The sequence below is a fragment of the Terrimonas rubra genome (genome assembly GCF_042686025.1).
Lineage (GTDB): Bacteria > Bacteroidota > Bacteroidia > Chitinophagales > Chitinophagaceae > Terrimonas > Terrimonas rubra.
Genome location: NZ_JBHUOZ010000001.1, coordinates 1,660,484 through 1,891,169, shown reverse-complemented (window position 1 = coordinate 1,891,169; position 230,686 = coordinate 1,660,484). Strand labels below are relative to the sequence as shown.

Annotated in this window: 189 protein-coding genes and 1 tRNA gene (2 of these 190 cut by a window edge); 85 read left to right on the top strand and 105 right to left on the bottom strand. The window is 43.0% G+C overall.

Translation table 11 applies throughout. From position 1 onward, the window contains the following. Positions 1-1,490: the 5' portion of a TonB-dependent receptor gene (locus tag ACFS6H_RS07995; RefSeq protein WP_386097030.1), read on the bottom strand. The gene continues 847 nt to the left of window position 1, outside the view; 1,490 of the gene's 2,337 nt are visible here — the first part of the coding sequence; the start codon lies at positions 1,488-1,490; the stop codon falls past the left edge of the window. 79 nt (positions 1,491-1,569) lie between these two features. After that, complete coding sequence (locus tag ACFS6H_RS07990; protein ID WP_386097028.1) at positions 1,570-1,920, bottom strand: hypothetical protein; 351 nt, start codon at positions 1,918-1,920, stop codon at positions 1,570-1,572. 548 nt (positions 1,921-2,468) lie between these two features. Between ACFS6H_RS07990 and ACFS6H_RS07985 the strand changes: the two genes are divergently transcribed. From ACFS6H_RS07985 to ACFS6H_RS07965, 5 genes are all read left to right on the top strand, one after another. Continuing rightward, on the top strand, positions 2,469-2,819 hold the full coding sequence (locus tag ACFS6H_RS07985) for a hypothetical protein (protein WP_386097026.1): 351 nt from the start codon (positions 2,469-2,471) through the stop codon (positions 2,817-2,819). Positions 2,820-2,998: 179 nt separating this feature from the next. Then, positions 2,999-4,024: an LLM class flavin-dependent oxidoreductase gene (locus tag ACFS6H_RS07980; RefSeq protein WP_386097024.1), complete on the top strand. Its 1,026-nt coding sequence runs from the start codon at positions 2,999-3,001 to the stop codon at positions 4,022-4,024. A 284-nt stretch (positions 4,025-4,308) separates the two neighbouring features. Beyond that, positions 4,309-4,920 (top strand): RNA polymerase sigma factor, encoded by a 612-nt coding sequence (locus ACFS6H_RS07975; RefSeq protein WP_386097022.1) that lies wholly within the window; start codon positions 4,309-4,311, stop codon positions 4,918-4,920. 20 nt (positions 4,921-4,940) lie between these two features. Beyond that, positions 4,941-6,350 (top strand): carboxypeptidase-like regulatory domain-containing protein, encoded by a 1,410-nt coding sequence (locus ACFS6H_RS07970; protein ID WP_386097020.1) that lies wholly within the window; start codon positions 4,941-4,943, stop codon positions 6,348-6,350. A gap of 146 nt (positions 6,351-6,496) precedes the next feature. After that, the gene (locus tag ACFS6H_RS07965; protein WP_386097018.1) at positions 6,497-7,327 is read left to right on the top strand and encodes a DUF2911 domain-containing protein; all 831 of its coding nucleotides are present in this window, start codon (positions 6,497-6,499) and stop codon (positions 7,325-7,327) included. A gap of 120 nt (positions 7,328-7,447) precedes the next feature. Here the strand turns inward: ACFS6H_RS07965 and ACFS6H_RS07960 are convergent, their stop codons facing one another. The 4 genes from ACFS6H_RS07960 to ACFS6H_RS07945 form a co-directional block, all read right to left on the bottom strand. Further along, the gene (locus ACFS6H_RS07960; protein ID WP_386097016.1) at positions 7,448-9,157 is read right to left on the bottom strand and encodes a sodium:solute symporter; all 1,710 of its coding nucleotides are present in this window, start codon (positions 9,155-9,157) and stop codon (positions 7,448-7,450) included. Continuing rightward, positions 9,154-9,279, bottom strand: a complete 126-nt coding sequence (locus ACFS6H_RS07955) for a hypothetical protein (protein WP_386097014.1) — start codon at positions 9,277-9,279, stop codon at positions 9,154-9,156. Before ACFS6H_RS07955 ends, ACFS6H_RS07960 begins: the two co-directional genes overlap by 4 nt. A gap of 231 nt (positions 9,280-9,510) precedes the next feature. Then, entirely contained in the window at positions 9,511-9,687 is a 177-nt protein-coding gene (locus ACFS6H_RS07950; protein ID WP_386097012.1) for a hypothetical protein, read from the bottom strand. A 3-nt stretch (positions 9,688-9,690) separates the two neighbouring features. Next, entirely contained in the window at positions 9,691-12,183 is a 2,493-nt protein-coding gene (locus ACFS6H_RS07945) for a PIG-L family deacetylase (RefSeq protein WP_386097010.1), read from the bottom strand. A 200-nt stretch (positions 12,184-12,383) separates the two neighbouring features. On the opposite strand from ACFS6H_RS07945, the gene ggt reads away from it, so the two are divergent. The 4 genes from ggt (at position 12,384) to ACFS6H_RS07925 (ending at position 15,936) form a co-directional block, all read left to right on the top strand. Beyond that, a complete protein-coding gene (gene ggt, locus ACFS6H_RS07940; protein ID WP_386097008.1) occupies positions 12,384-14,096 on the top strand; it encodes a gamma-glutamyltransferase in 1,713 nt (570 codons plus the stop codon). A 194-nt stretch (positions 14,097-14,290) separates the two neighbouring features. Then, positions 14,291-14,842 carry a DUF1572 family protein gene (locus ACFS6H_RS07935; RefSeq protein WP_386097006.1) on the top strand — a complete coding sequence of 184 codons (552 nt, stop codon included), beginning with the start codon at positions 14,291-14,293 and terminating at the stop codon, positions 14,840-14,842. Between the two features lie 161 nt (positions 14,843-15,003). Next, on the top strand, positions 15,004-15,657 hold the full coding sequence (locus ACFS6H_RS07930; RefSeq protein WP_386097004.1) for a porin family protein: 654 nt from the start codon (positions 15,004-15,006) through the stop codon (positions 15,655-15,657). A 9-nt stretch (positions 15,658-15,666) separates the two neighbouring features. Then, on the top strand, positions 15,667-15,936 hold the full coding sequence (locus tag ACFS6H_RS07925; RefSeq protein WP_386097243.1) for an acylphosphatase: 270 nt from the start codon (positions 15,667-15,669) through the stop codon (positions 15,934-15,936). A gap of 63 nt (positions 15,937-15,999) precedes the next feature. Here the strand turns inward: ACFS6H_RS07925 and ACFS6H_RS07920 are convergent, their stop codons facing one another. Next, entirely contained in the window at positions 16,000-16,944 is a 945-nt protein-coding gene (locus ACFS6H_RS07920) for an NAD-dependent epimerase/dehydratase family protein (RefSeq protein WP_386097002.1), read from the bottom strand. Positions 16,945-17,202: 258 nt separating this feature from the next. On the opposite strand from ACFS6H_RS07920, the gene kdsA reads away from it, so the two are divergent. The 4 genes from kdsA to ACFS6H_RS07900 all read left to right on the top strand — a co-directional run bounded on the left by kdsA (position 17,203) and on the right by ACFS6H_RS07900 (position 22,365). Continuing rightward, positions 17,203-18,024 (top strand): 3-deoxy-8-phosphooctulonate synthase, encoded by an 822-nt coding sequence (kdsA, locus tag ACFS6H_RS07915; protein ID WP_386097000.1) that lies wholly within the window; start codon positions 17,203-17,205, stop codon positions 18,022-18,024. A 158-nt stretch (positions 18,025-18,182) separates the two neighbouring features. Beyond that, positions 18,183-19,352, top strand: coding sequence for an AIR synthase related protein (locus ACFS6H_RS07910; RefSeq protein WP_386096997.1), 1,170 nt, complete (start codon positions 18,183-18,185; stop codon positions 19,350-19,352). Between the two features lie 108 nt (positions 19,353-19,460). After that, a complete protein-coding gene (locus tag ACFS6H_RS07905; protein WP_386096995.1) occupies positions 19,461-21,056 on the top strand; it encodes a L,D-transpeptidase family protein in 1,596 nt (531 codons plus the stop codon). 127 nt (positions 21,057-21,183) lie between these two features. Continuing rightward, positions 21,184-22,365 (top strand): hypothetical protein, encoded by a 1,182-nt coding sequence (locus tag ACFS6H_RS07900; protein WP_386096993.1) that lies wholly within the window; start codon positions 21,184-21,186, stop codon positions 22,363-22,365. A gap of 107 nt (positions 22,366-22,472) precedes the next feature. On the opposite strand, the gene ACFS6H_RS07895 is transcribed toward ACFS6H_RS07900, so the two are convergent. Further along, positions 22,473-25,256 (bottom strand): outer membrane beta-barrel protein, encoded by a 2,784-nt coding sequence (locus tag ACFS6H_RS07895; RefSeq protein WP_386096991.1) that lies wholly within the window; start codon positions 25,254-25,256, stop codon positions 22,473-22,475. Between the two features lie 481 nt (positions 25,257-25,737). Here ACFS6H_RS07895 and ACFS6H_RS07890 point away from each other — a divergent pair, with 481 nt between their 5' ends. Continuing rightward, positions 25,738-27,561, top strand: coding sequence for a DNA polymerase III subunit gamma/tau (locus ACFS6H_RS07890; protein WP_386096989.1), 1,824 nt, complete (start codon positions 25,738-25,740; stop codon positions 27,559-27,561). A 550-nt stretch (positions 27,562-28,111) separates the two neighbouring features. Here the strand turns inward: ACFS6H_RS07890 and ACFS6H_RS07885 are convergent. After that, positions 28,112-28,660 carry an REP-associated tyrosine transposase gene (locus ACFS6H_RS07885; RefSeq protein ID WP_386096987.1) on the bottom strand — a complete coding sequence of 183 codons (549 nt, stop codon included), beginning with the start codon at positions 28,658-28,660 and terminating at the stop codon, positions 28,112-28,114. 324 nt (positions 28,661-28,984) lie between these two features. Here ACFS6H_RS07885 and gcvP point away from each other — a divergent pair, with 324 nt between their 5' ends. From gcvP to ACFS6H_RS07870, 3 genes are all read left to right on the top strand, one after another. Beyond that, entirely contained in the window at positions 28,985-31,858 is a 2,874-nt protein-coding gene (gene gcvP / locus ACFS6H_RS07880; protein ID WP_386096985.1) for an aminomethyl-transferring glycine dehydrogenase, read from the top strand. Between the two features lie 125 nt (positions 31,859-31,983). Next, positions 31,984-32,949, top strand: a complete 966-nt coding sequence (locus tag ACFS6H_RS07875) for a hypothetical protein (protein WP_386096983.1) — start codon at positions 31,984-31,986, stop codon at positions 32,947-32,949. Between the two features lie 186 nt (positions 32,950-33,135). Further along, positions 33,136-34,383, top strand: coding sequence for an MFS transporter (locus tag ACFS6H_RS07870; protein WP_386096982.1), 1,248 nt, complete (start codon positions 33,136-33,138; stop codon positions 34,381-34,383). A gap of 325 nt (positions 34,384-34,708) precedes the next feature. Here ACFS6H_RS07870 and ACFS6H_RS07865 read toward each other — a convergent pair whose 3' ends face one another. Both ACFS6H_RS07865 and ACFS6H_RS07860 read right to left on the bottom strand, forming a co-directional pair. Continuing rightward, positions 34,709-36,451, bottom strand: coding sequence for an ABC transporter ATP-binding protein (locus ACFS6H_RS07865; RefSeq protein ID WP_386096979.1), 1,743 nt, complete (start codon positions 36,449-36,451; stop codon positions 34,709-34,711). Positions 36,452-36,597: 146 nt separating this feature from the next. Further along, positions 36,598-38,001, bottom strand: a complete 1,404-nt coding sequence (locus tag ACFS6H_RS07860; protein ID WP_386096977.1) for a DUF6600 domain-containing protein — start codon at positions 37,999-38,001, stop codon at positions 36,598-36,600. A 543-nt stretch (positions 38,002-38,544) separates the two neighbouring features. Between ACFS6H_RS07860 and ACFS6H_RS07855 the strand changes: the two genes are divergently transcribed. The 4 genes from ACFS6H_RS07855 (at position 38,545) to ACFS6H_RS07840 (ending at position 43,173) form a co-directional block, all read left to right on the top strand. Then, complete coding sequence (locus ACFS6H_RS07855; protein ID WP_386096975.1) at positions 38,545-39,408, top strand: dienelactone hydrolase family protein; 864 nt, start codon at positions 38,545-38,547, stop codon at positions 39,406-39,408. A 26-nt stretch (positions 39,409-39,434) separates the two neighbouring features. Continuing rightward, entirely contained in the window at positions 39,435-40,085 is a 651-nt protein-coding gene (locus ACFS6H_RS07850) for a J domain-containing protein (protein WP_386096973.1), read from the top strand. Between the two features lie 50 nt (positions 40,086-40,135). After that, on the top strand, positions 40,136-41,050 hold the full coding sequence (locus ACFS6H_RS07845; protein ID WP_386096971.1) for a hypothetical protein: 915 nt from the start codon (positions 40,136-40,138) through the stop codon (positions 41,048-41,050). A gap of 218 nt (positions 41,051-41,268) precedes the next feature. After that, complete coding sequence (locus ACFS6H_RS07840; RefSeq protein ID WP_386096969.1) at positions 41,269-43,173, top strand: ABC-F family ATP-binding cassette domain-containing protein; 1,905 nt, start codon at positions 41,269-41,271, stop codon at positions 43,171-43,173. 46 nt (positions 43,174-43,219) lie between these two features. Here the strand turns inward: ACFS6H_RS07840 and ACFS6H_RS07835 are convergent, their stop codons facing one another. The 4 genes from ACFS6H_RS07835 to ACFS6H_RS07820 all read right to left on the bottom strand — a co-directional run bounded on the left by ACFS6H_RS07835 (position 43,220) and on the right by ACFS6H_RS07820 (position 46,699). Next, complete coding sequence (locus ACFS6H_RS07835) at positions 43,220-43,948, bottom strand: glycosyltransferase (protein WP_386096967.1); 729 nt, start codon at positions 43,946-43,948, stop codon at positions 43,220-43,222. Between the two features lie 4 nt (positions 43,949-43,952). Then, entirely contained in the window at positions 43,953-44,555 is a 603-nt protein-coding gene (locus ACFS6H_RS07830; RefSeq protein WP_386096965.1) for a DUF4254 domain-containing protein, read from the bottom strand. A gap of 62 nt (positions 44,556-44,617) precedes the next feature. Continuing rightward, positions 44,618-45,727, bottom strand: coding sequence for a glycosyltransferase family 4 protein (locus ACFS6H_RS07825; RefSeq protein WP_386096963.1), 1,110 nt, complete (start codon positions 45,725-45,727; stop codon positions 44,618-44,620). Positions 45,728-45,778: 51 nt separating this feature from the next. Then, positions 45,779-46,699 (bottom strand): glycosyltransferase family 2 protein, encoded by a 921-nt coding sequence (locus ACFS6H_RS07820; protein WP_386096961.1) that lies wholly within the window; start codon positions 46,697-46,699, stop codon positions 45,779-45,781. Positions 46,700-46,877: 178 nt separating this feature from the next. Here ACFS6H_RS07820 and ACFS6H_RS07815 point away from each other — a divergent pair, with 178 nt between their 5' ends. Further along, entirely contained in the window at positions 46,878-47,888 is a 1,011-nt protein-coding gene (locus ACFS6H_RS07815) for a hypothetical protein (protein ID WP_386096959.1), read from the top strand. Between the two features lie 64 nt (positions 47,889-47,952). Here the strand turns inward: ACFS6H_RS07815 and ACFS6H_RS07810 are convergent, their stop codons facing one another. From ACFS6H_RS07810 to ACFS6H_RS07800, 3 genes are all read right to left on the bottom strand, one after another. Next, complete coding sequence (locus tag ACFS6H_RS07810) at positions 47,953-49,182, bottom strand: MFS transporter (protein WP_386096957.1); 1,230 nt, start codon at positions 49,180-49,182, stop codon at positions 47,953-47,955. A 134-nt stretch (positions 49,183-49,316) separates the two neighbouring features. Further along, the gene (locus ACFS6H_RS07805) at positions 49,317-50,006 is read right to left on the bottom strand and encodes a DedA family protein (RefSeq protein ID WP_386096955.1); all 690 of its coding nucleotides are present in this window, start codon (positions 50,004-50,006) and stop codon (positions 49,317-49,319) included. Positions 50,007-50,123: 117 nt separating this feature from the next. Then, positions 50,124-51,617, bottom strand: coding sequence for a dicarboxylate/amino acid:cation symporter (locus ACFS6H_RS07800; RefSeq protein ID WP_386096953.1), 1,494 nt, complete (start codon positions 51,615-51,617; stop codon positions 50,124-50,126). A gap of 183 nt (positions 51,618-51,800) precedes the next feature. On the opposite strand from ACFS6H_RS07800, the gene ACFS6H_RS07795 reads away from it, so the two are divergent. The 5 genes from ACFS6H_RS07795 to ACFS6H_RS07775 all read left to right on the top strand — a co-directional run bounded on the left by ACFS6H_RS07795 (position 51,801) and on the right by ACFS6H_RS07775 (position 58,454). Continuing rightward, positions 51,801-53,432 (top strand): amino acid permease, encoded by a 1,632-nt coding sequence (locus tag ACFS6H_RS07795; RefSeq protein WP_386096951.1) that lies wholly within the window; start codon positions 51,801-51,803, stop codon positions 53,430-53,432. A 136-nt stretch (positions 53,433-53,568) separates the two neighbouring features. Beyond that, positions 53,569-55,668, top strand: coding sequence for a glycoside hydrolase family 97 protein (locus ACFS6H_RS07790; RefSeq protein ID WP_386096949.1), 2,100 nt, complete (start codon positions 53,569-53,571; stop codon positions 55,666-55,668). A gap of 61 nt (positions 55,669-55,729) precedes the next feature. After that, positions 55,730-56,050 carry a YbjQ family protein gene (locus ACFS6H_RS07785; RefSeq protein WP_386096947.1) on the top strand — a complete coding sequence of 107 codons (321 nt, stop codon included), beginning with the start codon at positions 55,730-55,732 and terminating at the stop codon, positions 56,048-56,050. Positions 56,051-56,246: 196 nt separating this feature from the next. After that, positions 56,247-56,969, top strand: a complete 723-nt coding sequence (locus tag ACFS6H_RS07780) for a YebC/PmpR family DNA-binding transcriptional regulator (RefSeq protein ID WP_386096945.1) — start codon at positions 56,247-56,249, stop codon at positions 56,967-56,969. A gap of 225 nt (positions 56,970-57,194) precedes the next feature. Beyond that, positions 57,195-58,454, top strand: a complete 1,260-nt coding sequence (locus tag ACFS6H_RS07775; protein WP_386096943.1) for a carboxypeptidase-like regulatory domain-containing protein — start codon at positions 57,195-57,197, stop codon at positions 58,452-58,454. A 73-nt stretch (positions 58,455-58,527) separates the two neighbouring features. On the opposite strand, the gene ACFS6H_RS07770 is transcribed toward ACFS6H_RS07775, so the two are convergent. The 14 genes from ACFS6H_RS07770 to ACFS6H_RS07705 all read right to left on the bottom strand — a co-directional run bounded on the left by ACFS6H_RS07770 (position 58,528) and on the right by ACFS6H_RS07705 (position 72,315). Beyond that, on the bottom strand, positions 58,528-59,892 hold the full coding sequence (locus ACFS6H_RS07770; protein ID WP_386096941.1) for a methyltransferase RsmF C-terminal domain-like protein: 1,365 nt from the start codon (positions 59,890-59,892) through the stop codon (positions 58,528-58,530). Then, complete coding sequence (locus ACFS6H_RS07765) at positions 59,852-60,346, bottom strand: hypothetical protein (RefSeq protein WP_386096939.1); 495 nt, start codon at positions 60,344-60,346, stop codon at positions 59,852-59,854. Before ACFS6H_RS07765 ends, ACFS6H_RS07770 begins: the two co-directional genes overlap by 41 nt. Positions 60,347-60,362: 16 nt before the next feature. Beyond that, positions 60,363-61,883 carry an NAD(P)(+) transhydrogenase (Re/Si-specific) subunit beta gene (locus ACFS6H_RS07760; RefSeq protein ID WP_386097241.1) on the bottom strand — a complete coding sequence of 507 codons (1,521 nt, stop codon included), beginning with the start codon at positions 61,881-61,883 and terminating at the stop codon, positions 60,363-60,365. Positions 61,884-61,933: 50 nt separating this feature from the next. After that, on the bottom strand, positions 61,934-62,272 hold the full coding sequence (locus tag ACFS6H_RS07755) for an NAD(P) transhydrogenase subunit alpha (protein ID WP_386096937.1): 339 nt from the start codon (positions 62,270-62,272) through the stop codon (positions 61,934-61,936). A gap of 214 nt (positions 62,273-62,486) precedes the next feature. Further along, entirely contained in the window at positions 62,487-63,608 is a 1,122-nt protein-coding gene (locus tag ACFS6H_RS07750) for a Re/Si-specific NAD(P)(+) transhydrogenase subunit alpha (RefSeq protein WP_386096935.1), read from the bottom strand. A 130-nt stretch (positions 63,609-63,738) separates the two neighbouring features. Next, a complete protein-coding gene (locus ACFS6H_RS07745) occupies positions 63,739-64,536 on the bottom strand; it encodes an O-methyltransferase (protein ID WP_386096933.1) in 798 nt (265 codons plus the stop codon). 19 nt (positions 64,537-64,555) lie between these two features. After that, on the bottom strand, positions 64,556-65,050 hold the full coding sequence (locus tag ACFS6H_RS07740) for a dihydrofolate reductase (RefSeq protein WP_386096931.1): 495 nt from the start codon (positions 65,048-65,050) through the stop codon (positions 64,556-64,558). Positions 65,051-65,124: 74 nt separating this feature from the next. Further along, positions 65,125-66,000 (bottom strand): hypothetical protein, encoded by an 876-nt coding sequence (locus tag ACFS6H_RS07735; protein WP_386096929.1) that lies wholly within the window; start codon positions 65,998-66,000, stop codon positions 65,125-65,127. 88 nt (positions 66,001-66,088) lie between these two features. After that, complete coding sequence (locus ACFS6H_RS07730) at positions 66,089-66,883, bottom strand: thymidylate synthase (protein WP_386096927.1); 795 nt, start codon at positions 66,881-66,883, stop codon at positions 66,089-66,091. A 212-nt stretch (positions 66,884-67,095) separates the two neighbouring features. Then, the gene (locus ACFS6H_RS07725; RefSeq protein ID WP_386096925.1) at positions 67,096-68,133 is read right to left on the bottom strand and encodes a tetratricopeptide repeat protein; all 1,038 of its coding nucleotides are present in this window, start codon (positions 68,131-68,133) and stop codon (positions 67,096-67,098) included. Between the two features lie 170 nt (positions 68,134-68,303). Continuing rightward, positions 68,304-69,539, bottom strand: a complete 1,236-nt coding sequence (gene odhB, locus ACFS6H_RS07720; protein ID WP_386096923.1) for a 2-oxoglutarate dehydrogenase complex dihydrolipoyllysine-residue succinyltransferase — start codon at positions 69,537-69,539, stop codon at positions 68,304-68,306. A gap of 374 nt (positions 69,540-69,913) precedes the next feature. Then, positions 69,914-71,341, bottom strand: coding sequence for an L-serine ammonia-lyase (locus tag ACFS6H_RS07715; protein WP_386096921.1), 1,428 nt, complete (start codon positions 71,339-71,341; stop codon positions 69,914-69,916). Between the two features lie 53 nt (positions 71,342-71,394). Beyond that, a complete protein-coding gene (locus tag ACFS6H_RS07710; RefSeq protein WP_386096918.1) occupies positions 71,395-71,886 on the bottom strand; it encodes an FKBP-type peptidyl-prolyl cis-trans isomerase in 492 nt (163 codons plus the stop codon). Positions 71,887-71,973: 87 nt separating this feature from the next. Beyond that, a complete protein-coding gene (locus ACFS6H_RS07705; RefSeq protein ID WP_386096916.1) occupies positions 71,974-72,315 on the bottom strand; it encodes a hypothetical protein in 342 nt (113 codons plus the stop codon). A gap of 173 nt (positions 72,316-72,488) precedes the next feature. Here ACFS6H_RS07705 and ACFS6H_RS07700 point away from each other — a divergent pair, with 173 nt between their 5' ends. From ACFS6H_RS07700 to ACFS6H_RS07675, 6 genes are all read left to right on the top strand, one after another. Next, positions 72,489-73,409, top strand: coding sequence for a hypothetical protein (locus ACFS6H_RS07700; RefSeq protein WP_386096914.1), 921 nt, complete (start codon positions 72,489-72,491; stop codon positions 73,407-73,409). Between the two features lie 7 nt (positions 73,410-73,416). Next, positions 73,417-73,905, top strand: coding sequence for a cupin domain-containing protein (locus ACFS6H_RS07695; RefSeq protein WP_386096912.1), 489 nt, complete (start codon positions 73,417-73,419; stop codon positions 73,903-73,905). 525 nt (positions 73,906-74,430) lie between these two features. Beyond that, the gene (locus tag ACFS6H_RS07690; RefSeq protein ID WP_386096910.1) at positions 74,431-74,595 is read left to right on the top strand and encodes a hypothetical protein; all 165 of its coding nucleotides are present in this window, start codon (positions 74,431-74,433) and stop codon (positions 74,593-74,595) included. Positions 74,596-74,661: 66 nt separating this feature from the next. Continuing rightward, positions 74,662-74,925: a hypothetical protein gene (locus tag ACFS6H_RS07685; protein ID WP_386096908.1), complete on the top strand. Its 264-nt coding sequence runs from the start codon at positions 74,662-74,664 to the stop codon at positions 74,923-74,925. A 9-nt stretch (positions 74,926-74,934) separates the two neighbouring features. Further along, positions 74,935-75,387 carry a hypothetical protein gene (locus ACFS6H_RS07680; RefSeq protein WP_386096906.1) on the top strand — a complete coding sequence of 151 codons (453 nt, stop codon included), beginning with the start codon at positions 74,935-74,937 and terminating at the stop codon, positions 75,385-75,387. 110 nt (positions 75,388-75,497) lie between these two features. Beyond that, on the top strand, positions 75,498-76,934 hold the full coding sequence (locus ACFS6H_RS07675; protein ID WP_386096904.1) for a Shedu immune nuclease family protein: 1,437 nt from the start codon (positions 75,498-75,500) through the stop codon (positions 76,932-76,934). Between the two features lie 130 nt (positions 76,935-77,064). On the opposite strand, the gene ACFS6H_RS07670 is transcribed toward ACFS6H_RS07675, so the two are convergent. Further along, positions 77,065-77,135 (bottom strand) — tRNA-Cys (locus ACFS6H_RS07670). A 118-nt stretch (positions 77,136-77,253) separates the two neighbouring features. Between ACFS6H_RS07670 and ACFS6H_RS07665 the strand changes: the two genes are divergently transcribed. The 3 genes from ACFS6H_RS07665 (at position 77,254) to ACFS6H_RS07655 (ending at position 80,737) form a co-directional block, all read left to right on the top strand. Then, positions 77,254-78,132: a nucleoside phosphorylase gene (locus ACFS6H_RS07665; protein ID WP_386096902.1), complete on the top strand. Its 879-nt coding sequence runs from the start codon at positions 77,254-77,256 to the stop codon at positions 78,130-78,132. Further along, a complete protein-coding gene (dapF, locus tag ACFS6H_RS07660) occupies positions 78,129-78,911 on the top strand; it encodes a diaminopimelate epimerase (RefSeq protein WP_386096900.1) in 783 nt (260 codons plus the stop codon). The genes ACFS6H_RS07665 and dapF overlap by 4 nt, the downstream gene beginning before the upstream one ends. A gap of 119 nt (positions 78,912-79,030) precedes the next feature. Next, positions 79,031-80,737 (top strand): hypothetical protein, encoded by a 1,707-nt coding sequence (locus tag ACFS6H_RS07655; protein ID WP_386096898.1) that lies wholly within the window; start codon positions 79,031-79,033, stop codon positions 80,735-80,737. A gap of 131 nt (positions 80,738-80,868) precedes the next feature. On the opposite strand, the gene ACFS6H_RS07650 is transcribed toward ACFS6H_RS07655, so the two are convergent. Then, positions 80,869-83,397: an ATP-dependent Clp protease ATP-binding subunit gene (locus ACFS6H_RS07650; protein WP_386096896.1), complete on the bottom strand. Its 2,529-nt coding sequence runs from the start codon at positions 83,395-83,397 to the stop codon at positions 80,869-80,871. A gap of 91 nt (positions 83,398-83,488) precedes the next feature. Between ACFS6H_RS07650 and ACFS6H_RS07645 the strand changes: the two genes are divergently transcribed. From ACFS6H_RS07645 to ACFS6H_RS07630, 4 genes are all read left to right on the top strand, one after another. Next, positions 83,489-83,863, top strand: a complete 375-nt coding sequence (locus ACFS6H_RS07645) for an STAS domain-containing protein (protein ID WP_386096894.1) — start codon at positions 83,489-83,491, stop codon at positions 83,861-83,863. A 261-nt stretch (positions 83,864-84,124) separates the two neighbouring features. Continuing rightward, positions 84,125-84,841: a 4-hydroxy-tetrahydrodipicolinate reductase gene (gene dapB, locus ACFS6H_RS07640; RefSeq protein ID WP_386096892.1), complete on the top strand. Its 717-nt coding sequence runs from the start codon at positions 84,125-84,127 to the stop codon at positions 84,839-84,841. 85 nt (positions 84,842-84,926) lie between these two features. Next, complete coding sequence (locus ACFS6H_RS07635; protein WP_386096890.1) at positions 84,927-86,891, top strand: ATP-binding protein; 1,965 nt, start codon at positions 84,927-84,929, stop codon at positions 86,889-86,891. 19 nt (positions 86,892-86,910) lie between these two features. Further along, the gene (locus ACFS6H_RS07630) at positions 86,911-87,555 is read left to right on the top strand and encodes a response regulator (protein WP_386096888.1); all 645 of its coding nucleotides are present in this window, start codon (positions 86,911-86,913) and stop codon (positions 87,553-87,555) included. 287 nt (positions 87,556-87,842) lie between these two features. Here the strand turns inward: ACFS6H_RS07630 and ACFS6H_RS07625 are convergent, their stop codons facing one another. Beyond that, on the bottom strand, positions 87,843-88,232 hold the full coding sequence (locus ACFS6H_RS07625) for an SET domain-containing protein-lysine N-methyltransferase (protein ID WP_386096886.1): 390 nt from the start codon (positions 88,230-88,232) through the stop codon (positions 87,843-87,845). A 96-nt stretch (positions 88,233-88,328) separates the two neighbouring features. Between ACFS6H_RS07625 and mgtE the strand changes: the two genes are divergently transcribed. Further along, positions 88,329-89,723 (top strand): magnesium transporter, encoded by a 1,395-nt coding sequence (mgtE, locus tag ACFS6H_RS07620; RefSeq protein WP_386096883.1) that lies wholly within the window; start codon positions 88,329-88,331, stop codon positions 89,721-89,723. 84 nt (positions 89,724-89,807) lie between these two features. Here the strand turns inward: mgtE and ACFS6H_RS07615 are convergent, their stop codons facing one another. Together ACFS6H_RS07615 and ACFS6H_RS07610 are read right to left on the bottom strand one after the other, a co-directional pair. Beyond that, positions 89,808-90,464: a hypothetical protein gene (locus tag ACFS6H_RS07615; protein WP_386096881.1), complete on the bottom strand. Its 657-nt coding sequence runs from the start codon at positions 90,462-90,464 to the stop codon at positions 89,808-89,810. Between the two features lie 187 nt (positions 90,465-90,651). Further along, entirely contained in the window at positions 90,652-91,170 is a 519-nt protein-coding gene (locus tag ACFS6H_RS07610) for a GNAT family N-acetyltransferase (protein WP_386096879.1), read from the bottom strand. Positions 91,171-91,350: 180 nt separating this feature from the next. On the opposite strand from ACFS6H_RS07610, the gene ACFS6H_RS07605 reads away from it, so the two are divergent. Together ACFS6H_RS07605 and ACFS6H_RS07600 are read left to right on the top strand one after the other, a co-directional pair. Beyond that, positions 91,351-94,206 (top strand): DEAD/DEAH box helicase, encoded by a 2,856-nt coding sequence (locus ACFS6H_RS07605; protein ID WP_386096877.1) that lies wholly within the window; start codon positions 91,351-91,353, stop codon positions 94,204-94,206. Positions 94,207-94,499: 293 nt separating this feature from the next. Then, the gene (locus ACFS6H_RS07600; protein ID WP_386096875.1) at positions 94,500-95,795 is read left to right on the top strand and encodes an MFS transporter; all 1,296 of its coding nucleotides are present in this window, start codon (positions 94,500-94,502) and stop codon (positions 95,793-95,795) included. Between the two features lie 14 nt (positions 95,796-95,809). Here ACFS6H_RS07600 and ACFS6H_RS07595 read toward each other — a convergent pair whose 3' ends face one another. From ACFS6H_RS07595 to ACFS6H_RS07565, 7 genes are all read right to left on the bottom strand, one after another. After that, the gene (locus tag ACFS6H_RS07595) at positions 95,810-97,159 is read right to left on the bottom strand and encodes a DUF389 domain-containing protein (RefSeq protein ID WP_386096873.1); all 1,350 of its coding nucleotides are present in this window, start codon (positions 97,157-97,159) and stop codon (positions 95,810-95,812) included. A gap of 91 nt (positions 97,160-97,250) precedes the next feature. Beyond that, positions 97,251-99,566, bottom strand: coding sequence for an aminotransferase class III-fold pyridoxal phosphate-dependent enzyme (locus ACFS6H_RS07590; RefSeq protein WP_386096871.1), 2,316 nt, complete (start codon positions 99,564-99,566; stop codon positions 97,251-97,253). A 10-nt stretch (positions 99,567-99,576) separates the two neighbouring features. Then, entirely contained in the window at positions 99,577-101,529 is a 1,953-nt protein-coding gene (locus ACFS6H_RS07585; RefSeq protein WP_386096869.1) for an MGH1-like glycoside hydrolase domain-containing protein, read from the bottom strand. A gap of 61 nt (positions 101,530-101,590) precedes the next feature. Then, positions 101,591-104,701: a glycoside hydrolase family 2 TIM barrel-domain containing protein gene (locus tag ACFS6H_RS07580; protein WP_386097239.1), complete on the bottom strand. Its 3,111-nt coding sequence runs from the start codon at positions 104,699-104,701 to the stop codon at positions 101,591-101,593. Between the two features lie 91 nt (positions 104,702-104,792). Beyond that, positions 104,793-106,319 carry a RagB/SusD family nutrient uptake outer membrane protein gene (locus ACFS6H_RS07575; RefSeq protein ID WP_386096867.1) on the bottom strand — a complete coding sequence of 509 codons (1,527 nt, stop codon included), beginning with the start codon at positions 106,317-106,319 and terminating at the stop codon, positions 104,793-104,795. A gap of 18 nt (positions 106,320-106,337) precedes the next feature. Further along, entirely contained in the window at positions 106,338-109,424 is a 3,087-nt protein-coding gene (locus ACFS6H_RS07570; RefSeq protein WP_386096865.1) for a SusC/RagA family TonB-linked outer membrane protein, read from the bottom strand. Positions 109,425-110,019: 595 nt separating this feature from the next. Continuing rightward, positions 110,020-111,735: a tetratricopeptide repeat protein gene (locus ACFS6H_RS07565; RefSeq protein WP_386096863.1), complete on the bottom strand. Its 1,716-nt coding sequence runs from the start codon at positions 111,733-111,735 to the stop codon at positions 110,020-110,022. Positions 111,736-111,966: 231 nt separating this feature from the next. On the opposite strand from ACFS6H_RS07565, the gene ACFS6H_RS07560 reads away from it, so the two are divergent. The 8 genes from ACFS6H_RS07560 (at position 111,967) to ACFS6H_RS07525 (ending at position 120,134) form a co-directional block, all read left to right on the top strand. Further along, entirely contained in the window at positions 111,967-112,185 is a 219-nt protein-coding gene (locus ACFS6H_RS07560) for a hypothetical protein (protein WP_386096861.1), read from the top strand. Positions 112,186-112,564: 379 nt separating this feature from the next. Further along, entirely contained in the window at positions 112,565-113,437 is an 873-nt protein-coding gene (locus tag ACFS6H_RS07555) for a mechanosensitive ion channel family protein (protein WP_386096859.1), read from the top strand. Between the two features lie 355 nt (positions 113,438-113,792). Continuing rightward, positions 113,793-116,177 carry a 3-hydroxyacyl-CoA dehydrogenase/enoyl-CoA hydratase family protein gene (locus ACFS6H_RS07550; RefSeq protein ID WP_386096857.1) on the top strand — a complete coding sequence of 795 codons (2,385 nt, stop codon included), beginning with the start codon at positions 113,793-113,795 and terminating at the stop codon, positions 116,175-116,177. Between the two features lie 111 nt (positions 116,178-116,288). Next, the gene (locus ACFS6H_RS07545) at positions 116,289-116,930 is read left to right on the top strand and encodes a peptidase M10 (RefSeq protein WP_386096855.1); all 642 of its coding nucleotides are present in this window, start codon (positions 116,289-116,291) and stop codon (positions 116,928-116,930) included. Positions 116,931-117,197: 267 nt separating this feature from the next. Then, complete coding sequence (locus ACFS6H_RS07540) at positions 117,198-118,112, top strand: ABC transporter ATP-binding protein (protein WP_386096853.1); 915 nt, start codon at positions 117,198-117,200, stop codon at positions 118,110-118,112. Positions 118,113-118,144: 32 nt separating this feature from the next. Next, positions 118,145-118,921, top strand: a complete 777-nt coding sequence (locus ACFS6H_RS07535) for an ABC transporter permease (protein ID WP_386096851.1) — start codon at positions 118,145-118,147, stop codon at positions 118,919-118,921. Positions 118,922-118,974: 53 nt separating this feature from the next. Next, positions 118,975-119,529, top strand: a complete 555-nt coding sequence (locus tag ACFS6H_RS07530) for a hypothetical protein (RefSeq protein ID WP_386096849.1) — start codon at positions 118,975-118,977, stop codon at positions 119,527-119,529. Positions 119,530-119,597: 68 nt separating this feature from the next. Beyond that, positions 119,598-120,134: a DUF4269 domain-containing protein gene (locus tag ACFS6H_RS07525; protein ID WP_386096847.1), complete on the top strand. Its 537-nt coding sequence runs from the start codon at positions 119,598-119,600 to the stop codon at positions 120,132-120,134. On the opposite strand, the gene ACFS6H_RS07520 is transcribed toward ACFS6H_RS07525, so the two are convergent. From ACFS6H_RS07520 to mraZ, 14 genes are all read right to left on the bottom strand, one after another. Next, complete coding sequence (locus ACFS6H_RS07520) at positions 120,131-121,063, bottom strand: TIGR01777 family oxidoreductase (RefSeq protein ID WP_386096845.1); 933 nt, start codon at positions 121,061-121,063, stop codon at positions 120,131-120,133. The genes ACFS6H_RS07525 and ACFS6H_RS07520 overlap by 4 nt on opposite strands. 430 nt (positions 121,064-121,493) lie before the next feature. After that, positions 121,494-123,482 (bottom strand): cell division protein FtsZ, encoded by a 1,989-nt coding sequence (gene ftsZ / locus ACFS6H_RS07515; protein ID WP_386096843.1) that lies wholly within the window; start codon positions 123,480-123,482, stop codon positions 121,494-121,496. Between the two features lie 306 nt (positions 123,483-123,788). Further along, the gene (ftsA, locus tag ACFS6H_RS07510; protein WP_386096841.1) at positions 123,789-125,171 is read right to left on the bottom strand and encodes a cell division protein FtsA; all 1,383 of its coding nucleotides are present in this window, start codon (positions 125,169-125,171) and stop codon (positions 123,789-123,791) included. 68 nt (positions 125,172-125,239) lie between these two features. Beyond that, positions 125,240-126,403 (bottom strand): cell division protein FtsQ/DivIB, encoded by a 1,164-nt coding sequence (locus ACFS6H_RS07505; RefSeq protein WP_386096839.1) that lies wholly within the window; start codon positions 126,401-126,403, stop codon positions 125,240-125,242. Positions 126,404-126,425: 22 nt separating this feature from the next. Beyond that, positions 126,426-127,844 (bottom strand): UDP-N-acetylmuramate--L-alanine ligase, encoded by a 1,419-nt coding sequence (gene murC / locus ACFS6H_RS07500; RefSeq protein WP_386096837.1) that lies wholly within the window; start codon positions 127,842-127,844, stop codon positions 126,426-126,428. A 114-nt stretch (positions 127,845-127,958) separates the two neighbouring features. Further along, positions 127,959-129,047: an undecaprenyldiphospho-muramoylpentapeptide beta-N-acetylglucosaminyltransferase gene (murG, locus tag ACFS6H_RS07495; RefSeq protein WP_386096835.1), complete on the bottom strand. Its 1,089-nt coding sequence runs from the start codon at positions 129,045-129,047 to the stop codon at positions 127,959-127,961. 24 nt (positions 129,048-129,071) lie between these two features. After that, positions 129,072-130,349: an FtsW/RodA/SpoVE family cell cycle protein gene (locus tag ACFS6H_RS07490; protein WP_386096833.1), complete on the bottom strand. Its 1,278-nt coding sequence runs from the start codon at positions 130,347-130,349 to the stop codon at positions 129,072-129,074. Between the two features lie 88 nt (positions 130,350-130,437). Then, positions 130,438-131,775, bottom strand: a complete 1,338-nt coding sequence (gene murD, locus ACFS6H_RS07485) for a UDP-N-acetylmuramoyl-L-alanine--D-glutamate ligase (protein ID WP_386096831.1) — start codon at positions 131,773-131,775, stop codon at positions 130,438-130,440. Positions 131,776-131,916: 141 nt separating this feature from the next. After that, complete coding sequence (gene mraY, locus ACFS6H_RS07480) at positions 131,917-133,194, bottom strand: phospho-N-acetylmuramoyl-pentapeptide-transferase (RefSeq protein WP_386096829.1); 1,278 nt, start codon at positions 133,192-133,194, stop codon at positions 131,917-131,919. A gap of 20 nt (positions 133,195-133,214) precedes the next feature. Further along, positions 133,215-134,678 (bottom strand): UDP-N-acetylmuramoyl-L-alanyl-D-glutamate--2,6-diaminopimelate ligase, encoded by a 1,464-nt coding sequence (locus ACFS6H_RS07475; RefSeq protein ID WP_386096827.1) that lies wholly within the window; start codon positions 134,676-134,678, stop codon positions 133,215-133,217. A gap of 11 nt (positions 134,679-134,689) precedes the next feature. After that, positions 134,690-136,819, bottom strand: coding sequence for a penicillin-binding protein (locus tag ACFS6H_RS07470; protein ID WP_386096825.1), 2,130 nt, complete (start codon positions 136,817-136,819; stop codon positions 134,690-134,692). Between the two features lie 74 nt (positions 136,820-136,893). Further along, complete coding sequence (locus ACFS6H_RS07465; protein WP_386096823.1) at positions 136,894-137,214, bottom strand: FtsL-like putative cell division protein; 321 nt, start codon at positions 137,212-137,214, stop codon at positions 136,894-136,896. A 168-nt stretch (positions 137,215-137,382) separates the two neighbouring features. After that, the gene (gene rsmH / locus ACFS6H_RS07460; protein WP_386096821.1) at positions 137,383-138,345 is read right to left on the bottom strand and encodes a 16S rRNA (cytosine(1402)-N(4))-methyltransferase RsmH; all 963 of its coding nucleotides are present in this window, start codon (positions 138,343-138,345) and stop codon (positions 137,383-137,385) included. Between the two features lie 8 nt (positions 138,346-138,353). Continuing rightward, positions 138,354-138,824 carry a division/cell wall cluster transcriptional repressor MraZ gene (gene mraZ, locus ACFS6H_RS07455; RefSeq protein WP_386096818.1) on the bottom strand — a complete coding sequence of 157 codons (471 nt, stop codon included), beginning with the start codon at positions 138,822-138,824 and terminating at the stop codon, positions 138,354-138,356. A 427-nt stretch (positions 138,825-139,251) separates the two neighbouring features. Between mraZ and ACFS6H_RS07450 the strand changes: the two genes are divergently transcribed. Together ACFS6H_RS07450 and ACFS6H_RS07445 are read left to right on the top strand one after the other, a co-directional pair. Next, a complete protein-coding gene (locus ACFS6H_RS07450; RefSeq protein WP_386096816.1) occupies positions 139,252-140,478 on the top strand; it encodes an S-adenosylmethionine:tRNA ribosyltransferase-isomerase in 1,227 nt (408 codons plus the stop codon). 117 nt (positions 140,479-140,595) lie between these two features. Beyond that, entirely contained in the window at positions 140,596-142,038 is a 1,443-nt protein-coding gene (locus ACFS6H_RS07445) for an Nramp family divalent metal transporter (protein ID WP_386096814.1), read from the top strand. 60 nt (positions 142,039-142,098) lie between these two features. Here ACFS6H_RS07445 and ACFS6H_RS07440 read toward each other — a convergent pair whose 3' ends face one another. Then, on the bottom strand, positions 142,099-142,572 hold the full coding sequence (locus ACFS6H_RS07440; RefSeq protein ID WP_386096811.1) for a Dps family protein: 474 nt from the start codon (positions 142,570-142,572) through the stop codon (positions 142,099-142,101). 324 nt (positions 142,573-142,896) lie between these two features. On the opposite strand from ACFS6H_RS07440, the gene ACFS6H_RS07435 reads away from it, so the two are divergent. Then, positions 142,897-144,429, top strand: a complete 1,533-nt coding sequence (locus ACFS6H_RS07435) for a trypsin-like peptidase domain-containing protein (RefSeq protein ID WP_386096809.1) — start codon at positions 142,897-142,899, stop codon at positions 144,427-144,429. Positions 144,430-144,542: 113 nt separating this feature from the next. Here ACFS6H_RS07435 and lysA read toward each other — a convergent pair whose 3' ends face one another. The 6 genes from lysA to ACFS6H_RS07405 form a co-directional block, all read right to left on the bottom strand. Further along, on the bottom strand, positions 144,543-145,745 hold the full coding sequence (gene lysA / locus ACFS6H_RS07430; protein ID WP_386096807.1) for a diaminopimelate decarboxylase: 1,203 nt from the start codon (positions 145,743-145,745) through the stop codon (positions 144,543-144,545). A gap of 29 nt (positions 145,746-145,774) precedes the next feature. Next, a complete protein-coding gene (gene cls / locus ACFS6H_RS07425) occupies positions 145,775-147,229 on the bottom strand; it encodes a cardiolipin synthase (protein WP_386096805.1) in 1,455 nt (484 codons plus the stop codon). A gap of 133 nt (positions 147,230-147,362) precedes the next feature. Continuing rightward, a complete protein-coding gene (scpB, locus tag ACFS6H_RS07420) occupies positions 147,363-148,091 on the bottom strand; it encodes an SMC-Scp complex subunit ScpB (RefSeq protein WP_386096803.1) in 729 nt (242 codons plus the stop codon). 205 nt (positions 148,092-148,296) lie between these two features. After that, a complete protein-coding gene (gene atpG, locus ACFS6H_RS07415) occupies positions 148,297-149,178 on the bottom strand; it encodes an ATP synthase F1 subunit gamma (protein WP_386096801.1) in 882 nt (293 codons plus the stop codon). Positions 149,179-149,480: 302 nt separating this feature from the next. Further along, a complete protein-coding gene (locus ACFS6H_RS07410; protein ID WP_386096799.1) occupies positions 149,481-150,083 on the bottom strand; it encodes a DUF6992 family protein in 603 nt (200 codons plus the stop codon). Positions 150,084-150,112: 29 nt separating this feature from the next. Continuing rightward, the gene (locus ACFS6H_RS07405; protein WP_386096797.1) at positions 150,113-150,820 is read right to left on the bottom strand and encodes a hypothetical protein; all 708 of its coding nucleotides are present in this window, start codon (positions 150,818-150,820) and stop codon (positions 150,113-150,115) included. 422 nt (positions 150,821-151,242) lie between these two features. Between ACFS6H_RS07405 and secA the strand changes: the two genes are divergently transcribed. Next, positions 151,243-154,578: a preprotein translocase subunit SecA gene (secA, locus tag ACFS6H_RS07400; protein ID WP_386096795.1), complete on the top strand. Its 3,336-nt coding sequence runs from the start codon at positions 151,243-151,245 to the stop codon at positions 154,576-154,578. A 545-nt stretch (positions 154,579-155,123) separates the two neighbouring features. Next, a complete protein-coding gene (locus tag ACFS6H_RS07395; protein ID WP_386096793.1) occupies positions 155,124-156,728 on the top strand; it encodes a T9SS type A sorting domain-containing protein in 1,605 nt (534 codons plus the stop codon). A 397-nt stretch (positions 156,729-157,125) separates the two neighbouring features. Here ACFS6H_RS07395 and ACFS6H_RS07390 read toward each other — a convergent pair whose 3' ends face one another. After that, entirely contained in the window at positions 157,126-158,475 is a 1,350-nt protein-coding gene (locus tag ACFS6H_RS07390) for a sensor histidine kinase (RefSeq protein WP_386096791.1), read from the bottom strand. Between the two features lie 182 nt (positions 158,476-158,657). On the opposite strand from ACFS6H_RS07390, the gene ACFS6H_RS07385 reads away from it, so the two are divergent. The 3 genes from ACFS6H_RS07385 to ACFS6H_RS07375 all read left to right on the top strand — a co-directional run bounded on the left by ACFS6H_RS07385 (position 158,658) and on the right by ACFS6H_RS07375 (position 160,541). Continuing rightward, on the top strand, positions 158,658-159,209 hold the full coding sequence (locus ACFS6H_RS07385) for a YqgE/AlgH family protein (RefSeq protein ID WP_386096789.1): 552 nt from the start codon (positions 158,658-158,660) through the stop codon (positions 159,207-159,209). A gap of 152 nt (positions 159,210-159,361) precedes the next feature. Next, entirely contained in the window at positions 159,362-160,120 is a 759-nt protein-coding gene (locus ACFS6H_RS07380; RefSeq protein ID WP_386096787.1) for a DUF4197 domain-containing protein, read from the top strand. An 88-nt stretch (positions 160,121-160,208) separates the two neighbouring features. Then, complete coding sequence (locus tag ACFS6H_RS07375; RefSeq protein WP_386096785.1) at positions 160,209-160,541, top strand: YegP family protein; 333 nt, start codon at positions 160,209-160,211, stop codon at positions 160,539-160,541. Positions 160,542-160,660: 119 nt separating this feature from the next. On the opposite strand, the gene atpC is transcribed toward ACFS6H_RS07375, so the two are convergent. From atpC to ACFS6H_RS07355, 4 genes are all read right to left on the bottom strand, one after another. Continuing rightward, the gene (gene atpC / locus ACFS6H_RS07370) at positions 160,661-160,918 is read right to left on the bottom strand and encodes an ATP synthase F1 subunit epsilon (RefSeq protein WP_386096783.1); all 258 of its coding nucleotides are present in this window, start codon (positions 160,916-160,918) and stop codon (positions 160,661-160,663) included. Between the two features lie 39 nt (positions 160,919-160,957). After that, positions 160,958-161,323: a four helix bundle protein gene (locus ACFS6H_RS07365; protein WP_386096781.1), complete on the bottom strand. Its 366-nt coding sequence runs from the start codon at positions 161,321-161,323 to the stop codon at positions 160,958-160,960. A gap of 166 nt (positions 161,324-161,489) precedes the next feature. After that, a complete protein-coding gene (atpD, locus tag ACFS6H_RS07360; RefSeq protein ID WP_386096779.1) occupies positions 161,490-162,989 on the bottom strand; it encodes a F0F1 ATP synthase subunit beta in 1,500 nt (499 codons plus the stop codon). Between the two features lie 347 nt (positions 162,990-163,336). Further along, the gene (locus tag ACFS6H_RS07355; protein ID WP_386096777.1) at positions 163,337-163,555 is read right to left on the bottom strand and encodes a hypothetical protein; all 219 of its coding nucleotides are present in this window, start codon (positions 163,553-163,555) and stop codon (positions 163,337-163,339) included. Positions 163,556-163,701: 146 nt separating this feature from the next. On the opposite strand from ACFS6H_RS07355, the gene ACFS6H_RS07350 reads away from it, so the two are divergent. The 5 genes from ACFS6H_RS07350 (at position 163,702) to ACFS6H_RS07330 (ending at position 168,372) form a co-directional block, all read left to right on the top strand. After that, positions 163,702-164,022 carry a DUF4157 domain-containing protein gene (locus tag ACFS6H_RS07350; RefSeq protein ID WP_386096775.1) on the top strand — a complete coding sequence of 107 codons (321 nt, stop codon included), beginning with the start codon at positions 163,702-163,704 and terminating at the stop codon, positions 164,020-164,022. A gap of 105 nt (positions 164,023-164,127) precedes the next feature. After that, positions 164,128-164,736 (top strand): OmpH family outer membrane protein, encoded by a 609-nt coding sequence (locus ACFS6H_RS07345; protein WP_386096773.1) that lies wholly within the window; start codon positions 164,128-164,130, stop codon positions 164,734-164,736. Positions 164,737-165,416: 680 nt separating this feature from the next. After that, positions 165,417-166,919 carry an APC family permease gene (locus tag ACFS6H_RS07340; protein ID WP_386096771.1) on the top strand — a complete coding sequence of 501 codons (1,503 nt, stop codon included), beginning with the start codon at positions 165,417-165,419 and terminating at the stop codon, positions 166,917-166,919. A 32-nt stretch (positions 166,920-166,951) separates the two neighbouring features. After that, complete coding sequence (locus ACFS6H_RS07335; protein WP_386096769.1) at positions 166,952-167,884, top strand: isoaspartyl peptidase/L-asparaginase family protein; 933 nt, start codon at positions 166,952-166,954, stop codon at positions 167,882-167,884. Between the two features lie 20 nt (positions 167,885-167,904). Beyond that, positions 167,905-168,372, top strand: a complete 468-nt coding sequence (locus ACFS6H_RS07330) for an OsmC family protein (RefSeq protein WP_386096767.1) — start codon at positions 167,905-167,907, stop codon at positions 168,370-168,372. Between the two features lie 212 nt (positions 168,373-168,584). On the opposite strand, the gene ACFS6H_RS07325 is transcribed toward ACFS6H_RS07330, so the two are convergent. The 3 genes from ACFS6H_RS07325 to ACFS6H_RS07315 are packed head-to-tail and all read right to left on the bottom strand — an operon-like array spanning position 168,585 to position 171,561. After that, positions 168,585-169,886, bottom strand: coding sequence for a radical SAM protein (locus ACFS6H_RS07325; protein ID WP_386096765.1), 1,302 nt, complete (start codon positions 169,884-169,886; stop codon positions 168,585-168,587). A gap of 25 nt (positions 169,887-169,911) precedes the next feature. Beyond that, positions 169,912-170,478, bottom strand: coding sequence for a hypothetical protein (locus ACFS6H_RS07320; protein ID WP_386096763.1), 567 nt, complete (start codon positions 170,476-170,478; stop codon positions 169,912-169,914). Between the two features lie 39 nt (positions 170,479-170,517). Beyond that, on the bottom strand, positions 170,518-171,561 hold the full coding sequence (locus ACFS6H_RS07315; RefSeq protein ID WP_386096761.1) for an agmatinase family protein: 1,044 nt from the start codon (positions 171,559-171,561) through the stop codon (positions 170,518-170,520). Positions 171,562-171,910: 349 nt separating this feature from the next. On the opposite strand from ACFS6H_RS07315, the gene ACFS6H_RS07310 reads away from it, so the two are divergent. After that, positions 171,911-172,579 carry a methyltransferase domain-containing protein gene (locus ACFS6H_RS07310; protein ID WP_386096759.1) on the top strand — a complete coding sequence of 223 codons (669 nt, stop codon included), beginning with the start codon at positions 171,911-171,913 and terminating at the stop codon, positions 172,577-172,579. A 41-nt stretch (positions 172,580-172,620) separates the two neighbouring features. Here ACFS6H_RS07310 and ACFS6H_RS07305 read toward each other — a convergent pair whose 3' ends face one another. From ACFS6H_RS07305 to bshB1, 5 genes are all read right to left on the bottom strand, one after another. Beyond that, the gene (locus tag ACFS6H_RS07305) at positions 172,621-173,739 is read right to left on the bottom strand and encodes an agmatine deiminase family protein (RefSeq protein WP_386096757.1); all 1,119 of its coding nucleotides are present in this window, start codon (positions 173,737-173,739) and stop codon (positions 172,621-172,623) included. 18 nt (positions 173,740-173,757) lie between these two features. Continuing rightward, positions 173,758-174,111 carry a four helix bundle protein gene (locus ACFS6H_RS07300; RefSeq protein WP_386096755.1) on the bottom strand — a complete coding sequence of 118 codons (354 nt, stop codon included), beginning with the start codon at positions 174,109-174,111 and terminating at the stop codon, positions 173,758-173,760. A 137-nt stretch (positions 174,112-174,248) separates the two neighbouring features. After that, positions 174,249-175,124 (bottom strand): carbon-nitrogen hydrolase, encoded by an 876-nt coding sequence (locus tag ACFS6H_RS07295; RefSeq protein ID WP_386096753.1) that lies wholly within the window; start codon positions 175,122-175,124, stop codon positions 174,249-174,251. A gap of 248 nt (positions 175,125-175,372) precedes the next feature. Next, positions 175,373-176,437 (bottom strand): fatty acid desaturase family protein, encoded by a 1,065-nt coding sequence (locus tag ACFS6H_RS07290; protein ID WP_386096751.1) that lies wholly within the window; start codon positions 176,435-176,437, stop codon positions 175,373-175,375. A gap of 145 nt (positions 176,438-176,582) precedes the next feature. Continuing rightward, positions 176,583-177,323, bottom strand: coding sequence for a bacillithiol biosynthesis deacetylase BshB1 (gene bshB1, locus ACFS6H_RS07285; RefSeq protein ID WP_386096749.1), 741 nt, complete (start codon positions 177,321-177,323; stop codon positions 176,583-176,585). A 293-nt stretch (positions 177,324-177,616) separates the two neighbouring features. Between bshB1 and ACFS6H_RS07280 the strand changes: the two genes are divergently transcribed. Continuing rightward, on the top strand, positions 177,617-177,859 hold the full coding sequence (locus ACFS6H_RS07280; protein ID WP_386096747.1) for a hypothetical protein: 243 nt from the start codon (positions 177,617-177,619) through the stop codon (positions 177,857-177,859). A 32-nt stretch (positions 177,860-177,891) separates the two neighbouring features. Here ACFS6H_RS07280 and ACFS6H_RS07275 read toward each other — a convergent pair whose 3' ends face one another. The 5 genes from ACFS6H_RS07275 to ACFS6H_RS07255 form a co-directional block, all read right to left on the bottom strand. Beyond that, positions 177,892-179,220, bottom strand: coding sequence for a S41 family peptidase (locus tag ACFS6H_RS07275; protein ID WP_386096745.1), 1,329 nt, complete (start codon positions 179,218-179,220; stop codon positions 177,892-177,894). A gap of 188 nt (positions 179,221-179,408) precedes the next feature. Next, complete coding sequence (locus tag ACFS6H_RS07270) at positions 179,409-180,134, bottom strand: DUF4294 domain-containing protein (protein ID WP_386096743.1); 726 nt, start codon at positions 180,132-180,134, stop codon at positions 179,409-179,411. Between the two features lie 85 nt (positions 180,135-180,219). Continuing rightward, complete coding sequence (gene ccsA, locus ACFS6H_RS07265) at positions 180,220-182,856, bottom strand: cytochrome c biogenesis protein CcsA (RefSeq protein ID WP_386096741.1); 2,637 nt, start codon at positions 182,854-182,856, stop codon at positions 180,220-180,222. A 6-nt stretch (positions 182,857-182,862) separates the two neighbouring features. Beyond that, positions 182,863-183,342: a cytochrome c maturation protein CcmE domain-containing protein gene (locus tag ACFS6H_RS07260; RefSeq protein ID WP_386096739.1), complete on the bottom strand. Its 480-nt coding sequence runs from the start codon at positions 183,340-183,342 to the stop codon at positions 182,863-182,865. A 369-nt stretch (positions 183,343-183,711) separates the two neighbouring features. Continuing rightward, positions 183,712-185,076 carry a DUF6055 domain-containing protein gene (locus tag ACFS6H_RS07255; RefSeq protein ID WP_386096737.1) on the bottom strand — a complete coding sequence of 455 codons (1,365 nt, stop codon included), beginning with the start codon at positions 185,074-185,076 and terminating at the stop codon, positions 183,712-183,714. A 155-nt stretch (positions 185,077-185,231) separates the two neighbouring features. Between ACFS6H_RS07255 and ACFS6H_RS07250 the strand changes: the two genes are divergently transcribed. Together ACFS6H_RS07250 and ACFS6H_RS07245 are read left to right on the top strand one after the other, a co-directional pair. Next, entirely contained in the window at positions 185,232-186,443 is a 1,212-nt protein-coding gene (locus ACFS6H_RS07250; protein ID WP_449343075.1) for an acyl-CoA dehydrogenase family protein, read from the top strand. 107 nt (positions 186,444-186,550) lie between these two features. Then, positions 186,551-187,147, top strand: coding sequence for a DUF502 domain-containing protein (locus ACFS6H_RS07245; protein ID WP_386096735.1), 597 nt, complete (start codon positions 186,551-186,553; stop codon positions 187,145-187,147). A gap of 197 nt (positions 187,148-187,344) precedes the next feature. On the opposite strand, the gene prfA is transcribed toward ACFS6H_RS07245, so the two are convergent. Beyond that, entirely contained in the window at positions 187,345-188,409 is a 1,065-nt protein-coding gene (prfA, locus tag ACFS6H_RS07240) for a peptide chain release factor 1 (RefSeq protein WP_386096733.1), read from the bottom strand. Positions 188,410-188,547: 138 nt separating this feature from the next. Between prfA and ACFS6H_RS07235 the strand changes: the two genes are divergently transcribed. Then, positions 188,548-189,717, top strand: coding sequence for an amidohydrolase family protein (locus tag ACFS6H_RS07235; protein WP_386096731.1), 1,170 nt, complete (start codon positions 188,548-188,550; stop codon positions 189,715-189,717). Between the two features lie 111 nt (positions 189,718-189,828). On the opposite strand, the gene ACFS6H_RS07230 is transcribed toward ACFS6H_RS07235, so the two are convergent. The 5 genes from ACFS6H_RS07230 to rsfS all read right to left on the bottom strand — a co-directional run bounded on the left by ACFS6H_RS07230 (position 189,829) and on the right by rsfS (position 197,435). Then, positions 189,829-190,491, bottom strand: coding sequence for a YggS family pyridoxal phosphate-dependent enzyme (locus ACFS6H_RS07230; protein WP_386096729.1), 663 nt, complete (start codon positions 190,489-190,491; stop codon positions 189,829-189,831). A 152-nt stretch (positions 190,492-190,643) separates the two neighbouring features. Continuing rightward, on the bottom strand, positions 190,644-192,227 hold the full coding sequence (locus ACFS6H_RS07225; protein WP_386096727.1) for a M60 family metallopeptidase: 1,584 nt from the start codon (positions 192,225-192,227) through the stop codon (positions 190,644-190,646). A 248-nt stretch (positions 192,228-192,475) separates the two neighbouring features. After that, entirely contained in the window at positions 192,476-194,380 is a 1,905-nt protein-coding gene (locus ACFS6H_RS07220; RefSeq protein WP_386096725.1) for a T9SS type A sorting domain-containing protein, read from the bottom strand. Positions 194,381-194,843: 463 nt separating this feature from the next. After that, positions 194,844-196,925: an ATP-dependent zinc metalloprotease FtsH gene (ftsH, locus tag ACFS6H_RS07215; protein WP_386096723.1), complete on the bottom strand. Its 2,082-nt coding sequence runs from the start codon at positions 196,923-196,925 to the stop codon at positions 194,844-194,846. A gap of 102 nt (positions 196,926-197,027) precedes the next feature. Then, entirely contained in the window at positions 197,028-197,435 is a 408-nt protein-coding gene (gene rsfS / locus ACFS6H_RS07210; RefSeq protein ID WP_386096720.1) for a ribosome silencing factor, read from the bottom strand. Between the two features lie 127 nt (positions 197,436-197,562). Between rsfS and ACFS6H_RS07205 the strand changes: the two genes are divergently transcribed. Next, a complete protein-coding gene (locus ACFS6H_RS07205; protein ID WP_386096718.1) occupies positions 197,563-198,354 on the top strand; it encodes a biotin--[acetyl-CoA-carboxylase] ligase in 792 nt (263 codons plus the stop codon). Here ACFS6H_RS07205 and bcp read toward each other — a convergent pair. The 8 genes from bcp to ACFS6H_RS07165 form a co-directional block, all read right to left on the bottom strand. Further along, positions 198,351-198,818: a thioredoxin-dependent thiol peroxidase gene (bcp, locus tag ACFS6H_RS07200; RefSeq protein ID WP_386096716.1), complete on the bottom strand. Its 468-nt coding sequence runs from the start codon at positions 198,816-198,818 to the stop codon at positions 198,351-198,353. The two genes, ACFS6H_RS07205 and bcp, sit on opposite strands and share 4 nt — an antisense overlap. A 22-nt stretch (positions 198,819-198,840) precedes the next feature. Next, positions 198,841-200,664 carry a peptidoglycan DD-metalloendopeptidase family protein gene (locus tag ACFS6H_RS07195; RefSeq protein WP_386096714.1) on the bottom strand — a complete coding sequence of 608 codons (1,824 nt, stop codon included), beginning with the start codon at positions 200,662-200,664 and terminating at the stop codon, positions 198,841-198,843. A 213-nt stretch (positions 200,665-200,877) separates the two neighbouring features. After that, on the bottom strand, positions 200,878-201,798 hold the full coding sequence (gene gldA, locus ACFS6H_RS07190) for a gliding motility-associated ABC transporter ATP-binding subunit GldA (protein WP_386096712.1): 921 nt from the start codon (positions 201,796-201,798) through the stop codon (positions 200,878-200,880). Between the two features lie 64 nt (positions 201,799-201,862). Beyond that, positions 201,863-202,501 carry a carbonic anhydrase gene (locus tag ACFS6H_RS07185; RefSeq protein ID WP_386096710.1) on the bottom strand — a complete coding sequence of 213 codons (639 nt, stop codon included), beginning with the start codon at positions 202,499-202,501 and terminating at the stop codon, positions 201,863-201,865. Between the two features lie 42 nt (positions 202,502-202,543). Next, entirely contained in the window at positions 202,544-204,157 is a 1,614-nt protein-coding gene (locus ACFS6H_RS07180; RefSeq protein ID WP_386096708.1) for a SulP family inorganic anion transporter, read from the bottom strand. A 139-nt stretch (positions 204,158-204,296) separates the two neighbouring features. After that, the gene (locus ACFS6H_RS07175) at positions 204,297-204,629 is read right to left on the bottom strand and encodes a hypothetical protein (protein ID WP_386096706.1); all 333 of its coding nucleotides are present in this window, start codon (positions 204,627-204,629) and stop codon (positions 204,297-204,299) included. A 148-nt stretch (positions 204,630-204,777) separates the two neighbouring features. Beyond that, complete coding sequence (locus ACFS6H_RS07170) at positions 204,778-205,026, bottom strand: DUF6814 family protein (RefSeq protein WP_386096704.1); 249 nt, start codon at positions 205,024-205,026, stop codon at positions 204,778-204,780. 114 nt (positions 205,027-205,140) lie between these two features. Beyond that, positions 205,141-206,673 carry an MFS transporter gene (locus ACFS6H_RS07165; protein WP_386096702.1) on the bottom strand — a complete coding sequence of 511 codons (1,533 nt, stop codon included), beginning with the start codon at positions 206,671-206,673 and terminating at the stop codon, positions 205,141-205,143. Between the two features lie 86 nt (positions 206,674-206,759). Between ACFS6H_RS07165 and acs the strand changes: the two genes are divergently transcribed. The 7 genes from acs to ACFS6H_RS07130 all read left to right on the top strand — a co-directional run bounded on the left by acs (position 206,760) and on the right by ACFS6H_RS07130 (position 214,696). Further along, complete coding sequence (acs, locus tag ACFS6H_RS07160) at positions 206,760-208,700, top strand: acetate--CoA ligase (RefSeq protein WP_386096700.1); 1,941 nt, start codon at positions 206,760-206,762, stop codon at positions 208,698-208,700. A 185-nt stretch (positions 208,701-208,885) separates the two neighbouring features. Further along, positions 208,886-209,233, top strand: a complete 348-nt coding sequence (locus ACFS6H_RS07155) for a YciI family protein (RefSeq protein WP_386096698.1) — start codon at positions 208,886-208,888, stop codon at positions 209,231-209,233. After that, positions 209,217-210,488, top strand: a complete 1,272-nt coding sequence (locus ACFS6H_RS07150; protein WP_386096696.1) for an RNA polymerase sigma factor — start codon at positions 209,217-209,219, stop codon at positions 210,486-210,488. Before ACFS6H_RS07155 ends, ACFS6H_RS07150 begins: the two co-directional genes overlap by 17 nt. A gap of 115 nt (positions 210,489-210,603) precedes the next feature. After that, positions 210,604-211,872: an alkaline phosphatase family protein gene (locus tag ACFS6H_RS07145; protein ID WP_386096694.1), complete on the top strand. Its 1,269-nt coding sequence runs from the start codon at positions 210,604-210,606 to the stop codon at positions 211,870-211,872. A 263-nt stretch (positions 211,873-212,135) separates the two neighbouring features. Further along, positions 212,136-213,458, top strand: a complete 1,323-nt coding sequence (locus ACFS6H_RS07140) for an aspartate kinase (RefSeq protein WP_386096692.1) — start codon at positions 212,136-212,138, stop codon at positions 213,456-213,458. 166 nt (positions 213,459-213,624) lie between these two features. Continuing rightward, positions 213,625-214,269, top strand: a complete 645-nt coding sequence (locus ACFS6H_RS07135) for an alpha/beta fold hydrolase (RefSeq protein ID WP_386096690.1) — start codon at positions 213,625-213,627, stop codon at positions 214,267-214,269. Between the two features lie 16 nt (positions 214,270-214,285). Continuing rightward, entirely contained in the window at positions 214,286-214,696 is a 411-nt protein-coding gene (locus ACFS6H_RS07130; protein WP_386096688.1) for a thiol-disulfide oxidoreductase DCC family protein, read from the top strand. Here the strand turns inward: ACFS6H_RS07130 and ACFS6H_RS07125 are convergent. The 4 genes from ACFS6H_RS07125 to ACFS6H_RS07110 all read right to left on the bottom strand — a co-directional run bounded on the left by ACFS6H_RS07125 (position 214,693) and on the right by ACFS6H_RS07110 (position 219,065). After that, positions 214,693-215,514 (bottom strand): PhzF family phenazine biosynthesis protein, encoded by an 822-nt coding sequence (locus tag ACFS6H_RS07125; protein ID WP_386096686.1) that lies wholly within the window; start codon positions 215,512-215,514, stop codon positions 214,693-214,695. The genes ACFS6H_RS07130 and ACFS6H_RS07125 overlap by 4 nt on opposite strands. Beyond that, complete coding sequence (locus ACFS6H_RS07120; protein ID WP_386096684.1) at positions 215,511-216,134, bottom strand: trimeric intracellular cation channel family protein; 624 nt, start codon at positions 216,132-216,134, stop codon at positions 215,511-215,513. The genes ACFS6H_RS07125 and ACFS6H_RS07120 overlap by 4 nt, the downstream gene beginning before the upstream one ends. 131 nt (positions 216,135-216,265) lie before the next feature. Continuing rightward, complete coding sequence (locus ACFS6H_RS07115) at positions 216,266-216,466, bottom strand: dodecin family protein (RefSeq protein ID WP_386096682.1); 201 nt, start codon at positions 216,464-216,466, stop codon at positions 216,266-216,268. A gap of 205 nt (positions 216,467-216,671) precedes the next feature. Then, on the bottom strand, positions 216,672-219,065 hold the full coding sequence (locus tag ACFS6H_RS07110; protein WP_386096680.1) for an alpha-ketoacid dehydrogenase subunit alpha/beta: 2,394 nt from the start codon (positions 219,063-219,065) through the stop codon (positions 216,672-216,674). 123 nt (positions 219,066-219,188) lie between these two features. Between ACFS6H_RS07110 and ACFS6H_RS07105 the strand changes: the two genes are divergently transcribed. Further along, positions 219,189-219,641: a DUF1573 domain-containing protein gene (locus ACFS6H_RS07105; protein WP_386096678.1), complete on the top strand. Its 453-nt coding sequence runs from the start codon at positions 219,189-219,191 to the stop codon at positions 219,639-219,641. A 21-nt stretch (positions 219,642-219,662) separates the two neighbouring features. Continuing rightward, positions 219,663-220,091 (top strand): DUF1573 domain-containing protein, encoded by a 429-nt coding sequence (locus ACFS6H_RS07100; RefSeq protein ID WP_386096676.1) that lies wholly within the window; start codon positions 219,663-219,665, stop codon positions 220,089-220,091. A 172-nt stretch (positions 220,092-220,263) separates the two neighbouring features. Here ACFS6H_RS07100 and dtd read toward each other — a convergent pair whose 3' ends face one another. Continuing rightward, positions 220,264-220,716 (bottom strand): D-aminoacyl-tRNA deacylase, encoded by a 453-nt coding sequence (gene dtd / locus ACFS6H_RS07095; protein ID WP_386096674.1) that lies wholly within the window; start codon positions 220,714-220,716, stop codon positions 220,264-220,266. Here dtd and arfB point away from each other — a divergent pair. Both arfB and ACFS6H_RS07085 read left to right on the top strand, forming a co-directional pair. Beyond that, entirely contained in the window at positions 220,642-221,163 is a 522-nt protein-coding gene (gene arfB, locus ACFS6H_RS07090) for an alternative ribosome rescue aminoacyl-tRNA hydrolase ArfB (RefSeq protein WP_386096672.1), read from the top strand. The two genes, dtd and arfB, sit on opposite strands and share 75 nt — an antisense overlap. Positions 221,164-221,248: 85 nt before the next feature. Continuing rightward, positions 221,249-222,292 (top strand): cytochrome-c peroxidase, encoded by a 1,044-nt coding sequence (locus ACFS6H_RS07085; protein ID WP_386096670.1) that lies wholly within the window; start codon positions 221,249-221,251, stop codon positions 222,290-222,292. Between the two features lie 52 nt (positions 222,293-222,344). Here the strand turns inward: ACFS6H_RS07085 and ACFS6H_RS07080 are convergent, their stop codons facing one another. Next, on the bottom strand, positions 222,345-222,974 hold the full coding sequence (locus tag ACFS6H_RS07080) for a hypothetical protein (RefSeq protein WP_386096668.1): 630 nt from the start codon (positions 222,972-222,974) through the stop codon (positions 222,345-222,347). Positions 222,975-223,253: 279 nt separating this feature from the next. On the opposite strand from ACFS6H_RS07080, the gene ACFS6H_RS07075 reads away from it, so the two are divergent. From ACFS6H_RS07075 to ACFS6H_RS07065, 3 genes are all read left to right on the top strand, one after another. After that, positions 223,254-224,753, top strand: coding sequence for a lipopolysaccharide biosynthesis protein (locus tag ACFS6H_RS07075; RefSeq protein ID WP_386096666.1), 1,500 nt, complete (start codon positions 223,254-223,256; stop codon positions 224,751-224,753). Positions 224,754-224,848: 95 nt separating this feature from the next. Continuing rightward, positions 224,849-225,286 carry an SET domain-containing protein gene (locus tag ACFS6H_RS07070; protein WP_386096664.1) on the top strand — a complete coding sequence of 146 codons (438 nt, stop codon included), beginning with the start codon at positions 224,849-224,851 and terminating at the stop codon, positions 225,284-225,286. A 26-nt stretch (positions 225,287-225,312) separates the two neighbouring features. Then, complete coding sequence (locus tag ACFS6H_RS07065) at positions 225,313-225,969, top strand: HAD family hydrolase (protein WP_386096662.1); 657 nt, start codon at positions 225,313-225,315, stop codon at positions 225,967-225,969. 122 nt (positions 225,970-226,091) lie between these two features. Here the strand turns inward: ACFS6H_RS07065 and ACFS6H_RS07060 are convergent, their stop codons facing one another. Further along, positions 226,092-226,736, bottom strand: coding sequence for an MBL fold metallo-hydrolase (locus tag ACFS6H_RS07060; RefSeq protein WP_386096660.1), 645 nt, complete (start codon positions 226,734-226,736; stop codon positions 226,092-226,094). Between the two features lie 281 nt (positions 226,737-227,017). Between ACFS6H_RS07060 and ACFS6H_RS07055 the strand changes: the two genes are divergently transcribed. Continuing rightward, the gene (locus ACFS6H_RS07055) at positions 227,018-230,434 is read left to right on the top strand and encodes a hypothetical protein (RefSeq protein ID WP_386096658.1); all 3,417 of its coding nucleotides are present in this window, start codon (positions 227,018-227,020) and stop codon (positions 230,432-230,434) included. A gap of 65 nt (positions 230,435-230,499) precedes the next feature. Here the strand turns inward: ACFS6H_RS07055 and xrtN are convergent, their stop codons facing one another. Then, a protein-coding gene (gene xrtN / locus ACFS6H_RS07050) for an exosortase N (RefSeq protein ID WP_386097235.1) crosses the window boundary here: on the bottom strand, positions 230,500-230,686 show its end. Its footprint extends 1,157 nt past the window's final position; only the last 187 of its 1,344 coding nucleotides appear in the window; its start codon lies beyond the right edge, outside the window; the stop codon is at positions 230,500-230,502.

Genomic DNA, 230,686 nt, shown 5'->3' with positions numbered 1-230,686 from the left:
TGTGCGCTGGTATCACCACCAAACATATACCGTTTGGTAGATAAGGTTTTGTAATCGAAACGCAGGCCGCCCTGTACATCCCATTGATGACGGCTCCATTTTTCTATCCAATATAAACCTCCGCTATATGATTGGTAATCGGGAATAAGGTAACGTCCCGTGTACCAGTTGTTCTGTTGTATGGCCGATGCCCCTATTACCCCCTGGAAGTTTCCCCATGGCCGGTGTTCCCATGAAATATCTTCGGACAGGGTTAATACACCAAAGGTTAACTGGGGCTGGGTACTGGTGCTGTTCCTGATAACGTCGTACTCTTTTCTTTTATTAAACTGCGCAGCGAACTGAAAATTCCACCTGCTTAAACCCGTTTTTACAGTTGATTTCAGTTTAAACAAATTATGTTGCACTTCCTGCGAGGGACGTTCTATTTTATACGTTTTTTCTCCTAAAAAACCGGCATCGGGTTTGCCTACCTCAATGGCATGCAGCAGATCGGTTACATTACCGATATGCGCCCCCTGGAAGATGCCCACTTTGGTAAAAAACTGGCTGTAAAAAGTTTCTATATTATAATTGCTTTTTTTCCAGCCGGCCGTAACGGAAAAGTTGGCCTCGCGGTTACCTGTATTGTTTAACCGGTAATCAGGAGCTGCTACATTGCCACCTTGTTTGAATGTTCCCTGTAAACGGTAACTGAAGGCCGGTAGTTTTTTTAACTGCTGTTCGAACATGCCCGATACCACATAAGCATTGTTATTGGTAAAGTACATGGTGTTGAACTCCGCATTATAACCGGGTGTATGAAGCAATGCTTTAGGATTTACCAGAATAACACCGCCGATGGCATCACTGCCATAACGCAGTTCATCCACTCCTTTTATAATGGTTAAATTATCGGCAATGAAGGGATCAATTTCCAGGGCATGCTCATTACCCCACTGCTGCCCTTCCTGGCGTACACCATTATTAATGGTCAGTATCCGGCTGCTATGCAAACCATGTATCATGGGCTTGGCAATATTAGAGCCGGTTTGTAATAATGTAACACCATTTATACGGCCCAGTGCATCGGCAATGGACAGCCCTTTCACCTCATCCAGTTCGGTACCTGATAATGTTTTTTTAAAACTACCGGTACTTATTCCTTTTTGCGTGGTTACTACTACATCGCCTAATTCCTTACGGGCATGCGGCAGGAAAAAATCTACGTGCCGGGCTTTATCCAGCTGTATGGTTTGTGTAATGGTTTCACAGCCGGCATGGCTGATCACCACCTCGTAGGTACCGGCACAGAGATTGGTGAATACAAAATCGCCTTTTGCATCCGTAACAATCTGCCGGTTCACGCCACGGATCAATACCGCTGCGCCGGATAGTTTTTCCTTTGTATCCGCATCTTCCACATGTCCGCTAAAACGTAATGTACAATCCTGCGCCCATAGTGTGATGGCAGACATTGCCCAAAAGGCAATCAATAATAGTAATCGCAATGAAATAAGATTTACTGCATAAAAAATAGGAACAGTACAACCATACCCATGGTTGCTTACTGCTTTCACCAACTAAAAATTATGCAAGCCGAGGCGGACCCCGTAACGAAAAGTAATTATGCGGCGCAGAGTGAATGCGAACCGCGAAATGAACAGGTGTGGCATTTTCCGGTGTTGTAATACTTACTACTTTGTTTGTCGGAACATCCGTAAAAGGTGCCAGGGGTTCGATGTTGTTACACTCACAGGAAACAGGCGTACTGCAAACAGTGGTTTGTTTTCCATGCTCATGATGCGTCAGGTCGGCAGTGCCTGCCTCTATATGTGCTACAAACAATTCATGCAGCAAAGGCTTGGGTGTAACACCCAATGCAAACACTACCAATAATACCCAGGCAGCCCAGAAACGTATATGTTTTACTCTTTTCAAAGTTGATACAACGTTGCAAAAATAAGAAAACTTACACAGTATTGAAAAATTTAATACAAAACCTGTGACAGTTACAGGCGTATCCTTATTGTAGGACGTAGTTTTACAATAATCCCTGCTGGGGTTAATTCCTTTATCATTCAATACATTTCATCATTGAGAACCGGACAGGAATGACAGCGGGTATTTGACATACGACATACTTAAAAAAACGGTTTGTGAGACACGAACCATGGCTTCCCATGTTCCCCCGGTCACTTCGAGAACCTCAATCATAACGCTTGTTTTCCAGCCCCGGTTCGTGTCCCACTAACCGCCATGCCTATATATTCAACAATAATGGAGTAAATTTAAATATGCTAACTCCTTTAAGAAAATCAACCACCCATTTTGGCAAAATTTACTTTTGGACCGCTACAATCCATAATTGGTTACCCCTGCTAACCTCTGTAGAAAACAAGCTTATCATTATCAACTCCTTACAAACACTATCCCTAAAAAAACTGATCAAGGTCTATGCCTTTGTCATTATGCCCAATCACATTCACTTGATATGGGAACAAGTAAGTATGAATGGTAAAGAAACGCCCAAAGGAAGTTTTTTAAAATTTACGGCACATATCCTTCTTAAACACATCAAACAGACCAATATAACACATCAATATTATGTGAATGCTGCCAATAAACAATATGAAATATGGCAACGTGATGCATTGGGTATTGAGCTTTACAGCCGTTATTTTGCTACACAAAAGCTTAATTATATTCATTTAAACCCGGTGAGAGGAAAATGGAATTTATCCGCATCATACCTTGATTATGATTTTTCCTCTGCCAGGTTTTATGAATATGGGGTTGACCGTTTTGGTTTCCTGCATCATTTGTTTGACGTACTTTAAAACTTATCAAAATTGGTTCGTGAGACACGAACCATGGCTCCACGAACAGTGGCTCCTGGAACATTCAGAATGGTTTGTGGGATACCCCATTGTTGCGGTTCGTGTCTCACGAACTGAACCCTTACTAAATAATTTCTCGTTTCCCGCAACCTTTTTAAAGCCGTGGTTGTTTTTACCACATGAATATTAAACTGAGCGTATTAGACCAAACCCCCATCAGGAAAAACGAAACGGCCGCTGATTCTTTGGCCGAAAGCCTGGAACTGGCCGCATTAACGGACAAACTGGGTTATACCCGTTACTGGTTATCTGAACACCATAATACGCTTACACTGGCCAATGCAGCACCGGAGATACTACTGGCCAGGCTGGGTGCCGTTACACAAAACATCCGTTTAGGCTCAGGGGGTATTATGCTGCCCAATCACAGCAGTTTAAAAATGGCCGAGAATTTTCGCCTGCTGGAAGCGCTGTATCCCAACCGGATTGATATGGGCATTGGCCGGGCGCCCGGTACAGACCGTGCTACCGCACAGTTATTAAACCCTTCCAATACTTTTAATCCGCAGGAATACGTGCAGCAATTGAAGGAGTTGCAGGCCTTTTTCAGTAATGATCCCATTAGTGAGAATATGTTCGGTAAAATAAGGGCAATACCGAATGTGGAAACCCAACCTGTTATGTGGGCATTGACCTCCAGCGGGGAGAGCGCCTATATTGCCGCACATTTTGGTATGGGATTGTCATATGCACAGTTCATTAACCCCATTGGCGGAGCACAGGCCATCCGGGAGTATGAAGCGCGTTTTATGCCCTCGCAGCAATTGGCAGCACCCATCAGTAATGTGGGTATTTTTGCTTTTTGCAGTGAAAGCGAACAAAAGGTGCAGGAAGCTGTTGCCCTGATGCAGTATCGCTTTTTAAGTTTTGAGAAAGGTGAGTTTGATAAGTTTTACAGCTATAACGATATTAAAGATTACGAATATACCGAGGGTGAAAAGCAACGTCTTTTGTTTCACCAGAACAGGTTTATTGCCGGTACACCGCAAACCATTAAACCGCAGCTTGAGCAACTGGCCCGCCAGATGGGCACCAATGAAATTGTGATAGCCACTTTTGCCGATAGCCGGGAAGATCGTTTAACATCTTATGAACTATTGGCCAAGATTTTTATTAACCCTGCCAATCCGTTAAACGAGTTATAATTGACAGATCCTGTAATTTGGACGAGACTTCGCGATCAGCAATATTTTGTCATATCACAGAGGTAAAGGAGTTTGTTCACAGCGTTAACGGAGTTAATTTACGCGTCCCCAAAAAACTCTATGTTACTCAGTGAAAGCCCTCTGTGCCCTCTGTGGTAAAAACTTTAACCACGAAATTTTACTACCTTCCCCACTCTATAACACGTCTTCCTCTTACTTTATGATTATGTCAGCAGCCACTGTTGATATACCAAGCATTCCGCTTTTTTTGTTAATTTTACTTATTGGCATTTATAAAAAACATATCGTCAAACGGGTTGACCGATAACGAATTATTGGTAACCTATAAACAAAACGGGGATGTGGCAGTATTGGGCGATTTGTACCAGCGCTATATGGACCTCGTTTATGGCGTATGTTTAAAATATTATAAAGAGCCGGAAACGGCCAAGGATGCCGTGATGCAGATTTTTGAAGAACTGGTTGAGAAACTGAAGAAACACGAGGTTGATAACTTTAAGGGCTGGCTGCATCAAGTGGCTAAAAATCACTGTCTTATGCAGCTCCGTAAAACCCAGAAAGTTAAAACGGTGGAATTCAATACCGAGCTTATGCAATCAGGAGAAAACATGCATCTTGATAGTGTATTGGAAAAAGAAGAAAACTTTAAAAAACTGGCCGGCTGTATGGAAAGCCTGACCGGCGACCAGGAAACGGCTATCCGCCTGTTTTACCTGGACGGGAAGTCATACAATGAAATAGTGGCCATTTCCGGTATTGAATGGAATGCAGTGCGCAGCCTGATACAGAACGGCCGCAGGAATTTAAAGTTATGTATGGAAAAAGCCATAGCAGCAGAAAGTACCAATGATATTTATTTAACCAAAGAAAATTAGACAGAGGATCAGGGATATCCATGGCAGATCAAACAAATATATCAACCTATACCGCATACGATATTGAAAAATATCACAAAGGCTTATTGTCTGCTGCCGAGATGAATAAGCTGGAACGTGCTGCCCTTGAAGACCCGTTTTTAGCGGATGCCCTTGATGGTTATGCCGAAACACCGGTGAATCTCAGTGCCGACCTGGCTGAACTTACCAATCGTTTACAGGAAAGGAAAGAAGAAAAAAAAATAGTACCTATCACCGGTAAAAGTGGCGGGGCTGGTACCTGGTGGCGTATTGCGGCCATGCTGGTGATATTTGCCGGCCTGGGTTATGCCGGTTACCGGTTCGCTTTTGACAATGATAAAAAAGAACTGGCGCTTGAGGATAATAAGGCAACTGTAAAACAGGCCCCTGTTGCTGCTCCGGCTATTGTAAGCGATAGTAATGCACAAAGCGTTGGCAGTTTACCTGCGGAAAAAGAAAAAGTGGCGGTAACAGATAAGAAATCAGGACAAGAAGTTCAGGCACCCGCTGTTGCAGAACAGGAACAAAAAATAAATGCCCTTGTGGCCCCGCCGGCCCAAACAGCCGACCTGGCCGTAAAACAGGATTCCATAGCCTTAAATGAAGTAGTTGTAACAGCAGATGGCACACAAGAGAAAAAAGCAATGAAGGTGAGCAATACGCCTGTAGCTGAATATAAAAGTATCAGCCAGACTCCCAGGCAAAAAGCGATTGCTTATAAAGAAGAGTCTGATAATGCTATGCTGAGAAACAGTAACCAGTTTGGCCGTCAGCAAAAAGCTCATGGACCCGATGCTGGCAACCGGGCAAATATTTACCGTGGCCAGATAGTAGATGCCCAGCAAAACCCCGTTCCCTTTGCTAATATTACCAATCCCGTGGATAATGTAGGCACTTACAGTGATGCACAAGGGCGATTTGCGTTATTATCACCCGATTCGGTATTACGTGTGCAGGTACGGTCTTTAGGTTTTAAGGATAAAAATATTGCTTTACAAACCAGTGCTGCTACCAACCAGGTAGTATTACAGGACGACCAAAGTATATCGGCTATTGTGTTAAACCAAAAAAGACTGAACAGTAATTTACCTACCCGCCAGAACAATTTGGTATTTGACGAACCGGTTCCTGAAGCCGGCTGGTATAATTTTGATAATTACCTGGCCAATAATATACGCGTACCGGAAAACGAATACCTGAAAGCTAAAAAACAAGTACCGGAGTTTGTGGGTGAAGTACAGTTATCTTTCGAGGTAAGTAAACACGGTCGCCCTATCAACATAAAGGTGGAAAAATCTTTATGTGATGCCTGTGATAAAGAAGCTATCCGTTTATTGAAAGAAGGGCCAAAATGGAAAAGAAGCAGTAAAGGAAAAAAACATACCACTTCCATAAAAGTGAGCTTTTAATTATACCCGTATACCTGCAGTTCACCTGTTGCTTTATACTTATTAATTCTGTAACAATAACTACCTCCCGGCTGCCGCATATGCATGTGCTGTCTTATCTTCGCACCCGGAAGAAACTTGTCATTATTATAACACAACTATTTTTTATGAAACAACTCGTATTTGCTATTATCGGCAGTTTGATCGTTGCTACCAGTGATGCCCAGATCAAAACACCTGCTGCCAGTACTTCACAAACCGTAAAACAGGATTTTGGCCTGGCTACTGTGGAACTTTCCTATGCCCGCCCGAATGTAAAAGGCCGTAAAATTTTTGGTGACATTGTACCTTATGATGCCGTATGGCGTACGGGTGCCAACAGTGCCACCGTATTAAATTTTGGCGATGATGTAATTATTGGCGGCACCGCTGTGCCTGCCGGTAAGTATGGTTTATTAAGTATCCCCGGTAAAAAACAATGGACACTGATCATCAGTAAACAAACGGATGTAACCAACCCTACCGCTTACGACCAAAGCAAGGATGTGGTACGTATACCGGTTGATGTAAAGAAGAACTCGAAAGTAGAAACTTTCACCATACAGTTTGCCAATGTAGCCGCCTCTACTATGGACCTGCAGATACTGTGGGATAAATCGATGGTGACCTTACCTATTTCTACTGAAATTGACAGTAAAATAATGGCCAGCATTGAGAAGAACTTAAAAACGGACAAACCACAATATTTCCAGGCTGCCATGTATTACATGGAATCGGGTAAAGACCTGAACCAGGCTTTGGAGTATTTTAACAAAGCAGTAGAACAAAACCCTAAAGCTTACTGGATACAGTATAACTGGGCTAACTGTTTAGCCAAATTGGGTAAGACCAATGAAGCCCGTGCTGCTGCAGAAAAATCAAAAGAGCTGGCGATTGAAGGCAAGAATAATGATTATGTAAGGTTGAATGAGAAATTGCTGAAATCGTTGGGTAAATAAGGGATATAGCGTTCAGAATATTGATTTTAGACTTTAGTATTTAGACTTTAGAATGACAATAAGAACGCCGGCCTTTGGCCGGCGTTCTTATTGTAACAATGTAAAACACTTACGGAAAAATTATACCTTAACAGGACTTATTTTATTCCCTGGAAATTGTTGCAAAAGCCAGCTAATGATCACTACGCCAAGAGCGCCAATAGCGTTTAACCATAAAAAGCCTAAACCGATAGTGCCGTTTTTAGAAAGAATAAACAAAACAATAATGGCCGCTTCTACTATTAAGGCCGCATAGAAAACAGCATTCCCTTTAATTTTTTTACAATAAAATGCCACCAGGAATATCCCGAGAATGGTACCATAAAATAAGGAACCCAGGATATTAACCGCTTCTATCAGGCTATTACCAATATTAGAGGCAAACATGGCTACCGCAATACAAAACACTCCCCAGCCAAAGCTATACCAGCGCGACATATTATAATCCTGTGTATCCGTACAATCTTTAGGTTTGTATCTTTTATGCAGGTCGATCACTGTACTGGAAGCCAGGGAGTTTAAGGCCGCGGCAATACTTCCCCACGAGGCTAAGAATATCACAGCGATCAGTAAGCCTATTAAGCCGACCGGTAAATAATCAATTACAAACCGGAGGAAAATATAGTTGGTATCATTATCATCGCCCCCGTTCTTTTTTACCAGCGATTTTACTTCATTGCGTAAAGTATCAGTTTGCGATTGTACGGCTTTTAACTGCTCCAGGTGCACCGGTTGTTTATCCTGCGCATACGCCGTTAATAATACTTCCTTCTGCTGCTGCAGTTGCCCCGCCTGCTCTTTTATGCGTGATAAAGAGTCCTTGTAAACAGAGGTCTCCAAACGTTGCAGTTCTTTATCATTGAAGAAAACGGGCGGTTTGGTAAACTGGTAAAAAGAGAAGACCAGCACCCCGATCAATAGAATAAAGAACTGCATGGGGATCTTGACGATACCGTTCATCAATACACCCAGTTTACTTTCGGTGGTGGATTTGGCGGTCATGAAACGCCCTACCTGCGACTGATCGGTGCCGAAATAGGATAACAGTAAAAAGAAACCGCCAATAGTACCACTGATGATATTATACCGGTCGCTCCAGTCAAAAGAGCCATCCTTAAAGCCCGTAGTGATCACATTTAATTTATCCAGTTTACCTCCTACTTCCAGTGCATCGAAGAAGCCCACATTTTGTGGAAGTCCCTGTACCACGTATACACCGGCAATGAACATGCCGCTAAAAATGATAAATAACTGCAGGGTCTGGGTATAGGCCACTGCCCGGGCGCCGCCGGTAACGGTATATATAATCAAGAGACCACCCATTACCAGGTTGGTCCAGTAAATATTCCAGCCCAACAGGGCCGATAAAATAAGAGAAGGGGCAAAAATGCTGATACCAGTGGACAGACCACGTTGTAACAAAAAAAGCAGGGAGGTCAATGTCCTGGTCTTACCATCAAAACGTGTTTCCAGGTATTCGTAAGCCGTGAATATTTTTAGTTTACTGAAGGCAGGGATAAAAGTGATACAGATAACAATGGCCGCCAGGGGTAAACCAAAATAGTATTGTACAAAACGCATTCCATCGGTATAGGCCTGGCCGGGAGCCGCTAAAAACGTAACGGCGCTCGCCTGTGTACCCATAATGCTCAGCAATACTACCCACCAGGGCATACTGCGGTTTGATAGAAAGTAGCCTTCTAAACTTTTAGCGCTTTTGCTTTTATACACGCCAAAAATAATGATAACCGTCAGCGTGGTTATTAATACTATCCAATCGGGTGTACTCATGAAAAATATTGTGTGAACAAATAAAATGCAATGATCTGTACCAGCAGCCAGGCAATTGCCAGGGCATACCAGTGTGACCATTTTTTAAATAATGGCACTTTATCTTTTTGTTCCGTTTCCATAATGCCAGTTTATCGTTATACGATTATATGAACAGTTGTTGTTACTAAATATCCTCCCATGCTGACAGGTAAATAAAATGAATACGATATAGCTCATTCCAATAGCACAGCTCCCGGCTCAATAACATTGATACAGCACAAGTGTATGCCCAGCAACGATGCTGTTGCGCCTCAGCACAACCGGCCGCCCCTGGAGGTTGGGGTATATCAACCTACAACCTGGTAAAAAAATCACTGTCGCTTAACCCTTGTCCAGCCTAAAAAAACAATCGCCACACCAATGATCAGACCGAGTATGATACCCAGTTTTACCTTTTTGATCAATACACCTAAGATCAGCCCTAACACAATAGCCGCAATAAAGGCCATTTCGCCACGCCGTATACTGGGGCTTTTTTCCTGTGCCATATTTTAAAATGCTTTCTTTTTATTCAATGCAATTATATTAGCCAATAACCTGTATGCACCCGGAACAGCTGCTGGCAGTTGCCTGAAAAATACAATGCCGGTATAAGTAAAATATCCTTTACCATATTTAGCGATCAACAGGCTGCCTTCATCCGGTGCTTCCCCGGCATCGCCCATGGAGAGGATGGTCTCATAATTTTTATCCCAGTTACTGCCATGGTAAATACTGCGCTCCTGTATCCAGTCCTTAAAATCGTTAGCGGTTATTTTATTGGGATAGTTCAATACCTGGTGTTCCGGCTTCACAAATTTTACCGCGGCATTCTCATCGGTTACCCTTGTCCTGGATAAGGTAAAAGGATAAGGCCCCATGGTAGTGCGCAACGGACCAGCATTGCTGTTGGTATTATATTGTACAATCAGGTTACCCCCGTTTTGTACATATTGCATGAGTTTGGTGTAATAAGCCGGCATCCATTCATTGGTATTATAAGCCCTTACGCCGGTTAAGATGGCATCAAAGCCTTTCAGGTCCAGTGCAGCAATTTCTTTTTCAGTAATTAAGGTAACATCATACCCCATCTGTAGCAGCGCATCGGGTACTTTATCACCGGCCCCGACAATATACCCGATCTTATGTCCTTCGGTTTTCAGGTCAACATGCAGTTGTTTCACCGCATCCGGGTAAAAGTATTTGATGGAGGGAATATGATCGTAATTGATGGCCCGTACCGATAAATAGTAATCTGCCGTATCGGTACCCTTGTCCTCGTTTGCCACACCTAACAGGGTGGTTTGTCCTGTTACATCCAGGCGTTTATTTTTAAGGAGGAAGGGATAGGTTTTACTGGTCCTGGCTGCAAATGTTTCCTTTTCCTTTACTGTTAATACAGAATCAGGGGTGAGTAAGGAAACTGACAGTTTTCCTTTCAGGTCAGTATTGGCATTAACCTGCAAATAAACAGGGTGTATCTCCTGTTTTCCTTTTTTAAATAATATGGTTGAGGGTGAGGTCATTACCGTAGCGGCAGGAACCACAAATACAGGCTGGTATAATTCGCCTTTTACCGGGTCGGTAAATTTATATTTAACCGGTACGGTATAGTTAAATCTTTCACCGCCGATTGTTAACCCTACTATTACATTATAGGCAGCATCGGCATCAGGCTGCCCTATTTTCAACTGGTCATCAATAGCAAAACGCCCATCGGTCATTTTATTAACCAGCCAGTAAGGTTGTGTATTCGGTTTAGCTTCTGTAACCGGGATAACAGTAGAGAATACGACGTTCCTGTTTTTAAACAAAGGTTTTAATACAGCCGTGTCCAGCTTATCAATGGTAATCTGCTGCAAACCAGCATCGGCTATACCCAGGCGGTTGTTCACGGTTACGGTAATACGGATAGAATCCGTTTTAATGGCAAACTGCTGCGATGTAACACCTTCAATATATAAACCGCCACACTGTACTATCAGTTCCTGTATTTCCTTTAATTTTTGTTCGCGCCAGTAACCGGCAGGTAATGCTTTTATTGCCTGGTATAGTTTTATTAATCCCGGCACTGTCTTTTCCGGCGCCGTAATATCAAAGCCGGCAACCAATGCATTGATATTGTCGGTAATATGAGATGCGCCTGGTACACGTTTCCAGGTAAGCTCCGCTCCTTCCATTATATCCTGTTGGGGCGCCGTACCATTGGTGGTGGTAAAGCTTTCAAACACTTCGCCTCTGGTGGCGGCCACACCAAAACCCTGGCTTTTATGCTGGCTACGGCTTAATGCTGCTACTTCACCATAACTCTTGCCCAGTAAGGCATTAAAGCCTCCTACATCCAGCCGGTAATCATTTGCACCGCTGCCGCCAAAGCCATTCCATAATACCCGCTTTACCTGCCAGGATTGTACATACTTTAATTGTTCAGGATATTTAGCGGGGTCAGCTGCGGCAAAAAAAGCTTCGTTCGCCAATATGGCCGATGCCGTATGATGCCCATGCCCGCCCTCACCTGTAGTGGGAAACCGGGTTATCACTACATCAGGCTGAAACTTCCGGATGATCCATACTACATCACCCAGTATGGCCTCTTTATGCCAGATCTTAAAAGTCTCTTCGGGATTTTTAGAATAACCAAAATCATACGCACTGGAGAAAAACTGTTCTGCACCATCCAATCGTCTTGCCGCCAGTAATTCCTGGGTACGGATCAACCCCAGTTCAACGCCTTGTTCATCACCAATTAAATTTTGGCCACCGTCGCCCCGGGTCAGCGATAAGTAACCTGTACGGTATAATTTTTCCTTGGAGAAATAAGTGAGCAACCGGGTATTCTCATCATCCGGGTGTGCCGCAATGTATAAAACCGATCCCAGCACATTCAGCTTTTTTAAAGCCAGGTACATTTCAGCAGTGGTCAGTTGTTGGGGGGCCTGCGCCGTTAACTTAAAACATTGTAAACAAATTATAAAGACCGGCAGGAAATATTTTATCATTCGCATTACGTAGTAGCTTATAGGTCACGAATATAAAACTATGTTGCGAAGGGGAGAAAAGTTAAACGTTAAAACTCCTTTTATACCCATACAGGCAATTATCCCGGAACAACAAAACCCGGATCGGTGTAGGTAACCGGTGTTTCCTTACATGTTTTGTCTAATAAAATAAACAGTATCTTTCGGCTTATTTTAATGTCCACATTATGCGACTATATCATTGCCTGCTGTTTATTGCCTTTTTTACTGCATGCGGGACCGCCAAAAAAAGCAGTACACCGGTTCTTACCCCTTACAGTTATACCAATCAGAAAAATATTACAGCCGGTAAAGGGGCTGTGGTATCGGCACATCCCCTGGCCAGCCAGGCCGGTCTGCTCGTATTACAGCAAGGTGGCAATGCTGTTGATGCAGCCATTGCCACACAACTGGCATTAGCTGTAGTATATCCCGGTGCGGGTAATATTGGCGGGGGAGGCTTTCTGGTAGCGCATTTAAAGGATGGCAGGAACATTACACTGGATTACCGCGAGAAAGCTCCCGCAGCAGGCCATCGTGATATGTACCTGGATGCTGCAGGTAATGCCAGTACCGATAAAAGCCAGAACGGGCACCTGGCAGCAGGCGTACCGGGCACCATCGCAGGTTTATTTGCTTCTATGCCTTATGCTAAACTCAGTTTTGAAAAACTCATAACACCGGCGATCCTTTTAGCCGAAAAGGGATTTGTGCTCACCGAAAGAGAAGCCCGCTCCTTAAACAACCTGCAGGAGGACCTGAAAAAATACAACACGCAACCCAATGCGTTCATGAAAAATACTCCCTGGAAGGCCGGCGATACACTGGTGCAAACCGACCTGGCCCGTACCTTACAGCGTGTTAAAGAAAAAGGGGCGGCGGGTTTTTATGAAGGTGAAACCGCAAAACTCATTGTTGCCGAAATGCAAAGAGGCAAAGGCATTATCACGCTCGAAGATTTAAAAAAATATACGGCCCAACCCCGCGAACCACATGTATTTGATTACAAAACGTACACCATAGTGGGTATGCCCATGCCTAGCAGCGGCGGCTTATTATTACACCAGATGATGAAGATGATCGAACCCTACCAGATCAGTACAATGGGCTTTCAATCGGCCGAAGCTGTACAACTGATGGTGGAAGCCGAACGCAGGGCTTATGCAGATCGTGCAGAATACATGGGTGATAAAGATTTTTATCCTGTTCCTGAAAAAGCCTTGGCTGCAACGGCCTATTTAACCGATCGCATGAAGACCTTTACACCAGGTAAGGCCAGTAACAGCAACGATATTAAACCGGGTGTAGTACCTGTACCCGAACATGAAGAAACCACGCATTTAAGTGTTATTGATAACGAAGGCAATGCCGTAGCTGTAACAACCACACTTAACGGTGGCTATGGCAGCAGAACAGTTGTAGGCGGGGCAGGTTTTTTCTTAAACAATGAAATGGACGATTTCAGCATTAAACCCGGCGTTCCCAATATGTATGGCGCTGTAGGTGGTGAAGCCAATGCCATTAAACCAGGCAAACGTATGTTGAGCTCTATGACCCCTACTATCGTATTACAAAACAATAAACCCTATCTCGTAGTAGGTACACCGGGCGGCACTACTATTCCCACTTCAGTTTTCCAGACATTGGTGAATATTATTGAATTTAACCTGAGTACCATTGATGCGGTTAACAAACCTAAATTCCATCACCAGTGGTTACCGGACCGGGTGGATATAGAAAATGATTTCAGCAGCGCCACGGCTATTGCCCTGGAGATGATGGGTTATAAATTATACAAACGCGGCGCCATTGGCCGTACCGAAGTGATCAAGGTATTACCCAATGGAAAGTTTGAAGCCGTGGCCGATAAACGTGGTGATGATGATGCGAGGGGATGGTAGTGGTGGGTGTATAGTATATAGTATTGAGTATATAGTATACAGAATACGGTCTATATTGGTGCGGGCTATATAACTACTATCAACTGTGGTTGCGTCGCACACTTGTACTGCAACAAGTCTATTCATCAACTCACCCGACTGCTGTTACCTGCTTTCATTTTTAATTATTAATTATTCATTCTTAATTATCATTTATGAGTATAGCAACCGAATATTTAAATGCCGTTACCAGGCGCTTTAAAAATTATAAAGATCTGGGCGATAAAACATTTGTGCAATTAACCAATGATGCAGATTATCATTACCAGCCGGATGCCGCATCTAACAGCATTGCCGTTATTATACAGCATATGAGCGGCAATATGGTAAGCCGCTGGACCAATATATTAACCGAGGACGGCGAAAAACCCTGGCGCAAAAGAGATGATGAATTTGGCATCTTTCCCGGTCAGACAAGGGCCGAACTATTGGAAAAATGGGAAGCCGGCTGGGCCTGCCTGTTTGATGCACTGGCTTCTTTTACAGAGGAAGACCTGTTAAAAACCATTTATATCCGCCAGGAAGGGCTTAGTTTAATAGATGCCATTAACCGGCAACTGGCACATTACCCTTACCACGTTGGACAGATCGTATACATAGGCCGGATGTTGAAAAATGAAGAATGGCAAAGCCTCTCCATTGTTAAAAACGGTTCAGAGGCCTACAACAATAGCAAGGACATAAAAGACCCGGCAAAAAAATTTTAATGATCGCTGCTGAAAGGCCGATTTTGGAATTATGCCTTTAATAGCTAGTTTTGCGCACCTCTTTACCTGCTTCCAAATCCCTAAGTAAGTGCTAATCACACTTTTATGTAAAACTTTATTCGTTTTTTAATTATTAAACACTGTTTAACGTAAAAACATTTATGAAGTATTTACTCAGTTTAGCACTTGTATGTTGCTTATCATTTGCAGGTAATGCACAGATCGACCTCTTTGTTTTTGGAGGACCACAAGCCACTACCGCACGTTATGTAATTGGTGGCGCCAAACAGGAAACCGATTATAAAGTGGGTGCCATGGTAGGCATTGGATCAAAAATGCGCCTGGAAGGCATTTTCTCTTTTGCTCCCGCTATTTTTTATAGCTTAAAAGGATACAAGGTAGATTATAACCGCAGCTCTCCTTTTCCTGAACCCAATGCACTCAATAACAATGTAACCCTGCATACCATTGAAGTAGCGCCCTTACTGCAGTTTGACCTGAGTAAAAAAGAAAAACATTTCTTCATTAAAGTAGGACCGTCCATTGATGTAAATATAAGCGGGAAGGAAAAAATGGACCTGAACAATAATACACATGTAGACCGTAAAATGGTATTTGATTTTAACAGTTACAGTTATATCGGCGCCAGCCTGATCGGTCAGTTGGGTTATGAAGTAAGTAACCGCTTCAATCTCTCCTTACAATATTCTTTAGGAGTAGGATCTATTAATAACCACGAGGAAGGCCCCAGCATTAAAAACCGCAGCTTTGGTGTAACGGCAGGTTATTTCTTTAAAAGGTATAAAACTTTTTAAACAAGGTTTATCAAAACTATCAGTATTATAGTAAGTGGTAAAGTACAGGGTGTCTACTACAGGCAAAGTACCCGCAAACAGGCGCTATCATTACATATTAACGGTACCGTAAAAAACAATGCCGATGGTAGTGTAAGTATCATTGCTACCGGAACGCAGGAACAGTTAGACCAGTTGATAAGCTGGTGTAAACAGGGGCCGCCCCTGGCAAAGGTCGGGCATATTACCGTTACCGATATGCCACTCACATCCTACGATGATTTCAGCATTCTACGTTAAGTAATATAAAACGGGCTGCCAGTTAACTGTGCAGCCCGTTTATCTTTTATTAAAACAAGTTGATTATTTCTTCAGGTTCTCCAGCATGTCCCTGGTCATATCTGCCAGGCTGAATTCTTCTTTCCAACCCCAGTCGGCCCGGGCAACACTGTCATCAATACTCTGTGGCCAGCTGTTGGCAATCTCCTGGCGGTAATCCGGCTCATAGCTCATAGTAAAACTAGGGATATGTTTTTGTATCTCAGCACCTATCTCTTTAGGAGAAAAACTCATGCCTGAAAGATTATAAGAAGTGCGTACTTTGATTTTATCAGCCGGCGCTTCCATTAATTCAATGGTTGCCCTGATAGCGTCGGGCATATACATCATCGGCAGGTAAGTATCTTCCGATAAAAAGCTGGTATACTTTCCTTCTTCCAATGCTTCATGATAAATCTCCACGGCATAATCGGTAGTACCACCACCAGGCGCCGATTTGTAAGAGATCAAACCGGGATAACGCAGGCTTCTTACATCAATGCCATATTTAAGGTGGTAATAGTTACACCAGAATTCACCGGCATATTTACTGATACCATATACCGTAGTAGGTTCAATAATGGTTTGCTGCGGGCAATTTTTCTTGGGCGATGTAGGTCCGAATACAGCGATGGAAGATGGCCAGTACACTTTTGTCAGGTTTTCCTCGCGGGCTATATCCAGTACGTTCAGCAGGCTCTGCATATTTAAATGCCAGGCAAGGCCGGGATTTTTTTCACCGGTAGCGGATAAAATTGCCGCCAGTAAATAGATCTGTGTAATACCCTGGCGTATTACCTGCACATGTAACATTTCTTTGTTCATTACATCCAGGCTTACATAAGGCCCTGTTCCTTCCAGTAAAGGGTTTTGTTCCCGCAGATCGGAAGCAATTACGTTACTGTTACCATATATCTTTCTAAGGGCCATTGTCAACTCCACGCCTATTTGTCCGCTGGCGCCAATAACCAATATTTTTTCTCTTACCATACTGATAATTTAGCTGTAAAAGTAAAGGCCAAAGAGCAAGTGTAAAAATTATTTATGGTCGTTAACATTTTAATTAAAAAGTAAAAAATAAAAAGCTTTATTACCTACACTTGTGAAACCCTTTGTGGTACTTTATTCTGTCGTATTCTTTCAACTTAAAGACAACAGCAGCCCGTTATTGTCAATCGTTTGCCGAAGTTTTTATGACTGATAAAAGATAGGCTTGATGTCCAGTTTATTTCTCCTTAATTTTGTGTAATGGAACCCATGCTAAAAGATCTGTTCGCCGGACAATCGTACAATGAAAAAAGCTTTTTTTTAATCGCAGGCCCCTGTGTAGTGGAAAGTGAAGAACTGGTAATGGAAGTCGCTGATAAAGTATCAGGCATCTGCAAAAACCTGGGCATCCCCTATGTTTTTAAGGCCTCTTACCGTAAAGCCAACCGTACCAGCGCCAGCTCCTTTACCGGCCTCGGTGATGAAACCGGTTTAGCATTGGTAAAAAAAGTAGGTGAAACCTATAAACTACCTACTACATCTGATATACATGCACATGAAGAAGCTGCAGAAGCTGCCAAATACGTGGACATCTTACAGATCCCCGCCTTTTTATGCCGCCAGACCGACTTGCTGGTAGCTGCCGCCGAAACAGGCAAAATTGTCAACGTAAAAAAAGGCCAGTTCCTCAGCGGCCCTTCCATGAAATTTGCCGTGGAAAAAATTAAAAATGCCGGTAATAATAAGATCATCCTGACCGAACGTGGCACCACCTTTGGCTACCAGGACCTGGTAGTGGATTACCGCAATATACCCTGGATGCAGGCCCACCAAACACCGGTGGTAATGGATGTGACCCACTCTTTACAGCAACCCAACCAGACCAGCGGGGTAACAGGCGGTAACCCGCAACTCATTAGCACCATTGCCAAGGCCGCGATTGCTACCGGAGCCGATGGTTTATTTATTGAAACCCACCCCAACCCGGCAGTAGCCCTGAGTGACGGCGCCAATATGCTTAAACTGGACCTGCTGGGAGGTTTACTGGAACAATTAGTGAAACTGAGAGCAGCAATTGTGTAGAAGAAGTTCAAAAGTTCAAAGGTTCAAAGGTTCCGGGAGAGTGATGAATGATGAGTTATGAATGAGGTACCCGCTCCTTGCCAATTGCTAATTTTCGTTTGTCCATTTTCCTTCGATCTCCCGTCTAAATTTATTACCTTTGCGGCTTAAATATTTACATGAGCCTGTATAACAAAAGAGGCGTAAGTGCACAAAAAGAAGAAGTGCATGCCGCTACCGAAAAATTAGATAAAGGATTATATCCCAATGCTTTCTGTAAAATTTATACCGATGTATTATGCGGCGATGCCGATTGGGTGAACATTATGCATGCGGATGGTGCCGGCACAAAAAGTATTCTGGCTTATCTATACTGGAAAGAAACAGGCGATGTAAGTGTATGGAAAGGTATTGCCCAGGATGCTATTGTGATGAACCTGGACGACCTGCTTTGTGTGGGCATTTACGACCAGTTACTTTTTTCATCTACTATTGACCGGAATAAAAGGATCATCCCTGCCGAAGTACTGGAAGCGGTGATCAACGGCAGCCAGGAGTTTTTTGATACCATGAAAAACTTTGGCGTAAACATTACTTATATGGGTGGCGAAACTGCCGACGTAGGCGATGTGGTACGTACTATGGCTGTTAACGGTACCATGGCAGCCCGCTGGCCTAAAAACAAATTAATTACCAACGATAAAATTGTCGCCGGTGACGTGATCGTAGGTTTAGCCTCATTTGGTAAAGCCAATTATGAAAATGCCTATAACAGTGGCCTGGCAAGCAATGGCCTGACCAGTGCCCGTCACGATGTATTACATAAAATTTATGCCGAAGACTTTCCTGAATCTTATGATACCGAGCTGGATGAATCGGTAGTATATATCGGACCACACCGTTTTACCGAAATAATAGATACACAATTCGGCATGCAGACAATCGGGGAACTATTGCTATCCCCCACCCGCACATTTGCACCTATCTTAAAAGATATACTGGTTAAACATTTCGATGCCATACATGGTCTCATCCATTGCAGTGGCGGCGGACAAACCAAATGTTTAAAATACTTACCGGCTCCTTTACGTATTGTAAAAGATAACCTGTTCACACCTCCCGAAATTTTCAGGATCATACAATCGGCCAGTGGCTCCGACGACAGGGAAATGTACCAGGTATTTAATATGGGAACCCGTATGGAAATTTATACCACAGAAGCAGAAGCCGATAATATTATCAATATCGCCAATGGATATGGCGTTGCGGCACAAATTATTGGCCGTGTAGAAGCCTCCGATAAAAAAGAAGTAGTGATCACAACTCCCAACGGATTACTGCAGTATTAATAAGATTTATTACAGATTTTTGTAGAATTAATGCCATTTATTGCCCTTGTGTAATAAATGGCATTATTATTATTATTAAATTGGTATTGTTCACCAAAGACGCAATGTATGTTAAAATTCACCGGACTAGTATTATTAACCGCCTTGTTTTTTGTTGCCTGTAATAACCAGCAACCCAAGGAATTTGTTGTTCAGCCCCGCGATACTACCATCACTGTAAAAAATGCCTATAACGACCTGTTTTTAGACAGTGCTGCTATGGAAGATTATATTGCCAAACAATCCCTTGGCGATACCCTGGCACAACGTATACGTAGTTTCTATAACAGTCGTAACTACCAGTTTGCCTGGTTTGACAGTAGCGGGGTAGCTGAATATGCAGGTAGTTTCTTAAATGCGCAAAGCCAGTATATTTTATACTCAAAAGACAGCAGTTTATATAACGAAGACCTGCAGCAGTTGCATGACTCCTTAACATCGGACAGCAGCAAATACCAGGTACCTTCCAAAAAAAGATTAGGTACAGAACTGGCTTTAACAACCCAATTCTTCCGTTATGCCTTTAAAGCCTATGTGGGTGACTCATCCATCAACCTACAGGACCTTGGCTGGTTCATTCCGCGTAAAAAAACCGATATGACCGGCCTACTGGATTCCCTCATCAGCAACAAGGGCAAAAACATGGAGAATTATGAACCGCTGAACAAACAATATAATTTACTAAAGGAACAGTTACTAAAATATTACGGTTACCAGAAAGAGGGTGAATGGGATAGCATTGCCATTACCAAAAAGTTTTATAAAATAGGCGATACTTCCGCGGCAATTGCAAAAATAAAACACCGCTTATTCCTCACCGGTGATGCTGAAAAAGATGATACTACTACTGTTTTTGATACCACTTTACTGGCAGCGGTAAAACATTTCCAGCGCCGGTATGGATTGAAAGAAGACGGCGCTATCGGTAACGACCTGTTAAAAGAGATCAACCGCCCCATACAACAACGTATTGAACAATTATTGATCAATATGGAGCGTATGCGCTGGCTGCCGGGTAACACCGACCAGGATTATTTATTGGTTAATATTCCGGCATATCGCTTATATGTTTACGAAAAGGGCCAGTTAGCCTGGAGTATGAATGTGGTAGTTGGTTCCATAGCACACAGCACCGTCATATTTAACGGGCAAATGAAATACATTGTTTTCAGCCCTTACTGGAATGTGCCCAACAGCATAGTAAGAAAAGAAATTATGCCGGCCTTACAGCGTAACCCCAATTACCTGGCCCGTAATAATATGGAAAGGTATAATGGTGGTATCCGCCAAAAACCCGGCCCGCGCAACTCATTAGGACTGGTGAAATTCCTATTCCCCAACAGCTACAATATTTATTTACACGATACACCCAGCAAAGGTTTATTTAATGAGGCCAGCCGTGCCTTCAGCCATGGTTGTATCCGCCTGGCCGAGCCTAAACGCCTGGCAGAATACCTGTTACGTAAGGATACGGCATGGACGGAAGAAAAAATTACCGCGGCCATGAATGCCGGTAAAGAAAAATATGTAACACTTAATCCTACTGTGCCTGTTGTGATCGGTTATTTCACCGCATGGGTTGATAATGAAGGAAAACTCAATTTCCGTGATGACATTTATGGCCATGACAAAAAACTGGCGGAAAAAATGTTCACTAAGAAATAAAATATTGGGGTAAACAACTTGTAAACTGTGAATAGTCAATAGTGAATATTTGAATCACTATTGGCTATTCACTTTATATTCTTAACCACTCAAGCCTTATTATTAACTTATACTAACCTGTAGTTATATGCGTTTAGTTGAAGTAAATACCCCCGATACTGCCAGACAATTTATACAGGTAAACTATCTTTTACAAAAAGATGATCCCAACTATATCCGTCCTTTAAACAAGGATATAGCAACCGTATTTGATCCGCAAAAGAACAAGGCTTTCCGCCATGGTGAAGTGGCCCGTTGGATCTTAAAAGATAATAACAATAAACTCATTGGGCGTATTGCCGCTTTTGTTAACAGCCGGTATAAAAACAAAGGCGATACCATACCCGTTGGTGGTATGGGCTTCTTTGAATGCATAAACAACCAGCAAGCCGCCAACCTGTTATTGGATACGGCTAAAACCTGGTTACAGCAAAAGGGGATGGAAGCCATGGATGGCCCCATTAATTTTGGAGAAAGAGACCGCTGGTGGGGCCTGCTGACAGAAGGGTTTACACCGCCTGTATACGGACTTAATTATAACCCACCCTATTATCAGCAACTGTTAGAAAACTATGGTTTCAAATCTTTCTTCAACCAGGTATGTTTTGCATTAGATGTAAGAAAACCTTTACAGGAAAAATTCTTCTCCCGGCATGCTGCCATTGCTGCCGATGAAAACTTCAGCGCCTCCCCTATTCAACGCAATAATATTGAAAAATTTGCAGCTGATTTTGCGAAGGTATATAATAAAGCCTGGGCAGGCCATGGAGGCATCAAGCAATTAGATGAAGCTGTAGTACTGAATATGTTCAATGCCATGAAGCCGGTGTTGGATGAGCGTATCTGCTGGTTCGCCTACTATAAAAACGAACCCATTGCCATCTGGATCAACCTGCCCGATCTTAACCAATGGTTTAAATACCTGGATGGAAGGTTTGGCCTATGGCAGAAGCTTTACTTCTTATGGATAAAACGCACCCGTCCTAATAAAAAATTCACCGGACTTGTATTTGGTGTGGTACCCGAATTCCAGGGTAAGGGAGTAGATGCCTATATCATAGTGGAAGGAAGTAAAGTTATCCAGGACATACAAACCAATGGCAGTATTGGCAAGCCTGTTTACAATGAATATGAAATGCAATGGATCGGTGAATTCAATCCCAAAATGATCAGCGTAGCCGAGTCACTGGGTACTTATCGCAGCCGCAAACTGGTTACCTACCGTTATATGTTTGATACAACTACACATCCCATGCATCCAACACTTTAATGAATGCTGTATAATTAGCAATGCGCACTTAAAGCAGGTAATATCATAAAAAAAATGGAGTGTCATACAACACTCCATCATAACAAACAGTTGGTTTGGGATATTGATTAAAACATGAGAAAACGATCTCTTCCACCCACCTTACCGGCAAAATTCCTGATATTATAAGTGAAGGTCAGTAAAAAATAACGGCGCAGTGATAATATTTCGGTATCGGTGATAAAGTTCTCGGCTATGTTACGGTACACAGTATTGTTCTGGTTCAGTATATCAAATACTGATAGTTTTAACTGGCCTTTGTCCTGTTTCAGGAATAAGAAATTAACAGCCGCATTCCAGCGATAAATATTCTTTTGTAAACCGGCAGCAACCTGCGGGTTATAATTATAATCCAGGGAGGTTTCCCAAACTATCTTCTTAGGCATACGTACGATCAGGTCGGTAGCAGCCGTATGGCGCCATAATTCCAGGCCCGGGTAAATATTATCTTCATAGGATGCTTTACTCCATGCCGGACCATAACGCGGGTTCAGTTCAATTTTATCATCCCAGTTAATAGAGGCATTCACACCGGGGTTGAACATGAAATTCCTGGTAGTACTGCGATTCTGGTTCAGTAATACAAGGCTCTGGTTATAGGTAGCGTATATGGATGGTCCAGCAGATATCTTCCATTTAGATCCATATTTATATTGCTTACGCATACTGGCACTCATCTGCCCACGCCATACGCCATCTGTATTCACCGGTGAAGAAACCTGCACACCATTCTCATTAATGGTACGCTGCCTTATTACCGCATCCTCACTGATGTTTCCGTTCAGATACAGGTTATAATTAATAGAGTTTTTAGCATCGTAGGAATAAGCGTTCACCGATAAGGAATGTGATTTGGTAGGCTTCAATGCGGGGTTACCCATGCTGATAAACAAAGGATTGGTATTGTTTACTGTTGGTTGCAGGTCGGTGATCTGCGGCTCGTTTACAAATACATTGTAATTAAAGTTCCATTTATCCCAGCGTACACTGATAGCGGGCATGATAAACGAAAAACTTTGTTTTAACGAAGGGTCTTTCTTAAATTCATTATCTATCTGTAAATACCGCCAGGTAGCGCCGGGCGTAATGGTCCATTTTTTATACTTATAACTCACACCGGCAAAAGTGCTGTTCCTTAAACCGTCCCGCTCCAGGCCATTGGTAAAAGCTTCGTCGGGTATAATATATTCGCCGGTGGCATGGTCATATTCAAAAGAAGCAATATTATCCTTATCATGAAATAACTCCAGTGTTTGGGTCAAACGCAGGGAGAGGGATTTGGTCAGCGGTTCGTTATAATTAACGTACAACCTGCCGTTCCATGAATGCTGGTCCTGATTTCTTAACTGCTGTAATAAAGTACTGCTGTTTGTTTTATAAAACTGGTTCTCCACATCATTATACTGATCGGCCTTGTTATTGTTCAGATTAAAATTCAGGGTAGCGTAAAAAGACCGTCCTTTTTTCTTAAACTGTTTACTATACGACAATTCCTGTTGCATGGAAAAACCTTTGGAACGCTGACGTTGCTCGTTGATACTTTTATTAATGAGCGGATCAAAATTTGATGTAGTCATCGAACTGTCTGTACTGTTCGCATCCTTTTTTACAAAGCTGAAACTTGGCCGGTATTCCAGGGTACTGGTCGAATCCAGTTTTGTTTTCAGATATGCGGAAATACGGTGCGAGTAATCATTGGTTTCGGCATCATTTACCCGGTCGCTGTATAAAGTGGTATCACTAAAAAACTGCTGGCGTAATGTTTTTTGCTGTACCACGCCGTTGTTTTGACCGTAAAAATACTGCAGGCTCAGGGTTGTTTTTTTGCCAAGCAATGTGTTTGCATTAATACCGCCGCCGCTGGTGCGTTGTAGGCCCTGTCCAAGACCACCAAAAGAAATATCATTTAAAGCAAAACCGCCGGTGCTGCTCACCATCATACTGTTAATATTATTACGGTTAAAACCGCCGATATTCATTACATCCTGGTAGCCAAAGCCCGACCGGTTTAAGTTATTGGTATAACCCAGGGCGCTTACCTGTAAAGTATCCCGGAACATATTCACGATACCGCCTGCTTCATAACGTTCATCGGTACCGGCGCCTGCATACAACTTACCAAACCAGCCCTGTTTAATACTTTTCTTCAGCTTCAGGTTAATCACCTGCCCTACTTCGCCGGCAGACAGGTCAGGGTTACGTTGCAACTCTTCCTTATCATCTACCACCTGTACCTTATCAATTAAATTGGCCGGCAGGTTTTTCGAGGCAATTTTTGGGTCGGTGCCAAAAAACTCCTTCCCTTCTACCAGCATCTTATTTACCTTACGGCCATTCACTGTAATATTTCCTTCCTTATCCACGTCCACACCGGGAAACTTCTTTAACAGGTCTTCCACCAGGGCTGTTGGTAAGGTTTTAAATGCTGCGGCATTAAACTCAATAGTGTCTTTCCTTACCACCACGGGCGGCCTTTCCGATACCACCAGCACTTCTTCCAGTTCCTGTACATTGGGTAACATCTTTATTGCGGGTATCTCTAATTGATTATTTTCTGCCGTCAGTGTGAATTCATGTCGCCATACATCAAAACCTGTGGCAGTGATCACAGCCCTTAAAGCCTTATTAACCGGTAAACCCGGCACTTTAAACTTACCGGTTTCGTCGCTCATTCTATAGGTAACGATGCTGGTGTCCTGTGCTGTAAAAACGGTAATGGTGGCATAGGCTACCGGTGACTTTCCCGATGAATCAGTTAAGGAGCCGCTTATTTGACCTTTTTGTGCAAATCCTGCCTTAACACCTAATAAACAGATAACTGACAGTACCAGCGAATAAAAAACTTTTCTCATAAACTCTTTTTGTGATGGAGGCACAATAATACGAAGTAATTCGTACTATAAAAATATTATAAATTTCTTTAACAAGTTGATAACAAACTACGAACAGACAAACAATGTTACGAATAATTCGTAATTCAACCAATTATTCGTTGTTATTTTTACTTTTAGTAGAAGAAGTATTTGGGGCTATCAACTGCATATCGCTTATCAGCTATTGTCCCCGCCTTTGGTAGTAGTGCACCCGCCATGCTCCTGCCAAACACACCGGTACAGCTACTACTGCCAGTCGGGCAGTCCGTGTACTTAAGCTCAAAGCCAAAAGCTGAATGCCAAAAGCCGGGCCGCTATTTTGCATTATCAAAAACATCATTACTGAGCCTTCAGCGTTAAGCTTTCTGCCTTCTGCTTTACTCCCAAACCGAATGTGCATATTAACCCAACCAAATACCACTCATGTTTGTTTATAAATAGCTAATTTAGCCGCTCAGGTATGGAAAAATTTATTGTATCAGCACGTAAATACAGGCCCCAATTGTTTAATACAGTTGTAGGGCAGTCACATATTACTACAACCCTCAAAAATGCCATAAAGAACGACCAGCTGGCGCATGCGTTTTTATTTTGCGGTCCGCGTGGTGTAGGTAAAACCACCTGCGCCCGTATACTGGCAAAAACCATTAACTGCGAGGATCGTACGGCCGATGGTGAAGCCTGTAATAAATGTAACTCCTGTGTGTCCTTCAACGAAGGTACTTCCATGAACATACATGAGCTGGATGCGGCCAGTAATAACTCGGTAGATGATATCCGGGCCCTGGTAGAACAGGTGCGTTTTGCTCCCCAGGCCGGCCGCTACAAAGTGTATATCATAGATGAGGTGCACATGTTAAGTGCCTCGGCTTTCAACGCCTTCTTAAAAACACTGGAAGAACCTCCTTCCTATGCCATCTTTATCCTGGCTACCACCGAAAAGCATAAAATATTGCCTACCATCCTGAGCCGTTGCCAGATCTTCGACTTTAAACGTATTACCAATAACGATACGGTAGAGCACCTGCAGGAGATATGTGAAAAAGAAGAAGTAACGGCCGATAAAGCAGCTTTACAGGTAATAGCCCAGAAAAGTGAAGGCTGTATGCGTGATGCGCTGAGCATTATGGATAAAATTGTAAGCTTCACCGGTGGCGAGCTCAACTACGCCAATACGCTGGAACACCTGAACATACTGGATGCTGATTATTATTTTAAGGTACTGGAATGTATGTTACAACAGGATCTTGCCGGTGCCATGTTATTATATGATGATATTAACCGCAAAGGTTTTGAAGGTGATATGGTATTAAACGGTATGGCCGAATTCATCCGCAACCTGCTGGTATGTAAAGATGAAAGAGCCGCCGCTTTACTGGAAGCAGTGGAAAATCATAAATCCCGTTACCTCGAAAAGGCCAAGGAAGTATCGGCAGCTGTACTCATCAGCGCCCTTAATATACTGACTGAAACAGAAATAAGCTTTAAAGCAGCCCGTAACAAACGCCTGCATGTGGAAATGGCCTTAATAAAGCTCTGTTACCTGCAACAGGCCATGCAACTTACTACTGCTGATGACGGTGTAAGTAAAAAAAAAATAGTTGAAACAACCCGGCCGGTAGGTTTCAGGCAACTGCGAATGCTGGAGCATAAACCCAAAGCAATAGCTCCCGCTGTTACCCCGGTTAAAGAAACTTTACCTGCACCCACCAATACAATGGTAGCCAGGGAGCCGGAAGCCAGGTTAACTATTACTGAAACAAAACCACAACCACCAGCCAGGCAACCGGTGGCTACACCCCAGCCTGCCAGCGCAACCAAACCATTGGGTGGCGGCAGTAAACTCTCGGCTTTGGAAAAAATACGTAACCAGTATAAAAATGCCGAAGAAAATAAACGGGAAAACAAACCCCTGCACATGGAAACCCTGCAGGCTGCCTGGAATGAATTTGCCCAAATATTAAAGGACGAAAAAAATGCGGCCGGTCAGAACTTTGAAATGTCCGAACTGGTCATCACCGGACCCGATAGTTTTTATGCTAAAGCCGGTAATACCATTCAATACCGTTTTATTGAAAGTAATTCCCGCCGGGCTACCGAGTTTTTAAAAGAAAAACTCGACAATGCCAAGATAGAATTCATCATTACCAAAATTGAGAACCAGGAAATACTGGTAGGCGGCGATGCACCGCTCTCTTCCAGCGAACAATTCATTAAAATGGTAGAAATGTACCCGGTGATCAAGGAATTAAAGGACAAGCTAAAACTGGACCTTGATTATTAGGTTAATGTGCTGATGAGCTAATTTGCTGATGTGCTAATTACTATCTGTCGCAAGTGTTCCGAAGGATCACTTGTGACTAAACAAATCTACCCGATTGTATCGGGAACAGCTTTAATGCTATATAACTACTTATCTGTCGCAAGTCTTCCGAAGGGCGACTTGTGACTCAATAAATCTACCCGATTGTATCGGGAACAGCTTTAATACTATATAACTACTTATCTGTCGCAAGTGTTCCGAAGGATCACTTGTGACTCAATAAATCTAACCGATTGTATCGGGAACAGCTTTATTACTATATAACTACTTATCTGTCGCAAATGTTCCGAAGGATCACTTGTGACCCCATAAATCTACCCGATTGTATCGGGAACAGCTTTAACACTATATAACTACTTATCTGTCGCAAGTGTTCCGAAGGATCACTTGTGACTCAATAAATCTACCCGATTGTATCGGGAACAACTTTAATGCTATATAACTACTTATCTGTCGCAAGTCTTCCGAAGGGCGACTTATGACGATATAAATCCGTCCGATTGCATCGGAACTACAAATGCTGCACTTTTAACAACCCACGCCCATTCGTATAATAATCAATTGCACTGCTGTACTTATAATGTTGCGGCTCCCATACCAGGCCACTTTTTACCGGGTTCTCATGTAAATAATGCAGGCGTTGCTGTAACTTCTGATCATTATGTAATTCAATAGGATGATAATCCTGCTTCCAGAACTGGAAATCCTTGTTATTGTTATTATTCCTGCCTGTAAATCTAAAAATATTCACCATCCACTCTTTCCTGCTTTCGGCAGGGTTCTCCTGTATGGCTTTAATGATCTGTTTGCTGGTATACTTTTTAATATCCCTGACCAGGTATTCAATTTTATTATCGGTAGTGCTGATGATAAGATGAACATGGTTGGTCATGATCACCCATGCATGTAAGATCAGCCCTTTATGCTCGCAGCAGTAATGGAGGCTTTTAACGAACATCTCTTTATACAGTTCCCGGCTGAATACATCTATCCAGGCAACCACGGTAAATGTTACAAAATGAGGTGTACTGTCTTCACCCACTTTATAATTGGATGACATAAGGTTAGCGTGTTGGTGTTACCAAATATATTTAAAGCCTTCTTTTAAAAACCGATTAAATCGGGTAAGTTCTACAGTTTTTGCGAATCTGATTTTGATCCAATAGTAAAAAACCCTTCCATAATCCCGATACAATCGGGCAGGTTTTGCCCACGCAGGTCATCCTGCGGAAGACCTGCTTCAGTTATGCTCTCTTACTCAACTCAATCGTTTGATTTCCCGGCTATTCAGGGGTTATGCACAGTCTTGCAGAAGTACTTTAAAAATGATAATAACTATCGTACCTTTGCGCATCTTTTTACACAATTAAGTTCATTATATAATATGAGTTTGTTTAGTAAACAGGCCGGGGAATTTTTACCCCGCCATATCGGCCCTACCGCAGCAGATACCGAGCACATGTTACAAGTAATTGGCGAGCCTTCACTGGATAGCCTGATCGACAAAACGGTGCCCCCGGCCATCCGCATGGACAAGGACCTGGACCTGCCACCTTCTTTAAGCGAACATGCTTATTTACAGCATATTAAGGAAGTATCCCTGCTAAACAAAGTATACAAAACCTATATCGGCCAGGGTTATTATGACACCATTACGCCCTCGGTTATTTTACGTAATGTTTTCGAAAACCCGGGTTGGTACACCCAATACACACCTTACCAGGCCGAAATTTCCCAGGGCCGCCTGGAAAGTTTACTGAACTTCCAGACCATGGTAAGCGATCTGACCGGTCTGCCGATCGCCAATGCTTCTTTACTGGACGAAGCAACTGCCGCCGCCGAAGCCATGGCCATGTTCTTCCACACCGTGAATAAAGGTGCTGTTCCCACAAAACCTAAATTCTTTGTGGATGAAGAGATCTTCGCCCAGACCAAGGATGTACTGGTTACCCGTGCCCAGCCTATTGGTGTGGAACTCGTATTTGGTGCATACGCTACTGCCATTATTGACGATTCGTATTTTGGCGCTATTGTACAATACCCCAACGATAAAGGCGCTATTGAAGATTACCGTTCTTTTATTGACAGCATACATGCCGTAAACGGTTATGTGGCCATGGCTACCGACCTGCTGGCATTAACCTTATTAACCCCTCCCGGTGAATTAGGTGCCGATGCCGCATTAGGAAGTGCACAACGCTTTGGTGTTCCCCTGGGTTATGGCGGACCACATGCTGCCTTCTTTTCGACCAAAGACGAATTTAAACGCAGCATTCCCGGCCGTATCATTGGTGTGAGTGTGGATGCGGAAGGCAACCGTGCTTTACGCATGGCACTGCAAACCCGTGAGCAGCATATTAAAAGAGAGAAAGCTACTTCCAATATTTGTACTGCCCAGGCATTATTAGCCAATATGGCGGCCATGTATGCCGTATATCATGGTCCTGATGGGCTGAAAGATATCGCATCCCGTGTTGCCTTACTGGCCCAAACCGTAGCCGACTCACTGGTAGCAAGAGGTTATACTTTAGCAAACCAATACTTCTTCGATACCATTGTTGTAAACGTAAACAACCAGCAGGCTATCCGCGAAAAAGCATTACAGCAACAGATCAACTTACGTTATATCGGCAGCAACCTGGTAGGTATTTCGGTAGATGAAACCACCAATACAGATGACCTGTTTGACCTGATCAATTGTTTTGAAAACGATACCGACCCGGTAAGTTTTGATATACATATGGATGCCGGTTTACAGCATTTACCGGCTGCTTTAACCCGTAACAGCGCTTACCTGACACACCCGGTATTTAATACCCACCGCAGTGAAAGCCAGATGATGCGTTATATCAAATCACTGGAGAATAAAGACCTGTCTTTAAATACCTCAATGATATCATTAGGTAGCTGTACCATGAAGCTGAATGCCGCTACCGAAATGATCCCCCTTAGCTGGTCACACTTTAGTAAAATACATCCTTTTGTACCACAGGACCAGGCATTGGGTTATAAAACCGTGGTAGACAATTTAAGCAAATACTTATGTACCATCACCGCCTTTGATGCCTGTAGCTTACAGCCCAATAGTGGTGCTCAGGGTGAGTATGCAGGCCTGCTGACCATCAAAGCCTTCCACGAAGCCAATGGTGATCATCACCGTAATGTAATGCTTATCCCGATCAGTGCACACGGTACCAACCCGGCCTCTGCTGTAATGGTAGGCATGAAAGTGGTAGTAGTAAAAGCTTTGGAGAATGGTTATATTGATGTAGAAGACCTGAAACAAAAAGCCACACAGCATGCCGCCAACCTGGCTGGTATTATGATCACCTACCCCAGTACCTACGGTGTATATGAGGAAACAGTAAAAGAGATCACTGCCATTATTCACGAAAATGGCGGCCAGGTATATATGGACGGGGCCAATATGAATGCACAGGTAGGCTTAACTGCTCCCGGTTTAATTGGTGCGGACGTTTGTCACCTGAACTTACATAAAACATTTGCCATTCCACATGGTGGTGGTGGCCCGGGTGTTGGCCCAATTTGTGTAAAAGCACATTTAGCGCCTTATCTGCCTGGTCACGTAAACCTGGAAGGCAGCACACAAACAGCGGTATCAGCTGCTCCTTATGGTTCGGCCTCTATATTACTGATCAGTTACGGTTATATCCGGTTACTGGGACGTGATGGCGTGAAAGCCGCTACCCAAAATGCCATACTAAACGCCAACTACATGCGTGCCCGCCTGGATGGTGCATATGATGTACTGTACTTGGGAACCAATGGCACTTGCGCACATGAGTTTATTGTTGACCTGCGTCCTTTCAAAAAAACGGCCGAGGTAGAAGCCGAAGATGTAGCCAAACGTTTAATGGACTATGGTTTCCACGCTCCTACCATGAGCTTCCCTGTAGCCGGCACTATTATGATTGAGCCTACAGAAAGTGAAGATAAAGCCGAGCTGGACCGCTTCTGCGATGCCATGTTAAGCATCCGTGAAGAAATCAAAGCCATTGAACAAGGTGCGGACAAAAAGAACAATCCTTTAAAAAATGCACCGCATACACAAACTACGGTTATCAGCAGCAACTGGGATAAACCTTACTCCCGTGAAGAAGCGGTATTCCCGTTACCCTATGTACAGCAGAATAAATTCTGGCCTTCCGTATCAAGGGTAAATAATACCCATGGCGACAGGAACCTGATTTGTACCTGTGAACCGATAGAAAGTTATATGGAAGAATCAGTAAGTTAATAAAGCAACAAACCCCTCTGATCGAGGGGTTTGTTATTTAAGCAGATTTACAATACATATCATAAAGATTTGCTATTGCATTTTCTGTACCCTGATATTATCTTTGCCCCTCATCAACACCAGTCATGAAAATAATCTTTACCCTTTGCACCTGTATCATTACCATTTTGTTCTTTTCCTGCCAGCGTGAACCATTGGATGTATTACCGGAGGAAGAAACACCACCGCCCGTGGACCCTGCAACATGTGTATTAGATACCTTTCAGATTGAGATGAAAAGTGAAGGCCAGTCTTTTTTATTTACACCTAAAAAAGCATTGAACTTTAATACTATCACTTACGTGGACAGCAGTGATGATAATTTTAAGTATGTAGACAGTTTAGTGTATGATAATCAGAAAAGATTAAAAGAAATATATTCTTCGTCATTTGTGCCGCCAAACAATTATTCTACCCATAAGAGAACAGAAATCAGCTACAGCGCCGATGGAAAGGTAAGTAGAGAATTAGCTACCTGGCATAACAACGAAACCCCTGCAGAAACTGATTCTTTAATTATTTTGTATCGTTACGTTGGTGACAAATTAAGTACAATCATTAAACTGGAGCCTTTCGCGCAACGGACATATGCCCATATGAACCCATCGCTTATTGCCTATCAACCATATCTTGTAAGTGACAGTATCGTATTAACGTGGACCGGAGATAATATCACTCATTTAAAAAATTATGTTTATAATATCGAAATGGATGGCAGTTTTACCCCTTATATACCATCGGATGATATTTCTTTTGAATATGATTTATCTAAAACCAACCCCTTTAATCCTCATACTCCTTTTCTCACCTTGTTCACACAATCTTCCAATGATCTGCCCAGCCAACCAATTGCGTGGAGTGGTAAAAACCTTATAAAAAAGATTACCGATAACCGCCGGAATGAACCCAATGCGGAAGACCTGGAATCTTATACCTATACATACACGTTCAATACGAAAGGAGAGATTACAAAAATTTATATGAAGTCAGATTCTAATTTATATACTCAAGAATTTTCATTCACATTCAATTTTTTCCCTAAATGCCAATAAGTTATTTACAATAGATAGCCTGGCCTGACTTAGTACAATTGTACCCAAACCCGTCAACAAAAGGTTAATTCAGATCAGTTTTTGAAGAGCGGTTTTGTTATCAAACTTTCTCGTGGTAATTTTGTTGTTTCATTCACACCCAAAGTTGTTTGCCATAGTTCGTACAAAAACAACTTTATTACCAAGATGAACAATAGTATTATTAACAGGAGCCTGTATAAGGTGAACAGTTTGTTTTTTCCTGCGAGGCAAAAAGGCACCCTGAGCTACGAAGAAGCCAGCGCTTTCTACCGCCGGCGCTTACGTATTGCCGTATCTATCTTTTTCTTTTGCCAGGGCATTACTTTTGCCACCTGGGCCAGTCGTATCCCGGATATTAAAACGGCTTTATCCCTTTCGGATGCAGCCCTGGGAAGTATCTTACTGGCCCTGCCTGCCGGTCAGCTGGTTACCCTGCCCTTTTCCGGCCGTATTGTAGCCCGGTTTGGCAGCCGGAATGTTATCCGTATTGCTTTGATATTGTATACCATTGGCCTCACCAACCTGGCCCTGGCCACATCGGCCTGGCAACTGACCCTGGCCCTGTTCATCTTTGGTGTATTTGGTAACTTCTGTAATATATCGGTGAACACACAAGCCATTATAGCCGAAAAAATGTATGGCCGCCCCATCATGACCAGTTTTCATGGGGTATGGAGCATTGCCGGTTTCACCGGTGCACTCATTGGTTTACTGATGATCGCGACCAATGTAACACCGCATATACATTTTTGTATCATGGCGGTGTTGATTACCATTACCTGTATACTGGCCCAACGTTATTTAAAATCCGGCACTACTGCCGCTACTGCAAAAACAGAAAAGAAAAAATCTTTAATTGGCAAACCCAATATGATACTGGTACAGTTAGGCATTATCGGCTTCTGTAGTATGGCCAGTGAAGGTGCCATGTTCGACTGGAGCGGGGTATATTTCAAACAGGTGGTGCAGGCCCCTGAAGCGCTGACCATTTTGGGTTATGCTGCTTTTATGATCATGATGGCTACCGGGAGATTTATGGGTGATCGTTTAATTATAAAATTCGGTCGTCAGAGATTATTAAGGTATAGCGGCCTGTTCATTGCCGGTGGTTTATTCTTATCCGTTTTCTTACCTTATTTACCCACAGCTACTTTAGGCTTTTTAATGGTAGGCCTGGGCGTATCGTCAATTGTACCGATGGTATACAGCGCTGCCGGTAAAGTATCCAATATATCGCCCAGTGTGGCTTTGGCATCGGTTTCCAGCATCAGCTACCTGGGCTTTTTAATGGGCCCACCCCTGATCGGTTATATTGCTGAACTATCCAGCCTGCGCTATTCATTTGCCGCTATTGGTTTAATGGGCTTTGCCATCATCTTCCTGGCCGCAAAAGTTAAATTACTCAGAAGTTAGACCAGCATCGGAAGAACGATGAAACATTATAAAACAAAAAGCTGAACGGATAATCCGTTCAGCTTTTTGTTTATGAGTTTATGTAAAATGCTGCGTAAAATTACAGGTGCACAAGTGTGCGACGCAACAGACGATGATAGTAGTACTGCAGCCGGTAACAAACTTATAGTATGCAATATAAAGTATTTAGTATAGAGAAGGAGAAGCCGATATAACACGCCAACCTTCAACATCTTGAACATTTGAACTTCATGAACCGCTTACGATAACCTTGAACATTTGAACATTTGAACTTTTGAACCTTTTAAACCTCTTGAACATTCCTCTACCTCCTCTCACCTATCTGCTGCCGCCACATGGCATAATACAACCCTTTTTTAGCCACCAGCTCCAGGTGTGTACCCTGTTCGGCTATCTTACCTTTTTCCAGCACATAAATCACATCGGCATACATAATGGTCGACAAGCGGTGAGCGATCATAATGGTAATAGGATCACGCTGTGCGGCAATATTTTTCACTGTTTCTGTAATGGCTTCTTCCGTTAACGAGTCCAGGGCCGAAGTGGCTTCATCAAAGATCAGCAGCTTGGGCTGACGTAATAAAGCCCGGGCTATAGCCAGTCTTTGTTTTTCACCGCCGGACAGTTTCATGCCACCTTCACCCAGTACCGTATCAAGGCCTTTATCCGTTTTTTGTAACAGGTTATAACAGGATGCTTTTTTCATGGCATCGATCAGCTCTTCATCGGTTGCTGTGGGTTGTACAAACAGTAAGTTGTCCCTGATGGTTCCATAGAACAACTGTGTTTCCTGGGTTACAAAGCCAATCTGGCGGCGCATTTCATTATAGCGGATATTTTCGGCAGGTACATTATTAAAATGAATGGTTCCTTCAACCGGGCGGTATAAACCCACCAGCAATTTTACCAGGGTTGATTTACCGGAACCAGATGGGCCAACAAACGCTATTGTATCACCGCTTTTAGCAGTGAAATTGATCCCGTCAATGGCATTATAATCTGCTGTCTGGTGTTTAAAATAAACATCTTCAAATTGTATCTGCTGCAGCTTACCCAGTTCAACAGGCGCTTCCGGTCTTTGTTCAACAGGTTTGTGCATTAACTTATCAAAGGTCTGTATAGATGCTTCCGCTTCGCGGTAAGAAATAATAATATTGCCCAGATCCTGCAAAGGCCCGAAAATGGTAGTAGATATAAACTGCATGCTGATCAGCTCACCGGTGGTCAATACGTTCCTGAATATCAGCCATAGCAAAATAAATAAGATGGATTGCCGCAACAGGGTGAGGGCGGAGCTTTGCAAAAAAGACAGGGTGCGCACTTTCCGGGTCTTCATCATCTCCAGGTCAAATATCTTTTGCGTATGCTCTCTTAACCTTCTAATTTCCGGGAAAGTAAGTCCCAGGCTTTTTACCAGTTCTATATTCCGCAGTGACTCGGTGATAGCTCCTGACATCTGGTTGGTTTCTTTATTGATAGAACGTTGCAGCGTTTTTATTTTTTTGCTTAGCAAACCGGTTAAACCACCTAACACCACCACCCCGATTAAAAACACCGGTATCAGTAACCAGTGTTTGGTAATGGCATACCATATTAAAAACCCCACACCAATGATGGAGGAAAACAGGATATTGATAAACGAGTTGATGAACCGTTCCGTATCGGTACGTACTTTTTGCAGGGTAGATAAGGTTTCGCCACTACGCTGGTTCTCATACTCCACAAATGATAACCGCAGGGTTTGCTTTAAGCCATCGTTAAATATCTGCATGCCAAATTTCTGCACGGCCAGCCGCATTACATAATCCTGGAAAGCTTTTATTAACCTGGATGCCAGTGCAATGCCAACGGCAATTAATAACCAGAACACCACTCCTTTTACCAACTCCGGTTCGGTCTTATCGCCGGGGTTAGTGGCATAATCATCAATTATCTTTCCGAATATCAGCGGATCCAATAACAGGAGTAACTGGGCAACACCTGCTAGTACCAGTGACAGGATGATGAGTTTGCGATGCGGTTTCAGGTAGTTCCAGAGTATTTTCAAAAAAGTAGCATTTAGGTTAACGAATGTAATACTAATAAGATGGTTTTTAGGAAAGAAACTTGCTCTGCCTTAAGCGCCGCAATTTATACCAAACACAAAAAAGCCCCTTGCGGGGCTTTAGTTTAGTTTTCACAGTTCATTATTTATTAACCTCTTCCGGGTCTTTCGGATCTGCGGCCGCCACCACCTTCATTACCACCTGACCTGCCACCACCACGGTTCTGCATTTGTTGCTGGCGTGGTGCTTCCTGCCTTGGACTACGCATTTGCTCCGAAGGTCTTTGCTCCATCGTCCGCTGCTGGCGAGGCTGTACAGAAGGTTCCATTCTTCTTTGTGTTTGGGGACGTTCAAAATTAGTACGTTCCCTGTTCCTGTTATTATCCGGCATGGTTTCCATCCTGCGCTGAGGCTGCCTTGGTTCTGCATTACCCGGTTGCCTGTTATTGTTGTTATTAGGTTCGTAACGACGGGTGGGCAGATTATTGCCATTGGCCGCACGGTTTTCGCTATTCCTGTTTGTGGCTTCTGCATCTCTTGTACGCCTGTCACGGATTACATTATTATCATTTGTCCTGTCAACTCTCCTGTCCGCATTGTTACGGTTATTAAATCTGTCAGCGGCAGTACGGTCGTTGTTATTGGTCCTGTCGTTACGATCAAGGGTCCGGTTATTACGGTTGTCGTTGTTACGGTCACTTACGCGGCCATTATTGTTATTCATGGTGCGGTTACGGTTGCTTGCATTCTCCCTGTCATAACGTTCAACATTACGGGGTGCAATACGGTTACGGTCATTATTCTGCTGGATACTTGGCCGGTACACATTGATACGGTTACCACGCACTTCATTACGACCGGGGCGGTTCACCTCGTTGAACCTTACCGAACGGATACGACCGGTATAACGTTCTGCATCATTACGCCTCGGACCATTATTAATAAAGTAGTTATTATTAACACGGGTACGGTTGTTTATGTTAATGATGGTTGTATTATTAATGATCGTGGTATTGCGGCTACGTGGTAAGCAATAGTCATAAATACGTGGCGATGCAATATACCTGCGGGGAGCAAAGCTCCAGTAGTTGATCGGCGGGTTATAACTGGAAAAACCTATGCTGATGCTAAAGCCGGGGCGAATAGGTGCCCAGCCATAATAATCGCCACCATCACGCCAGGCTACCCAGGCCGGCGACCACTCATAACCCGGTACCCACATCCATCCATAGAAAGGATCCATGAACCAGCGGCCATAGTGAAACGGCGCCCAGCCCCATGAATAATTGGAGGCCCACATCCATTCATACTGGTCATTCCATACCCAGTTACCATTGGTACTGTAGGGCTGGAAATCGGCGCCTACGTTCGGAGCCCATACATAGCCATACTCCGGATTATCAATCCAGGTACCATAAGGACTCAGCTCATCATAAAATGTTTGATAGCTCACTTCTGCCTGCACCGATACCTGCGCCTGCGTTTTTGTAGCAAATATGCTACCCATTACCAAACCTACTGCCATCATTGTATTTGTAAGTATCCGTTTCATGGCTCTCTTATTTAGGGTTAAAAAATGTTTTGTAAAACGTTATTGTCGTACACAAATATGAGCTAATATCATTCCATCTAGTTGCATAAAAATGTTATAACTACCAAGTGTTAGCAAAACTTTTGGTAAAAATCTTTAACATTTAATGGAAAACAGTTTAAAGTTTACTGTTTAAGGTTGTCGAGACGAAAAAAGGTTCCAAAGGTTCAAAAGTTCAAGGTTATTGTAAGCGGGTTCATGAAGTTCAAATGTTCAAGATGTTTTAAGGTTGGGCTGCTGTATCGGCTTCTCCTTCTCTATACTAAATACTTGATACTGCATACTATAAGTTTGTTACCGGCTGCAGTTCCCTGATCGGACTGCTGTTGCGACGCTCCGTTCATCCTCCGTTTCGTTAATCGGCAGTGAAAAGTGAGTAATACGTAATGAGCATGTTCTTGCCAATTGCTTATTGCCCCATTGTCACTTGTCAACTGTCCATTGTCAACTGCCAATTACCCCCTTACCAAAATATAACCTAACTTAGTACAAAATCTGACAACCATGGATCAGCGCATAATTGATTTGTACGACGAGTATACCCACAAGCCCCTTAGCAGGAGTTCGTTTATAAAAAGATTAGCGTTATTAACCGGCAGTATGGCCACCGCATTAGCCATATTACCTTCCATTGAAGTAAATGGTACCAATGCTGCCATTACCAATGATGAGGACCTGTTTACCGAAACCATTAGCTATGCAGGTGTTAATGGTACCATGTCGGCGTATGTAGCACGCCCGAAAAAAGAAGGGAAATATGGGGCGATTGTGGTGATACATGAAAACCGCGGACTGAATGCACATATTGAAGACGTTGCACGCAGAGTTGCCAAAGCAGGTTTTTTAGCCATCGCCCCCAACGCACTGGCACCTATTGGTGGCACACCGGCCAATGAAGATGAGGCCCGCACAAAATTCCAGGAACTAAAACAGGAAGACAGCAATGCTAATTTTATAAAAGTATTTGACTATCTCAAAACCCGGAAAGATACCAACGGCAATTATGGCTGTGTTGGTTTTTGCTGGGGCGGGGCCATGGCCAATACATTAGCAGTGAATGTACCGGATTTAAAAGCGGCAGTTGCCTTTTATGGCCGCCAACCAAAAACGGAAGATGTGGCTAAAATAAAAGCAGCAGTACAGTTACATTACGGCGGCCTGGATACCCGCGTAAACGAAGGTAAAGATGCCTATGAAGCAGCCTTAAAAGCTGCCGGTGTTACGTATGAACAATATGTTTACGAAAATGTGAACCATGCTTTTCATAATGATACCGCACCTACGCGTTACAATAAGGAAGCAGCCACTTTGGCCTGGCAACGCACCATTAACTTTTTTGAAAAATATGTTAACGGCAAAAAAAGCTAACCGCTGAGGTGCTACATTTGTAACCTGTGCAACAGAATGATCATTATACAATACTAGAATTAGCGCCATCGGCCACACAGGAAGAAATAAAAAAAGCTTACCGCAGGCTGGTACAGCAATATCATCCTGACAAGACGAATAACGACCCTTATGCCAGGGCTTATTTTGATGCGGTTAAAGAGGCTTACGAAACCCTTACCAATACCAGCCGGCGGGACGAGTATCATAATGAAAGGTGGCTTAAAAAAAGCGGCGGCATAAAGAACAGCAGTTTTGTGCTAACACCGGTCAGTGTACTGCAAAAATGTATCATACTCGAAAAACAGTTTTTCTTATTAAACAGCAGTAACCCCGCCAACCAGATAGTAATAACACATGCAATTGAACAATTATTCACTGCCGATCATATTGAAAAGCTAAACGCCTTTAACGAAACGGATATCAATGATACGATCCTTACCACTGTGCTGAAAATGACACAGTTATTGAACTATAAAAACTTTCATCCCTTAGTTCCCGTTTTACAAAAAATAAATACCGGTAATACGCCACAAACTTTGTTACAAAAAATGGTGCGGGAAAAAAAACTGGAAAATTTATTTGAAAAATCACTGCCTTTTTTAGTAATAACAGCAGTAATATTAATCTGTTTGTTTATATATTTTTTTGCGTCCTGATGCTGCATCGTTTATGAGTATTCTGCGGTCATGCTGAAAACCTTATAAACATGCTAGCCAACTCTTTATCCCTGGTAAGATTGTATCTGCCGGTTTTATGTTTATTATTAACCCCTTTGGCATTACCGGCACAGGATACTTTAATACTAAAACCCACCCCAAAAAAACCACAGGGGGACACCTTAATTGTTAAGTTGGCCAGGGTCTATTTTGCAAAAGAAATAAGTTATGTCCCATACGAAAACTTCCATCTTACCGAAAAGGATAAAAAGATCCTTGCTGACGGGAAAATGATTAAACGGCCTGACCAGGCAGAACTAGATGCTTTATCGGTAGAAAAAATTTTATACGATGAACACCAGAAACATACGATTCAATTTATTTATAAAAATTATAATAAAATAAAAAGGCTCCAGGAACTAAGGACAGTTAAAAATATTGTATCGGTAGGCTTATCCTATACTTCTCTTAGTACATTCGATTTAACTATTGATGTATTAGGCTCTACCAAAACACCCTCTCAGTATGTCATATTTTTACAACCCACTTATGAAAGGTTAGTTTACAGGGGTATGCTCGGGTTACGTATTGCGCCAACGATAAGTTTAAACAGGCCGGCATTTGGAGCCATTATTGGTCACAGAATTTATTTTTTTAAACAAAGGCCATTTAGTTTTGCGTTAGGCACCGATATTGCTTTTGTTAACAGCACTTTATACAGGCAGTTCTCTGTCTCCTCCAATAAACAAATGAGAAAAGAAAATAAAAATGAATTATATATTTCGCCGTTGGCAGTACAGTTCAGTTACACGTTTAAAAATAATTATTATATCGGTTTAGATTTTTCATTTGGCGGACGTTATATTTTTCAGAACAAACCTTTCATTTTTGACGGGGAGCCCTATAAGTATGATGACCTTCCTTTTATGAGCCAATTAAGATTAAATATTGGTAAAAAATTTTAAGCCCAGTCGTTAGCAACCGAATTTTTGCCACAGACCTGACGATATATATTGTCAAACAGGTTTTATTGATGCCCCGTGTTGGTGCAGTAAAAGAGTGCGACGCAAGGGACGATGACCGGTGTTAATGCAGGTGACCAGCTAAAAATCGGCAACAGGCCAGGATCAATTATTTCATCCCACTAGTCTTCTTTACCAAATTGCCTGACTATCTTTGCCGGATGCATTATGTATCGGTAGAGAATTTGAGTAAAAGTTACGGCATCAAGCCCTTGTTCAGTAATATATCCTTTCATATTTCCGAAGGTGATAAAATTGCCCTGGTAGCCAGGAATGGTTCAGGTAAATCGACCCTGTTACGTATTTTATCGGGCAAAGAAACGGCTGATAACGGTAAAGTATGGATACACAAGGATGTGGATGTGGTTTTATTTGAACAGGACCCCATTTTTGAAGAGACCAAATCGGCGCTGGATAATATTTTCTTTCATGACCATCCCACCATTAAAGCCATCCGCGAGTTTGAAGCCCTGGGTGAAACGGAAGATGTAGAACGCTTAACCGATGCCATTTCCAGAATGGACGAATTAAATGCCTGGGATTTTGATACCAAGGTAAAACAGATCATCGGCAAGCTGAATATTCACCATATACTGAACCAGCCGGTAAATACTTTAAGCGGTGGTCAGCGTAAACGTGTGGCACTGGCCAAAACCCTGATCGATATCGGGTTTGAGCATAAACATGTTTTACTGATCATGGACGAACCGACCAACCACCTGGACGTGGAGATGGTAGAATGGCTGGAACATTACCTGGATAAAGAAAAAGTAACCTTATTGCTGGTTACCCACGACCGTTATTTTTTAGACGCTGTTTGCGAAGAAATATGGGAGATGGATGGCAGCAATTTATACACCCATACCGGTGACTATGCCAATTACCTGGAGAAAAAAGCGGCACGTATAGAGAGTGAATCGGCCAGTATTGATAAAGCCCGTAATACTTACCGTAAAGAGCTGGAGTGGATGCGCAAGCAACCCAAGGCCCGTACCACCAAAAGTAAAAGCCGGCAGGATAATTTTTACGATGTAGAGAAGAAAGCCAAACAAAAAATTGAAGACCAGCAGGTAGAACTGCAGATGAAGATGAACCGCCTGGGCGGCAAGGTGGTGGAGATGAAAAAAGTGTATAAAAATTTTGGGGAGAAAGTTATCTTAAAAGGTTTTGATTACACCTTTTCAAAAGGAGAACGGGTTGGTGTAGTAGGTAAAAACGGGGCTGGTAAATCAACCTTTATCAATATTGTTCAACAAATTGAACAGCCTGATAGCGGCAAGATAAATATTGGTGATACAGTAGTATTTGGTAATTACTCGCAGCAGGGCCTGGTGATAAAAGAGGATATGCGGGTAATTGAGTTTGTAAAAGATATTGCCGAGCATTTCCCTTTAGCCGATGGCAGCACCATGAGCGCCGCTCAGTTTTTACAACTGTTCCTGTTTGATCCCGACAAGCAATACACGTATATCAGTAAATTAAGCGGGGGTGAAAAAAGACGCCTGCACTTATTATCCATATTATTCCGTAACCCGAATTTCCTGATACTGGATGAGCCTACCAACGACCTGGACCTGCCTACTTTAAGTGTACTGGAGAATTTTTTAAGTGAGTATCCCGGTTGTTTGTTAATTGTATCGCATGACCGTTATTTTATGGACCGCCTGGTAGATCACCTTTTTGTATTTGAAGGTGAAGGAGAAATAAGGGACTTTCCCGGCAACTATACCCAATACCGAATTGACCTGCTGAACAGGGAAAACAATAAAACAGAAAAAGAGCCGGTTAAAAAAGAAGAGCCGAAGACCGAAACAGTCCCGGCTACAACTACTGCATCCGCTACCCCGCCCCGTCGTTTAAGTTTTAAAGAAAAACATGAGCTGGAAACACTGGAGAAGGAGATGAAACAGCTGAACATTGAAAAAGACCTGGTGACACATAAACTGAGCGGCGGCGAAACCGACTTTGAGGCCCTGCAAAAACTATCCAACCGCATTACGGAAATAAATGACCTGTTGGATGAAAAGGAATTACGCTGGCTGGAACTAAGTGAACTAAGTAAATAAAAGAAAAACGGTTGGTTTGCACCAACCGTTTTTTTATAGTACATGCTTAATACCAATATTTCTTGATCCACTTGGCCGGGCGAAGAAAACGATACCATTTTCCCCAGCCACCTTTAATGGCTTTATGCGGGTTAAATTCTCCATGGAAGATAATGATCTTAGCCCCTTCCGGTATGGATGGTATTTTCCAGAAAGCTAAGGGGAAACGGGAAGCACAGTCATACTTATAACTGGGACACCAGGGAGTAGGCCAGTACTTTAAAATACCTTTTTCATTAACCGCCCAGGATAAATACTCCTGTTCATTCCGGTGTTGCTGCCTTACACTATCAAAGTTGGCAATGAAATAATCATATACATAGGAATGCTGTCCTATTTCGAAACGGTATACTGAAGAGTTGCCGGTTATGCGCCATTGTTTGTTATAATCTTTGATGATCATAAACGGGTTATCATCTTCAAAGAAAGAATCAATATTATCTACGATCACAATATCCAGGTCAAGGAAAAGTGCTGTACCATGCAGGCCATACAGGTCTTTTTTAAAAGTGGTCAGCTTCTTCCACATCCGCTCCGGTATATTGGTGGGTAATTCCATTTCAGGAATGGGAAAACATTTTACATCTGCATCAATACCCTCGGTATTATCCGTAAAACAAACCATCGTAAACGGCAGGGTCAGGTTGCGTTTTACCATGGAGTATAAGGTGTTCACATATTCGGGGCCATAGAGTGTACCCCATTTCATACAAAAAATATGAATATCTTTTTTCATGTAATTATTTGTTATTGTATAAAACGGGATTCAGGCTTTCGTCGTTGTACATCTTCATTTGTTTGTACACTTTCATGTACTTATTGCCGTTTGTAAAATCGGCCAGTAATTGGATGATGGCCGTTGACAGATCTTCCCGCTGGGTAAGCAATACCTGTAATTTTTTGCTGCAGTTAAGCCTGTGTTCCTCGGATGCTTCCGCTCTATCGGCTTCGATCTGCATATGATAGATTTTCAGTTCCAGGATAGAGAGTCGGTCAATAGCCCAGGCCGGACTTTCGGTATTAAAAGTGGCATTCTCTTTCGGCGTTACTGATGCATATTGTTGCAGGAACCAGCTGTCAATATATTCCACCAGGTCGGTACGCTGTTGGTTAGATGCATCAATACGGCGCTTTAATGCCAGGGCTTCCACCGGGTCAATGGCCGGGCTACGGATAATATCCTCCAGGTGCCATTGCACCGTATCTACCCAGTTTTTCAGGTATAATAAATGTTCAATCGTTTCTTTTGCGTAGGGATTGTTGATGGGGGTATCCACATCATCCGTTATATGATAATCGGCAATACTCTGCTGGAATATTTGAATGCTTTGGGCAATATTCATACTATAAGCTATTAAACCGCAAATTTAAGCAAGTGTTGCCTGTAAATACGCCCGAAATACAGTTAGTTTTTATTACCGGTCACTTCAGCATATATCCCCGCCATTTTACGGGCACAGGTAATGGAGTCAAACTCCTCGTGCAGTCTTTTATAGGCATTTTCAACAAGTTGTTGTTTTAGCGCTCCATCCGCCTGCAAGGCAATAATATTACCGGCCAGCGAAACATGGTCTTTAATGGGCGATAAAAGGCCATTTTCTTCATGCGTAATGGCCTCGGGTATACCGCCACCGCTGGTTGACACTACCGGCACGCGGGCATTAAAAGCCTCCATGATCACCAGGGGTAAGCCCTCTCTTTGTGAGGTCATCAGGAAAATATCAAACTGGGGTAAATAAGAGCCGGCATTAGGGGTAAAACCCATCATTTTAACCGAATCCCTTAAATTATATTCATCCACCAGCGCTTCATATTCAGGGGTGTACGGCGAAGGGCTGCCGATCTGGACAAAGAAAAGATCTTTTCGGTGCAGTTCGTTGACCAGATGATTAGCCGTTTTTACAAAAACACCGATATCCTTGGCCAGGTAATGATTGGCAATATTACCGACAATGGTTATGCCTGCCGGCAGGTTAAAAGTTTCTCTTAAGGATGGAACCGGGGGAAATTTTTTATCCAGGCGTATACCATCATAAACCGTTACCAGTTTATGCCGGTTCCTTGGTTTAATGGTATTTTTAAAAGATTCCAGTATGGCATTGGATACACATACTATTTTTTTGATGCCTTTATAGTTATATTTTACCGGGCTCAATAAACTGGAACTTTCGCTGATTGATTTTTTAGAAAAGACAGCCGGTACTTTCAGCTTATAAAAAACGTCGGCCAGCATATAGGTCATTACAAAATTACTGGTATGGATATGTATCACATCAATTTCCAGTTGCTGCACCTGTTCTTTTATATATCGGAGAACCTTGGAGGAGTATCGTTTTGATTTATCAACGGCCAGGGTGCTGACACCATGCTTCTCGGCATGAGCTTTAATGGCCGAATGATTGAAACACAGGATAACGCTTTGTATATCCAGGTCAGACAGGTTGGCAATCAGGTCCATCATTTGCTGATCGCCGCCACCCCATTCCATAGCACCTGCCAGATGTAATACTTTCATGTTAATATGCTAAACGGTTTGATGATACTATTCGCTTATGACAAAAATAGCCTATGCCGGGGAAATTTTTTGCTTATGTTTTAATGACTTTGTAAGTCCGTTACCATGAAACAACAGCATGAAAAAAATACTGAAATACTTGGGCTTCACAATAGATTTGAAGAAGAAAACAACACTTAAAAAAACATGAGCCAGCAGGAACTGGAAAACCCCAAAATTCTTTTGCAGCACATAGAGATAAGAGATCAGCAGTTCTTTCTTGATCAACATATTTTTAGGGGTACTGGCTCCGCCTAAGTGAACGATCTTTGTACGGGGTTCCATCACTACCCTATGTCCTTTTTTCTGTAGTCTTTTACAGATGTCCATCTCCTCATAATAAAGAAATATATTATCATCCAAGCCACCCACTTCATCAAAATATTTTTTCCTGAACACCATATAACAGCCATGTGTCATGTCCACATCAATAGGTTCAAAATATTCTTTTGTTCTTGATTTTTTACCGGGATACATTTTTTCATATAACCAGGGACCTAATACCTTGTACCCGAAGGTTATAAAATGATCAAAGGATTTTTCATGTTTATATTCGCAGGTGAGTACCTGGCCACCGCAAACGCCGATATCCGTTTGCGCATTCATTAAAGTAACAAAAGGCGTAAAGGAATCTTCAATAACTAATACATCACTGTTTACAAAAAATAAAAAATTACCATTAGCTCTTAAAGCGCCTGTCATGAAGCCTCCGGCAAAACCCAGGTTTTTCCTGTTCCGGATCATCTTTAATCCGCTAGCAGTTTCAACACTGTTAGTTAAATCAATATAATCTTCAAACTTTGAATTATTATCAACAACTATAATCTCATATGATAAATTAGCGGGAACATATCTATTAATTGACTCAATACATTTTCGGGTAAGTGCTGATGTATTATAGTTTACAACAACAATACTAATATCAACATTCATGTGTCTTGTTTATCCTTAAAAGTAATTTTTTATCGTCAATTTTCAGCAATACACTTAAAGAAATAATAATATATTATTTTATTCACATATTTCATTTAACAGATGAATAACATGAATTCACGAAGTTTCTATTTGTCATAGCAATAGATTTGCTCAAACTTTTAAAACATTAATCATTATGAAACCAGTCATCACCGGTATTTTTACAACACTGCTGCTTTTAACATTTGTCTCATGCAAAAAAAGTAATTTAGAACAACAAACAAACCTGGATAACGAAATAAAAGTTGAAAACAACCGTTTAGTTTTTAGTTCCCAGGAAGCCTTTCAAAAAACTGTCGATGCCCTTTTCGATGGTAAACTAGACAAATCTGTTCTCCCTAACAACAAATCTTTTCTCTCCTTAGAAAAGGCTTTTTCAGCAATCAACTGGGAAAATGAAAGTGCTACTGATGCAAGCCTTATAGATTTATATAATGCCGGCTTACCTCTAGCTCATCAGCAATTACTCAATGCTAAAGGTGAAGTAAAAATAGGAGCCAACATCGTTTGGTATAATAAAAATCAAAAATATTATATCCCTGCAAGCCAGGAAAATGAAATTGCTCATTTAAAAGCCAACCCTGCTTTAATAGAGAAGAAAGCCCGGTTTGGTAAAACAATTTCCCTTTCTAATGAAGCCGACGAGCAGTTATCGGGTACTTTAACTACTGACCTTCCTATTTCTGGAGCATTGCACTCTCCACATCAAATGGAGTTTTACAAAACTTCGGACTTAAGTAAAAAAAGAAAATATGTTCATGAACTGGCGGTTTTTTATGAGGATTTCGTAGGTGGGCCATATTGGAAAACCTATTTAACATTAAGAATTAAGTTAGAATATAGAGGTGGTGGTAGTTGGAACTCATCACCCGGTGAGGTTAGATTTATGCAATGGAATCTTCAGGGTACCGCATCGGTAAGCAATGGAATATATACTGGTACTTATGAGCTACCTCAATTTGTAAATTATTCCGGTAGTGTTACACAGGCTGGCGACTACTCTGTTCCTTTAGGACGCTACCTGGGATCAGGAACAAAGGTTCCTGGTGCAAAATGGGTTATCAATATATCTGGTAGTATGTATCACCGAATTGTAGGCGATGCTGATGCAAATATTTACTCACATTCCGGTAATCCTTTATGGTAACACGGAGTCATTTCGGTATATAAACAATGGGCGATAATTATACTATCGCCCATTGTTATTCTTATTATTTCTCGACAAAATTCAGATCCTTACCAAAAGTTTCCTTTGTAAGAATGGCCGCCAGGATGCCAATGCTCATTACAACGATACCCGTAATGACCCCTCCATTCACAAAGCCGATACCATCCATGCCCCGCAACCATTGAAATAATGGTAAAATAAAAATAGCCAGCATACCTCTTACCATATTAGGAATAGTGGTGGCTGCTGTTGCCCTTAAGTTAGTGCCAAACTGCTCGGCCCCCATGGTGACAAAGATGGCCCAAAAGCCGGTGCCAAAGCCTAATCCGGCGCATATCCAGTACATTTTTGCGGCAGAGCCATTCCATTGTGTGGTAAAGAATAATACCATGAATAAGGCCGTAATGGCATAAAAAACATATAAGGCATTTTTCCTGCTCTTTAACCACTGGCTCACAAAACCAACCGCTATATCACCTATAGAAATAGCGGCATAGGCAAACATGATGGCCTTACCGGGATCGATGGGTTCGGTGATACCAAACTGTTTACCAAACTCGCTGGAGAAAGTAACCAGTACGCCTATTACAAACCAGGTAGGCAACCCGATGAGTATGCCAAAGAGGTAACGCTTAAACCGGTCCCAGTTGTTAAACAACATGAACAGGTTGCCCCTTTGTACTTCCATTGTTTTTACCTGGTTAAACATACCCGATTCGAAAACCGAGATACGCAATACCAGTAATAACATACCCAGGCCGCCGCCAATAAAATAACAGGTACGCCAGTGAAAATATTCTTTCATTAAAAAAGCCACGACCGCCCCGGTAAGACCAATGCCGGCTACCAGCGAAGTGGCAATTCCTCTTTTTTCTTTTGGGGTCAGTTCTGACACCAACGTAATACCAGCGCCCAGTTCGCCCGCCAGGCCCAGGCCGGCAATAAAACGTATCCATTTGTATTGGTCCACTGTCTCCACAAAACCATTGGCGATATTGGCAAGTGAGTATAATACAATAGAGCCGAACAGTACACTGAGACGTCCGCGTTTATCACCCATTACGCCCCAGATGATGCCGCCCAGTAATAGGCCCCACATCTGCCATTGCAAAATAGACTCACCATCGGTCAATACCTGTTCGGGACTTAGCCCCATATCATTTAAACTGGGAATACGTATAATGCCAAACAAGAGCAGATCATATATATCTACAAAATAGCCCAATGCAGCCACCAATACAGCTACACTGAATATAGAGGAGGAAGATTTCACGGAAGCAATAGTTTTTGGTTTAAGCTTAAAGGTAATACAGGATTTTTAATTAAGATTTAGGATTTATTGAAATCCGCAGGTTATCCTATTTATTCAGCAAAAAATGGTTGCTGTTACAGCAACCATTTCAAATATTATAACTCGCTTATTTCTTTTTTCTTCTTACCCCTGATCAGTTTTAAAATTACCGGTAAAGTGGTTACGATCACTATACCTAATACAATCCATTCCAGGTGTTGGGTAAGGTCAAAATTATGCTGGGTTAAAAAGTATTTATACAGGTAGTGCCCGGCAGCCATCATACTGAATACCCAGGCCACACAACCCACCACATTGTAAAAAGCAAATTTTTTGGTATCCATCTTCACAATGCCCGCCACAATAGGCGCAAATGTGCGCACAAAAGGAATGAACCTGGCAACGATAATGGTAAAGCCACCATTTTTTTCATAAAATGATTTTGCCTGCTGCAGGTAACGTTGTTTAAATAAAAAACTATCCTTCCGGTTATATAATGCGGGTCCGCTTTTTTTGCCAAACCAGTACCCCACAAAATTCCCTATAATACCCGCCAGGGTTACCAGGGTCATGATCATGAGCAGGTTAGTAAAATCACTTTCCGTATCGTACAACCATTTGGCCAGGCTGTTACTGTAAATACCCGATACAAACAACAACGAATCACCAGGGAAGAAGAAGCCGATAAACAAGCCGGTTTCGGCAAACACAATTAATAATAAAATCCACAGTCCGCCATGTTCAATATACCATTGTGGCTGTAACAAATTGGTCCAATGAAATGCGGCATCTAATAATTCAAACATAAAATAAGGTATGAATGAGCCCCTTTACGGGTAATTATTATTTAAACTATTACCTTTTCAACTTTGCTTTACCATAACAAGTTTTTCCGTCCCTGGTTTAACATAAAACGTTAAACCTTAGCCCTCTCCCACTACTGCATCTGCACTTGCTTCGGAGAAGTTCTTAGCTTTTTCATCATCAAACTCTCCTTCCCAGCGGGCAATAACGCAGCTGGCCAGGGTATTACCGATCACATTTACCGAAGTACGGGCCATATCCATTAACTCATCAATACCATATATAGCCATGATGGGCCAGATAGGGAAATTAAAGGAATCGGCCGTGGCAATTAATATTACCAGCGATGCCCTGGGTACTGCCGCCACCCCTTTGCTGGTAAGCATTAAGGATAAACCAATCATCAGCTGGGCGCCAATGGAGAGGTCAATACCCGCAGCCTGGGCCACGAAGATGGATGCCAGTGAAAGATAGAGCGTGGTACCGTCCAGGTTAAATGTATAACCGGTAGGTATAACAAAGGAAACTATTTTACGGGGCACACCAAATTTCTCCATATTCTCCAGGGCCTTGGGTAAGGCCGAGTCGGAGCTGGTGGTGGCAAAAGCTATTGATACCGGCTCCCTGATAGCCTGGATGAATTTTTTAACGGGTACTTTGGCGATCCATAATGCAATAGGAAGCAGTACAAATAATATAAAGGCAAATAAGGCCAGGTATAAAGTAGCCAATAATAAGAACAGGTTCTTTAATATATCAATTCCCAGGTGCCCCACCGTTACGGCGATCGCTGCACCTACGCCAAACGGCGCAAAGTACATGATGATATTGGTGAACTTGAACATGGTTTCCGCCAGGCTTTCGGTAAAGTCCAGCATGGGCTTTTTCTTCTTTTCATTCAGCAGGGCCAGGGCAATACCAAATACCACACTGAATACTACGATGGGTAATACATTACCCTCGTAAATGGACTTGATGATATTTTCCGGGAATATATCTATTATATGGTCCTGCCAGGTTTTACCGGGGGCATCCGGTAATTTATTGATCAGGCCTTCAGGTATATCAGCACCGGCACTATCCAATATATTAATAACCTTTTGCTGGAATATTTTTTCATTGGACTTGGGTAATTCCAGGTGTTCCGGAACGGCAATTCCCTTACCGGCCTGGGTAATATTAATAAATACCAGGCCTATCACCAGGGCCAGGGTGGTTACAACTTCAAAGTATAAAAGTGATTTCCAGCCGATACGTCCTACCTGCTTTAAATTACTATGGCTGGCAATACCCACAACCAGGGTAGAGAAAAGTAAAGGCGCCACAATTGTTTTTACCAGGCGCAGGAATATTTTACTGAGGAACTGGAGATTTTGCGAGAACTCCCTGAAATCCAGGCCTATTTCTATACCCAGGGCCATGGCCACCAATATCCAGGTGGTCAATGATTTTTTAAACCAGGCAAAAACCACCAGGTTGGTAATTAAAAGCCACCTTATAATAAATAAGGGCTGCTCGCCAATAGTTAACCAACCTTCATAATGTACCAGGTGTAGTAAAACGGCAATCGTAAATAATATAAAAGCGGAGAACCCTACATTACGTTTATTCATGTGTAAACAGTTGGTAAAAGCATTGGTTTCAAAACTAAAGGTTTCGGGTCAAAAAATGATTTAAAATATTTAATATCTGAAAAGTTAATGATTAAGTAAATCTTTTTCATGCTGTTTTCCGATAAATCCTTACTTTTCAGGCTGCATTTAAAAAACTGCATATAAAACTACAATTTCCAACTTATGAGTATTTTTATTAAAAAGCCCATTGATTCCTTACTGGCTGAGGCAAATGAAACGGGTGAACACTCACTAAAAAGAACCTTAACCGGCTGGGGTTTGGTTGCGTTAGGTATTGGTGCCATTATTGGTGCAGGCCTGTTTGTACGCACCGCCGCCGCCGCCTCTCAAAATGCCGGTCCTTCGGTAACACTGGCCTTTTTACTGGCTGCTGTGGGTTGTGCGCTGGCGGGTCTGTGTTACGCGGAGCTCTCCTCTTCCATTCCAATCTCGGGTAGTGCTTATACCTATACTTATGCTACCATGGGTGAATTACTGGCCTGGATCATTGGTTGGGACCTTGTACTGGAGTATGCAGTAGGTGCCGCCACGGTAGGTATAGCCTGGAGCGAGTATTTAAATAATTTATTAGTAGAAGTGTTTAACACCAGTCCCGTCCCGTATGAATGGTGTCACTCCCCTTTCCAGCATTTAAACACCATTAATATTGCCAATGCTTCGGAAGCAGCACAGTACAGCGGCTTTTTAAGTGAAGCTTCCATGCAAAACCTGCTGGCCAACAATCGGGTAGCCATTGATAATGATGTGTTGCAAAAATTACCGCAAGCCCTGCAGGAAACGGTATCGGTAAAAAATGGTATTATTAATTTACCGGCACTGGGTATTGTAACCGCCATTAGTTTACTGCTTATAAGAGGTACACAGGAATCTGCTTTTGTGAATAACCTTATTGTGATCATTAAAGTGGCCATCGTAGTACTGATCATTGCATTAGGCTGGAGCCATATCAATCCTGCTTACCACGTACCATATATACCTGAAGCTACCAAGTATGTAGATCACCAGGGTATTACCCACAACTTCGGTGGTATAATGGGTATACTGGGTGCAGCCGGTACGGTGTTCTTTGCATTCATTGGTTTTGATGCGGTAAGTACAGCAGCGCAGGAAACCAAGAATCCTAAAAAAGCTATGCCTTTCGGTATCCTGGGTTCACTGATCGTTTGTACTATTTTATATGTTCTGTTCTCTCACGTACTGACCGGTCTGGCTCCGCTGGAGTTCTTCCGTGACCCGTCAAAAGGTGGTGAAGCATCGGTAGTAGCGGCTATCAGGGAGTCAATGCCGGAATATGGCTGGTTAAGCAAATCGGTAACGGTTGCCATCTTAGCCGGTTTCTCTTCGGTGATCCTGGTAATGTTATTAGGCCAAAGCCGTGTATTCTTCTCCATGAGTAAAGACGGTTTATTACCCAAAGTATTTTCTGAAGTACACCCTAAATACAAAACACCTTATAAAGGAAATATGGTGATCCTGATACTGGTAGCCTTATTTGCCGCTTTTGTACCGGGTGATGTGGTGGGTCATATGACCAGCATCGGTACCCTGTTTGCCTTTATGCTGGTATGTGCCGCGGTAATTATTTTACGTAAGACCGAGCCGAATATGCCACGCCAGTTCAAAACACCATTGGTGCCTTTTGTTCCTATCCTGGGCATTGTTGCCTGCGGTGCCATGATATTTGGTTTAGGCTGGGAAAACTGGGCTCGTTTAGGCGCCTGGTTAGCACTTGGCTTTATCATCTACTTCGGTTACAGTAAGAAAAACAGTAAACTTAATAACCCGGGTAAATAACTATTATTGCCTGTATAAATTAAAGCCGCCTGTTATACGGGCGGCTTTTTTATAACTACAATTTAATATGTACTTAGTACACAATTATAAAAAACCCTACATTTGCTTACTCTCTTTATTATTAAAATACAGCTATATGAAAAATTTGCTTGTACTATTTTGCCTGGTATTGCTGCAGGTTGTTACCCGTGCACAACAGATAAGCTCCCCGGACGGACAATTACAGTTACAATTTAAACTAACGGATAGTGTGCCATATTACCAGTTAAGTTTTAAAAATAAGCTACTGGTAAACAACAGTAAGCTAGGACTTACCCTGAAAGAAGGCGCTTCCCTGCATGGCGGTTTTACCATAAGCGACCAGCAACAAAACACCTTTAATGAGCAATGGCAGCCTGTATTGGGAGAGGTTAAAAGCATTACCAACCATTATAACGAGTTACTGGTTACCTTACAACAGCCCAAAGAAAAAAGGAGCATTCGTATCCGTTTCAGGTTATTCAATGATGGCCTGGGATTTCGTTATGAATTTCCCGAGCAGCAAAACCTGAACTACTTTGTTATTACCGAAGAAGATACCGAGATAAAACTGACCGAAGATTATACGGCCTGGTGGATACCGGGTGATTATGATACGGAGGAATATAATTATACCCGTTCCACCTTATCGGCCATACCCGCCCTGTTTGATAAATCCTATGACGGCAATGCCTCCCAAAAGATTGTTCCGCTATCGGTACAAACCCCGGTACAATTAAAATCGCCGGATGGTAAAGTATATGTAAATATACATGAAGCAGCCCTGATAGGTTACCCCGGTTATTGTTTGAATATTGATGCGAAGAATTATACATTTAAAGCGCATTTAACACCCGACGGGCAAGGTAATAAAGGCTATATACAAACACCTTTTCATACACCCTGGCGTACCATTGTAGTGGCTGATAATGCACCGGCCATGTTAAGCTCTAAGTTAATTTTGAACCTGAATGACCCAACCCCGTATACTTCTACCGACTGGATAAAACCTGTAAAGTATGTAGGCGTTTGGTGGGAGATGATATTTGGCCAGAAAAGCTGGAGTTATACCAACCTGGACAATGTACACTTGGGTAAAACCGATTATACTAAAACCACCCCGAACGGCACCCATGGAGCGAACAACAGTTATGTAAAAAAGTATATTGATTTTGCTGCCAAACATGGCTTTGACGGTGTACTGGTAGAGGGCTGGAATGAAGGCTGGGAAGACTGGTTTGGTAAATCGAAGGAGTATGTATTTGATTTTGTAACACCCTACCCGGATTTTGATTTGAAAGAACTGAATGCCTATGCTCATGCCAAAGGCGTAAAGATCATTATGCACCATGAAACATCCTCGGCAGTAACGAATTACGAAAGACACCTGGATACTGCTTTTAAACTGATGCGGAACTATGGGTATAACGCGGTAAAAACAGGTTATGTAGGGAATATTATTCCCCGCGGCGAACACCATTACAGCCAATGGATGATTGAGCATTACCAGCGGGTAGTGGATAAAGCCGCCCAATATAAAATGATGGTGAACTCGCATGAATCGGTACACCCTACCGGCCTGCACCGTACTTACCCCAACTGGATAGCAGCCGAAGCAGCCCGAGGCACAGAATATGAAGCTTTTGGGGGCAATAACCCCGACCACCAGACCATATTACCCTTTACCCGGTTTATGGGCGGACCAATGGATTATACACCCGGCATTTTCCAGACACAGCTGAGTTATTATAAAAAAGACGATACCCGTTTTGTAAAGACCACCCTGGTTAAACAGCTGGCCTTATACGTGGTGATGTATAGTCCTTTACAGATGGCAGCAGATATTATTGATAATTATGAACGTTTTCCCGATGCCTTCCGGTTTATTAAGGACGTGGCCGTGGATTGGGATGACACCAAAATACTGGCCGCTGAGCCGGGTGATTATATTTTAACATCCCGTAAAGCAAAAGGGAAAGATGACTGGTTTGTGGGTGGCATTACGGACGAGAATGCCAGGACCCTTGACATTCAGTTCAGTTTCCTGGACCCGGGGGCAAAATACGAGGCTATTATTTACGAGGATGCCAAAGATGCCCATTATATTACCAACCCACAGGCCTACCATATTTATAAAAAAACGATCACCTCTAAAACCAAAATTGCCCAAAAACTGGCCCCCAGCGGCGGTGTGGCCATCAGTATCAGGAAATTGTAGCCTAATAACAAACCGGCGGATATGTTTCCTGTTATTATCTTTGCAGGATAAACCTGACTTTATGTTATTAACTACCACCAACAACATTGAAGGACGCACAATAGAAGATTATAAAGGCGTAATATCAGCTGAAGTAATCATCGGTGCTAATTTTTTAAAAGACATCATGGGAGGCCTGCGTGACTTTTTTGGCGGCCGTAGCGGTACTTATGAAAAAGTGCTGGAAGAAGCCCGTCAAAATGCATTGAATGAGCTGAGCCATAAGGCCCAGGCCCTGGGTGCCAATGCCGTAATTGGTATTGATCTTGATTTTGAAACAGTAGGCAGCGGTGGCAGTATGTTAATGGTGGTAGCTTCGGGTACAGCGGTGCGTTATTCGTAAGCACAGGTTTTGTACATTTGCGGCACCGTTTATTGTTATAACTCATTCTACCGGGAGATTATTAATAGCTGATAAGCGGCGGGAACGATGCAGTGTGCGACGCAACGGAAGCTGATAACAGCATTGCTGCTGACCAACAAATAATAAAATAAATAAGCAGCCTTGACCCAGGCGGGTAAAGGTATAATAGTATATTATGGGAAGAATTTTTGAGGTACGTAAGGCCAGTATGTTTGCCCGTTACGACCGTATGGCCAAACAGTTTACACGTATTGGAAAAGAGATTGCAATTGCAGTGAAAGCCGGCGGACCGGACCCATCGAGCAACGCTGCCTTACGCCGTTGTTTTCAGAATGCCAAGAGTGTGAACATGCCCAAAGACCGCGTAGAAGCGGCTATTAAACGGGCACAGGGCAAGGAGATGGAAACGTATGACGAGATATTATACGAAGGTTACGCACCGCATGGGGTAGCCCTGCTGGTAGAAACGGCCACCGATAACCATGTGCGTACAGTAGCCAATGTAAAAAGTCATTTTACAAAAGGTCATGGCGCGATGGGTAACAGCGGCAGTGTGGCATTCCAGTTTAAAAAAATGGGGGTATTTAAATTAAACCCTGAAGGGTTGAATACGGATGACCTGGAACTGGAACTGATTGATTTTGGCCTGGAGGAATTAGGCGAAAGTACCACTGAAGAAGGAAAAGAAGTGATTGTGGTGCGTGTTGGCTTTACCGATTTTGGTAATATGCAAAATGCGCTGGAAGAAAAAAATATTACGCCTATCAGCGCCGAGCTGGAATGGATACCTACTACAACAGTACCGGTAACCGATGCACAGGCCGAGGACGTGAGTAAACTGATTGAAAGACTGGAGCAGGACGAAGACGTGCAGAAAGTGTTTCACAATATGGGCTAAACAAAGTAAATAATGAGAAAGGCGTAAGAACGAAAGGACTTACGCCTTTTTTTATGCCGCTGCACGCTAAGCCATTTACCCCACACTTTAAGCCCTAAAGCTTTCGCCCTACACCCTATACCTTATGCCCTACACCTTAAACCCTATACCCTACACCCCCCTTCTTAACCATAATTAACATTCAATCATTACGAAATCTTCGCAACATATTACTATCTTCGTAAGATGCGACTGATACTTACATCCATTTTATTATTGTGGCTGGCAGGTAATGTTTTATCCCAGCAAACTATCAGGGGAACGGTGGTGAATGGTGTAACCAGGCAACCCATCAGTGGCGTAAGTGTATTTTTAACCAATACCTCCAAGGGCACCACCACCAACTCATCCGGGTATTTTGAAATAACCGATATTAAACCGGGGAAGTATGAGCTGGTGTCCACATCGGTAGGTTTTGAGACAACTGTTTTTTCATTTACCACTGAGCAGCTGCCGCTTAAACTGCGCGTGGAAATGAAGGAAAAGCTGGTGGAGCTGGATAATGTAGTACTGGAGCCATTTGTAGAGGAAAGCTGGGAGAAGTGGGGCAAAACTTTTTTAGGAAGTTTTATCGGCAATAACACCAACGCCAAAGATTGTATTTTAAAAAATCATAAGGATATCCGGTTCCGTTATTATAAACGCAGTAACCGCTTAGAAGCTATTGCCGATAAACCACTGGTTATTGAAAATAAAGTACTGGGTTATAAAATTGAATACCAGCTGGAAGCTTTTGAAATGAAGTTCAGAGAAGGATCGACTACTTATTATGGTTATACTTTGTTTACACAACTGGGAAAGGATGATAAAGATCCTAAAAAACGCTGGGTAAAGAACAGGGAGAAAGCCTATTACGGATCGATGAAACATTTTTTTACAGCCCTGTACAATGATAAGCTGCTGGAAGAAGGGTTTGAAGTACGCCGTATGGTGAAACACCCCAACCTCGAAAAACAAAGGGTGCGTAAACTGGGGCCAGTTGGCATGAGCGGAAATATTTTTGTAAGTACACGCAGCAATACACCGGCTACAAAAGATTCGGCTGTACAGGTAAAACCTGGGGCTGTTTCACCCGATTCAACAGAATATTACAGGCGGGTTTTACGCCAGAATGATTTTATTGAAGAGTATGGCAGGGATTTTATGACACTGGATAGTATTTCCATTGGTAAAGAGGGTCAGTATAAACTGATCTACTTTCCCAACTACCTGTCTATTACCTATAAAAACGGTATGGAAGACCAGGCTTATCTTGATTTTTTTCATGAGAACCGGAAACCATATTACCAGCGTTCCCTTATTTTCATTACAGAAGAAACACCCTTGTTCATTGCTCCGGATGGAAGTTATTTTTATCCCGATAAATTACTGGCTACGGCCTGGTGGGGCTTTAATGAAAAAATAAGCACCATGTTACCGCAGGACTATGAGCCCGGCGAAAAATAAACACCTTAGGCCTTACACCTTATATCTTAAACCTTACACCTCATACCCTACACCTTACACCCTATACCTATAATCACAGGCTATCTTTCAATATCCTTAATTCTTTCGGATAATAGTTATTAATACGGTTCGGAAATACATTCATCCAACCCAGGGCGTGCCCTTTGTATGCAGCCAGTTGCCAGCCTTTGGTTGCCGGTAACTGCTTAATATCTTTACGTTGCAAAAAAGCAATAGCATCGTCATGATCTAAGTCCGCCGACTGTATTTTACCCTGCAAAGCAGGATTCATGGCCAGGGCATGATCGGGAATTAATTTATCCCGCATTAGTTCTCCGAGTTTGGTACCGGAGTAGATCACTTTTAATTTATCCAGTAAAAAGCTGCCCTGCGTTAATAACATACCCGACCAGGCATACACGGTCTGTTCATGTACGATGAACTGTTGTGCCGCAGCTGGTGCCAGCCATTGCTGTATACCTGTTAACTGTGATTTAGCCGGGGATTCCGTTTTTCTTTTTGTTTTAATCGCTACCTCGGCTTCGGGTGTTTGCTTTTGCAAACAGGCGAGGAAAAATCCTTCGCCCTTTACCTGGTCGGGCCAGAAACGATAACCATTTTCACCGGCAACTATGCCCCATTCCGCTTGAAGGGTCAATGGTTTTACCAGGGCATTGTATTCCTCCACCATCCATTGTACAATATCCTCATCTTCTTTTTGCGAAAAGGAACAGGTGGAATAGATGAGTATACCGCCTTCCTTCAGACAGGGCCATATATCAGCCAGGATTCGCTGCTGGCGCTGGCAGCAGAGGTTTACATTATCCTCGCTCCATTCGGCTATCGCTTCTTCATCACGCCTGAAAAGGCCGCTGCCACTGCAGGGTGCATCTACCAGTATCACATCAAAATACCCGGTAAGCGGTTTAAAATGTGCCGGATCATTATTAGTGATCACCACATTATCTGCTCCCCATTTAATGATATTATCTTTTAAAATATTAGCCCGGCTGCGAATTACCTCATTACTCACGAGTAAACTGTGAGGACTGATCAATGATTGTAAATGGGTAGATTTACCACCCGGGGCGGCGCATAGGTCCAATACCTTTAAAGGCTGTGACAGGTCGGTTGTCTGGCGCAAAGCCTGTTCCACAAACATACTGCTGGCCTCCTGTACATAGTAAGTACCTGCATGGAATAAGGGGTCAAATGTAAAGGAAGGGCGTTCAGGCAGGTAGTAACCGTTAGTGGTCCAGGGGACAGGGGGAAGCGTATCAATCGTAAAAGGCAATACGGCATTATCCTTTATTTTATTGGGATTGATGCGGATAGAAGTGATCTGTTCGCCTGATGTGTGTACAGCTTCAAAAGCTTCCCGGTTAAAGCCATTGGCATTAGTTAACGAATTCATCAAGGAGTCCGGGAGCTTCATCATTCTTTCCAGCAGATTTTTTGAGTTGAAAACTTTTAAACAAAGTTAAGGCGAAGAAAAGGTGCCCTAATATTAAGAACGCAAAAATAAAATAAATTAAATTTTTAAACAACCAAAGAGCGGTGGTACGCACATTTTCACTTTCATCATAAACCAATGTACCTAAAAAACCAGCAGACATTGGAATGATAAATAAAGCTATGTTAATTAATAAAACATGTATCCAAACCCAAAGTTTACGATATATTAATCTTCGTATTTTAATATAAACAATGACCTCCGCAAGTAATATTATGCTCCAAATTATTATCCATGGACTAAGGTATGAACCCTTAATTCCCTCTTTACGGAAATACCAAATTGAAATAATATTCACACATACTATTAACAGTAAAGTAATTGCATTAACCCAAGCCCCTATTAAAAAAGGTTTATGTCGTCTTATATTTAATTCCATGAAATTTAAATATAGGTCACAAATTTTTTATCTCTCCTACCAGATCCTGCAATACCTTTTTAGCATCGCCAAATAACATAGAGGTTTTGGGTTGAAAGAACAGGGCATTCTCAATACCGGCATAACCGGGTTTCATACTGCGCTTGTTGACAATTACATTTTTAGCAAGCTCCACATCCAGGATCGGCATACCATAAATAGGAGAAGCCGGATCGGTTTTGGCAGCAGGGTTCACCACATCATTGGCCCCTAATACCAGTACTACATCGGTAGTAGCAAACTCTTCATTGGCCTGTTCCATCTCCAGCAGCTTTTCATAAGGCACATCGGCTTCGGCCAGTAATACATTCATATGCCCGGGCATACGTCCTGCCACCGGGTGAATAGCGTATTTTACTTCTACCCCTTTACTCTCCAGTAATTTTTCCAGCTCATGGCATACATGTTGCGCCTGCGCCACCGCCAGGCCATAACCCGGCACAATAAATACTTTATTGGCATAAGCCATCACCACGGCTGTATCGGTCAATGATATTTCTTTATAAGTACCCTGTTCTTTACCACCCGCGCCACCGGCAGTGGTTTTATTGCCACCAAAGGAACCTATTAATACATTAGCCAGGGAACGGTTCATGGCTTTACACATGAGTATGGTTAACAAGGTACCGGCTGCACCCACCAGTATACCGCCGGTGAGCATTACTTTGTTGTCGTATAAAAAACCACCGCAGGCAGCCGCCACCCCCGTAAAAGAATTGAGGAGAGAAATAACCACCGGCATATCGGCACCACCAATGGGTAGTACAAAAAAGACACCGTAGAAAATTGATAGTATAAAAATACTGTAGAATAAAAATTTGATCTCAGTAAAAAATGACTCATCAGGAAGGTTTTTTTCCAATGCAAAACCTGAAATTTCGATCCCCGTTTGGCTGGCTTTCCATACTAAATAGCTTGCAAGACCTACAATTAATAAAAGCACAATAATATTTAGTACCTGCTGCCCTTTAAAAGAAAAATCCCTGATCTTACCATTTAACTTCCCCCAGGCTACAATACTTCCGGCAAACGAAACTGTCCCGATTATTAATCCAAGTACAATAATAAATAATTGTCCGGCTGGTATTATACTAATAACCAAAGAACCCCTGTTAGCTGGGCCAAACGCAAACCATTCATAATCTACATGACTAGTATGCAGATTTACCAGATGATTGAACTCTACAATAGAGATCAGCATGGCACAGGCCCCACCCATCCCATTGAACAGGCTCACCATCTCGGGCATCGCCGTCATCTTTACTTTTTTGGCTGCTAAAAAACCGATGACCGTACCAATGGCAATACCACCGAATATCCAGCCATAGTTGCCCAGTTTTTCGCCGTTCTCTTCGTACAGGAAAATAGTGCCTAATATGGCCAGTACCATACCGCCTGCGGCTATCAGGTTGCCCCTGCGTGCCGTAGCCGGGTTGGATAACATTTTTAAACCCAGGATAAAAGTAACACTGCCGATCAGGTATATTAAAGTAAGCATCATAAAATTATCAGTGGAGGTTATAGGAACATATCATAACATGTTCCGGCTTAATGGCCGGTTTTATTTCCTTTTGCAGGTTTGTTTTTTCCCTTGAACATCTCCAGCATCCTGTCCGTTACCACAAAGCCCCCCACCACGTTTAATGTTCCCAGTACTACCGCTAAAAAACCAAGTATCAGGGCCAGGTAATTATCATGCTCTGCCTTACCCATTACAATAATAGCCCCGATGATCACTACACCATGTATGGCATTGGCACCACTCATTAATGGTGTATGCAGTACACTGGGCACACGGCCTATTACTTCAATACCCACAAAGATCATGAGTATCACAATGTAAATGATTTGCTGGTGCAGGGTGATCCAGTTTAAAAAATCGCTCATGGTTATTCGTTAATTGTTAAACGTTAATTGTTATTAGGCACTAAACTTTCAGACGAAAGACCTGAGATTTGAGAAGTCAGATGCTTCCTAACTCCCCGTCTTGCTGACAGATTTCCCTTTTCACTATTCCGCTGGCTAATTGCCGCATTGCCTTTTGCTCATTGCCTTTTGCTCATTGCCTTTTGCTCATTGCTTGTACTTTCCGTCTTCCTGACTATGCACCGACTACCCTTTCATGCACCACTGCGCCCTCATGTGTAATACAGGCCCCCTTTACCAGGTCGTCCTCCCAGTTTAAATGCAACTGGTTTTCTTTATCAATGATCAGTTGTAAAAAATTGAGCAGGTTTTTACCATACAGTTTGCTTGCATCAGCCGGCATGGTACTTTGTAACGAAGAGTTACCAATTATACTTACCCCATTGTAATGAACGGTTTGTGCATTTTGCGTAACCGGTGTATTACCGCCAGTAGCTGCTGCCAGGTCAATAACAACAGAACCATTCCGCATGGATTGCAACATGGCCTCAGTAATTAATACAGGCGCTTTTTTACCCGGTATCTGGGCGGTGGTAATAATTATATCGGCCTTGGCCACACTCTCGGCAATACGCTGTTGTTGTTTTTGTTTATACTCCTCCGTTTGTTCCACCGCATAACCACCGGCCTTACTGGCATCGGCAGCGCCTTCTACTTCTACAAACTTAGCCCCCAGGCTCATTACTTCTTCCTTCACTGCCGGGCGGGTATCAAATACTTCTACTACCGCACCCAAACGCCGGGCCGTTGCAATGGCCTGTAAGCCCGCCACACCGGCACCCAGTATCAACACCTTGGCAGGAGCAATACTTCCGGCAGCGGTCATGAACATGGGAAAATAACGGCCGTACGAAGCTGCTGCCGTTAATACCGCTTTATACCCGGCAATATTGGCCTGTGAGCTCAATACGTCCATTGACTGGGCACGGGTAGTACGAGGCAACATATCCAGCGAAAAAACAGTGAGTTGCTGTGCCGCATACTCCTGCATTAAACCCGGATGAAATAAAGGCTGGTACATACCTATACATACTTTTCCCTGCACGGCATATTGGCCCAGTTCCGTAGCAACGGGTGGATGGATAACAGCAATGATTGTTGACTGGGTTATAACATTGGCACGGGTGGTAATGGTAGCGCCGGCTTTTTCATACTCGTCATTGGCACAAAAGGCTTTTGCACCGGCATCCTCTTCTACTAAAACGGTAATTCCTTTTTTGGTAATTGCGGCAACTGTCTCTGCCACCATCGATACCCTTGTTTCAAAATCCGGTTCTTTAAGCAGGCCAATTATCATGCATCAGGTTTAAGTAAGTAACTTATACGGAACGTACCGAAGATAATATATAATTAGTCAATTTGAAAATTTGGTAATATGCCAATGTGAAAAAAGGAGGTGTTGTAAAATATTTGAATACAGGCAACCGCTAAAACCGGATGGCAAAATGTTGTTTTTCTAAAAACTCTTTACGGAATAAAACCACGCCTACAAAAAACAGGTCAATACTGCATCGTACCGCCTCGTGAGCGGTTATTTGCCGCCAGGCCTCTTCCATTTCCAGGCTCCAGTGTATATCGTCAAATACCAATATGGTATCGTTGTGAATACGAGGTAACAGCTGCTCAAAATAATCCAGGGTAGGCTGCAGCCGGTGGTTGCCGTCCAGAAAAGCAAAATCTATGGGCGCGTTTTTGACCAATACATTCTCCAGCGTATTTTCAAAAGGGCCCACCACCTGTTCTGTATTCTGCAGTTGCAGGCGGGTAAAATTGTGTTGTGCAGCAGTAGCAATGGCAGGTGCGCCTTCCAGTGTAATTAACCGGCCCTGCGGGTTACCCAATGCCAGGTAAGCACTCGTAATACCCAGCGAAGTGCCTAATTCCAGTATGGTCTGGGGTTTATAAAACTGTACCATACGGTATAACAATTGTCCAAATTTTTTAGGTTTGGCCGCATGCCGTGCAATGGCACTAATTTTTCGCTGGTTGGAATTAGTGGTAACCGAGCCGGCCCCAAAATCCTGTACTTCAATCACCGTATGATCCTGTAACAGGGCCTGCCTCATGGCTTCTACCCTGGCATAGTCCTTATAAGCTGTGGTATCGTTCAGTACTTTGGTTATAAAACTAAATACAAAAGGCGAATGCATACCATGCCCTTTGCTGTTGTTAGCCTGCCAGTAATACTGTATATATTTTTTTGTAAGCTTTACCGGTGAATACATATCAGGTGTTGCCTTGCGGTTATTTTATACGTTCCCATACCTGGAAAGCATGATCATAATTATTCTTTTCGTCTGCCTTGTAAGTATCATTACTCACCAGCTTCCATACCGTATCATCCACCGCCGGAAAAAAAGTATCAGCCTCAAACTCGGCATCTACCCTGGTTAAATAAATTCTTTTGGCCTTTTCAAATAACAGTTTGTATATCTCACCGCCACCAATCACCATCAGCTCTTTCACGTCCATCTGTTTGGCTAAAAACATGGCATCCTCAATACTCTTTACCCCTACGGCATTATCATGTTTCCAGCCGCCGTTACGGCTTATCACAATGTTTTTACGGCCCGGCAAAGGTTTACCCAGCGAGTCAAAGGTTTTACGGCCCATCACCACCGGTAAGCCCCAGGTTACGTTTTTAAAATGTTTTAAATCGTTGGGCAAATGCCAGGGCATTTTACCGTCCTTGCCAATGGCGTTGTTATTAGATGCGGCTACTACTAAAGAAATGATCATATATGCCGGTAAAGGTATAAAAAAAGCGTACAGGTAGCTATCCCGTACGCTTTTCAGTTATTATAAGTGTTTTATTATTTATTCCTGCCCGCAAAAGGATAGAAAGAGGTTCCCAGCGACAATAAAAAGCCCCTTGAATAAAGTTCCGGACCGCCGTCGTCACTCACATTCAGGTAAAACGGAGGGGTTGAAAAGTTCATGCCTATATCCAGTTTTATCCAATCCGCATTTTTAAACCCTACCTGGAAGAATATACTGGGCTCAAACACCATCATGGTCCTGCCTCTTACACCATCCAGGTTCAGCGTACTTTCTTCAACGGAACTATAATCCGTTTTAATATTACTAAAGGTAAGGCCCGATATCTTAGGGCTTAAGGACATCCTGAATTGCTCGCTGAAAGAAAAATTAAAGGCGGGTTGCAGGTAAAACTTGGCTACATTGGCTTTATAATTTCTCGTCATCCTGGTAGGTACACTATCCGGCATACCATAGTCGGTATGACGACTGTTACCAAAACCGGCACCGGCAATAATATTAAAGTAATGACGTTTGCTACGCCCCATAGGCAGGTAAAAACCCACACCCGCATCTACCATATAACGTTTATACTTCACCTTGCTTCCTGTGCTGCCGGAGCTAAGTTCGTCCTCATCAAAGCGGTCGGTTTCGTTGCGGTACAAACCACCCACCGTAACCATAAAATTATTGGTCAGGGCATAGGCTACCTGTCCATCCAGGCCGGTGGAATAGTTCCGTTCACCGTCACTGTCTGCACCATCAATATCCTGTACAATACGGCCGGGATTAATAGAGCCGGAAGCAGCTACTTTAAAATCTCCCCTTTCTTTAAAAAATGTGGCATTATAGGCTGCAGGTGAATTAACGTAACGGGGCGAGCTACAGGAAAACAGCACAATACTTAATATAACAGCAATACATAGTCTCATAACGGCGGGTTTAAGTTTTTAAGTGGCTTTATCAACAAAGCCATTGACATGCGTTCCGGAGTATACACTGTTAACAGGTTGTTAAATCCTATACCGCTACCTGCGCTTTTATAGCCGGGTGGCTTTCATAATTTTCCAGTGTAAAATCCTCGTACCGGAACGAAAAAATATCTTTTACCGCCGGATTAATTTTCATTACCGGCAAGGGCAGCGGCGACCGGCTTAACTGCAGGTTCACCTGCTCTTTATGATTACTGTAAATATGCACATCCCCAAACGTATGTACAAAATCACCGGGCTGCAAATCACATACCTGTGCTATCATTAAGGTAAGTAAAGCATAGGAGGCAATATTAAAAGGCACACCTAAAAAAACATCGGCGCTGCGCTGGTACAGCTGGCAGCTTAATTTACCATCAGCCACATAAAACTGGAACATATTGTGACAGGGCATCAACGCCATCTCACCCAGTTCACCCACGTTCCAGGCACTTACTACCAGGCGCCTGCTGTCGGGGTTCTTTTTTATCTGTGCAATTACATCACTTATCTGGTCAATTACTTTACCACCTTTGGTTTCCCAGCTACGCCATTGTTTGCCATATACAGGCCCCAGGTCACCATTTTCATCGGCCCATTCATCCCATATACGAACACCGTTTTCTTTTAAGTAAGCGATATTGGTATCACCTTTTAAAAACCACAACAGCTCGTGGATAATACTTTTTAAGTGTACTTTTTTCGTGGTCACCAGGGGAAAGCCCTCCTGCAGGTTAAAACGCATCTGGTAACCGAAAGTGCTGATGGTGCCGGTGCCGGTACGGTCAGTTTTTTCACTGCCCTTATCTAAAATATGTTGCAATAAATCTAAATACTGTTGCATGGGTGCAAGTTAACAAGAAATAACGGGCTGCCGGTTAATAGCCTGGTGGTGGGGAAAACTCGGCTACGGGTGTTCATTCTTTGGAGCTATCAGCGCAGGTAACTCCGGTCAGTCACAGTTCCCGCTTTTGGCAGTAGTGCAGCCCACGCCCCTTTAAACCCCAAACACACCTGCAGCTACTGCTGCCAATCGGGCAGCCTTTCAGCATCAACCTATATCCATTTATATGCGGCCAGCCATTTTTTAAACGCTTCTACTTTCACTTTATTATCGTGCAGCCATAACTCATTTAAAACAGCCCCCGAACTAGTGTACATAATGTGTACAAAGGTTTCGCGGAAGCCTTCCTTCTCCAGGCTGGCAAAAAAAGGTGCATAAAACTCCCAGTAAAAACCTTTGCCGTCCTTTTGCCCGGCACTCAAACCGCTGAATACCATCTCCAGGTTACGTTGCATACGTTCTATGGCTGTTTCGTTCTCATGCTCTTTGGTATGGTTGGAGGCAGCAGTAAGCCCTATGATCAGTTCCAGCGAACTGAAATCGTTTTCTTTTTTCTTCTTATCCGGCAGGGATAAACTGATGGTTATATTTTTATCATCTTTTTTCTCTGCACTCAGGCCAATGATCCGTTCTACTCTTTCACGGTTGTAGTTAGCCCTTTCAGTTGCCTGTGGTTGTATGGCCAGGTAAGCCAGGTTACTTAACATGGCAGCAATTTTATTACTGCCGGCGGTAAATATACCTAATACATGATGCGAACTGGGGTGCAAAGGATTACTCTTTAATGCCAGTTGTAACTCCTCTATCGCCTCTTGCTTATCGCCACGGCTGTTATAGGAAATAGCCTTATTAAAGTGTAGTAAGTAATTCCCAGGAAAAGCTTTTAGTCCCTTTGAATATACTTTTAAAGCATCTTTGGTTTTACCCTGGTAATCGAGCGCAGTTCCCCAGTTAATATACGCGTTGGGAATATTATCATCCCCCGGAAAGCTTTCAATAATGCTCTTACTCAGCCGGATGGATTCATCATATTTACGCAGCATGAGGAGAGAGTATGATTTTTCGTAGTAAGCCAGTACATTCTTGTCATCGGCAGCAATTACCTCATCGTATAATTTTATAGCGGCTTCGTATTGTGCATGCTCATGCAAGGCCACTCCCTGCCGTATCTTCTCCAGGTTAGTTTGTGCCGTTAACGACATTACTCCCATACACACCAAAAACAAAAATAGTATACTCCTTTTGTACATGCCTGTGGCTTTAAAACAGAAAATAATAAGTAATGTTAAGGTAAAACTTATTCTGCAATATTACAATCGCCTGTGTACTTCAGCTGGTATAACTGTACACCCATGTTCACTATTTTACACTATAAAAACGGCCCGGTAAACCGGGCCGTTAATTTTATACTCAGAAACTATTACAGTTCCAATAACAATTTAACAGGGTCTTTTGCAGCCAGTAATTGCTCAGGGCTTTCCAGCAATTCTTTTACCCTTACCAGGAAGCTTACTGATTCACGACCATCAATAATACGGTGGTCATAGCTAAGCGCAATGTACATCATGGGGCGGATCACCACCTGGCCGTTAATAGCCATCGGGCGCTCCTGAATTTTATGCATACCCAAAATAGCCGATTGCGGTATGTTGATGATAGGTGTGCTCATTAAAGAACCAAATACACCACCATTGGTAATGGTGAAAGTACCACCGGTCAGCTCATCAGCCGTTAATTTACTGTCGCGGGCCTTACCTGCCAGTTCAATTACTTTTTTCTCAATATCGGCCATGCTCAGGCTCTCTACGTTACGGATCACCGGTACGGTTAAACCACGTGGCGTACTTACGGCAATGCTGATATCGGCATAATCGTGGTAAACCAGTTGGTCGCCGTCAATATAAGCATTTACCGAAGGCCACTCGGCTAAAGCAACCGCACAGGCTTTGGCAAAAAAGCTCATAAAGCCTAAGCCCACACCGTGTGCTTCTTTAAAAGCGTCTTTATATTTTTTGCGGATATCCATGATCGCCGTCATGTCCACTTCATTAAAAGTAGTTAACATGGCGGTGGTATTCTTCGCTTCTACCAGGCGGCGACTGATGGTTTTACGCAGGTTGGTCATTTTTTCGTTGCGTACGTTGCGGCTAAACAGTTCGGCACCGCCAAAAGTCTTTTTACCGGGATTGCTTAAGGCGGCTAATACATCGCCTTTTAATATTTTTCCATTACTGCCCGAAGCAGCAATATCAGAAGGATTCACTTTTTTATCGGCTATGATAGCAGAAGCAACCGGTGTCGCTTTTACATCGGCAGCAGGAGCGGCTGTTGGGGCAGCAGGCTGCTGGGGTTTAGCTTCAGCAGGTTTTTCGGCAGCTTTAGGTGCTTCTTCCGTTTTTGCAGCAGCAGCAGGTTTTTCGGCTGTATCGTCGATAGTGGCCAGTAAATCGCCTATCTGCAGGGTATCGCCTTCTTTAGCACCGGTTTTTAACACCCCTGCTTTTTCGGCATTTACCTCAAAAGTGGCTTTTTCGCTTTCCAGTTCGGCAATTACTTCATCCCTTTCTACGTATTCACCGTCTTTTTTAGTCCATTTAAGTAATGTAACCTCGTTAATTGATTCACCTACCGTAGGAACTTTTATTTCAATAGCCATATTTAGTATTTCAATGGCGCAAATTTCGTAAAAAAAAGGGAACCAACCTAAGTAAAAATGAAAAAGGAAAAATTAAGAAGGAAAAAGTTAAAATATGCGCGTTTTTAAGGTTTTAAGCCGTTCAAACAATGGACAAATGACAATTGAAAGTTGACAATTATTCAAAATTTGCTATTCAGTATTGATCAGGGAACCGAAGGGTGAACGGAGCGTCGCAACAGCGGTCCGATCAGGGAACTGCAGCCGGTGACAAAATCGTATACAGTATAAAGTATGTAATATATAGAAGGGAATCCTGCTACAGCACGACAACTTTGAACTTTTGAACCCTTTACAATCCGGCACGACAACCTAAAACTTTAAACCTTAAACAATTAACACTCCGGCAGGCTCAGCGGCACATTAACAGCCAGTCCGCCGTCGGCCGTTTCCTTGTATTTATAATTCATGTCGCGGGCCGTATCCCACATGGTTTTGATCACCGCATCCAGGGATACTTTGGCAAAATCGGGGGTACTTTGCAGGGCCAGCTGAGAGGCGGTTATGGCCTTGATAGCCCCCATGGTATTGCGTTCAATACAGGGCACCTGTACCAGGCCGCCAATAGGGTCGCAGGTCATGCCCAGGTGGTGTTCCATGGCTATCTCCGCCGCCATCATGGCCTGCCGCTGGGTGCCGCCCAGGGCTTCGGTAAGGGCTGCCGCGGCCATGGCCGATGAAACCCCGATCTCTGCCTGGCAACCACCCATGGCTGCTGAAATAGTGGCTTCTTTTTTAAACATGCTGCCTATTTCAGATGCGGTTAACAGGAAGCGTAATATTTTTTCATCGTCGTTACCGTTACAAAAAACAATATAGTATTGCAATACGGCAGGAATAACCCCCGCTGCACCATTGGTAGGCGCCGTTACCACCCTTCCGAAGGAAGCATTTTCCTCGTTCACCGCCAGGGCAAAACAGCTTACCCAATCGAGGATATAGGTAAAATGGTTACCGCCTTCGGTGATCACTTTCAGCCAGCTATCGTAATCGTGATAAGGTTTACCGGCCGTTAAGCGCTGGTTTAGTTTGGCCGCCCTGCGTTTTACAAATAAACCGCCGGGTAATATGCCATCGGTATGGCAACCACGGTAAATACATTCTTTCATCACCCGCCAGATATTCATCACACCATCGCGGGTTTCCTGTTCGCTGCGCCAGGCCAGTTCGTTCTCCAGCACCACCTCGTAAATAGGCAGGCCGGTTTTAATGCACCAGCGTAAAAGGTCATCGGCATTATTAATGGGAAAAGGCAGTTGTACCTGTTGTTTACCGCTGTTACTCTCTCCTTCCTTTACCACAAAACCACCGCCAATGGAATAATAGGTTTCGGCCACCGCATCGCCATTGGCAAAACTGGCTAAAAAGCTAAGGGCATTGGAGTGAAAAGGCAATGATTCAGTTACCAGGAAATGAATATCGGTATTCGGGTTAAAGTCTATTGTATGCACTGCACCCAGCGTCATCTTTTTTTCGGCAGCGATCTGTTTTATTTTGGGATGAATGGCATTTACATCGCAGGTAACGGGGTCATCACCCGAAAGACCCATCTGTACGGCAATATCCGTACCATGACCAACCCCTGTTTTTGCCAGTGAGCCGTATAACATCACTTTCAGGCCGGTCACCTGCTCCAGTAAATTATCCTGCTGTAATTTCTGCACAAATTGCTGTGCTGCACGCCAGGGACCAAGGGTATGCGAGCTGGATGGCCCTACCCCTATCTTCAGCATATCAAAAACGGAAATGGCTTCGTATGACACTAACAAGTATTTTAGTAAAGTTATGGCAATAACGCCATGCTATTATACTTTGTTTATGGTGCTACTTTTACTTCAAAAATAAGGTAAGAGTTGGCGGGAATATTTTGCTGCGCCTGGTTGCCATAACCTAATGAAGGGGGAATATATAACCTGATCTTACCACCACGTTTAATTTTAGGCAAAGCACTGCGCCAGCCGGCAATTAAGCCGCCCAGGTTAAAGCGCCTGTAAAACTCCTGGCCGGTGCTGGGGTCTACTGTCTGGTCAAAAATAAAATTATCCGACATGCGCATGCCTTTGTAACTAACGGTTACATCGGAACAGGCGTCAAACCAGTCACCTGTACCCTGTTCCAGTATGGTATAAAAAACACCACTGCAATCTTTTTCTGCATTGATCGAATTGGAAGTAATGTGGTTTTGTAAAGCATCTATCTCGGTCTGAACCGCCGGGTAATCGCACCCGTTATAGGAACACTCATATTTTTTTGAACATGCACTTAATACACCAGCCACCAACACTACTAATAAAATACGTTTCATCATTTCTATTATTTTCTATAATCTTTTACTGATTTGTTCCCTGTATGACAGGGTTACTACCCGATGCGCTGCAATACTCTCCTAATTAATTTAACTGTTACCAGCCCTGTCACGTTTCTGTTTAAACTCCTGGTAACGTTTTTCGTTCATATCCCACTGGTGTTTGGCCGAAAAATACACCACAAAACCTACAATTAAAATAGCAGCGATCATCAGTACCATAACCTGCGAAGAATCGCTGTTCCGGATCATGGCCGCTCTTTTATACCAGCCGGAAAAAAAGTTGGCAAATATGGTTACCACCATTAACAAAGCTAAGGGTAAACCCACAGTCAGCACACTGATCCAGCGTTTGTTTTTACCACGGCTTTGTTCCCAGTAATCAATAAACTTTTCTTCTTCTTTCGTGATCATGGTGCAAAAATAACTCATGCCTGGCAAAATATACGACTCATTTTAAACTACAAAACAATGTATACAATTGGATATGCTGCGTATTAAATTTTTGATAACGGGAGGCATGTTTGCGTAAAACACAGAAAATGACTATATTGTGCATCCAATACATTTCAGCTGTGAAAATAACCCCATTACTAGCCCAGTACTTGTATCAGCATAAGCAATTAGTCTTACCCGGAATCGGAACTTTTTCCATTGATGCCGATGCCGTGGTAAATACCGATACAACCGGCCGCAACCGCCATATCGCTTTACCCCCCATACATTTTGAAACAGGAAATAGTAATAGTCCCTTTGACCCGGAACTGATCAGCTATATAGCCCAGCATAGCGGCAAAATGAAACCGCTGGCCCTGGCCGACCTGGAATCGCATATTGAACTGATGCACCAGTTCCTGAACATTGGCAAACCTTTTTTACTGGATGGCATTGGCACCCTGACCAAACCCAATGGCGGTGCTTTAAAATTCAATGCCGCCAATGAGCCGGTTACAGCGCCTAAACCTATTGAAATAAGTATTAAGGAGGACCGCACCAAAACCATTAACGAAGCCCCGGCCACCCAGGAATCTTTTTTACATGAGAACGAAAGAAAGGTTGGCTGGAAAAAACCGGTGATCGTATTACTGGTACTGGCAGGCTTAGGCTTTTCTATCTGGGGCGGTTATTATTTATCACAGTTAAATGAGCAGGACAATACCATGGTGGCCGATACCATTCAACCGGTACAGGATACCCCGGTTACACCGCTGAGCACCGCTCCCCTTCCCATTCCTGATACTGCCAATAAAAATACAGCAACTCCTGTTGTTACTCCCCAAACTACTCCAACACCCCCTGCCGATAACAGCGGGCATTATAAATATGTACTCGAAACTTCAAATAAGGAAAGGGCTTTAAAAAGGTACAAACAGTTAAAGACCAACCGCTGGGACGTGCATATGGAAACAACGGATTCACTGTCGTTTACCCTGTACTTATCGCTGCCCAAACTGGGAGCCGACACTACAAGAGTAAAAGACTCCCTGACAGTAATGACCGGTAAAAAAGTGTATATAGCCAAATAGAATTTTCATGTATACTGCCGCATATTGGATAGAGCATCTGCAATTACAACAACATGTAGAAGGCGGCTGGTATTGCGAAGTATACAAAGCCGCCCAGGCTATTAACCTGCACGGTAATAAACAGGAGAGATCAGCCGCTACCCATATCTATTTCCTTTTACAGCAACAGGAGTTTTCGGCCCTGCACCGCATTGCTTCCGATGAGCTATGGCATTTTTATGCCGGCACGGCTTTAACGGTGTATGAAATAACCGTCGAGGGCGAATTGATAGAACATATATTGGGTAATGACCCCGCAAACAATGAACAGCATTTTTGTGTAATAAAAGCCGGTAGCTGGTTTGGCGCTAAAACCACCGGTGAGGGCGGCTATGCATTAGTAGGTTGCACGGTAGCACCGGGTTTTGATTTTGCTGATTTTGAGCTGGCGGAAAGGGCAAACCTGCTCAACCTATATCCCCAGTACAGGCAACTTATTGAAATGCTGACGCGTTAATCTACTACTACTTCATTTTTGGGAGAATAAGAACGCAGCTTTGCGTGCCACTGTTAACAATCTTACTTTTTCATCTTTTGATTTGTCCTAAATATTAAAAGGGAAATATAAACTTATCCCCTTTTGGATTTATACTTTTTAATAGTAATTTTAATACACCATAAATTTTAACCATTAAACTACTCCAATATGAACTTTGGAAATAACGAATTTGTTTCCGGTTTAGTAAATGGCGTTCCCCACAACATTGCACTAAATCAAATTGTATACTATTCGCCTACAAATCAAAATGGGGATGTGAGTACTTTTATATATTTAAGTACGGGCAGAACTTTGACACTGGATAACCCTTATGCAGAATTTCATAATCTGATCATCCAAATTCTTAAATTAATCACCGATTTCTAAAAAGCAATAATAGACGCTACCCCCAGTTACATTTAGCAAATCTCCTTATAACGATAACTCTTTGGATAGTTAATTACATGTAAATTTTATTCCAAATATTATATTATATTATATTATATGCCAAATATCGAAATAACAAAAGCTGATGCAGAAATCATACAGGATATACTTGAATGGGCATTTGAAACATCGCAAGAAAAATTTTCACCCGACTGGTATAGACACATTCGCAAAAGTGAAATAACTAACGGAGAATTTGTGCATTACATGAATTTTATTTAAAACATTTCGCCACCTATTATAAAAAAACAACACCCCAGCTTGCAATTATATTTAAAAACACCCGACTTGGCAAAATATCTTGCAAAAGGTGGTTACCTAGCAGAGTATCAAAAACTGTATAACCAGCAAAAGGAAGAAGAGAAAAGGAAAAGCCTTGAGTTAGAAGCGATACAAACGACAATAGAAACAAGTAAGCAGGCAATTCTACTTGCTAAAGAAAGTAATAGTATAGCAGAAAATAGTAATCTCAAAGCAGGACGCAGTAACCTTATTGCTATTATATCTGCTATTCTTGCTCTTATCGCCATCATAATTAGTATAATTAAATAAACAATCATAATGTTCGAAAGAGAATTAACCCAAAAAGACGCAGGAAATATTCAACAGATTTTAGAATGGGCCTACATGAGTAGAGTCAATTCTTTTGACTATGCTAAAATATGGCTTGAAGAATTTGAATGGTGTGATACTGAAATTTTTGCTTTTTACATGGAACAGATCGAACTTATTACTCCTAAGGTAATAAAAGAAGCAATAAATGGATCAGGACTCTACTTAGTTACAGAGAGACTAGAAACTTATCTATCTATAGAAGGTGGATTTTTAGAAACTTACAGAAGATATCAAATTAAAAAACTCAACGACGAAAAATACCAAAAATTAGTTGTTGAGGAATTAGAAACAAGTATAAAAAACAGCAAAAGAGCTATTAGACAAGCTAACATAAGTAATTGGATTGCTGGCATATCTGCTGCAATTGCCATTGTTGCCATATATTTCAGTTTAAAATAAAACACATTTTACAATATTCTCCTATTGTACAGCTTCTGACATTCTGAACCATATCTTTTATCAAGTAAATTCAATGCGATAAAACTTCCATATGTTAAATTAGTTAAGCTATGGCACGACCTTATCCCTCCACAATCACCCTCCCTGCCGGAAAATTAAAGATTAAGAAAAAGAAGAATGGTTATTCAATTTTTTTCACCCCTCCAAAGGAAATATTGGAAACTTATGATGAAGTTCAGGGACTATATTCATTAACCAGGGAAATATTAGCTATAGATACAATAAAGAATAAGTTAACTATTTTCCCATATTCTGTCAGAGGTCGAGAACCAATGGGCTTCCGATATGCATTGCTTGAAAGTATTACATTAGACTTTTGTCCCATAAATACTGAAGATTTGACCGAGTATGAAGTAAGAGATTTACTTGAAACAGAACTTTCAAAAGTATTTGTGAAAGACTATAATTATGGTTTAGGTTTCAAACAAGAATACCGTCACATTGTTGAGATTCTCGAGTTATTGAATATCAAACATCTGAATATTATAACTTCTGGTAAAAGTACGATTAATAAAGAAAATCAAATTGCCGATCTGAAACTGTCAGATTTAAATACTTTAGTAAAACATATCGATCATATAACAAACAAAGCACGTAAAATTGCTAGTGATGTAAAACGAGACGTAATATCTACTCTATTAAGTGATATTATATCTAAATACCCTCAACGAAAAAACTCAAAGGATACTCTTGATAATATTACGTCTATTTTACGCCAGCAAATTACCGCAACTCCTTATCAAAATCCAAAGAAAAAAACAACAGAGGCAATTGAAACTATTGAAAACAGTGCTGAAGAACTCGTCAAAAAAGAACCAGCTGCATTGTTCAAACTTAAAAATGATATTGAAGCGGTAACATTAAAAGAATTAATCATTCGTTTTGAGGAAATGCTGAATAAAAACTTATCAGAATCAAGATGGCAAGAGTTATTGCAGAAAAATCCCTTTATACTTAACATGGCTTTCGGTACACCTGTCATGAAAATACAAGGTCAAGCTTATTTAGGAGGCCGAAAATTAGATGGAAAGGGAGATAAAATTACAGATTTTCTTTTCGCCAATGCTCTTTCCCACAATGCAACAATCATTGAAATAAAAAAAACTGGCAGCCTACTCATCAAAGATCGTGCTTATAGAAACAATGTTTATGCACCTTCAAGTGAATTGGTCGCTGGTGTCAACCAAGTTTTAGATCAAATCTATCAACTCCAACGAAATATTGCCCTTCACCGCGAAAACCACCGAATTAATAACCTGGAAACCTATTTCGTCAATGGTATTCTTGTTATCGGCATGATGCGCCTAAATATCGATCAAACTAAAGCATTTGAACTTTACAGAGGAAATTCGAAAAACATCCAAATCGTGACATTTGATGAACTACTTCAAAAATTGAAACAACTAGCTGCCTTCCTAAATGTTGAAATACCTGAACCTCGAAAGTTAAAAAATATTGATTATCACTCAAATGAATTACCATTTTGATTGTCAAAACCTGTTAGCTTTCCATTCCAGAACTATTACTACTAAACAGAAAAAAAGCCACAACTTATTAAAGCTGATATATTTACAGTTAATAAAAAAGGGATAATTGTTATTCAATTATCCCTTTTCGAGGTCCCGAGCGGATTCGAACCGCTGTACGAGCTTTTGCAGAGCTCTGCCTAGCCACTCGGCCACAGGACCAATTACCCTTTCGGGGATGCAAATGTAAGGTAAGATTTGCAGCTTTCCATCACCTTTAGATGGTTTTTTGACAGGCAGTAAAAATAGGATATTTTTGACCCATAATAAAAACAGCCGTATGAGCCAAATTGCAGCATCTGAATTAATTATAAACGACCGCGGAGCTATTTACCACCTCGATATCAGGCCCGAAGAACTGGCAGATACCATTGTAACCGTTGGCGACCCGGACCGTGTAAAGGAGTTCAGCAAACATTTTGACAGTGTTGAGTTTAAAAACCAACACCGCGAATTCGTGTCCCATACCGGCTATATCGGTAAAAAACGCCTTACCGTACTATCTTCCGGCATTGGTCCGGATAATATTGATATTGTAATGAACGAGCTGGACGCCCTGGCCAATATTGATTTTGAGACCCGCACCATTAAAAAGGAATTAAGGTCCCTCAATATTATCCGGGTAGGTACTTCCGGCGCTTTACAGGCCGATATTCCCGTAGACAGTTTTGTAGCATCTACGCACGGACTGGGCATTGACAACCTGCTGAATTTTTACCGTTTTGACCAGAACGACGATAACGACAACCTGTTACAGGCTTTTGTAACCCATACCCAGATGCACGGGCAAATGAACATGCCTTATATCAACAATGCGGCCCCTTCTTTGTTAAAACATTTTGTGGATGGCTTTCACCAGGGTATTACAGTTACCTGCCCCGGCTTTTATGGCCCCCAGGGACGAATATTACGCCTGGGCATCCGCAACCCGCAGTTAATTGACCGCCTGACCGATTTCAGCTACGGCCAGTACCGTATCACCAATTTCGAGATGGAAACATCGGCTATTTTTGGTCTGGGTAAATTACTGGGGCATAATTGCCTGGCTGTAAATGCCATTGTGGCCAACCGCATTGTAAAAGAGTTTTCCAAGGACGGTAAAAAAGCTGTTGAAAACCTGATCGTTAAATTTTTAGATATTTTTTCCGCACATATATGATAGTTCCTTTTTTTAAATACCAGGGTACCGGCAATGATTTTATACTGATAGACAACCGCTCCAGGGCGTTCAGCAGCCTGACCACTGAACAGATCAAACACCTGTGCGACCGCCGTTTTGGTATTGGCGCCGACGGCCTGATGCTACTAAATGAAAAAGAAGGCTTTGATTTTGAAATGAAGTATTACAATGCCGATGGCAACGAAGGCACCATGTGCGGTAATGGTGGCCGCTGCATTGTAAAATTTGCCTATCACCTGGGTATTCACCGCAACCAGTACCGTTTTATAGCCGTAGACGGCCCGCATGACGCGGAGATAGATTTTGACGGGACCGTCTCACTAAAAATGATGGACGTTGATAAAGTGATCAAAGAACGGGGCGATTTTATATTGAATACCGGCTCTCCCCATTATATACGCCCGGCTATCGATGTAATGAACCTGGACGTTTTTGAAAAAGGCCGCAGCATCCGTTACAGCAAAGATTATGAGCAGGAAGGCATTAATGTAAACTTTGTAGAGCAGGTGGGCGACAGCGATATTATTGTACGCACCTACGAACGGGGTGTAGAGGACGAAACCTATTCCTGCGGAACCGGCGTAACGGCTGCCGCATTGACGCACTATCACAATGAAAGTGGTTATAATGATGTAATGGTTAAAACCCTGGGCGGTACGCTTGAGGTAGAATTTGACCGTACCGAGGAAGGACGTTTCGAAAACATATGGCTATCAGGGCCGGCAGAGAGAGTTTTTGAAGGCGTTCTTAAATTATAAACTCCCATCATACCATACTATATTATTAGTTTTTTGTGCAGGCTTTACCCGCACACCACCCTTTTTATATTTACAAACAATACCAAATTATTTCACAAAACCAACCAGCCACCAATTTTATGCGACCGTACCTGTTATTACTATGCCTGTTAACAACAGTAACACTTTGTGCACAACGCCCTTCTGTTAAATGGGGCCAGGAATTTAAAATAGGCAAAGGCAGTACCGACCTTCAGGTTATTCATGCCGATAAATCCGGTGTTTATCTCCAGGAAGGGCATTTTGTCAATTCTTTTATCATGGGAGCCTGGGCCAAACATACGGCCAAACTAATTAAACTGGATAAAAATTTAATCGAAGTATATGACAAAGATTATAACAAAGAGCTGAAAGGTAAATCCTTCATGCAGTTCTTTGCTTTACAGGAAAAATTGTTTGCTTTTGCATCGGAAAGTAAAAAAAATAATAACCTGGTAATTTATGCCGCAGAGGTTGATAAAAACTCAGGTGACCTTATTAAAGAATGGCAGGAACTGAGTAATATTAATTTAGATTCAAAAAAAGACCGGGCCGATTTTAAAATTACTTATAACACGGACAGTACAACATTCCTGGTGGTTAATAGTCTTGAGTCGAACAATAAAAATACCTACCAGTTAACCGAGTTTTCCAGGGAACTAAAGGCACTGGGTAAAACCATTAATATTACCAACCAGTACGATAAAGACAGTTACAAGCTGGAAGATTTGATCTATACCCCGGAAAAGAAAATATTCCTGATCGGCCGTACTTATGAATTTATGGAAGGTAAAAAGAAGAAGGCTAAATTTTTAGCATTTGCCAGCTATAATATTAGTTTGTACAATGATAAAGGTGTACTTGAAAAAGAGTTAAACACTACTATTAATGGCAAGTGGTTAAACAGCGCCAAATTAGTTTTTGATAAGAACCATCATATTGCACTGGCTGCATTTTATAGTAACGATAAAAAGAATAAGTCAATTGATGGTCTTTTGGTACAGCGCATTAATACCTTAAACGGTGAGGTCATCAGCACCACTGAAAAAACAATTGATCAGTCGATGTTAGCAAGTGTAAAAGAAACGGAGGACAGTGAGGACGAAGAAGAAACTAAAGCTGAAAAGAAAGAACGGGAAGCAGCAAAAAAAGAGAAAGAAGAGGACGAAGGTTTTTCCAGGAATATGGTTTTCCGCAATATTTATTTTACCAATGATGGAGGATTGATCCTAATGGCAGAAGAATATAATGAATACCGGCGCACCAGCTATTCATACAACACAAACGGCATTGGTAGTAAACAACATACTCAAATAACACAGGTTTATGAATGTGGAGATATTATGATAAGTAAAATAGAGGCCAATAACAATATAGGCTGGATCAAAGTGTTACCTAAAAATCAGTTGGAAATCTTTACCGGGAACTCTGATCAACTATCATTTGATATTAAAATGGATCGTTTTTTTGCAAATAGCACAACCCCATTTTATGCAGGCTATGGCAGCATGCAAATAAATAACAGTATTCTACTTTTTTTTAACGATAACACTAATAATAGTTCAGTAACTGAACCCGGAAATAAAGTAAAGAAAATTCAAACCTATAAAAAATCCAGCTGTTTTACCGTTACCGTTGATGTGGCGACCGGGAAAATAGCTCGAAAACTTTTCTTTTCCAATGACGGTATTCCGACTGCCATGCCCCGGCTTTCGTCCATTTTTGGAAAGGATATGTACCTGGTGGGAAAAACCTACACCGGGTTAATTAAAAGTAAAGTATCGGTGGGCAAGATTACGGTAAAATGATAGTAATATGATTTTCATGTATCGGTGATGATACTACAATATAAAAAAGCTCCGGTTTACCCGGAGCTTTTAACTTACTACCCAATCTGTTTTATTATACTTCCCGGAACTTATCGTTTCCGGTTTTTACTTTATACTTCCGATGCTTTTTCCTGGGGTTTGTAGATAAATTTTATTTTATCGTTTTCCTTATCCAGTTCGGCTATCAATGTATCACCGGGTTTAACGCTCATGTTCAGAATTTCTTCCGCCAGCGGGTCTTCCAGGTATTTTTGAATAGCCCTGTGTAAAGGTCTTGCACCAAACTGTACATCGTACCCTTTATCGGCCAGGAATGATTTTGCCTCTTCTGTCAGCTCCAGGCCAAAGCCCAGGTCTTTGATCCTTTTCATCACACCCTTCATCAGGATATCAATGATCAGGTAAATATTGTCCTTGGTCAGGCTGTTAAAGATGATCACATCATCAATACGGTTGAGGAACTCCGGTGAGAAAGTACGTTTCAGCGCTTTTTCAATCACCGCTTTATTAGCCTCATCCTCATGCTCTATTTTGGCGGCCGTGGTAAAGCCCACACCTGCACCAAAATCCTTCAACTGGCGTACACCAATATTAGAGGTCATGATGATCAGACTGTTCTTAAAGTTCACCTTACGGCCTAAACCATCGGTCAGCTGGCCATCATCCAATACCTGTAATAAAATATTATAAATATCGGGGTGCGCTTTTTCAATCTCGTCCAGCAGGATCACACTGTAAGGTTTACGGCGTACCCTTTCGGTCAGCTGTCCGCCTTCTTCATAACCAACATAACCCGGAGGTGCACCAATTAAACGGCTTACGGTAAATTTCTCCATGTATTCACTCATATCAATACGGATCAGCGCATCTTCCGAGTCAAACATGTGGCGTGCCAGCGAACGGGCCAGCTCGGTTTTACCTACACCGGTAGGACCTAAGAATATAAAGGTACCAATGGGTTTTTTAGGATCTTTTAAGCCAACACGGTTACGCTGTATAGCTTTTACCACTTTGGTAATGGCTTCGTCCTGGCCTATCACCATACCCTTCATGTCGTCGCCCATTTTGCGCAACTTGTCGGTCTCGGCCTCCACCATACGTTTTACCGGTATACCCGTCATCATACTGATCACTTCTGCAATAGATTCTTCTGTGATCGGGTAACGTTTATGTTTGCTTTCTTCTTCCCAGTCTGTTTTTGCTTTTTCCAGTTGTTCGGCCAGCCTTTTCTCCGCATCACGCAGGGAAGCCGCTTCTTCAAACTTCTGGCTTTTCACTACCTTATTTTTCTCTACCTTAACGTCTTCTATTTTCTTTTCCAGTTCTACAATATTGTCCGGTACATTAATATTTTTCAAATGCACCCTGGCGCCTACTTCGTCCATCACGTCAATGGCCTTATCGGGCAACAAACGGTCAGTAACATAGCGGTCACTTAATTTAACGCAGGCATCAATGGCTTCCTGGTCATAAACAACATTATGGTAGTCTTCGTACTTACTTTTAATGTTATTCAATATCTGTATGGTATCGTCCACGCTTGGCGGATCAATAATTACTTTCTGGAAACGCCTGTCCAAAGCACCGTCTTTCTCAATATACTGACGGTATTCATCTAAGGTTGAGGCGCCAATGCATTGCAGTTCACCGCGGGCCAGGGCCGGTTTAAATATATTGGAGGCATCCAGGGAACCGCTGGCACCACCGGCACCAACAATGGTATGCAGCTCATCAATGAACAGGATCACATCCCTGTTTTTCTCTAATTCGTTCATAATGGCTTTCATACGCTCCTCAAACTGGCCACGGTATTTTGTACCCGCCACCAGGGCTGCCAGGTCAAGGGAAACTACCCTTTTATCAAACAATACCCGGCTTACTTTCCGCTGCACAATGCGCAGCGCCAGGCCTTCCACAATTGCGGTTTTACCCACACCCGGCTCACCAATTAAAATAGGGTTGTTCTTTTTACGGCGCGACAATATCTGCGACACCCGCTCTATCTCGGCCTCACGGCCTACAATGGGGTCAAGGGTACCTAATTCGGCCAACTTGGTAATATCACGGCCAAAATTGTCTAAAACCGGGGTTTTACTCTTGGCCGCACCCTGTTTGCCCGAACCGCCTTTTTGTTGTGCATATTTCTTTTCGTCGTCAAAATCGTCTTCGTTTTCGTCGGCGTAATCTGCCCGGGGATCGTTAGACTTAACAATGCCCAGTTCCTGTCTGAATAAATCGTAATCCACGTCAAACTGATTTAAAATTTGAGTAGCAATATTTTCTTTGTTCTTCAAAATCGATAGCATAAGGTGCTCTGTTTCCACGGTGGAGCTTTTCAGTGCCTTGGCCTCTAAAACCGTTACCCGTATTACTTTCTCGGCTTGCCTTGTCAGGGGCAGGCTGTTGATATTGGCAATATTTTTCCCGGTTTTATCCTTAACGGCCAGTTCAATTTCCTTTCGAAGCTCGTACAGATCAACATTAAAGCTTTTCAATATCCTGACAGCGGTATTATCGCCCTCACGGATAAGGCCAAGCAACAGGTGTTCTGTTCCTATGAAATCATTTCCCAATCGCAGCGCTTCCTCCCTACTAAACGATATGATCTCCTTAACTTGTGCTGAAAAATTATTATCCATTTGTACTTATATGGTTTGATACAATATTAACAAATATATTTGGTACTTGTTTTAGCATAATTATAAACCTAATGTTCATAAACCTGCAATCATGAATGTCAAAATAGATACCAAAGAGAAATTTCATGTCATCACGCCGATCGACGGCGATATTTCTGCTAGTATGACAGCGGAACTTACCCAAAAGATACAGCCTTATTTACAAAATGAAGTTAAAAATGTGGTGCTTAATTTTGAGAACGTAACGGCTGTAGACCATGCTGCTGCTGAAAAGCTAGCAGCATTACAGCAAAATTTCTACCAAAATAATGCGTCTTTTGTCATATGTTGCCTGCAAAAGCCGGTAGAAGCATTTTTGGCAGATAATGAACTTTTGGAGCACTTAAATGTTGTGCCCTCCCAAAGCGAAGCCTGGGACATCGTACAGATGGAGGAAATTGAGCGGGAACTGCTGGATGGAGAATAAAGAGGTCTGATAGGAGAAGTCAGCACGCAGATTGGGGATTTAAGATTTCATATTGGTGATTTCCTGAGTCAGGTAATCCATAGGTAGGTTTTAATGCTTTATTTTTTATTGAATCAGCTGAAGCGCCCTGATTGATCTTTACTTGCGACGCTCCGTTCATCGTCCCGTTCGCTGATCAGCACTTAGCCTTAAGCATTCAGCCTTCAGCTTTAAGCTTTTAGCCTGACTTAAAACTTATTACTTACTACTTATAACTTAAAAATGAACATCGCAATTATCGGGTACGGGAAAATGGGCAAGGCCATTGAAGCTATTGCCATTGGAAGAGGACATACTATTGTCCTGAAAATTGACGAAACCAATACCCACGAGTTTAATGCCGAAAACCTGGCCAGGGCCGATGTGGCCATTGAGTTTACCGGCCCGCACAGCGCTTTTGACAATATTATCAAACTCCTGCAACACCATGTACCCGTGGTGAGCGGCTCAACCGGCTGGACAGAAAGGATGCCGGAGATAACCGCCCTGGTAAAAGAGACCAACGGCAGTTTTGTGTATGCCAGCAATTTTAGCGTTGGCGTCAATATTTTCTTTGAACTGAATAAAAAGCTGGCCGCCCTGATGGCACCGCATAAAAACTACCATGTAGCACTGGAAGAAACCCACCATACCCAGAAAAAAGATGCACCCAGCGGCACCGCTATCACTTTGGCCGAAGGGGTAATGGAATCACTCACCAGCAAAAAACAATGGGTAAATGAAAACAGCAGTAACGAGGAAGACCTGGTGATCATCAGTAAAAGAGAAGACCCCGCACCCGGAACCCATAATATCAGGTATACCTCGTCCATTGATGATATCGAAATCATCCATACCGCCCATAACCGGGAAGGCTTTGCCACCGGCGCCGTAATAGCCGCAGAATTTATACAGGACAAAAAGGGCATTTTTGGGATGAAAGAGGTCCTCGGCCTGTAATTGATTTTTTAAATCTTAGATCTCAGGCCTGAGATCTAAGATTTAAAATCCTGCCTATCTTCGCATTGCCCAAACCAAAACTCACATGTTTAAAGCCATTACCCTCCTCCTTTGCACCGGGATACCGGCATTGCTGTATGCCCAAAAGAATAAAGCCATACTGGATAGCCTGGAAAAACTCATTCCCCGGCAAAAAGACAGCGCCCTGGTTGCCACGTATAACGAATTAACCTGGCAATACCGCCTGGTAGATGGCGAAAAAGCCATTGCCTACGGCAACAAGGCCATCGCCCTGGGAAAGCAAATAAATTACTTAAAGGGTATTGCGCAAGCCTATAATGACCTGGGCATTATTTACTACGATAAAGAACAATACGATACCGCTGTGCATTTATATGAACAGGCGGTGCAGATGCGTAACCAGTTAAAGGATGAACTGGGTGTAGCCAAACTGTACAACAAAATCGGTATTGTATACCAGCGCCAGGGTTTGTTTGATAAATCACTGGATTACCAGCTGAAAGCACTGGAGCTTTTTAAAAAGTTCAATAACGACCAGGGTGTCTCCTATTCCCTGAATAATATCGGTATCCTGAACCAGAATATGGGTCGCTACCAGGAAGCCATCAGTTACCAGAAACAATCCATTGCCATTAAAGAAAAAATGGGCGATAATTACGGGCTGGCCGGCTCTTATGTGAATATTGCCAATATTTACCTGCTGGAAAAAGATTTTCCCCAGGCCGAAAGCTATTACCGTAAAGCAGTGGACATTACCCGTATCATCGGCGATAAGGAATACCTGTCCAATGCCCTGAATAACCTGGGTACTTTGTTTACGGACACCAAGAGATATAATGAAGCCATTCCCCTGATACAGGAATCATTGAGCCTGCGGCAGCAGTTAAAAGACACAAAAGGTATGGTGAGCTGCCTCAATAACCTGGGCACCGTTTATACGAATAAACAACAGTACGACTCTGCGGAGCTGTATTTAAACAATGCCCTCAAGCTGGGCCTGCAGGCGGTAAATACTCTACCCGAGGTAAATAAAGTATACCTGTCCTTATCCGGTTTGTATGAAAACCAGGGCCAGCATGCCCGGTCGCTGGAGATGCTGAAAGAGTATGTTAACACCCGCGACTCCCTGTATACGGATGAACTGGGTCAGAATTTTGCCGACCTGGACCGCAAGTACAAAACCCTGGAAAAAGAGAAAACGATCCAGCAGCAGGAGTTTGATATCAAACAAAAAGAATTCTCCATTACCCGCCGTAATTACTGGATAGCGGGCATCAGCGGCTTACTGGTATTGGGCAGCCTGCTGGCCTACTCCTTCTACCGCCGTAAACAACTGCAGCAAAAAGCGGCGCTGCAGGCCACTATTATGAAACAGCAGGACCTGGCCACCAAAGCCGTGATGGAAGCGGAAGAACAGGAAAGGCAGCGTATAGCCCGTGACCTGCACGATGGTATCGGCCAGATGATGAGTGCTGCAAAAATGAATTTATCGGCCTTTGAATCTGAAGTAACCTCGGTGCCACCACAACAGAAAGAATCATTAGGACGCATTATCGCTTTGGTAGATGACAGCTGCAAAGAGATACGCAGCGTGTCGCACAATATGATGCCCAATGCCTTGCTCAAGAACAGCCTGGCAGCGGCTATCAGGGATTTTATTGACAAACTGGATAAAAAAGCCTTACAGGTACACCTGTATACCGAAGGTTTGGATAAACGTATTGACGCCAATGTAGAGGCCGTTTTTTACCGGGTGATACAGGAATGTGTGAACAACGTGATCAAACATTCCGGCGCCAATACCCTCGATATATCAGTGATGCGGGATGGCGACGGCATCAGCGCAACTATCGAGGATAATGGCAAAGGTTTTGACACGAATAATAAAGCCAATTTTGACGGCATTGGATTAAAGAATATCATTACCCGTGTACAATTTTTAAAAGGTACGGTTGACTTTGACGCCACACCTGACAAGGGTACACTGGTAGCCATACATGTACCCCTGAACGAAACCGATAAATTGTAGTACATTGCAATTACCACGCATGAAAGCAGACAAAATAGCCCTCGCCATTGTAGATGACCACCAGATTGTAATTGATGGTATACTGGCCCTTTTAAAGGGTTATGATTGCTACGATTTTGTTTTTGCTACAACGGACCCCCATACGGTGATTGAACGTTTATCGCAAAACCATGTAGATATTTTATTAACGGATGTCATGATGCCGGGGCTGCCGGGTAATGAACTGGCCAAGCTGGTAAAACAACAATTTCCGCAGGTAAAAATATTGGCGCTTTCCATGAGCGGTGCAGGTGATGTGGTGGATGAAATGATCAACCAGGCCGATATATCGGGTTATGTGTTAAAGAATATCGGCAAACAGGAGCTGGTAACCGCCCTGAAGAAAATTGCCGGCGGCGGTATGTATTTCCAGGAAGATGTACTGAACGAACTTGATAAAAACAGCACCCGTAAAAAACAATTACCCGAAGTACACCTTACCGAAAGAGAAATAGAAATTACCCGCCTGATAGAAAAAGAGTACAATAACCGCCAGATAGCCGATGCTTTATTCATCAGCGAACGCACCGTGGAGACACACCGCAAGAATATCTTCCGCAAAACGGGCACCAACTCTGTGATAGGGTTAATTAAGTATGCGTATGAGCATAAGCTGATCGTTTAAGTAAATGGACAGTTGACAATGGGCAATAAGCAATTGGCAAGAACAGGCTCATTACGTATTACCCACTTTTCACTGCCGATTAACGAAACGAAGGATGAACGGAGCGTCGCAACAGCAGCCCGATCAGGGAATTACAGCCGATTACAAACTGATGGTATTCAGTATATAGTATTTAGTATACAGAAGGAAAACCTGATACAGCACGACAACCTTGAACCTCTTGAACTTTGAACTTTTTGAACCCTTTACAATCCGGCACGACAACCTTAAACCCGAAACCTTAAACTTTAAACCTTTACATCAAACCAGATCGGTTTCTCATCATTCCACTCACCATTGTAATTGATGAATAACTGTTCGCCTGCCTGTATGGGACGAACGGTTTTAATAATGATGTTTTCTTCATCGTAATCCATATCATAATCGCAGTTGGCAGTATAGGAATGGTTGTACACGGGTACCCAGCCCATGGCCATGCAACACTGCATGCCATTATGCCCGTCCCATTCAAAAATATAATCGTGTAAGGTGGTAGCATCCAGCTTTTCCCTTTCGGCATCACTCATCACAATAACGGGTGATACTTCAATTACTTCACCTGCATCGATGGCTTGATTGGTAAAAACGCCCCTTCCCATATTGTCAGTACGGGCAATAAATAAACTGGATAAAATCATAACCCCAAAGTAAATGGTTTTTCGTTTGCGTTAAGTTTACATTTTTTTTTATGAACGGGGGTTTTCATGCCGACCGCATTCCCTTAATTTTGGGGCATGTCCGAGATGTACGATACCGATCTGACGATCAAAGAGCAGTTTGAGGCCGTTATTAAAACGGAGGACAAGCTGGCAATTAAGGAGTTTTTAAACCACCAGAACATCAGTGATGTGGCTGACCTGGTGTATGAATTTCCTGATTATGAGAGTAGTATCATTGCCGGCATGTCGGTACACCGGGCTGCCAGCGTATTTAAGATCTTAGAGATCACCACCCAGAAAAGCATTATCCAGGACCTCCCGCCCAATACTGTAGCCTCATTACTGAATGAACTGCCGGCGGATGACCGCACCGACTTTTTAGAGGAATTACCCAGTAATGCGGTGAGGGAACTGATCAAGTTACTGGATCCGCAGGAACGCAGGGTTACCCTATCCCTGTTAGGTTACCCCGAGAACAGTATCGGCCGTTTGATGACGCCTGACTACGTGTATGTGTACCCCGATAATACCATTGAGGAGGTTTTTGCTACCATCCGTAAATATGGCAAGGACAGTGAGACCATCAACGTTATTTACGTGATCAATAAAAAAGGGGAACTGCTGGATGACCTGCGCATTCACGAGTTTATCCTGAACCCGCCGGAAAAAAAGGTATCGGAGCTGATGGATGACCGTTTTATCGCCCTGCACCCCGAAGATGACCAGGAAACGGTGAGTGAAGTGTTTAAAATGAATAACCGGGTGGCCCTGCCCGTGGTAAGTGGCAGCAATAAACTCCTGGGTATTGTAACCATTGACGATATTTTATGGGTAGCGGAAGAGGAGTTTACGGAGGATATGCAAAAAATGGGTGGTACGGCTGCACTGGAAGAGCCCTATATTGAAATACCCTTGTTCAGACTATACAAAAAAAGGATCATCTGGCTGATCATCCTCTTTTTTGGTGAGCTGATCACTATATCGGCGATGCAACAGTTCCAGGACGAGATTGCGAAAGTGGTGATACTGGCCACCTTTATTCCCCTTATCATTTCCAGTGGCGGCAACAGCGGTTCACAGGCTTCTACCCTTATTATACAGGCCATGGCCCTGGGCGAAGTAACCATTGCCGATTGGTGGCGGATCATGCGCCGTGAAATTCTTTCAGGCTTTATGCTGGGCATTACCCTGTGCACACTTGGCGTAACCATTATTTATACCTGGCATTTATTATCGCCCCAAACCTTCGGCTTACACTATATGTCAATTGGTTTAACTGTTGGCTGCTCCCTGCTGGGCATTGTCATGTGGGGCTCCTTAATGGGGTCTATGCTGCCTTTATTATTAAAAAGGCTGGGGGCTGACCCTGCTGCTTCCAGTACTCCCTTTGTAGCTACCTTGGTAGATGTAACAGGGTTGATCATTTATTTTTCGGTAGCCTACCTGTTCTTAAGCGGCAGTCTTTTATAAGCAGGTAAAACAGGTAATTTTATTTGAATAGCATAAAAAAGGTCCGGCGAAAACCGGACCTTTTATTTATCGTTCCAAAACTCCTTATAAAGGAGCTTCTTCTGTTTTTTCATCTTCACCTGCAACAGGAGAAGGAGGAGCGTCAAACAGGTCGGTCTGTACCGCGGGGCGGTTTTCAGCTACCGGCGCTTCTTCAACAGGAGCCGGTGTTTCTTCCGGAGCCGGGGCAATTTTAGGTTCAAACACCTCTTTTGCTTCTGGTTGTTTTACCGGCTTAGCAGGGGCCGCTTTTTTTACCGCCTTTTTAGGAGCAGCTTTTTTGGGAGCCACTTTTTTAGGAACTGCTTTCTTCACCACTTTTTTAGGAGCGGCTTTAGGTGCTGCTTTTTTTACTGCCTTTTTAGGAGCGGCTTTTTTTGCAGTCTTTTTAGGGGCGGCTTTTTTAGTAGCTATTTTCTTTTTGGCAACAACTTTCTTCGCGGCTTTTTTCACTGCTTTTTTTACCGCCTTTTTAGGAGCAGCTTTTTTTGCAGCCTTCTTGGGGGCGGCTTTTTTAGCAGTTTTTTTAGGCGCTGCCTTTTTCACAGCTTTTTTAACCACTTTTTTGGGAGCGGCTTTTTTTACAGCTTTTTTAGGAGCTGCCTTCTTAGCGGCTTTTTTGGGCGCTGCCTTTTTCACAGCTTTTTTAGGAGCTGCTTTCTTTTTAGCAGGTGAAGGTTTGGCTTTTTTCTTTGTTGCCATACATCAATGTTTTTTTAGTTGGAATGATAGGTAATGAAGTAAAAATGAAATTACAACGAATACAGTGGTTCAACAAAAAATTATAGCAAGTTTTTTATAAAACGCCTGTATTTTGTTGCTAGTACCATTCTAAGATAAGCACAGTAAACTCATTATCCTACTGTTTTTATAGAAAAAACTGTTTTACTCAGTTATTTACCGTTACCGGCTCAAAGAGGCTGAGGGTATTAGGACTCTGCGGAGGCTGTATACTGCTGCTGCTTTGCATCCCCAGTTTTTGCAATAACCTGATAGAAGCTGTATTGGTGGGTAAGGTTATGGCCACAATGGCCGGCAGTTGCAATACCCCGTAACCATAGTCCAGCACCGCCTTAGCCGCTTCAAAAGCAAGTCCCTTGCCCGTAAAGCCAGGCAGCAAAGCATAACCTATATCCGTGTGGAGCAGGAAATCACGGTTGATCAGCCCGCACATGCCGATGGATTCATGGGTATGCTTATCTTCCAGCAACCAGGGGCCGTACCCATACTGCTGGTACAGGTAGATGATCTTATCCCGCATGTAACGGTGAGCATCCTCCAGGTTATTCACATTTCTATCGCCAATAAATTCAAGCCAGGTGGGATTATTTACCAGTTCAATAATAAACGGAGCATCATCGTAAGTAAATTCCCTGATATACAATCGTTCAGTTTCAAGAATAATCATAATAAACAGTTCGAATTTGTCAGTTGATAAGGTAGGTTGAAGATAATGTTAACCCATTGGATTTGGGCTACCAATTATCATTTTTTTAAATATTTAAGGGCCGGGGCGTTGATATTATTATTTCCGATTACAGGCCGGTTGTTATAAGTTTGCCACCCATTTTTATATAAGAAGAAGGTAATGGCGAGTAATAAGACGAATAACGCACTGATACTGTTTGCACATAAGATTGATACACCGAAAGGGTTTGTACAATTATTAAAGGTGGACAAGGAGGCCAAACCTCCTGTATATGCATCTAACGCCATTGTAAACAAAAGCTTACAGCAACAGTTTGGCCACTTACCACAGGAGGCATTAAAAGCGTTCGCCAGCTTTAGCGACGATAATATGGATAAAGCGGTAAGCGAGATCAAACAACGGTATAACCTCCAAAAAAGTCCTCTCCCCTTCCAGCAATTCCAGCAACAGCAGCTGTTAAAATATTATTATGACCGGCTACTGGATGCCAAGCCCTTTATACCGCTGGTCAAATGGTATCATACCCGTGAACTGCTGGATAAAAAACGCTGGCTTACAGCTCCCTGCAGCATCAGCCCTTACCGGCCGCAATTAAGTTTTGAAGTGGAGAGCCGGGACGATGGCTATTATCTTACCACCTGGATCAATATTAACGGAACCCCGTTTGCGCTGGACAGCTTTACGCGTAAATATTTTTTGCTGGAAAGCGGCAATGAGTATTTCATCTTATACTTCGGCGATTACCAGACCCTGGAATGGCTGCGCCAGCAACAACCTGAACAATATGCTTACAATCCGGCCGACCTGATACAATATATTTTACTGGAGCTGGAAGGCAAGTACCCGGTTAAACGTAATAGCCTGCAAACCGAAAATACCATTAACACAGAGCCGGTTGGCCGGGTGGTACTCAGTGAATTAAGTGGCTCCTTTTTAATGCTTACCCCACAATGGAGTTACGATGGATATATTATGGAGGGCGCCTGGCAACCTGTAACCGAATTATCGGAAAAGGGACAGCTGGTGACCATCAACCGCAATGAAACGCAGGAAAAACAATTACTGGACCTGTTAGAGGCCCTGCATCCTAAATTTCCCGACCAGAAAAACGGTTATTATTACCTTTCTTTTGCCGAAGCTCAAAAGAAACAATGGTTTTTAAAAGCCTATCATAAATTACTGACCAGTGGCATTGACCTGCTTGGTATGGACATGCTGAAACATTTCCGCTACTCCACCCATAAGGCCGTGACCACCATGGAACAACTGGAAGCCACGGAACAATTTATCCGTATCAAATTTGTATTACAGTTTGGTACCGAAACGGTACCCCTGAACGAACTGCAGAAAATATTGCTTGCCGGGCAAAGAGCTGTGTTGTTAAAAGACGGCAGCCTGGGTGTGCTGGGCGATGACTGGCATAAACAGTACGCTACTTTTGTTAAACACGGCAAAGTAAATAAACAGGAGCTCACCATTGCCAGCTGGCTGGCTATTCCGCTGCAGGATGGGGATAACCTGTCCTTACAACCCGCCATTAACTATAGCAACTGGTGGAAACGCTGGCAGGCATGGCTGGCAGGCGAAACAGTGTACACTGCGCCAGCCGCTATACAGGCCAATTTGAGAAGCTACCAGCAAAAGGGATATGAATGGATGCGTTTATTATCCGATGCCGGGGCAGGTGGCTGCCTGGCCGATGATATGGGGCTTGGTAAAACATTACAGACCATTTGTTTTATCGCTTCGGTTATTGAAGCCAACCCTTCGCAACAACATATCATTGTTTGCCCCGCATCCCTGGTATATAACTGGGAACAGGAGTTTAAAAAATTTTTACCGGGTATAAACCTTTCGGTACACCATGGCGCCCAGAGAAATGATGCGGTGTTACAGGATAAAAATGTACAGGTATACATTACCAGCTATGGCACCCTGCGTTCAGATATAGAAAAACTGAAAGCTTTACAATTCGGGGTTATGATCATTGATGAAAGCCACAATATAAAAAACCCTTCCGCACAAATTACCAGGGCTGTGGGTGAAATATGGTCAACCTACTGTTTTGCACTCAGTGGTACCCCGGTAGTGAACAATACCTTTGATCTGTACGCCCAGCTGAACACCGTATTACCCGGCATGTTCGGCAACCGTGAGTTCTTTAAAAAGGAATATGCTGATCCCATTGACCGTTTTGGCGATGAGGAGAAAATGCAGTACCTGCAAAAGATCATTGCGCCCTTTGTATTACGCCGCACCAAGGAGCAGGTAGCCACCGACCTGCCGGAAAAAACGGAAACAGTGCTCTGGTGTGAAATGAGCAACAGCCAGCGGGATATGTACGAAAGCATCAAGGAGCAGATACGCGGCAATATCTTCACCGATATTCAGCAAAAAGGTGTAGGCCAGGCCAAGCTGGCCGTAATACAGGGTATCTTAAAACTAAGACAGGTATGTAACTCTCCCCTCCTGTTGCCCGAAGAGGATAGAACGGCCAGTGAATCCATTAAAATGCAGGTACTGTTTGAAGAACTGGATAATTTACTGGCCAAGCATAAGGTACTGGTGTTTTCACAGTTCACCAGTATGTTAAACCTGATTGCCGGCCAGGCCCAAAAGAAACAACTCAAATACTACCATTTCGACGGGCAAACCCCGGCAGAAAAAAGAATGGAGATGGTCAATGCTTTCCAGCAGGAAGACAATGATACCAACCTTTTCCTCATCAGCCTGAAAGCCGGTAATGCCGGTATTACCTTAACGGCGGCCGACTATGTATTTCTCTTTGACCCCTGGTGGAACGAGGCCGTACAGCAGCAGGCCATTGACCGTACCCACCGCATTGGCCAGACCAAGAGTGTATTTGCCTATAAAATGATCTGTAAGGATAGTATAGAGGAAAAGATCATCCAGTTACAAAGCAAAAAGAAAAAGCTATCTGCCGACCTTATCTCCACCGATGACGGATTTATACAAAACCTATCGGAGGAAGATATTGCATACCTCTTCGCGTAAGGGTTTAAAGTTTAAGGTATAAGGTTTGAGGTTGTCGTGCTGTATCAGGTTTTCCTTCTGTATACTAAATACTATATACTGAATACCATCAGTTTGTAATCGGTTGTAGAAATGCTATCATCGTTCCTTGCGTCGCACACTGCATCTTCCGGTTCACTGATCAGCAAAGAATAGTGATCAATGAATAATCAGCCTTCTTTTGCCAATTGCTTATTGCCCATTGTCACTTGTCAACTATCATTTGTCAATTGCCTATTGTCCATTGCCTATTGCTCATTTAAGACTTTGATCTTTTGGAACAATCCAATAACTACTACCTTTGCACCGCTATGAATGACGACTCCTCCATCAAACAGGTTACTTCCGACCCTTTTGCTGCATTAAGGGTGATTCAATACCGAAACCTCATTACCGGCCGTTTTATGTTTGTCATGTCCCTGCGCATGATTACTTCCGTGGTAGGCTGGTGGATCTACGAACTGACCAACGACCCGCTGGCCATTGGCCTGGTGGGACTGTCAGAGTTTATCCCGGCTTTTATCATGGCCCTGTATGCCGGGCATGTGATTGACAGGAGTGAAAAACGCAACCTGATGTTACGCAGCATATTTGTGTATGTATGTGTAGCGGGTGCGTTGTTGTTTTTATCAGGCGGTTACATCGGCTCTCACCTTAAAAACAAACAGATCGCCTGGTGTATCTATGGGCTCTTTGTCATTACGGGGCTGATACGCTCCTTTGTAGGGCCCAGTTTCAGTACCATGATCGCGGGTATCGTACCCCGGCATTTGTTACAAAATGCCATTACCTGGAACCAGGGTGCTTTTTTAACGGCATCCGTTACAGGCCATGCCACCGGAGGTTTTTTAATTCATTTTATTGGCATACACAATACGCTCATTGTTGTTTGCAGTATCATGAGTGTTTCAATGATTGTACTCGCATTTTTAAAAAGACAGCCGCCGGTAGCCAAGCCGGCCCAGCAAACCACTTTACAAAGCATGAGCGAAGGCTTACGTTTTGTATTTAAGACCAAGGAGATATTAGGTGCCTTGTCACTGGACCTGTTTGCCGTATTATTTGGTGGTGCCGTAGCACTGGTGCCCATCTATGCCAGGGATATTTTAAAAGTAGGCTCTATAGGCTTTGGCTGGTTAAATGCGGCTACGGATATCGGCGCCATCATCAGTGTGCTTACTTTAACCTTCCTTCCTATGCGCCGCAACCAGGGCAAAAAACTCATGTATGCAGTAGCCGGCTTTGGTGTCTGCATTATTATTTTTGGCCTGTCCAAATGGTTTATACTTTCTTTTCTGGCATTGGTCATTGCAGGCATTATGGATGGTGTAAGCGTGGTAACCCGTGGTACCATCATGCAGTTAAAAACACCGGACCATGTTCGTGGCCGGGTAATGAGCGTAAGCTCTATGTTCATTAACAGCAGTAATGAATTAGGGCAGTTTGAAAGCGGTACCATGGCCAGGTTGCTGGGTGTTATTCCTTCTGTGGTATTCGGCGGCTGTATGACCATTGGTGTAGTAATAGTCACCTGGTTCAAAGCCCCTTCATTACGGAAGATGCAGTACTGATTTTAAATGATCAGTTAATCGAAACGTAACTGCAGATTTTGTAAACCCAGCTTTTCTTTTACCAGTTCGGTCATCTTGTTACGATCAGCAGGAACAGGAATTCTGTTAAACTGTAACTGTGCCGTCCAGGAGGTATCTTTTCTGGCTTTAGTCATATTATACGCAATTATATTGGACACACGTACGGTTTGTATACTGGTATCAATGGTATGTACCAGCCTGGCTATTTTATATTCCAGGCTATCCACGTATAACTGCTGGTTAGTTATTTTCTGCAGACTGTCCACCCGCCTGTATAAATTTTGTATGGCCGCGTTATTCATTTCCAGGCCACTGCTTACCTGGTCAAAATATGATTTGGCAGCCACCTTGCTATCCTGTCCCTGGAACAATACCAGGCCTACATGCCCCAGGAAATAACCGGGCATTTTTTTTACCAGTTCGGTATACTGAATACTGTCAATATTCTGACCCAGCATACTCAACTCAATAACGGGTTTATTCCGGTTATAGAGCAATCTTTTGGTGATCACAAAATGGTCCTTATCCTGTACTTCATTTTTAATGAAAGCATTGGCATTTTTTTCAAAAAAATACCGGGTAACAATATGATAGGTAAGGTACACACTTGGAATAAAGGTAATCACCAGCAAGGTGGCAATCACCGTCCTGGTGCGTTTACGTTTTTTCCTGTCATGAATACTCACTTTAGGATAACCGAAAAGATTGACCATTAAAAAAGTGGCTGTGCCGATAAATACCGAGTTGATAAAGAACATATAAATGGCACCGGCAATATACCGCCACTCTCCAATAGATATACCATAACCTGCGGTACACAAAGGCATCATTAAAGTAGTAGCAATGGCCACCCCGGGTATTACATTGCTGGCCCTTAATTTACTGGAACTGGCCATGATACTTGCCAGGCCGCCAAAAAAAGCGATCAGCACATCGTATAAAGAAGGAGAAGTTTGTGATAACAACATCTGCCCCGCATCCTTCATGGGACTAATGATAAAAAACAGTGTAGATGTAATGAGTGATAATAAAGCCGCCACGATCAGGTTACGCAAAGCTCTTTTAATGAGTTCCCAATCATTAATACCCAGGCCGAGACCCAGGGCCGATATGGGACCCATCAGCGGCGATATTAGCATGGCACCGATTACCACGGTTACCGAATCGGTATTTAAGCCCAGGCAGGCTATAAAAATAGCGATCACCAGTACCCATAGGTTTACACCCGCTATCTCAGCGCTGTCCCTGATACGCTCCGTTGACAGCCGGATACTATCCGGGTCATTCGGCAAACGTAGTTTTTTGCGTAAATAAGTCAGTACACGTAATACACGAATTGTCATGGGTGCGTTTTAGTGACAAAAGTACCCATTGTAAACGCAAAAGGAAAATTCAAAAAAATGATGCAGTATCAGTCATCAGTGCCTTGCCGGTTTATACCTTATCCATATTCATCTCCTCCAATACTTCTTCCAGTTTTGCTACCATTTCCGTTGCATCGATCCTGTTAAATACCAGGGGTGGTTTTATTTTTAGTACATTATATAAAGGCCCGTCTGTACTTAATAAAAATCCTTTCTCCTTCATCCTTTCAACAATCTCATTGATCTCCTGTACGGCAGGTTCTTTTGTTTCCCGGCTACGCACCAGTTCGGCGCCAATAAACAGCCCATGTCCCCTTACATCGCCAATAATGGAGTATTTATCCATTAAAAGCCTAAGCAAATGCAGGAGATGTTCCCCGGTTTCTTTCGCATGCTGCTGCAGGCTTTCATCCTTTATTACATTTAATACCGACAAGCCCGTGGTCATGGAAACAGGATTACCCCCATAGGTATTAAAATATTCCATTCCGTTATTAAAGCGCTCCGCGATCTCTTCGGTTACAATCACAGCCGCCAGCGGATGCCCGTTCCCTATAGGTTTTCCCAAGACAACTATATCCGGCTCTACATCCTGTAATTCAAAGCCCCAGAACCTTTCACCCACTCTTCCAAAGCCAACCTGTACCTCATCGGCTATGCAAATTCCACCGGCTGCCTGCACATAACTATATACTTCTTTCAGGTAGTTTGCGGGCAAAGGTATCTGACCACCCACGCCCAAAAGTGTTTCGCAGATAAAGGCCGCAACACCTTTGTCAGCTGCAGATAACTGTTCAATAATGTTTTTAACGGAACCGGCATATTTACTGCCGGCATCTTCGTGCTGATAGCGGAATTCACCCCGGTATAGATCGGGAGAAACGGCTTTGTGGATATATGGCTTTTGTGCAAACCCGCCTTTCCCGTCAAACTTATAAGGACTCATTTCCATGGCAACAGTTGTTGTTCCATGGTAAGCATGATCTAACACAATCACATCCTGTTGTTTGGTAAAATGCCGGCTCATTCTTATGGCCAGGTCATTCGCTTCACTGCCCGAATTGGTAAAATAACATACAGAAAGTTTAGGCGGTAAAGTTTGTATCAATGCTTTCGCATACGCAGTAATGTTGTCATTCAGATACCTCGTGTTTGTATTTAGTATAGCGATTTGTTTCTGCATCGCTTTAACCACTGTAGGATGACAATGCCCAACATGGCTTACATTATTAACACAATCCACAAATGTATTACCCCGATCATCATACAAATACTGCAATGCGCCTTTTACAATTTTTAAAGGCTGCCGGTAACTTATACTCAGGTTGCGGCCGATATGTTTTTTTCTTTCCTTCAGTAATGAACCATACCCGGCAGTTTTATCAATTAACGGTGGAAAGCCGCAGGACAACCTGAAACCATCCTGTGCCTTTACCGGGTTTATTTTGATGAGCCGGTATAATAAATCCCGGGCCTGTTTTTCCGACACAAAATGATGCTCATTCTGTGAGCTTAACGAAGCATTATAGGCCGATTGTGTAAGGCTGATGCACAACCTGGCGGCTACCAGGTAATAAAGCAGGTCCGTTTCCTGCATTGTCAAAGGGTACTCCCTGTGATACCCTCCCACTATTTTACCAGCTACATGTAAAGGGTCGGCCGTATCAAACATAGCATAGGTACAGGCAATGGCCAGGTTATTGACCAGGGCGCTGTACACCATATCACCAAAATCGATCAGCCCTTTTATCCTGTCATTCCCAACTAAAATATTCAGGTCATTTGCATCATTATGAATATAGGCCTGCCGTAACGAAGAGAGAAAGGGTGCTACTTCTGTTTCAAACTGCAGTAAAAAATAGCCGACCATCCTGCGCAGTTCATGATCCTTTATATATTTTACATTCGTATAAGCATCGATGGCGTTGGCCACATCCCAGGTATAATGCCGGTGTATGGCAGCATGTGAAAAATGTTGTAAGCCCTTATCCATCTTACCCAAAAAAGTACCCAGGTCGGTATATAATGCATCACTACGGTCTTTATTATCAGCCCAGAATGTTCCATCCAGGTAAGTAAGCACCCTGATATAATAAACAGCACCGGAATATTTTACAACTGATATAGGATCGCCCTGTATATCGGGTACAATTTGCTGGAACATGTCCTTCATACCCGTTCCGGAAAGATGTTGTAAAATAGCTACCTGCGCTGCAATAAAACCGTAGTGATGGTTTTCCGTTGCTACTTTCAGGATATACTTTTTTCCCACACTGTCTTCCAGTAAAAAATTCTCTTCATCATATCCTTTCAGCCGGCTTACTTTTACATCCAGGCGGTATTGGTCATTCGCCAGTTGCCGGATAACGGTTTCACTAAAATGCATGACAATGTGTTTAATTTGATTTTAATAACATTAAAATATGTGCGGCGGACCAGCTGAAATTTTTAGCGTTCAATCCTTCGCCGGTAACGGGATGGTAGTTTTCAAACAATGGCGTGTCTGTAAGTATTCCCTCCCCGTTCAGTAATAATTTATCAGTCAGCTCTTTCGCTAATGAAGTATACCCATATTGCTTCAGCCCTTCAACCCCGAAATAAAACTGGTCCAGCCAAACAGGGCCACGCCAATATCCTTTCCGGGGATTAAATTTAGGATGATCCGCGGTCAGCGTAGGCAATGGCACTTTTGTATTGAATTTTGTTTCATTCACCATGATGTTTTTTACCGAAGCAGCCTGTTCCTTATTAGCAATACCGGCCCATAAAGGTATCCAGCCTTCCGGGCCTTCTGTTTCAATAGCAGTTTCTGTATTAAACAGTTTGTCATAATAATAACCCTTGGCTGTATTATAGAAACGTTTGTTGATCAGCTCACCCAATTCCTTCGCTTCTTTTTTCCACTTTTCTGCTTCCGCTATTTTATTAATACTTGTGGCTAATGCTGCAAGGTATAATTTCTCGGCATAGAGATACGCATTCAGGTCTACACTTTCCTGGTTAAGCGACCAGGCACCGGGGTTGTTTTTCATCATCACAGCACTATCAAAGCGCACTGCATTATCCATACCACTCTCCCATGCGGCGGCGATCCTTGTTCCATCGGTGGAGCCATATTCACACAGACCGTTTTTATCATGATCCCTGTTTTTATACCACCATTGATGATACTTCACCAGTTTGGGGTACATTTCTTTTATAAAACTGTTATCCTTTGCATAGCGGCTTATTTCCCGTACAGCCCATGCCGCCAGTGGCGGCTTGGTATCGCGCCAGTTATTTTCTTTTTTATCTGTATAAATACAGTCGGCCACCATACCGTGTTCATCCTGGTAATCAAACATGCTCCTGATATTATTTTGGGCAAGTTGCTGGTTAAAATACCCCAAGGCAACAGCCTGTTTCCAGCTATCCCAGCTCCATACACCATAAAATCCCTGGTAATTAACAGAAGGAAAAACACCGTCATGTAAAATATCTTTTGAACGGCTGCGCCAGTTGGTCATTAATGTTATTATGGATTTTACAGCGAGGCGTTTTTTATCATTATTCAGCGGCCCTGCTTTTGCAAAATACTGTTGCAGGTAAGCATCCCATCGCATTTTATTTTTATTCAGTGCCTGTAAAAAAGAAAGTGTATTTTTCCTTACCTGCATATCAGCTGATCGGTGGTAAAACTTTTGTGATTGCAGGAGTTGAACGGCTTTACCCGCAGCTATATGTACAGCAGGAAAACTAACGGTATAGGATTGATTATCCGTTTGTATCTGACTCTTCCCGCCAGCCAGGTAATCGATAATAAACCGGTGTTCGCTATCACTAAAATGTATATCAATGCTATTTTGAAGGGCATTGATCTTTGCGGTTGATAACATTGTTGTACCGGAGTAGCCAACCGTTAATGTCCGTTGTTGTTTACCGGTATTCACAATTTCAGTCTGAAGCAATGCTTCGTTACGCGATACAAAGATCAGCTGTAAAGTTATTTTCAACTCATTCACCTGCAATTGCTGCTCCAGTAAACCGGGGTAATAATGTATGGCCGGACTGGCAGCGGAAAGATCAATTTCTTTTCCATTTTCGGCAATATTTAACTGGGCCAGCGTGTTGGCCAGCCACCTCCCGTTCATATCCATTAACAGCGGCCCGATAAAAGCACCGTAGTGTTCTTTTTTTTCCGGTAATGCATAAGCATACCAGGCGCCCATATCGCTAAACACGGAAGGCAGTATTTTTTTTACATCTGTTACTTCAGTGCGCAGGTTCAATACATCGGGAAAAGCATTCCGTTGTGCAGAACACAGATGTGATAAAAAGAATAAAACAACAGCGCAGTACTTTTTTTTCATATCTCAAAACTTATATCATTCGCGAAAACGGACTTATTACAATCCGGAAAAATATTTCTACTTATGGTTTAACCGGCCTTAACGTAAAAGTATATTGGTAGTTTCTGTAAGGTAATAAATAACGGGCATGTGGTTTTGCACCCCAGCTGTTATCACCGCCTACGCCCATTTGCCGGTAATCAATATTCCACCATACCAGGTCATCATTGGTCATGGAGCCTCCATGATTGTTCTCCGGTGCATCTTTATTAAACTCCAGCTTATGCATATCAAAGTGTAAAACACCGGTACTGATAACAGGATCACCTTCAGCCATCAGGCCAAGTCCTTGTTTATTGGTCAGGCTTATCCACCGTACATCGGTCCTGTACCCGCTTTCCTGTGCCCGGGCATAGGGATGGAACAGCGAGTCGGCCGGCATCTGGTACATATCAATAGTTGCCGCCGATTTACGGTCCTCGTAATTATCAAACGGTCCACGACCAAACCATTTTACGTTATCAAACGCTTTATGCAAAACAACCCTCATCCCAAACCTGGGCATTTCCGGGAAGTCCCCTGCCGAAGCCAGCATTTCAATATTTACCTGTACATATCCATTGGCCGCTACCCTGTATTTAGCCAGGTAATTTGCTTTTACATCCGGCAGGTAATGAAAAGTGCTTACTTCAATATGTTGCTTATCCAATTGTTTCACGGTAATGGAATCCAATACAGCTGTTTTCAGCGGATCCTGCCAAACGGCACAACGTATCTGCTGGCTGTTACCAATATCATTATCGGTAGCTGTGCGCCAGAAATGAGGCGCTAAAGCATCTTTTAAAATCGCCATACCCTGTAAGTCGTAACCGGATAACCAGCCGTTTTTTTTATCAAACAAAACAGTAAATGATGATGTAAAAATTTTTACCTCGTTATTTGTTTGTAAAAGTTCAAGTGAAGGCAAATCACTTATTGCTTCACTTTGTTTTTCTATGTATACAGGTAACTTAAACTGTTCAAAAGCCACTAAAAAGTCTGCTGGCAATAAAGGCAACTCCTGTTTGGTTTTAGCGTTGATGGTTAAAAAATATTCCACACCCGGCTGTACATCCAATACCGGTGTATTTAATTGTATTGTTTTTGTTGTATGCGGCGCTATATCCAATCTGCCAAGTTTTCCCTGTGCCATCATTACACCATTCCCTTTTATATACCATTCAAAATTATACTGACTGAGATTGGTAAAATCAAAACGATTGGTTATATCAATTTTGTTTGCGGCAAAATCAACAGGACTGAAATGAATGTTCTGGTATATTTTTTTTAATTCAAATGCCTGTGGATGCGGCTTCCTGTCAGCTGAAAATAATCCATCGGCGCAAAAACTGGTATCGCTGGTTTCACCCACCTTACCCATATCCCTGCCATAGCCCCAGATATCCCTGCCATTTTTGTCTTTTATTTTAAAGGTCTGATCAGAAAAATCCCAGATATATCCTCCCTGTAATTGTTCATTGCTGTAGATGAGGTCCCAGTACTCTTTTAAATTGCCACCACTGTTGCCCATCATGTGTGCATACTCACACTGGATATAGGGTTTGCTGCGCCATTCTTTCACATACTCCTGCATCACGTTCAAAGATTTATACATCGGGAAAAAGACATCCGAATAATCTGTTCTGCTGGCAGGCTCATAAGCTACCGGGCGGCTATCGTCAACCGATTTCAGGTATTGATAGGTAGCCATGAAATTATCGCCCATCTGGCTCTCATTGCCCAATGACCAGGTAATAACACTGGTAAAATTTTTGTTTGTCTCAAACATTCTTTCCGTCCTGTTCAGGTAAGCATTTTTCCAACCGGCTTTATCCGATAAGGTTTTTAATGGTGAGAAGCTCATACCATCACATTCAATATTCGCTTCATCAACTACATATATCCCGTACTGGTCACATAATGCATACCATTCCGGAGCATTGGGATAGTGGCTGTTTCTTACCGCATTGATATTATATTCCTTAAATAATTTAATATCCCGGATCATCTGTTCCCTGGTAATTACTTTTCCATTGATCATATCAAATTCATGGCGGTTTACCCCTTTAAATTTTACCGCCACGCCGTTCACTAAAAAAAGCCCGTGTAATATCTCGGCTTTCCTGAAACCAATTTTATGACTGATACTTTCAATTATTTTCCCGTCTTTGTTAAGATGGTTAATAATAAGTGTGTATAAATGCGGCGTTTCGGCATTCCACTTTTTTATGCCGGGAAAGACCTCGTTGATGGAGACTTCCCCGTTTGCTGTAATAGCCGGTGTAGCTTGAAAAAGGATTTTATTATTTGCTTCTTCATCAATAATTTTTACCTGAACAGCCTGCTGTGCTTCCCGTGCGGATGGCTTTTTATTGAAAGCAATTTTTAAATTAAAAATGCCATCCTTGTACTGGTTATCCAGCGAAGCCTTTACAAAAAAATCATAGACCGAAAAGGGAGGGCGGGCCGTCAGGTATACTGATCTTTCTATCCCGCTCAGCTTCCACATATCCTGCCCTTCCAGGTATGAGCCGTCGCTGAAACGGAAAACCTGCACCGATACGGTATTCTGCCCTTTTTTAAGATAAGGAGTAATATTAAATTTTGCCTCTGTTTTGCTATCCTTGCTAAAGCCAATATACTGTTCATTTATCCATAGATAGAAGAAAGAACTGACCGCACCAAAATGAATAAAAACATCTTTATCCTTCCAGCCGGCGGGAACAGTAAAACTTTTTTTATAGGAACCTACCGGGTTATAATCGGCCGGCACATAAGGCGGGTTAACAGGAATGGGGTATTCTACATCGGTAAAGATAAACCGGTCGAAGCCCTCGGTTTGCCAGCTGGCCGGTACTTTAATATCATGCCATTTGCGCAGGTCATAATTGTCTTTATAAAATGCAGTGGGACGTTCTGCAGGTGTATTCACCAGGTTAAACTTCCATATACCATCCAGGGATTGTACAAAAGGGCTATTTCCTTTTGACAAAGCGGCTGTTTCGCCGGGATAAGGAATAAACCAGGCAGCCGGCTTCATGGTATTATGTACAGGACTTGCAGGATTTTCCCAGTCGTTATTTATTTCCTGTGCAGCAATAATATTTACAATGAATAATACGAATAAAAAAACGAAGCAACTTTTTTTAACCATCACAGCATTTTGTTTTCAAATAGTTACACGAATACATACATGTTAAAGTCGCCGGCTTTTAAAAGCCGGCGACTTTATTACACCATAGATTTTATCTTATCAGCGGATTGTTGATGGTTTCTTTTAAAGGAATAGGATAAAAAGCTTTATCTGCAGCAAAAGTTCTTCCGGCTGCCTGCATATTTTGCTGTAATAATCCCCACCTCCTGAGATCATAAAACCGGCTTCCTTCCAATGTAAATTCCATAACACGTTCGTGGATGATCTGATCAAAAATTGCCTGTTTGGTATTCAGTGATAAAGCAGGCATGGTTCTTTTAGTTCTTAAACTATTTACCTGTAACATGGCATCACCAAATTTTTCCTGGTTGTTCAATACTTCTGCATACATCAGTACCACATCGGCATAACGCATCAGGGGCATGTTAATGGCCAGTGAACGTCCAAGCCGGGTTATATCTGCCGGTATCCATTTTTTAAATGCCAGTACACCCGAGCCGTTTTCAAATACTTCATCATAGGTATAGCCATATACACGCGGATTGGCGGCATCATTAAAATAAGCATCTTCAAATATCATTGTCTGGTATAAACGCGGATCGTATAAGTTACCGGTTGCCACTTTACCTTCCTTCTGCATTTCGGTCAGTAATCGCTGTGTACCGTATATTTCACCATACCCGCCCAGTTCCCAGGCCGCTACCCAATCGGCCAGGTAGGAGCGGTACACGGCGCCATTTGAAGCATCAGCTGTCTGCTGCAGTTCAAATACGGACTCCGTTCCGTTTTTAACGGTACCATTGAACATACCGATAAAATTGGTTTCCATATCATATTCTCCTGAAAGGATAACATTGTTCAAACTGGTTGCTGCCGCGGTGTAGTAAGCTGCTGCATTGGCAGGCTCTTCACCCGCCCTGTACAGGTACACTTTACCCAGGTAGGCCTGTGCGGTGCCTTTGGTAGCACGGCCCAGTTCTGTGGCCGGACGTTTTGATTTTAAAGGAAGGCCCTGTTCTGCCGCTTTCAGATCTTCAATGATAAGATCATACACTTCTTTTCTTTCAGAAGCTGCTTTGGGCAGATCCGCTTCTGAAGTAGGCACTTTATCACGGATAATTATTTTTTCAAAATTGACCAGTAATTTAAAGTGATAATAAGCCCTTAAAAATCTTGCTTCCGCTAAAATTTCTTTCCGGCTGGCTTCATCTATTAATTCGGCCGGCATTTTAGCCACATTACCCAACACCTGGTTGGTAAAGTTCAGGCCCCGGTAATTATCCCGCCATAAAAGATCAATGGCATAATTGCCCGATGTAAAAGAAAAATTATAATGATCTATCCACCAGGGATAGTTGAAAGCATCATCGCCGGGCTTCACATAATCCTCGCGGTAGAATTCCCTTACCGACCTTGCTTCAACAAAATTATCCCAGCCTACAAAACTCTCGAGTTGTGAATAGGCCGCAGCCAGCCCCGACAGGGCTTTTTCCCTGGAAGTATAAAAATTATCCGTAGTTAACTGATCAGGAGCATTTTGATTCAACAGGTCTTTTTTGCAACCTGTCATTGCTATTCCTGCAGTTAAAATAAATAAAGCAACAATTATTTTTTTCATGACCCGATTTTTAATTGATTATAAAGTGATCTGTATACCTGCTATCCATCTTTTGTTTTGCGGATATAATACCCTGTCAACACCCGTATTTAATACACTGAACCTTCCCACTTCCGGATCAAGTCCTTTGTACCTGGTAATGGTTAACAGGTTTTGCGCACTGGCATAAATGCGTACCTTTTGCATTTTGATGCGTTGCGTTAATACAGCAGGCAATGTATAGCCCAGTTGTAACAGCTTTAAACGCAGGTACGAACCATTTTCCAGGAAACGGGTTGACTCGCGGGTATTGCCGTTAGGATCGCCCAGTACGGCCCTTGGCATAGATGAATTGGGGTTTTGTGGTGTCCATGCATTCAAGGTAGTGGCCAGGTAATTTCTGCCGGCTTCCATGCCTTCCAGCTCAAAGCGGTTACCATTGTATATTTTATTGCCACCTACACCCTGAAAAAAAACAGACAGGTCAAATTGCTTGTAGTTAGCGGCTATATTAAACCCGTATTCAAATTTAGGAAAGCCGGTACCCTGGTAGGTTTTATCATTTTCATCAATAACACCGTCACCATTGGCATCCCTGAACCGGATGTCACCGGCTTTTGCATCGGGTTGCAGTGCATCACCATCCTTATTTTTATAAGCGGCAGCTTCGGCATCGGTTTTAAAGATCCCATCGGCTTCATACAGGTAAAAGGCACCGATCTCTTTGCCCACTTTTGTTTGTGTAGGAATATGGTCTGATCCGAATTTCAGGCCTGTGCCGTATAAGGTCTGATCCGCATCGGCCAGGCTGATCACTTTATTGGAAACCGTACTCAGGTTACCGCCGATATTGACAGATCCGTGTTTTAACTGGTACACGTAATTCAGCTCCAACTCAACACCTTTGTTGGCGATTTTACCCACGTTTAAAACCGGGTTATCTACTCCCGAAGAAGGAGGTACTTCTTTAATGATCAGTAGTCCATCGGTTTTGTTATTGTAATAGTTAACAGAGCCGGATAGTTTATTATGTAATACGGCAAAATCAAGGCCTATATTGGTTGATTTACTGGTTTCCCATTTAAGGTCCCTGTTTTCCAGTGCATAACTGGCCGAACCGGGCCAGGGTGTAGCACCGGAACCCTGTACATAACCACCCGACCACCTGTTGGAAGTAGTAATAAGGGCCTGGTGATCGTAATAACCCAATGCACCTTCATTTCCTAACTCTCCGTAACTGGCCCTTATTTTTAAATTATCAAGCCAGGTAAACTTACTCATAAATGACTCGCGGCTTATGTTCCAGCCCGCTGACACAGAAGGGAAAACGCCATAGCGGTTATTTAAACCAAATATCGATGAACCATCCCGCCGAACAGATAACTGCAGCAGGTATTTATTATCATACGTATAGTTTACACGGCCAAAAGCTGAATGCCGTACATATTTGTTATTGGAGCCTGCAGCATTAAAAGTACCACCCAGTCCGGCATTGATGGTGTTAAAATCGGGATTGGTAAAACCACCTGGCACTTCTTTTTCAACAATAGCACCGTTTACTACTGTACGTACAATGGTTTTTCCGTCGGCGCTAACACTTAAATATTCATTTGTTTTTTGCTGCGCAGCATAACCGGCCAGCAAAGACACATTATGGTTACCACGCTTCCAGTCATAATTCAACAGGTGCTCGGCCAGCATTTCCTTATAATTGCTCCGGCTGTTATATACATACGGATAGGAAATTAGCGGATCGTTTGCATTTACCCGGAAAGGTGGTGTATGTTCATACGCAAAACTATTGGCGGTTATATAGTTGATATTAGCGGTATAACTAAGTCCTTTTAATAACTGCAGGCGGATCTTTAAGTTATCTGCCAGGTATTGGGTAGTGTTATGATTCTCCATAAAATGATCGGCACCCACCGGGTTCTGAAACCTGGGCAAACCATTTACAGTTAAAGCATAGCCGTATTTTTCATTTGCATCATAAACCGGTAATAAGGCCGACTGGAAATAAGCATCGGCCAGGTTAAACTTATACCCTTCGGACCGGGTTTGTGAAAAAATGAGGTTATTGGTCACCGTGAGTATTCCCTTTTTAAACTCATTTACGGAGCGGATACCTTTTTTATTAAATTTTGAGCCGATAAATGTTCCTGTTTCATTGGTATAATCGCCACTGAGTGCATAGGTCAGGTATTCGCCGCCGCCACGAAGGTTAATATTATGGTTCTGCACATTGCCGCTGCGGGTTATCAGGTCCTGCCAATTGGTATTAACACCGGTATTGGTGGTAATATAAGCGGGTAAGGTAGTAACACCCGCATTTTCGTACATCATTTTATGAACGCTCTTGTACCCCTCCGCATCTAAAAAATCATACTTTTTAGTGGGATTGGCAAGGCCGAAATAACTATTGAAATCAATAAGGGGTATGCCTTTTTTACCACGTTTGGTCGTAATCAGGATCACACCATTGGCACTGGTAGAACCATAAATGGAAGCAGCAGCGCCATCTTTTAATACCTCAATCGACTCCACATCATTATTGTTCAAATAATAAGGATCACCGGGAGTACCATCAATAACGTATAATGGCTGGTGACCGCCAAAAGTGCCAATGCCACGTAGCCGTACATCGGACATTTGCCCGGGGTTACCACCGGGACTGGTTACAGAAAGACCAGCTACCCTTCCCTGTAAGGCATTAACCGGATTATTACTGGTTGTTTTTTGCAGCTGATCGCCTTTTACGGATGATACGGCACTGGTTAAATTACTTTTTTTCTGGCTTCCGTAGCCGATCACCACTACTTCGTCAAGGTTAGTAGCTTGTTGCGTTAATTGAACCGTTATCTCCGGCTGGTTTCCTATTTCAACTTCCTTAGCGGCATACCCGGTAAAAGAGAATACGAGCACTCCCTTTGCAGGAGCTTCTAGCCTGAATTTTCCATTTTCATCGGTAACCGTAACGGTTGTAGTATTCTTTAACTGGATGGTAACTCCCTGTAACGGGTTACCTGACACATCGGTTACCAGTCCTTTAACATTGCCGGCTGGCTGAAAGGCAAAGGCGCTGACACCGAAAGCCAGGAAAATACTCAACAGCAATATTTTTTGCACAAACCGGGGAATGTGTTTGAAGCAGCAGTTTTTTTTCACGATAGTAAGTTTAAAAATGTTAGTTGTGATAAAAGAAGTACAGTGGAACAGGCAAAACCTTACAACCGGTTTTAAAAGACGAGGCTACCAATGATATAAATATGGCCTTTTACAATTCGTTCTGATCCTTATAAATGATATGGCAATCGTCAGTTATTATAGTTTTAGTATGCCTGTACTACTAGAAAAATAATTTTCTAAACTTAATTTAAATGGAAAGCCTTTCCTGTTTTTGTGCCTATACACGAACCCCACCCTTACCCCTACAACACCTCTACACAGCTTTTAAAAGAATGACAAGCAAATAATTATAATATACTATAATATATAATATTAGGAACCTCGTTCCCCCGTCCAAATAAAAAAGCGGCAAACCAATAAGTTATGTTGGGTAAAAAATAGTATGTGAGAGAGCCGAAAATTGGTATGGTTGCGCTGTTATTGTTAAACCAGAGCATACGCACCGGTTAAAACCGACAGGCCAGCTGCGGAGTGCTGTTTAAATTACCAGTAAGATGATTGGAGAAGTGCCGGACCGGTTAAGCCGGTAGGAAGATCAGAATGTTTTTAAAAAATCACCCAGGTTATCCTGTGATTGCAATCCGAAATGTTTGCGCAGGCGGTAGCGGGCCATTTCTACCGATTTTACCGAGATATTATTGAGGGAAGCAATTTCCTTGATGGATAAATTAAGCCGGATTTGTGCGCAAAGACGGCGTTCATTATCAGTAAGTCCCGGGTATTTTTGAAGCAGGTTATAGAAAAAGTCTTTCAGGGTTTCATCTACCGATAAATTAAAATCCTGGGTTTCGCTGTTCACATCCAGGTTTTTCTGAAATTTACGGATAACCTTGTCCAATTCACCGCTTGTTTCTTTTGGCAGGCTGGCGCTTATATTCATCCCTTTTAATTCCCCGATAAACTGGCTGATCATTTCATTTCGCTGTGCTATAAACAGGGCATAGCTTTTCAGATCGGCGTTTTTATATTCCAGCTTTTCATTCAAAGTGGCTTTTTCGCTGAGGGTACTATCCAGTTCCTGTTTTATTAATTGCTGCTTTACGGCATCCAGCTCTTTTTGTCTTTTTTGCTTTTGCCGTAAACGGCCATAGAGCAAAATGCCTATTATTATCAGTAATACAATTCCCGCAGCCAGGGCATTTCTTTGAAAACTGCGTAGCTCTTTTTGTACATGCAGTTCTTTTATCTGGTCTTCTTTTGCCTGTGCCTCTTTTTTAAGTTTTAAAGTAGCCAATACATCACTTTTATTACGTGAGATGATCTGGTTACTTATATTGGTATATTCTTTCAGGTTGGCAAATGCTTTCGCATAATCGCCCAGTACCTCGAACAGTTGCGATGCAATATGCAGGTTATCCAGCAGTTTTTCTTTTTTTGAGTTAGAGGACGACCTGTCAATTAAACTGCGTGAACTTTTAAGCAGGGAATCAGCCCAATGATAGTTTTTGAGTTTCAGGTAGGAGAAAGCCATCTGGTTTTCGATCTCGGCAATGGATAAAAGATCGGCAGTAGCGCTTTTCATGGTCAAAGCGTTATGAAAGTACGCAATGGCCGCATGGTAATTTCCCGCTACATTTTCACAAATACCTAAATTATTGAGTGCTGCCGAAATAACCGAACGCAGGTCCTGTTCGCGGGCAAGTTGTAAAGATTGTTCAAAATATGCTTTAGCCGAATCATTCTCATTTTTCATTTGAAAAATAAGCCCTATGGCATTTAAAGATAAAGCCACATTTTTTAAAGCGCCTTTTTGTTTGAATAGCCCATAAGCTTCCCGGTGGTACTGAAGCGAGAAGTTAACATTCTCCGTATCATAAAATATCCAGCCAAGGTTGGTATTACAATTGGCCAGCAGCAAAGTATCTTTTAATAAAACCGCGAGATCCAGGGCCGAATACCCATACTGCAGGGCCTGATCGTAAATATCATTGTAGAGATACCCTTCCGAAAGGTTCAGCAGCGAGTTTACCTGGCCTTTTTTATCATTTTCGTTCAGGCTAAGCAGGTAGGCTTCGTGTGCATATACCAGCGCCTGGTTGGTAGAATCTTTATTTAAAAAAGCCGCCAGCCGGTTTAAATTACTGATCTTCTCTTTTTTGGTAATACCCGGCTTATTTAACTCGGTACGTATGCTATCAATATTTGATTGAGCAGCCAGGCTATAAGAAATGAAAACACCTAACCATACCAGCCAGCTACAATACAAACCGGACAGGTTTGGTCTTTTTTTACATCTTACCCAATTTTTCATTATAGCCTTATGCATTTAATACCTGTCGGGATAATACAAAATGACTTATCAAAAAAATAAATCATTTTAAGTTTTTATATCGCATTCAATCGTAACCGCTTACAAATAACAGTTCAAAAATAATGTTTTCCGCATTGTATCAGTATAAGAAAATAGCCGCCAATATACCCTGTGGCGGGTACAAATGCCTTTTCAATGTTTTTTACCATGCTACTGATTAATTAAACATTTATGAAAAAGCTATTGATTACCCTGACTACTTTTTTCGCGGTATGCGTACTTTCCGGTACAGCCACTGCACAGGATTGTGCCCCCATAACCGGCAGCCAGCTTAGAACCATGCTCGTTAATATGGGTTATACGGTAAAAGACCTCAATACTACTCCCGGTTCAGAACAAATTGAAATAAAAAACACCACATCGCGGCTGGATATATACCTGCTTTGCTAGGTAAGTCCCAGCAAAAATTTTGTTTGGCTAACGGCGTTACTGAACAGTGACAGTACCAGTTATCAATCCAGGACAAAGGACCTGTTAAAACAAAACGGTATTGTACAGCCTGCCCAGTTTTATATCACAAAAAACGGCAGCCTGAAGTTTGGACTGGCCGCGGAGAACCGTGGTGTTACAGCTGCCATCTTACGCAGGCATATTGATATGGTAAGTAACAATATTGTAAAAACAAAAACATTCTGGGAGAAAAAACAGAGCAGTGCACCTTAACCATTAACGGCATTAAGGCGTCATCATAAGCTGCCAAAAAAAATGTAAGTACTTTTGTGCCGAAAATAGTTATTAGCAGGTAGTTAAAATAATTATGGCAGCCGGTATGACGTCGACACAAAATGATAAAAAGTTTTTCCCTTATTATTTCGTTATTAAAATAGTATTATCACTGGTCCTGTTCTTTACCGCAGTTAAAGTAGAGGATATTGTTAATAAAAAATGGGCCTGGCAGATCATTACCGGTCTCTGGGCTTTTCTTATTCCCAGTATTATTGTTTCCATCATCCGCTTCATCATCATTGCTTTTTATAATGCCCGCCATGCAAAAAAAACAGTAAGGGGAAATTTTGTATTGGGCATTAACCGCCTTACGGCTGTACTGAACGTGGTATTTTTTACCATTGCCGTTATGATAGGCGCCGGTATTAACCCGCTTACTTTTTTAACCAGCATGACCATTGTGGCCATGGCCATAGCCGTTACTTTCCGCGACTATATTACCAATATGCTCAGCGGCCTGTTCATCATGTTCTCCGACCAGTTATCTATTGGTGATAAAATAAAAGTGGGCGGCAATAAAGGGATGGTAGAAGATATTACATTATCGAATATTGTATTAAAGAACGAAGAAGAAGATATTGTACTGGTTCCCAACAATATTTTCTTTACCCAGCCGCTGGTAAACCTGTCGGCCCTGCGCTCCAAATTACTTACCCTGAAATTTGAATTACCATTATCAGAAGCAGCGCATATAGAAGCACTGGAAAAAAAACTGCAATCTGTTTTCAATACCCACCCGGATGTGGAGCCGGGAAATGAGCTGCAGTTAAGGGTACAGGAACTGGGAAAGGATTTTGTAAGATTCACCATTGAATTAATTGCCCGCAGCAGCAGCGACAAGCTGCACCGCAAAATAGAAGCAGAAATTCTGAAACAGATACTCCTGTTTAAAGATCATAGTGATACTGAAGTATGATTGAGAGGTATTGAACCATTGGTTATATGGGCAAAACAATCTTGATCAAATAGCCCCCTTTCTCCAGGCCATTATAGTTGTATAGCCGAAAGGCTGCCCGATTGACATGGAAAGCCCGGTGAGGCATTGTGCGGGTGCTTTGTGCCGGACTTGTAATAGAAAGCGGGAACAACAGCTGAACAGTGTTACTGCAGCCGGCAGCCCCTGTAAAATGACCAGGAACACCCTTTGTTCCCACCCACAAAAGGTTGTATAAAGCAACTATTAAGTTTGATTTTATGATTGTCTTTTTGATCAAATCTTGTTACCTTCACCATAAATAGTTGTTTAGCTAACTAATTTTATACCTCGCTATATGAATCGTACAATTAAAAAAGTGGCCGTGTTGGGAAGCGGCGTTATGGGCTCCAGGATTGCTTGTCATTTTGCCGGTGTAGGCGTACCGGTGCTGTTGCTGGATATGGTGCCGAAAGAGGCTGCAGAAAGCACTAAACCTGCCGAAAGGAATAAGCTGGTAAATGATGCACTGACCGCTGCGGTAAAAAGTAACCCCTCGCCGGTGTACACCAAAGATGCAGTGAAGAAAATTACCACCGGGAATTTTGACGATAACATGAAGGATATTGCCCAGTGCGACTGGATCATTGAAGTGGTGGTAGAACGGCTGGATATTAAAAAGCTTATTTACGATAAGGTAGAACAGTTCCGTAAACCCGGAACCCTGGTTACTTCCAATACATCGGGTATACCTATACATTTAATGGCCGAGGGGCGCAGTGATGATTTTAAACAACATTTTTGCGGCACTCACTTTTTTAACCCACCCCGTTACCTGCGTTTACTGGAAATAATTCCTACGCCGCATACGGATAAGGCCGTGGTTGATTTTTTAATGTATTATGGTGATATTATTTTAGGTAAGACCACCGTATTGTGTAAGGATACGCCTGCATTTATTGCCAACCGTATAGGCGTGTTCAGCATTATGCAGATATTTTCGCTGGTAGATAAAATGAAGCTGACCATTGATGAAGTGGAAGCTTTGACGGGCCCCGTGATAGGTCGGCCAAAATCGGCCACCTTCCGTACAGCTGATGTGGTAGGTATTGATACCCTGGTGAAAGTAGCCAATGGCGTGTATGAGAATTGCCCGGATGATGAAGCGAAAGACCTGTTTAAAATACCGGCCTGGTTACAAAAGATTGTTGATAATAACTGGCTGGGTGATAAAACCAAACAGGGCTTTTTTAAGAAGATAAAAACACCGGAAGGTAAAAGCGAGATATTAACGCTGAACCTGGATACATTTGAATATGCTCCTAAGAGCCGTCCGAAATTTGCATCGATAGATGCTGCCAAACCAATTGAAGACCTGCACCAGCGTTTGAAAATGCTGGTACAGTCGCCGGATAAAGCCGGGGAGTTTTATAAACATTTCCATTACGGTTTGTTTAGCTACATCAGCCACCGCATACCCGAAATAAGCGATACTGTGTATAGCGTGGACGATGCCATGAAAGCCGGCTTTGGCTGGGAGATAGGCGCTTTTGAAACCTGGGACCTGCTGGGCGTGGAAAGAACGGTAAAAGCCATGCAGGAGGCCGGGCATAGTGTAGCAAGCTGGGTTACGGATATGTTGAGCAAAGGCCATAAAAGTTTTTATAAAATTGAGAACGGTAAACGCCTTGCCTATTTACCGGCAACCGGTGATTATGCACCTGCCAGCAGTGGTGATGACAGCGGCTTTATTGTATTAAGCAATCATACCGATAAACTGGTTTGGAAGAATAACAGCTGCCAGCTGTATAATATTGGCGATGATGTGCTGGGCCTGCAATGGAATACCAAGATGGGCAGCATTGGCGGTGATGTATTAAGCGGTATACAAACCGCTATTGAAAAAGCGGAGAAAGATTTTAAAGGACTGGTGATAGGCAATGAGGGGGCCAACTTCTCTGCCGGCGCCAATGTGGGTTTAATATTTATGCTGGCTATTGAACAGGAGTATGACGAACTGGATATGGCCATCCGACTATTTCAAAATACCATGATGCGGGCCCGTTATTCCTCGGTACCTGTAGTTGTAGCGCCGCATGGCCTTGCCCTGGGTGGCGCCTGTGAGTTAAGCTTACATGCCGATAAGGTTTGCCCTGCTGCCGAAACCTATACCGGCCTGGTAGAATTAGGTGTGGGCCTGATACCCGGTGGTGGCGGTACCAAGGAGTTTGTATTACGTGCAGCCGATGAAATGCATGTGGATGAACCCGATACCATTACTTTAAAGAACCGTTTCCTCACAATTGCTACCGCTAAAGTAGCCACATCGGCAGCGGAAGGTTTTGAGATAGGCGTATACCGTAAGGGACTTGATGAGGTAGTGATGAACCAGGGACGCCGCATTGCCGAAGCAAGAAAATCGGTAATTGAAATATACGACAGCGGTTATGTACAGCCCGTACAACGCAATGATGTAAAAGTATTGGGGCGGTCAGCCCTGGGTGCTTTACTGTCCGGCATTAACGGTATGCAGCGCGCCAATTATGCTACTGAACATGATGGTGTGGTAGCACGCAAACTGGCATACGTGATGTGTGGCGGTGACCTCAGCGAACCTTCACTGGTATCGGAACAGTATTTACTGGACCTGGAAAGAGAAGCCTTCCTGTCGCTTTGCGGTGAGAAGAAAACACTGGAAAGGATACAGAGTGTGCTTAAGAGCGGGAAACCCGTGAGGAATTAGATAATGAGTTAATTTGTTAATTAGATAATTAATTTCTTTATAATACATACACCTTTTATTAGCGAGACATTCATTTCCAAATTATCTAATTCACTAATTATCTAATTAACTATGGGTACTGCAGAGATCATACAGGGAAAGGTATTATTGATACGCTCGCATATCATTACCTATGGCAGTATGGCCGATGAAAGCCTTACTCAGCAAATTGCCGATGAGATAGAGACCATGTGGAATGAGCCTCAGGCAGGTATTGTAAACAAAGGAGAGGTTTATACCGTGGTGTTCCGTATCACGGCTGCCTGTAACCCCGACATTACCGTTGAAGAAGTATTGGGTAACCTTGATCCCCTGAATAATTATTTCCGTATTGAAGCAAAAGCCATGGGCAATATATCCTTTGTGGATGGATTGGGTTGCAATACAGGTTATTTTCAATACGATAACCTGTACAAAGGTTCTACCACTGCTGCCCATGAGTATGGCCATACCTTAGGTCTTCCGCATCCCCATGACCTGGATATACGCGGACAGGGCCGGCCGGGCATTATGTATCCCCGCGGTACCCTGGTAGACCCTGAATTCCAGTACGACCCTAATATACCTGCCGGGTTAAAAGGCGGCACCATGCACCCTATGTACCGCCGGGTTAGACAGGAAGATGTACATGACCTGCAATTACACAAACTGGACCTGCACCACCAGGCCATTGTAGGTAGTTTCAGCAGTTACTGGCACCCTCCTTTTAATTAGCTGATTTGCTAATGTGCTGATATGCCAATGGAGCATACCCTTTGAACACTTATACACTTAATAATTTATTAAGCTCAAAAACCATTGTCAATTATCAATTGTCCATTGTCAATTGATTTTTGAACGCTTGAACTTTTAAACCTTTCACCACCAACACTCACCGCTCAAATTCCGCAACTCACCCAGTTTACAGGCTAATTACACAAAATGGTAAACCGTTCTGTCAACTTTTTTCTATATTCATAGTTCAATACAAAACCAACATTCATGTCAGTATTAAGTGTGCAGCAACTCACCAAGCACTATGGCGCTATACGTGCATTAGATAATGTCAGCTTTGATGTTCCGCAGGGTTCCGTATTTGGCATTTTAGGTCCGAACGGTAGTGGTAAAACCACCCTGCTGGGTATATCCATGGATATTATTAAGCCCACCAGCGGCCAGTTTTTCTGGATGGGACAACCCGGTACCAGCGAACAACAACGCAGGCAGATCGGCACCCTACTGGAAACACCCAATTTTTATCCCTACCTCAGCGGGTACCGTAATTTAGAAATTGTAGCCGCCATTAAAGGCCGCGGTCAAAATGATATTGACAGGGTATTACAGATCGTTAACCTGCACCAGCGTAAAGATTCCAAATTTGCAACCTTTTCACTGGGTATGAAACAACGCCTGGCCATTGCCTCTACCCTGTTAGGAGATCCAGATATCCTGGTGTTTGACGAACCCACCAATGGCCTGGACCCGGCGGGTATTGCCGAGATCCGGACCCTGATCAAACAGCTGAACCAGCAGGGCAAAACCATCATCATGGCCAGCCATATCCTGGATGAGGTGGAAAGGGTTTGCTCTCATGTGGCCATTATTCAGAAAGGTATATTAAAAACGATCGGTACGGTACACGATGTATTAAGTACATCGGTTGATAGCACAGTAAGTGTAGAAGTAAGTGCGGAAGATATCAATAGCCTGAAAACGGTGTTATCCTCCTTTGCCGGCATCCGGGAAATACATACCACGGCAACAGGCTTTACCCTTATCTGTGAAGACAGTGTAAAAGCAACAGCCATTAACCAGCACTGCTTTAATAACGGCATTGTACTGGAGCAGCTGAACCTGAAAAAGAAAAGCCTGGAGACCAGGTTCCTGGAGATCACCGGTACCAAAAGCGATCGTTAACCCCATTATTATTCCCGTAAATTATTATAACCATGCAAAACTTATTGCAAATTGAATGGATGAAACTAAAACACTACCGGGCTTTTAAAGTGTTTGGTATTATATACTTATTAGGCATTATTGCGGTATTATTCATTTCCTATACCATGTATACCAATATACCGCCTAAAGAAATACAGGCAATGTTAGGCGACCCGTTTGCTTTTCCTAAATTATGGAATACCATGGGCTGGCTGAACAGTTGGCTGTTATATTTTCCCGGCTGGCTCATTATTACCTTATGCGTAAACGAGTTTACTTTTAAAACCCATCGCCAGAATATTATCGACGGCTGGAGCCGTAAGGAATTTATCCAGGCTAAATTATTACTTATCCTTGCCTTTACCATCGTCATCACCATTATTAATATCCTGTCCGTACTGATCATGGGCATGGTAACAGGCGCTTCATTCAGTTTTACGGGCTTTGAGTATGTTGGCTATATGTTCCTGCAAACCTTATGTTATATGCTGTTTGCTTTCTTCCTGGCCATTTTATTACGCAGAAGCGGGTTGGCTGCCGGTATATTTTTCATGTTCGGACTGATATTTGAATTCCTGCTTTCAGCGTTGATCAACTATAAGATGGACGCAAAACCCGTAGGTTATTTACTACCCCTGCAGGCATCTGACGAGTTATTACCCCTGCCCTTCCTGAAACAAATTAACCAGGGTGTGCCGGAAGCATATGTTTTAATTATTGCCAGCTTGCTTTATTGCGCTTTGTATGTTTTCTTTGCATTCAGAAAGTTTACCAAAGACGATTTGTAGTGTTGGTTTATGTGAGGTAGTTACATAGCTATTAATCACTTAAAACATATAACATGAGATCTGTTACCTACGTTTTGCTTGCCGCCGTTCTTTTTGTTGCCTGTAACAACAGTTCAGATAATAATACCAGTGAAAGCAAAGATACTTTACAACCCGCAGCACCTGTAAAAGAACCTGCTAATGAGGTCAGCTTTACGGTAGCTGATCAGTCCGTTACCACCAAGGCCTGGAATATCAATTTGTTTGGCCAGAATAACAGCAACGGGGTTTCATTTAATGTTACCACCACGCAGGCAGATTCATTACCGGCGGTAAATATTAACGTCAACAGCATTCAACCCGGAACCTATTCATTTATCAGTGGTGCAGGTACTTTAAACTCACCAAACAAAGCCTATGGTGAATACAGCCCGGCTGCGGTAAATGGAAAAAGGGAGCATTACTTTTTTCAGTCCGGCAGTGTAACCATCAGCAGTATTGATACGGCCAAAGGTATACTGAATGCCAGTTTTGAAGGCGAGGTCAAAAACGAAAAAGGTAAATCGCTTACCATCAGTAATGGTAAAATAACGGAAGGGGTGATGCAAAAAGGGGTAACCAGGTTTTAAACTATTATAATATCTTGTAACGGGATAAACGGTTGTTTATCCCGTTTTTGTTTGCTTAACTTTACCCTATGTTGTCATACCCACATTTTGATACATTGGATTATCTGGCCAACGGTACAACCATACAACAGGCCGCTTACCAGGTTTTAACCGGGCATGGTATCTGGGAAAAATTAGCACCTTTTAGCCCGGTACTAACAGGTACCATCCCTATCAATATTTATACTGAGAACAGCGACCTGGATATACTTTGCCAATACGAAGACAAGAAAGGTTATATAGAAAACTTAGTGGATAGTTTTAGCCAATACCCAGGGTTCAGGTTTTATGAAAGTAATTTCCAGGATACACCCACCATTGTTGCCAGTTTTGCATTAGAAATATTCCCGGTAGAGATATTTGCACAACCAACGCCCGTGAAGGAACAACAGGCCTACCGGCATATGATCATTGAACATTACCTCCTGCAAAAAAATGATGCAGCTTTCAGGCAGCAGGTCATTTCCTTAAAAAAGCAGGGGTATAAAACAGAGCCTGCATTTGCACAGTTATTGAATTTAAGCGGAGATCCTTACCAGGCTTTGCTGCAGATCCCGCTGTTTTAATCACGCTTTACACAATCATCAATGGCTGTTTCTATACCGGGGTAGATAAAGCTAAAATTCTCTGCATGCAGTTTAATACAGCTCACGGTGGCGCTTTTTAATACTTCAATACTCATTTCGCCCAGTACCAGCTTTAACATAAAGGCCGGTACATGAAAGGCTGTAAAGTATTTTCCTTTGATACGCCTGGCCAGTGTAAGCATGAGGGTCTTATTACTCACGGGAGCAGGGGCTACCGCATTATAAACCCCTTTCATATTTTCATTTTCCAGTGCCCTGATATACAAACGCACCAGGTCTTCTATATGTATCCAGCTAACGACCTGTTTACCGTTTCCTAAAACAGTAGCTACACCAAAACGAAGGGGTTGTTTAAACTTATCCATGGCACCACCCTCCTTTGCCAATACAATACCGGTGCGTAAAGTAACCAGTTTAATATTCATGGCTTTTACCGGCTCCAGTGCTTTCTCCCATTGTACACAGGTGGTGGCCAGGTAATCGGTAAAAGGCGGGTCTTCTTCATCAAAAGGACGGGGATTAGGAATGGCGGGGTCCGGACCATAATAACCAATGCCCGAAGCGCCGGCAACCACTGTTACCTTATGCGGATTATTTTGCAATGCCTGCACGATACATTCACCGGTTTTTACGCGGCTGTCTATAATTTCCTGCTTGCGTTTTTTTGTCCATCTTTTTTCAGCCACATTAGCACCTGCCAAATGAATAATAGCATTGGCGTCCACCAGGGCTTTGGGATCGATATAGTTTTTTTCTACATCCCATAAAGCATAGGACACACCTGCTTGCTGCCGGCCGGGATCAATTTTACGGGTAAGGATAATAACATTATACCCTTTTGCCAGCAGGGCTTTTGCCAATGCCGTACCTACCAGTCCCGTTCCACCTGTAATAATTACTGTTGCCATATTATACCATTAAATAAGCCTTAAAATGCAGGTGTTCATTCTATACAAGGGTCAGCAAAAAAAATCCACTGTAAACTACGTATTTATTGGCGTTTAGTATTGAGATTTTAGTATGCAGATATGAGTATGTAGATATTAGTATATAGATTTTGGTATATAGAGATTAGCATATAGTATCCGGATGACGGTATACAATTATGTGGAAATTCGTATACAATAAGTAAATAGGCCTGGTAAAACGAGGTTTGACGGCCTTGTAAGCTATCTGTATACCCAATACTAAAAATCTACATACTATATACTAATATCTATATACTGTAAATAAAAAAGCCCCTGCCGAAAAACGACAAGGGCCACAACTAAAAACACTGGTTGGCATTTTCAAAAGGAACGAAACAGCCCGGCATCACAGCCAGGCTGAACGAATATTTTAGTCAGGCTTCTTGCCTTCTAAAAAAGTATTGATGGTAGAAATATTACCCTGATTGTTGTTATCGGAAGAAACTTCGTAACTGCTGTAGAATTTTTCAATATGCTGGTTACTGTTGTATAATTCCATATTGCGGCGGATGTATGCCGGCACATTTTCAAACTCATGATTCGGGTCGCTTGCGTTAACGTTGAACGACAGATTACGCAATTTCTGAATACGTTCAAATGCCCTACGTTTTTGCTCCTCAGTTTCGTTCCCGATTTCGCGGGACTCCTCAACAGTCGGAAACAAAGGTGATTGAGCCTGATCGGCCAACGGCGCATCCGCCGCCGGAATGTCATCCCGCTCTACCAGTTGCATTTGCAAATCAGATGATGCCTCATCCGCTGCTTTGGTTGGTGGGACCGGTTGATCAGCAGAGTTAACAGAAGCCTTTGCAGTGGCATTCATCTCCGCATAAATATTGGACGGTCTGGCCAGATAGCCCCCCGAAGCTGCAGGCAAAGGAGTGCTACTATTTTGAGTAATGTGTTGTTGAATTTGTTCTTTTCGAGGGGTATCAGATTCAGAATTGAGAGCCGAATTTAGACCATTATTTTGCTCGTTCAGAAACAAGTTTTCAACAGTAGTTACACTATAGTTTTCACTCGTATTTTTACTTAGTAAATTTTCTTGTTGTTGATTTACAATTGGTTTCCCTGTGCTTAAATCATAAAACATCGCAGGCTCCAGTTCCGGTACACCTGTAGTTTCTACTAAATCATTCACCGTTGGCATGGGCGCCATTTCATATGGCATAGGCGTTTCCACTAACCTGGGACTAAGCTCTTCCGGCAGCTGTTTTTGCTGCACCGGAACCTGTACATGCACCTTTTTTTCAACCGGTTCAGGAGCCGGTTCGGGGTTCGTGGTATTTACAATAGGTAACACCGATACTGTTTTGGCAGCAGGCTGTAATTCCATTACGATCTTCTCTTCCTTCGGCTCTTCTTTCCTGATCACAGGTTTTACATAAGCTTCCTTATGCTGAAAACCGGTAGCGATCAAAGTAATACCCAACTGGTCGCCCAATGAATTATCGTAACCTAAACCAAGTATAACATCGGTATTCTCACCGGCCTGTGTTAACAGGTGGCTCTGTATGATCTCCACTTCATCCATGGTAAACTCATGCTCACCTTCAGCCGAATTGATATTGATTAATATCCATTTGGCACCACGTATATCATTGTCATTTAATAACGGTGAGTTCAGCGCATCTTCAATGGCTTGCTGGGCACGGTTTTCACCCGATGCTGCGGCATTACCCAATATGGCTACACCACCATCACGCATTACGGTACATACGTCCGCAAAGTCAACGTTGATCTGGCCGGTACTGCTGATCACATCCGTTATACATTTTGCAGCCGTTGCTAAAACGTTATCCGCTTTATCAAAAGCCTCTTTCATTTTCAGGTTACCAAACTGGTGACGTAATTTATCGTTGCTGATCACCAGTAAAGTATCCACATACTGTTTCATGATCTTGATACCTTCCTCTGCCTGCTGCTGGCGCTTCTTGCCTTCATATGCAAAAGGTGTGGTAATAATACCCACAGTAAGTATGCCTAAGTCCTTACATATTTTTGAAATAATAGGTGCACCACCTGTACCGGTACCACCACCCATGCCGGCAGTAATAAAAGCCATCTTGGTATTCACCTCCAATATCCTGCGTATCTCCTCCAGCGACTCTTCAGTAGCCTGGCGCCCGATCTCAGGATTGGCACCTGCACCTAAACCCTGTGTAAGGTGTGGGCCTAATTGTATACGGTTAGGTATCGGGCTCTTTGTCAATGCCTGTGCATCGGTATTACAAATCACAAAATCAACGCCATCTATTTTCTGTGTAAACATGTGGTTAACAGCATTACCGCCGCCGCCGCCAACACCAATTACTTTTAATATCGATGACTGTTCTTTTGGCAAATCAAATTGTATCATAATTTTTAGAATTTAGTCTTTCAAGTTGTTAGCTTGAAAGTTTCACGATCAGGTTAGTTATACGCTTTGAACCTTTTCAAATTGCTGTAGAATTTGTTGGGTACGGGCGGCATTACTACTATCATCTTCGTTGTGTCACTCACTGCATCTTCCTGTAATCCTGTTCAGCTTCCAGTTCGTGTACACCGGGGTAAACCTTATCTCACTGTTTACCCCTCTTTCTATCCTGTCTTTAATCTTATACTCGGTCTGTTCTTCTATGCGCTTGCTTTCCGCCTCTTGTTGTTTATGCTTATCAGCTAAACATTACAATGCTTTATCTTCTTCTTCTTTAAATATGTCTATTAAACGGTCTTTAAACTTACCCCAGAAATTATTCAGCTTTTTACGCTGCGCATGCACATCAACCTCACCATTGGTTGCCGGCATATCCAGGGTCACATCAGCTTCCGCTTCCAATGATCTTTTCAGGGTTTCAGGTACTTCTACTTTCCTGAATTCTTTTTCAAATACCTTTCTTTTGTTTTCGTAATCGTCATAACCTTTTAATATCAAACCAATACAGGTGGAATAAGTAGGTTTGGCCAGCTCTTCAATATGCCCCGCTGCCAAATGTTCATTAGGGAAACCGATACGTGCAGGCAGGCCGGTCATGTACTCTGTTAACTGTATCAGGTGACGCAACTGAGAACCACCACCGGTCAATACAATACCACCGTTCAGCTGGCGGTTATCCATACCCACCTGTTTCAAGTGATAGGTTACAAAATCCAGTATCTCGCTCATACGCGCCTGGATAATATTGGCCAGGTTCTTTACACTGATCTCTTTGGCAGGCATACCACGCAGTCCGGGGATGGTGATATAGGCATTGGCTTTTGCTTCGTTGGATAAAGCACTGCCAAATTGGGTCTTCATTTGCTCTGCCTGGGTTTTCAATACACCCAAACCGGTTTTAATATCATTGGTAATATTTTCACCGGCAAAAGGAATAACCGCTGTATGCCTTAATACACCTTCCGCAAAAATGGCCAGGTCGGTTGTACCACCACCAATATCCACAATGGCTACACCCGCTTCCAGGTCTTCCTGCGCCATTACTGCCGATGCAGAAGCCAGGGGTTGTAATACCAGGTCCTTCGGTGTTAAGCCCGATTTCTCCACGCTGCGGTTAATATTGCGGATCGCATTTTTATCACCGGTAATAATGTGGAAGTTAGCGCCCAGCTTCACACCACCATAACCGATGGGCTTCACAATATTCTGAAAATTATCTACTGTAAATTCCTGTGGGATCACATCAATGATCTGGTCACCGGCAGGTATATATGTTTTATACTGATCGGAGATCAGCTGATCAATTTCCTGTTGTGTTATTTCGTCTTCATTAGACTGGCGAACCAAATCACCACGGGTCTGTAAGCTCTTAATGTGGTGCCCGGCAATACCTACATATACTTCCGTAATATCCAGGTTAGGATTAGAAGCAAAGCAGTTATCCAAAGCCTGGCGGATAGCTTTAATCGTTTCATCGATGTTTAACACCTGTCCGTGTTTCACACCATTGGAGTTTGATTTACCAAAGCCGAGTATCTCGAGTTTGCCGAACTCGTTTTTACGGCCGGCAATTACTGCGATCTTGGTAGTACCAATATCCAGTCCGACAATAATGGGTTGTTCTGTGTTCATATCTGTGTTTTTAGTTGTTGTCATCCTTCTTTTCTTCTATGCACTAATCATACTCCCTCAGTTATTTGTTATCCCCGTTTGGGCATCACCGCCTTAGGCTGTGTACCTGTTTTATTCGTTGCCGGCCTGGGCTTTGCAGCCGGTTTATCTGCCGGCCTGGTTGTTTTTGCCGGCGTTACTTTCACGGGCTTTTTATCCGTTGCTGTTTTTTCCGGTTTAGGTTTATCGGCCGTTGTTGTGGCAGCCGGCCTGGTATTGCTTACCGTGGGTTCATTATCCTCACCCACCCCTTTATCCTGGTCCTCACCTAAAGCCACATCGGGTAATAAAGGTTTACTGTTATCCACCACCGGCATTACGGCCATCATCTCATTCAGCTCCCTCGATTGTTTTAATATATTATCAATATTCCTGCGCAACTGAATAGAGTCCACTTTTGAAATATTGCCTTTTACCCCAACTACCTGGCCGTCAAAACGCACATCAACGGTTTTGTATTTTTCAAAACCCACCGGCGTCAATACCTTTTTATAAAAGGTCATCAGGCGTGAAAACTTGTCGGCAATATTTTTACCATCGCCCAGTTTTACTGTATGGTTACCCACCAGGGGTATCATATCAAAATTCCAGCAGTCATTGCCACAGGCACTGATATCGATCTGCGATACCTGCGATTGCCAGAACTCACTCTCATTGATATACTTTGCCGTCACCACCATATCATTCAGCAGCACACTGTCTTTTTTATTCAACTGCTTTTTAGCTATAAAGCCGGTAAACACGGGCAGCTTGGCACTTACCTGGTCCGACAGGGGTAACAGCGTACCAATATCATCAATATAAAAAGACCTGCCGTCCACACTAAATACCCGGGCAATAGGCTTACGTTCTGTTACATTAATATGCAGTATATCCTTATTATCAAAAAACAGTTCCGCATCTTTTACCCAATGGTTATCTTCCAGCAATTGTTCCAGCTTTTGTAAAGGCAGCTTGTTTTTACTTTGTCCTTTAATCTTCCCGTTTGTAGCGGTGGTTACCAGTTTCACCACATCCTTCTCCGTTAAAAAAAGTTCACCCGCATCCACACCTTTAATACTAACGGTATAATCCTTACACTGGTCAGTACCCTGGCTGGCCATGGCTTTTACCAGCAGCGTAAGCATGGTAATACCAATTACCACCCAGATGGTAAAGAATACTACTTTTTTTATGGAGATCTTATTGCTCAATTTTTATTCCTGTTGTTGATATCTATTGCGTTAAAAACGCCTTAATCTGCGGTACCAGTGTATCAACATCACCGGCGCCTGCCGTTATCAATAATTTTTTTTCGCCTGAACCGGTCCCGGTATATTCTTCCTGTAACCAGTTCATCACTTCCTCTTTCTGTAAGATCCGCTTGTTTTTATTTTTCATCTTTGCCAACAGCATTTCACTGTTTACTCCTTCCATCGGTAATTCCCGGGCGGGGTAAATGGGCAGCAGTATCACTTCATCTGCCATATCCAGCACTTCAGCAAAGCCATCCGCAAAATCGCGGGTACGGCTGAACAGGTGCGGCTGAAAAATGACCGTGCATTTCCTGCTTTCAAACATCTTTTTTGCTCCTGTGATCAGGGGCCTTAATTCTTCCGGGTGATGCGCATAATCATCTATATATACAATATCCGTTTGCGGTGCCGGCGGAACAATGTATTCAAAGCGACGTTTAACCCCTTTGAAAGAAGCTACCGCTGCTTTAATTTTTGCTGCATCAATATGTAAAGAACTGGCAACCGTTATAGCGGCTAACATATTTTCTATATTATGCAGGCCACCCATGTGTAACACTACGTCTTCATACACTTTATCACCCACCTGCGCATCAAACGTATAACCGCCTTCGGTAGTACGGATATTTTTAGCTATTGTATCCGCAGTGCCGTTATGCACGGTATAACTCATTTTCCTGTCGGCCACCAATACATCACCTTTCGGCAACCCCGCCTGGTATACCAATAAGCCACCGGGTTTTATTTTTTTACTGAAATCGATAAATGCTTCTTCCATGGTAGCTGCATCACCATAAATATCCAGGTGATCGGCATCCATCGCCGAAACAATAGCGATATCAGGACTTAATTTCAAAAAACTTCTGTCGTACTCATCCGCTTCTATCACGCATACATTCCTGGGATTGCTCCAGAAATTGGTACCATAGTTTGCAGATATGCCGCCTAAAAAAGCATTACAACCATAACCGGTATCCCGTAAAATATGTGCCACCATGGTAGTGATGGTTGTTTTGCCATGCGTACCGGCAATACATATATTAAAAGAACCTTCCGAAATGATCTGCAGCACATCACTGCGCTTCACCACTTTTGTTCCAGCTTCACGATAATGCAACAGCTCCAGGTGTGTTGCCGGTATAGCCGGTGTATACACTACCAGGTCAACCTGCTCAGGCAATAAAGCGATATTCTCTTCATAGTGTATGGCAATACCGCTATCGCTCAACTGCCGGGTTAACACGGTGCTGGTTTTATCGTAACCACTTACCTGTACACCCTGCGTGTTAAAGAACCTTGCCAATGCACTCATGCCTATTCCACCGATCCCGATAAAATACACCGATCGCAAACCTGCAAAAGGTGCAACTACCGGGGAATTCTTTTGCTCATCGCTCATAGTTTGTGCATTTAAACTCAACTAACTGTTCCCCCAAAGGGGAATTCATAAGGTTTGGGATTACTAATCAGTCATACACTCCACTACTGTGGAAATAGTTCTCCGGGTCTTGATTTATGTTACTGTTACTGTTAAAACCGTTTTCGCAATCTTACTGTCCGCATCAGTTATGGCCAGTCTGGCCAGCTGTGCCTTCATCTCCAGTTGCCTGGCTTCATCACCGGCCAGTGCTATCAACATCGGAACAGCCTTCTCTATCGCCTCATTATCTTTCACCATTATGGCTGCGCCTTTATCTACCAATGCTTTGGCATTAGCGGTCTGGTGATCTTCAGCCGCATAAGGATAAGGCACGAACAAAGCAGGTTTTTGCACTACACATATCTCTGCTACTGTCATAGCGCCGGCCCTTGCTACAATAATATCAGCTGCTGCATAGGCAAACTGCATATCGGTAATGAAATCATTGGCCCATACACCCGTTTTACCCTGCACCCTGGCTTTTGCAGTAGCAGCATAAGGTTTACCCGTTTGCCATATTACCTGCAGGCCCGATTGCAATAGCTCATCCAGGTGTTTATCAATTGTCTCATTGATCGTTTTAGCACCCAGGCTTCCGCCAACTACCAATACTGTTTTCTGTTGCGGCGATAAACCGAAGAACTGTAATCCTTCTTCCCTGGTCACAGCCGAGCGGGCTATCACGCTGCGCACGGGGTTACCTGTTACCATAATCTTACTGGCGGGAAAAAACTTTTCCATGCCATCGGTACCGGTGAATACTTTACTGGCTTTTTTGCCCAGTAAAATATTCGATTTACCGGCAAAGGAGTTTGACTCATGTATAAAACTATGAATGCCCTTTGCCTGCGCATAGCGTAATACCGGGAAGCTGGAATAACCACCTACCCCAATAACCGCATCGGGTTTAAAACTTTTAAAAATGTTCTTTACCTGGAAAAAACTTTTTACCAGTTTAAAGGGTAACCCGATATTTTTTATCAAAGAGCTCCTGTTCAACCCTGCAATATCCAATCCCACAATCTTATACCCTGCCTGTGGTACTTTCTCCATCTCCATCTTTCCCTTTGCCCCTACAAATAATATCTCAATTCCAGGTTGTTGTTCTTTTAAAGCATTAGCAATAGCAATTGCCGGGAAAATATGTCCGCCTGTACCACCACCTGCAATAATTACTCTCATGCTTTTTATATTACTGGATCAATATTAATTTTCATTTACAGGCACCGGCTGTAAAGTTTTACCTTCCTGTCTTTCCACGTTTCGCGATACACTTAATATAATACCAATGGCCAGGCAGGTAAACAAAAAGCTCGATCCACCCATACTTACCAATGGCAACGTAACACCCGTTACCGGGAATAAATTAACCGTTACCGCCATGTTGGCAATGGCCTGTATGGCCAGCGTAAAACTTAAACCCAATGCCAGGAACGCACCAAATGCATAGGGGCATCTTTTAAATACCCGTATACACCTGTACAAAAACACCAGGTAAAAGAATACGATGAACATGCCGCCAATCACCCCGTACTCTTCAATGATGATGGCGAAAATAAAGTCGTTATAAGCCTGCGGTAAATAATCGCGTGTGGTGCTGTTACCCGGACCTACGCCTAACAAACCGCCTTTGGCAATAGCGATTTTTGCCTGGTTGGTCTGGTACATTTCATCATTATCCGCATCCTTACCACCATATATAAAATTCTCCACCCTGCCTACCCAGGTATTCCACCTTACCAGTACACCCGAACCCGCTGCTTTTTTAGCGCTCACTTCTTCCTCACTGGAACTATGCCTTATAACCGCAGATACAATTAAAAACACAATAGGTATACAGGCAATGCCCACTACCATTAATAAATGTTTTACACTGGCCCTGCCTATGAACAATAACATCAGACAACTGGCGCCTAATAATAAGGCCGTTGATAAGTTAGCCGGTGCAATTAAAGCACAGATAATACCCACCGGTATGATCAGTGGTAAAAATCCTTTTTTAAAATCCTTTATCACGTCCTGTTTCCGGCTCAGCACCCTGGCCAGGTACATGAACAAAGCCAGTTTTGCCAGGTCGGAGGTTTGCATGGTCATATTAATAATAGGCAACCTTATCCAGCGGCTACCTTCATTCATGGTTACCCCGAAAAACAGTGTATACATCAGCAATGGTATCGTGAGTATGAACAGGAAGGTGGCCACCTTTGAATAGATGGTATAGTTCACCCTGTGTGCAAAATAAATAACACCAATACCTATTAATATAAAGATCACCTGCTTGAACAGGTATACTTCTGTATTACCCTTGTAATTTTTATACGCCAGCGAGCCCGTAGCACTATACACCGCCAGTAAGGATACCAGCGTAAGCAACACCACCAGCGCCCAGATCACCTTATCACCACTTGCGTGCTGACGCAGGTTACTTGCCCAGTTTTTGGTTACTGCTTGTTGTTCTTCCTGTATGTCTACCGTTGCCGACATGTATGTTTATTACAATTATTTTTTTGATCAACTAATCCATGCATTAAGCTTTTGGCTTTCTGCTTCCCGCCTTAAGCTTTCAGCTTTTTTACAGATCCCTCACCGCCTGCTTGAACTGTGTACCCCTGTCCTCATAATTTTTAAACAGGTCAAAACTGGCACAAGCCGGGCTTAATAATACCACATCGCCTTTTTGGGCCAACTCAAAAGAAGCACGCACTGCCTCCTGTGCACTCGCCGTATCAACAATAGGTACACCGGCATCTGCAAAGCCTTCATATATTTTTGAATTATCTGTACCCATACATACGATAGCCCGTACATTTTGTTTTACCAGGTCTTTCAAAATGCTGTAATCATTTCCTTTATCTACCCCACCCAGTATCAATACGGTTGGCTTCACCATACTTTCCAGCGCATACCATACCGAATTCACGTTGGTTGACTTACTGTCATTGATGAATTCCACACCACGCACGGTGATCACCGGCTCCATACGGTGTTCCAAACTCTGGAAAGTCTGTACCGCCTCTTTAATGCGGTCTTTCCTGATATCCAACTTCTCCGCTGCCAAACAAGCTGCCATAGTATTATACTGGTTGTGTTTTCCTTTTTGGAAGAAATCCTCCACACTCATGGTAATAAAATCTTCGCCTGTTCTTACGTACATGTCTCCGTCTTTGATAAATGCGCCGTTTGTTTCCTTTCTCATACTGATCGGTAGTGGGTTAGAGTGATTCTTAAATTTTTCTAAATATTGTGTCGTTACTTCATCATCCTCCGAGTAAATAAAATAATCATGTTCATCCTGGTTCATGATTATCCTGAACTTACTGGCTATATAATTCTCAAACTTATAATCGTACCTGTCTAAATGATCCTCCGTTATATTGGTGAGTACTGCTATCTCCGGTTTAAATGTTTTGATATCATCTAACTGAAAACTGCTTACCTCCACGATATAATAAGGTTTTGGACTCTGTGCCACCTGCCTGGCAAAGGAAAAACCTACATTACCTACCAGTGCCGCATCTAATCCGCCGGTTATGCAGATATGGTGAATTAAAGTAGTAGTAGTGGTTTTACCGTTACTGCCGGTAATGGCCACTATTTTACTATCACCCTTATACCTGTAAGCCAGTTCAATTTCACTGATCACGGAAATACCTTTTTCCCTGATAGCTTTCATCACCGGTACTTTTTCCGGTATGCCGGGGCTCTTTACAACTTCATCGGCAGCCAGTATAACATCCATACTATGCCCGCCTTCTTCCCACTGAATACCGGCCTCGTCTAATTCCTTTTTATAAGGTTCTTTTAAAGAACTGCTGTCGGAAACAAATACATCGAAGCCTTTTTGTTTGGCCAGAAGCGCCGCGCCTACGCCACTTTCACCGCTTCCCAGTATTATTATTTTTTTCGCCATAGTTTTGTTTCCAAACAATAAATAGGTTTTTCAAAGTCATCAGATGAAAGATTACTTCCATCAGCCTGCTTAGCTGCGGTTATCAGGGATAGGATTTTATCGGTGGTGGTCTTTCGAACTATTTATATCAACCGGTCCGTGTTATCTCATTTTTAAAGTGGCAATACTTAATACCACCAGTAAAACAGACACTAACCAGAAACGTGTTACAATTTTTGCTTCGTGATACCCCTTCTTCTGGTAGTGGTGGTGTAAAGGACTCATCAAAAATATCCTCCGTCCTTCACCATATTTCTTCTTGGTATACTTAAAGTAGGTTACCTGCAGGGTTACACTCAATACTTCTACCAGGAATACGCCACAGAATATAGGGATCAATAATTCTTTGTGTACAATGATGGCGATGGCTGCTATGATACCACCTAATGTTAAGCTACCTGTATCACCCATAAACACCTGTGCCGGGTACGAATTATACCATAAGAAGCCGACACAGGCCCCCACCATCGCCGCTATAAAAATAGATAGCTCATCCAGGTTGGGTATGTACATGATGTTCAGGTAATCGGCAAAAAAGAAGTTACCACTGGCATAGGCAAATATGCCCAGGCAAACACCAATCAATGCCGAAGTGCCTGTTGCTAAACCATCCAGGCCATCTGTAATATTGGAGCCGTTGGATACTGCTGTAATAATAAATATCACCACCAGTATATACAGCACCCAGGTATAGGGCCTTAGCGATTCGGGCAGTAGTTTGGAGTAATTGAACTCATGGTTTTTTACAAAGGGGATGGTGGTAATGGGTTCTTTTGTTTCCACAAAATATTTGGTCTTCCCATCCACTGTTCTTTCAAAAAACCCTTGCTCTCCTGCTTTGGGTACACCCTGGTACTCGCGCCATATTTTTACATCGCTGTTAAAATAAAGCACTGCTCCTACTAAAATACCCAGGCCTACCTGCCCAAACACTTTGAACCAGCCTGCCAGGCCATCTTTGTCGCTTTTTTTATAATTAGCACCTAACAGCTTTGCTTTCTGTTTGGCTTTTAGTTTTAAGTAGTCATCAATAAACCCGATAATACCTAACCATACGGTTGCTACCAGCATCAAGATGATATATACCGTGTTCAGCTTGGCCAGTAATATGGTCGGAATTAAAATGGCCATAATGATGATCAGGCCGCCCATGGTAGGCGTTCCTTTTTTCGCCTGCTCCCCTGCCAGTCCCAGATCACGAACCGACTCGCCTACCTGTTTTTTCTGCAGGAATTTTATCAGCTTTTTACCATATACCATGGTAATGAACAGGGATAATAACACCGCCGCCAGTACCCTGAAGGATACAAAACGATACAACTCACTACCGGGAAATTTGATTCCCTGGTCCTTAAGCCAATCAAAAAGATGATATAACATAGTGGTTGTGGTTTATAATTTTATTTTTCTAATAATTCTATCATTTCCGCTATCACTTCTTTATCGTCAAAATGGTTTTTAACCCCATTGATATCCTGGTACTTCTCATGTCCTTTGCCTGCTACCAAAATAATATCGCCTTCACCGGCCAGATTCAACGCTGTTTTAATGGCTTCCCTCCTGTCCGTAATAGCCAGGTATTTTCTTCTGGCTGAAACAGGTAAACCATCTTCCATATCCTTAATGATCTGTGCCGGGTCTTCTGTCCTCGGGTTATCACTGGTGAACACTACTTTATCGCTGTGCTCACAGGCTACCGTAGCCATCACCGGCCTTTTGGTTTTATCCCTGTCGCCGCCGCAACCCACCACCGTTATCACTTTTTCGTTACCCTGCTTTAATTTTTTTATCGTTGCCAGTACATTTAATAAAGCATCCGGCGTATGGGCATAATCCACAATCGTGATGATCTGCTCCTTAGGTGATACCGAAAAATCAAACCTGCCTTCTGCACCGGTCAGCATACTCAGGTGTTGCAACACTTCCATCTTATCCTGACCTAAACAAATAGCTGCACCATACACGGCCAGCAGGTTATAGGCATTAAACTCACCAATTAACCTGAAATGTGTTTCCTGGTCGTTGATGCTCATCACCAGGCCGGTCAACGTATTTTCAATGAGCTTTCCTTTAAAATCAGCCAGGGTTTTAATGCTGTAACTATATTTTTTTGCCGCCGTGTTTTGCAACATTACCAGGCCTCTTTTATCATCTACATTGGTAATGGCAAAAGCATTGTTAGGCAAACCATCAAAGAACATTTTCTTCACCCGGATATATTCATCAAATGTCTGGTGATAGTCCAGGTGATCATGCGTGATATTACTGAACAAGCCACCCACAAATTGCAAACCGGCTATACGATGCTGGTGTACGGCATGTGAGCTTACCTCCATAAAAGCATAATCACATCCCGCATCGGCCATCTCACGCAATAAAGCCTGCAGGCTTACGGCATCCGGTGTGGTATGTGTTGCTTCCAGCACTTTATCACCAATAATATTGTTGACCGTACTTAACAAACCACAGGTATACCCCAGCGATGTAAAGAGCTTGTATAATAAGGTAGCAATGGTTGTTTTACCATTGGTACCGGTAACACCTACTACTTTTAAACCGGCAGAAGGGTTCCCGTAAAAATTAGCCGCCATCACACCCAATGCAATAGCACTGTTCTCTACCGATATATAAACAATATCCTGCTGAAAAGCTTCCGGGGTTGTTTGATACACCACCACCGTTGCTCCTTTTTCAATTGCCTTGTCAATGAACAAATGACCATCTACACCCACACCTTTCACCGCTACAAAAACATTTCCGGCAGCTATTTTCCTGGAGTCGGACTGAACTCCCGAAACATCAATGGCAGTTGAACCATTGAGTGATTGAATAGCCACTTTGTATAAAACATCCTGTAGTAACACGCACGTATATTTTATCCTAATTCAATTGTAACTGTCATATTTTTTGCCAGGGTCGTACCTGGAGAGACTGACTGACTCATCACTTTACCTTTACCCTTCACCTGTACTTTCACGCCCATCGACTCCAATAAATACAACGCATCTTTTAAACCCATGCCTTTTAAACTGGGCATTAACTGTTTGCGCACCTGGTTAACCGTTGCCACGGGTGTACTGCCTGCTCCGTATACATTGATCCAGTCCTTATCCTTTGCCGAATCGCGGAAGCTGATATTTAACATCCCGTACACTTGTTTGAAATCACCGGCGCTGCCTGCATAGAAATAAGCCGAACTATCTTTCTTTGCTATGAACTGGCTCGGACTTTTGCTGTCCACATGCATGGCATATACCCTGCTGGCAATTTCTTTAAACACCGGACCACCTAATGAGCCACCATAGTGTACTGCTGCATGAGGTTTGGTCCTGATCACTACAATACAACTGTATTGCGGGTTATCGGCCGGGAAGTAGCCAACAAATGATGCCTGGTATACCCCATGGCCATATTTTATATTACCATCGGCCACATGCGCCGTTCCGGTTTTACCTGCTACTTTAAAAGGCAGGCCTGCCATGGCTTTGCGGGCAGTGCCTTCGGTAACCACCGCTTCCATACTGGCCTGTGCAGCCTTTACTACTTCCGGCTTGCAGATCTGCTCATTCATCACCACGGGCTCAAACTGTTTTACCACCAGGCCGTTCTGCTGTATATTATTTACCAGGTAAGGTTTTACCATCTTACCGTTATTGGCTATCGCATTATATAAGGTCAGCGTTTGCAAAGGGCTTACATTAATGGCATACCCAAAGCTCATAGTGATCATATTCATCACACCGCCATTCCCTTTTTCCAATGGTGCAAGCCTCGGCTTGGGTAAATGGTCCAGGTCAATCGGTGATTTGGTAGCCATTCCATACTTCTTCATATACTCACCCAGCTCGGTTGGATTTTGACCAAAAGCTTTAAATGCCAGCTTACTCATACCTACATTGGAACTATGTGCAAAGGCTTCTTTTACGGTAAGTACCGATTTAGGTGAACGTTCCGCATCGTTCACATTCCGCGGACCAACCACCATTCTGCCAGCGCTGCCTACTTCCACCAGGTCATCTAATTTAAAAGTGCCTTTATCCAGTACGGCTAATAATGTTACCAGCTTAATGGTAGATCCGGGTTCTGAAACACGCAAAGCATAGTTATCATCCTCCCAGTAAGTACCATCGGTATGACGGCCCAGGTTGGCCATGGCTTTGATTTTACCCGTCTTTGTCTCCATTAATATGGCCGAACCATATTCACCCTCACACTGCAGCATCATCTTCAGCAGGGCATTCTGGGTTACATCCTGCATATTCACATCAATGGTGGTATACAGGTCATTACCATTCTCCGGCTCTACCTGGAAACCTTCTACCGGCACAGCTCCACCTGTAATAAAACGAACCAGGCGTTGCCCTTTCTGTCCTACCAGCAGGCTGTCGTAGCTCATTTCCAGGCCCACATTCATCTTCTTCACTTTGCCATCGCTGTTAATGAACTCCCTTGACAAACCAATGGTCCTGTTGGCCAGTAACCCAAAGGGCGCTACCCTTTTACTGCTTTCCTCTACAATTACCCCGCTTTTGTTACGACTTAAGCGGGCCAAAGGAAACTGGCGAAAGTTTTTATAATCCTCAAAAGACATTTTTTTCCGTAAAGGATAATAACGTCTTTTCTTTTTATAGGCCTCCTGCAGATCGGCTTTATATTGTTTGGCTGTTTTATCGCCAAAATAACCGGCCAGGGCTACAGAGAAGGAGTCAACATTTTCTTTAAAGATCTTCCCGTTCTTATCACGCAATCCATCTGCCTGCATGTCCATATAAATATCAAACTGTGGCATGGAGGTGCTTAACATCTGTCCGTCCTCACTGTAAATGGTACCGCGGTCAGCATCCAGTTCAACGATCTTCTGGTGCATGCTATCGCTCATGCTGCGCCAGTGCTCGCCCTGTGGTCCCTGGATATAAATGGCTTTTGCCAGTATAAAGACACATAACACCGTCATACCTATAAAACACAGGTACACACGCCATAATATGTCTTTCCTTATTTCCATTTATTTTTATCGCTCCGGCATTTACTTTAAATAGTGGGTGCCTTCATTTTCAAATTATCTAATTAACTAATTGTCTAATTCTTCTCTACACTGTCTTTTAATACAATCGGCGCCTCTGCCGGCTCCTTTAATCCCAAAGGCTCCACCGCCTTGGCTACTTCACTGGGCTTACTGCGGAACATTACTTCGGCCTTAATGGCTTTGTATTCGTATTGCAGCTCCTTTACTTCTTTTGCCGTACGGTTAATATTACGTACCGTTTTATCGGCATAGTGACCATTATATATGTATACTACCGCCAGCAATGCCAGGAACAAAAAAAACGGCACCTGTTTCACTATCGACTGATAGTTCAACCATTTTTTCCAGTTAATTTTTGTTTGTTGTTCTGACATCTATGAGTTAATAGTTCATTGTTAATAGTTCATTGTTCCCAGCCTTCAGCTTTATGCTTTTGGCTTTCAGCTGATGAATAACGGTATACTGTACAAGTGTGCGACGCAACAGCAGCTGAGAGTAGCACTACAGCCGGTACCATAAAAAATAAACCAGTAAATAACCGGTCACTTTTTTTCGGCCACACGCAGTTTTGCACTACGGGACCGCGGGTTCAGTTTAGCCTCGCTATCGGACGCCATCACCGGTTTTTTCGTGATGATGATAAGCTCAGAAACAGTAGGGTTGTTGGTAAAAGGGTTATCCTCGGGTTCGTCAAAACTCCCCCGTCGAAAAAAGTTCTTTACAATTCTATCTTCGATGGAATGGAAGGATATGATGGCTAGTCGGCCGCCGGGTTTCAGCAGTGGTGGTGTTTGCGAAAGCATTTCTTTCAATGCGCCCGTTTCATCATTCACCTCCATGCGTAAAGCCTGGAAAACCTGGGCAAAGTACTTTTTGGGATTGCCTTTCACCAGTTCACGTAACGCGTTTTTAAAGCCATCGATGGTTTGCATGGAAACGGTTGACCGCATTTGCACAATACTACGGGCCAATGTTTTGGCATTGGTTACCTCGCCATACTGCTCAAACAGTTTATGCAACTGCTGTTCGCTGTAAGTATTGACAATATCAAATGCAGTGGTGGTTTGCCGCCTGTCCATACGCATATCGAGGTTGGCATTAAAACGGGTAGAAAAACCGCGGTCGCCTTCATCAAACTGGTGACTGCTCACACCCAGGTCGGCCATAATGCCGTCAACCTGTGTAATATTATGCAGCCGTAAAAAACGATACAGGTGCCTGAAGTTGTGGGGCACAAATATTACCCGGTCGTCATCGGGTATATTTTGTTTAGCATCCTCATCCTGGTCAAAAGCAATTAACTTTCCCTGTTCGTTTAAATGAGAAAGAATAACTTTTGAGTGCCCGCCCCCGCCAAAAGTGCAGTCCACGTAAATACCACCGGGTTTAATATTGAGCCCGCTGATGGTTTCGTGTAACAGAACAGGAATGTGGTAATCACTGCCTGCCAGGTCCTGCCCCGTTTCGGGTGCATCGGTTCCGGGTTGTTGCTTCTTTTTTGCCATCGCTTCAGTTACAGTATTATTTCGTCAGATGATGGTCCGCCTAATAATTTTTCTGCCAGGTCGCCATACGAATTCGCTACTGGTGATTCAAAGAACTCTTTGTACTTATTACTATCCCAAATTTCAAATTTGTTGCCTGCGGTGGTTAACACGATATCCTTGTTCAAACCCGCAAACTCTTTCAATGATCCGGGGATCAAAATCCTGCCTGCACTATCCGGCTCTACATCCGTTACCCCGTTCATAAATAATCTTTTGAACTGGCGCACTTCCAGTTTAAAATCGTTGAGCGCATTTACTTTTGCTTCTACCGGCAGCCAGTTCACTTCCGGGTAAAAATTTAAACATTGCTCAAACCCCTTGTTGATAACAAAACGCAGTCCGCCCGCCTCTTCCACCTGCTTTTTAAGGCCGGCCGGAAGCAGGAAACGCCCTTTGGCGTCCAGTGTCACCGCATATTCTCCGCGAAGTGTTATCATTTTCAATTACTTGGAGCATTTTTCCATTCAATACCACAAAATAACACTTTTTCCCACTTTACACCCAAAAATTGCCCTTGTAATTTTTTCCACATATATGAATTAGCCAAAACCTAATACGGGCAAGGATTTGATGGCTTTTTTGGCGTGGGAATTAAAAACCTACGTGGATTACCTGTGGATTACTGTTAATAACCCGTGCATAACCGCGATTTCATTGTTAGTAAGCAAAAAAGGAAGAAAATAAACAGGGGCTTGAAAACCAGCAGCAGCAAGCATTTGAAGAGGAAAAAAGCATAAAGCCAAAAGCTAAATGCCGAAAGCAGAAAACCTAAAGTGTCCGCAACTTTAAACCTTAAACTTTAAACCTTAAACCCTGCAACATTATCTTTGCCCCTCATCAAACACGACAGTCAGTCGTTTTTTTATGCAGCCACAACATTTAGCCATACAGGATTATACCTATACCCTGCCCGACGAAAAAATCGCCTATTTCCCTTTAGCCGAACGTGATGCCTCCAAACTATTGGTTTATAAAGCAGGACAGATCACCGAGACCGTGTTCAGCGCTATTGATACCTATTTGCCCGAACACAGTTTACTGGTGTTTAACAATACCAAAGTAGTAGCTGCCCGTTTGTTGTTTCAAAAACCTTCCGGCGGTGTAATTGAAATATTTTGCCTGGAACCTCATGGCCTTAATATGGATATTACCACCGCCATGTTACAACAAGGCCAGGTACAATGGCAATGCCTGGTTGGCGGCGCCTCTAAATGGAAACCCGGTGTGGTATTGGAAAAAGCCATTCAACTTGATAATACCAGTATCCGGTTACAGGCGTCCATGTATGCCCGTACCGAAGGTGGTTTTGTGATCCATTTTAACTGGACACCCGCTGATAAAAGTTTTGCCGAAGTATTACAGGCCGCCGGTGTGATGCCCCTGCCCCCCTATATTAAACGCAAGGCCGATAATACCGATGATACCCGTTACCAGACCGTTTACGCCCGGCATGAAGGTTCGGTAGCTGCCCCTACCGCCGGCTTACATTTTACCGAAGCAGTGATTAAAAAAATACAGGCCCGGCATATTACCCCCGCTTATCTTACCCTGCATGTGGGCGCCGGCACTTTTAAACCGGTAAAAGCCGCTACCATGGAGCAGCACGATATGCATGCGGAGTGGATTGACGTAAGTACTGATTTCATTACCCGGCTGGCAGCACATACCAACGCGGTAGTAGCTGTTGGCACCACCTCTATGCGTACCCTCGAAACCCTGTATTGGCTAGGCGTAAAATGTTTGCATGATAAAAATGTTGACCTCGCCGGCCATGTTCATTTATCGCAGTGGGAATGTTATCAGCTACCACAACATTTTACCACCCAGGAAGCCCTGACCGCATTAGCTGCTGCCTTAGAACTGCAAGGTGCAGCAAGGTTGATGGCTACCACACAGATCTTTATTGCGCCGGGTTATACCCCGAGAGTGGTAAAAGCCCTGGTCACTAATTTTCACCAGCCGCAATCCACCCTGTTACTATTAGTGGCCGCCGGTATTGGCGAGGACTGGCGTAAAGTTTACCAATATGCCCTGGAGCATCATTTCCGTTTTTTAAGCTACGGCGATAGCTCCCTGTTATTTTTCAATTAACCCTTTTAAAAGCCTTTTATACCACAGTAAACAGTTTTGCCTAATTTTATTTTTAGATTAGTCTAATTTTATTTTATATTTATACCAAAATACGAGTATTGTATTGATAGAAAGCATATGTCCAGACACGACGAACACCATGCACATATATCCCTGAGCGATGTGCATCAATCGGTTGATACCACCACCAGGAAGCCCGGTACCTGGCGAAAAATCCTGGCCTTTTTCGGCCCCGCCTATATGGTGAGTGTAGGTTATATGGACCCGGGCAACTGGGCTACTGACCTGGCCGGAGGAAGCCAGTTTGGTTATTCTCTTTTATGGGTATTACTCATGAGCAACCTGATGGCCCTGTTACTACAAAGTCTTTGTGCCCGTTTAGGCATTGTACGTAACCGCGACCTGGCGCAGGCCAACCGCGAAACCTATCCCAAACCAGTCAATTTTATGTTATGGGTACTGGCCGAAATATCCATTGCCGCAACCGACCTGGCCGAAGTATTGGGTATGGCCATTGGTCTGCAGTTGTTAACGGGCCTGCCCCTTATTTATGGTGTATTGTTTACCGTACTGGATACTTTTTTATTAATGTGGTTACAGCGCTGGGGCATCCGTAAACTGGAAGCCTTTGTTATCGGTTTGATCTTTATCATTGGCGCTGCTTTCGTGGTGCAGTTATTTGTAGCCGCCCCTGATCTGAAAGAAGTAGCCGGTGGCTTTGTGCCCGGTATTCCCGGTCAGGCCGCTTTATATATTGCCATTGGTATTATTGGAGCCACCGTTATGCCGCATAATTTATACCTGCATTCGGCCCTGGTACAAACCAGGAAGATTGAACGTACAGAACAAGGTATTAAAAAGGCCCTGAAGTTTAATTTTATGGACAGTGCCATTGCACTGAACCTTGCCTTCCTGGTAAATGCAGGCATATTGATACTGGCCGCTACCGTTTTTCATAAAGCCGGCCGTACCGATGTGGTAGAGATACAACAGGCTTATGAATTATTACCCGCTGCACTGGGTAGTAAGCTGGCTGCCTCCCTGTTTGCCATTGCTTTAATAGCAGCCGGGCAAAGCAGTACCATCACCGGCACCATTGCCGGGCAAATTGTAATGGAAGGGTATTTACACCTGCGTATCAATCCCTTGTTAAGACGGCTCATTACCCGCTTGATTGCTATTATACCTGCCGTTATTGTTATACTGGTATATGGTGAAAAGAATGTAGATTCTCTTTTGATCTTTAGCCAGGTACTATTAAGCCTGCAGCTGGGTTTTGCCATTATACCCCTTATTTATTTTGTGAGTAATAAACAAACCATGGGGCAGTTTGCCATTAAACCGTTTATTCAGTTTCTGGCATGGCTGATCACCGCCATACTGATCTTTTTAAATGCAAGCATGGTCATTAACCAGCTGTCAGATTATTTTACAGAAAGTAATTCATGGCTGGCTAAAACGGTTATCCTGATAATAGCAACGGGACTTAGCACTTTACTGTTGTACATTATTCTTTATCCTTTCCTGTTTGCCGGAAAGAGAGGTGGTTTAAAACAGTAATGCAGCAAACAAAATACCCCGGCTGAAATAACCGGGGTATAGTTGAACATATACATTCTTTTATTTTAAATGCGACCGTAACATCCAGGCTGTTTTTTCATGTTTTTCCATCAGCCCGGTAATAAAGTCACCGGTGCCCGCATCTTTATGAGCATCGTTAAATTCTTCAATATTACCCCGTATGAACATGATAATGCTTTCATGATCGGATAACAGCTCCTTATAATAACCGGCACTGGTATTCTCGCCTTCATATTGTTCGGATAAATGAGTAAGCTTGAGCATATCTTTCAGGTTGCCGGAAACATAATGTCCCAGTTGACGGATACGTTCCGCCACCACATCAATAATTTTTGCCGATTCATTGTACAGGTCTTCCAGGTACACATGCACGGAATGGAAATCGGGCCCCTCTACGTTCCAGTGGGCATTCAGGGTTTTGGTGTATAACACAAATTCATCGGCCAGTAAAATAGCCAGCTGATCAGAAACGATCTTCCTGTTATTAGCAGAAATGCCTATTGCTGTTTTCATAATTTATATTTTTAAATAATGGTTTGATAAAATTACGCTGAAACCCATACAAATCACGCACCAAACAATACATCCCTCATATTAAATTATAGTTTAGGACATAAAAGGGGCAATTGACTGCATTAAGGTAAGCCAATAAAATTTATAACCTTCCTGTAGTTTTTAGTAAATTTGACAGCATCTACGAAGACCTTAGTAAATGATTTGTTAAACTAGTCAAGCGGTTAACAAAACCAACTGACAGTTTGTTACTTTGTAGAGTAAAGGCACCAAATTTGAAATGTGTACCTGGATTCAAATAAAAAAGATTAAAAAGCTATAAGTATGAAATGGAAACAACTTTTTTTAGTAGTCGCTGTCAGCGCCTTTTCGGCAGTTGGTAGCGTGTGGGTGTATGGCAAACTGAACAGGTCTAATAACAGTTCTTTCAGTTTAGAGAATGGCACCAAACTTCCTGTAAACTATGCGCATTATGTAGAGAACGGGGGCAATGGCGAGGCTTTAACGGATTTTACCAAGGCAGCAGCAGCAGCCGTACCGGCCGTAGTGCATATTAAAACAAAGATCCCTGCCAAAAAAATAAGCAATAACCTGCCTAACTCCCGTGGTGGTGGTGAGTTTGACGATTTTTTTGACCAGTTCTTCAATTATGGTCCGCAGATCCAACCCGAACAAAGAGCTTCCGGTAGTGGCGTTATCATTAGTGAGGATGGATATATTGTTACCAATAACCACGTGATCTCTGACGGACGTGATGGTGTTGCGGATGAAATTACCGTAACCCTGAACGAGAACAAAAAAACCTATAAAGCAAAACTGATCGGACGTGATGCCAGTTCGGACCTTGCCGTATTGAAAATTGACGGCAATGGTTTTCCTTATATGTTATATGGCAATTCGGACGATACCAAGCTGGGCCAGTGGGTGTTAGCAGTGGGTTATCCGTTAACACTGGAAGCTACGGTTACTGCCGGTATCATCAGTGCTAAGGGACGTACCATTGGTATCAACAGCCGCCAGAGCAATTCGCCTGTAGAATATTTTATTCAAACCGATGCGGCCGTAAACCAGGGTAACAGCGGTGGTGCTTTAATCAACACCGACGGTAAGTTAATTGGTATCAACTCGGCCATACTGGCGCCTAATGGTACTTATGCCGGTTACTCCTTTGCCATACCAGTGAACATTACTAAAAAAATTGTGAACGATTTAATTGAGTTTGGCGATGTTAAGCGTGGTTATTTAGGTATCAGCTACCCCACATCCGATAACGAAGGTTATATTAAAAGAGCCGGTGTAAAAGAAGGTGGCGGTGTGTTTGTACAGGCCGTACCTACTGACGGTGCTGCTTATAAAGCCGGTATCAAACGTGGTGACGTAATTACTAAAGTGAATGGTAACCGCGTAGCTTCCGGACTGGAAATGAGCGGCCAGATCGCCAGTTACAAACCCGGTGATAAAGTAAAGATCAGCTATGTACGTGATGGACAGGAAAAATCTGTCGATGTTACTTTAGGTGGCAATGTAAGCAAGGTTGAAATAGTGGCTTCAGATATATTAACAGAACGCCTGGGTGGTGAATTTGAGAATGTTGATTCCAAAATTGCTACCAAATATGACCTGAACGGCGGAGTGGTAGTTAAAAAAGTGGATAAAGGCGGCCTGCTTGACCGTAGCAGGATCTCTGATGGTTTTGTGATCACTTCCATCAACCGCTACACTATTAAAAATATGGATGTACTGGCTAATTACGTTGCACAGGCTTCGGGCAATACCATCCAGTTAGAAGGTTTTTATCCCGGTTCCGGCGGCACCTACCGTTACCCTGTTAACTTAGGTGAAGAAACAGAATATTAATACAAGCCGCAGGCTTAAACATAAAAAGAGGGGAACGATGTTCCCCTCTTTTTTTATGTATCTTAACACTACTTAAAACGTTAAACTATTTGAACGTTGAACTCTTGAACCTCTTAAAAAACCTGGTTCCGTAAGAGGTCCTCAAACACATCCCTCTTTCTTACCAGTTTAGCTTCACCATCTTTTACCAATACTTCGGCAGGTTTATACCTTGAATTGAAATTGCTGGACATTTCAAAACCATAAGCGCCGGCATTATAAAAAACCAGCAGGTCGCCTTCGCTGATAACAGGTAATTCCCTGTCATTGGCAAACGTATCGGTTTCGCAGATATTACCGGTGATGGTATAGGTTTTTACAGGGCCATCGGGGTTGCTCAGGTTGGCGATACGGTGGTAGGAGTCGTAAAACATGGGACGGATCAAATGATTAAAGCCGCTGTTCACACCGGCAAAAGTAACTGACGGGGTTTCTTTGATCACGTTTACCTCTGTAATAAAATACCCGCATTCGCTTACCATATATTTGCCCGGCTCAAACCATATCTGCAGGTTTTTAGCCTGTGGATGGCTGTCGAAAGCTTCTTTCACTGCCTTTGCCAGCGCATTCATATCCGTTGCCCCATCTGTATCGCTGTAAGGCACTTTAAAACCACCACCCAGGTCAATTGATTTTAATTCAGGAAAATGAGGAATAATATCAAACAATACCTCTATTCCTTTTACAAACACTTCCACATCCTTTAACTCGCTGCCGGTATGTATATGCAGGTTACTCACCAATATATTGTGGGCCTGTACAATGGCTTTTATTTCCTCCAGCTGGTTGACCGGGATGCCGAATTTACTTTTTTCATGGCCGGTAGATATCTTCAGGTTACCGCCTGCCATGATATTAGGGCGCAGGCGCAGACCAACCGGATAAGAATGACCATACCGTTTACCAAATTTTTCCAGGTTGGACAGGCTGTCAATATTAACCGTTATACCTAAACTCACCGCTTCTTCAATTTCATCAAAAGCAATACCGTTAGAAGTGTATAATACCCGGTTAGCCGGGAAGCCTGCGTGCAGGGCCAGCTTTACTTCATTAATGGAGCTGCAGTCCACATTGGCTCCTATTTCGCATACATACTTCAGTACACTGATATTGGTCAATGCCTTACAGGCATAAAAAAACAATACATTGGAATCTTTAAAAGCAGTGGTCAGTTTTTCGTACTGCTCTTTGATCCGTTCTGCATGATACACATACACAGGCGTACCAAACTGCCGGGCTATTTCCGTTAATTGCTGAGGGGATAAAACTTGTGCCATAATGATATTGCCGGCAAAGGTAATTGCAATTACAATAAAGGAGTCAATAACCGGCAGACAGAATCGGTAAACTTATGCAATCGTGGCCGGTTTGCCCATGCTTCCGCATCTATCAGGCGGCTATGGCTAATGTCATCGGCAAAATGCTGCATCATTTGCCTGCAGAGGGCTTTATCCTGGATAATGGCGGCTATTTCAAAGTTGATATAAAAGCTGCGGATATCCATATTTACGGTACCAATAAAAGCGATCTCCCCGTCCACTACCATCGTTTTGGCATGTACAAAGCCTTTTTCATACAGGTATACTTTTACACCACGGGCAATAAGCGGCGATATATAGGAAAAAGAAGAGTGCTGTACAATAAAACTGTCCGATTTACCGGGTATGATCAGCTCTACTTCCACCCCTGCGGCCACGGCCATTTGTAAAGCGGTTAATACCTGGTCCGAAGGAATAAAGTAAGGATTGACGATCCGGATACTTTTTTTCGCCTGGTGAATAGCGCTTAACAACACTTCCATATTATACGGGTAAGCAGAGTCGGGACCACTGGCAGCAATACTGATATTGCCTTCACCCGGTTCATCTTCGCGGTCAGGGAAATACACCGGCTCCAGTTCATACTGCTGTTTACTCACAAAACCCAGGCATAAAAAAAACTGGAACTGGAGTGCTTTTACGGCTGAGCCCTCTATCATTACATGTGTATCCCGCCAGTACAAGGAGTGTTTTTGGTTATTCAGGTAACGGTCATCCATGTTAATGCCCCCTACAAAACCAACCAGTCCGTCAATTACTACGATCTTCCGGTGATCGCGGTAGTTGGCCTGTGACAGGGAAGCAAAATGTACCGGCATAAACCTGTACACTTCTACCCCTCCCATGCGTAAACGTTTGGGAATATCTTTAATGCGGTTACTGCCACTGTCATCAATGATCAGGCGTACTTTCACCCCTGCCGCTGCCTTGCGTAATAATATTTCGGTTATACGTTCACCTACATCATCACGGGAAAAAATATAGTATTCAATATGTATATGGTGTTTTGCTTTTTCCAGTGCTTCAAACAATGCAGGAAATTTTTCTTCACCATTGGTCAGTAAGGTTACTTTATTACCGGTATGTACAAAGGATTGCCGCTGCTGGTATAATAAACGAAAGGGCTGTACCAGGTCGCCTATCTGCTGCTCCATCTTAAGCAATTGGGTTCCGGACGCCTCAAAATAGTTATTGAAATAGGCACCCGATAGTTCAAGGTCCTTAAAGGCCTTTCGTGAAAATATTTTTTTCTTGCGCATGTCACGGCCAAAGAAAAAATATACCACCAGGCCGATACCCGGTAAAAATAAAAGTATCAGGATATAAGCAAGTGACTTGGCGGGGTTACGGTTTTCCAGCAGTATGGTGGCAATAACACCTATATACACCAGGGCCAGGGGTATAAAATAATATGTTTTAATAAAGGCCCAGACTGCTTCCATAGTTCATGGTGTTAATAATGCAAAGCTACAGGTATAGCCATAAAAAAATGCATACACTCCTACAAGGTAACAGTGTATGCATTATATATTGATTTTTTAAAAAACTACCGGCTGCTGTTATATAGAACGGTAATTATTCTGTCTCTTCGTTATCCTCTTCTTCTTTTTCTACCAGTTCGCCATTCTCACTTACCGATAACATTACTTCCTCCTCTTCAATCTCTGCTACGTCGGTCATGGTATCGCCATCGGCTTCCGTTTCGTACTGGGCACCACCCATCGCGTCTTTTATCACGGTAGGTTCAATTACCTGGTCGGCCAATACCTCTTTAATTTTTGGTAACTCGTCAGCGGAGTTAATACCAAAATAATCCATAAAGTTTTTAGAAGTGGCATATACCAATGGGTGACCCGGTAATGCTTCATTACGGCCGGTAATCACGATCAGTTCTTTTTCCAGTAATTTCTGTACGGCATAATCCGAACTTACACCCCGGATAGCTTCAATCTCGCCCTTGGTTACCGGCTGTTTATAGGCAATGATGGATAATGTTTCCAATGCAGCTGCCGACAGGCGCTTCAGGAATTTATCACCATTTAACTGGGCAATGGTTTTATGATAATCTTTCTTGGTTAAAAACTGCCAGCCACCGCCGCTTTGCCTTACCTCGAAAGGATAAAACTCCGACGCATATTTTTCCCTGATACCTTCCAGGGCCGATTCTACCTGGTCCAGGACGATCTTATCTTCCATAAAACCAAAGGCGTTATTAATATGCTCGGTAACTTCTAAAGAGGTCAGCGCTTTATCGCTGGCAAAAATCAAAGATTCAATATGTGGGATCAGGTCGTTTATTTCCATCTGTTTTCCTCAACGGATATTTTGTATGTTTTTACACATACGATGATTGTAAAAAAAGTACTTACTAATAAGTACCGAAAATACAATGCCAATGCCGAGGGGTAAAACACAATTATCAACAAAACGGCGATCCTGATGTGAGTAAAAAAAGACTGCCACGCTTACAATAGCGTGGCAGTACCTAAATGTTTATATTTTGCTAAAATTATCCTTCTAAAGCGGCTGCACCACTTACGATCTCGGTAAGTTCGGTGGTAATAGCAGCCTGGCGTGCACGGTTGTACGAAATTTTCAGGTCACGCAGCATAGAATTCGCATTCTCACTTGCCTTATCCATGGCCGTCATACGGGCGCCATGCTCCGATGCAAATGAATCAAGCGTAGCTTTAAATAACTGGGTATTTAAAATTTTAGGCATCAGCTCAGCTATCAGCTCCTCGCGGGAAGGATCAAAGATAAAGTCAGCTTTCTTTACACCCTCTTTCTTTTCTGCCTTGGGAATAGGTAAAAAACGTTCTACTTCAAATTTCTGGGTAGCGGCGTTTTTAAACTGGCTGTATACAATTTCAATCACATCAAACTCCTTGTCAGCAAAAGCTTTCATGGCCGCCTGGGAGATCTTTTGTACATGCTCAAAAGTCAGGTCCAGGAAAATATCCTTAAAAGTATCGGTTGCCTTATAGTTGTTCTTAATAAAATGCTCGTAACCTTTTTTACCCAAACTCCAGATGGTTACATTGCCTTTTTTATACTGCTCAGGGTATTTTTCGGCAATAGTGGCTTTGGTTAATTTAATAACGTTGGCATTAAAAGCACCCGCCAGGCCACGGTCACTGGTCAATGATATTACCAGCACTTTCTCCACTATTCTTTCTTCAGCCAGTGCCATACCCACTTCACCTTCGCTGTTGCTTACAATATTGCTCAGCATTTCCTGCAGCTTATTGGCATAAGGACGCATTTGCACAATGGCATCCTGTGCACGGCGTAATTTTGCCGCACTCACCATTTTCATTGCTTTGGTGATCTGTTGTGTACTTTGTACCGATTTAATCCTGTTACGTACTTCTTTTAATTGACCGGCCATGGTATATTATAGTTATAGGTGGTAAGTAATAAGTAGTAAGTTTAGTTCCTGCTTATCTCACTAACCTGTATTTATTTAAAGAACAGTTAGTTAATCGTTATCCGTTAAAAGTTAACCGGTAAAGTATCAAACTATTAACCATTAACTGTGAACTATTAACTAATTCCCAATTTGGCCGCAAAAGTACAGCATCGTCGTCATATTTCCTTTAGCTGACCATAAAATGATATAATTGTGGAAAACAGGTTATAAACCCCTGTTCCGGATGGATTTATGTCCGGTCCTACCCCTGGCAACAAATATTAAAACCGGTACACCAGTCCTGCGCCGCCGGGAGCAATGGCTAAATCAATATTTTCCAGCTGTTTAAACAATATTTTGCCCTGCCGGTGGCGGATGGTATACATTAAACCGTCAAAAATCATTAAAAAACCGCCCTGCAATACCAGGCTTTTGCCATAACCGCGGAACTGGAAGTATTTTTTCTCACCGGGGTGCTTTTTTCCCAGTTCGGCCCAGTACAGGCCGCCCAGGATATAGGCCGCATCCAGACCGGCATTGAGTAAAAACGTTTTTTCCTCGCTGTTTTGTTGTTTTACTGCCTGGCTGAAGGATTGCGGGCTTTTCATACGTTTACGGCTGCCCCAGTAACCGGCCTGGGCTATGGCCAGGTTCACGATATTAAAATAGGCATTCATCTGGTGCATATATTTATCGCTGCCGCCGGTTTGCCCGGCCGCAATAAAGCCCGTACCAATATTGGCCACGGCCCAGCCACTTAATACCAGCATACCGGTCTGGGTGGTTTTGTGAGCCTTTTCCGAAAACTTATCCAGCTTAAAAGATTGGGAATAAGTGGTAACAGTTAGCACCATTAAAGCGCCCAGTACAATATATTTAACCATAGAAGCTATTGATTGTACTGTAAGCTACGCTAATCCATTAAAAAAAATGCCTTTCTGGCACTAAACACCTTATTAAACCTGCCGCCCTCGGCAGTGCCGTGCTCAATTTCAGTCTCCTCCTCCTTAAACAGGTCAAGGTATACCGGTCCGGGTGCCAGTTTACCCAGGTCGGTTTTGGTGATCACCAGTTCACCGTTCTTTACCGTATCCACCCGGTTTACACCGCTGTTGGTAAACACTGTATCGGTCAATAAAATGGTCACATAATCTGTTTGCTGCAGGCCATCCAGGTTAATCACCAGGTCTTCCCTTTTGATGGTATCGGGTAAATTATATTTTATGCTAAAGGGTGAGAAGGTAAATTTCTCCGTGTAGGTATTGTTATCATGATCCGTAAAAACAATGGTATGTTCACCCGTAAAAGCTTCCCTGGGTTTCATTATCTCGTAGTACACACCATTCATTTTACTGCTGTCGGCCGTTAATAATACGCCATCCAGGGTCACCTGGCTGGGTGCTGTTAACAATAAAGTAGTACCGTTAGGCCCGGCAAAACGATACTGCAGGCGCAGGATTACATTCTCCGTCTCCTCTTCCCCGGTCAGGTAATAATCAAAGTAAATGGCAGACTGTTTCACATCGGCCCCATTACCTATTTCAGCATTATTACACGCCATTAAAAAAAACATTGCTGTTGCTATCGTTCCCGTCCGTTTTATCCACTGTTTCCACATCATATGCTTGCTTCCTTTGGTGTTAATACGCGAAATGAAAGTTTGTAAGTTAATAAAAAGTAAAATAATGGATTTTGTTAATAGTTAACCGTTCATAGTTAATCGTAGGGAAGTTCAAAAGGTTCAAGGGTTCAAGGGTTCAAGGTTCAGGGTGAACAGGCAGTTAGTAATGACTTCCCCGGGTCATGGATGACTAATTGTTAATTGCCCATTATTAATTGTCAACTGTCATTTGTCCATTGTCCATTATTTTCCGGCTTTGCCGGTTTTCTTTCCCTTCACATAAAAATCAGCTGTCTCGCTGCACTTTATTATCTTTGCGAGCCTGTCAAACTGGCTTATTTTGTTTTTAAGCATTGTTTTTGACAAAGCTAATTGTTAGTATAAAATAATCTCATTAAGCAAATACACACAAAGACGTAATCATGTTTGGTTTTATATCTAAATTATTTGGTGGCAGCAAGTCGGAAAAGGACGTAAAGAAGATTGCCCCCATTGTGGAGAAAATTAATGCACATTTTGCTGCTTACCAGTCCATCAGCAATGATGAATTAAGAGGAAAAACGCAGGAGTTCAGGGCCCAGATCGCTGCCTATTTAAAAGACATTGATGCCGAAATAGCCGCTAAGAATGAAGCTGCCCAGCAGTTGCCCTTTAATGACCTGTTAGGTAAAGATGAGATATACCAGCAGGTAGATAAACTGAAAAAAGAGCGGAATAAAAAAATTGAAGAGATTTTAGAAGAAATACAGCCGGAAGCTTTTGCCGTGGTAAAAGAAACCGCCCGCCGCTTTAAAGAAAACACCGAACTGGTAGCAACGGCTACCGACCTGGACAGGGACCTGAGCGTAAAAAAATCTTATATAAAAATCAATGGCGACCAATCGGTATTTAATAATACCTGGTCAGCGGCCGGTGTTGATGTTACCTGGAATATGGTACACTACGATGTACAGCTGATCGGTGGCGCCGTTTTACACTCCGGTAAAATTGCCGAAATGGCTACCGGTGAAGGTAAAACCCTGGTAAGTACCCTGCCTGCCTATTTAAATGCACTGGCCGGCGAAGGCGTACATATTGTTACTGTGAATGATTACCTGGCCCGTCGTGACCAGGAGTGGAACGGTACCATATTTGAGTGGTTGGGTTTGAAGGTGGATTGTATTGATAAACACCAGCCAAACAGTGAACAGAGAAGACAGGCTTATTTAGCAGATATTACCTACGGTACCAATAACGAATTTGGTTTTGACTACCTGCGTGATAACATGGTACATTCAGCTGACGAGATGGTACAACGCGGACACCATTTTGCGATGGTGGATGAGGTTGACTCCGTTTTAATTGACGATGCCCGTACACCTTTAATTATATCAGGCCCGGTTGCCAAAGGCGATGACCAGCAGTTCCATATTTTTAAAGGCCGTGTACACCAGTTGTTCCAGGAGCAGGAAAAAATTGTTCGCCAGAACCTGAACGAGGCCAAGAAATTATTTGAAAAAGGTGAGGATGACCCTAAAACCGGTGGCCTGGCCTTATTCCGTGCCTATCGCGGTTTACCCAAATACGGCCCGGTAATTAAGTTTTTAAGCGAGCCCGGCGTTAAAGTAAAAATGCAAAAAGCCGAGAACTATTACCTGCAGGATCAGCAGCGTAATATGCATATTGTAGACTCGGAATTACTGTTCCATATTGAAGAGAAAAACAATTCGGTTGACCTGACAGAGAAAGGCCTGAACATGATCACCCGTGGCGCCGAAGATCCTGAATTCTTTATTTTACCTGATATTGGTGTAAAACTGGCCCAGGTAGAAAAAAGTGATGCCAGCGCTGAAGAAAAACAACAACTGAAAGAACAGTTAAGGAACGAATACACGCAAAAGGCCGACCGTATACATACCGTACAGCAATTATTAAAAGCCTATACCCTGTTTGAAAAGGACGTGGAGTACGTGGTAATTGATGGTGCTATTAAAATTGTAGACGAACAAACCGGCCGTATTATGGACGGCCGCCGTTACAGCGACGGTTTACACCAGGCATTAGAGGCTAAAGAGAATGTAAAAATTGAGGCCGCTACCCAAACCTACGCCACCATTACCCTGCAGAACTATTTCCGTATGTACCATAAATTATGTGGTATGACCGGCACTGCCGAAACGGAAGCAGCAGAGCTTTGGAGCATTTATAAACTGGATGTGGTAAATATACCCACCAATATCCCTATTACCCGTAAGGATATGCAGGACATGGTATATAAAACCAAACGTGAAAAATATAAAGCGGTAATTGACGAAGTAGAGAATTTACGGAATGCAGGCCGCCCTGTACTGGTAGGTACCACTTCGGTGGAGATCAGTGAGCTGTTAAGCCGTATGCTGCAGCAGAAAAAAATTCCGCATAGCGTACTGAACGCCAAGCAACATGCCAAGGAAGCCGAGGTTGTAGCCGGAGCCGGTTTGGCTGGTGCGGTAACCATTGCCACCAATATGGCTGGCCGTGGTACCGACATTAAGCTCGGACCTGGTGTGAAAGAAGCCGGTGGATTGGCCATTATAGGTACCGAACGTCATGAAAGCCGCCGTGTAGACAGGCAGTTACGTGGTCGTGCCGGCCGCCAGGGCGATCCGGGCAGCTCCTTATTCTATGTATCACTGGAAGATGACCTGATGCGTATGTTTGGCAGTGAACGTATTGCCAGCATGATGGACCGCTTTGGTTATAAAGAGGGTGATGTGATACAACACAGCATGATCAGTAACAGTATTCAGCGTGCACAAAAGAAAGTAGAGGAAAATAACTTTGGTATCCGTAAGCGTTTGCTGGAGTACGATGATGTAATGAACAAACAGCGTAATACCATTTACGCCAAACGCCAGCACGCCTTATTTGGCGAGCGCCTGGCCCTGGATATTGATAATGCCTTTTCGGTGGTTGCTGAAAACCTGGTAGCCGGTTTCCGTGCCACAGAAGATTATGAAGGTTTTAAACTGAACTGCCTGGTAACTTTTGGTATAGATACCAGGGTAACAGAAGAAGCCTTTAAAAAAGGTGATCTGAATACCGTAATAGACCAGTTGTATGCCGAGGCTACCGAAGCTTATGCCCAACATAAGGACGCATTGAAAAAGAATGCCATCCCGGTATTTAAAAACATCCGCCAGTCGCAACCTGCTCATATTGAAAATGTAGTGGTTCCCTTTACCGATGGCAGCAAAGGCCTGAACGTAGTAGCGCCGCTGGATAAAACCATTGCTACCGAAGGAGAGGAACTGGTAACCTCCCTGGAAAAGACCATTTCACTGGCAATTATTGATGATGCCTGGAAGGAGCACCTGCGCGCCATGGACGACCTGAAACAAAGTGTACAAACCGCTTACCTGGAGCAAAAAGATCCGTTGGTAATATATAAGGTAGAAGCTTTCCAGCAGTTTAAGGATATGGACGCTGAAGTGAACAAGAACATTGTCAGCTTCCTGAACGCCGCACAAATACCTGTAGAACAGGGCCAGGCCCCGCTACAGGAGGCCAAAGTGGAAAAAACCGATTACAGTAAAATGAAGGCCAATAAAGAGGAAATTGATGCGGCCGGTGATGATTATGCAGCCAATGCCAGTGACCGTTTTGACCCCAATACTGATGGCGGAGCGCCTTTAACCAAACAGGAGCCCATTAAAGCGGCGCCAAAAATCGGCCGTAACGAGCCTTGCCCATGCGGTAGCGGTAAAAAATACAAAAACTGCCACGGCCGCGAAGAGTAACTGAAACTTTTATTGATTATATATAGCTCCTGTAAACAGGAGCTATTTTTTTAGCCCTACATACACCTTACACCTTATACCCTACACCCTCCCCTTTTCTACCACCTCCCCGTTCACCCATCCCGCCCACTTCTCAGTAAAAACACTTATTTACTATGAAAACACGGCTTTTTACGTAAAATGGTAAAATCCCCTATTCCTCCGGGTATCGTAATAATCCCCAAACGCCCCTTGTTTTCGTAAAATTACCCTCTTTAAATGGTGTAGTATGGGTTTGAGAATCTCCTGATTTACTCAAAAAACATAGACATATGTCAATAAAAAATGATTTTGAAAAAAATATTAGTTTTTTATTATTTATTAATTAATTAAAAATCAATACTTTATAATAATAGTAAAAAACACAACTATTATCGCAAGTAGTTTTACTATTTGATTACAGTAAAATACGCAATACTTTTGTGTTGTATTACGAAGGAAAACACTAAAAAAACCTAGTAATCCTCATAATACAAATCCGTTTTTTTACCCTATAATTAAGTGATATGAACCCTATTTCTACCCGTATTTTTTTCACACTCGTTAGTGTATTTACCTTAAACCTTTTTATTGCCAACAGCCAGGTTACTTATAATGTAAACGGCAACAGCAATACTTCATATCACCTGAATCCAAATGACAGCTTAATCATCAATGCAGGTACTTATACCGGTAATATTACCAGCTGGAACGCAGGTTCAGTTATCGTAGTAAAAAGCGGTGCTACTTTCAGCCCTAACAGCTATGGCAACCATGTATCTAAAATAGTGGTAAACGGTACAGCTACCATTAAAAACCTGAGCGCTTTAAACGGCTTCAGCCTGGAGAACTATGGTAATACTACTTTTGACGGTAATTGGCAGCAATTAACCGGCAACAGCAAAATAAACAATTACTTCGGTGCCGTGTTAAACTTTACCGGTAATATGTCCTTAAACAACGCTGCTAATGAGATCGTTAACCAGGGTGATATTAATGTAACCGCTAACCTTAATTTTAACAGCGGCAGCAAGATCAATAACAGGAAATCAGTAACAGCCGGTGGTGATATTGCTTTCAATAACGGTGCTTCTATCACCAACATCGGTAAATTCCAGGCCAAAACACTGACCTTCAACAGCGGCAGTACGGTTACTAATAATTGCCGTATGATCGCTACCGGCGAAATTGTTTTAAACGAAAGCACGGTTACCAATACCGGTCTTATCTGGTCATCAAACGCCAGCAACAACTCTAAAATAACCATCAATGCTAATGGTAACCTGAACCTGTCTGGTAACGGTACTATTAAAAGTGTAACTTTTGTAAACAGCGGTGTTATCACAGGTTCAGGTAATATGTACTTTACCGGTGCTACTACTGCTAACGGTACAGTTGGTTCTGCAACAGGTTCGGGCAATATGATCAATGTATTTGATGCTACAAGAACTAACAGCAGCCGCATATTTGATACACAGGGTGCAGGTGTAAATACCAATACGGTTCAGTTTTCTAATGTTCCGGCTCCTGATACCGTTAACACCTTAGCTACCTGTGCTCCTGAAGAAGCTCCTTTACCTTTACCGGTTAAATGGGAATCGTTCAATGTTAACTTAAGCAACAATGTTCCTGTGTTAGACTGGAAAGCTTCATTTGACTACGAAACAAGCTTTGAAATTCAGCGCAGCTACGACGGTATTACTTTCAACACTATTGCGGTTGTATTATCAATTGACAATATCAGAAGCTACCAGTATAAAGACAACCAGGTAAACGCCAACAGCAAAATTGTTTACTACAGGATTAACGGTAAAGAAATCACCGGTGAGTCTAAATTATCTGACACCAGGACTGTACGTTTCAGCAACACTAAAAATGTAAGTCTGCAGGTTGTACCTAACCCTTTTGTAAATCAATTACAGGTTCAATACCAGGCTACTGAAAAAGAAACCATCACTATCCGTGTGATCAACACAAGCGGCCAGGCCCTGGTAACTAAAAATGTAGGTGTGAGCAATGGCTTCAACAGCATCGCGGTAACTGAAGCAGGCAGCTTTGTAAAAGGTGTTTACTTCTTACAGGTGATCAGCAACAATAAAATCATCGCAACAGAAAAAGTTGTGAAACAATAAATCATTCAACAGTGGACGGTTGACACACTAAGCCCCTGCAAAGGGGCTTTTTTATGTCCTTTATTTTATTACATACCCGCTGATAATATAAAACTACGTTCTATAGGTAAAAAGGCAGGAAGACCTATCCTGAAGTGGCAAATAAGGCTAAACAGACCAACATTAAACGCTACCGCTGATAATAGTATATTATAAGCAGGCGAATAACCCTGATAACAAAATACAGCCTAGTAACCTGTAGTTGTATACCCATACCCGGAAAAAGGGTCCGCGATCTTAAATCAGTTATCCCGTATTGACCGTTTAAATGTAGTGTATCGGCCCTCTGTAATAATTAAAGCATTACCAGTACAGGAAACAAGCGTGCTGAAGATTTATGGCCGGCTATATACCGCGTTTATTTTTTAAGGGGAAGTTCTATTGTAAAAATACTTCCTTTACCCAGGGTGCTTTCTACCTTTATCTCACCGTGGTGCGCTTCTATCATGGATTTTACATAACTAAGCCCCAGGCCAAAACCTTTTACATTGTGCAGGTTACCGGTATGTGCCCTGTAAAAGCGTTCAAACACACGTTTTACGGTCTCTTTGCTCATGCCTATACCATTATCTTCAAAACGTAACACGAGTTTTTTACCGGTATTCTGGCTCGATATTTTGATCTGGATAGGAACATTGGTCTTGGAGTATTTTACGGCATTGTCCACCAGGTTATTCACCAGGTTACTAAAATGCACTTCATCGGCTTCAATCAGGTCATTGGTGGCCTGCAGGTTTAATTCAGCCTTACCGTTTTTATCATCCAGCTGTAACGCAAAATTATCTAACACATCCTGTATAATATCGTGTACGTGCAGGGGACTTAAAGCCAGGTCAACCTCCTGTTTTTCCAGCTGCGAAGCTTTTAAAATGGTTTCCACCTGTTTATTCATCCGCAGGTTCTCTTCCTTGATGATGGTACGGAAATAATCAATCTTCTCAGCGTTCTGCAATACCTTTTCGTTTTTCAACGCATCCACCGCCAGCGATATGGTGGCCAGCGGCGTTTTAAACTCGTGGGTCATATTGTTGATAAAATCATTCTTGATCTCCCCTATTTTCTTTTGCTGCAACATGGTGCGCACGGTTACATAGAACGCGGCAATAATAATAAGGGTGAACACAATGGACATTATAATGGGCCAGCGCAGAGAACGTATCACCAGGGCCTTCCAGTCAATGACCGTTACAAATAGTATTTCATTGGAAGTAAGGCTTTCGGATGCCGAGCCGGGTTGCGATATAATGTAAGCGCCCAGTGGTGTATAGTTATTCAGGCTATCGCTGTACGATGCCACAAAGTTGTTGGAAGCCAGTAATATTTCATCCGGCAGATAGGCTTTTACATTCTGGTTGATGATGGCAAAATCAAACTGTAATTTTTTCAGCCCTTTGGCATTGAAGTTCCGGCGGATGATATCGTGCAGTTCTTTAACGGAAAGTTTTGAAGCAAGGGTTTGCGGTTTGATAAAACTGCGGCTAAAACCCTCCAGGAATTGATTGGTACCGCTGGATAAGGGAATAGGTACGTAAGAGGATTTGATCTGGTTCAGTTCCAGGCCGGCATTGATCTTAGCTTCATCCACCTGTTGCTTGATACGGTCCTCGCTTAGCTGGTTCATATTGCTTAACCACGAAAGCTGCAATATAATGATGCCGACAAGCGATAACGAAATAAGGATGATGATAATAGTGAATGTCTTTTTCACGAACCGGTATTTGCTTTAGATGGAAAGATAAAAGTTTTATGTTTATATCCGCTGCCGGAGGCTATAAAATATAGTTTGAACCAAATTACAAAATTAGAGCATTCATACAGGTTTTAAATGGTTTGACTATTGAAGTAAAGTTTTTTAACTTCCTTTTTTAAAAAACATGTTACTTTTAGACTATGAATGAACTGGAAAAAGGTACATTACTGATAGCTGAACCTTTTTTAAAGGACCCCAACTTCCAGCGGACAGTGGTATTGATGTGTGAGCATGATGAGGAGGGTACTTTTGGGTTTGTATTAAACAGGTTGTATAAAAAAACACTGGACGACCTGTTTCCTCCCCTCGAAGGCTTAGATCTTCCTATGTTTTATGGTGGCCCGGTGGAACAGAACAGTCTTCATTTTTTACACCTGTTGCCCGATGATATTCCCGGTGGTGTGGAAGTATTACCCGGTGTATTCTGGAGCGGCGATTACGAAGCCATGATCCGCACCTTACAGGCCGATCGAAAAAAATCAAAACAAATACGTTTCTTTTTGGGCTATTCGGGCTGGAGCAAGGGCCAGCTGGAAGAGGAGATGGAGGAAAAGACCTGGATCACCCTGCCTGCTACAAAGAAACTGATCTTTGACACCGGCCATGCCGTTATATGGCAGGAAGCTTTAAAGACCCTGGGCGGTGAATACCGGCAGATGGTGAATTACCCGGTTGATCCCCGTTCCAACTAACGGCCTTTTATTCACGCTACCTTCCCGCTTTTATAATTTATTTTAAGCTTGTACATTTGCCTGACATCTGTTTGATGTTATTACTCGTCCTTAACTTACCCTCTAGCCGATATTTAATAGTAAAACCATTTTTGAAACTGTAAAAATTACACATGAAACGTCTGTACCTCAGCTGCTTATTAAGTGCGTGCTTATTCTTTTCGTCCTGCGATACCTTAAAACAGATCGCATCGGTTATTATGCCTTCCGAATATGAAATGGCAACCGGCCTGAAAGATGCACTGACACAAGGTTTATTCAGCGGCTTTGACGCTTTTGCCAACCCCAATTCCGGCAACCCGCTGGTTAAGTTTGCCTTCCCCGGCGAAGCGGCCAAGATAGAGAAAACCTTAAACGACCTGGGCATGGGCAATTTACTGAACCAGGTAACCAGCAAGTTTACCAATGCCATGACCTCGGCCGTAGTAGCGGCCAAGCCCATTTTCCTGAATTCCGTAAAGAGTATGAATTTCCGCGATGTGATGAATATACTGGTAACCGATAATACCCGTGCCGCAACCGATTATTTTAAAACGGCCATGTCGGCCTCGCTGATGAGCGCTTTCCGGCCTATTGTAGACAGTACCGTGAACCTGAACGGCGCTAATCGCGAGTGGGCCAATGTTGCCAATATTTACAATAAAATACCTTTAATAGGTAAACCCATTGAAACCAGCTTAACCGATTTTGTATCGGCCAGGGCCATTGATGCCATGTTTTTATCAGTAGCCCAGGAAGAAGAAAAGATACGTACCAAATACGAATTCCGTAAAACCGATATGATGAAGAAAGCATTTGGTTATGCCGAGCAGGAACTGGCCCGCAGAAAACAAAGCCAGGGCGGCACAACCACTCCTACCGGAATAAGGTAGTACCTATAGTTATCTATTGCCCTCTAATACATTACAAAACCACAATAACAACAAGTGTTATTTATTCATTTAAAAATAAATCAATTGTATGGGAAAATTTGTAATTTCTAAACGCACCAACGGTGAGTTTCAGTTTAATCTTTTAGCAGGCAACGGACAGGTTATATTGTCAAGCGAAGGCTATTCGGCTAAAGCCGGTTGTGAGAACGGCATTGATTCTGTTCGCAAAAATGCGCAGGACGATAACAGATTCGACCGTAAAACATCGACCAATGGTAAGTTTTACTTTGCTTTAAAAGCCTCCAATGGCCAGATAATCGGCAGCAGCCAGATGTACGAAAGCGAATCGGGCCGCGACAATGGCATTGCTTCTGTAAAAGAAAATGCCCCTGCTTCACCGGTTGAAGACCAAACAGTATAACACGCAACATATCTCTCACAAAAAGGTTTCCCTGGCAGGAAACCTTTTTTTATGGCCATAAAAAAACTGCTGCCTTATACTAAGGCAGCAGTTCATATATACTTTTATTCTTTACCGCATTAAGCTTCGGTAGCGCCCTCAACCAGTACGGTTACTTTGTTGTTTAATACTTCAACAAAACCACCCTGGATCTGGAAGAAAGCAACATCGTTAAAGCTTTTATCTTTAATCACCTTCAGTTTACCTTCTTTTAAAGCACTGATCAGCGGGGCGTGTTTTTCCAAAACCTCAAACAAACCGCTTATACCGGGTAACTGTACCCCATACACTTCGCCGCTGTAAAGCTTTTTTTCAGGTGTTAATATTTCAAGATTCATTGTTAAGTATTCAGTATTTAGACTTTAGTATTTAGACTTTTACTCGTCATTTCCAAGTGACTTATAAAACGTCAGAACCATTTTATATATCTGCAACATTTCGTCGGTCAAATCATCTTTATTACTTGTTTCCAGGTAATTTAACCGAAACGCAATTTCCACTTGCGTTTGTAGCTCATTGATAGACCCCATTGCTATAGCTAAAAAATACCTGAACTGTTTGTTTGACCCTCTTCCTGCCCCCTCAGCTATATTACTTGGAACAGAAACTGCGCATCTTTGCATTTGCGACAGAAGGCCAAATTGCTCGTTTTTAGGTAAAATAGCAGATAGTTTATAAATGCTAACTACTAAATCCATAGAGCGTTGCCAGATCTTCAGCTCTTTATAATGGTGCATTCCCATAGTATTAGTTTAAATACCAGAATAAGCGTTTTTTTAAGATGATTAGCGATATGCAGTTGAACGGAGCGTCGCAAGGAACGATCAGTCGGTGTTACTGCTGCTTATCTAAAAATAACAACTTTTGTTCTAAATACTTTATACTAAATACTATATACTACCACCCTAATTATCCCTGTGCCTGTGCTAACAGTTTTTTACCTTTCTCAATAGCGTCGTCAATAGTACCTACTAAGTTAAAGGCAGCTTCAGGATATTCGTCCACTTCACCATCCATGATCATGTTAAAGCCACGGATCGTTTCTTCAATGGGAACCAGTACACCTTTTAAACCGGTGAACTGCTCGGCCACGTGGAAAGGCTGTGATAAGAAACGTTGTACTTTACGGGCACGGGCTACGGTCATTTTATCGTCGTCGCTTAACTCATCTAAACCAAGGATGGCGATAATGTCCTGTAACTCTTTATAACGCTGTAACATTAATTTTACACGGTTAGCACAGTTATAGTGTGCCTCACCAACTACTGCAGGCGTAAGGATACGTGAAGTAGAATCCAGCGGGTCAACCGCAGGGTAAATACCTAAGTCGGCAATTTTACGGCTTAATACGGTAGTCGCATCTAAGTGAGCGAAGGTAGTAGCAGGCGCAGGGTCGGTCAAGTCATCCGCAGGTACATATACCGCCTGTACAGAGGTAATAGAACCGTTACGGGTAGAGGTGATACGCTCCTGCATCAGACCCATTTCTGTAGCCAGTGTAGGTTGGTAACCCACCGCTGAAGGCATACGGCCTAATAAAGCCGACACCTCGGAACCAGCCTGGGTAAAACGGAAGATATTATCTACGAAGAAAAGGATATCGCGGCCTTTACCTTGTCCGTCACCGTCACGGTAGTATTCCGCAATGGTTAAACCGGAAAGGGCAACACGGGCACGGGCTCCCGGGGGTTCATTCATCTGTCCGAATACGAAAGTAGCTTTTGAGTCAGCCAGTTCTTTCATATCCACTTTGCTTAAGTCCCAGCCACCTTCTTCCATGCTGTGTTTGAAAGCCTCACCGTATTTCATAATACCGGCCTCAATCATCTCACGCATCAGGTCATTACCTTCACGGGTACGTTCACCCACACCGGCAAATACTGATAAACCTGAGTAGGCTTTCGCAATATTGTTAATTAATTCCTGGATCAATACGGTTTTACCTACACCCGCACCACCAAACAAACCAATTTTACCACCTTTTGCATATGGCTCAATCAGGTCAATTACTTTAATACCGGTAAACAGTACTTCAGTAGCAGTGCTCAGGTTTTCAAAAGCAGGGGGCTGTGCGTGAATAGGACGGCCACCTTCTTTACTTACAGCAGGCAATCCGTCAATAGGATCACCGGTAACATTAAACAAACGGCCTTTAATAGCCTCGCCGGTTGGCATGGCAATAGCTTTGCCGGTATCTACTACTGCGGTACCACGTACCAGGCCTTCAGTACCGTCCATAGCAATGGTACGTACACTGTCTTCACCTAAGTGCTGCTGTACTTCCAAAACCAGTTTATCACCATTTGCTTTGGTAATTTCCAAGGAGTTATAAATTTCCGGAAGAGCACCATCGAACTGAACGTCAATAACGGCGCCGATTACCTGTTTAATTTTACCTGTATTTGCCATATATATAAATAGGTATTTATTTTGGCGGCAAAGGTAAGGGTAGCGGCCTTAATAACGAAATAAGAAATCATATTTTACAATAACGTGGAAAAGAGGTGAATTTTTGCCAGGCCGAAAGCCAAAAGCGGAATGCTTAAAGCGGTATTATAATCATTAGCACATTACCTAATTAACTAATTTACAAAATATTAGGGGCTATCAACAGCAGTAACGCGGCTCAGCGGCAGTTACCTGCTGTTACGGGCTCCGCTATCGCTCCGGTGCTGCACTGCGTTGCGCACCAAGCCCTCCACATCAGGCAGCCCTTCAGCTTTATAACCCTGCTGAACAGGAAAGAAGGCCGAAATTTAAATTTTTATATCCCCGCCGGTAAGTTTTATATACCATTTACGCAGGGTTTCTGTTACCGGGGGCCAGCAAAATCCGAATACAAACCATATCCCCGACCATTGCCAGGGGTAGGCGTCTTTTAAAAAATAATAACAGATAACGGTGCCGGTAATACAGCAGAGTATTCCCGAGATAAAATACCGTTTCCATTTATTGGTAGTACTCAACCATTTCATACCAGGGTGTTTTGTAAGCAATATAACCAATTATAACCGGGTTTTTAGCTTTTTCACCTTCCCCCTTCTGCCAGGGCCATCCCTGCTTTTTAACTGTTTGCGGGTTCATACAACGTTAAAAGCTATTACCGCATCAATAAGTATAGATGTTATCAGTAAAAATCAAGGAAAGGGCCTGGATTGCCTGTATAGCAGCCAGGAAACTCAAAGCCGGGAATGCCGCCATTGTCATAGGCAATACCATCTACCTGTATGGCGTAACCAGGGCCGGCTTTTTAAGCAACCCTGCCTGGCTAAGGCACGAGTTAAAACATGTGGAACAATACCGCCGTTTAAGTATTCCCGTATTTATTATCGTATACCTGTATCAGTGCCTGCGCTTTGGTTATACCAACGCTCCCCTGGAGCTGGCCGCCCGTCAGGCAGAGGCAGATGAAGGGATCACAGGAAACTACCGGATAGCTTAACATCCTGTTTGGTAATACCCTAATACTATGTTAACAGTATCTTAAAGTGACCGTTTCCCCTATCTTTGCCCTCTTTCAATTAATTACTTTGCAAAAAAATTGTGCATGAACAAAGGTTTACTGGCGTTAAATGTTATCCTGCTGGCAGCTGTGGCGGTATTGTTTTATTTACACTTTAGTAGTAAAAAAACGGTTGTCACACAAAAGAAAGTGGCCAATAAAGACTCATTACTGGCAGCAAGACCATTTAGCGTAGCTTATTTTGAAATGGATTCCATACAGGAGAACACACAACTGGTAAAAGATGCCATGGCCGAAATGGCAAAGAAAGAAAATGCCATTAATGCGGAGCTGAACCGTTTGGGTAAAAACTACCAGGACCGTGTTTTATTTTACCAGAATAAATACCAGGGCAAACCCGATATTACCCAGCAGGAAGCCGAAGCCGCTCAAAAAGAGATACAGGGCCTGGAACAAAACATGACCAATCGTAAAAACGCTTTGGGACAGGAGTATGACGAGTTTGTGATACAAAAGAAAATGGCCCTGAAAAAAGCGATCGAGGAATATGTGAAAGAGTACAACGCCCAATACAACTATACCTACATTCTTTCCGATGACCCGGGTCTGTTTTACTTCCGCGATTCCAGCTTTAACGTTACAGCCGATATTATTAAAGGCCTGAACGAAAAATATAAAGCAAATAAGAAGTAGAGGGAGGGGTTGATGATTTAAGATTTTTGATTTAGGAATTGATAGCGATAATATTGCCCCGGGTACATGATGTATCCGGGGTTTGTTTTTTACTGCTTTGCTTATCACACAACAATTCAATCAGCGACAATCAGCGGTGCCCTTCTTCCGCGCCATCTGCGGGAAAAAACCACCGGCTTTTATATTACCCCAGGCACATGATATTATCCGGCGTTTATTTTTACTGCTTTATTTATCACACAACAACCATTCAGCGAAAATCAACGGAGCCCTTCTTCCGCGCCATCTGCGGGAAAAACACCCTGTCTTTATATTGCCCCCGATATATGATGTATCCTGAACTTGTTTTTTTCAGCTTTGTTTATTACACAACAAACAATCAGCGAAAATCTGCGGAGCCCTTCTTCCGCGTCATCTGCGGGAAAAAACCACGGCTTTTAAATTACCCCAGGCACATGATATTATCCGGGGTTTATTTTTACTGCTTTATTTATCACACAACAAACAATCAGCGAAAATCTGCGGTGCCCTTTTTCCGCGCCATCTGCGGGAAAAAACCACCGGTCTTTATAAAGCACTCATTCAAAGCTCATCATCATCATTCATCACTGCTCATTCTCCATCTATAATTCCTATCTCTCAAAAATACTCCTTATCTTGACGGCTAAACAAAAACTGCTATGGCCCAGGAACAAGGTTTAAAACCTACGATGAGCTTAATGGACGGCACTATGATCGTTGCCGGATCAATGATAGGCTCGGGAATATTTATTGTAAGCGCCGATATGGCCAGGAGCGTTGGCTCAGGCGGCTGGCTGATCCTGTTATGGGTGATCACCGGCTTAATGACCGTGTTTGCGGCAGTGAGCTACGGCGAGCTTTCCTCTATGTTTCCCAAAGCCGGGGGACAGTATGTTTTTTTAAAAGAAGCCTATAATCCCCTCACAGGCTTTTTATATGGCTGGAGTTTTTTCTCGGTAATCCAAACAGGTACCATTGCCGCCGTTGGTGTGGCTTTCAGTAAATTTGCCGGTTATTTTATCCCGGCACTTACCATGTCCGATGAAAATATTATTCTTGAACTGGGCAGCTGGTTCAAACTATATCCCGCCCAATTGGTATCCATTGCACTGGTCATATTTTTAACCTGGATAAACACCCGCGGTGTTAAAGAAGGTAAAACCATACAAAAAGTTTTTACACTCATTAAGCTGTTCTCTTTATTCGGTTTAATTGTATTTGGCTTTTTACTGGCTGCCAAGGGTAGTATATGGGAGGCTAACTGGGCATCCGGTTTCTCCTTTTCATCCACCAGTGCAGTAGTGGAAGATGGTAAACAGGTGGGCTGGTCCTTTTTCACTTCACCGGTTTCCACCATGGTAACCATTGGTATTATTGCATCAGCCATGGTAGGCTCGGTATTCAGCAGTGTTGCCTGGGAAAATGTAACCTTTATTGCCAGCGAAATAAAAAACCCTAAACGCAATGTAGGTCTTAGCCTGTTTTTAGGCACTTTGATCGTTACCATTATTTATATACTCACCAACCTCATGTACATGGCGGTATTACCGGTAACCCCGGCTATTGCCGAAGGCCCCATACCCTACCCTGCTGATGGTACTATTACCAACAGCATTGCCTTTGCCGCAGAAGACAGGGTTGGCACTGCTGCTTCCACCGCTATCTTTGGCAGTGCAGGCACGGTGGTTATCGCCATCACTATTATGATCTCCACTTTTGGTTGTAATAACGGTTTAATATTGACCGGCGCCCGCGTGTACTACACCATGGCCAAGGATAAACTGTTTTTACAGAAAGCAGCTATACTCAATAAAAACAATGTACCGGGCTGGGCCTTATGGGCACAATGTATCTGGGCCAGTATTTTATGTTTAAGTGGTAAATATGGTTTGTTGCTGGACTATGTGGTGTTCATCACTTTATTATTTTACATTTTAACCATTGTAGGTATTTTCAGGTTACGTCAGTCACGCCCCGATGCGGAAAGGCCTTACAAGGCTTTTGGCTATCCGTTTATACCCATTATTTATATTTTACTGGCAGGTACAATGGCTGTGGGGTTACTATATGCCAAACCAGAGACCTCCTTGGCAGGCCTGGCTATTGTAGCAATAGGTGTACCTGTATACTTTTTAAGCAGAAAAAAATCGCAGGAAGGCTAATGCCCGCCGGCGATAAATAAAAACAATTGCGCATGAATAAAATTGCCATAGCTATCCATGGCGGTGCAGGCACCATATTAAAAACCGACCTAACACCCGAATTAGAACAAACCTATACCAGCGGCCTGCAGGCGGCGCTGGATAGTGGTTATCATGCGTTACAAAAAGGGCAATCGGCTATCGAGGCGGTATTGGCAGCCGTAATAAGCCTGGAGGACAATCCCCTGTTCAATGCCGGCAAAGGATCGGTATTTACCAAACAGGGTAAACATGAAATGGACGCTGCTATTATGGATGGCAGTAATTTACAGGCAGGAGCCGTTGCCGCCATACAGCAAATAAAAAATCCCATACAGCTTGCGCTTGATGTAATGCGCCATACCGAACACGTAATGCTCAGCGGCCAGGGTGCACTGGACTTTGCCGCTACCCGTGGTTATACTTTGGAGCCGGATACCTATTTTTTTTCACAACAGCGGTACAACCAATGGCAGCAGGTACAACATACCGATACCACTGCCCTGGATCATAATATACCGGTAAAAGATAAAAAATTCGGTACCGTAGGCGCCGTTGCAGTAGACAGCCAGGGTAATGTAGCCGCGGCTACCAGCACCGGTGGTATGACCAATAAACAATTTGGCCGCATTGGTGACAGTCCCATTATAGGCTGTGGTACCTATGCCAATAACCATACCTGCGCTATCAGTTGTACCGGCCATGGCGAGTTATTTATACGTGCCGTTACAGCTTACGATGTCAGTTGCCTGATGGAATACAAAGGCCTGAGCTTACAGGAAGCCATGCATATAGTGGTACAGGATAAACTGGTAAAAATAGGCGGCGAAGGTGGCATGATTGGTGTGGATAGTAAAGGCAATACGGCGTTGCTGTTTAACAGCGAAGGCATGTACCGCGGCGTACGGGATAATACAGGTATCAATGAAGTGAATATTTATAAGTAAGCATCCTTTAATTTTTAGTTATGCAAAAAGAACATCAGTACCAACTTACCATTACCTGGACCGGCAATACCGGCAGCGGTACTTTTGACTACCGTTCCTACGAAAGGGCCCATACAATTAAAGCCGATAACAAGCCGGTTATACAGGCTTCCTCTGACACGGCTTTCCGTGGCGACAGTACCAAGTACAACCCGGAAGAATTATTGCTCGCTTCTATATCCGGTTGCCATATGTTATGGTTCTTACACCTCTGTGCACAGCATGAAATTGTGGTGATCGATTATACAGATAAGCCAACCGGCGTAATGGTTGAAAACCCTGATGGCAGCGGTCATTTTAAGGAAGTAGTATTACATCCCGTGGTAAAAGTAAGTGAGGCAGGAATGATTGATAAGACAGTGGCCCTCCATGAAAAAGCCCATCAGCTTTGTTTTATTGCCAACTCCCTCAACTTCCCGGTAAAACATGATCCGGCGTGTAGTGTTTAAGGTTTAAGGTTTAAGGTTTAAGGTTTAAGGTTTAAGGTTTAAGGTTTAAGGTTTAAGGTTTAAGGTTTAAGGTTTAAGGTTTATAAAAAAGAGAGAACCGCACAACAATGAATGCTGCACGGTTCTCTCTTTTTATTTTATAATGGTCACAGTAACTATTCACCATTAACTCTTAACTATGAACCATTAACTATTAACTAATAACTTTACTACTAATGATGCGCAAAGTCCAGGTCGTAATTACCCTTTATTCTCTCCATCGGCGGATTAAAGTAACCGTATTTTAAATGAGGGAATTCTTCTTTGATCAGCTCCTGCATTTGTTTAATGCCCATGCATTCACCCGTATCGCCTATATTTATTTTGCCCAGGTACCAGTCAGGGTCAATATTAAAATTACGCCACTGTATCATTTTTAAACCAGTGTCTTTGATCAGTTTTCTCAAAGCTTCATACTCCTCTACACTATCGGTCATACCCGGGAAAACAAAATAATTGATAGAGGTCCAGCCACCAAAACTGTTCACCACTTTCAGGCTTTCAATAATATCATCAAAATCGTAGTTATTGGGGCGGTAGTAAGGCATATACACTTCCCTGCGGGCGGAGTTGGTACTTACTCTTATAGAATCCAGGCCGGCCTCGCACAGTTTTCTTACGGCATCCGGTTTTGACCCGTTGGTATTGATATTGATGCTGCCCCTGGGTGTATGTTTTCTTATCTCAATAATAGCATCCCGCATGGTCTCCCACATTAACAGGGGCTCACCTTCGCAACCCTGTCCAAAACTTACAATCGGGTAAGGTGCGGATTGCAGGTGCGGAACAGTATACTCTACAATCTCTTCAGGAGTAGGCTTGAATTTTAACCTGTCCTGATTACTCACCACCTGTTCTTCATCGGGCTGTAAGGATATACAACCAACACAGTTGGCATTACAGGCTGGTGATACCGGTATCGGGCATTCCCATCTTTCTAAAAAATAATTCCGGGCAGCAGGACAATGGTAGGTCAAGGCACAGTTACCGGCCAAATGTTCTACCAAACGGTTATGCGGGTAGGCACTTACCAGTTTAGCAACCCCTTCCTGTATTTTCACCTGGTCATAACCATCACACTCCTGGCGTATATCCTGTTCAATACGGGTAGCGGGTACATAAAACTTATCATCCAGCCAACCTACTGCGGTATAACAAAACAAAGGAAGTATAGGTGCATCTTCTGCGGTTTCATACGCAGCTAAATAAAAACCGGTATGTGCCGGAGGTATAAAAGCCGCAACGGCCCAACCCTTTTCACATAAACGCATATCCCCTGTTTCCACATCAATGCCAATGCCCCTTCTTCCGGGTAATTCGTATAAGGAACCGCCTTCCGGTAATTCAATCCATTCATCTTCCGGAATGGGAATAGCATCCCAGCCGCTGCGGCCTACCACATACAGGGATGTGTCTTCAAAAATATTTCCCTTTCCGTCAGAATATAAAATGTATGGCGATTCCGATAAACTCATGCTGTATTACTTTAATGATACGGTATTATACCGCTGCCGAATTACCCGTTAAACGGGCATTACAAAACCGGTTAAACTCCGGCTCGTTTACAGGTTGCGTCTCTGTTATTTCGGCCTGTATTATTTTATTATTTTTAAAATCTATAGTTAACAAGCCGTCTTTTAAAACAACATTGTTCAACTCATTCCATTTTGCGGTGGTTGTTCCAAAAAAAGCGGGATATTGTACTCCTCCATCAATAACAGTCACTATTTGTTTCCTGATACTGATTGAATAAAAAACCTGGACCAGTAAACAAATAACCGCTGCCACCCAACTCTGCATCAATCCCCAGCAAACAGCGGCAAAAAACAGCCCTATCACATTTCTTTTATCATTGGCCTCTTTTACAGTGGCATATTGCCAGTAAGCCATCGCCAGGCCAAAAGTGGTGGCAGCCACACCAACAATAGCAAAAGTACGGGTAGTGCTGGTTGTTGCATAAATAGCTACTATAATAAATGCTGCAAAGTTTAAAATGAGCAACAGCACGGCCATCCTGTGATAATATAAAAGCTTTTCGTTTTTTAACGCCAGTTCAAAATGATTCATAATAAATAAGGTTCGTCCTTAAACTTACAACTTTATTTGTTAATTACTAACAACTGTCAGGTTGCAGAGTTTGTACAATACCCTTGCGCCTACATTGGCATTCCAGTCATTCTCCATATTCAATCCCACTTCACATAAATCAAATCCTATGATCTCCCTTCCGCTCTGTATCAGTTTTCTAAACAGGTAAAACACTTCTTCCAGCTCAAACCCGCCAGGTACCGGCGTGCCGGTATGCGGGCATAGTTTCCGGTCAAGCCCGTCAATATCAAAACTTATATATACTTTCTGGGGCAGTTTTTCAATGATCTCCTCTGCAATATGACGCCAGGTATCGCCTTCAAACTGGCGGTGTTTGATCTCCCTGTCAAAATAAGTAATTACCCTGTAGTTACTGTTTTGAATATAATCCCACTCATCACCGCCATAATCACGTACACCCACCTGTACCAGTCTCGATAACTGCGGCACTTCCTCCAACGCATTATACATAATGCTGGCATGCGAATAATTAAAGCCTTCATAAGCTTTACGCAGGTCACAATGTGCATCTATCTGTAATACACCAAAGTCACTGTGTTTCTCTGCCAGTGCTTTTAAATAACCCAGGGTTACACTATGGTCGCCACCAAGCAAACCTACCAGCTTGCCTTTTTCCAGTAAAGCCTTTGTCTGGTCGTATATCCACTGGTTAATGTATATACCACCTTCATTAATATCCTTAATGGTCTTACACATAAACTGGTTGGCACTTACTTCATCACCTTTGGATATATAATCAATATATAGTTCCGCTTCCTTGCGTAAATAATCACTCTTCATCAGCAACTTGCCATCAACCGGGCGCATATAAAAACCCTGTTTCCAGGCTTCCGGTGTTTCTGCATCATACAGGTCAACCTGCAGGGCAGCTTTAAAAATTGATTCCGGTGCACGTGCCGTACCCACACCATAACTTACCGTTACTTCCCAGGGCACAGGTAATATAACCAAACGGGCATCATCCTCGGTTGTAGGTAGTCCAAAAATGTTATTATTGGGATTACTAACGCTATTAGGGTCGTAATTGGAGAGATCCATCATGGTTGATAAAATTGAAAAAACGATGCAAGTTACAAGGATTTTACGGAAAGCTGACATTAAATCGGGGCTTATTCTGCTTTTATACCACCATAGCTGACAGTCAGCCAGTTACAGGCTAAAATGTGTATAAAAAAGAGCCGGGCTTATTATGCGGGCCGCTTGTATTGCGGGTATAATCTCCCGCAGTATTATTCACCTCATGCATATTATTTACCGCATAACATAACGGGCTGTACAAGCGCCGGGCTATTCGCTGCAATCTTTTGTTCGTGCCTCACAAAAGTATTTCCGCTGCTATCCCTGCCCGTAAACACACAATACCCTACTTTTGAAATTCAGTATCATCATTATGCCTTTAAAAAAAATTGCCAACAAATTTGTTATTGCTGCCGAATACATTGCCGGAGAATGGCGATCTATCTTTCAACCAAGCAGGTACCATATTAAACGGGGTTATACCCACCGGAAATCCGTTCCCCATTATGATGATACGGCCCTGACCGATGAATACCAGAAAGAAGTATATGAACTGGCACGGCTGTATGCAGATAAATACAACTATACAAACATCCTGGATATTGGCTGTGGCTCCGGTTATAAATTATTACACCAGTTCCCCGATAGTAATACCATTGGTGCTGAAGTAAAGCCTACCTATGATTTTCTCATTAAAACCTATCCGCACCGGAAATGGGCTGATATAATGCAACCGGGTAGCTTACCCGCACAAACCGACATCATCATTTGTGCCGATGTAATTGAACATATCGTTGATCCCGACCAGCTGATCAATACCATCAAGGCCATCGATTTTAAGCTACTGTTTATCAGCACACCTGAAAGAATTTTAACTACAGGTAAATATCATTATGGCCCGGCTTATAACGAATGTCATGTAAGGGAATGGAGTGCTGCTGAATTCCGTGCATATATTTCTGAGCACTTCAACGTGCTGAAACATTTTATCACTGATATAGAAAATGCTACACAGTTATTGATAGGTGAACCTAAACAATAACTGTGCAGCACCGGTTTATTACAAAACTTTATGAACGTATCCTATACCGCAGGCTCCTGCTGGCTCAGGCAGTGAAAACTACCCAGGCCCCAGATGATCTCTGTAGAGTCAATACCTACTACCTCGCGGTCGGGGAATGCTGTCTGAATGATCTGTAAAGCCTTATCATCCTTATCACAACGGTAAGTGGGTACAATAACCGATTTGTTGGCAATATAGAAGTTAGCATAGGAAGCCGGCAAGCGCTGGTCTTCCCAGATCACGGCATCCGGCATCGGCAATTCCACTATATTTAATTGCTTGCCGTTTAACAAACGCATTTGTTGCAACTGTTTCAGGTTATGCTGCAACAATTCATAATTCTCATCCTGTTTATTCTCTTCTATCACTGTCAGTACGGTGTCTTCATTTACAAAACGAACCGTATCGTCAATATGCCCGTCAGTATCATCACCTACAATACCCTCATCTACCCATAATATCTGCGATACACCATAATAATCCTGTAAATAGGTTTCTATTTCCTGCTGGTTCAGGTGCGGGTTACGGTTAGGGTTTAATAAACAGGCAGTAGAGGTTAGGATAGTTCCTGCTCCGTTAAACTCCACCGAGCCCCCTTCCATAACAATAGCTGGGTATACAACGGGTAACTTAAATGCTTCGCCAATACGGGTAGGTATATTATCATCCAGATCAAACGGTGGATATTTATTACCCCAGGCATTATAACCCCAGTCAACAATCATTTTTTTATGTAATGCCGTTGGGTTTATTAAAAAAGCCGGACCATGATCGCGACACCAGGCATCGTTGGTAGGATGAATAAAAAACTGTACTTTCTGCAGATCCACACCGGCTTTTACCAGGTGGGCTGTTGCTGCTGCCTGCATGGCTTCGTCCACCACATTTATTCTTACCAACTCACCCCGCGTCAGCTCTTTTACAAACTGGGCATAATAAGGATAAATAGCCTCCAGCTTATCGGGCCAGCTGGCTTCTTTATGGGGCCAGCTTAACCAGGTAGCTTCATGCGGTGCCCATTCGGCCGGGAAAAAATATCCCAGGTCTTTTGGCTTTTGGCCGGGAGCAAGAAAGTTAGCGGGTCCGGAAGACGGGAAGTCGGAAAGACCGGAAGAAAAGTATTTGTTATTGAAAATCATTTTTTGTTTGTTAGGTTTTTATTTTAACGATGCCTTCAGCCCGTTAATCATAAGTAGTATCTCTTCGCAAGCTTTATAAATTCTATTAAAATCGTCCTCTTTAATAATGTTTTGTTTTTTTGCAAGCCATAAACACCCCACCACTTCAATGTTAGATCGTAATGCTATACCAAGGAATCTTTTGAACTCAGGATTTGTCTGTCCGGTTGAACCTTCTGCAATATTTAGCGAAACAGAATCAGCAGCACGTTGAATCTGGTTGGATAACACAAACCTTTCTTCCACCGGAAAAGTCCTGGTTAATGAATAAACAATTTCTGAAAGATCAATTGCTTTTTGCCAAACAATTAACTTTTCAAACTTAAAAGCCATAGTGACTTTATTTGGTAATTAAATCATAGTGTTAGCATGCTACCTCTTCCACACTGATCTCTATCCTCCCCACTTCAGCCTTTCCGTCTTCCTGACTTTCGGACTTCCCGTCTTTCCAACTTCCTCTCTTCCCTCCCCTAATCCTCATCAATATACCTTTTCGTAATCGGCTGGTAAGAGTCAATACGCCTGTCGCGCAGGAAAGGCCAGTGTGTACGGTATTTATCGGTAAGTGCCAGGTCAAGCTCCTCCACATGCACTTCTTCTTCTTCATGTGATGCTTTGTAAATAATAGCGCCAAACGGATTGGCAATAAAAGAACCGCCCCAGAATTTCATGGCGCCATCCTGCTCAAAACCCACACGGTTTACGCTTACCACGTGTAAGCCATTGGCTACCGAGTGACTGCGCTGGATGGTCTGCCAGGCATTGTATTGCTCGGTATTGGTGGTATCGTCCTGGCTGGTAGCCCAACCGATGGCTGTAGGATAGAATAAGATCTCCGCACCCATTAAAGCCGTGATCCTTGATGCCTCAGGGTACCATTGATCCCAGCAAATGAGGATACCGATAGTAGCGAATTTTGTTTTAAATACTTTATAACCCAGGTCACCGGGTGTGAAATAGAATTTTTCGTAGTAAGCCGGGTCATCCGGGATATGCATCTTGCGGTATTTGCCCAGGTAAGTACCATCAGCATCCAATACAGCAGTGGTATTATGGTATAAACCTTCCGTTCTTTTTTCAAACAGGGAAGCAATGATCACCACACCCAGCTCTTTCGCCACTGCACTTAACGCATCGGTAGAAGCACCGGGAATAGCTTCCGCCAGTTTAAAGTTGTCATAATCTTCCACATCACAGAAGTATAAAGAAGTAAACAGCTCCTGCAGGCAAACGATCTGCGCACCTTTGGCAGCAGCCTCCCTTATTTTAACAATTGCCTTTTGCAGGTTTTCTTCCTTATCAGCAGTACAACTCATCTGTACCGTACCAACTTTAACTTTTGCCATATTTTCGCTATTTGAGGTGCAAAAATACTAACAATTTAAATAGTGATGGTTGCTTTTAACAATTAGCTAATGCAGGGAATGGTTCAAATGTTCAAGGGTTCAGGGTTCAAGAAATTCTAACAGTTAATAAGGTGGTGAATTGTGAATAGTGAATTGTCAACTGTCCATTGTCAACTGTCCATTACTTACAGGGTATAAAAAAAGGTCCTGCATCTGCAGAACCTTCCATATCTGAAAAATTTTATGGATTATTTCCTACTCATTTGTTTTAAGAAAGCAACATGCGATGCAACGGCATAACGTACTTTAGGGTATTCGATGTACTGTATACCGTAATCCTGGCAAGCTTTTTTAATGATCTTGCTGATGGCAGGATAGTGAATATGCGAAATTTTGGGGAACAAATGGTGCTCTACCTGGAAGTTCAAACCACCTACAAACCAGCTAACCAGTCTGTTATTGGTAGCAAAGTTAGCCGTCGTTTTTAACTGGTGAATAGCCCACTCATCTTCCATTTTACCCGCCTCATCAGGCATGGGAAAATGTGTATGTTCTACTGTATGTGCCAGCTGGAATACAATGCTTAATACAAAACCCGCAGTTAAGCCCATTACCAGGAAGCCTATTAACCAGGCTATCGGGCCTACAAAAATGATCGGTAGTACCACGAAAATAACAGCATGACAGGCTTTGTAGAACCAGAAGAAAAAGTGCTCGGAAAACGTTAATCGTTTAATAGGCATTTCCCCGATCTTGAGTGAGAAGTATTTTTTATAGTCAGTAACAAATACCCACCAGATATACAATAAGGAATAAGCTGCCCAGAAATAGTAGTGCTGGTATTTGTGTATTTTATAATGGTCCTGCTCATCGCATAAACGTAATAAGGGCCTGGCCTCAATATCATCATCCACCCCATGAATATTGGTATAGGTATGGTGAATTACATTGTGCTTGGTACGCCACATATGCTGGCTGGCACCTAAAAAGTTGGCAACATTCGAGGCTGCCTGGTTTACCCATTTGTACTTGCTGAAGCTGCCATGAGCACCGTCATGCATCACATTAAAGCCCAGTGCGGCAATCGTTAAACCCATCGCTATGCTTTCCAGGATAGCCCAGATAGCTGCCGGCGTAAAGAAAACCAGGTGAATATATAAGGCTATAAATGTTAACAGTAAGATGGCTGCCTTAAAGAATAACTGGGAATTACCTGTCATTGATTTTCCTTTCTGCTGAAAGTATTCACCAATCCGGTTTTTCAGTTCATTGTGAAAGGATACTTTTATTTTAGGAAAGCGTGGATTTGTCATGTAGTTGCATTAAACTTTTACTAATGAACAAAAATACTAAATAAAACCGATGTAAAATATTCAAAAAGAAGGTTTTATTTACGCCAGCCAATTAATGACAGTAATTTAACAATTGCCCCCAATACAAACCTTTGTTCAATGAAACCTAGGTTTCACGTAATACCAAGGCATCCAGGCTTTTAATACCGATTTTCTTCTCCGATAAAAATCCTTCGGCATATTTTACCCCGATCCTTTTTCCCAGCATCCGGGCCCTGGCCACGATACTTTCAATAAAATCGGGAGTGGAAATATAGGTTTGCTGACCACTTTCACTGTCGGCAGCACTGGTATGAAACTGGGTGCCGTAAGCCTGTATGGCCTGCATTTTCTGTTCAAATACATCGCTGATATCCAGTAAAATATCCGGCTCATGGTACCAGTCCTGTATGTATTGCAGGAAATATTTGGGCCGCCATTTTTCCTGCTCATTACCGGCCTCATCGGTGGTAACAATTTTAGACAAGCCCGATAAAAAGAAAGCATCACTGATCAGGTGTCCTGCACGGCCATGATCGGGGTGGCGGTCATTTAAAATATTACCCAGTACAATTTCGGGCCTGTATTTCCGGATGGCCTGTATCAGCTGCAGTTTATGGGCTTCGTCGTTAGTAAAAAAACCATCCCGCATTTTCAGGTTTTCACGGGCTACCACGCCCATGATCTTTGCTGCCTCGGCCGCCTCGGTATAACGCGTTTCAGCCGTTCCGCGGGTACCCAGTTCGCCCTGGGTCAGGTCCACAATAGCTACTGTTTTGCCATTCTTTATTTCATTAATGATAGTGCCCGCACAACCCAGTTCAATATCATCCGGGTGTACGCCTATAGCCAGTATATCTACTTTCATACAGTTGTTTGTTTTGTAAAGATAATCGGTTCAGGAAATATAGGATCTAGGATTTAAAGATGTAAGATTTAGGATTTATTGAGCGGCAGATAAATGTTAAACGCTTTCCGTTTCCCAACTTTCTGACATCCCGACTATTCAATTCTCCGGCTTTCCGACTTCCCAACTCTCTGTCTTTCTAACTTTCCCCTTTATTACACTTAACATTTTCTTTTGTTTGCGCGGGCAAACCTTTTTTCTATTTTTTACTTCTTGGTAATGCGCTAATTTTATAACATCCTAATGGTACAACTATGAATAAATATATTTTCCTGCTGTTTTTCATGGGTTTATCTGTAGCTACTACGGTAAATGCCCAGCAGAACGAGACCATAAAAAAAGCCATTGAAAACCCTAAAGCAAAAGAGGATGCTGCCAGGGCAGACGCAAAACTGATTGATAATAAAAAATTGACAGGGGCGGACACGACCACTGTACCCCAAAAGCATAAGAAAAAATGCTGGTTCCGTAAAAAAGCAAAAACCCCGTCCAGCTAATAGAACGGGGTTTTATTTTATAACAAATGTTTTTAAAACCTTTGAGGATTGATCATCCCTTTAAAGGAATGATCCAGCTTTTTATTTGCGTTCACTACCTGCGGTATTTCGGTAAATGGCTCTTCAACAGTTCTTACCCTGAACGAGCCGGTTCCAATGTATTTTAAAGCACTGGCTAAACATAATTCATCCACATCCCCAAGCTCTTTGGTAAGCCCATCCAACACCTGATTGCTCAAAGCAAAACCATCAAAATAATTGCCTTCGTTATTTTTGTTCACTGTCCTGCTGGATACAGGGAATATATAATCGGTTCCTACCGGTATAGGGAAATATCCCACAGGTTTCCCGTATGTTTTGGAAGGGCCAATAATATGTACATTACTGATATAAGGCTTCAGGTTATTGATCAATAATTCACTGGCTGATGCTGTTGAGTTACTCACAATGAAAAATATCCGGGAAAGATTCAACGTACCCTTTTTAGAAAAATTAACGGAACTGTTATACCGGGAGTAATTGTTATTATATTTTGTCGCCATCATCAACCCTCCGTTAGCACTGTTAGGTGCTAAATAATTGGCCAGTACCTGTTGAAAGTAAACATACCCGCCGCCGTTATACCGCAGATCAATTATCACATCGTCAACATTCTCAGCAGTAAACCTGTTAATTATCCTGGCATAACCATCAACGGTTTGCGCACTATCTCCCAGGAAACTGTTATACACCATATAACCTACTTTCTTTGCGCCCACAGTATATACCGAATCAAGGTACAAGGGTTTACTATTATAAGAAGCTGCATTCAAGGTAATATCCACGGAAGCGCCATCCGGTTTCAGAAAAGTAAAACTGGCAGTGTTGCTGCCATAGATAGCCGTCTGTAATTCAGAAGCTCTTGAAGTATTGATATCCGTAATACCATTTACTTTCGTAAAACGCCAGCCCCTTTTAATACCGGCCATTCCTGCCGGTGAATTGGGCTCTACCAGTCTTACCCGCAAATCATTCATGGTATAGAAGAAGGCGTTTAAACCAAAATCCTTGGCTATACCGCCACTTACATCGTCCCATTCGGCCTGATCCACCGCAAAACTCCAGCGATCCACCGGTGTGCTGAAACCCGGCTCATTACTATAAGCCCTAATCGCTTTCATAATGGCATCGGGACTGCTGTAATTCCTGGCATTGAAAGATGCCGGTATTTTATCGTACCATAAATAAATGTCCCGTGCATATGCAATCGTGGTATCTTTTATTTTATCCGACTCACTGGTATTCGAATCCTTATTCTTTTTACACGCTGTTACCGTAACTACCATTAAAGCTATCAGTAACAGGTTCCTGTATGTTTTCATAATTAACTGTACTTATTTTTTATAAAACGTTATAATCCTAAAATTATTCTATGTTCCTGATATTCGGAAATCTGTGGAAAAACAATTTGACCATAAAATAGTTGATACGGAGAAAGCCAGGGATGTCCATGTCTTTATACTAAATACTACTATCTGAATACTATTATCTGAATACTAACCTCTCAACACTAATTCCCCTTCCGGAAAGCATTGTTATACCAGTTACCATCAATCTCTTTTACGTAACTTTCTATCTGCCTGTCAAAGGAGTCGCCGGCCACATCATATTTCTGTTTCAGGTTGCCGCCAAAGAAGAAAGCCACGGTCTGGTACATGGTGGCATTTAAACCGCCTTTGAACTCTTTAATAATTTCGTAGCAGTTATTACCCGTCTGGCGGTTGATGAGCTTCATTAATACTTTACCCTGGTAAACGGAGAGGTTGGACAAAGGGTCGGCAAATTTTTTCTTTAATTCTTTCTCCCTCGATTTTATATAGGCCTTACGCTCTTTCTTGCTGCTGATGGTAGCCAGCTTGGCATTCATTTCATTAATGGTATACCCGGCCGTACGGGCATAGGGATAAGTTACATATACGGCATTCCGCAGGCGTGTCCACTCGGCAATCTTTCTTTGCAGTTGCCGGTCCGACATTTTTGATACCCATACATTTTCTTCCTCCCTGTAGGATAACATCTCAAAAGAATCAACGGAAGTTCCGTACCAGATAGCACTTACCAGGATGGTATCGTTGGGGCCCCATTTTTTTTGCCGCTCCTCAAAAGAAGGAATAGGCGGAATAACCTGCTGCGGAGGCGGTCCCATTACAGGGGGAATATCCTGCGCCGACAGCCTGCTGCTGCATAACAGGATAGCCAGCATGAAATAAAAACGATATGTAATTAACAGGCGCAAAGTTGTAATGATAGGTCAAATTACATTAATGTTGACAAACTTACAACTATAAACGTTGTACCAAATTGTTAAAACCCGTTACCGGTTATTCCACCTTCTTCAGTTTGTTACGCCTGTTCTGTCCAATGCGGTAAAACATACTGATAAACAGGCCGATAGCGGTAACAATAATACCTGCCCATAAAATATTGATAAAAGGGAATTTATAGGCCTTCAGGGTGATCCAGTCCAGTACTGAATTGGACTCCTTCATGGCAATGGTAGCCTTACCGTTTTGCCAGTTACGCAGTTCCATTACCAGGCTTTCGGCCATCAGAGTATCCTGGTTACTGCGTACATTGCCCCGGGCATCCTTCAGCAATAACAGGTCGGTGGTATAGCGGCTGCCGGTCTGGGCATGAATATTTAAAGTAGCGAGTATGGCGCTGTCCTCCTTGGCTGCTTTAGCCAGGGGCAGGTTATCGGCGGCCACAACATTCTCAATTAAAATATAGCCCTTGGAGTAAAAAATAGTATCGCCAATGCCACGTACATAATCTACAAACCGGGCAGTATCCTTATTCTTCTCCGGGTCGGCCATGGCTGATATATAGGTAAACACATCATGGGTTAAATAATGCCGGGAAGATGGGTTGGACATTAACCCCTCATTATTTTTATAGTTGATGAAGGAGTTGGGCGTTAACCTGAACTCCTCCCCTGTTGCTTTATTCTTAAAATCAACCTTGAAAAAAGTCAATGGCTTTTTAGGATGTACTGAATCGCCCATAAAGGTTACATCATACCCGCCCATCTGCATCGGCACGCCTTTTACCAGGGTCAGGTTCTCACCCGATTTCTGGGTGCTGTCCTTGCCAAAATCAATATGTATACCACTGGTATTATAAGATAGTATCTCTTTTTTACCCGATGATAATAAAATGCCTAATAACACCATACCAAAACCTACGTGTGCTATACTACCCCCGCTCATCTTCATATTGCCCTTAATGCCCACCCATATATAAGCGGCATTGGCGACAATGGCATATATACTGGCAGCTACGGCTATCCATATCTGCACCAAAAAGCCCATGCCTTCTTTAATATAGTTGATGTTGCCAAAAGCCAACACCAGCGTGGCAAAAACAGCGGCAATCAAAGTTGGGATCCCCAGTTTTTTTAACAGGAAGGCCCGGGGAGTATGTTTATACTTCAGGTACTGTGACACTGCTGTTAATACTGCAATTACCACGGCTACCAGTACATGTATCTGGTTATATAAAAACTCTACATTTTCAGGCTGTGCCTGGTTCAGTTTAAACAGCGAATTAAACACCGGTAAAGAAGTGATCACCGTAATAACCAGTGCCGATAAAAAGAATACCAGCGAGCCGATAAACATCCAGAACTCCCTGGACGAAACATCCTCTTCTTTTTTAACCGTAGGTACCTGTTTATTAATATACACTACCATGGTTATCACACCCGCTAAAATGGCGAACATGGGTAAACCCGGTACTGACAGGTAATAGGAGGCAATGCCTAAAACAGCCCCGGCCAGGCCGATGAGTACCTTCTCATTAAAGGTTTTCGCCGCAGCAACAGGCGCCAGCCATATAAACACGTAAATACATAAAAACAATTGCACGTTCAGGCCGGTATCGGTAAACGCATGCACCGATGTTTCACCCAGTATACCACTCTTGGTTAAGAAAGTAGAATACCATACAAAAATGAAACCGAGCAGGAAGAAAATATAAGTAGCACGTAACGAGTAACCGCTGTGTTTATAGATCAGTAAGGTATGCAGGCCTGCTACCAGTATCAGCCAGGGCACCAGGGAGGCATTCTCTACCGGGTCCCAGGCCCAGTAACCGCCAAAGTTCAATGACTCATAAGCCCAGGCGGCGCCCATCATAATACCAATACCAAATATCGCTACCGAAAATAAGGTCCAGGGTAAGGAAGCATTGATCCACTGATCGTTCTTCTTTAACCATAAGCCGCTTAAAGCAAAGGCAAAAGGCAGTAAAGTACTGGCAAAACCCAGGAACAGTACCGGCGGGTGTATCACCATCCAGTAGTTCTGTAAAAGGGGGTTCAGGTCATTACCGTCTTTAATGGACAGCATAAAATCCGACTTCAAAGGCTGGGTAACATCAAAGTTGATATGCAGGGCGGGTGCATTGTCCAGCACGCCGCTGTCTCTTAATAAAATAAATGGATTGATACCGATACGGTACCCGAAAATATAAATGCCCAGTACCATTGCAGCTAATAATACCTGGGTAAAACTGATAACGGTCATTACCGGTGCTTCCCAGTCCTTACCCCTGCGCATGATAACCAAACCCAGTACCGCATGCCAGAAAGTCCACAACAGGGTACTACCCTCCTGTCCTTCCCAGATACAGGCCAGCAGGTATTTTACTTCCAGCGAACGGCTGCTGTGTTTCCACACGTAGTGGTATTCAAACATATGGTTGAATACCATGTAAAACAACAAGCCGAATATGGTAACAATGGATAAAAACTGCGTGATAAAGGCATAACGGGCCAGCTTTTTCCAGGCTGTTGACTCAGGATTGGCAAAAGCCAATACACCGCCCTGGCCTTTTAACTGCGCTGTTCGTACCGACATAAAGTAGGACAGCGTAGCCACTATAGATGCAACAAATGATAATACGATCAATAAATGCCCTACCTGGCCGGGAAGCAAGTTTTCGCCTATATAATCCATGATATATTATTTAGCAACCGCTATAGATACCAGGGCATTGGTCGGTTGGTTTTGCGGTGCCTTGGTGCTGGATTGCGCTGGTTCAGTCGTTTTTTCGTCCTTATATTCCTGTCCCTCTTTGTATTTCGACGGACATTTGGTCTGTATTGTTTTACAAACAAATACACCCTTTTCAGCTTCGTATTGCCCCATTAAAACCAGTCTTTCACTTTTTTCAAAATTCTCCGGTTTAGGGTTGCTATATACTACTTTAACTTTATTTCCCAGCGTGTCTACCGCGGTAAAAACCAGGTGGTTAGGATTTTTTATGGCATCATATTCCATAGGCTCCGAAGCGTCCCAGCGGGCCATTAAGTGTACATATTTTCCGGGCTTGGACATAGCGGTATTTACGGAATCGTAGGTAGTTGTTTTCTGTAAAAAGGTTACTAAAAAAGCAATCGTTCCGGCTACCAGCACCAATAAAATAATATGTATTTTTTTCATGAGCCCCTGTTGTTTAATCGGTGGCAAAATTACGTCAAAAAACTGTCACGCCACGGTTCACTAACAACAATAGTTAGGTTTTGTTTAACAAAAACAAGAAATATTTTGGGGCTCTCAGCTGCAGTACCCTCATCGGCTTCAGTCCCCGCCTTCGGTAGTAGTGCAACGGGGCATTACCATGCGCCCTTCCGGGGCAGGAACTTTACGGGCGTTGCAGCTACTACTGCCAGTCGGGCAGCCTTTGGGCTTTAGGCATTGTGATGGTTAGTGAGACACGGGTCATGGTTCGTGTCTCACTAACCATTCTTACAAAAAAACCGCCCCTTGAAAGGGGCGGCGTAACCAAAAACTAACTACTTATAGAAAAAACTATTGTTGAGCGGGGTTCGCCAGGTCAGTCCCTTTAAATTTTACCTGGTAAGCCCATTGTTCATTATTTTCATCCTTGCCTGATACTTTCCAATGCTCCTTGGGAGCACCACTTACCACCAGCCATAAATACTGGGTATCCTTGGGTACTTTAAATGTGGCCTTACCCTCCGCTTTATGCTGCATTTTACCATATTCACGGCTGCCATCTTTTTTCACGGCTACAAAGCCATATCGCCACCCGGCTTTATCGGCTTTTATATTGCGGTAAGCCGTATCACCCACTATGCCTTTAAACGCAAGTTCTACCGTTCCGGGTTTGGCCGGTACCTGTAATTTAATACCATTATACCCGTAGTTCTGGGGGCAATTGGCAGCATCCACTTTATACCAGCCATCCTCCGCCGGCTTAAAATTAGTATGGTGCTGGTTTGCATATTTCGCTGCCACTTTTTCAATCCGGGGCATATCCCAGGTCATAAAGCGTTGGGCCGCGTCAAAAATTTCATCATTAAACTGTTCCTGGGTAATATTCGTAATGCGCTGGTAAGTCATTACCGGATCCTCCCCTTTTTTCACCTCACGCAGCATTTTGCCAAAAAACTCAATCCCATGTTTGTTCGACCAATATTCTATTACATACGGCGTATGGTACATATTGGTAGGGTGTAAAAAAGCATAGTGGTTCTTTTTCATAAAACTCACCAGGTGGTAGTTCTCAAAAGTCATCCACTCCGGGTAAACCTGCCATAATAAATACTGCGCCGACATTTCCATAATAGCGCCGCCAAAGCCGGTGCCATTATCATTGCTGGCTAAATATTGAAATGCATGTCCCAACTCATGGGCCAGGGCGCCATAAGGTGCTTTGCTCATGCGTACAGCCGGTGTCCATAATATACCTATCTTATTCTCGGCGCCGCCGCCAAACGCCGTCTGCTCCTCACCGCCAATCACATAAAAAAGAGTTTTATACTTATCCGTTAATGATTTTCCTTTCTGAACAATTTTAAGTTTGTTCACATAAAAATCGTAGAACCTTTCACATTCTTTCAGGGCCTCATGTACATCAAAACGTTTGGCCACATTTTCATTCTTCATCGGATCATCGCCAAACTCTTTTGCCCAGAAAATAACAATATTCTCGCCCTCTACTTTACGTTTATGACTGTACTCACTGGTATCGCTGTCGTAGTTATTATTATCCGGCACCCGCCAAACTTTTGCCGGCAGGTATACTTCTTTACCCGGTTTTAATACCGTTCCTTTGTTAATCAATATACTATCATTGCCCATGGCAGCGGTTAAGGGCAACAGGGCACAAAACAGGAGTAAGAAAAACAGGGGACTTTTGTTATAACGCATAATGGCAGTTTGGATAAAAGACCCAATAAAATTATGCAACTATCCCGGGCTGAGTATAACCGATATTAATGAGGTGTTGCAGTATTTTGACCAGGATGAATAAAAGTCAGGGGTATTTAAATTTCTGAATAGCAGCCATCGGAAATCTTGTTTTAATGTACAAATTCTCAAATGTTCCGCTATCTTTGGCAGCACAACAAACAATCGTACGTATGTTATTTCAACTGAGTGAAGAGCAGCAAATGATCCAGCAGGCAGCCCGTGACTTTGCCAAAAACGAGTGCCTGCCCGGTGTAATTGAGCGGGATGAACAACAAAAATTCCCTTATGACCAGGTAATGAAGCTCGCCGATCTTGGTTTTATGGGCATGATGGTATCACCGGAATATGGTGGCGCCGGGCTGGATACCGTAAGTTATGTACTGGCCATGGAAGAGATTTCAAAAATTGATGCCAGTGTAAGCGTATGTATGAGTGTGAACAACAGCCTGGTTTGTTACGGATTGCAGCAATACGGTACTGAAGAACAAAAACAAAAATACCTGGTGCCTTTGGCTCAGGGCAAAAAAGACGGCAAATTATATATCGGTGCTTTTATGTTAAGTGAGCCCGAAGCCGGCAGCGATGCCACTTCGCAACGTACTATTGCCGAAGATATGGGCGATCATTATTTATTAAATGGTACCAAAAACTGGATCACTAATGGCAGCACCGCCTCCGCCTACCTGGTAATGGCACAAACTGATGCCAGCAAAGGCAGTAAAGGCATTAATTGTCTGATCGTAGAAAAAGACTGGCCGGGTGTAACCATTGCCGCAAAAGAAAACAAACTGGGTATCCGCGGCAGCGATACCACAACGGTAATGTTCACCGATGTAAAAGTGCCCAAAGAGAACCGTATCGGCGAAGATGGTTTCGGATTTAAATTCGCCATGAAAACCCTGGCCGGCGGCCGTATCGGCATTGCTTCACAGGCCCTGGGTATTGCCAGCGGCTCCTACGAGCTGGCAAAAGAATATGCCAAAACCCGTAAAGCATTTGGAACTGAAATTATGAACCACCAGGCCATTGCCTTTAAACTGGCCGATATGGCCACCAAGGTAGAAGCCGCCCGTTTATTATGTTTAAAAGCTGCCTGGGAAAAGGACAACCATATGGATTATACCCTCAGCTCCTCCATGGCTAAAGTATATGCATCGGAAACGGCCATGTGGAACAGTGTGGAAGCCGTACAGATACATGGCGGTTATGGTTATGTAAAAGAATACCATGTGGAACGCCTGATGCGTGACGCTAAAATTACCCAGATATATGAAGGTACCAGCGAAGTACAGCGCATTGTGATCAGCCGGTCCATCTTGAAATAATTACACATGAGAAAACCCCCATCCCTTGTGACAATTGTTGCAAGGGATTTTTTATGTCTGCTCCCTTTGCCTATACTTCAGTAATTTAGCAATTGAAATCTACCATTATGGCTTCACAAAAAACACCGGATACTCCTTTCAAAAAAATACTCCGTTTTTTTATACAGGGGTTGCTTATTTTGGCCCCCATCGGTATTACCGTATATGCTTTGTACTGGTTGTTTGAGCTGGTAGATGGTATTTTACGTCCGGTGTTTGGTGTTCCGGGTATCGGCTTCATTGTTATTGTGGCCTTTGTCATCTTTGTAGGCTGGATCAGCAGCAATTTTTTAATGGGCAGCATCATTAATTTTTTTGATCACTGGCTTGAGCGTACACCCGGCATCAAGTTTATTTATACTTCAATTAAAGATTTCTTTGAAGCTTTTGCCGGCGATAAAAAAAAGTTCACCAAAGCGGTACTCGCCAATGTATTTGCCAATGATGTATGGATCGTTGGTTTTTTAACCGATGAGGAAATGCAGAAGTTTGAATTTGGCGCCGATAAAGTAGCCGTATACGTACCACAGGCTTATAACTTTGCAGGACAGTTATACATTTTACCCAGGGAAAAGGTAAAACATATAGAACATATCAGTTCCGGCGATGCCATGAAATATGCGGTAACGGGTGGTGTGGTAGAGATGGAAGAGAAGGAGAGCTAATTTGATAATTAGACAATTAGATAATTTGGTAATGGTACCTTATCCGGCACATAGATAATTGTTATCAACCTTATGCTTACATTTTCCACTACACAAAAACTTATCTGCGAAAATCTGCGGTGCATCTTTTCTGCGCCATCTGCGGGAATAAACCTGTAAAGGTATTAACGGTGAACTACCTCTTTTAAAAACCCATCCTATTCCGCCTTAGTCAGTTTTTCTGCATTCTCTGCAAACTGTAAAGCATCTAAAAAGTCCTGGATACCGCCGTTCATTACAGCATCTAAATTATAAGACGTAAAGTTGATCCGGTGATCGGTTACACGTCCCTGCGGATAGTTATAGGTCCTGATTTTGGCACTGCGGTCACCGGTACTCACCAGGCTTTTACGGTGTCTTGCTATTTCATCCTCCTGCTTACGTACCTGCTCTTCATATAATTTGGTACGCAACATCTGCATGGCCTTTTCCCGGTTACCTAATTGCGACCGTTCCGTCTGGCAAATAACCACGGTGCCGGTCGGTATATGCGTTAACATTACTTTCGTTTCCACCTTGTTTACGTTCTGTCCACCCGCACCACCGCTTCGTGCGGTTTCCATTTTTACATCGGCCGGATTTAATTCAAAATCCACTTCTTCCGCTTCGGGCATTACCGCCACCGTTGCGGCCGATGTATGTACACGTCCCTGTGTTTCGGTAGCAGGCACCCGCTGTACACGGTGTACCCCGCTTTCAAATTTTAAAACGCCATACACATCATCCCCCGTAACTTCCAACTGGGCTTCCTTATAACCTCCCGCCGTACCCTCACTTTCGCTTAATAAAGCTATCTTCCAGCCACGTCCTTCGCAATAGCGCATATACATACGTAACAGGTCGCCGGCAAATAAACTGGCTTCATCACCACCGGTTCCGGCACGTATCTCTAAAATAGCATTCTTATCATCCTGGGGATCCTTGGGTATCAGCAACTGGCGTATCGCTTCTTCCTGCCTGGTCTTGTTCTCTTCCAAAGCAGGTAATTCCATTTTTGCCAGCTCCTTCATCTCTTCATCATTCCCCTGTAATCCTTCCTGGTAAAATTCAATATCGCTTAATAAGGTCTTGTAATCTTTATAGGCATTCACAATCTTTTCCAGGCTGCGGTATTCCTTACTGGTTTCGGCAAATTTTTTATTATTAGCCACAATCTCTGGGTTGGTCAAGGCAACTCCCAACTGGTCAAACCTGGCCTGTATGGCTTCTAACTTATCTAACATATACTTTGCTTTTTATAAAACCCCGGTGATAACCTCCTTAAAAGTAAGCCTGTTTTAGCAGTACCTTTACGGCAACAAAATGAATACTGTTGCCGGCTATCCAAAGATTTTCGGGCTGCAAAGGTAAATATTTTAATTATGGCTTTCAGAAAATTAAGGGCAGATATATTATTTACGGGCAAGGAATTGTTATACAATCATGTATTACTGATCAGCGAGGAGGGTATAATAGAAGATATCCTGCCTTTTCCGGACGGGATGGAGGGTATAGAGACCTTTACCGGTATCTTATCTCCCGGCTTTATCAACTGCCATTGCCACCTGGAACTTAGTCATTTAAAAGGCGCCATCCCGGAACATACAGGGCTCACCGATTTTATTTATGCCATCCTTACGCGGCGGAACAGCCAGGTACATACCATTGACCAGGCCATTGCCCTGGCCGAACAGGAGATGCTGGATAACGGCATTGTAGCGGTCGGAGATATCTGTAATACTCCCCTAACCTTGCCGCAGAAGCAAAAACAACAATTATACTATCATCATTTTATCGAGGTAACGGGCTTTAATCCCGCTATTGCGGAACAGCGTTTTATACAATCGCAGCAGTTATACCAACAGTTCAGGCAGTTAACAGAGAAAACGGGCGGCCATGTATCCATGGTACCCCATGCTCCCTATTCCGTTTCCCCGGAGCTCTGGACATTATTACAGCAGTTTTCCGGTTCACAACTGCAAACCATCCATAACCAGGAAACCGCGGCCGAAGATGAATGGTTTAAACATAAAACCGGTGGCTTCAAAGCCTTTTATGATAAGGTAAATATGCCGGCAGATCATTTTACACCTACCGGTAAAAGCAGCCTGCAAAGTTATTACCACCGCTTTAATTCAAAACAACCGGTAATACTGGTTCATGATGTACACACAACAACAGCGGATGTACACTATATGCAGCAACTGGACCAGGAACAACAACGTAACAGCTGGATATGTTTATGCCCCAACGCCAACCAGTATATCAGCAATACCCTGCCCGATATACCCATGCTGATAGAAAATAATTGTAAACTGGTACTGGGCACTGATAGCCTGGCCTCTAATCACCAGTTGAATATTGCTGCAGAGATCAGGACCATTCAGGCCTTTTACCCGCAAATACCTTTAGTACAACTACTGCAATGGGCCACTTTAAATGGCGCCGAAGCGTTACAGATCAGTCATCAATACGGAAGTTTTGAAAAAGGTAAACAACCCGGCGTAATACTATGCAGCAGTGACCTGCAGTCCGTCAAAAGAATAATATAGAAAGAAGTTAAAAAATCAGGAAGACAGAAAGTTGGGAAGTTAGAAGGTATGAGTAGCTTTTACCTGTACCAGTAAATCATAAATCCTACAATCTTAAATCATAATTATACTTTACCCTCTTCTTCCAAACAGCAGGCTACCGATACGCACCATATTACTTCCCTCTTCTATCGCCATGGTATAATCGCCACTCATGCCCATGGACAGGGTTTCTGCCTGGAGTTGAGGCAAACGGTATTCCTTCAGCTGATCGAATAGTTTTTTAAGCATCCGGAATTCTTTGCGTACGATCTTTTCGTCATCCGAAAAGCTGGCCATGCCCATTAAGCCTTTTATATGCACCTGTTGGAGGTCTTCTGTTTTTTCAAGTAAGGCATGCAGTTCCTCTTCATTTAAACCGAACTTGGTTTCCTCCTGCGCTATATGTACCTGCAGTAAACAGTTGATCACGCGGTGGTTTTTAATGGCCTGTTTATTTATTTCCTTCAGCAGGTTATAGCTATCCACCCCATGTATCAGGTGTACAAAGGGGGCAATATATTTTACTTTATTACGCTGTAAATGCCCGATAAAATGCCAGTTGATATCAACAGGTAACTGCTCCTGTTTTTCTACCAGTTCCTGTACATAGTTTTCTCCAAAATCCCGCTGCCCCAGGTCGTATAATGCCTGTATATCGCTTGCAGGTTTAATTTTTGATACGGCAACCAGGGTAACATTATGCGCTGCTAATTCGTCCTGTATACGTTGGTATTGTTCTGTATTTACAGCCATGGCTTGGTTTTAATCGGCCCCAAAATTAAAAGCTTACAAAATTAAAACGTGTAACAGGTATGTAATGTTATGTTAACTACTTGCCGGGAAATAAAAAGAGCAGGCTGCTACGCAACCTGCTCCCGGAAATGGTGGCTCGTATGAACGATTTATTAATCTTCCAAAGTAGTCAGGTCAACTTTAGGTTTGGGTAAATTCATGGCTTTAATAGCGGCACGGCATTCATCAGCCATGGCCTGGGTGAGTTCATATTTATAATTACCATAATCTCCGAACTCAAAATTGCCTACGTGAAAGAAACCGTATTTGTCAAAAAACTCGGTCAGGTCAACCTTACTCACCTCGCAAACGGTTTTTACAAAATTTAACTGGTAGGTAGCCGGGTTACGACCGCGGGCTCCCCAGCCACCGCTGCGGGTATTAGCGCCATTGACTTTTCTTTCGGCTTCACCCTGCTTTCTGAAAGCTTCAAACAAATCAGGATAAAAGTCTTTATATCCACCGGTGCCTGCAAAGTATAACTGTAACTGCCAGAACGGTACCAGGCGGTTGAACACATCATTATCCTGTAAATAACAGATCTTACGGGCAATGATACTGTCGCGGGCTTTCTGGTAATTCTTTTGTTCAGATATACGGCTCTTATTACCGAAAGAGGTAGTACCATAAACGGCAAAAATATTATTGCTCACTTCACCTAATCCGCCCCAGTTCAAAAACGGACGTAACTGGTGCACATGTCCCACTTCATGACTAAAGCCCCAGCAGGGGTCTCCTTTAATTACACGGGAGGGATCCACCACCAGCGGCATGGCATTACCGGGGTTAACACCCATATAGGCCACCCCATCGCCGTCACGGAACATATAGTAGTTAAAATTCACCCTCGACAGAATATGGTTCTCCGGTACTTTATTGTATTTCACCAGGCCCAGGATAATATGCTGCAGGCGGATCAAAGAGTCGTAATTGTTGATCAGTTCAACCCCTCTTCCGTAAGCATATTTTTTACAATCTGCCGCAGGATATACCACCTGTACATGTTTACCCTTCGCATCAATAATCGGGTAAACCGCATTGTCAATTAACTTATTCCAGTCGGCATCGGTATGTTTGGTAATATCAAAATAGCCATTCACGGCCGCTGCCGGAAAATGTACTTCGATCTCTTTTTCTTTTGCCGGCTCATCGGAAAAATAATCGATATAGGCCAGGCCGCCTTTGTTTTTTACATCAATAATATTCACCCCGTTTTGCAGTACAAAATCCTGCTTTTTAATGCCCCAGCCTGCCGGGTCTTTATCCGGTTTGATGCCTTCCGGGGCACGCCTGTCCCAATTAGGCACAACCAGTTTTATTTCTTTACCGGCAGCAATATTATTCACCAATACCAGGTGCCTGCCTTCCGGCAAATAAATACCGGTCATGTTTTCATACTTGCTGTACCCGTCACCGATCATCAGTTCCTTACCCAGCGTAGTAGGTGTTAACCAGGCTTTATACTTTGCCATGCGGTACTGAGGGGCATATTGTTTACCCAAAAGCTGTGTGGCTACCTGGCGCAGTTGCGGGTCTTTGATCTTTGCCAGGTCTTTTTGTTTGGTTTTCTTTTTCAGCGAAACCGCCATGGGCGTTTCAAAATAACTGAGATCTTGCTGTACAGCTGCCGCATCCTGTGCTGTAAGCACCGTGTTAAAAACAGCAAGCAGTAATAAAGCGGATACTAATTTTTTCATGCAGGCTTTTAAAGTTGTTTTTTAAATGGTAACAAATGGGTGTAATGGTTAGCCATTTATAACACTTATACCAGTGTGGCAACCAAATATAACCCGGCTTGCTCACAGAAAGCATGCACATTCGTTTGCATGAAATTTTAAACCCGATATCAAACGATTGTTTTTTATATCCGCCCTCTGGGCAGCATAAAAAAGGGGCGGCATATTGTACGCCACCCCTTTACGGTAATGATAGAACAGGATCTTGTTTACTGCTTCATCACTTTCTCTATTATCTTTACTTCGTCTGAAATAAACTCAACAACATATAAGCCCTTTTGTAGTTTGTCCAGCCCGGGTAATACCACAATATTTTCGCCGCGCTGTAACAGTATTTTTTTACTCACCAGTACCTGGCCGGTAATATTGGTTAAACGTATAGTGCCAGACTGTTCCCTGTTGTTATTCAGCGTTAGTTTAATATCCGTTGTAAAAGGATTGGGATATACACTGATGGTTGCGGGATTATTGTTGTCTCCACGCAGGGAAATAATTTTGCTGAAATTGCCCCTGCCATCAAAGTCTATATCTTTTAACCGGTAGTAAATAATACCCTCCAGGCCGGTAATATCATCTGCAAACTGGTAAGTATTGGTTAAACCCGTAGTGCCATTACCTGCTACAATGCCTACCTGCTCAAAATCAACGCCATTCAGACTCCTGTATACTTCAAAATACGCATTTTCTTTTTCGTTGAAAGTTGTCCATTTTAATAATGCCTGGTTATTATTCTGCTTCGTTACCGTAAAACTGCCCAGGGTTACCGGCAGTGTAGCTTCATCCGGCCCTTTCAGGTAAATTTCCCTGGATATGATACGGCAGCCGGCTTCGCCGATATTACCGCTGCTAGCCACAAGAATACGGTACCAGCCGGTATCGGCTTTGGCGAAATTTGTAATATTATAGGTTGCATTGGTTTGGCCATCTACATTTACCCAGGCATTACCGGTAAACTTGTTTTTACGCTGCCATTGGTATACAGGGGACGCCAAGCTATAAGTACTGCCATCATCCAATCTAACGGATTGGGTAGTGGCCTCAATAGCAAAGCTGGAGCCATAAAGACGTTCATACACTGTAGCTCCGGAACCAGATCCGCTTCCGCCGGTAACATTCAGGGATATCGACTGACCATAGGGCGTTAATTGAATATCATCCAGGCCAAAATCATTTCCGCAACCACCCTGATTGCTGGTCATGTTTACACGCAAACGGCTTACCCCGGCAGGTATTTTAACCGTAGCACTGTAACGCTTCCAGGCATCGCTTTCCCGATCTGTTTGCATAGGGATTGGTCCTGTAGATTTGGAAGAGATAAGAACGCCATTATCGGCATTGTAAAAATTAAAATTAATAACAGGCAATATATAACCACCTACGCTGTTGCAGTTAGTGGTTCCTTCCTTGTTTAAATTAGCTACCCATACCGAAAACTCGTATGCGGCACCATCACAGGCATTGGTGATGGTTTGTTCATAATAAGTACCGGATGTATTAGCGTTTGCATTTACAATTAAAAACCTGTCGCTGCCATTGCCAGTGGTATGATCATTGGCATTGATCCAGGCATTGTCAAAACAGGTGTTGTAAGTTTGCGGCAGGATAGAATAGAATCCATTGTTAGGGCAGGCAGTGCCATCATGTTGGTAATTAAGACCGGTTGTTCCCGAACTGCCAATAGAGGTTAAATAACTGCTTAATGTTTGTGAGCTAGTGCCTGTACCAAAATCAATATCAAATGCCGGTGTACCTCGACTGCCTGTTACATATAAATACACGAATCTGTGATTACGAGACACACCCTGAGCGATACCCGAAAATTTCAGTTTATAGGTCCCGGTTACCAGGCCACTGATGGTGGGGTTTAGGGTATTATAGATAATCGGGCCTCCATTAGAAAAAGTCGGTTTTTTAGTCACATCTGGCCATCCTGGCCATGTTTCTACACTCCATTCATAACCGGATCCACTACCGGTGATGGTACCCTGTAAAGACGTAGCATTACCGGTTACCAGTTGATTTTTTCCTGCGCTGACAATGGTTTGCGCTTTTGACAGGGTACCCGATAAAATGGTACATCCAATAAAAAGAAAATAAAGTAGATGTTTTTGCATACTAACTGTTTTAATAATAAGAAATAGATGATCAGTTACATTTAGCGGTTTAACAGGAGGAATTAAGACTTTAATAAGCAGTGTTTTTAACAGGGCCCTGGCCCTATCGCATCATTTGTTCCGGTACAAACAATAACCAGCCTTGTCACTTTCTTACGAAATGACACAGCCTAAAAAATATTGGATAAATTGAAATTTTGCCAGATAAAGGCACCAGGTTAGAACACAGATTGAATTAAACAGCAGGTATAAATCCTGTAGTTTTATTCAGTTGTAAAAGTATATTCACTTAGGGAATATACAAGAGGATATGAAACATATATCTTTCCGATATTCGTATCATACTCATTAGCAGTTGTTCCCGATTTTTTTGGGGCAGCTGCTTTTTTTCTCTGGCATTCGTATAAAAAAAAGTCCGCAACTGATTGTCGCGGACTTATGATAAAAATATAGTATGTATCTATTACAGGGAATGATTGGTTACATCACTGTCATAAGGAGGAACACCCGCAGATATTTCGCCCTGGTCAGCACTGATGCTGTCAGTGCTTTCGGTTAAAGGTTTCTTTTCCTCGAACGGACGCTTACCGATCAGTGCCTCTACATCACTCTGGAACAGTACTTCTTTTTCAAGTAATGCTTCCGCCAGTTTCTCCACCTGCTGGCGTTTTTCGCTTAACAGGTTCTTGGTGCGTACATAAGAATCATCGATCAGTTTCCTTACTTCCTCATCAATCAGTTTCGATGTTTCTTCCGAGTAAGGTTTGGTGAAAGTTGTTTCCTGCTGCGGATCATAAAAACTTACATTACCTACTTTTTCATTCATACCATATACACTTACCATGGCATAAGCGGTACGGGTAATTTGCTGTAAGTCGTTTTGTGCACCGGTTGAAATTTTGTTGAAGAAGATCTCTTCGCTCGCACGACCACCCAGGGTCATACATATCTGGTCAACCAGTTGATCGGTATTATACAGGTATTGCTCTTTCGGCGTGTATTGTGCATATCCTAAAGCAGCGGTACCACGCGGTACAATGGTTACTTTTAATAACGGATAAGCATGTTCTAAATACCAGCCGCAGATAGCGTGACCAGCCTCGTGGTAAGCAATGATCTTTTTCTCTTCCGGAGAAATGATCTTGTTCTTTTTCTCCAAACCACCGATCACCCTGTCCACCGCATCCTGGAAATCCTGCATTTCTACCGCATCCTTTCCTTTACGGGCAGCAATCAGGGCCGCTTCATTACACACGTTGGCAATATCGGCACCGGCAAATCCCGGGGTTTGTTCGGCCAGTTTATGAATATCTAATTTTTCTGAAATTTTAATCGGCTTCAGGTGCACTTTAAAAATATCCTCACGGCCTTTCAGATCGGGCTTATCAATGGTGATCTGCCTGTCAAAACGACCCGGACGTAATAAAGCGCTATCCAGTACATCGGGACGGTTGGTAGCGGCCAGTACGATAATGCCTGTATCGGTACCAAATCCATCCATCTCCACCAGCATCTGGTTCAGGGTGCTTTCCCTTTCGTCATTGCTCATCATGGAGTTTTTACCACGGGCACGGCCTATCGCATCAATCTCATCGATAAAGATGATACAAGGCGCTTTTTCACGGGCCTGTTTAAACAGGTCACGTACACGGCTGGCACCCACCCCTACAAACATTTCCACGAAATCGGAACCACTCAGGCTGAAGAAAGGTACCTGGGCTTCACCCGCCATGGCTTTTGCCAGTAAGGTTTTACCGGTACCAGGAGGGCCTACCAATAAAGCACCTTTGGGTATTTTACCACCTAAGGATGTATATTTTTTAGGATTCCGTAAAAAGTCTACTATCTCCATTACCTCTACTTTCGCCTCATCCAGGCCGGCAACATCGGTAAAAGTGATATTTACTTTTGTTCCTTTATCAAATAAAGTAGCTTTTGATTTACCAATATTGAAGATACCACCGGGGCCGGCTCCACCGCCGCCACCGCCGCTCATTTTACGCATCATCAATATCCACAAACCCACAAAAAACAGGATAGGTAATAAGAAGGATAATGATTTGCCAAACCAGTCACTGTCATTATCTACGGTATAAGATACCTGCGTTAAGCCGGGATTTTCTTTATAAAATTCACCCAGGTCTTTTTGAAAAGCTTCCCCGCCGGTGATCTTAAAAGAAAAATGAGGTCCCTGTTTATTGGTTTCGCCGGTAAAAGATTTGGGTAACTCATCTTTATAATGAACCAGGCTGGTATCCTTCAGCGTTACCCGAACCGTATTGCGGTTGTTAATGATGGTATAATCCTTCACCTGCCCTTTTAACAGCATTTGTTTAAATTCCAGTGGTGTGGTTTTGCCACCTTCACTTGAAAAAGGATTAAACAGTTGCACGCCAATTAATACGGCAAATAAAATGATCCAGACCCAGTACATATTGAACTTTGGACCTTTCTTCGGATTTTGACCGTCTTCTACCGGGCGGTTATTAAATAACGGCGGTCGGTTCGGTTTGTCTCTTTTGTTATTTGATGGTTCTGTCGACATAATTTTTTCTAAACGGTTATTGCATAATAAGGATTATTGGCCCTTTATGTTCAGTTATTCTAAAAATTAACAATTCACAGGGATTGCAGGGTACGGGATCAATTATTGCTCTTTGTGCTCTTCGGCAGGTGCATCGGACCACATTTCCTCCAGGCCATAAAACTTGCGGCTTTCGGGGTGCATTACATGCACTACAATGTTCACATAGTCTATTAACAACCACTGCCCGCCCTGGGAGCCTTCATGATGGTACGGTGTTTCCTGGCACTTCTCCTTTACACTGGAAAATATATTATCTCCAATAGCACGTAATTGCGGGATACTATCGGCCTCACAGATCACAAAAAAATCGGCAACGGCCTCATTTACCTTTCTCAGGTCAAGAGAAATGATATTTCTCCCCTTTTTTTCATGCATTGCGGCAATGATGGTCTTGAAGATCTTCGAGTTTTTTGTCAAGCGGGTCACTGCACTTTTCTGACGCTTATTCAACATTTCTAATTGTTCCAATAGAAAAGAAAGTTTTATTAATGAATACTTTATTTGTTTACCGGCCCGCCTACATTGTAATAATGTTTTTTATTAAGGTAGGTTTTAGCTGTAAAGTTTAGCTACTTTTGGTCAAAAATAGCAATAATTGTCACAACTTTTCAGGAATACAGATTTGAATCCCATCTTAATTGAGTTGCAGACAATTGACAGTACCAATAATTATGCCTTGCAACTGATTCATGCGGGTTTGGCACAGTCCGGAACCGGTATTTTCACCCATGAGCAAACCGCCGGCAAGGGCCAGCGTAACAAAACCTGGCATTCATCCGCCGGAGTGAATATTTTACTCAGCACCATTTATGCCCCCAAAGCATTGCCAGTACTGCATCAGGTACGTATTAACCAGGCGGTGGCCATTGCCGTTCATCAATTTTTTAGCCAATACGCCGGCGATGATGTACGTATAAAATGGCCGAATGACCTTTATTGGCAGGACAGAAAGGCAGGCGGAATATTGATCGAGAACATCATCGGCAGGCCTGATTCAATGCCCGGATCCGGTACACCCGTTGTAAAATGGTGCGTTATCGGCACAGGTATCAATATTAACCAAACGGCATTTGCCCCGGCCGCAACCCGGCCCGTTTCCCTGAAACAGATCACCGGCAAAACCTTTGATATCAAAACACTGGTACAGGAACTCACCGGGCTGATCATTACCCAGTGCGAAAAAATCAGCACCCGCTCCAATGCAGACCAGTTAGCGGCCTACAACCGTATTTTGTATAAGTACAACCAGGAAATGCAGTTCCGCCGTAATAACCAGGTTTTTACGGCGCTGGTCAAGGGTGTGGATGAGTATGGACAACTGATCCTTCACCACAACGGCGCCGACGAGCCGGTACAACATGGCGAAGTAGAATGGATCATTGATTAAAGTCCTGCATCTGCCAGTATCTCCTCCGCATGTGCTTTGTTTTTTGGGCGCAGGTATATTTTACTGATGATCCCTTTTTCATTGATAACAAAAGTGGTACGATGTAAGCCCATGTAATGACGGCCGTATAATTGTTTTGGGCCCCATACACCGTACTTTTCAATCAGGGCATGTTTGGTATCGGCAATTAAAGGAAAAGGTAAACTGTTACGGGTAGCAAACTTTGTATGCGATTCGGCATCATCAGGACTCACCCCTATCACCACGTAACCGTTTTTCTGTAACAGGGCATAATTGTCACGCAGGTTACAGGATTGCACGGTACAGGTGGGCGTCATATCCTGCGGGTAGAAATACAATACTACTTTTTTACCTTTCAGTGCCGACAAGGTTATTTTATTGCCATTCTGGTCTAAGCCCGTAAATGCCGGTGCTTTATCTCCCGGCTGTAAATGTGTTGCCATGATCGTATCAGTACTTTATAAATTATTTCTTTTTCTTTTTTGCCGGTGTTGTTTTTTTAGTGGCTACCGGTTTCTTTTTGGCAGGTGCTTTTTTCACTGCCTTCTTCTTCACGGGTGGTGTATACTCATTACGTTTAAACCACCACTCCCTGGTAGTGGTATTCCCCACCAGGTCGGTAACTATTACTTTTAAATGATAAGTACCATACTCAAAATCGGCGGGGAAACTATAAATCCAGCTACGGCCTTTGTCATTGGTAAACCGTAACCATTTTCCGTTTAATTCGGCCCTGAAACTTTGCACCCCAAAATTATCGCCGGGTGTAAATATAATATTACGGGCAGCGCTCAGGTTCACGGTATCGCCCTTACCCAGTTCATTAACAGTGGGAGGCGTTACATCCGTAAATGCCTGGAAAGAACCGAAGTCGGGCATCTGTGCCGTGATCCAGTCGCCCTGCCAGCTGGCTTTTCTAACATTACCACCACCCCCTGTACGACGCATCACTACTTTATCACGCAGGTATGGCGGCACCGTTTTATCAGGTTTAATACGCACGGTAAATTGTCCTTCCACCGGTACCGATGGATTATGCAACTGGTGTAAAGCAGTAACCGCATTTGCGGCAGCAGACGGGGTACGGATATAGTTAGGCCGCACCGTATCGTATAAACAATAATCGGGGAAATACACCTCGAAATCCGGTTTCTCCAATACATTCACATACCTGGGCGTAAACAAATCGGGTAAAGCGCTGCCATAGTTTTTCTGTGCCGCCAGCTTTTCGTCATACTGCAAACTAAAGTTCAGCATCACCTTGTTTTTATACGCATCTTCCAGCTCTATACGTATACTGCGGGGCACGGTATCTGTTAATACAATTTCGCCCGTACCACCGGCTTTATGGTATACGCCGCTGATATCACCCGGCATCACCGCCACATGCTGCAGGTAAGCTCCTCCGTTATGTTTATACCGGTAATCAATATGAGCATTCATATACCTGGTGGCATTGTAATCAATACTGTCAATATAAAAAGCTACCTGCAAACGGTTATCCAGAAATAACCTCGCTGCGTAAATACCATCCTGGTTATTGGAGCCGCTGATGCGGTCAAAAGCCTGGATACCAAAGCTCACTTTATTACTGCCGGTTTTTATAACACTGTTCTTTGGAACAATATACCCGCTATCCGTAAGTTTTACGGCAAATAATTCAGGCGATTGCTCATATACCGATTTATTACGGTCATACATGGCCAGGCGCTGTAAGGTAGGCGCTACCGCATCGGGTAAAGGCATGCCGAACAACAGGGGGTTTAACCTTTTACCGGTACTTGTCTCAAAAATCTCAAAATGCACATGAGGGCCCTGCGAGCCGCCGGTAGTGCCACTGTATGCAATGAAGTCACCTTTTTTTACCGGGAATTTATTGGCGGGTATGGTCAGTTCCACTGCCCAGGATTCCTGCGCATACTGCTGTTGGGTAGCATAGGCTTCCAGTACACTGTTAAAATCATTTAAGTGTGCGTATAAGGTAGAAAGACCATTGGGATGATTGATAATGATAAAACGGCCAAAACTCAGGGGGCGGATGCCGATGAAAGCTACATAACCGTCAGCTGCCGCGTATACCGACTGGTTCACCACCTGGTTGGTGCGCATATCCAGTCCCATATGCCAGTGGTTTGGTCTCAGTTCACCCATATTGGCCACAATTTCGGGGGCCAGGTTCAGGGGCCACCTGAAATATCCCTGCGGGTAAACCGGGCGTTTATATTCCTGCGCCTGTACATTAACACATAACAATATCAAAATAAATCCATGCAGCCATCTCTTCATCATGGGTCAAAAATAACAAACATGAGTTTAATGAAATGCAAAGATTGAATGCATGTGATGATTTGATGATTGGGAAATTGGTAATGAGATTTTTACATGGTGCAGGAAAGTTACAAATTGCCCGATAGCATTACCGGACGTAGCAGTGAGTGACACAACCAAACTTTCCTATAGGAACTATGAGGCATAGTGGTACCGTAGCTGGTCTGTAAAAAATTAAACCGCGTTGTTATTACCGGTCAGTTGCCGGAACACATTCTCCAGGCTTTGATTACCAGTTTGTAAGGATAAAATATCGAGACTGTTATCAATGGCTAATTGCAGTACCTGTTTTTTCACCGTTTCGGCATTGCTGCATAAAAGCTGGTACACATTTCCCTGTACCACCAGGGCTTCATCCACCCCGGTCAGTTGTTGTAAAGTGGTAATATCCACAGGCTGTTTAAACTGTACCAATACTGCCTGGTGTTTATTATCCGTTTGCTGAAGGTTGGCAATTTTATCGTCTGCTACCAGGTTACCTTTATTAATGATCACTACACGGTCGCAGATAGCTTCCACTTCCTGCAGAATATGGGAAGAGAATAAAACGGTTTTGTTCTGCCCCTGCTGTTTGATCACCTCACGTATCTCTATGATCTGGTTAGGGTCCAGTCCGCTGGTAGGCTCATCCAGTATCAATACTTCCGGGTCATGTATTAAAGCTGCGGCCAGACCTACACGCTGCTTATATCCTTTGGACAGTTGTCCAACTTTTTTATGTTGTTCGGGAGTAAGCCCAACAAGCTGTATAACTTTGGCTACCTGCTCTTTTATATTTTTTACCTCATGTGTTTCGGCAATAAAAGCCAGGTATTCTTTAATATACATGTCATAATACAGCGCATTGGATTCGGGCAGGTACCCGATCTTTTTTTTGGCAGCCAGCGGATCAATGGCCACATCAATACCGCAAACAAGCGCTGTGCCCTTTGTTGCCTGCAGGTAACCGGTCAGTATTTTCATAGTGGTTGATTTACCGGCACCATTCGGCCCCAGGAAACCAACGATCTCTCCTTTACCTACCTGGAAGCTGATATTGTTAACAGCTTTTTGCTGGCCATACTCTTTAACTAACGCATTTACCTGTATTGACATACAACAAACCTACAAAAAAACGGTTGGCAAATGCCAACCGCTATAAAAAATTGCTTTAAAATGTTTAGCCGAAGTTTTCCAACTGATAGGTTTCATCAATAGGTGTGCCGGCGGGCATTTCAAAAACTGGTTTAATGATACCATCAGTTAAGCCGTATACCCAGCCATGCAGGTGCGGACCATCACCATTGGCCCAGGTACGCTGGATAATAGAGGTTTTAGCCAGGTTAAATACCTGTTCTCTTACATTTAACTCCACTAACCTGTCAGCCCGCTGGTCTTCATTTTCAATAGCATCCAGCTCCGATTTATGTAAACGGTAAACGTCTTTAATATTACGCAGCCACATGTTCAGTACAGGGCGGAAGTCCTGTTTGGTCATAGCCGCTTTCACACCACCACAGCCGTAGTGACCACATACAATAATATGTTTCACTTTTAAATGTCCTACTGCATAAGACAGTACGCTCAGCAGGTTCACATCTGTATTTACTACCAGGTTGGCAATATTTCGGTGAACAAATATTTCACCGGGTTGTGTATTGGTTACTTCGTTGGCCGGTACGCGGCTGTCGCTGCACCCGATCCATAAAAACTCGGGGGTTTGCAATTTAGCCAGGCGTTTAAAAAAATCAGGGTCATCAAATACTTTTTCTTTGGCCCATGACTTGTTTTCTAATAATAACTTTTCGTACGACTGCATTTTTAATAAGTTTTATCGAATTAATAAATGAATACTATTGCATTAACTTTTGGCATGTTCAATGCCTTTGGAGTGACTACGGATCAGCGGAGCCCCATTACTGGTCAGCTTCTCATCAAAACCCTGGTCCACCATATTACTCTTGATAAGTTCAACGGTTATATTCTTTAAAGGAGCTGAGATCATAAAGTCCTCGATGGTTTCAATCACGTCCCTGTCAATATAATCGGCCCTGAAGGCATCAATTACCACATTGGCGCCCGGAGGAACCTGCTCCAGTTTCTTTTTGATAATGGCTTTATTTAAGAAAGAAACGTCCTTGCGTAAACGGATCAGGTACCTGTCATCATCGTTTACCACGAATACGGCTTTGCGGAAATTACTGCGGAAAGCAAAGAACAGGCCCACACCAATACCGATGATCACACCTTTCAGCAGGTCGGTAGCCAGGATAGCTATGATGGTGATCACAAAAGGTAAGAACTGGTCCCAGCCTTTTTTGTAGAAGGATACAAATAAAACGGGTTTAGCCAGTTTATAACCGGTAAATATCAGGATAGCGGCCAGTGCGGCATTGGGTATCAGGTTTAAGATACCGGGAATAAATGCCACACAAAGCAGCAATAACAAACCGTGCATGATGGTAGATGCCTTGGTTTTAGCACCGGAGTTTACATTTGCGGAGGAACGCACAATTACACTGGTAACGGGTAAACCACCAAACATACCCGATACAATATTACCCACACCCTGCGCTTTTAATTCACGGTTGGTAGGTGTTACCCTTTGGTAAGGGTCAAGGTCATCAACGGCCTCAATACTTAATAAACTTTCCAGGCTGGCTACCAGGGCCAGGGTTACCGCTGTTACCAATACATCCTTATTCAAAATAAAAGACCAGTCAGGCATGGTAAATAAGCTGAAAAATTCGCTGGGCGATGAAGCTACTGCCAGGTTTACCAGGTGATTACCGCTTAAAGCCTGCTCAGGACTGGCCTGTGTAAAAAAGTAGTTACCGCTGATGGCAATGATCACTACCAATAAGGGAGCAGGTACCAGGCGGATAAATCCTTTTTTACCGGCAATGATCTTCTCCCAGATAAAACTAAAGGCCAGGCAAACACCCCCTATTATCAGGGCTGTGCTGTTAATATTGCCAAAGGCACTGAAAAAATTCTGGAAAATATTCCCTTTCTCCGGTATGACACCTTCATCACTCATAAAGTGTGAGTCATCGCCCAGTAAATGCGGCACCTGGTTCAATATTAATATTAAGCCAATGGCCGCCAGCATACCTTTAATCACACTGTTAGGAACATAATCGCCAATAATACCCAGTTTGGCAATACCCAGTATTAACTGTAAAACACCCGCTAATACTACTGCTACCAGGAACACTTCGTAACTGGGAACCAGGGCAATGGCTGCCGCCACAATGGCTGTTAAACCTGCGGCCGGACCACTTACGCTTAAATGCGATTTACTCATTAAACCTACCACTACACCACCGGCAATACCGGCAATGATACCGCTGAAGGGAGGGGCATTAGATGCCAGTGCAACACCTAAACACAGCGGCAAAGCCACAAGAAATACTACAATGGAAGCTGGTATGTCGCTGCCAAGGCTTTTAAAATAATTTGCACGAGTTGACATAAAAAGATTGTCTTTTACTACTTTGAATAATTGTGTGATCTATACCTGTTGTCATAAACATATTACAACAGTTTACTACCATTACGCGAACGGGAATAACCAATAAAAAGAAATGAGAAAAAATAAAGCCAATTACCGGTTAGGCATTGGGCGGAGGGCATAACAATTCACCATGAAAAGCGGTATAAGTGCCTTCGTGATAGTGTAGTTCCAGTAACTGAACCTGTCCCATTACAGGAGCTGCATTGTCAAAACTGGTGTGGTGAATGTATTCTTCAGTGAGTGTATTGATACCACCGCAGGTTTTTTCCTCGGTAGTATTGGCAAAAGGATTGGCGTTGTTCTTTTCAACCTCAAACTTGCCATTTAATTCATTAGCGGCTTTAAGCTTTGTTTCATACACATAAGGCAAACTAACGGTCAGCCATACCAATGCAAAAAGCATCAGTAAGGTTGCAATATATTGCCTCAAAGTGTATTTGTTTTTGGTAAAGCTCATAGCTCGTGTGCGCAAATGTAAAAAATAACAGGCAGAGCAGCAATTTGTTTACAAAACTTTTACATTTTAATAATAATTATTGAATATGGTTCAAAACCAGCACATATTCACTATTTTAATACTATTTAAGTTCCTCAGAACTTTCCGGCAAATGATTATACTCGCCTTTTATGGCGTACCAGCCAAAAATAACAAAGCCGATGGCTATGGGTAAAAATATCAATAAAATAATGATCCAGATCACCGGGTCATTAATTTCCTTCTTACCGTTCAGGTCAATATTATCAATAGCTCCTTTTATCAAAAAAATGATAAATGCAGGCCCGGCCACCAGCCATAGCCACCCCAGTATTTTTTTTACACCGTTCATATAGTTAGTTATTTGTTATTCGTTAATCGTTAATCAGGTTCCAAAAGTTCAATGTTCAAGAAGTTCAAAGGTCAATATTGAATTATGAATTGCTCATTGTCACTTGTCAATTGTTCAATCGTCCACTTCTTTATCAATCTTATTCGTTAAATAAATGGTTCCGATAATTAAACATAGCGTTGCTACGCCAATCGGGTACCAGAGGCCTACCAGGTCGTTGCCAGGGAAGGTGGTGGTTAATAATAAACCAATGAAGGGCACCAGGCCGCCAAATACACCATTACCGATATGATAAGGCAGACTCATAGATGTATAACGGATCTTGGTCGGGAACATTTCTACCAGGAAAGCCGCAATAGGCCCATACACCATGGTAACATATAGTATCAATAAAAACACCAGGCCCGCAAATTTCCAGTAAGTACCCTGTGGTAAATGTTTATTACCCGTTGTTTCGGTAACATTGATAACAGTTTTATCAGCCGCAGCTATTGTTTGCTGTTTGGTAATATGATACCAGCTGCCATTTTCGAGGTGAATGATATTGGTTTGCTTTTCGGTAATATTACCATCAGGTAATACATGTTGTACAGGAGCTAAGGTTTCCGTGTTTATTATAGCATGAGTTGTCCAGTTTTTTGTATCCGTATCTTTTAAAAATTCACTGAAGATGGGCCGGTAAGTAAGTATACCTAATAACATACCCGCCAGCATGATCCATTTACGGCCTATCTTATCACTTAACCACCCAAAGAAAACAAAAAAGGGTGTGGCAAACGCAATACCCCATAACATAATGGTACGGCTTTGTTCGAATTCCAGTCCCGCCTTTGTTTCTAAAAAACTTTGCGCATAAAACTGCCCGGTATACCAGATAACTCCCTGCCCCATTACCGCACCAAACAAAGCCAGCAATACCATTTTAAAATTGGCCTTTTTACTGAAACTTTCCTTTAACGGATTTTTAGAAACATGACCGCTTGATTTAAGTTTGGCAAACAAAGGCGATTCGGACATATTCATACGTATATACACCGATACACCTACCAGTATAATAGAGGTCCAGAAGGGATAACGCCAGCCGCCCCACTCAGCATTAAAAGCAGCTTCGCTCATGTTCAGTTTTACCAGCATAATAACGCCCAGGGCTACAAACAAACCCAGTGTGGCCGTGGTCTGTATCCAGCTGGTATAATAGCCCCGCCTGCTGGCCGGTGCATGTTCGGCTACATAAGTGGCTGCGCCGCCATATTCACCGCCAAGAGCAAGTCCCTGTAATAACCTTAATAATAATACTAATATAGGAGCAGCAATGCCAATGGTTTTATAACCCGGCACCAGTCCAATTAAAAAAGTAGCACCGCCCATCAATGCCAGCGTGAGTAAAAAAGTATATTTACGGCCGATCAGGTCACCCAGGCGGCCAAACACCAATGCGCCAAAAGGCCGTACAATAAAACCCGCTGCAAAAATGGCCAGCGTACTTAACAAAGCCGCTGTACTGTTGCCCTCGGGAAAAAATTGTGTGCTGATCGTTTTGGCAAGCATACCAAAAATGTAAAAGTCATACCATTCAATCATGGTCCCCACCGATGAGGCGGATATCACTTTCCAAATGCCGGTAGCAGAATCGTCATTTTTTTTCATGCCTTTAAAATACAAATTAGATTTAATCTGTTGCTAAAAAATTTTGAATTCGTACATTTAAGGCTCACAAAAAATCAATGGTTGTCATGTCATACCCCTATCAAATAAAATCGTACGACGAATACAAAGAAGCATACCAGAAGAGTATTGACGATCCGGAAGCCTTTTGGGGCGATATTGCTGAACATTTTCGGTGGCATAAGAAATGGGACAAAGTATTAAACTGGAACTTTAAAGAACCTAAGATCGAGTGGTTTGCCGGTGGTAAATTAAATATTACCGAGAACTGCCTTGACCGTCACCTGGAAAAACTGGCTGATAAACCTGCCATTATCTGGGAGCCTAATAACCCGGAAGAACGCACCCGCATTGTAACTTACGAACGTTTACACAAACGTGTGTGCCAGTTTGCACAGGTATTAAAAAATAACGGCGTAAAAAAAGGTGACCGTGTATGTATTTATATGGGCATGGTGCCCGAGCTGGCCTATGCTACTTTAGCCTGTGCCCGTATCGGTGCCATACATAGTGTCATATTCGGTGGTTTTTCCGCCCAGAGTATTGCAGACAGGCTGGAGGATGCGCAGGCCGAATTTATTGTTACCTGCGATGGTGCATACCGTGGTGGTAAAGACATTCCTTTGAAAAGCGTAATTGATGATGCCCTGATCGGTAATAAAACCGTGAAGCGTGTGATTGTATATACCCGTACCCGTACACCGGTATCCATGATCAAAGGGCGTGATGTATGGTGGGAAGACGAAATGCAGGCCGTAACTGAAGGTGCGGAAGCCCTCAAAAGCGATGGCTTTGGTGAAGTGGAGGTGATGGATGCGGAAGATCCCCTGTTCATTTTATATACATCGGGCAGTACCGGCAAACCCAAGGGGGTGGTACATACCGTTGGCGGATATATGGTATGGACCAATTACAGTTTTGTGAATGTATTTAATTACCAACCGGGACAAATACATTTCTGTACCGCCGACATTGGCTGGATCACCGGCCATAGCTATATTATTTACGGCCCATTAAGTGCAGGTGCTACCAGTGTGATGTTTGAAGGTGTGCCCACCTGGCCCGATGCAGGACGTTTCTGGGATATTATTGATAAATACAAGATCGATATTTTATACACGGCGCCAACCGCCATCCGCAGTTTAATGGGCTTTGGCTTAGATCCTTTAAAAGGAAAAGATCTTTCATCCTTAAAAGTATTAGGCACCGTAGGTGAGCCTATTAATGAAGAAGCCTGGCATTGGTATGATGAACATATTGGTAAAAAGAAATGCCCCATTGTAGATACCTGGTGGCAGACAGAAACCGGCGGTGTGCTCATCAGCAACCTGGCAGGGGTTACACCGGCCAAACCATCATGGGCCACTTTACCTTTACCGGGTGTACAACCCATACTGGTTGACGAGAACGGAAAAGAAGTGACCGAAAAAGATGAGGAAGGTAATTACAAAGGCAATCTCTGTATTAAAGCGCCATGGCCCGGTATACTGCGCACTACTTATGGTGACCATGAACGTTGCCGCACCAATTATTTTGCTACTTACGAAAATTTATACTTTACCGGTGACGGGGCTTTAAAAAATGATGATGGTTTTTATCGCATCACCGGCCGTGTGGATGATGTACTGAATGTAAGTGGCCACCGTATTGGTACCGCCGAGGTCGAAAATGCGATCAATATGCACGCAGGTGTAGTAGAAAGCGCTGTAGTAGGCTACCCGCACGATATTAAAGGCCAGGGTATTTATGCCTATGTTATTTTTAACGGCCGCCACTTTGATGATGAACTGACCCGTAAAGATATACTGGCTACTGTATCACGTATTATTGGCCCTATTGCCAAGCCGGATAAAATACAATTTGTAAGCGGCCTGCCTAAAACACGCAGTGGCAAGATCATGCGCCGCATATTGCGTAAAGTGGCCGAAGGCGAAACAGATAAACTGGGCGATACTTCTACCCTGCTCGATCCCGGTGTAGTGGATGAGATCGTTAAAGGAAAATTATAAAATAAGGCCCCTCTGAAGAGGGGCCTTATTTTTCCATGCCATGATTCCCGTCTCACGAACCGGCTCGCGTAAGTTTTTCATGTTTCTCATAAATTAACTAATTTCCAAATTATCTCATTAAAAAATGTCCCCTGTTTATCCCTCCGGTTGTTATAAGGGCATTCATCACTATAAATTAAAAAGAAATGAACGAGTTTTTAATGCTTATTCGCGAAAATGCCGATTACGGTAGTATGACAGCAGAAGATATGCAGGCTTGTATTGAAGAGCATATTACCTGGGTAAACGGGTTAATTGAAAAAGGGCAATACAAACTGGCCAATCCGCTGGACGACAAGGGCGCTTCTATCAAAAACGGCGTAGTAACAGATGGCCCTTATATTGAAAGTAAGGAGTGTATCAGCGGCTTTTATATTTTACTCGCTAACTCACTGGAAGAAGCTGTAGGCATTGCCAAAACCTGCCCGGATGTAGCCAGGGGCAATACCATTGAAATAAGACAAATTACCGAGGTAGATGAGCACACCACCTGATCCCATCAAACAGGTTGATCATTTAACAGCACATCTTTTCCGCCACAGCGCGGGAAAGATGACTGCTGTATTGACACGCCAGTTTGGATTAACACGACTGGACATGATACTGGATGCCGTGCAGGATAGTTTTGAAATGGCATTGACCAAATGGCGTTACGGGAATATACCGCAACAGCCCGAAGCCTGGTTAATGACAGTAGCCAGGCATAAACTGATCAACCGTTTAAAACGGGAGATACGTTATAGTGATATTAATGAGGAACAGCAAGAGGTAACGGGATATAAGGTATATGATGATATTATTGTCAATGAAACACTGATTGCCGACAGCCAGCTGCAATTGTTGCTCACCTGCTGTCACCCTGCCTTCTCGCTTAAAAACCAGGTGAGCATTACCTTATATGTTCTGTGTGGGTTTGGTATTCCCGAAATAGCCAATGCCCTGCTCAGCAACAGGGAAACCATTAAAAAAGCCATCACCCGCTGTAAGGCACAGTTAAAAGAACTGGAGGTCTTATATCAACCTAAAGATAAGTCCATACTGGAACAGCATATTCATACCGTACATACCGTACTATATCTTTTATTTAATGAGGGGTATAAAACCACACGTGTTCATGCAGGTATTAACTACGATATGTGTTTTGAGGCCCTGCGCCTGGCTAAACTTTTATTACAACATCCTGTTGCATTACCACAAACACATGCTTTGCTGGCGCTCATGTTTTTTAATGCAGCAAGATTTCCCGCAAGGATAACCGATACCGGGGAGTGGCTGACACTGGAAAAACAGGACCGGAGCCTGTGGCTTCAACCTTTGATACAGGAAGGTTTTTATCATTTAGAACAGGCAACACATACCGGCGAGATAAACAGGTACCATATTGAGGCCCTTATTTCCGCTGTGCACTGCAGTAGCGCCAGTTTTTCGCAAACACCCTGGCCCAGGATACTGGACCTGTACAGGCACCTGGAAACCATTGAGCCACCCTCACCCCTGCTGCAGTTAAACAAGATCATTGCGCAGGCTTATACGGATATACAGTTGGTAGACCTGGAGGCACTCAATCAACTGGAAACGCTTTTAACAACTGATAACCGCTTTTTATATTATGCCACAAGGGCGCATGTATACCAGCAGCTAAAACATATACCGGAAGCAGTGAAAAGTTATAACAGGGCTTTGGAACTCGCAGTGTCCGCCATTGATAAACGATTCATACAAACACAGTTATCTGCCTGTAGGAATTAACATTGATATGTTCTTCCGGAAGGGTAGCATGATCATATTTCCTTACAAAAAAATAATTTGCCCATCCCTGTATTCTTATGTAATCTTTGCGTTGTTTATGCTAAAAAATTACAACATGAGAACATTGATCACAGGCCTGGCACTCCTGATTTTATCTGTCAGTTATGGCCAGCAGACAGTTGATACCACAGAACAGATAGTTGCCGGCAGGCGTAATGCAAAAGAACAGCAGAACAAACCCTATGTTATCCTTATTTCTGTTGATGGTTTACGTAATGATATGGCAGCCAGTTATGGTGCGACGAATATACTGCGACTTTCCGGGCAGGGAATACGGGCAAAATTTATGCGTCCCTCCTATCCGTCATTAACGTTTCCCAATCACTACACTATTGTTACCGGTTTATACCCCGCTCATCACGGGTTGATCAATAATACCTTTTTTGATCCTGCAAAAAACCAGATGTACACCATGAGTAATAAAGCCCGTGTGGGTGACAGCAGCTGGTATGGCGGCACACCTTTATGGGTATTGAGCGAGCAGCAACAATTATTAAGTGCCAGTTTTTACTGGGTAGGCTCCGAAGCCAATATACAGGGTAAACGCCCCACCTATTATTACAACTACAACGATAAAATCAGCATGGACGACCGCATTGCTGCAGTAAAAAAATGGCTGCAGTTGCCCGAAGACAGGCGTCCGCACCTCATTACTTTTTATTTTCCGCAAGTGGACCACGAACTGCATTCCTTTGGTGTAGGTTCGGAGGAAGCCAAACACGCTGTACAATTTGTGGACGAAAGCATTGGTAAGCTGGTAGCCGAAGTAGATAAACTGGGCCTGCCGGTCAACTATATTATAGTATCTGATCATGGTATGACCAATGTAGATAAGGACAAAGTAATTAAAATGCCGAAAGCCGTTGATACCACACAGTTTTTTGTGCCTTTTGGTTCTACTTCTCTGCATTTATATGGTAAGCAAGTAAGCAAAAAAACGATTAAGAGTACCTACAAAGCCCTGAAGAAAGAAGCGCAGCACTACACTCCTTATATGTTATGCAAAACACCCAAAGTATGGCATTTTAAAAAGAAGGATGACAGGTACAACCGTGCCGGTGATATTGTACTGGTACCCAATCCTCCCTATTACTTCAATATCGGCACCCGTCCCTCAACCAATAAGGGCTATCATGGTTTTGACAACCGGCTAACCGATATGCGGGCCAGCTTTTTTGCCTGGGGACCTGCCTTTAAAAATAATGTAGAAATCGAAGGTTTTGAGAATGTAAACGTGTACCCATTAGTAGCCGAAATTCTGGGACTGTCCTATGATTTTAAAATTGATGGTAAGCTGAAAGTGTTGAAGCCGGTGTTGAAGTAGAGGTAATAGGTTCAAGAAGTTCAAAAGGTTCAAAGGTTAAAGAGAACCTGAAAATTGTGTGGTGAGTAGTGAATTGTGACTTGTCCATTGTCAACTGTCAATTGTGATTTGTCCATTGTTTAAACTAACACCCGTTACAGCCTTTTACCGGCTAAAAAGATAAAAACCCCGCAAATAACATTTTTTGCGGGGTTTTGCATGGTTGCTACCATTATCTTTGCAGCCAAATTTTTACCATTAAATAATATTGGAGGGGGGAACAAATGAAAGTAATGAAGTTTGGCGGCACCAGTGTGGGAAAGCCGGAACGTATGCACCATATAGCCGGCCTGGTAACCAAAGAAACAGAGCCAGCCATTGTGGTATTGTCTGCCTTATCGGGTACAACAAATGCTTTAGTAACTATCGGCGACCAGATCGCCCAGCACGACCGTGCCGGTGCCAAGGAAACCATTGATAAGTTACAGGCGCATTATGAAGATTTTATCAGCCAGTTGGTAACCAAGCCGGAGATGGTGGAAAAGGCCAAAGGTATTGTTACAGAGCACTTCGAGTTTTTAAATATCATTCTTAAAATATCTTTCAGTGAAGCCCTGAGTAAGGATATTTTAGCGCAAGGAGAATTATTATCCACTAAACTGTTCAGCATTTACCTGGAAGAACAGGGTATTGATCATTTACTGCTTCCTGCCCTGGAGTTTATGAGTATTGACCAGTACGATGAACCACAGATCGGCAGCATTAAAGTAAAGCTGACGCAAATACTGGATAAACATAAAGACAAAAAAATATTTGTTACACAAGGGTATATCTGCCGCAATGCCAAAGGCGAGGTAGACAACCTGAAACGTGGCGGCAGTGATTATTCCGCATCACTGATTGCTGCGGCTATTAAAGCATCGGTTTGTGAAATATGGACCGATATTGATGGCATGCATAATAACGACCCGCGTATTGTAAATAAAACGGTACCCATTGAGCAGTTAAGTTTTGAGGAAGCAGCCGAGCTGGCCTATTTCGGCGCCAAGATATTACACCCTGCTTCTATCTGGCCTGCACAACATTATAAAGTACCGGTTAAATTATTAAATACCATGCAGCCTGCTGCCAAGGGTACATTAATAACAGAAAAAGCCGGCAGCGTTGGTGTAAAAGCAGTAGCAGCAAAGGATAATATCATCGCTATCCGTATTAAAAGCAGCCGTATGTTACTGGCTTATGGTTTTTTAAGAAAGATCTTTGAAGTGTTTGAAAAATACCGCACACCGATTGATATGATCACCACTTCGGAAGTAGCGGTTTCCTTAACCATTGATCAGACCGACAGCCTGAAAGATATCATCAAAGAACTGGAACCATTTGGTACGGTAGAGGTAGACGAAAACCAATCTATCATTTCTGTGGTAGGCAATGAGATCTCTGAAACGGAAGATATCATTAAACGCCTGTTCGGCTCTATCCGTAATATACCTATCCGGATGGTATCCTATGGTGGCAGTCCGCATAATATTTCCTTACTGGTACAGGCCAGCCACAAACAATTAATATTACAGCAGTTGAATAAAGGCATGTTTGGCCTTGATTAATCTGCCTGACAGACTATTTTGAAACCCCTCTCCGGAGGGGTTTTTATTTATCCCTGTATTAACATTAGTTTGGCTTTATACCGGCCTGTATCATAAAATACTGATATTTAGCATTATTTAGTATATCAATAAGCAAAACTGTTTCCTTTTTCACTTAAATTCGTTTATGTCCAACATTGTTTATTGTATAGGAGGTTTGGGAACCGATGAAAAGATTTTTAGCAACCTGGTCTTACCAGGCTGGGAATTAAAACATTTACCCTGGCTGATACCTAACGAAAAAGAGACCCTGGAGGAGTATGCTGCCAGAATGATCGCTCCTGTAACGGAAGAGAACCCTATACTTATTGGTGTGTCATTCGGTGGAATGATGAGTATTGAGATTGCCCGTTTGAGGCCGGTAAAAAAAATCATCCTTATTTCCAGTATCAAAACACACCTGGAAAGACCTAAATGGATGGGCATTTCAGGCAAACTTCGTTTACACAAGATCACACCTTCCAAGCCCAATAAATTTTCGGAGAACCTGGCAAACAAACGCCTGGGAGTGACGAATGAGAAAGAAAGAGACTTTGCCAATGCCTATCGCCGTAATGTAGATAAGGATTATTTAAGCTGGTCCATTAACCAGATAGTAACCTGGAAAAACCACTGGCAGCCGGAGAATATTGTACATATTCACGGCGACAAAGACCAGGTATTTCCTATTAAAAAAATCAAAGCCACCCATATTGTGAAAGACGGTACCCATATGATGGTGATGAACAGGGCTCAGGAAGTAAGTGACTACATTTTAGCATCCCTTGTGTAACTTTGTAAAAAAATGCATGCCGGCATTACCTGAGCTTATTATACTTTTTGACGGCGTTTGTAACCTCTGCAACGGACGGGTGAAGTTTGTGATCAGACACGATAAAAAACAACAAATTCATTTTGCGGCTTTGCAAAGTGAAACAGGTAAAGCCTTATTAAAACAATATAACCTGTCTGACAATAATTTACAGTCTTTTGTATTCATTGAAAAAGGTAAAGCCTATACACAATCAACAGCGGCATTAAGGGTTTGTAAATACCTTGGCATTTATAAAATTTTCTACGCCTTTTTAATTGTACCGCCTTTTATACGGAACGCCGTTTACCGTTTAATAGCCAATAACCGCTACAAATGGTTTGGTAAACAGGAAGCCTGTATGATACCCACACCTGATATAAAAGCACGTTTTTTAGACCAGGTCTAACCCACGTCTTCCGGCAACTGTACCTTACCCTGCATATAAAATACGCAATTGCCGCCCATTATTACCCGCTCTCCTTTCTGTTGTACCCATAAATGCCCGCCACGTTTTGATAACTGTTTTGCCTCCATGGTGGTTTTATTTAATTTATGACTCCAGAACGGTATCAGTTGTGCATGTGCCGAGCCGGTTACCGGGTCCTCATCCACGCCAAACGATGGAGCAAAAAAGCGGGACACAAAATCCACCGTTTTACCGGGCGCTGTAATGATTACTTTATAACCCAGTTTCTTTAGCAGGGTAAAGTCGGGAACAGCCTGCTGAACCGCCGTTTCATCGGGTAGTTCAACTAACAGGTCACGGTTTTTATACACGCCTACAATTTCTTTAATACCCAAAGCCTGCAGCATTTCTTCCGGGTAAGCATCATAGCGTTCCGGCATCCAGGAAGGGAAGTCCATCTCGGCCTTAAAGACAGTGTCTGCCGTTTCGCCGGTCAGCCTGGTTACCACCAGCGGCCCGCTTTGCGAGTAAAAAGTGATCTGTTCTTTTTCGTAAGCCAGTTTTTCAAATAATATATAGGCACTGGCCAGTGTGGCATGACCACATAAATTGATCTCACTCTCCGGCGTAAACCACCGGATGGCAAAGCCATCTTTCTCCGGCACAAAGAACACCGTTTCGGCCAGGTTATTTTCCATGGCCAGTTGTTGCATCAGTCCATCACTGATCCATCTTTCCAGCGGAACTACCGCCGCCGGGTTGCCACCGAATAACCGGTCGCTAAAAGCATCTGCCTGGTATATTGTTAACTGCATCATTCACGTTTTAAACTGCCGATCTGTGGAATAGCCCACTTGTATTTTACTGCCAGTACCCGGATAATAACGATACTGAGTATACAAAGTATCTTGATTAAGCCACTGTCAACATGTAAAGATTTAAATAAAAAATAGATCAATGCCCCGGCCACACAGGCGGTAGCATAAATTTCCTTCCTGAATATAAGAGGTACCTGGTTTAATAATACATCACGCAGCACCCCACCAAAACAGGCAGTGATGGTACCCAGTGAAATACAAATACCGGTACTGAACCCTTTATCTGCCGCCAGTTCCACACCCGCGATAGTAAATAACCCTAAACCCATGGCATCAAATAAAAACAAGGTGACGGGCAATTGCTGCAAACGGTGCCGGAAAAACAAAGTGATGCCGGTTGATATGAGGATCACCAGGATGGTCACTTCATTTTGTAACCAGCTCACCGGCAGGTTACCGATCATAATATCACGGATCGTACCACCGCCTACCGAAGTAACAAATGCAATCACCAATACACCAAATACATCCAGCTTTTTATTAATGGCCATCGATGCTCCCGATACGGCAAAGGCAAAAGTACCCAGTATATCTATGATTCGTAAGAAGTCGGTTTGCAAGGCGGTTCAATTTATTGCTAAGTTATTACTTCTGTGTTATTCCGGTTTATTTTGATTACAGCCGGTATTAGCCACAGGCCTGCAAAAGAAAAGGGCCATAAAGGCCCTCTTTTACAAAACATTTTTACACTTTAGTCAATACGGAAAGATATTTTTGCCACAATACCGTAGGTACTGACCTTCCCATCTTTTACATGTGCTTTAATATCCTTTACATACACCGAATCAATATTACGGATCGTTTTTGATGCTTCGGTAACCGCCTGCTGAATGGCATCATCTATCCCGATCTCAGAAGAAGCAATCACTTCAATAACTTTTACAATAGGCATAGCTTAATTTTTTTATGAATGAACAATACCCTAAGTTAGTTTAAAAAAATGACTAATAGATAATCAGGCAATTTGATAATTTGGCAATGAGTCAATTAAGTTTTTACCTTAATTACATGACCATGAATCTACTCCGAAAAGATTAAGTAGAGAAGCCGGGGTAACCATCAAAAAAAAGCCCCTCTTGCGGAGGGGCTGACTATTTTTATTCTGCCATCATTTCACGGATCACCGTTTCAATGTCTTCGGCATTGGGTTTACTAAAGTAATCGCCATCGCTGCCATAAGCCGGACGATGCGCTTTTGCGGTTATGGTACGGGGAGCCACATCTAAATACCGGTAGCCACCCTGCTCTTCCATCACTTTATTGAACATATAAGCCGCAGCACCACCCGGTACATCTTCATCTACAAAAACTATCCGGCTGGTTTTTTTCAGCGATTCTACAATAACATGATTGATATCAAAAGGCAATAATGTTTGTACATCTATAATTTCGCAGCTGATACCGGTTGCCTCCAGGGAGTTAACAGATTCCTGGATAATACGTAAGGTGGAACCATAGGAAACAATGGTAATATCCTCACCCTGTTTTATTACTTCAGGCACACCTAACGGAACAGTCATCTCCAGCAGGTTGGATGGTGGCGTTTCTTTTAAACGATAACCATTCAGACATTCCACCACAATACCCGGATCATTGCCTTGTAATAAAGTATTGTACATGCCCACTGCCTGTGTCATATTACGTGGTACACATAAATACATGCCACGCAGCGCATTAATCATCATACCCATGGGCGAACCACTATGCCAGATACCTTCCAGGCGATGGCCGCGGGTACGTACAATTAAAGGACAACTCTGGCGGCCATAGGTACGGTAATGTAAAGTAGCTACATCATCACTTAAAGGTTGCAGGCCATATAATACATAATCGATGTACTGGATCTCTGCGATGGGTCGTAAACCACGTAAAGCCAAACCAATACCCTGGCCCATAATTGTTAGTTCCCGGATACCGGTATCAAAGATCCGGATATCGCCATGTTTTTCCTGTAGCCCGCTAAAGCCCTGGTTCACATCGCCGATAAAGCCCAGATCTTCACCAAACGCTACCACTTTGGGATTATTGGTAAATAACTGGTCAAAGTATTTATTCAATACCTCGTAACCATTAATAGGTTTGGGGGCATCATCAAACACCGCTTTTACCTCCGGCACCAGCATGGCACTTTTGGGTCCTTCGTTATATAAATGAGAATTATACAGGCCTTTGTTCTGTGCCAGCAACTCCTTATAATAAGCTGCAATATCTTTAACCGCCTCAGTGGTTTGCTTGTAAACAATTACATCGTGCAGGGTTTTTAAAATATCCCGGCGTAAAGGCTCACGGTTAGCGGTCAATACCTGTGCTTTCTTTTTAATCCACCCGCTTTCTTCCGGCAACTGGTCGGCGAGGTTATTTAACAACCTTACCGCTTCTTCCATTTGCGCCTTGATCGGCAGTTGGTAAGCTTCCCAGGCCCGGTCCTTGCTGTTTTTTACATCATTCTTGGCATTGGCTTCCAGTTCTCTCAATTCCTCCTCGGTGCTTAATGCATTTTGTATGATCCACTCCCGCATTTGTTTCAATCCGTCCCACTCACGCTCCCAGGCCAAACGCTCCTGTGTTTTATAACGTTCATGACTGCCGGAAGTAGAGTGCCCCTGCGGTTGGGTAATCTCTTCCACATGAAATAAAACCGGTATATGTTCTTCGCGGGCAATGCGGATACCTTCTTCAAAAGCCTCGCACATGCCGGCATAATCCCAGCCTTTTACCTTGTAAATATTAATACCGTTAGTGCCCGGCTCTTTTTGCATGCCACTCAAGGCTTCTGAGATAGAAGCTTTGGTGGTCTGGTATTTTTTAGGTACCGAAATACCATAGCCGTCATCCCAAACAAAAAAAGCAACCGGCACCTGTAGTACACCGGCGGCATTTACCGTTTCCCAAAAATGGCCTTCGCTGGTGGAGGCATCACCAATGGTACAAAAACACACTTCATTACCATTATTGGATAAACCGTTAAAGCCATCTGTATTATCCAGCTTACGGAATACTTTTGATGCATAAGCCAGGCCCAGGGAACGGGGTAATTGTGAAGCGGTGGGGGCCATATCGCTGGCCGTGTTCTTCTGATCCTTTAAATTGGTCCAATTACCTTCACTATCAACATTTTGTGTTGCAAAATGCGACACCATCTGGCGACCGGCATTATTGGTATCATTATTAATATCCGGATCAGCATATAATTGTGCAAAAAACTGCTGTACATTACTTTGTCCTATGGCAAAATGAAAGGTCTGGTCGCGGTAATAGCCGCTGCGCCAATCGCCGGGACGAAAAAACTTCGCCATAGCTACCTGTGCAACTTCCTTACCATCGCCAAATATGCCAAATTTGGCCTTCCCGGTCAATACTTCTTTGCGTCCCAGCAAACTGGCTTCCCGACTGATACAAACAACCTTGTAGTCGCTTAACACCTCTTGCCTGAAACTCTCAAAAGACAGTTCCGGATTAGCAGGCACCGTTAATGGAGTTTGATTTCCCATGTGGCAAAAATAGGGATAAACAGCTAACGAGTGTTCACAGAAAAAAAGTGGCTATAAATTTGCAACCATTTGCAACCATCCCCCGTCTTTTTTGTTAACTTTACATACCTATTAATAGTTAGTATGAAAAACTTTTTACTCGCTATAGCAGTTTTTGCTGTCGGTTTCAGCCTTAAGGCCCAAACAACCACAGCCCCTGATGCTGCTAAAAAAGATGTGCTCGTTGTAAAAGAAGCGGTTTATGACTTTGGTAAAATACCACAAGGCAAGCCGGTTTACCATAATTTCAGCATTACCAACAGCAGCACTACCCCATTAGTACTGGAAAATGTACAGGCCAGTTGCGGCTGTACCACCCCTGAATGGAGCCGTGAACCTATTAAACCCGGCGCCAGTGCCATTATTAAAGTAGGTTATAATGCTGCAGCTGCAGGTTATTTCGATAAACCCATCACCATTACTTATGCCGGTGGTATGGTAAAACAACTTGATATAAAAGGAACCGTTTGGACCGCTCCGGAAGGATCGGCACCCGCAAATGCTTCCGTAGACTTTTTGAAAAAACAAAACCTTTAATATTTAACCATTCGTTACATCATGAAAAAGATTTTATTAGCCTCTGCACTTTTACTTTCCTTTGGCGTTTTTGCACAGACAAAAGCTGATGACTTTATTAAAGTAAATAAAGAAACACACGACTTTGGTAAAGTAAAACATAATGAGCCTGCTACTTATTATTTCGAAATTACCAATACCAGCGATAAGCCTGTGGTAATTGCCAATGCAACTGCCAGTTGCGGTTGTACTATTCCTGAAAAGCCTAAAGCACCCATTTTGCCAGGTAAAACCGACAAGGTAAAAGTGGTGTACAACTCAGCTTCTATCGGCCCTATCAACCGTGATATTACCATTACTTTAGCCGGTGTACAAATTCCGAAAGTAGTACATATTAAAGGTGAGGTTTTAAGCGCTGATGCTTATGCCGCTTACGAAAAAGAAAAAGGAAAAACTTCTAAAGTTAACTAACACTTTAATTTTAACCGTTCTCTATACAGTCCTCCTGCCTGCAGGAGGATTTTTTTTGCACCAAACTTTAACAATGGACAGTTGACAAGTGACAGTTGACAATGAGCAATTCATCATTTATAATTCATCATTCAACATTAACCTTTAAACCTTTGAACCTTTGAACTATTAATTACTCCCTCACTTTCGTATCAATAATAATCGTCACCGGACCATCATTTAACAATGCCACTTTCATATCGGCGCCGAATACGCCTGTTTGTACAGGTTTGCCGAGGTCGGTTTGTAATTGGATGATCATTTTTTCGTACAGGGGAATAGCTACCGGTGGTTTGCTGGCTTTTATGTAAGAAGGCCGGTTACCTTTTTTAGTGGCGGCATGCAGGGTAAACTGGCTTACCAATAACAGGTCGCCGCCCGTATCCAGCAGGGATTTATTCATTACCCCTTCTTCATCATTAAAAATACGCAGGTTAATCAGCTTATTGCTCAGCCAGGTAATATCCTCCATATTATCCGCATCTTCTATTCCCAATAAAACTAACAGACCATGTTGAATATCCGAGAAGATATTCCCGTCAATGGTTACACTGGCAGAAGTCACCCTTTGTATTACAGCTCGCATTATACGTATCTTTATAGTTGCAACAAATGTATTAATAAAACAATGAGAGATTACAGCAGCGAAATAAGTTTTCAAACTACACGCAGCGGCGGCAAGGGCGGACAAAATGTAAATAAGGTGGAAACAGCTGTTATCGGTTTTCTCACCATCGCTTCCTCACAGTTGCTGAATGAACAGGAGAAACAAATAATATCGGAAAAATTAGCCAACCGGATCAATAATGAAGGACAGTTATTCGTTAAAGCCCAGGAGCACCGTACCCAGCTGGCCAACCGGGAAGAAGTAGTTAAAAAAATAAACAAACTGTTACAGTCCGCACTGGTGAAAAAGAAATTACGTATTGCCACCAAGGTTAGCAAAGCCGCTAAAGAGGCCCGTTTAACCAATAAAAAAAGAGCATCGGATAAGAAGAGTATGCGAAAAAAGTTTACGGGGAACGGGGATTGAGGAAGGTTTAAGGGATTCTAAAAGTTCAATGTTCAAAAGTTCAAAGGTTCAAGGAGTTCAAGGGTTAAATTTTTATACAGGATATATGCCGAGAAGTATAACCATCATAGGGATCATTGTTTTGCTGGTAACAGGGCTGAGTATACTATCGGCATCGTGCAGAAGAACGTCCTGGGGTAAAGATCTTAACCGGGTACAACAAAGTATACCGGACGGTTTTCCGGAGCCCTATTACAGATACACTGATAATCCTTTATCAGAAGAAGGTATTGCTTTAGGCCGCAAGCTGTTTTATGAAGGACGGCTGTCGGTTGATGGCAATTTCCCTTGTGCCAGCTGCCATGAACAACGTGGTGCTTTTGGTTTGTTTGAGCACGACCGCAGCCATGGTTACAATAACTCGCATACCTTACGTAACGGCCCGCCTTTGTTTAACCTGGCCTGGCAGCAGTATTATCACTGGGATGGTGAGTTTACCACACTAACAGATGCCATTGCCCAGCCGATTAATGGTCACCTGGAAATGGCAGATGATTTTACTAATATCATTGCCAAATTACAGGCCGATGTTAATTACCGTAAAGAGTTTAAGGCAGTTTTTAATACCCAGTTTATACAACCCAGGCATGTATTAATGGCATTGTCCCAGTTCCTGGGAACTTTTGTTACGGCCAATTCCAAATACGACCGGGTAAAAAAAGGGCAGGCAGTTTTTACCGCCGAAGAGCAACAGGGTTATACTTTATTTCTTGCCAGATGTAATACCTGCCATACCGAACCCTTATTTACGGACGGCAGTTTCCGTAACACAGGCCTGCCGGTAGACCCTTTACTCAACGATTACGGCCGGTTACACATTACCCGTATGCGGGAAGATTCCCTGAAATTCAAAGTACCGTCGCTGCGTAATGTAGCCGTATCTTCCAATTACATGCACGATGGCCGTTTTTTAACCATGGTACAGGCATTGAACCATTACCGCAGTAATGTACAACAGAGCGCTACACTCGACCCTTTACTGAACAATGGTATACCGATGAACGATACAGAATTGCTGAGCATTGTGGCTTTCCTGCGTACGCTTACCGATTCATCCTTTATTACCAATCCTGCGCTCAGCAGGCCATAAAAAAATCCGCTACACGAGGTAACGGATCTTTATAAAACGATAAATGATTTGCTTAGTTTTTTCTGGCTTTTAAGGCTTCCAGTACCTGTTTCTGGCGCTCTATCTCACCATTCTGCTGTACCTGGTCGTTACCGTTCTTAGACAGGTCTTCCTGTGCCTTTTTAATTTTCTTTTCTAAATCGCTCTGGTCACTTTGCAGGCTCTTTAATTTTTTCTCTGCTTTTGACAGCACTTCTTCCTGGGTTTTGATCTGTACTTCCAGGTCACCGGCCTCGATATTAGGACGCAGGTTAGCCAGGAATACTTTGGCATTCTCCTTAATAGAGCCGTTATTATCACCTACTACATTTGAACCGGCAACGATCATATGAATAACCGAAGTGTTTTTATCCTTGCGGCTTTTTTTATCTACAGAGAAGATATAATCCATAGCCGAGCTGTTAATTTCAGGAATGGTAGCGCCGGAATACACACGGAACCCTTTGCTACTTTTACCTTTTACGCCCAGGCTTTCCAGTTTGCTGATCAAAGCTTTTTCTACCAGGTCGGGAGGATAGTTATACTCAATAGCCAAAGCGGGCTGATCGGCTTTATTATACTTGATGGAACTTTCGTAAGCCTGTGCTTTTACCACCATACCCATCACTAAAAACAAAAAAATAAATAATACATTTTTTTTCATAAATAACTTTTTATTTGAACAAATGAAAAGAACCGCTGCCAGATCCGTGTATATAGGAATACGGTCTCAGCATGCCGGACATTAGAGGGGTAACACAAAAATACTTAAAAAACACCGTACAAGCTATAAGATTTCCTTAAAACTACCGATATTTTACGTATAAATGTGATTAACAAATTAATGCAGGGAATTGTTGTACCTTATTTATAATAATAACGGCGGCTGCATGTAAAAATATTCTTTATAATCCCGTAGGTTTGTTACTCAAAAAAACTTTCATTGAGCAGCATAAAGAAACTGGCGGGACAAACAATGTGGTATGGCGTAAGCTCTATAGCCGCCCGTTTTATCAATTACCTGCTCACCCCCTATCTTACTTTTAAATTTTCGGTAGCCCAGTATGGTGAAATGAGCATTGTATATGCTTTTATTCCTTTCATGAATATTGTGTTTACTTACGGCCTGGAAACTGCTTTTTTCCGGTACAGTAATACCACCGATAAAAATAAAGTATACAATACTACCAGTGTTTCCTTATTGATCAGTACGCTCTTATTCGGGTTTGGCATGTACCTTTTTCAGGGGCCTATTGCCCGCCTGTTGCGTATTGAGGAACATGTGGAATATATTACCCTGAGCATTGGTATTATTGCCCTGGATGCTTTAAGCACCATGGCTTTTGCTAAACTTCGTTTAGATGGACGCCCCCGCAAGTTTGCCCTGATCAAAGTAGCGGGTATCCTGATCAATGTAGCCTCGGTATATTTCTTCCTGAGCGTATGCCCCGATATTAAAGCAAAGAACCCGGACGGTTTTATCGGCAGTTTTTTTGATCCCGAATGGGCCGTTGGGTATAGCCTGCTGGCCAACCTGATACAAAGTGCCATTACATTACTCCTGTTATCAAAAGAATGGCTAAGCTTTAAATGGAAGTTTGATACAGTGCTCTGGAAACAGATGATGCGTTACAGTCTTCCCCTGATCATTGTAGGCTTTGGAGGTATGATCAATGAAACACTGGACCGTATTATGCTGAACTGGTGGGCACCCGGCGGTACGGAGGAAGCTACCAAGGAAGCTACCGGCATTTACTCGGCCTGTTATAAGCTGGCAATACTCATCTCGCTTTCCATACAGGCTTTCCGCATGGGGGCCGAGCCGTTTTTCTTTAAACAGGCGGCGGATGGCAATGCAGCGAAAACCTATGCAAGGGTGATGAAATTTTTCGTGATCACCATTTGCTTTATGTTTTTAGGTGTGGCCTTATACCTGGATATCTGGAAACATTTTATCCGTAAGCCCGAAATGTGGGTAGGTTTAAAAGTAGTACCCATCCTGCTGCTGGCCAATATGTTCCTGGGCATTTATTATAACCTGTCCATCTGGTATAAACTTACCAATAAAACCATGGTGGGGGCAACCATTACCCTTATTGGTGCTGCCATTACTATTATAGTGAACTATTTGTTTATCCCGCATTTTAGTTATATGGCCTGTGCCTGGGCTACTTTTTTGTGTTATGGCACCATGATGGTACTATCGTTTACCTGGGGACAAAAAGCCTATCCCATACCCTATGCCTGGAAGAAACTTATTGCGTATATAGTGATCGTAGTATTGCTGTACCTGCTGCATGCCGCCTTTACCTGGATAGGCCTTAACAACTGGTTCAACCATATCTTCGGTACTTTCCTGTTATTTGCCTTTGGGTGGTTTATTTTGCTGGTAGAACGTAAAGAGTTCCGCCAACTGCCTTTTATTGGCAAATATTTACGTTAGACCGCCTGCCATTAAATTTTATAAAATTGTTAGGGCGGCCCCATTTTCAAGTTCTATTTTCTATTACCTTCACGCCCTTAAAATAAAAGGCGTTTATGTCGTTGCTAAAAAAACAACTTGCCATCAGACCATCAGTATTACCCGGAGCAGGAAACGGTTTATTTACGACCGAATTTATTCCTAAGGGAACTTTAATTATTGAGTACAAGGGTAAGATATCTGCCTGGAAGGATGTTAACCACGACAATGGTAACAATGGCTATATCTATTATGTAAACCGTAACCATGTTATTGACGCCAGCAAACATCCTAACGAGCTGGCCCGTTATGCCAATGATGCCCGCGGACTGACCAAGGTACGTGGCGTTAATAATAATGCAGAGTATACCGAGGAAGGTAAAAAAGTGTTTATCCGTGCCAAGAAGAATATCCAGCCCGGTGAAGAGATCCTGGTATCTTATGGTAAAGAGTACTGGCAAACGGTACGTGAGAATATTCGCATAGAAAGAAGAGAGAACGCAGCTAAGAAATAAATTTACACAACATCCAACCCCTTTTCATGTCCAGGTACCAGGCTTTTATTTTTGATCTGAACGGAACTATTATCCACGATATGCCCTACCATGTAAAAGTGTGGCAGGATATAGTAAATGAACTGGGCGCGGGCCTTAGCCTGGAAGAAACACAGGCACAATGTTACGGTAAGAACCAGGATTTGCTGGAACGTGTTTTCCCGGGCCGGTTCAATGACGAGGAAAAAGACCGGATAGGAATGCAGAAAGAAGAACGTTACCAGCAATGGTACCGTCCTGATATGAAATTAATAAACGGCCTGGATAGTTTTCTGCAAAAAGCTGCGGCGGCACATATACCTATGGCTATCGGTTCGGCGGCCATTATGTTCAACATCAATTTTATTTTAGACGGCACCCATACGCATGCGTATTTTAAAAGCATTGTAAGTGCCGATGATGTGGTGAACAGCAAGCCTGACCCCGAAACTTTTTTAAAGAATGCCCGTGAACTGGGTATTGCACCCGAAAAATGCCTGGTGTTTGAAGATGCTCCCAAGGGTATTGAAGCCGCCCAGCGGGCAGGCATGGATGCCGTTTGTATCACCACCATGCACCCCGCTGCCGATTTTGCGGCGTATGATAATATTGTGGCTTTTATTGATGATTATACTTCCCCGGCGTTAAACCGGTTTTCTAAATAACCCGGACAAGCAGCCCGGCAGCGGACCGGACGATGCAGGGTGCGACGCAACGAAAGACGGGCCAGCGCACTGCTGCCGGTTACATAAAAAAACACTTGCCGTCAAATATCCTGTTCCGCTGATCAGTACATTTTTACAAAAGGATTATTCATTTTTTCAAAGCCGGTGGTAGTAGGATTACCGTGACCGCTGTACACTTTGATATCATCGGGCAGGGTAAATAATTTTTGCTGGATGCTGTTGATAAGGGTATCATAATCGCCGCCGGGAAGGTCCGTACGGCCGATACTGCGATCAAAAAGCACATCACCACTTACGATAAATCCTTGTTTTTCATTGTAAAAGGAAATACTGCCGGGCGAATGCCCCGGTGTAAAGAATACTTCAAAAACATCCTGCCCCAATGAAACGGTATCACCTTCCTGCAGGTAGGTAACCGGGCCGGTATAGTTATCAAAAGGTAAACCCCATTTTTTGCCGGCCTCGCCTGCCCTGTCCAGCACAGGCTGTTCCTGCGGGTGTATGTGTGGCTGCAAATTCCAGGTTTCGGCTACAAAGCTGTTGCCGAAAACATGGTCGAGGTGACAATGTGTATTGAGCAATAATACCGGGTTAAGCTCCATTCCGGCAATGGTTTCCTTTAGTTTTTGCTTTTCGGCCGGAAAATAACAGCCCGGATCTATAATTATACAATCCTTTTGTTCGTTAAATAACAGGTAGGTATTTTCCTGGATGGGACTAAAAACAAAGGTTGTAATACTTATCATAGTTTGTTTTTTGTATTTTTAATAACGGCTGGCAAATTTAGACCAATTACCCGTTATTAGCGGTTGTTAAAAGGATTGTAAAACTACTAACCAAATGATAATAAGGGGCAGGAAACTTGCCAATTAACCATCATTTTTTGGTTCAATATGAGCGGGTTAGGGTAACTTTAGGCCGGCGAAATGCAGCTGTGAAAGTAAACAGAAGGTCGTGTTGCATTGGTAGGGTATTGCCGATGATGGTATTTTTAAGAAATATGAAGTTTAAAGCATTGCAGAAAAGTATGAATAAATTAGTAAGCTGTCTGGTATTGTTACTGGTATTAACCACGTTACATACCCATGCGCAGGTAAACGCTGTTGAGTTTGGTAAAAACCGGGTGCAGCACGAGAAGTTTAAATGGAAGTATTACCAGACACAGAATTTCAACACTTATTTCAGCCAGGACGGACTGGGGCTGGGTAAATATGTTGCCCAGATCGCCGAACAGGAGTTACCCAGTATTGAACAGTTTGTGGAGTATGGTATGCAAAGACGTACCAATATTGTGGTGTTCAATAATTTTGACGATTACCAGCAATCCAATATTGGTTTGGATATTGAATGGCAGAGCCCGGGTGGTGTGACCAAGCTGGTAAACAACAAGATGCTGGTTTATTTTGATGGTAACCACGATAACCTGCGTAAACAGATACGCCAGGGTATTGCACAGATATTAGTGGCCAATATTTTATTTGGTGATGACCTGGGTGAGTTTGCTGCTAACCAGGCTTTACTGGACCTGCCCAAATGGTTAACCGACGGTTATATTGAATATGCCGCTGAGAACTGGAGCCCGGCATTGGATGACCAGCTGCGTTCGGTAATGTTATCGGCCGAGTACCGTAATTTTTACCAGTTTGCTTTTGATAAGCCTTTACTGGCCGGTCATGCTTTCTGGAAATATATTGCCGATAAGTATGGTAAAAATAAAGTGACTTATTTTTTATACCTGGCCCGTATTTACCGTAACCTGAACAATGCATCGAATAAGCTGGCCAAGAAAAAATTCAAAGCCATTCTGCAGGACCTGATGCTGGAAGTTCCGCAGCAGTATTATAAAGACCTGCGTGGCCGTAAAAATGTACCCAAAGGACAGTTGGCCGTTACGGAAGAAGTAGGTAAAAAAGACTTTATCCGTTTTAATGCCAATCCTATTCCCCGCAGTTTTAGTTATGCACTGGTAGAATATAAACAAGGGGTATACAAAGTGGTGTTGATGGAGAACTTTGTGAACAAAAAGGTATTACTAAAGTATGGTACCAAAAGCGCAGACCATGAGTTAAACCCCAACTACCCTATTTTAGCCTGGGATGGCAAAGGTACCAGGTTGGCCTGTGTGTACACGGAGAAAGGAAAAGTAAAGCTGTTTGTATATGATGTGGTAAACCGTATTAAAACCACCAAGGGTATTGACCTGCCTTTTGACCAGGTACAGGATGTTAAGTATATGCTGGATAATAATACTTTAATATTTAGTGCGGTACGCAGCGGCCAGACAGATATTTATACTTACAAGATCAAGACAGAGACCATTGACCAGATAACCAATGATGTGTATGATGATCTTGACCCTTCTTTTGTGGCCTTCCCTAATAAAACCGGTATTATTTACAGCAGTAACCGCCCTTCGGCTTTAGCAGCCAGCAGCGAGGACTCATTACCCAGCAACCGCTTTAATATTTTTATGGTGGACAACTGGAATAAATCAGACTTTAAACAAATATCCCAGCTCACCGCCATACAGCGTGGTAATGCCCGTTTCCCATCGCAGTACAATACCACGCACTTTACTTTTGTGAGTGATGAAAATGGGGTGAATAACCGTTATGCCGGCTTCTTTAAAACAGAACGTGCAGGACTTGACACCCTGGTATTTATTGGTGATGAAGTGTTACGCAACCCAACCATTGAAATTGTGGACAGCGTATTGAGGGATTGGGAAAAACCGGATGTGGATTCTATCGGCTTTGTATCGGTAACCAATGACTCTTCCTATGTTTTCCCGCTGACCAATTATCAAAGCAGTTTACTGGAAACCCGTACCGCAGGTGATAACCAGCAGGTAAGCGAGGTTATAAAAATGGGCGATCTGAAAATGCTGTACCGTTTGCGTATTGACGAAAATGCGTTAAGACGCCGGAACGTGAATGCCAAACCTACCGAGTATATCCGCCAGCTGATAGACGAAGAGCGAAGGGCTTCGGGGCGTAAAGCCACACCGGCTGCTCCTGCACCTGGTAGCAGGGATACAACCGGAACAAGACCCGGCAATTATTTCCAGAACGAGTTTGGCAGTGAGAGACCTGCCACCACGCCAGCATCCGGTAATGGTGTTACTATTAAAAGTATTATTGAAGAGCAGGAGCCGGCCCGTGAACCAGTGTTGCGTTCGGCTAAATTATATGAATACCGCCCGCTTAAGTTTTTTGCTGACTATGCCGTTACCGGTATTACCAGTACGGTATATGGTGTTACCAAATACCAGCCTTATGGTGGTGGTGCCGGACCTATCTTTTTATCCAACGGCAGCGGTATCAACGGTTTGATCCGTATGGGTACTTCGGACCTGATGGAAGACATTAAGATAACCGGTGGTGTGCGGATTGCACCCAACCTGAAGGATAATGACCTGCTGATGGAGTTTATGAACCTGCGTCGCCGTATTGACTGGGGAGCTAACTTCTTCAGGAGTTCCAATACCGTATCCTTATCTGACGGATCCGGTAACCCGACTATTTATAATGGCAGGGCAATTTCAACCTATTATTTAGCTAAGTTTAAATTACCGTTTGACAGGGTAAGAAGCCTGCGTGCCACTATAGGTCCGCGTATTGACCGCATGGTAATTTTAGCCAGGGACCTTCCTTCACTGGAAGCCAAAGATATAAGTACAACTTATGGCCAGATCAACATGGAGTATGTACATGATAACACGGTATTAAAATCGAATAATATTTTAAACGGCTTAAGGTATAAAGCATTCTTTGACTTTTTTACCCAGCTGAATAAAGGTGATAATGTAACCAAACGCCAGAATGTATTTAATGCCGGCTTTGATGCCCGGTATTACTATCCTATTTACCGGAACCTGATCTGGGCGGTACGCGGCTCCGGCGATTTCTCCTGGGGCGACCAGAAGGTTATCTACTATATGGGTGGTGCTGACAACTGGTTATGGCCTAAGTTTTATAAAGACAACAAAACCGATCGCAGCGGTACGCAGAATTACCTGTACCAGAGTTTAACCAACCCTGTACGCGGCTTTAACCAGAATATAGCCAATGGTAATAATGCCGTGGTGATCAACAGTGAGATCAGGTTACCGATTTTCTCTACCCTGTTTAACAGGCCGATCAATAATGCCATGCTGCGTAATTTCCAGTTGGTGCAGTTTATTGACCTGGGTACAGCCTGGGAAGGCGGTTTAAAAAATATTGAACGCCCTGTCACCACGATCGATCCGCAGCCTACAGATCCCAACGATCCTCTACTGATACGGTATAAGGCCGGCGGTATTGGCCCCTTTGCCGGTGGTTATGGCTTTGGCGCCCGTACTACCCTATTAGGTTATTTCCTGCGGGTGGATGCAGCCTGGGAAATGAACGGATTTTTCCATACCAAGCCAAAATGGTATTTTGGTATCGGGTTTGATTTTTAATGATTACAGAATGTATAAAAAAAGCCCCTGGATTCGGGGGCTTTTTTGTTGCTTTAAATTTACTCCTATGGATTAACAGCCCTGATACAGCTGTTCAATATTTTAGTTTTTAACACAGTTGTTATAAGCGTATTCAGCTCTTCTTTGCTGGCAGCGCTGATATTTACAATCGCAAACTGGGGCTCACCGCTTAGCATTCTCCAACGCCAGTCCAACTGGCCAATGGTCTGGTATCCACCATTATCAAACCAC

Excerpts from the sequence above, each read along its gene's own strand:
- ACFS6H_RS07895 (WP_386096991.1), bottom strand. The coding sequence starts at position 25,256 with ATGAGAAAAGTTTTTTATTCGCTGGTACTGTCAGTTATCTGTTTATTA.
- ACFS6H_RS07220 (WP_386096725.1), bottom strand. The coding sequence starts at position 194,380 with ATGCAAAAACATCTACTTTATTTTCTTTTTATTGGATGTACCATTTTA.
- ACFS6H_RS07115 (WP_386096682.1), bottom strand. The coding sequence starts at position 216,466 with ATGCCTATTGTAAAAGTTATTGAAGTGATTGCTTCTTCTGAGATCGGG.
- ACFS6H_RS07290 (WP_386096751.1), bottom strand. The coding sequence starts at position 176,437 with ATGACAAATCCACGCTTTCCTAAAATAAAAGTATCCTTTCACAATGAA.
- ACFS6H_RS07320 (WP_386096763.1), bottom strand. The coding sequence starts at position 170,478 with ATGAATCATTTTGAACTGGCGTTAAAAAACGAAAAGCTTTTATATTAT.
- kdsA (WP_386097000.1), top strand. The coding sequence starts at position 17,203 with ATGGAACCCATGCTAAAAGATCTGTTCGCCGGACAATCGTACAATGAA.
- ACFS6H_RS07535 (WP_386096851.1), top strand. The coding sequence starts at position 118,145 with ATGCAAAACTTATTGCAAATTGAATGGATGAAACTAAAACACTACCGG.
- ACFS6H_RS07595 (WP_386096873.1), bottom strand. The coding sequence starts at position 97,159 with ATGACAATTCGTGTATTACGTGTACTGACTTATTTACGCAAAAAACTA.
- ACFS6H_RS07070 (WP_386096664.1), top strand. The coding sequence starts at position 224,849 with ATGTCGTTGCTAAAAAAACAACTTGCCATCAGACCATCAGTATTACCC.
- ACFS6H_RS07575 (WP_386096867.1), bottom strand. The coding sequence starts at position 106,319 with ATGAAAAAAATAATTGTTGCTTTATTTATTTTAACTGCAGGAATAGCA.
- scpB (WP_386096803.1), bottom strand. The coding sequence starts at position 148,091 with ATGGAAATAAACGACCTGATCCCACATATTGAATCTTTGATTTTTGCC.
- ACFS6H_RS07065 (WP_386096662.1), top strand. The coding sequence starts at position 225,313 with ATGTCCAGGTACCAGGCTTTTATTTTTGATCTGAACGGAACTATTATC.
- ACFS6H_RS07275 (WP_386096745.1), bottom strand. The coding sequence starts at position 179,220 with ATGAAAACATACAGGAACCTGTTACTGATAGCTTTAATGGTAGTTACG.
- ACFS6H_RS07825 (WP_386096963.1), bottom strand. The coding sequence starts at position 45,727 with ATGAAAGTATTACATCTGGCAGGTGCTATGGAATGGGGTGGCGGCGAT.
- ftsZ (WP_386096843.1), bottom strand. The coding sequence starts at position 123,482 with ATGATACAATTTGATTTGCCAAAAGAACAGTCATCGATATTAAAAGTA.
- ACFS6H_RS07465 (WP_386096823.1), bottom strand. The coding sequence starts at position 137,214 with ATGTCAGAACAACAAACAAAAATTAACTGGAAAAAATGGTTGAACTAT.
- ACFS6H_RS07260 (WP_386096739.1), bottom strand. The coding sequence starts at position 183,342 with ATGAAAAAAATACATATTATTTTATTGGTGCTGGTAGCCGGAACGATT.
- ACFS6H_RS07225 (WP_386096727.1), bottom strand. The coding sequence starts at position 192,227 with ATGAAAAAATTAGTATCCGCTTTATTACTGCTTGCTGTTTTTAACACG.
- ACFS6H_RS07450 (WP_386096816.1), top strand. The coding sequence starts at position 139,252 with ATGCAGCCACAACATTTAGCCATACAGGATTATACCTATACCCTGCCC.
- ACFS6H_RS07170 (WP_386096704.1), bottom strand. The coding sequence starts at position 205,026 with ATGAACGGTGTAAAAAAAATACTGGGGTGGCTATGGCTGGTGGCCGGG.
- prfA (WP_386096733.1), bottom strand. The coding sequence starts at position 188,409 with ATGTTAGATAAGTTAGAAGCCATACAGGCCAGGTTTGACCAGTTGGGA.
- ACFS6H_RS07340 (WP_386096771.1), top strand. The coding sequence starts at position 165,417 with ATGGCCCAGGAACAAGGTTTAAAACCTACGATGAGCTTAATGGACGGC.
- ACFS6H_RS07560 (WP_386096861.1), top strand. The coding sequence starts at position 111,967 with ATGAAAAAGCTATTGATTACCCTGACTACTTTTTTCGCGGTATGCGTA.
- ACFS6H_RS07705 (WP_386096916.1), bottom strand. The coding sequence starts at position 72,315 with ATGAGTTATTTTTGCACCATGATCACGAAAGAAGAAGAAAAGTTTATT.
- ACFS6H_RS07910 (WP_386096997.1), top strand. The coding sequence starts at position 18,183 with ATGAGCCTGTATAACAAAAGAGGCGTAAGTGCACAAAAAGAAGAAGTG.
- ACFS6H_RS07125 (WP_386096686.1), bottom strand. The coding sequence starts at position 215,514 with ATGATGCAGTTAACAATATACCAGGCAGATGCTTTTAGCGACCGGTTA.
- ACFS6H_RS07405 (WP_386096797.1), bottom strand. The coding sequence starts at position 150,820 with ATGATGTGGAAACAGTGGATAAAACGGACGGGAACGATAGCAACAGCA.
- ACFS6H_RS07310 (WP_386096759.1), top strand. The coding sequence starts at position 171,911 with ATGCCTTTAAAAAAAATTGCCAACAAATTTGTTATTGCTGCCGAATAC.
- acs (WP_386096700.1), top strand. The coding sequence starts at position 206,760 with ATGTCATACCCCTATCAAATAAAATCGTACGACGAATACAAAGAAGCA.
- ACFS6H_RS07410 (WP_386096799.1), bottom strand. The coding sequence starts at position 150,083 with ATGGTTAAATATATTGTACTGGGCGCTTTAATGGTGCTAACTGTTACC.
- ACFS6H_RS07965 (WP_386097018.1), top strand. The coding sequence starts at position 6,497 with ATGAAACAACTCGTATTTGCTATTATCGGCAGTTTGATCGTTGCTACC.
- ACFS6H_RS07380 (WP_386096787.1), top strand. The coding sequence starts at position 159,362 with ATGAAACGTCTGTACCTCAGCTGCTTATTAAGTGCGTGCTTATTCTTT.
- mgtE (WP_386096883.1), top strand. The coding sequence starts at position 88,329 with ATGTCCGAGATGTACGATACCGATCTGACGATCAAAGAGCAGTTTGAG.
- murG (WP_386096835.1), bottom strand. The coding sequence starts at position 129,047 with ATGAGAGTAATTATTGCAGGTGGTGGTACAGGCGGACATATTTTCCCG.
- ACFS6H_RS07750 (WP_386096935.1), bottom strand. The coding sequence starts at position 63,608 with ATGATAATTGGCCTGCTTAAAGAACCGGATTTTGAAACAAGGGTATCG.
- atpC (WP_386096783.1), bottom strand. The coding sequence starts at position 160,918 with ATGAATCTTGAAATATTAACACCTGAAAAAAAGCTTTACAGCGGCGAA.
- ACFS6H_RS07355 (WP_386096777.1), bottom strand. The coding sequence starts at position 163,555 with ATGAAATGGTTGAGTACTACCAATAAATGGAAACGGTATTTTATCTCG.
- gcvP (WP_386096985.1), top strand. The coding sequence starts at position 28,985 with ATGAGTTTGTTTAGTAAACAGGCCGGGGAATTTTTACCCCGCCATATC.
- ACFS6H_RS07665 (WP_386096902.1), top strand. The coding sequence starts at position 77,254 with ATGAGCCAAATTGCAGCATCTGAATTAATTATAAACGACCGCGGAGCT.
- ACFS6H_RS07155 (WP_386096698.1), top strand. The coding sequence starts at position 208,886 with ATGAACGAGTTTTTAATGCTTATTCGCGAAAATGCCGATTACGGTAGT.
- ACFS6H_RS07520 (WP_386096845.1), bottom strand. The coding sequence starts at position 121,063 with ATGGCAACAGTAATTATTACAGGTGGAACGGGACTGGTAGGTACGGCA.
- murC (WP_386096837.1), bottom strand. The coding sequence starts at position 127,844 with ATGAGCGATGAGCAAAAGAATTCCCCGGTAGTTGCACCTTTTGCAGGT.
- bcp (WP_386096716.1), bottom strand. The coding sequence starts at position 198,818 with ATGGCAACACATTTACAGCCGGGAGATAAAGCACCGGCATTTACGGGC.
- ACFS6H_RS07580 (WP_386097239.1), bottom strand. The coding sequence starts at position 104,701 with ATGGTTAAAAAAAGTTGCTTCGTTTTTTTATTCGTATTATTCATTGTA.
- lysA (WP_386096807.1), bottom strand. The coding sequence starts at position 145,745 with ATGGCACAAGTTTTATCCCCTCAGCAATTAACGGAAATAGCCCGGCAG.
- ACFS6H_RS07730 (WP_386096927.1), bottom strand. The coding sequence starts at position 66,883 with ATGCAACAGTATTTAGATTTATTGCAACATATTTTAGATAAGGGCAGT.
- ACFS6H_RS07790 (WP_386096949.1), top strand. The coding sequence starts at position 53,569 with ATGAAAAATTTGCTTGTACTATTTTGCCTGGTATTGCTGCAGGTTGTT.
- ACFS6H_RS07725 (WP_386096925.1), bottom strand. The coding sequence starts at position 68,133 with ATGTACAAAAGGAGTATACTATTTTTGTTTTTGGTGTGTATGGGAGTA.
- ACFS6H_RS07445 (WP_386096814.1), top strand. The coding sequence starts at position 140,596 with ATGTCCAGACACGACGAACACCATGCACATATATCCCTGAGCGATGTG.
- ACFS6H_RS07680 (WP_386096906.1), top strand. The coding sequence starts at position 74,935 with ATGTTCGAAAGAGAATTAACCCAAAAAGACGCAGGAAATATTCAACAG.
- ACFS6H_RS07770 (WP_386096941.1), bottom strand. The coding sequence starts at position 59,892 with ATGATGAAGCTCCCGGACTCCTTGATGAATTCGTTAACTAATGCCAAT.
- ACFS6H_RS07470 (WP_386096825.1), bottom strand. The coding sequence starts at position 136,819 with ATGGAAATAAGGAAAGACATATTATGGCGTGTGTACCTGTGTTTTATA.
- ACFS6H_RS07180 (WP_386096708.1), bottom strand. The coding sequence starts at position 204,157 with ATGTCAACTCGTGCAAATTATTTTAAAAGCCTTGGCAGCGACATACCA.
- ACFS6H_RS07135 (WP_386096690.1), top strand. The coding sequence starts at position 213,625 with ATGTCCAACATTGTTTATTGTATAGGAGGTTTGGGAACCGATGAAAAG.
- ACFS6H_RS07935 (WP_386097006.1), top strand. The coding sequence starts at position 14,291 with ATGAGTATAGCAACCGAATATTTAAATGCCGTTACCAGGCGCTTTAAA.
- ACFS6H_RS07140 (WP_386096692.1), top strand. The coding sequence starts at position 212,136 with ATGAAAGTAATGAAGTTTGGCGGCACCAGTGTGGGAAAGCCGGAACGT.
- ACFS6H_RS07305 (WP_386096757.1), bottom strand. The coding sequence starts at position 173,739 with ATGATTTTCAATAACAAATACTTTTCTTCCGGTCTTTCCGACTTCCCG.
- ACFS6H_RS07855 (WP_386096975.1), top strand. The coding sequence starts at position 38,545 with ATGGATCAGCGCATAATTGATTTGTACGACGAGTATACCCACAAGCCC.
- ACFS6H_RS07550 (WP_386096857.1), top strand. The coding sequence starts at position 113,793 with ATGAATCGTACAATTAAAAAAGTGGCCGTGTTGGGAAGCGGCGTTATG.
- ACFS6H_RS07650 (WP_386096896.1), bottom strand. The coding sequence starts at position 83,397 with ATGGATAATAATTTTTCAGCACAAGTTAAGGAGATCATATCGTTTAGT.
- ACFS6H_RS07775 (WP_386096943.1), top strand. The coding sequence starts at position 57,195 with ATGCGACTGATACTTACATCCATTTTATTATTGTGGCTGGCAGGTAAT.
- ACFS6H_RS07385 (WP_386096789.1), top strand. The coding sequence starts at position 158,658 with ATGAATGAACTGGAAAAAGGTACATTACTGATAGCTGAACCTTTTTTA.
- ACFS6H_RS07885 (WP_386096987.1), bottom strand. The coding sequence starts at position 28,660 with ATGTCATCCAATTATAAAGTGGGTGAAGACAGTACACCTCATTTTGTA.
- ACFS6H_RS07800 (WP_386096953.1), bottom strand. The coding sequence starts at position 51,617 with ATGAATAAACGTAATGTAGGGTTCTCCGCTTTTATATTATTTACGATT.
- dapF (WP_386096900.1), top strand. The coding sequence starts at position 78,129 with ATGATAGTTCCTTTTTTTAAATACCAGGGTACCGGCAATGATTTTATA.
- ftsA (WP_386096841.1), bottom strand. The coding sequence starts at position 125,171 with ATGAACACAGAACAACCCATTATTGTCGGACTGGATATTGGTACTACC.
- ACFS6H_RS07765 (WP_386096939.1), bottom strand. The coding sequence starts at position 60,346 with ATGGAATTAAATATAAGACGACATAAACCTTTTTTAATAGGGGCTTGG.
- ACFS6H_RS07105 (WP_386096678.1), top strand. The coding sequence starts at position 219,189 with ATGAAAAACTTTTTACTCGCTATAGCAGTTTTTGCTGTCGGTTTCAGC.
- ACFS6H_RS07060 (WP_386096660.1), bottom strand. The coding sequence starts at position 226,736 with ATGATAAGTATTACAACCTTTGTTTTTAGTCCCATCCAGGAAAATACC.
- rsmH (WP_386096821.1), bottom strand. The coding sequence starts at position 138,345 with ATGGCAAAAAAGAAGCAACAACCCGGAACCGATGCACCCGAAACGGGG.
- ACFS6H_RS07955 (WP_386097014.1), bottom strand. The coding sequence starts at position 9,279 with ATGGAAACGGAACAAAAAGATAAAGTGCCATTATTTAAAAAATGGTCA.
- ACFS6H_RS07295 (WP_386096753.1), bottom strand. The coding sequence starts at position 175,124 with ATGGCAAAAGTTAAAGTTGGTACGGTACAGATGAGTTGTACTGCTGAT.
- ggt (WP_386097008.1), top strand. The coding sequence starts at position 12,384 with ATGCGACTATATCATTGCCTGCTGTTTATTGCCTTTTTTACTGCATGC.
- ACFS6H_RS07100 (WP_386096676.1), top strand. The coding sequence starts at position 219,663 with ATGAAAAAGATTTTATTAGCCTCTGCACTTTTACTTTCCTTTGGCGTT.
- ACFS6H_RS07280 (WP_386096747.1), top strand. The coding sequence starts at position 177,617 with ATGAATAAATATATTTTCCTGCTGTTTTTCATGGGTTTATCTGTAGCT.
- ACFS6H_RS07555 (WP_386096859.1), top strand. The coding sequence starts at position 112,565 with ATGACGTCGACACAAAATGATAAAAAGTTTTTCCCTTATTATTTCGTT.
- ACFS6H_RS07330 (WP_386096767.1), top strand. The coding sequence starts at position 167,905 with ATGCAAAAAGAACATCAGTACCAACTTACCATTACCTGGACCGGCAAT.
- ftsH (WP_386096723.1), bottom strand. The coding sequence starts at position 196,925 with ATGTCGACAGAACCATCAAATAACAAAAGAGACAAACCGAACCGACCG.
- ACFS6H_RS07890 (WP_386096989.1), top strand. The coding sequence starts at position 25,738 with ATGGAAAAATTTATTGTATCAGCACGTAAATACAGGCCCCAATTGTTT.
- ACFS6H_RS07195 (WP_386096714.1), bottom strand. The coding sequence starts at position 200,664 with ATGATGAAGAGATGGCTGCATGGATTTATTTTGATATTGTTATGTGTT.
- ACFS6H_RS07375 (WP_386096785.1), top strand. The coding sequence starts at position 160,209 with ATGGGAAAATTTGTAATTTCTAAACGCACCAACGGTGAGTTTCAGTTT.
- ACFS6H_RS07815 (WP_386096959.1), top strand. The coding sequence starts at position 46,878 with ATGAAACCAGTCATCACCGGTATTTTTACAACACTGCTGCTTTTAACA.
- atpG (WP_386096801.1), bottom strand. The coding sequence starts at position 149,178 with ATGGCCGGTCAATTAAAAGAAGTACGTAACAGGATTAAATCGGTACAA.
- ACFS6H_RS07110 (WP_386096680.1), bottom strand. The coding sequence starts at position 219,065 with ATGGGAAATCAAACTCCATTAACGGTGCCTGCTAATCCGGAACTGTCT.
- ACFS6H_RS07745 (WP_386096933.1), bottom strand. The coding sequence starts at position 64,536 with ATGTATTCACCGGTAAAGCTTACAAAAAAATATATACAGTATTACTGG.
- ACFS6H_RS07740 (WP_386096931.1), bottom strand. The coding sequence starts at position 65,050 with ATGATCATTTCTTTAGTAGTAGCCGCATCTAATAACAACGCCATTGGC.
- ACFS6H_RS07655 (WP_386096898.1), top strand. The coding sequence starts at position 79,031 with ATGCGACCGTACCTGTTATTACTATGCCTGTTAACAACAGTAACACTT.
- ACFS6H_RS07145 (WP_386096694.1), top strand. The coding sequence starts at position 210,604 with ATGAGAACATTGATCACAGGCCTGGCACTCCTGATTTTATCTGTCAGT.
- ACFS6H_RS07845 (WP_386096971.1), top strand. The coding sequence starts at position 40,136 with ATGCTAGCCAACTCTTTATCCCTGGTAAGATTGTATCTGCCGGTTTTA.
- ACFS6H_RS07920 (WP_386097002.1), bottom strand. The coding sequence starts at position 16,944 with ATGGTAAGAGAAAAAATATTGGTTATTGGCGCCAGCGGACAAATAGGC.
- ACFS6H_RS07805 (WP_386096955.1), bottom strand. The coding sequence starts at position 50,006 with ATGTTTGAATTATTAGATGCCGCATTTCATTGGACCAATTTGTTACAG.
- ACFS6H_RS07930 (WP_386097004.1), top strand. The coding sequence starts at position 15,004 with ATGAAGTATTTACTCAGTTTAGCACTTGTATGTTGCTTATCATTTGCA.
- ACFS6H_RS07980 (WP_386097024.1), top strand. The coding sequence starts at position 2,999 with ATGAATATTAAACTGAGCGTATTAGACCAAACCCCCATCAGGAAAAAC.
- ACFS6H_RS07960 (WP_386097016.1), bottom strand. The coding sequence starts at position 9,157 with ATGAGTACACCCGATTGGATAGTATTAATAACCACGCTGACGGTTATC.
- ACFS6H_RS07435 (WP_386096809.1), top strand. The coding sequence starts at position 142,897 with ATGAAATGGAAACAACTTTTTTTAGTAGTCGCTGTCAGCGCCTTTTCG.
- ACFS6H_RS07795 (WP_386096951.1), top strand. The coding sequence starts at position 51,801 with ATGAGTATTTTTATTAAAAAGCCCATTGATTCCTTACTGGCTGAGGCA.
- ACFS6H_RS07695 (WP_386096912.1), top strand. The coding sequence starts at position 73,417 with ATGTATACTGCCGCATATTGGATAGAGCATCTGCAATTACAACAACAT.
- ACFS6H_RS07490 (WP_386096833.1), bottom strand. The coding sequence starts at position 130,349 with ATGTCGGCAACGGTAGACATACAGGAAGAACAACAAGCAGTAACCAAA.
- ACFS6H_RS07080 (WP_386096668.1), bottom strand. The coding sequence starts at position 222,974 with ATGAAAAAAAATGTATTATTTATTTTTTTGTTTTTAGTGATGGGTATG.
- ACFS6H_RS07315 (WP_386096761.1), bottom strand. The coding sequence starts at position 171,561 with ATGATGGATCTCTCCAATTACGACCCTAATAGCGTTAGTAATCCCAAT.
- ACFS6H_RS07055 (WP_386096658.1), top strand. The coding sequence starts at position 227,018 with ATGAATAAATTAGTAAGCTGTCTGGTATTGTTACTGGTATTAACCACG.
- ACFS6H_RS07440 (WP_386096811.1), bottom strand. The coding sequence starts at position 142,572 with ATGAAAACAGCAATAGGCATTTCTGCTAATAACAGGAAGATCGTTTCT.
- ACFS6H_RS07230 (WP_386096729.1), bottom strand. The coding sequence starts at position 190,491 with ATGGCTGTAAATACAGAACAATACCAACGTATACAGGACGAATTAGCA.
- arfB (WP_386096672.1), top strand. The coding sequence starts at position 220,642 with ATGTTGAATATCCGAGAAGATATTCCCGTCAATGGTTACACTGGCAGA.
- ACFS6H_RS07610 (WP_386096879.1), bottom strand. The coding sequence starts at position 91,170 with ATGATTATTCTTGAAACTGAACGATTGTATATCAGGGAATTTACTTAC.
- gldA (WP_386096712.1), bottom strand. The coding sequence starts at position 201,798 with ATGTCAATACAGGTAAATGCGTTAGTTAAAGAGTATGGCCAGCAAAAA.
- ACFS6H_RS07565 (WP_386096863.1), bottom strand. The coding sequence starts at position 111,735 with ATGAAAAATTGGGTAAGATGTAAAAAAAGACCAAACCTGTCCGGTTTG.
- ACFS6H_RS07835 (WP_386096967.1), bottom strand. The coding sequence starts at position 43,948 with ATGAAAAAAGATATTCATATTTTTTGTATGAAATGGGGTACACTCTAT.
- dtd (WP_386096674.1), bottom strand. The coding sequence starts at position 220,716 with ATGCGAGCTGTAATACAAAGGGTGACTTCTGCCAGTGTAACCATTGAC.
- ACFS6H_RS07635 (WP_386096890.1), top strand. The coding sequence starts at position 84,927 with ATGTTTAAAGCCATTACCCTCCTCCTTTGCACCGGGATACCGGCATTG.
- ACFS6H_RS07250 (WP_449343075.1), top strand. The coding sequence starts at position 185,232 with ATGTACAAATTCTCAAATGTTCCGCTATCTTTGGCAGCACAACAAACA.
- ACFS6H_RS07185 (WP_386096710.1), bottom strand. The coding sequence starts at position 202,501 with ATGCAGTCGTACGAAAAGTTATTATTAGAAAACAAGTCATGGGCCAAA.
- ACFS6H_RS07325 (WP_386096765.1), bottom strand. The coding sequence starts at position 169,886 with ATGAGTTTATCGGAATCGCCATACATTTTATATTCTGACGGAAAGGGA.
- ACFS6H_RS07830 (WP_386096965.1), bottom strand. The coding sequence starts at position 44,555 with ATGAATATTGCCCAAAGCATTCAAATATTCCAGCAGAGTATTGCCGAT.
- ACFS6H_RS07970 (WP_386097020.1), top strand. The coding sequence starts at position 4,941 with ATGGCAGATCAAACAAATATATCAACCTATACCGCATACGATATTGAA.
- ACFS6H_RS07525 (WP_386096847.1), top strand. The coding sequence starts at position 119,598 with ATGTTGTCATACCCACATTTTGATACATTGGATTATCTGGCCAACGGT.
- ACFS6H_RS07150 (WP_386096696.1), top strand. The coding sequence starts at position 209,217 with ATGAGCACACCACCTGATCCCATCAAACAGGTTGATCATTTAACAGCA.
- ACFS6H_RS07710 (WP_386096918.1), bottom strand. The coding sequence starts at position 71,886 with ATGATGAAACGTATTTTATTAGTAGTGTTGGTGGCTGGTGTATTAAGT.
- ACFS6H_RS07545 (WP_386096855.1), top strand. The coding sequence starts at position 116,289 with ATGGGTACTGCAGAGATCATACAGGGAAAGGTATTATTGATACGCTCG.
- ACFS6H_RS07585 (WP_386096869.1), bottom strand. The coding sequence starts at position 101,529 with ATGAAAAAAAAGTACTGCGCTGTTGTTTTATTCTTTTTATCACATCTG.
- ACFS6H_RS07820 (WP_386096961.1), bottom strand. The coding sequence starts at position 46,699 with ATGAATGTTGATATTAGTATTGTTGTTGTAAACTATAATACATCAGCA.
- ACFS6H_RS07735 (WP_386096929.1), bottom strand. The coding sequence starts at position 66,000 with ATGAGACTATGTATTGCTGTTATATTAAGTATTGTGCTGTTTTCCTGT.
- ACFS6H_RS07690 (WP_386096910.1), top strand. The coding sequence starts at position 74,431 with ATGCCAAATATCGAAATAACAAAAGCTGATGCAGAAATCATACAGGAT.
- ACFS6H_RS07085 (WP_386096670.1), top strand. The coding sequence starts at position 221,249 with ATGCCGAGAAGTATAACCATCATAGGGATCATTGTTTTGCTGGTAACA.
- ACFS6H_RS07900 (WP_386096993.1), top strand. The coding sequence starts at position 21,184 with ATGCGTTTAGTTGAAGTAAATACCCCCGATACTGCCAGACAATTTATA.
- ACFS6H_RS07625 (WP_386096886.1), bottom strand. The coding sequence starts at position 88,232 with ATGATTTTATCCAGTTTATTTATTGCCCGTACTGACAATATGGGAAGG.
- ACFS6H_RS07615 (WP_386096881.1), bottom strand. The coding sequence starts at position 90,464 with ATGGCAACAAAGAAAAAAGCCAAACCTTCACCTGCTAAAAAGAAAGCA.
- ACFS6H_RS07530 (WP_386096849.1), top strand. The coding sequence starts at position 118,975 with ATGAGATCTGTTACCTACGTTTTGCTTGCCGCCGTTCTTTTTGTTGCC.
- ACFS6H_RS07540 (WP_386096853.1), top strand. The coding sequence starts at position 117,198 with ATGTCAGTATTAAGTGTGCAGCAACTCACCAAGCACTATGGCGCTATA.
- ACFS6H_RS07335 (WP_386096769.1), top strand. The coding sequence starts at position 166,952 with ATGAATAAAATTGCCATAGCTATCCATGGCGGTGCAGGCACCATATTA.
- cls (WP_386096805.1), bottom strand. The coding sequence starts at position 147,229 with ATGGAAGCAGTCTGGGCCTTTATTAAAACATATTATTTTATACCCCTG.
- ACFS6H_RS07395 (WP_386096793.1), top strand. The coding sequence starts at position 155,124 with ATGAACCCTATTTCTACCCGTATTTTTTTCACACTCGTTAGTGTATTT.
- ACFS6H_RS07870 (WP_386096982.1), top strand. The coding sequence starts at position 33,136 with ATGAACAATAGTATTATTAACAGGAGCCTGTATAAGGTGAACAGTTTG.
- ACFS6H_RS07675 (WP_386096904.1), top strand. The coding sequence starts at position 75,498 with ATGGCACGACCTTATCCCTCCACAATCACCCTCCCTGCCGGAAAATTA.
- ACFS6H_RS07300 (WP_386096755.1), bottom strand. The coding sequence starts at position 174,111 with ATGGCTTTTAAGTTTGAAAAGTTAATTGTTTGGCAAAAAGCAATTGAT.
- mraY (WP_386096829.1), bottom strand. The coding sequence starts at position 133,194 with ATGTTATATCATCTTTTTGATTGGCTTAAGGACCAGGGAATCAAATTT.
- ACFS6H_RS07875 (WP_386096983.1), top strand. The coding sequence starts at position 31,984 with ATGAAAATAATCTTTACCCTTTGCACCTGTATCATTACCATTTTGTTC.
- ccsA (WP_386096741.1), bottom strand. The coding sequence starts at position 182,856 with ATGGATTATATAGGCGAAAACTTGCTTCCCGGCCAGGTAGGGCATTTA.
- ACFS6H_RS07645 (WP_386096894.1), top strand. The coding sequence starts at position 83,489 with ATGAATGTCAAAATAGATACCAAAGAGAAATTTCATGTCATCACGCCG.
- ACFS6H_RS07605 (WP_386096877.1), top strand. The coding sequence starts at position 91,351 with ATGGCGAGTAATAAGACGAATAACGCACTGATACTGTTTGCACATAAG.
- ACFS6H_RS07945 (WP_386097010.1), bottom strand. The coding sequence starts at position 12,183 with ATGCGAATGATAAAATATTTCCTGCCGGTCTTTATAATTTGTTTACAA.
- atpD (WP_386096779.1), bottom strand. The coding sequence starts at position 162,989 with ATGGCAAATACAGGTAAAATTAAACAGGTAATCGGCGCCGTTATTGAC.
- ACFS6H_RS07235 (WP_386096731.1), top strand. The coding sequence starts at position 188,548 with ATGGCTTTCAGAAAATTAAGGGCAGATATATTATTTACGGGCAAGGAA.
- mraZ (WP_386096818.1), bottom strand. The coding sequence starts at position 138,824 with ATGATAACACTTCGCGGAGAATATGCGGTGACACTGGACGCCAAAGGG.
- ACFS6H_RS07755 (WP_386096937.1), bottom strand. The coding sequence starts at position 62,272 with ATGAGCGATTTTTTAAACTGGATCACCCTGCACCAGCAAATCATTTAC.
- secA (WP_386096795.1), top strand. The coding sequence starts at position 151,243 with ATGTTTGGTTTTATATCTAAATTATTTGGTGGCAGCAAGTCGGAAAAG.
- ACFS6H_RS07255 (WP_386096737.1), bottom strand. The coding sequence starts at position 185,076 with ATGCGTTATAACAAAAGTCCCCTGTTTTTCTTACTCCTGTTTTGTGCC.
- ACFS6H_RS07840 (WP_386096969.1), top strand. The coding sequence starts at position 41,269 with ATGCATTATGTATCGGTAGAGAATTTGAGTAAAAGTTACGGCATCAAG.
- ACFS6H_RS07245 (WP_386096735.1), top strand. The coding sequence starts at position 186,551 with ATGGCTTCACAAAAAACACCGGATACTCCTTTCAAAAAAATACTCCGT.
- ACFS6H_RS07165 (WP_386096702.1), bottom strand. The coding sequence starts at position 206,673 with ATGAAAAAAAATGACGATTCTGCTACCGGCATTTGGAAAGTGATATCC.
- ACFS6H_RS07365 (WP_386096781.1), bottom strand. The coding sequence starts at position 161,323 with ATGGGAATGCACCATTATAAAGAGCTGAAGATCTGGCAACGCTCTATG.
- ACFS6H_RS07760 (WP_386097241.1), bottom strand. The coding sequence starts at position 61,883 with ATGCTTACTTTAATATACCTGATCGGCAGTGTTACTTTTATCCTGGGT.
- ACFS6H_RS07905 (WP_386096995.1), top strand. The coding sequence starts at position 19,461 with ATGTTAAAATTCACCGGACTAGTATTATTAACCGCCTTGTTTTTTGTT.
- ACFS6H_RS07630 (WP_386096888.1), top strand. The coding sequence starts at position 86,911 with ATGAAAGCAGACAAAATAGCCCTCGCCATTGTAGATGACCACCAGATT.
- ACFS6H_RS07780 (WP_386096945.1), top strand. The coding sequence starts at position 56,247 with ATGGGAAGAATTTTTGAGGTACGTAAGGCCAGTATGTTTGCCCGTTAC.
- ACFS6H_RS07130 (WP_386096688.1), top strand. The coding sequence starts at position 214,286 with ATGCCGGCATTACCTGAGCTTATTATACTTTTTGACGGCGTTTGTAAC.
- bshB1 (WP_386096749.1), bottom strand. The coding sequence starts at position 177,323 with ATGAAAGTAGATATACTGGCTATAGGCGTACACCCGGATGATATTGAA.
- ACFS6H_RS07950 (WP_386097012.1), bottom strand. The coding sequence starts at position 9,687 with ATGGCACAGGAAAAAAGCCCCAGTATACGGCGTGGCGAAATGGCCTTT.
- murD (WP_386096831.1), bottom strand. The coding sequence starts at position 131,775 with ATGGCGAAAAAAATAATAATACTGGGAAGCGGTGAAAGTGGCGTAGGC.
- ACFS6H_RS07345 (WP_386096773.1), top strand. The coding sequence starts at position 164,128 with ATGAACAAAGGTTTACTGGCGTTAAATGTTATCCTGCTGGCAGCTGTG.
- ACFS6H_RS07785 (WP_386096947.1), top strand. The coding sequence starts at position 55,730 with ATGTTATTAACTACCACCAACAACATTGAAGGACGCACAATAGAAGAT.
- odhB (WP_386096923.1), bottom strand. The coding sequence starts at position 69,539 with ATGGCTATTGAAATAAAAGTTCCTACGGTAGGTGAATCAATTAACGAG.
- ACFS6H_RS07590 (WP_386096871.1), bottom strand. The coding sequence starts at position 99,566 with ATGCATTTTAGTGAAACCGTTATCCGGCAACTGGCGAATGACCAATAC.
- ACFS6H_RS07350 (WP_386096775.1), top strand. The coding sequence starts at position 163,702 with ATGTTATCAGTAAAAATCAAGGAAAGGGCCTGGATTGCCTGTATAGCA.
- ACFS6H_RS07860 (WP_386096977.1), bottom strand. The coding sequence starts at position 38,001 with ATGAAACGGATACTTACAAATACAATGATGGCAGTAGGTTTGGTAATG.
- dapB (WP_386096892.1), top strand. The coding sequence starts at position 84,125 with ATGAACATCGCAATTATCGGGTACGGGAAAATGGGCAAGGCCATTGAA.